Genomic DNA, 230,686 nt, shown 5'->3' with positions numbered 1-230,686 from the left:
AAATTCTGAATATATGCCTTCCAAGAAAAGCCCACCAGTCCCAAGTCTAATCCGTAGTAATAACGGCTGTAAATAGCAGAAAGATTTGAGAAAAGTTTGTCCGAAAACAGATGATTCCAACGCAAATTCCCGAATTCGTTTCCGTATAGGTTATTGAAATTGCCACTCAAGTCAAAATAATCCCTACCGAAATATCCTGAAAGGTAAAGGGCATTTTTATCGTTGATTTGATAGCTTAACTTGGTGTTTAGGTCATAGAAATAAGCGCTGTTGGGGTTGTTGAATAGTTTTAAAAACCAATGCGCATAGGAGGTTCGTCCGCCCACGAGAAAGGAAATTTTATCCCTAACGATAGGTCCTTCCAAGAGTAAGCGTGAAGAAAGTAATCCTAAGCCACCATTCACGGCAAATTGTTGACTGTTTCCTTCCTTTTGATAAATATCCAAAACTGAAGAAACCCGACCACCATAACGCGCAGGAATACCTCCTTTATAAAGGGTCAAATCACGAATGGCATCGGCATTGATTACACCAAAAAAGCCGAAAAGATGCGAGGCATTAAAAATGGTAGCCTCATCTAATAGTACCAAATTTTGGTCTGCACTTCCGCCACGAACATTAAACCCTGCCGAGCCCTCGCCGCCACTACTTACCCCTGGCAAAAGTAAAAGGCTTTTAATCACATCAACTTCGCCCAATATTACAGGCATTTTTTTGATGACCGCCACCGGAAGTTTAACCACGCCCATCTCTGGGGTACGTACATTTGATTTCATTACATTATTTTGTACCACTACTCCTTCCAATTCGGTTACCGATGGAGTTAGCACAAAATTCTTCTGTAAATTTGCTTTTAATTTTATCTTTTCGGAAACCGTTTCGTAACCCAAATAGTCGGTTTTCATCAAATATTCGCCCAAGGGTAGGGTCAAGGAGTAAAACCCATACTGATTGGTAGTGGTGCCATACGTAGTTCCTTCAAAGTAAACTGCCACAAAGGAGAGTTTTTCTCCCGTTTTTCCGTCGGTAACGTAACCACTAATGGTAAATTTCGATTGAGAGTAGCCTAGAAATAGCCCAAAACAACCGAAAACTAAAAAAAATAGCTTTTTCATACAATGTCTTTGTCAGCAAAGATACGGTTTTAAATGAAGTATCCATATAATTACTCCTTAAATAATTGTGAAATAAATCAGGGGTTTTAAGTTTTTATATTTGATATTGCAAATAGTTCGTTTTAAGTGTTTTCTATAATGATTTAGAGCTTTCTTGAAGATTGATTCCAAAGCAATAGGAAGCTTTAAATGCTGCTTAGATTCCATTAGTAATTGCAATTTTTTGGGATCGTTTTTCTCTCTTTTTTCTTTGGGCTAGCCCAAAGAAAAAAGAGAGAAGTAAAAAAAACTTTCTCCCTTCAAAAAAATGTTATTCTTTTGTCAAATAAGACAATGAAATATAAACATTTAACTCTGTATCAAGGGTACGAATAAAAGCATATCTTAAATGTAATAAATCACAAAAATTTATTGCTCAGCAAATGGGCGTGTCAGAAAGCACCATTAGTAGGAAGCTCAAGAGGAACAAACTCAAAAGAGGGGTTTAATCCTCAAAACACTCATCCTCAAATAATTATGATTGATTCGATTTTAAGGACAGGAGATAGTGCCCTTTTTTTGCCATAATTAAAGATGCTATTTCTTTCTGACAGCCCATCGTATCAATGCTAACTACTGCATTTTCAATATCTAAACTATTGATGATTTCAGGAATAGCCGTTATTACATTGGATTTGTCTGCTACTTTTTTCTCTCCGATGCAAAGTTCGTTTTCGCTCACCCAAGCATTTGCAATGTAAAGCCCTGTATTTCCACGACTTCTAGGATTTACACCTTTAATTTTCTTTCCATCAATACAGATTTGTTTTTCGCCAAGTGTATCCAAAATAGCTTTACCATAATCCATTAAGCATTTGTTTAAAACACTAGTATCCAGTGAACTAAAAACTCGATTAAAGGTATCGTGCGAAGGCACTCCGTTGGGAAGCTTACAATATTCACGCACAAAATCAGGGTGATTTTCAGCAAATAATACCATATCTTCGTAGTCTTCGCCGTTGCTCAAATAGGTGAAAAGCCCAATGAGAAGTATGTCAGAAAGAAGATGATTGTATTTGTTCACCATACGAAAATCCTCAATGTTAGAAAAATAACTCACTAAATCCATAAAAACAAAAATATTAAATTTCGTGCGTTTGACCTATTGAAGAACCTAAAAATTTGTTTTATAAATTCGTGGCATAAAAAATTGCACTTTGGGGTTGAATGTAACCCGATAGATAGTATTTGGTAAATAGAATATTTTTTCATAATTTTGGCTTATCATTGTGTAGTGTTTAATTTTTAGAGCTCATTCTTATGAAAGAACTTAATGTTTATGTAGAGGAATTACTCTTCAAGTACCAGTGTGTCATTATCCCGAAATTTGGTGCGTTTATTTCCAATCGGAAGTCCGCTAAACTTTTTGAGGATAAAACTTTTACACCACCAAAAAGGGAAATTACATTCAACTCCAGTTTGGTATCGAATGACGGATTGCTCATCAAGCACATTTCTGAAAGTTCAGGAGTAAGTTATGAACAAGCCGAGAGTTTCATTTCTGATGTTGTTGAAACTTGGAAAGAAAGACTTAATAAAAAGGAAATCATTTCATTAGGAAATATTGGTTTCATTAAGCAAACTCCAGAGGGGCGTATCAGTTTTGAGGCTTCGGATAGCGTAAACTTCTTAACCGACTCGTTTGGAATGTCCACTTTTGTACCTCACGAGGTAGCTCCGAATGTGAAGTTTGACCCTACACCAAAAAGCAAAGAAGAGACTCCAGAAAAGGTGCCTTTTGAGCCTGTTACTGTTTCAAATAGTTCAGCTGCCACTGAGGTAAAGCAGGAACAAACCGCCAATGAAGAAGAAAAACAAGAAAAAAAAGGCTCTCTGCTTAAGTATGTTGCTATTGCCGTAATTGGGGTTGGTTTATTGGGCTTTGGAGCGTATTCTTACCTACAAGCCAACAAACAAGCGCCTGAAATTGTAATTCAAGAGGCTGATGTTCAGAAAGAATTACAGCTTAAAATAAGTGAGGCTACTTTCTTCAATAGTACACCTATTGTGTTACCTCCAGTTTCGCTTAATGTAAGTAAAGTAGCTGAAACCCAAAAAACAGCTGAAACCCAAAAAGACAAACCTAAAGCTACTGAAACCAATGTTTCAGCCTCTAAAAAACCAGAAACATCTAAAAAAGAGACCACTCAAAATAGTACGGAAAAGACTTCAAAAACCACTGTTAGCAAGAAGTATCAAGTAATTGCGGGTGCTTTTAAAGATGAGAAAAATGCGAAATCTCGTGTAAATCAATTAAAAGCAATGGGGTATGCTAATGCTTCAATCATCGGAAAGAATAAAAAAGGGCTCTATCAAGTAAGTTATTCAGGATTTGACAACATTGAACAAGCTAATGCCTTGAAAAAGAAAATAAAAGATCAGAACAATTTAGATGCTTGGGTCTTAATTAACGAATAAAACAACCGAATCTGAAAAATAAATGCGTAAAAAAACACCTTCCGAATCTCGTACTTTTCTAACCGATTTGGTACTCACTGGAGAAACTAACCATTTGGGGCATATGTTTGGTGGAGAGCTTCTAGCGCGTATGGACCGCGCTGCGAGTATAGCTGCCCAACGTCATTCGCACCGCCCAACGGTAACCGCTTCGGTCAATCACGTGGCTTTCAACCATTCCATACGTTTAGGAAGTGTGGTAACTGTTGAGGCTTCTATCTCTCGGGCATTTTCTACCTCTATGGAGGTTTTTATTGATGTTTGGGTGGAAGACAGAATCAGTGGTGAAAAAACCAAAGCCAATGAAGCTATTTATACCTTTGTAGCCATTGATGAAAACGGAAGACCTACCAAAGTACCTGAAATTCAACCTGAAACTGAACTTGAAAAGAAACGATTTTATGGCGCTTTACAGCGCAGACAACTTAGTTTAGTTTTAGCAGGAAAATTGAAGCCCCACGATGCAACCGAGTTAAAATCGTTATTTGTAGCTTTAGAGGAGAATTAAACCATTTGTTAAAACTACCCTATAGGTAGTTTTTGTTTGTCAAGCACTGTTTTTTAACCAACTAAAAAATAAATACAATGAAAAAAATACTTTTTTTAGCAATTTTACTATGTGGATTACAACGAATCAGTGCACAATATATGGGCATCAAAGGTGGGTTTAATTATGCCACGCTACAAGGAGATGTTGCCAGTGGTGCTTCGGTAAGTGGAACTAGCGCTTTTTATGGGGGGTTGACTCTAGAAATACCTTTCTCTAAACTATTTTCAGTACAAGGAGAGGCATTATTTAACAGATTGGGAGCAAAAATTCAATCGCCTACTTTAGGTAGTAGTACGTTGCATTTGAACTATTTATCACTTCCTGCAATGGCTCGGTTTAATATCACCAAAGCCATCAATGTTCATTTAGGTCCGCAGTTGAGTTTTTTATTAGACAGCCCTGATTTTACTTTTGAAAACACTAAATCAACGACTGTTGACCCAAAAAGTATTGACCGTTTTGATGTTTCATTGTTAATAGGAGCAGGATTTACCTCTTATTCTGGTTGGTTTTTAGAAGCTCGTTTGGCTCACGGCATTAGTAATATTTTTGAATCGCACCCTACTCTATCTGATGCTAAGATTAGTAACAATTATTCGCTGAAAAATTCAGTAATTTCGGTAGGAATCGGGTATGTGTTTTAACCTATTGGAGGAATGAAAAAAATATTTTTGTTCTTTTCGCTACTCTTAGTTTGTTGTAGTAAGCCACAGAGCGAACGTAACCCGTATTTACACGAAGTTCGCTTTTCATTTTCTATCAATATGAATTTACCTGCTTATAATCAACTCAAAAATCCTTTGATACCCATCTACATTGGTAACGCTGGAGTAGGTATTCAAGGAGTATATGTAATGAATACTGGGGGAAATAACTACGTAGCGTGGGAGGCTTCGTGTCCAAATCATCAGGTAAAAAGTTGCGAAAAAATGCAATTAAAGGATGGTTTTTATGTCGTTTGCCCTTGCGATGATAATCTGTATAGTTTAGTTAACGGAAACATTGTAAAACAAGGCGAAAACGCTCAAAAACCTTATCCTTTACTCAACTATAGAGTGGTCGCTTCAGGAACCACTCTTAATGTGTATAACTGATTTTTTACCTGTAATGATCTCTGGAATTTTTCAAAACACCAAACCTGCAAATATCCTTTTAGTCTTCATCCTAAGTATTTTAGGATATTTAACCTATGGTATTTTTATTTTTGAACAACCACTAACCCTTTTTTATACTTTTAACGCTTTAGGAGAATTACTACTGATTTTCATTGGCTTGATTTTCATTCAAAGTATCATCCTAAAAAACGATTTGACACAAGGTAGCTCTTACCCGATTGTGTTTTTCGGGGTATTTATTTCATTATTCCCACAAACTTTCCAGAACTTGCCTCTAATGGCTTCCAATACCTTAATTATCATATCTTTATGGAGGATAATGACGCTTAGAACTGGCAAAAAAATTGCTCAAAAAATATTCGACGCTTCATTTCTTATCGCTTGTGCTGCATTGTTTTATCCTTGGGCTATTTTATTTCTTATAACAGTTTGGTTTTCATTGCTTTTCTATGGATCTAAAAAAGGAAAATATTGGTTTATCCCTTTTGTGGCTTTATTTTCAGTAATTGTTATTTCACTGATGATTAGCCTTTTACTAGGAATAACAGAAAAACTTCCCAATATATATTCTTGGCAAATAAATTTGAACTACGAAACTTTTCTCTCACTTGAAAAAATAGTTCCGTTGGCATTTATGACCTTACTTTTACTTATTTCTATTTTCTTTTTCTTCTCAAAAAAATCAGCGAATATAAGCACAAATATCAAGTATATTGCAGAGTTTTTATTTATTGGGCTGTTTATCGTTTTTCTTTCCAAAGAAATTATTTTCATTTACATTCCTTTGGCAATTCTATTAGGTCTTTATGTGGAACAAATTCAGCGGAATTGGCTCAAAGAAACCATTTTATACACGATATTGCTTTCCCCATTAGTGGTTTTAGTGCTGCATTTTATCACCAAAGGCTAAATCTCCAGCATCGCCCAAACCTGGAACAATATATCCTTTTTCATTCAAAGTGGGGTCAATGGTGGCAATCCACAAATGTGTATCTTCAGGAAAATGTTGCTCCAAATAATCAATACCCTCTTGTGCCCCAATAACGGCAAAAAGATGTACCTCTTTAGGTTTTCCTAAAGGAGCCAAAGCGTTGTAAACGTTAACGAAGGAACGTCCCGTAGCAAGCATTGGATCAGCCAAAAACAAGATTTTATCATTTAAGGAAGGAGACGCTAAATATTCCACCAATATATCAAAATCGGTTTCAGAGGTGTGATGCCTATATGCAGAGATAAAGGCATTATCCGCACTATCAAAATAATTCATAATTCCGTGATGAAGTGCCAATCCAGCACGTAACACCGAACAAATCACTACTTTGTCTTTGGGTAGCTGTACTTTTTTCTCGCCTAACGGAGTAGTTACTACCTCTGACTTGTATCGTAAAAATTTACTCATTTCATAAGAGAGAATCTCTCCAATGCGCTCTAAATTAGTGCGAAAACGCATACGATCCTTTTGGATATTCACATCGCGTAATTCTGCCGTAAAACGATTCAATATGGAGGGTTCTTCGCCCAAATGGTGTATAATCATAACTTGATAAATATTTTACTTACCCCACAAAGGTAATGAAAAAATATTTTTTTAGGATTATACACCAGTAGTATTTATCAAAACTATTGGAAATAGCGCTTTATTTTCTCCGTATCGTTTTGCTTCCAAGCCTTATAGGGTTCGGACTTTGAAAGTAAATATTTTTTGATAATTGGGGCAAATAAACGAGTTGCCCATCGTTGTAGCATTGGTGTTGCCTCACGCACCATTTGGTAATAATCTTCAAGGGTGTCTTTTCTGAAACGAACGATTTTTTCAAGTTCGTCACCATCGACATAAACGCCACAATGGAAGTTCTTAGTAGCAAAAGCACGCTCAGGAAAATTGAGCTTTCCTAAACCGTAAATTTCAAAATTCTTGCCTAAAAATTCGCAATACGTGGTTACACAATCAGCTCCTCCGCCTAAATTGAATATTTTTTGATTTAAACTTTGCAGATGATCAATGCCATTTATAAAGGCTCTGGCGGTATCTCGGGGCGTGGCGATTTCCATCAATTGGTCAAGCGACATTAAGAACATAATACCCGAAATTTTATGGTTTTTAGGCCCCATAATGGCTCCTAAGCGGAAAATACTCCACTGCAAACGACTTTCACGCACGATTTTTTCCATAATGATTTTCCCTTGAGCATAGTAATCGCCCTCACTGGGTACAAGCGGGTCAGTAACGCGTATGTATGGGTCTTGCAAACGGTCGCCGTATGTGGCTATACTTGAAGCAAATAACATAAAAGCATCAGGAGCGTATTTTTCGGTATTTTCCACCAAATGACGCGTTCCGCCTACGTTTACGCTATCTACCAAATGAGTTTTTTCATTTGCTAAAGGCGGAATGACCGACGCCAAATGGATAATTACATCTACTCCCGTTACCGGAGCTACGGTATCTTCCTTTCGAGTTATATCTCCGTAGAAAATTTCAATTTTATCTGAAAACGTTTCAAAATACTTTCTGTTTTTGGGTGTGTCCAAATCAAATATTCGGATGTTGTACAAGTTATGTTTATTGACTAAAAGTTGAAGTGCTTCTTTACCTACACTTCCTCCTGCACCGGTTAATAGTATTGTTTTCTTTTGCATATTTGTTTTTGATTTTTTCTTATACTATGATTCTACGCGAGTCCAAGTTGTGTTTTTTCCTAATAAAGAGACACCTACAAATCCTCTAAGAATCAATTGATTATTTTTGATTTTAGCTTTACAATGATAGGTTTTTCCGCTTTGAGGATCGTAAATTTCGCCATTTTTCCATTCCCCTTTATGGTATTTCAATTTTTTTAAGATAACGCTACCTTTCAAAGGTTTATTTCGAAGAGATTTGTTGGGGTTATTGACGTCCTTTTTAGGCGTTTTACCATCTTTTTCAAACTCCTCTTTCATCCAAATTAGTTTTCCGAAGAATAAACCTCCTTCTTCATAAATTTGAAATTTACCATCTTTGGTTTCACTGAGCCATACTCCTACGATATCCTCTTTATTTTGAGCATATAAAATACTTCCTAATAACAGCGTAACGAGTGTAAAAATAGTCTTTTTCATTGGTAATTTAATTTTGATTTGAAAATACTTTTTGTAAAAGAGGTGTGGTTCGCTGGGAAATTTTAGTGCGAATATCACGTTCTTTTTGGGCAATTTGTATAAACAATCCGTTGATTGCCTGTTCAGTAACATACTGAGTTAGGTCAGGATTTACGGCATCTACAAACGGAATGGAATTGTATTTATTGATTATTTGTCTCCAAATATCATTAGCCCCTACTTGGTCTAGCGAAGCCTTAATTTTTGGTGAAAAGGCAACAACTAACTGCTGGGTAGTCTGTCTTTTAAGATACTGGGTAGCGGCATCGTCGTTCCCTGCTAAGATGGAAGCCGCATCGGCAAAAGTAAGGTTTTTAACTGCTGAAATAAAAATAGGCTTAGCTTCTGAAACGGCTTGTTCCGCAGCACGATTAAGCAATTTTAGACCTTCATCGGCAAGGCTTCCTAAGCCTATGGAACGAAGCACTTGGTCAACCTCTCGTAACTCTTGTGGAAGCAAAATTTTCACCAATTGGTTAGTGTAATATCCGTCCTTTTGGCTAAGGACATCTACCCCCGAAGCAATGCCAAATTCTAATGCTTGTTTGAGTCCGTTTGAAATATCCAAGGAGGAGAGCGTTTTCCCTGTAGTTTGCTCCGAAGACGGATAATTATTTATCACACCTTGTAATTCAGCACAACTCGACAGAAATAAAAAGCCCGATAATGCTATAGCTATTCTCTTCATTTTTAGAATTTTAATTATTTAAATCGATAAACTAATTTCAAAAAGATAATTTTTTAATAAAAACAATATTACATTTGTCAAATTTTATGCCATTTCTGTATTATATTCAACTTTTTTGTAAAAAATGTATCTAAACAACAAAAAATACTATTAAAATAGATTTTTTTGAGCTGTATTTGCATCCCTTTTTTAAATCAAAAAAGCAGTAAAAACACACCGTTTTCACTGCTTTTTTTATATGGTTTCTATTGTTTTACAATTCAGATAATTAAAATATAAAGTGTTTTTAATGATAGCTGATTTCTCTTACAAAAACAAATTTTACAAATTCATCAACAAACTCTGTTCGTTCTATCCAATTTCCTTTAGCGTCATACTTATAGGTAAATTTCTTTTCTTTGGTAAGATTTCCTCTTTCATCAAATAGACGCTGGTTAACTTCATCTCCTGATTTGTTATACCTATGAACAATTCGGAAAACCAAGTTATTATCTTTATAAAAACTGGTTTCCAACAAATTGCCTAACTTATCATAAACATATTTTTCACAATCTTCTGCCTTTTTATCGGAGCTCTTGTAACGACAGAGTTCTACCACTTTACCCGATTGGTCATAAACGTAGGTGTATTTACCACAAAAAGGAGCTATAGTTTTAGCACAAACTTCTTCTAATTCTCTACCTTTATCATCGTTTTTATAAACAAACGATTCCATAATTTCTCCTTTGGAATTGTACCCTTTATAAGCTACTTTATAACCGTTTTCATCATAAAAATAAATATTTCGGTTAATAAGCTTACCATTAGAAGCATACACATCACGTGTAGTCCTTTTTCGTTTGTCATTATATTTATAAAGAATCTTTTGGTTCAAATTAGCATCTTTATCATAATAATTCATTTCCGTTTTATAACCTTCACGATCGAAAAAAGAAACGATATCACCTTTCCAAAAATCAGCCTTGCTACCGCGTTTTACAATACCAAAACTGTCAATAGCTTTGTATGTAGTTACCTTGAAAGATTTTACATTTGCTTTGAGTGCCAATTCTTTAAGATGACTTTTAGGTACTCTTGGTGGAATTACTTGCCCAAAAACACTTTCCGAAAACAACAAACACAAAATAGCTCCAACAATTGATACTATATTCTTCATTTTTTAAAATTTTAACTTAAAATAATATGGGCTAAATTAAGAAAAAAGATACTGATGTAAAGAAAATTATAAAATATTTAACTTTTAGCTTTACATTTACTTTTAATTAGTAAATGTAAAAAAACAAAACACTAGTTTAGTGAAATAAAATAAGTTTTTTTAAAAGAAAAACTTGTTGCGAATATAAGAATTCACAACAAATTTTTATTAAATAATTTACATTTTTCTATTTCAACCTGATATGCAATTCGTCAAGCTGTGTGGAGTCAATCGATGAAGGTGCGTCAATCATTACATCGCGTCCCGAATTGTTTTTCGGGAAGGCTATAAAATCGCGGATAGTTTCTTGTCCATCTAAAATGAAATCAATTTATTAAATCCAAAAAATCATCTTTATAGGTTGAATGAAGCCCTCTCGAAAAGATAAAATGTCACAAAAATCTCTATAAATTATAACTTACTCCAAAGGATAAGCTCATCAAATCGGGGTAACCAGGCACAAAGGACGTCGTCAAATCGAATCGCTCATTTAAAGCGTATTTGTATTCAAATTCTCCACCATACCACAAAAACAAATACTGCCAACGACTTTCCTTACTTCCTTTAAATACGTTCGGATTATGATAGCCCTCTAATTTTTGCCAATTCTTACGAAATACTAAAGTAGGACCTAAACCTCCTGATAATTTGTGTCTTTGAATTTCAAAAATCCTAAAGCGAATTCCAATATGCGAAAACCCACCGAACTGAACCGCACAATCAGCATAAACCCCTTGTGCAAATTTGATACTTATACCCTCATAAACAAATTTTTCAGCAGAAATAATCGCCCCCAAATTCAGAACAAAATAAGCATTCTCATCTAATTTATTAGGCATTAAATGAGCATTTTGCCTTTCTCCCAACGGATGAAAACTCAAACCAAAGAATTTTATTCCAATATTATCCTGTCCTAAGCATTGAGATGAAATTAATATTACTAAAACTATAAGGTATTTTTTCATTTCAACCTGATATGCAATTCGTGAAGTTGTGCTGGGTCAATCTTTGCTACAGCACTTCTTTAGTTTTTATCCAATCGCTTTTCTAATTCTTTTCTAACTTCTTCGGTTGTAGGGTCAATTGCAATGATTGTTCCTTTTTCGTCAATGAGAAAAACACCACCCGCTTTATTTTGTATTCCGTACTTCTGCCAAATTTTATTTTGCTTGTCTAACTCAACCAATTGTAACCAATCCCATTTTTCTTTCTCTAAAAATTGAGTTAACCTATCCGTATTTTTAAACTCTCCGGCAACCCCCACCATTGTGAAACCCTTGTCCTTGTATGCTTCATAAATGGGAATCATCATACGAGTAGTGGCAATACAAGATCCGCACCAAGTAGCCCAAAAATCTAATAGTGTTATTTTTCCTTGAATAACTTTTGATAGTTGTACTTGCTTTCCATTTAGGTCAGGAGCTGTAAAATCAACGAATTTTTGACCAATTTTAATATTTTCAAGAGAGGCAACCAATTCGGCAACCAATTTATTATATGGATGGTTCGGATTGACTTTTGCTAGTTTTTTTGCAACTCTTTTGCTATAAGAAATATCCATTTGCTCCCTTTTATATATTAAGTCTTTCAAAAGAAATGAGTAAGCAATCAAGTTCGGGTTTTTCTCAATATACTCCTGACGATATGCTTTAGCTTCCTCATTTAGAGGCTTTAACCTATCATTAAGCTTTTTAGCCTCAGGGCTAAGATGTTTATCAGCTTTTGTTAAGGCTTCAATTTTTTCGTAGATAAGTTTTTTCTCAACACCTGTTTTACCATCTAACTGCTTGTACAACTCTTCCACCTCTTTACTATGATACAAATCATTTTCATATAAAACATCCAAACTATCTATAATCGGTTGGAAGAGATGTTCAAACTTACGATTGAAATCATCCGTATACTTTTTATGCTCAGCATTCAACTTGCCTCCTCTTACAATGTTTTTGTTGAATTTTTCTTCATCATAAAGCGTGAGATGTATCTCCTCATTTTCCAAAAACAATTCCATAATACTTCCACTTCCTTTTTTACGAATCTCACTGAAATAAAGTTCTACAGCTTCTGGAAATTCTAATTGAGATTCATAATAAAACTTCCCATTCTTTACAGGAATTTCTATAACAGCATCTGTAAATACAGATTGTGTGGGTTTTGCCAACAAAATGGATTCAGTTTCTGCCCCAACAACTTCTCCCGAAAGCTTTAACTTTTTCTGTGCATACATTTCTTTGAAAGAAAATAAAGTTGTCAGCACAATGAATAGTAATGTTCTCATTTTTATCATAGTTTTAAGATGTTAGCAAATCTAATGATTTTCAATGAAAAAGAAAAACATTGCTAAAAATTCTTCTATCTTTCAGCAATGTTTTTTATGTTAATTATTCAACCTGATATGCAATTCGTCAAGCTGTGCGGAGTCAATCGGTGAGGGTGCGTCAATCATTACATCGCGTCCCGAGTTATTTTTAGGGAAGGCTATAAAGTCACGGATAGTTTCTTGTCCACCCAAAATAGCAACCAATCTATCAAACCCAAAAGCCAAGCCTCCGTGTGGAGGTGCTCCGTACTTAAAGGCGTTCATCAAGAAGCCAAATTGAGCCTCTGCTTGTTCAGGCGTAAAGCCCAACAACTCAAACATCTTCGCCTGTAATTCTTTATTGAAAATTCGGATAGAACCGCCGCCTATCTCGTTTCCGTTCAGCACCAAATCGTAGGCATTGGCACGTACCGCAGCCGGATTGGTATCAAGCAGGGGAATATCTTCCGGTTTTGGAGATGTAAACGGGTGATGCATTGCAAAAAATCGGTTCTCTTCTTCGTTGAACTCCAACAATGGGAAATCTACTACCCATAGCGGAGCAAATTCGTCCGCTTTGCGTAAGCCCAAACGCTCGGCAAGTTCCATACGCAAGGCTGAAAGTTGCCCACGCACCTTGTCGGCTTTTCCTGAGAGAATACAGATAAGGTCTCCTGCCTTTGCCTCAGTGCGTTCCGCCCATTTTTGGAGGTCTTCTTCGCTGTAAAATTTATCCACTGACGATTTGAAGCTACCATCATCATTACACTTAACATACACCATACCTGAAGCTCCTACCTGTGGGCGTTTTACCCATTCGATTAAAGCATCTATTTCCTTACGTGTGTAGCTGTTAGCCCCCGGAACGGCAATCCCTACCACCAATTCCGCTTCGTTAAACACCTTGAAATCTTTGTGTTGTGCGATATCGTTAAGCTCACCGAACTTCATTCCAAAACGGATATCGGGTTTGTCGTTTCCGTAGGTTTTCATCGCTTCGGCATAGGTCATTCGTGGGAATTTCTCAATAGAAATACCTTTTACTTCCTTCAACAGATGTTTGGTAAGTCCCTCAAAGGTGTTGATGATATCTTCTTGCTCCACGAACGACATTTCGCAGTCGATTTGAGTAAATTCTGGCTGTCTGTCAGCACGTAAATCCTCATCGCGGAAGCATTTTACTATCTGAAAATATTTGTCTAACCCACCGACCATCAAGAGTTGTTTGAACGTTTGTGGCGACTGCGGAAGGGCGTAAAATTCTCCCTCGTTCATACGACTTGGAACCACGAAATCTCTGGCTCCCTCAGGAGTTGATTTTATCAGCACAGGCGTTTCCACCTCAATAAATCCTTCTTTAGAAAGATAGTTCCTCACTTGCATCGCTACCTCGTGACGGAAAATCAAATTGTTGCGAACTGGCGTACGACGAATATCCAAATATCTGTATTTCATACGAATATCTTCCCCACCATCAGTATTATCTTCAATGGTAAAAGGAGGAAGTTCCGATTTGTTCAATACGACCAATTCCGAAACCAAAATTTCGATTTCTCCGGTGGGAATATGATTGTTTTTTGCCTCACGTTCAATGACTTTTCCCGTTACCTGAATTACGTCTTCGCGAGAAAGTGTTGTAGCCAATTCCAACACGTTTTTGCTGGTGCGTTCTTCGTCAAAAATAAGCTGAGTGATGCCATATCGGTCACGGATATCCACCCAAACCATAAAACCTTTATTGCGGATTTTTTGTACCCAACCACTGAGGGTAATTTCTTTATTTACATCGGAAAGGCGAAGTTCGCCACAAGTATGTGTTCTGTACATTTTTAGAAATCTGTTTTACGACTGCAAAAGTAGCATTTTTTTAAGAATTGATGACTTGAAAATGTTTTTTCTTCCAAAATAAAAAATCTTCAAAAGCAACAAGCTCTTGAAGATTTTTTCTGAAAAACAATCAATATTACTGGTATATTATCTTGTATGTGGTTGAAGCATCACGACTATTAAAACAAACTCATTACCAATCAACTAAATAAGCATAAGTTTGTTAATTTTTTCTAGAAATTTATTGCTTGGTATAAGTTGTAGTTTTTGTTTCATCAAGAGTTTGAAATGTCAAAACATCATCTTTTATAACGTAATTTACCTTATAATCTCCTATGGTAATTGTTGTTTGTGTAAAAGTGTAATTATGAACTTCTTTCTTATTGAGGTCTTCCACACAATTATCTCCTTGTACTTTAAAATAATTATTTGTAATCGTTTTTTCTTCTATATTCATAAAAAACTCTTTTTCACACTTTTCAAATTGTATCTTTTCCCCATTAATTATTTCTCCTTGCAATTTCCATTTTCCAATAAGAGGATTTTCAATCTTTTCATAAACAGCTGTATAACTTCCACTTGATAAAGTCAAAGTATTCTCTTTAATGATAAAATTTCCTGTTTCTTCAGTACCTGTCTTTCCATTGATAAACGTGAGCAAATTTCCCTTAAAAGAAAATGTTCCGTGTCCATCTTCTTTTCTGCAGTTCACTCCGTCAACAGCATAATGCATCTTTGTGTAAGTATTATCTGATTTGAAGACATAGGTATCTTGTTTATTACAATCATTAAGCAAATTCTTACCATTTTCTGTTACAGATTGTAATCTCCATTGACCGATGAGTTGCTTAATATCAATTTTTTCATCTTGCTTTTGCGGATTATCATCTTTCCCACAAGAAACCAATACTAAAATTCTTTTCATCGTTAAAATAATTTTATGTATTAAATAATTGAGATGCAAATAAAATCATAATCAATAAATTAAGCAAATAAACAATCTTGTTTTTTGTATTTATTGAAGAAACTAAATTTTATTAAGATTTACTTATTTACCTATAAAATCGGATGCTGCTTCGTCCTCTGCTTTGGTTGCCTTTACCTCCGACTTTGTTGATTTTGTATGAAAAACTAAGCATAAAATATTGTTTAAGCATCAGTTTTTGTGAGTCTTGCACATAATCTTGTGTGATGGTTCGCCACGCATCTACGGTTTGGTTTAGCAAATCGAAGGCTTTGAGTTGCAAAGTGGCTTTTTCATCCAGAAATTTATAGCCCAAACTCATATTCCAATAAAAATAAGTTTTTCTAAAACCATCATTCATATAGGGTTGATAAGAAAACTCAATATCACTACCAAAAATCACATTTTTAGGTACATACGTTGTAATTCTAAACGAAGCACGTTGCCCTGAATAGTTCTGATTTTCAAAAGCTTCCAAATCATATGTCGCTTTTTTAAACCAAGGAGAGTATTCCAAATCCAAATCCACTTTTTCATCATAGTTGTAATTCAAACCTAGGTTTGGATATAAATCGTAATTCGTTATGGCATAACGCGTTCCGTTACTAAAAAGATTATTTTTATTGATATTCCCCCAAAGATTAACTTGATATCCAATTTTATTTTTCCCCACTTTGTACGACTTATCCAAATTAAAACCTCCATATACTGAAAAATCGCCATCAACATTAGTGTAGGTGGTTTTTCGAGTCAAATCATCATTGGTTAAGGTAATTGAGGTAATTTTATCTTCCTGAAATTCAGTAGTAAAATATACAAATATTCCACTACGGGTCTCCCAATTGTAATTGCTGAAAGACATACGAAAAGCATTTGTAAAAGAGGGTTTCAAATCCGGATTTCCAGTAAATGTATGTAGCGGATTATTCACATTATCAATAGGTTGCAACTGAGTTACGCTCGGTACGCGTGTACTGGTATCATAGCTAAAATTGATACTTGATCCTTTTTTCATTTCGTAATTCATTCGGAATCGGAAATCTGGGTTTTGAAACGTTTTATCTAATTCCAAATTCCGAAGAAAATCCTGATTCTCAATTCTATTGTAAATCATTCCCACATCGCTATTAAAACGGAACTTCCCCGTACGCCATTCAAATCCGACTTCGGGTTTGTGCCGTGTGTTTTCCGTCAGAAAATCAGAACTTAATGCTGTATTAAAATCGGTATAATTCCCGTTAGCATCTGAATCATAAGTATTTACGTTATTTTTAGCATCGGTTTTAGATAGATTATATCCCGCTCGAAGCAAAAAATCTTTGAAAAGCGGATAACGAAGAGTTGCCCGAACATAGTAATGGTCGCTTCGGTTATCGGTATCTTGGTGTTGATCACGAATTTGTGTGAACGGATGCGGATGGCTTCTGAAAATCACACGTGTATTGTACAATTCTTGTTCTCGTTCTGAACGATTGTTAGTGTTTGACAGAGATATTCCCCACGAACCTTTTGTCCCCTTAAAACGCCGATTGAAAGAAACCCGATTTTCAAAATTCACATTATGATTATGCGAATTACTTTTGGAAAGACTCTGATTTACAGGATTTCTATCACTATCATAAGAAGCTTCTTCACTTTTGTTACTGCTATTACCTTTACTTACAGCAATTCGCGGACGTACCGAAATTTGGGTCAACGAATCGATTTTGTATTCCAATTCAGTTCGGAAATTGTGCGAATCATTCCACGAGTTGCCCCACTGCTCGTTGCGTGAAAAATAATGGCGGTCAGGCAAGGTAGTTTCTCGGTCGTTTCGTGAGTAAGATTCGTTATCATTGTAGGTATAAAAATAATTACCGTCCACTTCCATCATTTTGCCGTACTCATCTACATAACTTATTCCTGCAATGTGCGATTGATTAAATCCGTCACCGCCTCCAAAATCCATTCCATCCATAGAAATTCTACCTCTTGAAACAGTACGACTTTCCACATTACCCATCATTCCAAAGATTTCATCATATTGAAATCCTAAAGTATTGATATTATTTGAACTACCTAATACAGAAACACGGGTTTGGTCTTGAAAATAATTTCCAAAACCATTGAGTTCGTAGCGGTCTTTATTACCATAACCCGCGGTGGCTCGTCCGAAATAGCCTTTGTTTTTGTCTTCTTTCAGTACAATATTTATCGACTTATTGTTCGGATCACCTTCTTCTTTGGTAAATTTCTGTTCTTTAGTTTTGGTATCACTCACTTGGACTTTCTTGACGATTTCTTTGGTAAGATTTTTTGTAGCGATTTTGGGGTCATCAAAAAAAGGTTTTCCGTTTACCAGAATTTCGTTCACAGGCGTTCCGTTTACCGTGATGTTTCCTTTAGCATCAACCTCAACGCCTGGTAGATTTTTAAGCAATTCTTCTACCGTAGCATCAGGGCGAAGTTTGAAAGCATCAGCATTGAATTCGAGGGTGTCTTTTTTAACCGTGATGGGAATGGCTTCGGAAAGCACCGTAACTCCTTCTAATTCTTCGGATTGCATCTCCATTTGGATAAGCCCCAAATCAAGTGTCCCTTTTGGAGTGGAAATACGTTTTTTATAAGGAGCATTCCCGATGTGAGTGATGAACAAATCCAACTCTTGCTCTTGGGTTTTGCCTTTTAAATTGAAAATCCCTTTGGCATCAGAAATGGTGTAATTCACTAAAGTAGAATCCTTTACCGATTTTAAAAAGACCGTAGAAGCTTCAAGAGGTTTTTGAGTAGATTTATCGTACACTTTTCCTGTAATAGTAAATTGTTGAGAATAAGCAGAAAAACCCAGAAATAATAGAAATAGCAATGTGAAATTCTTATTCATTTTGGTTGTTTTAATTTATAAAGAAAAGCAAATATATATTTTTCTTCAAAAAAAATTAAAAAAAGGTGGAAATTCCAATGAAAATCCACCTTTTTGTTTTTATAAATATATTCTTTTATTCTCTTGAAGATGATGCAATGCGTAATACCCAGTAAATGAGCATAGCCAAAGCTCCTAATGCAGCTACCAAGTATGTACGTGCTGCCCATTTCAGAGCGTCTTGAGCACCAGTATATTCGTCGGGGGTAACCATATTTTTGTTTTTAAGCCAAGCCAGTGCACGGTTGCTGGCATCGTACTCTACCGGAAGAGTAACGAAACTGAAAAGCGTAGCAAGCCCCATCATCACTACCCCGATAATAGCAACGTAAATTCCTAATTTAGAAACAAAAGCGAGCCCCAAACCAGCCATAATAACAAAAGTAGACATATTCGAGGTAATGCTAACTACCGGCACTAACATCGAACGCATTTGCAACCACTTGTAAGCCTGAGCGTGTTGTACGGCGTGCCCACACTCGTGAGCTGCTACAGCTGCCGCTGCCGCATTACTTTGGTTGTAAACCCCTTCACTAAGGTTTACGGTTTTGTTTTGCGGATTGTAATGGTCGGTGAGCATTCCAGGGGTTGAAATAACTTTTACATCGTGTATTCCGTGGTCTTTCAACATTTTTTCAGCAATTTCAGCTCCAGTCATATTATTGCGCAAATGCACTTGTGAGTAGTGTTTGAATTTGCTTTTGAGTCGCCAACTTATTAGCATACTCAGTAGTGAAATCACTCCAATTAAAACGTAATATCCAATCATTTTTTCTTTATTTTAAGTTATGTTTTGATGCTTCAAATTTCTTGCCAAATTTCAAATCTTTCACTGTGTCAGACACATTTTAAGTTGACCTAACGTATTTTCCTTTCAAAAAAAAATTCGGATTAACAAGGCTTACGTTTCCGCTGAGCCTGACAATAGACACTTTTGCCTCTTTTTGATTTATAAACTTAGTGAAGCATTTGCCAAAGTTCATCTTTAAGTAATTGTATTCCTTTGCCCGAAACCGATGAGATAAACACAAAAGGCACATTGGGAAGCGTTTTTTTGAGCAGACTTTCCATTTCAGCAGTCAGTTCCTCATCTAGCATATCTGACTTTGAAATGGCTAACAATCGGTTTTTATGTAGCAATTCAGGGTTATATTGCTGCAATTCATTTAGCAGAATGGCATACTCTTGGGCAATGTCTTTACTATCGGCAGGGATAAGAAAAAGCAAAACCGAATTCCGTTCGATATGCCTCAAAAAATAATGCCCCAATCCCTTTCCTTCGGCAGCACCTTCAATAATACCAGGAATATCTGCAACAACAAATGATTTAAAATCACGATACTGCACAATACCTAAGTTAGGTTTTAGGGTGGTAAATGGATAGTCCCCTATTTTGGGCTTTGCTGAAGTAATTACCGACAAAAGCGTGGACTTACCGGCATTGGGGAAACCTACCAAGCCTACATCGGCTAAAACTTTTAGCTCCAGAAGCAATTCGGTTTCTATTCCTGCAATGCCCGACTGGGCGTATCGCGGAGTTTGATTCGTTGCTGAACGAAAATGCCAATTGCCCAACCCGCCTTTTCCGCCTTGTAATGCGATAATTTCTTGCCCATCTTCAGTAATTTCAAAGAGAGCTTGTTCGGTAATAGCGTCTTTTACCACGGTTCCTAAAGGCACTTCCAAATACACATCTTGTCCGTCAGCACCAGTGCTTCGGTTGGCTCCTCCGTGCTCACCGTGTCCGGCTCGAAAATGCTTTTGAAACTTGAAGTGAATAAGTGTCCATAGGTTTTTATTGCCTCGAACGATTACGTGTCCGCCGCGTCCGCCATCGCCACCATCAGGACCTCCTTTTGCTACAAATTTCTCACGATGCAAATGCGCAGACCCTCTGCCTCCGTTACCCGAGGCAGCAAAAACCTTCACATAGTCCGTAAAATTGCCTTCCGTCATTTTGCTTTGTTTTTATTTGAAATGGTCATATTTCTTTGGAAAACCGCAAGTTTTCTTTTTGAAACTATTTCAAATTATCGATAGTTTTTGATAAGCGTTCGGTGATTTCGGCAATGCTACCGATGCCGTTTACCGCGTGATATTTTCCTTGTTTTTTGTAGAAATCAATCAGTGGGGCTGTTTTTTCGTTATATTCCACAAAACGGTTACGGATTTTGGCTTCGTCTTGGTCATCGGCTCTTCCGCTTACTTTACCTCGCTCAAGCAGACGTGCGATAAGTACTTCGTCATCAGCATCAAGAGCAAGTGTGCCGTGGATTTTCATCTCTTTTGAAGCCAAGAAAGCATCCAGCGCTTCGGCTTGAGCAATAGTTCTCGGGAAACCGTCAAAAATGAAACCATTGGCTTGTGGGTTGTTTTCTACTTCTTGTTGTAGCATTTTGATGGTTACCTCGTCGGGAACCAATTCGCCTTTGTCCATATATGATTGGGCAAGTTTGCCTAATTCTGTACCGTTTTTGAGGTTATAGCGGAACAAATCGCCCGTTGAAATGTGTACCAAATTGTAATTTTCTTTTAAAAAAGCCGCTTGTGTTCCTTTACCAGCGCCGGGTTTACCGAATAAAACTAAGTTTGTCATATCTGTAGGTATGTTTAATTGATATACTTCGGGCAGATTTCTGCCTAATTCATCATAATCTAATCCGTATCCAACAATAAACCGATTAGGGATGCTTATGCCTATATAATCGATTTTCAAGTTCTTTTTAAAAGCTTCTGGCTTAAAGAAAAGCGTACCAATGAGCAACGATTTTACATTCTCTCTTTGGAAGATACGATAAATTTCTTCAAGGGTATTTCCGGTATCAATAATATCTTCCAAAATAACCACATCGCGCCCCTGTAATGAGCCGTTAAGCCCAATAAGTTGGGTAACTTTCTCGGTAGAGGTAGTTCCTTGGTAAGAAGATAATTTCACAAAAGTGATTTCACACTCGCCTTTGTATTTTTTAATGAAATCAGAAGCAAACATAAACGAACCGTTCAATATACAAACAAAAACTGGAACGGTATCTTTCAAATCAGAGGCTATAAGAGTTGCCATTTTTCCGATGGCTTGGTCTAACTCTTTAGCGTTGATATAAGGCTTGAATACCTTGTCGTGAATTTTTACTAACTCCATAAAAATGTTGAATAAAGGACAAAGATAATGATATTTTTTATTTCAGGTTTAAAACCACATCGAAACATTAGGTCACTCGCAAAAATTATCAACCCTTAATTTATTTATCTGAACCCTTTTTTTGACCTTGAAAGTTTCAAAAAAACATAAAATTTCGGTAAATGAAGTGTTTTAAATCACATAGTAACATCGCTTTTTCTATGTTCTTATGTAGTTTAAACTATATACTATCTATAAAAATAATATTTGATACGTTTGGTTTAATCCAAATGAGTTATACAATAAAAAAGTCGCTTTGCTGCAAGCAAAGCGACTTTTGGTATTTCGTTTAAACCTCGTTACTTATTAAAAGTGAACGTTGAAAGTTAAAGAAGCGATACCGAAACCATTTTCACCTCCAAATCCGAAAGCAAATGTGTTGGTATCAACACCACCTACTTTACTTGAAGTGTAACCAATTCCTACAGGGTAAGAATATTGAGCTCCTAAAGCTACTTTAGGGAAAATGAAGTACTCAGCTCCTACAAAACCTTGAGCACCAACAGCAAAGTTAAAACTATCTTTTACAGCTGAACCAAAACCAGCAAGTACATCAGCTCCGTAGTACCCTTGCAAACGAGTAGTTCCTTTTCTCCACTCTTTACCATAACCTACTGCTAAACCATATTTTGTTTCAGCATCTTGGTCTTTAGTTTTTGAGTAGTTGAACACAAAGTTAGCTGTGTAACGAGTGGCTTCTGTGTCAGAGGTAAATACTTTTCCTGTAAAAGAAAGTCCTTTTTCAAAACCTGGTAAAACAAAAGCCGTTTGGTTTTTTCCGAAAGCAGAATCTGCAAATTCGTTGTTTGTGTTACCATTGAAAGCATTACCAATAAATTTCAAAGCATTACCTGCGTTGAAACCAATTGACCAATCTCCTTCTTGAGGTAAATAGTTTTCTCCTTTAGAAGAAACTAAGTCTTGAGCAGAAACTACTCCGAAAGCAAACACAGTTGCCAAAGATAAAATGATTTTTTTCATCTTCTATTAAATTAAAATTAAACTTATCGCAAAGTAACACTTTTTTCTTGAGAAAGAAAAATATTTTTTATTTTTTTTAACACGTTACATTCAACCCCCAAGTGCAATTTTTTATGCTACGAATTTATAAAACAAATTTTTAGGTTTTTCAAAATCTGATGTTATTACTCACTTTTGTTTAAGTAGTATTTTAATAAAGAAATAATACTTTTTTAACAATGCAAAAGGTTTTTTAAAAGAGCTGGTCTTATACAATTAGTTAAAAAAATGTTGGAATAAAGTATTTTTTGTAACTACAAAAAATTTATTTTATACCTTAGCGGAAAATTACCTTTAAAAAAACTGAATTCAATTCAGTGAAAGTAAAAAAGTATTAAAACAAAAAGGATATGATAACCCAAATTCAAGGAAAATTGGTTGAAAAAAATCCTACGCATTTGGTGGTAGATTGCCACGGGGTGGGGTATTTTATCAACATAACACTCAATACCTATAGTACATTGCCTCAAAATGAAGCTATTAAACTTTATACTTACTTGCAGATAAAAGAAGATGCTCATAACCTTTATGGTTTTTTAACTAAAGCCGAACGTGAGGTTTTTGTTTTACTTATCTCTGTATCTGGGGTGGGAGCAGGAACGGCACGTACGATGCTCTCTTCGCTTACCGCAGCACAAGTACGTAGTGCTATTATAAATGGTGATGTAGCTACGATACAATCAGTTAAAGGTATTGGAGCAAAAACGGCTCAACGCGTAATTTTAGATTTGAAAGAGAAAATGACCAAACTTCAAGATTTTGAAGATATCCCTTATAATGAAGTAAATACTAATAAGGAAGAGGCACTTGCGGCATTGGAAGTTTTAGGTTTTGTTCGTAAACAAGCCGAAAAAGTAGTTGACCGAATTATACGAACCTCTTCTGAACAACTTAGTGTAGAAGAAATCATTAAACAAGCCCTTAAAAACTTATAAGATGCACTTTTCGAAATATATAATCTTTTCTAAAATTAGGAAGATAACATTTCTATTTTTTGGAATGTTCGTTTTTTCACAAGCTATAGCGCAACAGCCTAATGATTCGGTAACGGTAAAAACCGCTATAAAGCAAATCGGGCTGAAAACTCCTGAAAGCATTGCTAAAAAATATACGTATGACCCGTTGCTACATCGGTACGTTTACACGGAAAAAATTGGGAAAAATGACCTGAAAACGCCTATGGTTCTGACTGTAAAAGAGTACGAAGCATTGGTAATGAAAGAGCAAATGGCTTATTATTTCAGAGAAAAATCTGAAGCGCTTTCTGGCAGTAAGGGCGAAGAGGAAAGGAAAAAAGTACAACGCGATTTGTTACCCGATTTTTATGTGAATTCCGATTTCTTTGAAAGCATCTTTGGAGGAAAAAATATTGATTTGATACCGCAAGGAAGTGTTGGGGTAGATTTGGGAGTGCGATACACCAAAAATGATAATCCGGCGATGACCCCTCGAAATAGGGTAAATTGGGGGCTTGATTTTGACCAAGTCATCCGATTGGGGCTTACGGGAAACATCGGTACCAAACTATCGCTTAACGCTCAATATGATACTCAAGCTACTTTTGATTTTCAAAACGTGTTTAAATTAGAATATGAGCCTAATGAAGATGATATTCTACAAAAAGTAGAATTAGGAAACATCAGTATGCCGATGAGCAATTCACTCATTACGGGCTCACAAAGTTTGTTTGGGGTTAAAACCGAGTTAAAATTTGGGCGTACCACCATCACCGGAGTTTTTTCAGAACAAAAATCAGAACGCCGAACCGTTACCGCTCAGGGTGGAGGAACGCTTACCGAATTCGAAATCACCGCTTTGGATTATGACGAAAACCGAAACTTCTTTTTGGCACAATTCTTCCGTGACCAATACGATAAGGCACTCGAGAATTATCCTTTCATAAATAGTAAAGTACAAATAACGCGACTTGAGGTTTGGGTAACCAATCGTAATAATCGCTCAGGGAATATTCGTAATGTGTTAGCATTGCAGGATTTAGGTGAATCCAAACCTGAAAATACGCGTCTGAATTTGAATGCTCCTGCCGGATTTTTTCGCCCTACAACAAATGCAATGCCTACCAATGCAGCGAATAATTACGACCCTACTAAAATTAAAAACGGAACATCGGTCTTGACTTCCGCTATTCGTGATGTAGCTACTGTATCTCAAGGTTTTGGAACGATTTCTGGAGTGGTAAATCAGGGGCACGATTATGCTATTATTGAAAATGCACGTAAATTAGAGGAGGGTACGGACTATCGTGTTGATACCAAGCTGGGTTATATTTCACTCAGTACCACCTTAAGTAGTGATGAGGTACTTGCAGTGGCTTATCAATACACTTACGGAGGTGAAGTTTTTCAAGTAGGTGAATTTGCTAACGATGGTATTTCTGCCACGACGGTAAATAATTTTTCAACCGATAACGCTATTACCAATAACTTATTGGTTTTAAAGATGCTCAAAAGCAATCGCCTCAATACCAAAGACCCAATATGGCACTTGATGATGAAGAACGTTTATTCGTTAGGGGTGTTACAACTTGATCCACAAGACTTTCGAATGAATGTATATTATGCTGATCCTTCACCTATTAACTATATTTCTGCGGTTGATCCTGCCACTTGGCCTACTGGATTAGACCAAAAAATATTGCTCCATTTGTTTAATTTTGATCGTCTTAACAAATATAATGACCCTCAGCCTGGTGGAGATGGTTTCTTCGATTTTATTCCCGGAATTACCATTGATGAACAATACGGTAGAATCATTTTTACCAAGGTGGAGCCCTTTGGTGAATTCTTACATAAGACTTTAGGAGGAGGAAACTATAAAGACCCATCAGGCTACAATGCCAATCAGAAAAAATACGTGTACCCAAGTTTGTATGCCAATACTAAGGTACAGGCGCAAATGGATAGCGATAAAAATAAGTTTCAACTCAAAGGACGCTTTAAATCATCGGGCAGGAAAGGGATTTCATTGGGTGCTTTCAATGTGCCTCAAGGTTCAGTTCGGGTAACTGCTGGAGGGCGTATATTGGTGGAAGGTATTGATTATGTGGTGAATTATCAATCGGGAACGGTTGAAATTATCAATGCTGGATTAGAAGCCTCTAACATTCCTATTCAGGTTTCTGTAGAAAATAATTTGATTTTTGGTGGTCAAACCACTCGCTTTATGGCAGTGAACGTCGAGCACAAGTTTAATGATAAATTTGTAATGGGGGCATCGGTGGTGAACCTTAGGGAACGTCCTTATACTCAAAAATCAAGCTATGGGCAGGAGTCCGTAAACAATACCATTTTTGGTTTCGGAGGGAACTACGCTACTGAACTTCCTTTTCTTACGCGTTGGGTAAACCGAATTCCGACTATAAAAACTGATGTTGCCTCGAACCTTGCGGTACGCGGTGAATTTGCTTATTTGATACCAGGTACGCCCAAAGGCGATAACTTTGAAGGAGAGACCACTGTATATTTGGACGATTTTGAAACCTCACAATACACCATTGATGTACGTTCGCCTCTGGCTTGGAAATTAGCAAGTACGCCTTTGGAATTTGGCGAAATTAAAGACCAAAAACTTTACGGAAATTCGCCCGATGACCCCCAAAATTTACGAAATGGTTACGGACGAGCTAAATTAGCTTGGTACACCATCGACCCCATTTTTTATACTACTCAAAAGCCTTCCGATATTTCTTCCGATGAAATATCCAAAAATAGTACAAGACGTATTTACATTGAGGAGTTATTCCCTGAACAACAAGTAGCACAAGGGCAATCGTTAGTGCAAACTACGCTTGATTTGGCTTACTATCCAAACCGAAAAGGACCATATAACGACAACCCGTTGTACGCTGCCTCAACAGCAAACGATAAATGGGGAGGAATTATGCGTGGTATGACGTATTCCGATTTTCAGGAAACTAATGTGGAATATATTCAATTTTGGATGATGGACCCATATGCTTCAGGAGAATATGCTGGAAACGGAGAGCTGGTTTTCAACTTAGGAAATATTTCCGAAGACGTGCTTAAAGACGGACGTAAACAATATGAAAACGGATTGCCTGGTCCGTCCTCTACCACAAGCATCAATACTTCCTCGTGGGGGAAGGTACCTGCCGCACAATCCTTATTATACGCTTTTGATGCTAATAATGAAACAAGACGTTTGCAAGACGTAGGTCTTGATGGAGTTGCCGATACGGAAGAATCCGTATTCTATAAAAATAATGCTTTAGAGTTTCCCAACGATCCTGCTTTGGACAATTACGAATTCTATCTTGCTAAAAATGGCAAAATATTAGACAGATATCTTAATTATAACGGGTTGGAGCGTAATTCCCCTATCGCAGTTAGCGACAACGATAGAGGAGCAACCACTTTGCCCGACTATGAAGATGTTGATGGTAACTACACGATGAATACCGAAAACAGCTATTATGAATATCGTTTGCCTATAAAACCTAACATACAATCTACCGATCCTTACGTCAATGATATTCGTAACGTATCGGTGGAAGCCCCTAATGGGCAGTTAGTTAATACCCGTTGGATTCAATTTAAAATTCCTATTCGGGACGGAAAATCTATAGGCGGTATTGCCGATTTTAATTCTATTACTCATATGCGTATGTATATGACCGGTTTTGAGCAAGAAATGCTTTTGCGTTTCGGTACCCTTGATTTGGTTCGAGGTGATTGGAGAAATTTCAATTATTCGCTAAGTACCGATATGGACGACCCAGCAGATGATAACACCTATACCGAAATCAACTCGGTAAACATCATTGAAAACGAAAAACGAGTACCTATTCCGTACCGAATGCCTCCTGGTGTATATCGTGAGCGCATCAATACCAACAACACTTTGGTAGATCAAAATGAGCAATCACTTTCACTAATTGTTTGTGATTTAGAGCCTTACGATAGTCGTGCTGTTTACAAGAATATGAATGTAGATTTGAGGCAGTATAAATACATCAAAATGTTTGTACACGCCGAGCAATATAAACTCAATCCGTTGGCAAATGGACAGGTGTCAGCTTTTATACGTATCGGAACGGATTTTCGAGACAATTACTATCAGGTAGAAATTCCACTGACGGTAACCCCAGCAGGAGCTTCTTCCGAGCAAGCCATTTGGCCCAATGAAAACCAGATACAGGTACCTATGGAGGTGCTTACTAAATTAAAATCGGTTGGGATACGAAACCAGACCTTGTCGGAAGTTACTTTCTACGATGCTGATTTGAATGTAGTTACTGAAAATACTCCTTTGGAATTGGGTAAGAATCGTTATTCAGTAAAAGGAAATCCGTCACTGGGTAGTGTACGTGCAGTAATGATTGGGATTAAAAACCATAGTGCAGGTAAAACTTGCGGTGAATTTTGGTTTAATGAACTACGATTGAGTGAATTGGTAAACAATGGTGGTTGGGCAGCCGTTGCCGCACTTGATGCTAATGCAGCCGATTTGATGAATATTTCGGCTACAGGTAAAATGAGTACCGTAGGCTTCGGGGCTGTTGATCAAACTCCAAACCAACGTGCCATTGAGGCTGTTCAAGAATATGATGTAATGGTTAATGTAAATGCAGGAAAACTATTGCCTGAAAAATGGAAAATAGAAGTTCCTGTAAATTTGAATCATTCTCAGAAACTTACCACACCTGAGTTTGACCCTGTTTATCAAGACTTAAAGCTTAAAGACCGACTTGATGCAGCACAAAGTCAGCAAGAGCGGAATGCTATTAAAGACCAAGCCGAAAGTTTTACCCTTCGGCGCGGTATTAACCTTATTGGAGTGAAAAAAGGTTGGGGCGAAGAGCAGAAAAAACGTTTCTATAACGTTGAAAACTTTACCTTTAATTATGCGTATAATGAGGTAAATCACCGTGATTATGAGCTTGAGTATGAAGACGAACGCAATGTAAAAACGGGTGTATTGTACAATCACGCTTTTCAAGCCAAAAGTATAGAACCTTTTAAAAATTCAAAACGCCTATCGGGTAAAAAATATTGGCAATGGCTCACCGATGTCAATCTGAACTTACTACCTGCCAGTGTAATGTTTTCATCGAACATCACTCGTTCGTTTACCAAACAGCTTTTCAGAGATGTATATCTGGAAGGTGTAAATTCAGGGTTACAACGTCGCATTCCTGAATTACAACAGCGTAACTATATGACCGATTATCAGTATGCTATAAATTATAATTTGACCCGTTCGCTACGCTTGAATTTCAATGCCGCCAACAGCAGTATTGTTCGTAATTATTATGATTATGATGCTACAGGTGAGCTTTTTATCCGTAAAGATGTAGGGCTTTGGGATAACTTCTGGGATATGGGTGACCCCAATCACTTCTATTCTAATTTCCAACTGAATTACGAATTGCCTTTAAATAAAATTCCGTTTTTGTCTTTCGTTCGAGGAAGCTATACCTATAATGGCGATTTTGATTGGCAACGAGGTTCAGAAGTGCTTATCAATTTGGCAGGACACGAAATCAATACTTTGCAAAATGCCAATACACATAACTTTACGGCTAATTTGGCAATGGATCAATTCTATGCCTACTTAGGAATTAAAAATGGGGGACAGAAGAAAAATCTACTTACCTTATTAGCTACAATGGTCAAACGCATTGATGTAAACTACTCGGAAACCAACGGGCAGATGCTTCCCGGATACATTCCTCGAGTGGGCTTTTTCGGTACGGCTAAACCTTCTTTGGGCTTTATGTTTGGTGACCAAACCGATATCAGAAACAGAGTTGCTGAAAGAGGCTATTTAACTACTTTTGCTGATTTTAACGAACAATATACGCAATCTGCCGAAAGACAACTCAATATCGTGGCGAATTTGCAACCCTTACCCGATTTGCAAATCGACCTTAAAGGCGAACGTCAATATACGGATAATTACACAGAAACCTTTGAAATAGAGCAACTTGCAAACACTGATTACAGATACAAAAAACTCATTGGCAATCAGGTAGGTAACTTTAAAATATCTACCAATATTTTGGCAACTTCCTTTAGCGGAATTGACGAATACTATTCGGATGCTTTTGAAACTTTTAAGGAAAATCGTAAAACCGTAGCAAGAAGACTTGCCGCAACACGTGGTATTGATTTAAATAATCCTGCCAATTTTGATGCTGATGGCTTCCCGATAGGTTATGGCAAAAATAGCCAAGCGGTAATGATGCCTGCCTTTGTGGCGGCTTACAGCGGAACCGATGCTGCGAACGTATCGCTTAATGCCTTCCGAAAAATTCCCATACCAGGGTGGAACATTCGCTATACGGGGCTGATGCGCTTAGAGGCTTTCAAAAACATTTTCCGACGTTTTTCACTTTCGCACGGATATACAGCAAGTTACTCGCTTAATGAGTTCAGAACTAATTTGGAGTATGATGCTAAAAACATCAGTAAAACAGATGCTTCTGGCAATTTCTTGAATGAAAATTTATTTTCTACGGTAAATCTTATAGAGCAGTTCACCCCTTTGATTCGGGTGGATATGGAAATGAAAAACTCGGTAAATGCGATGCTCGAATTAAGGCGCGACAGAACCATTTCTATCAGCTTAGATAATGATTATCTGACAGAAATTTTCCGTAAAGAATACAAGGTAGGATTGGGGTATCGGTTTAAAAATGTGGGCTTTGCAACGCGTATCAATGGCGTACCTACTACCATTAAGAGCGATTTGATACTTAAAGCCGATGTATCTTACCTAAAGGAATTTACGGTAATACGCAATATGGAAATTTATAATCATCAGGTTACGGCAGGGCAAAACTCTTGGGTGGCACGTATGTCGGCTGAATATGCGTTGAGTAGAAATCTGTTGGCATCGTATTATTTTAATTATAATTTTTCCAAATCAGCCATTTCTACGGCATTCCCGATGACCACTATTCGTACGGGAATTTCCGTTAAATATACATTCAATTAAAAACATAGTTGCAATACAAATTGGAATTTTAAAAATATTATACAGATTTTTACCACATAGAAAGATAGCTAAACTCGAATCTATGTATTTAAAACTCTAAAATTCAAAATAAAAGCGTAGATAGATAAAAATTATGACAGAAAAACAAATCCTAAAAAAAATTGATGCTTGGGATGAAAATGATAACATCCAAGCTATTATCGACTTTATAGAAAATCTGCCTGTGGAAGAGCGTTCTACTGCCGTTCTGAGCGAACTCGGAAGGGCTTATAACAACTTTTACTGGCTCGACCAATCTGCTGAAAATGAAAAATATTTGCAAAAAGCTATCGATGTTTTCAAATATCTGGAAGAAGAACTTGGCGAAACAGCTTCATGGAATTATCGCATCGGGTATTCCTACTTCTACCTCAATAACAGTGAATTAGCAAAAAAACACTTCCTCAGAGAACAAGAATTACAAGGTTCTGGTAATGATGTAGATACGTACTTGGCTTGTATTGAATATGCTCAAGAAAAAGGAGTTTCGCCTGTAGAGGTTTACAATGGCGGAAGAGAAGGAGTGCAATATCCGTTAGAACGATTTTTACACTTTTTAGAGAAAAAAGCTCCCAATTTGCGTACACTCATCGCCTCAGGAGCTTCCGATGCTGAGTTGGAAAGTTTTGAAAACCAAATTGGTGCAAAACTTCCTGAAGCTTACAAAGAGCTTTATCGCACTTTCAATGGTCAAAAACAAATTGTTCCGTTTTTCGCAACAGGCAATCAGCATTTTGTTTCATTAAGTGAAGTAACTGAAATTCAAGAAAGATGGCTGAGCTTTGTAAAGCAACATTATGGTGAGAATTGGAAAAATGTCCGACTTTCCGAAGAAATTTTCTTTGATGAAGAAGATGTCCAAAACACACTTTTCAACGAAAAATGGATTCCGATTTTGGCTGGAGAGCAATTCTTCATTTGTATGGATTTAGACCCCAAACAGGAAGAATTTTATGGGCAAATTATCTGCGTGATGCTCAACGAGGACATCAATAATTTTGAAGTAGGTTATCTCTACAACGACATCAAAGATTGGTTGGGTTACATCATTCGCAATTTGCAATCAGAACAATTGGTGTACAATGCCGAAAATAATTGTCTTGAGTTTGCTGAAGACGGAAATTACCAAGAAGCAGCGTATTACACTGAAGAAGAACGCACGGCTTTGGAAAGTTATATCGAAATAACTTTCGGGAAGTTTGATGAGGTTCTGCACGAACTCGTATCTCCTGATATTCATTGCGATATTTATCTTATAAAACCCACACCAGAACGCAATTATTACACACTAGTAACGGGCGGTATGGGAGCTTTTCAGATGTACACCCCGGAGGATTATCACGCCTCGCCATTTGCCGAACTGGTTATCAACCTACCTCCTACTTGGAATATCCAAAGTGAAGAAGAGAAAGACTATTGGCCTATCCGTTGGCTGAAAAACTTAGCTCGTTTGCCTATCCAGCATCAAACTTATTTAGGATACGGGCATACCATACCTACCAATGATGCTTTGGAAGGTACTAATTTCGATTGCCTGATGCTCATCGGGGCAGTTACACAAAGTGAAGACGGCGAACAAAGCCAATGGGCTGTGGCAGAATTACCTTCGGGAAAAGAAGTTGGATTCTTCTATGTAGTGCCACTTTATCCAGAAGAAACGCAATTCAAACTCGACCAATCGGCAGACGATTTGCTAGACAAGTTCGAAGAGGCTGACATTCCGTATCCTCCAGTAGTTGACATCAATCGTGTGAATGTTTGTGAAGATTACGAGGCTATGGAAACTCCTAATTTATTAGATAATATTGCGTGGGCGTTTAACGATCGTTTTTACGGTTCACTGATGCATTTCTGGGACGGCATACGAGATTACAATGCTGATATTGAAAACGATTTGGAAGATTTCACACCTTTTGCAACCATTTTTAGCAGTTCCAAAGTGATGATGATGTATGAGGCTTACATCAAAAGTGAGAAAGATATTTTAGAAAATGAGCGTTTGCTTAATCCTGAAACTTTTGACGACCCAGATGAAGACGGAATGTACTACGCTCGTATATTAGCAGAACTTGAAAGTGAAGACCGCAACTATTACGGAGCTTTAAACTTACTTCGTCATATTCACAATACATTATCTAACAAAGATTTAGGCGACCATATTTTCTTTGAAGGTTTCGATTTGGAATCCTACCAAGAAGATGGAACACCTGTAATTTACTTGAATTTAGGAAGTTAATTTTAAAAAAAATAGTCTTTTGGATTTCAAATTTGCTCCTTTTCAATTGCAATTGTTACATCCTTTTACGGTAGCCTCTTGTAGTCGTACCACCACCCCGTGTATGCTTGTTACCCTTGAATACAATGGGGTTGTGGGCTATGGAGAAGCCTCTTTGCCTCCTTATTTGAAAGAAAACTTACATACGGTTGCTCAATTTTATGAACGGATTGATTTAAGACGATTTAACGATCCTTTTCAAATGGAAGACATTCTGCATTATATTGATGAGATTTCTCCTAAAAATACAGCTGCAAAGGCGGCTATTGATATAGCTTTACACGATTTGGTAGGCAAATTACTTGGACAACCTTGGCATAAAATATGGGGATATAGTTCACAAAAAATACCACCTACTTCCTTTACTATAGGTATTGATAACGAAGAGGTTGTTCGTCAAAAAACGCTCGAAGCTCAACATTTTGAAAGGCTTAAAGTTAAGCTTGGAGCTGACAATGACCAACAAATGATACAAACCATTCGCTCACTGACTCAAGTTCCACTTTGTGTAGATGCTAATCAAGGGTGGACGGATAAATATCAAGCTTTGGATAATATCCATTGGTTAGCTACCCAAAACGTACTTTTTGTAGAACAACCAATGCCTAAAAATCAACTTAAAGAATTATCGTGGCTCACCGAGCATAGCCCTTTACCTATTATTGCCGATGAAAGTGTGCAACGGCTGGAAGATATCCCTCGTTTACGGGAGATTTTCTCTGGAATTAATATCAAACTGATGAAAGCCTCTGGAATGCGTGAAGCTCATAAAATGTTTCATTTGGCAAAGGCTTTAGGAATGAAAACGATGTTAGGTTGTATGACTGAAACTTCGTGTGCTATTTCGGCAGCTGCACAACTTGCCCCCCTTGCCGACTGGGTAGATCTTGATGGAAATTTGCTTATCAGTAATGATATTTTTGAGGGGGTTAAAGCAGTTCGTGGAAAGATAGTTCTCAATAGTCTGCCTGGTATAGGAGTGATTAAGAAAGGATTAGAATAAAGGTGATGATGTATCATAAAAAATCGGGCTTAAAGCCCGATTTTTTATGATTAGTTATATCCTGAGTTTTGTTCTATTTCTCCTGTGGTGTTATCAATTTCGGTTTGTGGAACAGGCCAATATTTTTTGGCTTCACTCCAGCCAGGGAGTATCGTAGCGTTTGCTCTTCCTGTTCTGATAAGGTCGTGATAACGTTCACTTTCGCCAGCTAGTTCCAATCGACGTTCGTTAAAAATAGCATCTTTTAAGGCGTCTCCAGTACTGATAACTTCCGACAATCCCGCTCTTAAACGCACCTGATTTAAAGCCATTTTAGCTGCTACTTCATCAGCGGTTTCGGCAGCGGCTTCAGCGTAGATGAGCAAAATTTCGGCATAACGCATCATACGGATATTGTTAGCATTGTTACGTATTTGTTTTGAGCGTTTGTTCGGAGCAACGTACATTTTCTTTTGGAAAAGACCAGTTCTGTTAAACTCAAGTTTCGCTTTCTCTTTTTCAATTTTTTCAGGGTCGCTTGAGTTTAGAATTTCAGGGGAAATTTCTAATTGATATACCTCTTCGGTAGTTAATAAGGTGGCCTTTTTACGAATAACATCTCCAGCAGCATCAAAGGCATTAGCTAATTCCTGAGTAGGCAAATTTATGCCATATCCGTAGGTGATATTTCGGGGAAGCATAAATAAGGTTTGAAAGTTTCCGTTGTTTTTGGTAGCTGCCGATTCGGTTTGAGAGTCAAAAAAGCTTACCTCAAAGATGGATTCGGCTCCGTGTTCGCCTTCAAAAGTGAAAATATCAGCAAAATTGGCTACCAATTGATATTCGTTGGAGTCCATTACTGCTTTTGCCCATTTTTTGGCTTCAGGATAATTTTTGTTATAAAGATTTACCTTAGCTAATAGTCCTTGGGCAAATCCTTGAGTGATTCTGCCTCGATTTTTAACATCGTATTGGCTTTTCTTAGGAAGATGGGCTTGTGCTGCTTCCAAATCGGCAACGATGAATTTGTAAACGGTTTCAATGTCGGATTGTGCGATTTTATCTGAATTAGAAGTAATCAGTCGATCTAAAATGGGTACACGCCCATAGCAACGTACCAATTCAAAGTGATAGAAAGCTCGTAACACTTTTGCCTCGGCAACGATTCGGTTTTTTAGAGCTTCCGATTCAAATAACGAACTATTCATCTTCTGTACCCCTTCAATGGTTTGATTAGCTTTGTTGATGCCTCGATAGCAAAGCCGCCATTTGTTAGTAACTAATGGGTGCGATGTATTGGCATTAAAGTCTTTTAGTGTTGAAAAGCTAGAGTTGTCACCATCACTTCCTCCGTAAATAGCATTGTCGCTAAGGGTTTCGCCAAAAGCCCAATGAGTCCAGCCAAATCGATAATCTTTAATATCGGAATAAGCAGCAGTTAGTGAATTTAATGCCTTTTGTTGGCTATTGAAAAACACATTAGAGGTCTCTTCTCCTAATTTTTCTTGATCAAGAAAATCGGGGTTACAACCTGCCAGTAATATGCCCAGTAGTGTTGTTTTTATTATGTTAATGATATTCTTTTTCATTGTGTTTTGTTTTTAGGTTAAAATTGCATTTTCAATCCCATTACAAAGGTTCTTGCTTGTGGGTATATTCCTAAATCAACGCCTCTGCTCAAATAATTACTTGAAGAAACTTGACCAATTTCAGGGTCAGCACCTGAATACTTAGTAAAGGTCAGTAGGTTTTGAGCTGATACGTACAATTTCATTTGACTCATTTTTACCTTTTCCATCCAATGTGAAGGCAGATTATAAGCTAAGGTTACGTTTTTCAAACGAACGTATGAGCCATCTTCAACAAATCTATCAGAAGCTCTGTTGGTATTATTTTTGTCTTTTGCTGTTAAGCGAGGCATTTGAGTATCGGTGTTGGTGGGCGTCCAAGAATGCACCATATCTTTGTGTTTGTTGGTTTCGTCAAACTGATACAAGTGGGTTTTCATAGCATTGAAAATTTCATTGCCTTGCGAACCTTGTACGAAAGCATTCAGTTCCCAACCTTTGTAGTTGATACCCAAATTAATTCCGTAAATAAAATCGGGGTCGGGGCTCCCTATTTTGGTACGATCTTTATCGTCAACTGTTCCGTCACCGGTAACATCTACAAACTTTAAGTCGCCAGGTTGTAATGCTGAATTATCTTTACCTTGTTGTATTGCCCAATTGTCGATTTCGGCTTGTGATTGGAAAAGCCCTGCAGTTTTATACCCGTAAAAGAAACCTATGGATTCGCCTTCTTCGGTACGAGTAGCCGAACCATTTTTGTAAACTCCTCCTGTTATAGGGTTTCCGTTTCCTATACTGGTCATTTTATTTTGGTAGGTAGAGATATTAAACCCTATATTGTAATCAAAATCGTTTGAAACCTTGTTTTTCCAGTTTAGGCTGAGTTCTATACCTTTGTTGTTAGCTTTCCCTACGTTAACCACAGGTCCGTTTTCATAACCATAATACAGAGGGATAGGCACTGAAAGTAGCATATCTTTGGTGTCTTTGTTGAACCAATCAAAGGTCAAATCTAGTTTTCCGTTAAAGAATGAGGCATCAAATCCTACGTTTACCGATTCTACCGTTTCCCATTTGATGTTTTTGTCACGCATTGCTGTAACTACGTATCCTTGCCAAATATCTTCTTGTACCCCAAACAGATATCGATATTGTGCATCACCGTTTATTGTGGTTTGATACGGATAAGTACCTATGTTTTGATTTCCAATTTGCCCCCAACCTGCTCTTAATTTTAATGAAGAAAGCCATTCTGTATTTTTAAGGAAGTTTTCTTCGCTGATACGCCAACCCAAAGCTACGGAAGGGAAGTATCCCCAGCGATTTCCTTTTGAAAAGCGTGACGAACCGTCAGCCCGATATGAGGCTGTTATTAGGTATTTATTATCAAATGAGTAATTGATTCTTCCTAAATAAGACATCAAAGTAAACTCCGAAGCCGAACCCTTTGCGGCATCGCCACTGGTTGCCGCATCTAAAAACCACAAGGCCTTATCTTCATTAGGGATGTTATTTTTGCTTCCAGATACCCATTCGTAACGGCTTTTTTCTTTGGTAAATCCATAAAGCGCACTAATATTGTGTTTCCCGATTTCTTTGGTGTAGTTGAAAGTATTTTCCCAAGTTTGGTAAACATTCCTTCCGTTGTAGCGATAAATGCTATTTTCTAGATTTCGTTGATTGACATTTACCTCGTAAACTGGTGTAAATGAATAGTTATCGGTACTGGTTCTGTTCCATCCGTAGCTACTTTTAAACTTGAGGTCTTTTAGCAGTTCAAATTCGGCATAAACATTGGCAAGCATTCGCAGTTTTTCCGAGCGGTCATTATTGTAAGCAATTTGAGCTACCGGATTGGGAAAATCAGTGAATTTGGAATAGTCATATTTGCCTTTACTTTGGTCTATCCAAACGGGAAAATTGGGTTCTAGTTTAATAGCTGTATTGATGGTTCCTACGGTAGGATTTCCTTCGAGTATTGAATTGTGTGTATCGCTACTTTGAATATTTATGTTTACGCCTACTTTCAGATAGTCTTTTACTTTATAATCTGATTTTAATCGGGCAGTAATTCTCTGATAATCTGTTCCTATTATGGTTCCTTCTTCCTTATAAAAACCACCAGCTACCATATACACCAATTTGTCAGTTCCCCCTGAAAAACTCACATTCCTATCGCTAACGAAAGCGGTTCTTGAAATTTCTTTGAGCCAGTCGGTAGAAACATCTCGGCTTACTAACGACAGATTTATGGGTTTGGTGCGGGTTTCGTTAAGTGCTTTTTGAATATCGTACCATTCTGCACCATTGGTCAGTTGCCAATTATTGATAAGGTTTTTCACTCCGGCATAGGTGTCAATATTTATTTTGGAAGGCATATTAAACTTACCTCCTTTGGTAGTTACTAAAACGACTCCGTTAGCACCTCTTGATCCGTAAATAGCGGAAGATGAAGCATCTTTGAGTACTTCAATAGAAGCAATATCATTAGGATTGAGGAAGTTAATATCCGAAGTGGGCACTCCGTCAACCACATATAGTGGGTCAGCGTTGTTTACAGTACCCACACCACGCACACGAACTGAAATGGAGCCTCCTGGCGCACCACTATTTGAAAAAACGTGTACTCCAGCAATTCGTCCCTTTAGGGCATCGTTAACTGTGTTTATGGGTTGAGTAGCTAATTGTTTGTAATCGACTGATGCCACAGCTCCAGTTACATCGGTTTTCTTTTGCGTTCCGTACCCTACTACCACCACGTCTTCAAGCTCTTGAGTGTCTTCAATTAACACTACATTTAGGGTGATTTTTTGCCGATTATCAGAAATTTTTCGGGTTTGGGTAACAAAGCCAATGTAGCTATATTCAATAATATCGCCCAAATTAACGTTATTGAGCGTGTACAGACCTTCAAAATCTGTAGCCGTTCCGTGAGCAGTACCCTTTACCAGAATATTTACATTGGGTAATGGGTTACCACTTTGGTCGGTAACCTTTCCGGAAACCGTCCTTTGCTGTGCTAAGGCTAATGAACCCCACAGCAACATCAATAGTGTCAACAATTGTTTGCCCATAATTGAGAATGATTAAGAAAAAACATACCCAAATATAGTTACAAAAAATTGTTAAAGCAATAATTTTGATTAAAATTTAACAAAAACAAATAAAATCGTTTTTTATCACGTTTTGTTTGTGTATTTTGAATTTGGTTCGTATGACAATTTTCTATTACAGAGAGTGTTCTAATCAAAATATATTTCCTGATGATGATTTTCCACAAATACATCAATTTGTTGCTGCGATGAAGCCTTTGGGTAGGTCATTACAAATAAAGGGAGAGGCTCTTGCTCTTTCTGATAAGGAGGTTGCAAGTAATCTACAATATTAAGGTGAAATCCTAACCGTTTATAAAATTCGATTCTTCTGACCGATATTTCGTCTTCTGGTTTTTCAACTTCCAGAAGAATGGGTTTGTTATTTTGCTCAATAAATTCATTCAAAAATTGGCTACCTAAACCACCACCTCTGAATTTTTCATCAATGGCGATGTGTTCAATGAATCGAAGACTTGGAAAATCCCACCATCCGATAAGCCCAGCAATAGTTCCACTTGAAAAAATGGCAGATAAATTATAGTTTTGATTTTTAAGGATTCGTTTTTGTTGTTGTAAGTTTCTTTTTTCCGTTATGGGAAAGGCTTCTTGATAAATTTGCCAAATTTGCGAAAAGTATAAATCCTCTGTATCGGAAATGTTTTGCCATTGTAAAGTCATTTCTGTTGTTTTTGAAAGTGTTATCGGGGCAAAGGTAAGGATAAAGTGCAAAGTATCAAGAGCCAAGTAAAAAGGATAAAGTAGAAAATGTAGAAGACAAATAACCAAGTATTAGGTATTTTTATTATTGCACACCCTTAATCACTCATAAGCGGTGATGTTCGCTAAGACCAATCTATCAAATAAATCCTCCCCAAAATAGCGGCTATTGAGCTTGTAAACAAATTCGTCTAAATATAATTGTAAATACTTTTGATTGATTTTATGATAGTTACAAAGCAAATTCCTTTTAGCATTACTGATAACAATATGTATCCATTTCAAAGTCGTTTTTGTAGTGTCTTCATCGGATTTTTCAGGGTTATGAAATTTAAGCAAAATAAAAGTAGAAAATGAATTTCCAAAAACATCATTTCCCCACAAATTTTTCCGTGCTGGTGGACAAAATGTACGAAATATTAAAAAACAGACCGTTATGAGTGTTTTTGAAAAAGGATGCAAAAAAATGTGTTTACTTACCGTGTAATATATGCTTTTGGCTTGATTGATACAAATTTATAGTTCATATTTTGTCTATTATTACGATTGTTTGTATCATTGCAAACGCCAACATTTTACATTTCACATAAATAACGATGAACAAAACCCCCAATACACCGCTCCCAGATAAACGTAAGGAAATCTTCAGACTGCTTCTCCTAATGCCGATTATTTTTGTGTTGCTGTTCACTTGGCTAGGCTTGGTTATTCTTGTCAAGAAAATGGGCTTAGAGCTTTCTGCCGATCGCGTGTTTTTGGGAGTCATCGCCCTGATGATTGGTGTGGTGTGGGCTTGGCTGAGCCTAAAAGGAAAAATGCCCTTTGCCCAAGAAAGCGAACCCCTGCCATATCCACCGACTACCGCCCAAAATCCCGTAGAAAAATTGATGCGGGGGCTGTTTGTCCTTCTCGGGATTGTGGTTTATGTGGTTGTGGCAATGATGCCCGAGGTGATGGTGCGTTCATTTTTGCGTATCTTTTCTTTTGGACGCACTGGAGATACACTGGGAATATTGGCTTTATTGGGAATGCTGCTTGTCTTTGTTGTAGTTTTCTTCATTTCCACCATAAAAAACAAATTCCTGCCCCAGACAAAATCCAAAGAGAATAGCCTCTATGCCAGTTGGTGTGTAACGGCGATGCTAAACTGGGTCATATTTTTGGTAATCATTGTCCTTGCGATGTTTATGGTTAATAGATTTATAAAATACTCATAAAAAACGAAAATAATTTAAAACAATGCAAAAAATTATCCTTTTGGCAAGTGTCTTGATTTTGAACAGTTGCCAGTTTTTTAACAAAAATAATAATGAAAATCAAGAATTTATCGATACGGAAATTCCCCAAGCGGAACTCGTTTGGCTTGATTTTATCGACCCAGCCTCAATCGAAAAGAAATTCGTAACCAACCGAGAGGGAACGACCCTCTTTCTGGGTGCTGACGAAAACACGAGGAAAATCGATACAGCACCCTACGGCACAGGCTTGGAAGTGCTTGAAAAATACGAGGATTGGTACGTTGTTCAGTGGTACGTAACCGAAGAATATGAGGAAGACGGCAAGGAAATCAGCCGAACGGGTTGGGCAAAGGCTTATGTCAAGAAAACCGATGTGGGTAATTTGGAAGATATAAAACTTATAGAATCAGACTTTTATGCTTTGTATGAAGAATCAGAAAGTCCTATTTCCGAAGAAACGGTTCGTGATATGTTTCAAATAGAACTCATCGACCAAAAAACATACAACGAAGCTAAAAAACTGCGAGTGAGCCACTTACTTCAAGACACCCTCGCCGTACGCAAACGCAACGGAGCTTTATCACTGACTTTTGAGGATGATTCCGTTGTGATTCTGAAAGATAATGATACAGATAACGACGAAGCCGAAGTTTACGAATATATGGGGCAAATCGAAGCCTTGCAAAAATATGTCGTTTATGTAAATTATTGCGAATCAATTGAATATGTGTTATTTGATAAAAGAAACGGCAAAAGACAAGAATTTTTAGGATTTCCGTATTTATCGCCTGAGAAAAAGCAAATTGTTGTGTTTCCAATCATAACGGAAGGACTAATGTCGGACGTTACATTTTACGAAGTTGATGAAAATCAAGATATTAAAAAGTCTATTGCTATCCCTTTTAAAAATTGGATGCCTTATTCCGATGTGTACGAGGGCTTGTTTTGGGCGACAGACGGATATTTCTATATGCCTGTAAATCAAACCGCTGTGTATTGGGACATCAACGGAAATTACAATGTCGAAAACTGCCAATATATCCGAATTAAAAAGAAATGATAATCAGTAGGTTACTGTGACAAATAACTCAAAACAATGCGAAAAATTATCCTCTTGGCAAGTATCTTGATTTTGAACGGTTGCCAGTTTTTTAACAAGAATAATAATGAAAATGAAGAAGTTACCGATGACGAACTCGTTTGGATTGATTTTGTTAATATATCCTCATTTGAGCAGAAATTCGTAACCAACCGAAAGGGAATAAATCTTTTTACGAGAGCCAACGAAACGGCAAAGATAATTGATACTGTACCCTATGGCGAAATTCTGGAAATCATTTATAAAGATGAAGATTGGTATGCTGTCCGATGGCGTATAATCAATGAGGAAGAAGGGCAAGATGGCTGGGTACAGGCTTATGTCAAGAAAACCGATTTGGGCGAAATGGAAGATATAAAGCTAATAGAGTCAGATCTTTATGTTTTAGACGATAATATAGAAGTGCATATGTCCGAAGAAACGGTTCGTGATTTGTTTCAGATAGAACTCATCGACCAAAAAACATACAACGAAGCTCAAAAGCAACGTGTGAACTACTTGGTTGAAGATACTCCCCTCTCCGTACAAAAAAGAGACGGAGTTATATCACTGACTTTTGAGGATCATTTGGTTACAACACTTATGGATGACGATACAGATGGCGACGATTTCCTAATTTACACGTATACAGGACATATTGAGGCCTTGCAAAAACACGTGGTTTTTGTATCTTCCTTTTCAACAGAAGGATATATTTTGTTTGATAAAAGAAACGGCAAAAGGAAGGAATTTTCAGGATTTCCGTACCTGTCACCTGATAAAAAGCAAATGGTTTCACTTTCTCCTCTAATACACGAGTTAATATCAAATATTGAATTTTTTGAAGTTGATGAAAATAAAGAAATTAGGGGGACATATACGTTATGGTTCAAAAACTGGAAACCCTATTTTTATATGGACGAGGGCTTATTTTGGGCGACAGACGGATATTTCTATATGCCTGTAAATCACAAGGCTGTGTATTGGGACTATAAAAGCGGAGATTACAATACCGAAAGTTGCCAATATATCCGAATTAAAAAGAAGTAATAAACAGCGATTTAATATGAAAAATAACTCAAAACAATACGAAAAATTATTCTCTTGGCAAGTGTCTTGATTTTGAGGACTCTTTAAACCAAAAAGAACAATTCCTTTTTGAAGGAATCAATTTGGATATTAAAATGACAGTTGAAAACAAAAAATAGGAAGAAAGCAAAAAAAGTATCAAACTACAAGTTTTCAAGTTTCAAGGTTTTTCTTCTAATTTGTCGCCTGATAACTTCAAACCTTGACCCTTTTGGAACTTTGAACCTAAACTTTTTGACCATAAAGTCTTTTTTTGTTTTATTTGCAATAAAAAAGGTTATGGAGTCGTATGTGATTTACAATGCTTCTGCTGGTTCGGGGAAAACTTATGGGCTGGTAAAGGCGTATCTCAAAATTGTATTAAATTCAAAAAATCCGGATACCTTTCGTTCGCTTTTGGCAATCACTTTTACCAACAAGGCGGTTTTCGAGATGAAAAATCGGATTATTGAAATGCTAATGCTTTTCTCCGATGAAAAAAGTCTTACCCAACCCCATAGTATGTTCACCGAGCTGGAAAAAGAACTGAAAATGGCTCCTATAGAATTGCAAATGCGTTCGCAACGGGTGCTTACCCATATTTTGCATAATTATGCGGCTTTTAGTATCAATACCATTGACGGATTTAATCATCGGCTCATACGCAACTTTGCTTTCGATTTACATCTGAGTCAATTTTTTGAAGTACAGATGGATGCAAAAACCATTCTTCAAAAATCGGTGGATAATTTGTTGGCTCGGGCAGGAGAAATTCCTGAAATTACCCAATTGCTTACCCAATTTTCTAAGGAAAAGATTAAGGAAGATAAAAATTGGGACGCTACCAAAGAATTACTTGCTGTAGCCGAAATGCTTACCAAAGAAAATCATTATCAGGCACTGCAAACCATTAAAGAGAAAACTATTGCCGATTTTGAGGCTTTAGAGACTTGTCTTAAAAACAAAAGGCGACAAAATCAACAGGTTTTAAAAAATGCTTCCCAACGTTTTTTACAAATTACTGAAGAAAAAGGCTTAGATGAAAGTGCTTTTTTGCGAGGTTCGGTGTACAAGTTTTTCCGAGGCGTGTTTCTTTCTCCAGAAAACGAACCCAGTTGGGACTTGGGTTGGCAGGCCGATATTTTTAATGAAGAAAAACCACTTTATCCTATAAGCAAAGCCAAATTCTTAGATACAGACCGCATAGAGGCGTTACGCCCCGAAATTGTCAAACTTTTCGAAGAGGTAAAACAGGCTTATGCAAATATCAACTTTTTTAATAATGCTCTAAATCTAATCGTTCCTTTGGCGTTGCTTGGTCAAATACAAAATGAAATAGAAGAAATCAAAAAAGAAGACAACATTTTGCCCATTTGGGAGTTTAATGGAGTGATTTCTAAGGAAATTATCTCTCAACCAGCGCCCTTTATTTATGAACGTATTGGTGAGCGATATCGGCATTATTTTATTGACGAATTTCAAGATACTTCGGTGTTGCAATGGAATAATTTTATACCCTTGATTTTGAATGCAGTGCAAAGTGAGTCAATAAATAATCAGCGGGGTTCAGTATTATTGGTGGGCGATGCCAAACAATCCATTTACCGATGGCGAGGTGGAAAGGCAGAGCAATTTATGGAATTGTATTTGGGAGAAAAAAATCCGTTTTTTGTACCTGGTATTCAGGTCAATTTGTTGGAAAATTATCGTAGTTTACCTGAAATCATTCGCTTTAACAACGCTTTTTTCACCTTTGTTGCTCAAAAATTTGAAACGCCAAAATATCGTGATTTATACGAAAAAAATACGCAAAACATTCCTAAAAACAAGCAAGAAAATGCTTTACAAGGCTATCTTAATATTCAGTTTGTGAGTCCGCAAGAGAACATTTACGATAATGAAGACGAAGATGCTGTTGAGTTTCTTTCCGAGCGAGAGCAAACCTATTGCAAAGCAGTTTTGGAAGCGATACAACACGCCAATAGCTGTGGGGTTGCTGATAAGGACATTTGTATTTTGGTGCGAAAAAACCAACAAGGAACAGTTTTGGCTTCTTTTCTTTCCTCAGAAGGGAAAAATATCATTTCATCGGAATCGTTATTGCTTGATAATGTAGCTTCCATTCGGTTTTTGGTTGCTCTTCTAACGATGATTTATAAACCTGAAAGTCAAGAAAGTAAGTTTAATATGCTTCTTGAGTTTGTAACTTTAAAGAAAACCTCTGAAATACATCGGTTTATCACACATTATATGGAAGTGCCGATAGAAACATTTTTTAAGGATTTTCATTTTTCCACCGAGATTTTTTTTACTTATTCTTTTTACGAAGGCATCGCTTATGCTATACAATGTTTCGAGTTGGCTGAAGATTCCGATGCCTATCTGTCTCATTTTATGAATATTGTTTTTGACTTTAAAAACAAACGTAGAGGAGGAATTGCTGAATTTTTACAATTTTGGGAAGATGAAAAAGACAAATTGAGTATCAATACCCCCGAAGGCTTTGATGCAATCAGTATAATGACGGTACACAAGAGCAAGGGGCTTTCGGCTCCCGTTATTATTTATGCCTTTGCTGATTCTCCGATAGGAAGTCCGAAAAGAGAGGCAATTTGGTATCCAGTAAACCCTGATGAATTTGAAGGTTTTTCAAATCTTTTGGTCAAAAATACTAAAAGTCTTGCCCTTTATCATCCTGATTCGGCACAAGTAGTTAAATCGCTTGAAGAACAGCAATTGCTTGATGATATCAATGTGCTTTATGTAGCATTGACTCGTCCTGAATCGTTTTTGTATGTTATTACGGCATTACCTACCAAAAAATCAGATTCTTACGGAACACTTTTTCAAGAATTTTTAGCCCAACAAGGGCAATGGCATACGGAAAAAAATAAGTATGAATTTGGCGTTCCTGTTTTTGTTACTAAGGCAAAAGAAACACCACAAAATGGGGTGGTCGCTTTTCAAAAAGGCTGGAAAACCCCGAGCTACAAAATAGCTACAAAATCGGCAATGCTTTGGGATACTTCCTTGCAAAACGCCATTGAAAAAGGCAATATTATGCACCACTTATTGGCACAGCTTACCTATGCTAATGAAATGGATTGGGTTATTGAAAAATCAGTCAGTCACGGAATTATACAAAATGAGCAACGACAACACATTACCAATTTGTTGAAACAAATGATAAATCACGAAAAAATAAAACCTTTTTTTAGTGAAGATTATCGTTATTTTACCGAAAGAGATTTTTTAGGTGATGATGGTAATTATTTTCGTCCTGACCGCATTGCCTTAACACAAGATGATTGTGCTTATATTATTGATTATAAAACAGGTAAGCATCGCGTTGATAATGAGCTTCAAATGGCTTACTACGCTGAAAATCTGCAAAATTTAGGTTGGACGATAAAAGGGTTATTTTTGGTTTATATCAACACTGAAGTAGAAGTTATTGAATTAAAAATGTAACGATATGGCAACACATAACGATTTTGGAAAACAAGCCGAACAAGATGCCGTAAATCATCTAATCGAATTAGGGCATACCATTCGTGAACGTAATTACACTTTCGCACACGCTGAAATAGATATTATTTCGCAGAAAGACCATATCTTGCATATCGTTGAGGTTAAAGCACGTACCTCAACAGCTTATGGAACTCCTGAATCATTCGTTAGTAAACAAAAAATGGAACGATTGGTTAAGGCAGCAAATCACTATGTTGAAAAAAATAACTTGGAAGTTGAGGTTCAGTTCGATATCATTTCGATTGTGAAAAATACCTATGTTTTCCAAATTGATTATATCGAAGATGCCTTTTATCCGTTTTAGCATTTTATCTTTTGAAATATTGTTATTTTTTTGTAAAAATGTGATGTATATCAGTATTTAAGCATAAATAAAACTTAAATCAGAAGGCTTTCCGTGTTAAAATTAAAAAGGATTTTCTATTTTTGCCCCAAATTATTCCAGAGAAAAACATAAATGTCGATTCAAGAAATTCAAAATGAAATAGTAGCCGAGTTTTCTTTCTTTGATGATTGGATGCAACGCTACGAGCATATGATTGAACTGGGTAAATCTCTGCCTTTGATTGAAGAGCAATATAAAACCGATGATTATTTAATCAAAGGTTGTCAAAGCAAAGTATGGCTTTTTGCTCAGATGAAAGACGGCAAGGTAATTTACACGGCAGATAGTGATGCCATCATCACCAAAGGAATTGTAGCACTTTTGGTTCGTGTGTTTTCCAATCAAACTCCTGAGGCTATTGTGAAAGCGGATACTAAATTTATTGATGAAATTGGGCTCAAAGAACATCTTTCACCTACTCGGGCAAATGGTTTGGTAAGTATGTTGGAAGAAATGAAGCGCTATGCTCTTGTTTATCAACTTAAAGAATCGTAAGAAATAATGAGTGAACATACTATAAATACAGAAGATTTAGGCGAAAAAATCGTAGAGGTACTTAAAACCATATACGACCCCGAAATTCCGGTGGATATTTATGAATTAGGGCTTATCTATGATGTTTTTGTTAATGAAAATCACGATGTTAAAATATTGATGACTTTAACCACACCCAACTGCCCCGTGGCAGAGGTACTACCTATGGAGATTCAAGAAAAGGTTAAAAGTATAGATGAAATTAAAGAAGTTGAGGTAGAAATTACCTTCGATCCGCCTTGGCATCAGGATATGATGAGCGAGGTGGCAAAGCTGGAGTTAGGGTATCTGTAACGCATTTTAGTCTTGTCGGAAAGCATTATTAACAGGGTAGCAAACAGTTCGTTAGCTGTTTTTGACTTGGAAGATTATTATCCAGTGGGTCAGCGTATGGCTTTTGATTTAAAGGATTTTCTTTTTGAAGAAATCGTGCTTAAAGAAAAAGATTTTCGTCAGCAATTAGATGATTTTCATTGGGAAATCTTTAAAGATGCTTATGTTGCTTTGTTTTGTTCCTCCGAAGCCATTATTCCGCCTTGGGCATATATGTTGGTAACTTCAAAATTGGCACCTTACGCTCGAAAAACCATACTGGGCGATTTAAATCATCTGGAAATAGCTTTATATCAAGAAATTATTGAAAGAATTGATGTTTCATATCTGAAAGATAAACCAGTAATTATTAAGGGATGTTCGCAAAAGCCTGTTCCTGAAGCGGCTTACGTGATGGCGGTGGAGAAAATCCAACCCATAGCCAAAAGTGTAATGTACGGCGAGGCCTGTTCGGCAGTCCCTATTTTTAAAAAGAAGAAATAACTTTTAATTAAATACTTAAACTTATGAAGAAAATGATCTTCTCAATGGCTTTATTAGCCTCATTTGGTGCTTTTGCACAACAAAATGATGAACCCACAACTGAAGGAACCTGGACACGCGGTGGGAATGTTTCTCTTGTTTTCAATCAGGCTGCTTTTAACAACGATTGGACAGGAGGAGGAACTAACAATGTAGCCCTGAATTTGGCAGTAAGTTATGCCTTTAACTACAAGAAAAACGATTGGACTTGGGACAATAACCTTTATTTAGATTACGGACTTACTAAACTTAAAGGCGATGAGTACACCCGAAAAACCACCGACCGTTTGGAGTACAACTCTCTTTTAGGTAAACAAGCTTCTAACAATTGGTATTATTCCGCATTTTTAAATTTTAAAACTCAGTTTACAGACGGTTACAAGTACGAAAAAACAGGAAGAACACTAATCAACCAATTTTTCTCGCCTGCTTATCTGCAATTTGGTCCTGGTATGTTGTGGAAGAAAAACGATAACTTAAAAGTAAACTTGGCACCAGCCACTTCTAAATTAGTTATGGTAAATAAAGATTTCACAAAAGCTGGTGATTACTACGGAGTTAAAAAAGGAGAGTCTTTACGTTACGAGCTGGGTTTTGCAGCCAATGGATATGCTAAATTCAATTTGATGGAGAACGTTTCTATGGAGAACATCTTGAATGTATATAGCAACTATTTGGATAAGCCACAAAATTTAGATATTGATTACACAGCTAATGTTGTGATGGGAATCAACAAATATTTGTCTGCTAACTTTACTTTCCAAGCCATTTACGATGACAATGCCGTAGGAGCTTTCCAAATCCGTGAATTGTTTGGTGCTGGATTAAACTACAAATTCTAATACGATTCTATATCGGTAAAAATTTGCTTAAAAGCTGCCTTTTTAGGCAGCTTTTGTTTTACTACCTAAAGTGTGTATTTTGAGGGTGTTTTTTTAAAAAATGAAAACCTATTTTAAAAATTAAAAATATCTTTATATACTTGTCAAATAGTTGATAATCTATTCCAAAAATTAGGTTTGGAATAGAATAAGTATTAGCATATCAAATTGATTTATTATGAACAAAGATTACAAATATTTTTACATTTTGTTTTGTGTAGCTATACTAATGGCTATCTATGCTTGGGTATTTGAAAAAGGAGAAGATTTAGGCAAGGTTTTGGCTAACTTATTTTAGAGGAAACGAATTGTTACGGTAGATGCAAAATCCATTCCGTAAATAATAGGTAGAAGTTTATGCTAAAACTCCATAAGGTAGTTGATTTTATATCCCAAATGGTTATAGTTCATAAATTTCGATAGGTAAATCATCGGGATCTTTGAAAAAAGTATATCGTTTATGTGTAAATTCATCTGTACGAATGGGTTCGGTGGAGATGTTTTTTGAGTTTAAGAAGGCTACTTCTTGCAAAATATTTTCAACCCCAAAGGCGATGTGCCTAAGCCCACTAGCCTCTGGAGTGGTCATCCTTTTTGGCGGATTAGGGAAAGAAAACAGTTCAATAAGATACTTTCCTTTTAGAGAAAGGTCTAACTTATAAGATTGTCGTTTTTCTCGATAGACTTCGCGTACAATTTCAAAGCCCAATACCTCCGTGTAAAATCTTTTGGATTTTTCATAATCGGAGCATATAATGGCAATATGGTGTAAAACTTTTATATTCAATATTTTATTTTAATAACTACTGCCAATACTATACTTTTTTAGCTTTTGTAGTACTTTTTTTGACTGTGGTTTTCTTGGTAGCAGTCGTTTTTTTAGCAGGGGCTTTTTTGGTTTTTGTATCAAGCAGTGCTGTGGCTTGTTCCAAAGTAAAGTTTTGAGTATCTGTGTCTTTGGGTAACTCTATTTTGGTTTTTCCTTTAATAAGATTAAAACGCCCCCAGCGTGCCTTTTCTAAACGAATTTCACCATTATTCCATTCTTTGACTACTTTTTCTGATTCTTTTTGTAGCTTAGTTTCAATAAGTTCTTCAATATCAGTATCGGAAAGCTGGTCAAAATCATATTTTTTGCTTACATTGATAAACATATCGTTCCATTTGATAAACGGACCGAATCGCCCTTTTCCTTTGGTTACCTCTAAACCTTGGTAGGTAGCAATAGGTGCATCGGCTTTTTGTTTCAGTGCGATAATCTCTCTAGCTCTATCCAAAGTAACACTAAAAATATCTTCACCCTTATCTAAGGAAGCAAAGTTATTCCCATAGCGAACGTAAGCTCCAAATCTTCCAACATTTACCTCAACTTCATTTCCGTCAATAATGCCTAATTTTCGTGGAAGTTCAAAAAGTTTTAGGGCTTCTTCAAAGGTAATGGTTTCAATGGACATTCCTGAAAGCAAACTGGCGAATACAGGTTTTTCATCATCTTCATTCGTGCCGATTTGTGCCATAGCTCCAAAACGCCCCAAACGAACGCTTAAAGGACGTCCCGATTTGGGATCTATGCCCAAAACACGCGTGCCAGTCTCTCGTGAAGCATTTTGCTCCACATCTTGCACCACGGGGTGAAACTGATTGTAGAATGATTCGAGCATTTTACGCCAATCCTCCTCGCCTTCGGCAATATGGTCAAAACTTTCTTCTACATTGGCTGTGAAATGATAATCCATAATAGATTCAAAATGAGAAACTAAAAAATCATTCACAACAATCCCGATATCGGTAGGAATCATTTTACCTTTATCCGCACCTACATTTTCGGTAAGTGTCTTTTTTTGAATTTTACCTTCGGAAAGGGTAAGCGTTTGGTAATTACGTTGTTCGCCTTCGAAAGCGCTTCTTTCAACATATCCCCGATTTTGAATGGTTGAAATAGTTGGTGCATAAGTGGAAGGTCGCCCGATGCCTAATTCTTCTAATTTTTTTACCAAAGAAGCTTCGGTATATCGTGCGGGGGGGCGGGTATAGCGCTGGGTTGCAGTAATGAAATTATTATTTAATTTTTCGCCCTGTGTTAGTGCTGGGAGCATTCCTTCTTGCTCTTCATCTTCCTCATCAGTACTTTCCAGATACACTTTTAAAAATCCGTCAAAGAGAATAACCTCGCCATTTGCCGTAAACATTTCGTCGTGTTTATCGGCTACTATTTTAATGGAAGTTCTTTCTAATTGAGCATCACTCATTTGTGAGGCGATGGTTCTCTTCCAGATGAGTTCATAAAGGCGGTCTTGGTCGCGTTCAATAGTTATTGAAGGACGGCTCATATCCGTAGGACGGATGGCTTCGTGAGCTTCTTGAGCGCCTTTAGTTTTTGAAGAAAAGTTACGCGAATGTGCGTATTTTTCCCCATAAATACTTTTTATTGCATTCTTGGCAGATTGAAGTGCCTCTTGCGACAGATTTACGCTATCGGTACGCATATAGGTAATTAAACCCGATTCGTACAAGCGTTGAGCTACAGTCATTGTTCGGCTTACCGAAAAATTTAACTTCCGTGAGGCTTCTTGTTGTAAGGTAGAGGTGGTAAATGGTGGTGCGGGTGACTTTTTAGTAGGTTTTTTTTCAAGAGTGGCTACGGTAAAATTGGCTCCGATGTTTTTTTGTAAAAAACGTTGAGCATCATCATAAGAATCGAAACCTTTGGCTAACGTAGCTTTTATAGTCTTTCCTTCAGCATTGGTGAATTCGGCAGTGATTTTGTAAGATGATTGGGTTTTAAAATCTTGTATTTCACGTTCCCTCTCCACAATTAGGCGTACGGCTACCGATTGTACACGTCCTGCCGAGAGCCCACTTTTTACTTTTTTCCACAACACGGGTGATAGTTCGTAACCCACTAATCGGTCTAAAATGCGACGGGCTTGTTGTGCGTTTACCAAATTATAATCAATACCTCTGGGGTTTTGAATGGCTTTTTCAATGGCTGATTTTGTGATGGAATTGAAAACGATACGCTTGGTGTTTTTCGATTTTAAATTTAGAGTTTCGGCCAAATGCCAAGCAATGGCTTCTCCCTCACGGTCTTCATCACTCGCCAACCAAATGGTTTCTGCCTCTGTGGTAAGTTTTTTTAATTCTTTTACTAACTCCTTTTTGTCACTTGATACAATGTATTTTGGGGTAAATCCATTGTCGATATCCACGCCAATTTCTCTGGCAGGTAAATCGGCAATATGCCCATAGCTAGATACTACCTTATAGTCTTTTCCTAAGAATTTTTCAATCGTTTTTGCCTTGGCAGGCGACTCAACAATCACCACATTTTTAGCCATACACTCAAAATTTTGCGTACAAAAGTATAAATTTTTTTATAAAACCTACCATATTGTATATCTAATCCTCTCATTAAAGATAAATCAATCAATGAATTAAGATGACTTTTGTCAGTTTATTGTGTATTTTGCTCTGGTACTCTTTTCAATAATAAGATGTTAGTTAAAATTAAATTTTTCTGAAAATTATTTTTATCTCCAAGCATAAAAATCAATTTTAATTAAGAAAAAATTCATATATTTGCCTTCAATTTTTAATTAAATGTTAAAGTTTATGGCTTTTATGTTTAGATTAAAGATGAAGTTTTCAGTCATTTTTTTATAGCATATTTTCAAGAAAATCCGTTGAATGCTCGTATTCACGGATTTTCTTGCTATTTTTTGGTGTGATTTTATACTTAAAAGGCGTGGTATTACAAATAAAGTTGTAGGTTTGTCGCCGTTATTTTTAATAAATCAAGGAAGTGAATTATTTTTCGTCGGATTTTACATTAGGAATTTTAGGTGGCGGACAGCTCGGGAAGATGTTGCTTACTGAAACTCGCAAGTTTGATATTGCCACAAAAGTTATGGATGCGGCAGCCGATGCTCCCGCTCGTTTTGCTACCAATGAGTTTGTTCGAGGCGATTTGTTGGATTATGATGCCGTATATCATTTCGGTAAAGGGGTAGATGTACTCACTTTCGAAATTGAAAATGTGAATGTAGCAGCATTGGAGCAATTAGAACGCGAGGGCGTAAAAGTGTATCCTACACCACAAAGCCTAAACATCATTCAAAATAAGGCTTCACAAAAGCTGTTTTATGAGCAACACCAAATCCCAACGGCGCCTTTTCAAGTTTTTGAAGATTTAAACCAATTAAAACAAGCAGCCGAAAAAGGCGAAGTAACTTTTCCTTTTGTTTGGAAAAGTGCCCGATTTGGTTACGATGGCAATGGGGTTAAGGTAGTACGTTCGTTGGCGGATTTGCAACAATTGCCTCAAGGGCAATGTCTTGCGGAAATGATGATTCCGTTTAAAAATGAACTTGCTGTAATCGTGGTTCGAAGCCCAAAGGGTGAGATGAAAACCTATCCGGTGGTAGAAATGGAATTTCACCCCGAAGCCAATCAAGTGGAATACGTAATTTGTCCAGCACGTATTCCTGATGAAATTGCTCAAAAAGCTCAAGCGGTAGCTTTGCAAGTGGCTGATGCTTTCAACAGTGTGGGGCTTTTGGCTGTGGAAATGTTCCAAACGCAAAATGATGAAATTTTAGTCAATGAGGTAGCGCCTCGTCCGCACAATTCGGGGCATTATAGCATTGAGGCGAGTTATACCAATCAGTTTGAGCAACATTTACGCGCCATTTTGAATTTGCCTTTGGGAGCAACCGAAAGCAAAGTAGCTGGTGTGATGGTTAATTTGGTGGGCGAAGAAGGTTTTCAAGGCGATGTTGTTTATCAAAACATTGAGCAGATTATGGCAATGGAGGGCGTTACTCCGCACATTTACGGAAAACGACAGACGCGTCCGTTTCGGAAAATGGGTCACGTAACTATCGTTAATCCTAACCTTTCCAAGGCACGTGAAATTGCTCAAGAAGTCAAACAAACCATTCGAGTAGTGAGTAATAATAAATCGTAATAAAATAAAGAGAATGAGAAAGAATACGTATTACATTGGGTTAATTTTGGTCATCGTTGCCATAGGCACTTTTGCTGTTGTTGAGATTGCCCGAAGATTCGGAAATGATTCTGTTACAGATGCTAATAGACATACAATAGGTAAAGACGGCGGAGCTTTAGTCAAACTAGGTAAAGCACCCAGTTTTTCTTTTACTAATCAGCATAACCAAACCATTACCGATAAAGATTATCAAGGAAAAGTGTATGTGGTGGATTTCTTCTTTGTAAACTGCCCTACCATTTGTCCTATTATGAGCAAGAATATGGTTAAGATACAAAATGCGTTCAAGGATAAAAACATTGGTTTTGCTTCTTTTACCATTAATCCAGCTATGGATACTCCCGAGGTTTTAAAGGCTTATGCAGAACAATATGGCGTAACCAATCCGCATTGGCATTTCCTTACTGGAAAGACTGAAGATATCTACGATTTAGCTAATAAAAGCTTTAATATTTACGCAGGTGAAGGTGATGAGTCAGTAGGAGGCTTTGAACATTCCGGACTATTTGCGTTAATTGACCAAGACGGAAACATTGTGTGTCGAAAAGATGAACACGGAAACCCTATTGTTTATTATGACGGACTTAACGATGAGGGTATCAATATGCTGATTACCGATATTAAAAAATTGCTTTAATCATTTGCTTTCAAAACTGCTCCGAGTAACTTTACACTTTCGGGGCAGTTTCTTTTTGAAATTTGTATATTTGTCCCTTTGAACCAAAATCTTGGTACAATATGAAAACAACAGAACAAAAATACAATCGATGGATAATTGCCTTATCAGTACTGATACCTTTGGTAGTTGCTTTGCTTTTTCGGGTACGAATCCCTAATGTGGCGCCATTGTCATTTCTTCCGCCTATTTATGCTACCATCAACGGGCTAACCGCAGTTTGCTTAATTGTAGCTGTTTGGGCAGTTAAAAATGGCAAAATCGTGTTGCACGAACGCCTAATGAAGGTCTGTATTTTGTTTTCAGTATTGTTTTTAGCGATGTATGTAGTTTATCATATGACCTCCGACTCCACACCTTATGGGGGCGAAGGTGTACTGCGTACAATTTATTTTTTGGTACTCATTACTCATATTTTGTGTTCCATAGTGATTATTCCTTTGGTGCTTATTACCTACGTTAGAGCCCTTGCTAAACGTTTTGATCGGCATAAACGAATGGCTAAAATAACGTTTCCTATTTGGCTTTACGTGGCAGTTTCTGGAGTGGTAGTGTACTTAATGATAGCTCCTTACTATGCGAATTAACCCTTTTTTATTAGCAATATTGTTGTTTTTGTTGTTTTTCCACAACGAAACATTTGCTCAATGCGCTATGTGTCGGGCTTCGTTGGAAAGTGAAGAGGGTTTGCAACAAGCCAAAGGCATCAATAACGGCATTGTGTATCTGATGATTTTTCCGTATTTGCTTATGGGAGTACTTGGCTTTTTCGTGTATAAAAAGATGAAAAACAAAAAGAAATCGTAGTTATTTCATTCATAATTATTATGGGTCTAACAAAGTTTATTTATTGCTCGGAAACAAGTATTTTTTTCAAATGAAGTGTTTTATGAGTGTTTTGGTTTCAAAAAAGCGTTTGTAAATGGTTCTTTTTCAAAAAATAATTTCTTTTTGGTAAGAAATCTGAGTTTTTTATTCTTATGGAAATTCTTAAAAATATTGAAGTTGTACAGCAACGAATAAATAGAGCTTGCTTAAAAAGTGGAAGAAAACCACAAGAGGTAAAGTTATTATTAGCTACCAAAACGGTTACTCATGAACGGATTAAAATAGCTTTAGAAGCGGGTTATACCCTAATTGCCGAAAATCGGGTACAAGAACTTAAGGAAAAGTACGAAGCCTTGAAAGATGTTCAGCATACCAATCATTTCATTGGGCATTTACAAACCAATAAAATCAAAGAAATTTTAAGATACGATGTAAGTTGTGTACAATCGTTAGACCGTTATGATTTGGCAGAAAAAATGCACCAACGTCTTCAAAATCAAAATAGAACACTTGATGTTTTAATTCAGGTAAATACCTCAAACGAAGAAAGTAAATTTGGGGTACAACCTGAGGGAGTGGTCGATTTGGTAAAGAAAGTAGCTCAATTAAATACGTTAAAAATTAAAGGATTAATGACTATAGGGCTTTTTAGCGATGATGCTGAAAAAGTACGTAAATGTTTCCGATTGCTTAAAGATATTCAACTACAAATCAAAGACCTACAGATTGAAAACGTAGCGATGACGGAGCTTTCTATGGGGATGAGTGGCGATTTAGAAATTGCCATAGAAGAAGGCGCTACTATTGTACGTGTGGGGACTGATATCTTCGGAAAGCGTCTCTATCCAGATAGTTACTATTGGAATGAAAATCAGTAACCACTAATAGTTACATCAAAATACTTTCGATATTGTCAATAACATCTTTGATGATTATATTTTCCTGAATGATACTTTGCGAAAGTGCTTTTTTAGATTGTTGTAGGCGGATGATTTTCTCCTCAACGGTGTCTTTGGTAACAAACCGAATAACGTTTACCTTATTTTGTTGCCCGATGCGGTGTGCCCTCCCGATGGCTTGTTTTTCTGAAAACGGATTCCACCACGGGTCGAGTAAAAAAACGTGTGACGCCGCTGTGAGATTTAACCCTACTTCTCCCGTTTTTAATGAAATAAAGAAGAATTGTACTTCGGCTTCTTCTTGGAATTGAGTGACTTGCTCTTTTCGCATCTCGGGGCGAACCTCACCTGTGAGCGTAGAATAGCGTATGCCCTTGTCTTCACACCACGCCTGAAAAATAGCTAAATGTTTGACAAAAGAACTGAAAATAAGGGCTTTTTGCTTTGATTGAATTAAAGCTTCCAAATGGCTAACAACCTCTTGGTATTTTCCAGAAGTAATAGGGCTTTGTGGGTCAATGAGTTGAGGATGGTTGCTGATTTGCCTAAGTCGCATTAGTATGTTTAGAGCGTGTGTGGTCAGTACTGACTTATCCACTTTAAGTAGTGCATTTCGGGCTTTTGACTTTTCGGATTCGTACCATTTTTGCTGTTCAGCAGTAAGCTCACAGTAGGCAATTTGTTCGGTCATTTCGGGCAAATCTTCCAAAACTTGCTCTTTGGTTCTTCTGAGTAAAAACGGACTAATAATGGTTTTTAATTCTTCCAAAACGATAGGGTCTTGCCGTTTTTCAATGCCGTTTTTAAAATAATTGGAGAAGTGTGAAAAACTCCCTAAAATATTCGGATTGATAAACTGCATTTGCGCCCATAAGTCGCTCAGTGAATTTTCGATAGGTGTACCACTAAGCGATATTTTATGTGAGCCACGTAGGCTTCCGATAGCCTTAAAGGACTGTGAATCTTTGTTTTTAATGCGCTGACTTTCATCTAAAATAATGTAACGAAAATCTAATTTCTGCAATAAGCTCATATCACGCGTAATGGTATGATAGGTGGTAAAAACCACATCATAATTGATAAGTCTTGATGTAATACGTTTGCGATTGTTTCCGATATACTGAATACACTTGAAATGTGGTGCAAAGCGTTTGGTTTCATCATACCAATTGAATACCAATGAAGAAGGTAAAATTACCAATGCCCGAAGCGCTTGTTTTTGTTTTTCTACTTCAGCAAAAAGAGTCATTTGCCCGACTTCCTCCTCTGGAAGATAGTCGTGAACAGCAACTAATAAGGCTATGGTTTGCAGGGTTTTTCCTAGCCCCATATCATCGGCAAGGCAAGCTCCTAATCCGTTGTGATAATGTTCTAAAAGCCAACGTACACCCTCTTGCTGATACGGGCGTAAAGTGGCTTTCAGTCGTGGTGAAGGGGTATAACTGATGTTAGTTTTCAAGGATTGAGGTTGTAATTCAGGGAGTTCACCAAGTAGTGCGAAATTGTTTTTGGCAAGACGCGTTTTGCCCTGCTCGGTTTTGGTAAATTTAGCCAAAGTGCCATATTTGCTGAACCACGCCTGAGGAATGATGAAAACACTGCCGTCGGGCAACTCAAAAATGGGATTATTCTCTTTTAAATTTTTAATTAAATCCTTGAAATCAAACTGATAATCGCCCTGTTTGATTGTGATATGAATATCGAACCAATCGTTACCCTCTTGGGTAAGAGCGGTTTCTATTTTTGGTAAAACCAGATTTATTTTTTTGTCGTTCAGACGAAGGTGGGTCAGGTCAAACCCAGCCATTTCTAATGATGATTTATGCTCAATGAGGGTTTCTAACACCCAAAGATTGGCGGATTCTGGCGGAGCCACTAACCAACCTGACTCATAACGTAACCCGATGTTTTTTAGAGCTTTGATGTAAGGTTCTTCTTGCTTTTGGTTGCGTTTGAATTGTATGATTTGTAGGTCATTTTCTTGCTGTTGAATCAAACTTGAAAAGGAAGATTTCCGTTCGTTACTGAAAAAATAATGCCCCTGATAATCCCATCGAAGGTAAACTTTATAGGTGTTGATGAAAAAATCGTGTGAAAGAAAAATACTTACGCCTTTAAGTTCGTTTTGGGTCAGGACTTCAAAGCCAATCGGATGAATGCTTACTTTTTTGAGAATTTCTTTTAGGAATTTCTCAAAATAAACCCCAATGGTTTTTTGCGGAATTTCAATGGTTTCTTTGCTCAGAAACCCCTTGAGATGCACTGGTTTTATGTTTTCCAATTGGGCTAAATGTCCGCCAATGGCAATCCAAGAATATTTATTGTTAAGCAGGGCTATATTTTGTTTGTACGGAGCTATTTTTGTTTGTCCGTCAAGCAAATACATTCGGTAATGAATGGCTGTTGGCGTTTTTTTAAACTCCAGAAAGGGAGTGATTTGCTTGGCTTTGGGGTGGATTTCAAAGGCTTGTATTTCTTTATGATGTTGTGCGTTTACGGTCAGAAGTAGTTGCTCACGGCTTATGGTTTCCAGTATTTTATGCGTTTTTTCCTCAACGTAATCTTTGATATATTGTTTTTTGCTGGAATCATCGTATAAAGAAGCGCTCCATTGGAGTTTACTCTTATTTTTCAAAAACTTCTTTAACAATACTTCACGTTGCAGACTTTGGGTAAGCTGTAAAAGGCTATTTTCTTCTTGTGAAAGCGATAGTTCGGACAAAGTTTGCAGTACGCTGTCTGTAGCTTTTTTAAAGATATAAAGGGCTTTTCCGCTACGATAGGTCAGATACGCTGTGGGCAGAAACAGCTCAAAATCGGTATCGAAACTCAAATCGAAGCAAAGTAAGTAGTTTTGTTTTATACTGGGCGTCATACAATTAAATTGAAAGTTTCAGATTACGATTACCAATGACCGAATTTTATCTTCATTTATAAAATCACTTTGTCTTTTATGTTTGTTCGATTGAATGCCAACCACCCGATTGTGGTGGCTTGTCGCATCAATAGCTTAACGCATACGCACCCATTGCTTAATAGGTACGTACCTATCAAACAACAGGTACGCTCCCGTTTCTTAACGAAAGCGTACCTGTTTAAGTTTCTGACAGATTGCGATTTATTTTTTGTACTTTTCGTATTTTACGGTAGCAAGCATTTCTTTAAGGTCAGTACCTGGGCGGAACTGGATTTTGTTTCCTTTGATGTTGGCTGCGGTAAATTTCTTTTCGTCGTCCACACCCTCGCTGGTGATGGTTATTTGGAAACTTCCAAAATCACCAAATTTGACGATTTCTCCATTAGAGAGGTGTTTTATAAGCACTTTCGTAAGTTCGTTAAGCGTTGCCAATACGTCGGTATCCGAAACAGTAGTCGAACCCGTTGCTATTTCTTTAGCGATTGCCTTTAGGGTGATTTCGCCATCGGCTTTGGCACTGGCATAAAACTTCGGAGCCTCGTTCGGCTTCTGTGGGTTCTTGCGTCCCACGACATTGTACTTTACTGGCATAATATATGGTATTAATGGGTTACTGATTTAAAATTTTCGCTCTATTTTTCTACTTTTTTAAAAATAAATTTCACTGCCCTTGATACAATTTTTTGAATTTATAAAAAACACATAACGTCATATTTATGGGCAATTATCTCTCTTCTTCATCAACTTTTGATTGACAATAATAACATAAATCATCATACTTATGTTTTCTATCTCCACATTCTGGACATTTAAATTTCCTTTCACAAAAAGAACAGTATTCATCCGTGAAATCTTTTTCATCTCCACATTCTGGACAAGTTATAGCTTCCTCATCTTCTTCTATTTCTCTTGATAAATCATACGAATCATCTCCACATCCCCCTCCTTTTTCCGTTAAAGTTACTTCATATTCATATCCTTTATCACTTGTAAAAGAGCAATATCCATCAGTAATATCTTGAGAAACAAAGTGAGTTTCATCTAACCAACCTCCATTAGACCAATAGATTTTTACTAACTCTCCATCCTCCACTTCCACATCTAAAGTATAGGTGCTACGGGTTCCTGTCTTAGGGTTGTAATATTCTATTTCAGCACAATAAGTGCCTCCTATAATTTCCTTATCAGATGAATGTTTCTTATTAGATTGACCACAACTAATAAATATACAAAGCATAAGAATAGTAAAAATATATAAATTTCTCATAATAGTTATTTTAGTTACAATTTTTCCAATCCTCAGATTCAACTATATTTTTTGCCCAACCGTGCTACCGTTTAGTCATTCAGCTTCAGTACCGCCATAAATGCTGATTGTGGTACTTCTACATTTCCGATTTGGCGCATACGTTTTTTACCTTTCTTCTGTTTTTCAAGGAGTTTACGTTTACGCGAGATGTCTCCACCGTAACATTTGGCAGTAACGTCTTTACGGAGGGCTTTGATGGTTTCACGAGCGATGATTTTTGCCCCAATTGCTGCCTGAATCGGAATATCAAACTGCTGACGTGGAATTAGTTCGCGGAGTTTTTCACACATTTTCTTTCCGATATTGTACGCATTATCGGCGTGAATCAAAGCTGATAAGGCGTCTACTGAATTGGCATTGATAAGCACATCGACTTTCACCAAATTAGAAGCTCTCATTCCGATAGGCGAATAATCAAACGAAGCATAACCTTTTGATACTGTTTTTAATCGGTCGTAAAAATCAAACACGATTTCCGCCAGTGGCATATCAAAATTTAGTTCCACACGTTCGGGAGTTAAATATGTTTGATTAGTAATTTGCCCACGTTTTTCGATACAAAGCGACATCACTTGCCCCACAAAATCCGCTTTGGTAATTACCGATGCTTTGATGTAAGGCTCTTCCACTCGGTCCAATTTCGACGGGTCGGGAAGGTCAGACGGGTTATTCACTACGATAGGCGTTTCAGGGTCTTTCTTCGTGTAAGCCAAGTAACTAACGTTCGGAACGGTAGTAATTACGGTCATATCGAACTCGCGTTCCAATCTTTCCTGAATGATTTCCAAATGCAACATTCCGAGGAAACCACAACGGAAGCCGAAGCCCAATGCTGCTGAACTTTCAGGAGTGAAAACCAGCGATGCATCGTTAAGTTGCAGTTTTTCCATCGAAGCTCGAAGTTCCTCATAATCCTCAGTATCAACAGGATAAATTCCAGCAAATACCATCGGTTTTACATCTTCAAATCCGTCAATGATTTCAGAACAGCCATTTACTGCCGAAGTAATCGTATCGCCCACCTTTACCTCACGAGCATCTTTTATTCCAGTAATGAGGTAACCCACATCGCCCGTTTTTACAGATTGTTTGGCTACTTGATTGAGTTTGAGCGTCCCTACCTCGTCGGCATCATACGTTTTTCCAGTAGACATAAATTTGATTTTCTGACCTTTACGGATTTCTCCATTCATCACACGGAAATATGTTTCCACACCACGAAACGGATTGTACACCGAATCGAAAATCAGTGCTTGAAGCGGTGAATCAGGGTCGCCTTTTGGGGCAGGAATGCGTTCGATGATAGCTTCGAGGATTTGCTCGACGCCTAGACCTGTTTTCCCAGAAGCAGGGATAATATCATCAGGGTCACAGCCAAGCAAATCAACAATATCGTCTTTTACTTCTTCCGGATTTGCCGAAGGAAGGTCGATTTTATTTAAGATAGGAATAATTTCCAAATCATTTTCTAGAGCCAAATACAGGTTGGAAATAGTCTGAGCTTGAATACTTTGTGCAGCATCGACAATCAGCAAAGCTCCCTCACACGCAGCAATGGAACGCGACACTTCATACGAGAAATCCACGTGACCAGGGGTGTCGATAAGGTTCAGAATGTACGTTTCACCTTTGTACTCGTACTCCATTTGGATAGCGTGTGATTTGATGGTAATACCTCGCTCACGTTCTAAGTCCATATTATCAAGGAGTTGGTCTTGTTTTTCGCGTTCGGTAACGGTTTTGGTAAAGTCCAAAAGTCGGTCAGCAAGGGTACTTTTTCCGTGGTCGATGTGTGCGATAATGCAAAAATTGCGTATGTTTTTCATTTCTCTTGTTTTCAAATTGTTGTAATTGGCAAATATAATAAAAAAGTGCAAAGGAAAAATTAGAAAAATCAACTAATTAGTTTTTTGGAAGTATTATTTTTCCCAATTTTTATAAGGATTTTTCATTAGCGAGGCGTTATAATAACGTTTATTTCCAGTTACTTCTTCGCCGAGCCAATCGGGGTGTTCAAAGGTGCTGTCTTCAGAGGGAAGTTCAATTTCTGCGATGATAAGTCCTTCGTTTTCACAGTGAAATTCATCTACCTCAAAAGTTTGTTCACCTGCTTTTATAAGATGTCGAGTTTTATCGATAATGCCCTTCTCACAGAGTTTTAACAGCGCCTCAGCCTCTTGATAAGGAATTTGTTTTTCCCATTCAAAGCGACTGATTCCGTTTGGGCTACTGCTACCTTTTACGGTGATATATCCCTTGTCGTCCTTTATGCGTATGCGTACTGTACGCTCAGGTATAGTGCTTAAATATCCTTGGATGATACGTTCAGATTTAAAAACTTCATTTCTGAAATCTCCCTTTACTAAAAATTTACGTTCTATTTCTTGTAACATAATGTGTTGGCTAAAAAAAACTTTAAATGCAAAAATAGAAATTTGCTTTTTCTTTTACTTTCATTTGTTAAACTTATTGGATAAACTTCATTCGTAGTTTGTCATTTCAGTGTAAAAAGCTACCTTTGTGCGAATAATTTTAAGTTGAATTATGAGGATAGCTGTAATAGGCACAGGATACGTAGGGTTGGTTTCGGGAGCTTGTTTTGCCGAAGTTGGCAATACCGTTACTTGTGTTGATGTCAATTCTCAAAAAATAGAAAACCTAAAAAAAGGAATTATTCCGATTTACGAACCTGGTCTTGAAGCTATGGTTTTGGCCAATGTAGCTAATAAAAATTTGTCATTCACTACCGATTTGGCGAAAGCTATCGAAAAAGCTGAAATTGTATTTATAGCTGTAGGTACACCGATGGGGGATGATGGCTCGGCGGACTTACAATACGTGCTTTCCGTAGCTAAATCTATCGGAGAGACAATGCAGGGCAGACTTATCGTTGTGGATAAATCGACCGTTCCGATAGGGACAGGGGACAAGGTAAAAGCCGTAATTCAGTCCGAATTGGATAGAAGAGGCGAGAAATTTGAGTTTCAAGTGGTTTCAAATCCTGAGTTTTTAAAGGAAGGGAAAGCTATTGAAGATTTTATGAAGCCCGATAGGGTAGTGATTGGTGCTGAAAGTCCGTATGCTTTTGATAAAATGCGGATGCTCTATTCCTCGTTTTTTAAACAGAATGAACGTTTCATTACTATGGATATTCGTTCGGCAGAAATGACCAAGTATGCTGCCAATGCAATGCTTGCAACTAAAATTTCGTTTATGAACGAAATAGCCAATATTTGCGAACGCGTGGGGGCTGATGTTAATAAAGTGCGATTGGGAATAGGTTCGGATACTCGAATTGGATATAGTTTTATTTACCCAGGTTGTGGTTATGGAGGCTCGTGTTTTCCGAAAGATGTAAAAGCACTGACAAAAATTGCCCAAGAACACGGGTACAATGCGGAACTGATTACTTCTGTGGAAAATGTAAACGACCGACAAAAGTTGGTTGTCGCACGGAAAATAGTTGCCAAGTACGGTGAGAATTTGACAGGGAAAACTTTTGCGGTTTGGGGACTTTCATTCAAACCCGAAACCGATGATATGCGTGAGGCTCCTGCTATTTACATTATTAAGGAACTGGTCAGACGAGGAGCTAAAATACGAGCGTATGACCCTAAAGCCATTCACGAGGCTAAAATATTTTATTTAAAAGATATAGATATTCAATATGTAGAAAGCAAATATGAAGCTTTAAAAGGTGCCGATGCAATGCTTTTACTCACCGAATGGAAAGAATTTCGTTCGCCCGATTTTGATGAAATAGCAAAACTTCTCAAAGAAAGAGTTATCTTTGATGGGCGGAATCAGTATAATTCGTTTGATTTGCCGAGTAAAGGGTTTGAGTATGTGCAGGTGGGTGTAAATTGATTGGTAAAAAAATATCTTTGTGTTTATTTCTATGGTTTTTCTTGATTTTTTCATAAAAACTGTGAATTTGTGTTATTTTGAGTGTGTGTAATAGTTTGAGGACAGTGATTTCTATAGGTACCTTGGTTGTCATGCAAATATTTATTTGACAAGACATGGAGTTTTGTGTTGTGTAATGTACTTTTTATAGAAATGAATTATTATAAAACTGAATCAAAAATGAAAATATGTTACTTGTTTGTTGTATTTTTGATTGTGAAAAAGTCTAATTGAGACCAATGTAAAGGGGAGTGGAATTATTTTATACTTAAAAGAATGTAAAATCATTTGATGAATAAGGTAATATTTGATGGAAAAATGTTTATTTGTACAATGTTTTTGAGTTAAATCTTTTTTTGATTTATGTTAGTAATAGGAAAGCCAATAAAGTTATAAAAGGAGTTGCCTACAGAATGTAATATATCAATAATCAACAATTACTAAAAAAAAATATTATCCCCCCCCTCCCCTAAAAAACTACGGAGAGTACTTGATGAGGATAGCGTAATTTTTGGTTTTGATCAATAATCTAAAAATCGTTATGAAAAGCAATATTGTATCATCTATTGTATTATATAATTCTGAAAAAGAAATTGTTAATAATATTTGACAAATTAGAAACATATCACAAAGTGTTATTGTTGTCGTCAATCAATGTGACAAAAATTTAATTAGTGAAATATCTACCATAGATGGTGTAGAAATAATAAATAACGGAGGAAATATAGGTCTTTCCAAGGCATTGAATATTGGTATCAAACGAGCTATTGAGTTAAATGCTGACTATATAGGATTGTTTGATCAAGATTCTAATTCTATTGGGGATAGATTCTTTTTGGATATGGTAGATATTTTAGAAAAAAAATACTGAAATAGCCACTATTGGTCCAATAATAAGAGATAACAAAGGAAAGAAAACAGCATCGAAAGATAATTTGGAAATATTTGTCAAAACTATTAATTACATCAGGAAGTTCAACTCCAACAAAAGTTTTTAAAGACGTGGGATTAATGGATGAAACTCTATTTATTGATTATATTGACTACGAATGGTGTTTGAGAGCTATATCAAAAGGTTACAAAGTGTGTTTAACTACTAAGAGTATTTTAAAGCACAGTATGGGAGATGTTTTTGTGAAATTTCTTTGGATGAAAAAGCCTTGTCATAAAAACAAAAAAAGACAGTATTATATAGTAAGAAACCAATTGATAATGTTAAATAGAGATTACATTTGTTGGGAGTGGAAAGTCAAACATTTCATAAAGTTGTTATATAGATTACCAATGTATATACTTTTGTCCGATGACAAAACTACGAGCTATAAGCATATGAAAAGGGTATTTAAAGATTTTTTTAATAATAAGAATATTTATAAAAAGTATGTATACTAATTATTTATTTATTTTTGCTCCATTGATGTATGCATTTTCTATATATGTAGATATGTTTACCTATCATTTGAAATTCAACCTAAATGATGAAAAAAATTATAGATATTTATTTTCATTAATTAATGTTTTTCAATATTCATCTAGGGCTTTTGTGTTGATATTTGCTCCTATAATGGCATATTATACGGAAACGATAAGGGATAAAAATTTAATTTGGCAAATGACACTTTTGTGTCATATTTTGGTCATTTTTTTAATTATTCCACTGTATAACACAAATTATTCCAAAAAACTATCCTTTTTTCTTATACGAAAACTAAATTTGATTCTGGGAAAATTGGAATACAAAAAGAACTTTTCGGTAGATATTAACCCAATGCAAAGGAAAAAAACAAGAATTGAAACCAAAGGCGATGTAGCTTTTATACTATTTTCATTTATAGCATTTCTGATTTTTTCTTTTAGTATGACATTTTTGTATTACATAGCATTTTATTATCCTAACAAAGTTTTGATACTTAGTTCGTATAGTCAATTGCTAAACGCCTTTGGAGCAATGAGTATTTTGTTATTTATAGACCCAAGAATTATGGCAGCAATGGATAGGGGCGATGGGGTAAAAGAACTTAATTTTCTAACAACTTCAAGAATTATGGCTCACTTCGTGTTAATTATTATTTTATTATTTATTATATAATATAATGGGTGTAGAACAAATATTTTGTACAGTGATATTATTCCTTTGTTTTTACATAGGAAGTATGCAACAAGATAAAAATAATCAATTCATTCTTTTAGTATTTTTCATACTAATTTCCTTAATAATGAGGGTGTTAGTGGATGTAGAGATTAACAAAGATTTTTTTGCATACTACAATCTATATAACTTTCAAAAACCAGAAAATTGGTGGGAATATTTTCTAAAAGAACCTTATTTATATTTATTATATTCTTTTTTCTATAATTTTTATGATGAAAAAATAGAAGTTTTTCAAGCTATGTATTTCTTCAACTATGCCGCTTTAACCTTTTTTTTTACTTGGTTAATGACCCTTAGAGATGTTGTTATGTGGAAAAAAGTGCTTATCTTTACCATGTATTATTTTCTATTTTCATACACTCTAATACGAAATGGTATCCCTTATGCTATTTTTGGATATTTTATATACCAAATATACAGAAATAAAAGTACAAAATTAATCTATCTCACACCATTTATGCATATTAGTAGTTCTACTCTTTTATTACTAATATTTCACAAACATAGAAAATATATGGCATACTTACTTGTTGTGTGCATTTCATCTCTATTGATTGCTTCAGTAGGAAGCACTATACTCAACCGAGCAGAATTTATTTTGATTGCTAGTAAAATTAATGATTATGGCTTTTCTCAAAAACAAACAGGGATATTCCATTATATTTATTTTGGATTTATTATTATGCTTTCTATTATAACTTGGATATTTGTCAAGAAAAGATTTTGGAATCCAGTTATCACCACAACACTATTGTTTTACCTAATTGGTTTTTTTATCAATCCTGTTGTAGGCTTCCGATTTTCTCCCTATTTAATTGTGGGAATATTATTTATGAATATAGATATTTCTAAATACAAATCTCTTAATGGATTACTAAATATTGGTTCTCTGATATTAGCAGGATATTTTGTATTTACATTATACGATACACATTATTTTTAATTAAAATTTATGAATAGATTTAAAAAATATAGTATTTTAGGAATTATCGAATTATTATACTTTAAAATAAGAACTTATTTAACTTTTAAACAAGCTCGTATAATACGATTTCCGTTTAGAATTAGAGGAAAACAATTTATAAAAATAGGAAAAGGTTTTACGACAGGTTATGATTGTAGAATCGATGCCTTTAATCATTTTAGTAGAAATGGTTTTCTGATAGAAATAGGTGATAACGTAGAGATTAATGATAGTGTACATATTGGTGCTGTAGAAAAAGTAATTATAGAAGATAATGTGCTTATTGCTAGTAAAGTATACATGTCTGACCACAATCACGGAAGTTATAAAGGAGAGGAGCAAGACTCTCCTTTAACAACACCTAATAGCCGAAAAATATATACTACTCCTATACATATCAAAAAAAATGTTTGGATAGGAGAGATGGTATGCATACTACAAGGCGTTACAATAGGAGAAGGTTCTATCATTGGAGCGATGAGTGTAGTAACCAAAGACATTCCGCCTTATTCAATAGCCGTTGGCTCTCCAGCAAGGGTAATTAAGCAGTTTAATTTTGAAACTAAAAAGTGGGAACAAGTATAGATAATATAATGACAACAATAAAAGTATTATTAGCCACTTATAACGGCGAAAAATATATAATACAACAAATGCAAAGTATTATTAATCAAAAAGATGTGATTGTAGATATTTGCGTTTCTGATGATGGAAGTACAGATAAAACATTGGCGATGATCAATGAGACATTTCCACAGATAAAGACCCAGAAAAACATTCCTGGTACAGGGTCGGCTGCTACTAATTTTCTGAAAATGTTGGTGGAAACCGATTTCAACGAAAACTTTGAATATATCGCATTTTCTGATCAAGACGATTTGTGGCTACCACAAAAGCTAAGTGTAGCGGTTCAAAAACTCAACGAAGAAAAAGCTGATTTGTATTGCTCAAATCTAACAAAATGGGACGAAAATACAGGCTCTTTCACCCTTTTGAAAAAAGATTTTCCTCAAAAAAAATTTGATTATCTTTTTGAAGGCGGAAGTGCTGGTTGTACCTATGTGTTTACAAAATCATTTGCAAAATCATTAAAATCATTTGTTTTGCAACTCAATACCTCCAATTGGAAAGGCTTTTCGCACGATTGGCTTGTGTATTTTTTTGCTCGAAGCAGAAACTACATGGTGTTTATAGATGAAAATTCATACATCCATTATCGTTTGCATGGTAACAATGTACATGGACATCTCAACAAATTGTCGTTGCGAACCATTTGGTTTAAAATATCAAAAGTAATGGAAGGCTATCATGAAGACCATATCAAAAATTATATTAACTATATAGATAAAAATACTGAAGCTTACCAAATTTATACCGATTTTTTGGGTAATTATTTCTCACGAAACAAAATGATTTGGAAATATAATATTCGATTAATGAGAGATAATAAAAAATGGTTTGTTTTTGCAGTGTTAAATTTAATTAAATTGTGATATGTATAGATTTTTCATAAAACCCTTATTGGATTTCATTTTGGCACTCATCGGTTTTTTACTGTTGAGTCCTGTGTTTATCATAGTTACTATAGGCTTGTTTTTTGCCAATCAAGGAAAACCTTTTTTCTTTCAGCTTAGACCGGGGAAAGATGGGGAGATTTTCAAAATCATCAAGTTCAAAACGATGAACGATAAAAAAGATGAACACGGAAATTTACTTCCCGATGCGTGTCGATTGACAAAAATTGGTAACTTTGTACGCGAGACCTCTTTAGATGAAATTCCGCAACTACTGAATGTCATCAAAGGCGATATGAGTTTGATAGGGCCAAGACCACTCCTACCGTCTTATTTGGCATTGTACAATGATTTTCAGCGCAGAAGAAATGAGGTAAAACCAGGAATTACGGGTTGGGCACAGGTCAATGGAAGAAACAGTATCAGTTGGGAGAAAAAATTTGAATACGATGTTTGGTATGTGGATCATATCAGTTTCATATTGGATTTTAAAATATTATTTTTAACAATAAAAAAAGTGTTTGTACGCGAGGGAATTTCCCAAGATGGACAAACTACAATGGAGGGATTTAAAGGGAATAACTGAATGAGAAAAATAGCAATAATAGGTGCAGGAGGATTAGGCAGAGAAGTAGCCAGTATCATTAAGAATATCAATCAGGTTTCACTACTATGGGACATTATAGGTTTTTTTGATGATACAAATGAGTTGCAAGGAATTAATACACCTTATGGAAAAGTTTTAGGAACCATAGAAGATTTGAACCGTATCCGTCAAGAATTGAATGTCGTTATTGCTGTGGGAAAAGGTCAAGGAATATTCAATATTAGGCAAAGGATTGATAATAAAAATATCGTTTTCCCCAATATTATTCATCCAAGTACTATGTTTTTAGATAAAGATACAACCTCAATGGGCGAGGGTAATATATTTTCTGCACAATGTATCGTAAGTTGTGGGGTAAAAATAGGAAGTTACAATATTTTCAATACTCGAGTAACTTTGGGGCACGATGGTGAAATAGAGGATTATAATGTATTTAGTCCTAATACTCAAATATCAGGAAATGTATCTATCGGAAAATTGAATTATTTAGGGTTTAATTGTGGTGTAATACAAGGAAAAAAAATAGGAAATAACAATACTTTAGCCGCAGGAGCAATGCTCCTTCGTAGTGTAAAAGACGGAAACACTTATATGGGAAATCCTGCAATAAAAGTTAAATTTTGAATATAAAATTATGAACCAAGAAAAGTTTTTAGAAGATTTTGCTTCTATTTTTGATGAAATAGATGCGTCAGAAATTACAATGAGTACAGAGTTTAAAAATTTCGAAGAATGGAGTTCGTTGGTAGCTTTAGGGCTTTTAGCCGTGATGGAGGAGGAATATGATGTGACTCTTACTCATAATGATATAAAAAATGCAGTAACAGTAGCTGATATTTACAATATAGTGAAAACTCAAAAGTAAAAATTATGGCTTTTATTCATATTCCTAATGTACACATCAAAGGTATTTCTGCTTGTGTACCATCTAAAATAATTAAGAATGAAACATTGACAGATATTTTTTCTAAAGAAGAGCTTGATAAGATTATCAATTCGGTGGGAATTATTGAAAGGCGTATAGTAGATCGGGAAACTACAGCTTCTGATTTGTGTTTTAAGGCAGCTGAAAATTTATTAAACAAATTAGATATTGATAGAGAATCCATAGATGTTCTTATATTTATGTCGCAAACAGGGGATTATAAAATACCTGCTACAGCTTCTATTTTACAGCATCGTTTAAAATTGAGCCAAAATTGTGCTTGTTTCGATGTTAGTTTAGCGTGTAGTGGCTATGTATATGCTTTAACCACAGCGTTTTCTTATTTGAATTTGGAAGGAATTAATAGGGTTTTATTATTGGATGGTGAAACTTTTTCAAAAATTGTTAATCCAAAAGATAAAACGAATGCCTTACTCTATGGTGATGCAGGAACGGCAACTTTATTGGAAAAGAAGCAAGGAATAGATTTTTATAGCCTTTTGAAAACTGATGGCACAGGTTGGGAAGCGGTAAATATAAAGTCGGGAGGTTGCAGGAATGTAACAACCTTGGATAGTTTTGTAGAGTATGAGCGCGAAGACGGAAGTATAGGTAATGATCAACAAGTCTATATGAATGGTTTAGATGTCTTCAATTTCACAATGAAAGTGGTTCCTAAAAGTGTGAAGGAAATTTTAGAAAAGTACAATTTTGAACTAACTGATATGGATAAAATTGTATTCCATCAAGCCAATAAGTTTATGACGGACTTTTTTGTCAAAAAACTAAAATATCCCAAAGAGAATGTACCATACAGTTTGCAAAAGTATGGTAATGTAAGTTCAGCTACCATACCTTTAACTATTTCTAGTGAGCTTTATCATTGGGAAAATGATAGAAAACAGTTGCTAATTAGTGGTTTTGGGGCAGGACTATCTTGGGCAACGGCTATTATTAATTTGGAGGACACATATATTTTTAAACCTATAGAATATTGATTATTATGAAATTACATCATTATGGATACGCTGTGAAATCCATAGAAAAATCCTTGAAAGAGTTTGAGAAGTTGGGTTATGTAGCTGAAAGTGAAGTTATTACAGATGTTGTGCAAAGGGTCAATTTACTATTTGTAAATAATGGTTCTGATCATCTTATAGAGTTAGTTGCTCCTATTGATGAGAAAATAGAAAGTCCTGTAACAAAAATTTTAAAAAAGAATGGAGCAACACTTTATCATATTTGTTATGAAGTAGAAAGTATAGAAGAGACAATCAATGATTTAAAATCAAAACGATATATGGTTTTATTAAACCCTACTCCAGCTGTCGCGTTTAATAATAGAAGAATTAGTTTTTTATATAATCCCAATTTAGGTTTAATTGAAATTTTGGAAAAATGATAACAACGTATATATACCGAAACTATACAATTGAATATCTGTTTGATAATCAGTGTGAATTTAGTGGGTATGGAGATGTAAGTAAGCCTTATGTAGAATATGATAGTCATATTATTTTTTATCAAATAAATCCTGCGGTAACTCCAGAGGAACAAGTTTTGGAGATAGAAGATATCAAATCTAAAATTTCCTTTATTCTTAATACAGGAATTCAAGGGCGTATTACAATCATCAATTTACATCGTAATACATTGTACGATTGGCAGTTGAAAAATACCGACTTACTCAATGCCATAGACGAGTTCAACCTTGTTTTTTTGAAGCAGATGGCTACTCAATATAAAAATATAAAAGTGTTGGATATCAATACTTTTTATCAAAATCAATCACAACCTTTTATCGATTGGCGTTTCTTTTTTACTTCACAAATGCCTATAAACCCTAAGTTGGGCAAGGCATTTAAAAACTGGTTTGAAAAGCAAAACGAGGCTCTAAATTTAAAACGAAAAAAATGTATCGTTTTGGATTGCGACAATACACTTTGGGGCGGTGTTGTTGGAGAAGACGGAACGCACGGTATCAAGTTAGGAATGGATTATCCTGGTATTTGTTTCAAGAGTTTTCAAAACCTTTTGTTAAAATTATCTCAAAAAGGGGTGATTCTTGTCGTTTGTAGCAAAAATAACTTGAAAGATGTGCAAGATGTTTGGGAAAAAAATCCTAATAATTTGATAAATGATAAAGTACTTTCGGCTTACCGAATCAACTGGCAAGATAAAGCCTCCAATATCAAATCCATTGCCGAAGAACTAAATATCGCTACAGATAGTTTCGTTTTTATGGATGATAATCCCGTAGAAAGAGGTTTGGTAAAAGAGTTTTTACCCGAAGTAGAAGTTCCCGAATTTCCAACAAAACCTTACGATTTGGTAGCATTTTTTTGGCAAGTGTATCACAAATATTTTTCCGTGTACGAACTCTCTCAAGAGGATTTAAAAAAGACAGAGCAATATAAAGAAAACTTCTTTCGAAATGAAAGCAAAAAAGCATTTGAAAATATGGATGAGTATCTTGAAAGTCTTGATATTCATATAGATATTATTCAGGCTGACGATGGTAATCTCTCACGTATTGCACAAATGACCCAAAAAACCAACCAGTTTAATCTAACCACCAAGCGCTATACGGAAGAACAATTGAGAAACCTTATCGATAATGGTGCAAGTATCTATTGTGCCAATGTAAGAGACAAATTTGGAGATAATGGTATTACCATTGCTACAATTATTACAGAAACAGAAACAAAGTTGTACTTAGACTCTTATTTGCTTAGCTGTCGTATATTAGGTAGAGATATTGAAAAAATTACCTTGTTAAAAATTTTAGAAAAGGTAAATGAAGCAAAAAATAAACCGATATTGGCACAATTTGTTCCCACAAAGAAAAATATGATGGCTTCCGATTTTCTTGATAAGGTGGGATTTAAATTGGTAAATGTAGATAATGATAGAGTAAAGCATTATGTTTTCGATGTGTCAAAAAACATTGAACTGAAGGAATATTATAGGATAGAATTTAATTAATAAAAAAATGAGAGAAAAAATAGTAGAAATAATGGCTAATGTATTTGAAATGAATATTTCGGATTTTCCAGTAGAGATCAGTCAGAATACAGTAGAAAATTGGGATTCCCTTCGTCATTTGAATCTTATTGTTGAGATAGAAGAAGCATTTGATAAGTCTTTTGAACCCGAGGAAATATCGGAGATGACTTCTATAGATAAAATTATAGAAATGATTCAAAGATAATTCTCTATGGAACGTAAAAAAGTGTTAGTAGTAGGAGCTTCTTCTGGTTTGGGTAAAGAGATTGCTCTTACGTTGTCAAAAGAGGGGGCAGATTTGGTACTAATGTCTCGAGATATAGATAAGTTGAACAATGTAATTTATGAATGTAAGGACGGAAATCATCAAGTTTATTCGGTCGATGTAACCAATGAACAAGAGCTTGATAGAGCCTTATCTGAAAGTATGAAAGATGGTGTGCCTTATAGCGGATTTGTGTATTCAGCAGGAATGGAAGCTACTATGCCTTCTAAGTTGTTGAAAAAAAATACTTTGGAAAAAGTAATGGAAGTTAATACTTATCCTATTGTAATGATTTCTAAGTTTTTTCAAAAAAAAGGAAATTTTTCACCCAATGGAGGGAGTTTGGTTTTTATCAGTTCGGTGATGGGGCATTTAGGACAGGTTGGTAAGACCGCTTACTGTATGTCTAAACACGCAATGGTAGGTGTAATGAAGGCCTTAGCATTAGAATTAGCTCCTAAAAAAATTAGAGTAAATTGTATTTCTCCTGGAATGGTAAAGACGGATATGTCAATTAAAATACTAGAAAGCATTAGTGAAGAAAATGTATTAAAAATACAGAATATGCACCCTCTTGGGTTCGGAGAACCAAGAGATGTAGCTCAAGCAGTTTTGTTTTTGATTTCAGATAAATCCAAGTGGATTACTGGTGTAGATTTGGCTGTAGATGGTGGGTATAGTGTGCAGTGATGTGATTAGTTTTTATAAAGAATGTCTTTTTTAGGGGCATAAAAGTTCAAAATAAACGTACAATGAACACAAAAATATGGCTTTCCTCTCCGCATATGGGAGGTAATGAACTCAAGTATATACACGAGGCTTTTGATGAAAATTGGGTAGCTCCTTTAGGGCCGAATGTCAATAATTTTGAGCTAGATTTAGAGAAATTTATTGGAGAAAATACTAAGATTGCTGCTCTCTCGGCAGGTACGGCTGCTTTGCATTTGGCATTGATAATTCTTGGAGTAAAGGCAGGAGATGAGGTGATATGCCAAAGTATGACTTTCTCGGCATCGGCAAATCCTATTGCCTATCAAGGGGCAACACCCGTATTTATCGATAGCGAACCCGAGACTTGGAATATGTGTCCGCAGGCTTTGGAAGAGGCTATTCAAGATCGCATTGCCAAAGGGAAAAAGCCCAAAGCGATTATCGTGGTGCATCTCTATGGAATGCCAGCAAAATTGGACGAGATTCTACAAATCGCCCAAAAACACGAAATTCCAGTAGTGGAAGATGCAGCAGAGGCACTTGGAAGTACTTATAAAGGGCAAAAATGCGGTTCGTTTGGAGAAATGTCTATTTTGAGTTTCAATGGAAATAAAATCATAACCACTTCGGGAGGAGGTGCTTTGGTGTGCAAAACGCAGGAACAGAAAGACCAAGCTGTATTTCTTTCCACTCAGGCAAGGGATAATGCTCCGCACTATCAGCATTCGCATATTGGGTACAACTATAGAATGAGTAATATTTCGGCGGGAATCGGTCGAGGGCAAATGGAAGTTTTGGAGGAAAGGATTGCTCAAAGAAGAGCCAATCACGATTTTTACAAAGCACTTTTCAAAGATATAGAAGGCGTAACTTTGTTTACGGAGCCGTCTTCGGATTTTTATTCCAACCATTGGCTTTCGGCAATTGTCATTGATGAGGACAAAGCAGGGTTCCATCGTGAAGACTTGCGTTTGAAGTTTTTAGAGGAAAATATCGAGTCGCGTCCGTTATGGAAGCCGATGCACTTACAACCCATCTTTGCCGATGCCCCTTACTACGGTGGAAAAGTATCCGAAACCCTTTTTGACAACGGACTTTGCTTACCATCAGGCTCTAATATGACCGATGAAGAAAGAGAAAGGATAGCCAAGGTGATTGTGGGAATGAAAAGATAGTGAGTTAAATTGTTATAAAATTAGATCAACCATTTTATACTACCAAAAAATGACAACAGAAAGAACACATACAGCAGATAGTTTTGTAAATTTTTCCAATATTCGTTATCTTCCAAGGTGGATTATATTTGGGATAGATGTATTTTTATTGGCAGTTTCTTTGCTTGTTTGTTGGGCTGTATTAGATGCTCTTGGAATTAGCTCCATAAACTTAGCGTCTTATTATTTGGAATACCTTTTAATAATTGGGGTCAATGTGTTTTTTATGCTCGTTTTCCGTACCTTCAAAGGAATTATTAGGCATTCCACGTTTATTGATTTGTTTAAAATACTTTTAGCAAGTGTCTGTACTATTCTTGTGCTTTGGGTAATTAACTTGATTAACATCTCTTTTAACGGATATAGATTATTTCTTAATCCGCTACTGTTTATCTACTTCGGAACGTCCTTTATTTTTTTATTCTTTTTCCGTTTTTTGGTAAAACAGTTGTTTTATTTGGCTCGCGAATTTCGTCGTAGTTCTTCAAAAAGAAGGATTCTGATTTTAGGTGTCGATGAAGAGGCAGTTTCTATCGCTAAAGCTGTTATAGGAAATCCTTCTCTGCCTTATTTCATTGTTGGTTTTTTAACCCAAAGAACTGACTCAAAACGTGCTATTTTGCTGGGAAAAAAGATTTATACGAAAGATAAATTACAAAATAGCAATAAAGAGGAATTAGGCATAGATGGGGTGCTAATCAATAAAAATGTACTTTCTAAAGAGGAAATGAGTACTTGGGTTAATTTCTTTTTAGAGAAAGATTTACGGGTTTTTAAGGCTCCTGCTGTACAGAAATTACGTCCTAATCAAGATATTAACATACGTAACTTACAAATAGAGGACTTACTTGGTCGCAAACCTATAGTTATAGAAAACGAACAGGTTAAGTTAAGACATAATGGTAAAAATATATTAGTTACTGGTGGTGCAGGTTCAATAGGTAGCGAAATTGTAAATCAAGTTGCTCATTTCTCTCCTGCCTTGATTGTTATTTTTGATCAGGCAGAAACACCTCTGTATGATATTGAATTGGAAATGAAGGAGAAATTTCCGCACATTGCCTTCAAATTTATTCTTGGAGATATTTCCAACCGAAGTAGGCTTGAAAGTGTTTTTTCAGAATATAATTTCTCAATGGTTTATCACGCAGCGGCTTATAAGCACGTTCCTTTAACGGAAGAAAATCCTCACGAAGCTATTTTTGCCAATGTACAAGGGACTAAAAATGTAGCGCTACTATCAAGCAAGTTCAAGGTAAACCGATTTGTGATGGTTTCTACCGATAAAGCCGTTAATCCTACTAATGTTATGGGGGCTTCCAAACGAGTTGCTGAGCTTTTTGTACAAGCCTTACAGAATTGCAGTGATAATACCACTAAGTTTATCACGACCCGATTTGGTAATGTTTTAGGTTCGAACGGTTCTGTAATTCCGCATTTTAGAAAACAAATTGAAAAAGGAGGTCCTGTTACCATTACGCACCCAGATATTGTTCGTTATTTTATGACGATTCCTGAAGCCTGTGAGCTTGTTCTTCAAGCAGGTGTTATGGGTAAAGGAGGAGAAATTTTTGTTTTTGATATGGGAGAACCTGTCAAAATTTTGAATTTAGCAAATCGGATGATAAAACTATCTGGTTTAGAGCCCAATGTTGATATAAAAATAGTTTATACAGGACTCAGACCCGGTGAGAAATTGTATGAAGAGCTTTTGAGTGATGACACTAAAACGTTGCCTACACATCACGAAAAAATTATGATTTCTAAGGATATGGCTATGGAATTCGAAGAAATTGATAGCCTTTCTGAAAAATTAATCAACGCAGCAAAAACAACAGATAAAATGGAGGTTGTTCGATGTTTAAAAATGATTGTCAAGGAGTTTAAAAGCAATAATTCCGTTTTTGAAGTGTTAGATAAAAATAAGATAGACTAAAATATTAAATACTATGAAAGGAATTATTCTCGCAGGAGGCTCAGGAACAAGGCTTTACCCTATTACAAAAGGTATTTCAAAGCAGTTACTACCTATATATGACAAACCGATGGTTTACTATCCACTTTCGGTGCTGATGTTGGCAGGTATTCGTGAAGTTTTGGTGATTTCGACCCCGCAAGACTTGCCTGGTTTTCAACGACTTTTAGGTGATGGTAGCGACTACGGAATTTCAATTAGTTATGCTGAGCAACCCTCACCTGACGGACTGGCACAAGCCTTCATCATCGGAGAGCAATTCATTGGAAATGATGATGTTTGCCTCGTATTAGGCGATAATATTTTCTACGGACAAAGTTTCACCAAAATGCTTCTGCAATCCGTTGAAACCGCTGAAAAAGAGCGTAAAGCAACCGTTTTCGGTTACTACGTCAAAGACCCTGAACGTTACGGAGTTGCCGAATTTGATGCAGAAGGAAACGTACTTTCCATCGAAGAGAAACCCGAAAAACCAAAATCGCATTACGCCGTGGTTGGGCTGTATTTCTATCCGAATAAAGTTGTAAATGTAGCTAAAAACATAAAACCTTCGGCGAGAGGAGAATTAGAAATTACCACAGTAAATCAGGAGTTTTTGAAAGACAACGAACTGAAAGTACAGCTATTAGGACGAGGTTTTGCGTGGCTTGACACAGGCACACACGATTCACTTTCAGAGGCTTCCAACTTCGTGGAAACTATTGAGAAAAGACAAGGACTTAAAATATCGTGTTTGGAAGAAATTGCCTACAAAAAAGGCTGGATTTCTGCCGAAAAAATCCGAGAGTTAGCCCAACCAATGCTCAAAAATCAATACGGGCAATATTTGTTAGAGTTGATTAAATAACTTTTCAATTTTCTACTTACTAAAAATGGATTAACTTTCAAATAGGAAACCATTTCACACAAATAAAACAAAAAAATGAAGATAATAAGCACAGAATTCAGAGACCAAGAGGCAATTTCTTGGGAAGATTTGGAGGATTTTCTAAATAAAAGCATTTACGAGGAAGGTTTTGTTGTTTTGAGTGATGACAAACAACCAAATTATATCCAAATGGCTGAAATGGAAACAGAAAACGGTTGGAAATGGGGTGTAGAAATTAGGTTATATCAATCAGATGTGATTTTTCAGCATTTCAAACGATTTTTTAATAGTCCTGAAGAAGCTGTCCCTGTTTTCAAAGTTATCTATTATGATGAAAACTTCGACTATAACGAGCCTAACTGGAAAGATGTAACTAATGAGTTCACAGAATAGCAATCCAAAAGATATATTTGAGAGAAAAATAAATTCAAAATCAGTTACAAACAGAAATACATCTGAAAAGCAACAGCACTATGAACATAATCCAAACAGAAATAAAAGACGTTATCATCATTGAACCTGAAATTTTCGGCGATGAGCGCGGATACTTTTTTGAGTCGTTTTCACAAGAAAAGTTCGTGGAACAAGTTTGTAAAACAACTTTCGTACAGGATAACGAATCAAAATCGCGTTACGGTGTGGTAAGGGGATTGCACTTTCAGAAACCTCCGTTTTCGCAGTCGAAATTGGTACGCGTAGTAGTAGGAAAGGTTTTGGACGTTGCGGTCGATATCCGCAAAGGTTCGCCTACTTTTGGTAAACACGTAGCTGTTGAGCTTTCTGCCGAAAACAAGCGACAATTGTTCGTTCCTAGAGGTTTTGCTCACGGATTTGCCGTGCTGAGCGAGGAAGTCATTTTTCAATATAAGTGCGACAATTACTACAATCCAAAGGAGGAAGGAAGCGTTCTGTGGAACGACCCTGCATTGCAAATCGATTGGAAAATCCCTCATCAAAATATTATTCTTTCGCAAAAAGACAAAGAAAGCCCCTTGCTGAAAGATGCTTTTCACTTCGATTTTGATGTAAACCTATACGAATAATGCGATTTTAGACAATGAAAAACATATTAATTACAGGAGCTGACGGACAATTAGGCTCTGAAATTCAGAATATTCAAGGAAAAACCAAAAATTACTTCTTTACAGATGCTTCGGACTTGGACATTACCGACCGACAGGCAATTTCGGATTTCGTAAAGAAAAATAACATTCAGATTGTGGTTAATTGTGCCGCATATACCAACGTGGACAAGGCAGAAGACGACATACAAACCGCCAACCTGATAAATAACATCGCAGTAGGCTGCTTGGCAGAAGTCTGCAGGGAAAACAACGCTTCTCTTATTCATATATCAACGGATTACGTTTTTGGAGGTACTAAAAACACGCCTTACTCTGAAGCAGACCCTACGGAACCGCTGGGAATTTACGGACGAACGAAATTAGAGGGCGAAAAAGCCATTCAGAATGCGGATATCGATTATCTTATCATCAGAACCTCGTGGTTGTACTCGCTTTCCTTTGGGCATAACTTCGTCAAAACCATTCAACGATTGAGTTCTGAACGCAATGAACTCAAAGTAGTTTTCGACCAAGTTGGGACGCCCACAAATGCTCGTGACTTAGCTGCATTTATCGTCCATATCATTGAGAAAGATTTGTGCAAAAAACGCGAGGTGTATCATTTCTCAAATGAAGGCGTATGCTCGTGGTTCGACTTCGCTACCGAAATCGTTCGTATGTCGGGGAATGATTGTCTGGTTAAACCTTGCTTGTCGAGCGAGTTCCCAAGTAAGGTAAAACGTCCAAGTTATTCGGTTTTGGACAAATCAAAACTAAAAAACGATTTTAATTATACAATTTCACATTGGAAAGAGGCTTTAAAAGGGAAATAAAATAAAAAGTATAAAGGATAAAGTGAAAAGTATAAACCTTCAAAATCGGTTATTTGAATTCTCCATATCAGCCATTAACGAAGTCAGAAAGCTTCCTATTGGCATTGAGTACAAATTGATTGCCCATCAGCTGATAAGGTCGGCAACTTCTGTCGGAGCCAACTACGAAGAATCGCAAGGAGCAGTATCACAAGCCGACTTTACCAATAAAATTGGCATCTGCTTGAAAGAGATAAGAGAAACAAACTATTGGATACGAATACTTATTAGAATTTATGACGATAATAGGAATTGGAAAGATTTGGAGCAAGAAAGTAAGGAGTTGATGAGCATTATAGGTGCCATACATTCAAAAATGAGAAAAAAATCAACTTAGCATTTTTTATCCTTTCCACTTTATCCTTTATCCTTAACAAAAAAACACTTCAAATGAAAAAAAACATTTTAATAACAGGCGGAGCTGGATTTATAGGCTCGCACGTGGTTCGGTTGTTTGTAAACAAATATCCTGACTACAGAATCATCAATTTGGATTTACTAACGTATGCCGGAAACTTGGAAAACCTCAAAGATGTAGAGAAATCACCTAACTACGAGTTCGTAAAGGCTGATATCTGCGACTTTCAGGCTATGAAGCAACTCATCGAGAGCAAAAACATCAGCGGAATAATCCATTTGGCAGCAGAAAGCCACGTAGACCGCAGCATTAAAGACCCTTTCACCTTCGCGAAGACCAATGTTATGGGTACGCTATCACTTCTACAGGCAGCACGTGAGGTTTGGAACGGCAATTGGGACGGGAAACTGTTCTATCACGTCTCCACCGATGAAGTGTATGGTGCTTTGCAGATGGACAATACGCTTTTTACAGAAAACACAAAGTACGACCCACATTCGCCCTATTCGGCATCGAAAGCCTCGTCCGACCACTTCGTTCGAGCTTATCAAGATACCTACGGACTTCCGACAGTTATCTCCAACTGCTCCAATAACTACGGAAGCTATCAGTTTCCTGAAAAATTAATCCCCCTATTCATCAATAACATTCGCAGTAATAAGCCGCTACCCGTTTACGGACGAGGTGAAAACGTGCGAGATTGGCTCTACGTTGAAGACCACGCCAGAGCAATTGACGTAATATTCCACAAGGGTAAAATTGGCGATACATACAACATCGGGGGCTTTAACGAGTGGAAAAACATCGACTTGATACGCGTCATCATCAAAGAAGTAGATAAGCAGCTAGGTCGCCCTGAAGGAAGCTCAGAAAAACTCATTACGTTTGTTACTGACCGAGCAGGGCACGACCTTCGTTATGCTATTGACGCTACAAAAATTAAAGAAGAACTTGGTTGGGAACCTTCCTTACAGTTCGAAGAGGGAATTCAGCGTACCGTAGCTTGGTATCTGCAAAATCAAGAATGGCTAGATACTATCACCAGTGGCGACTACCAAAAATATTACGACCAGATGTATAAAAATAGGTAGTATTAGTTATAGAAAATGCGTAAAAGTCACTTCAATCATTGAAGTGGCTTTTTTATTTTTATCGAAAACGAAATAGTAGAAAATATTATAAATCAAGGATATAATTTAAAGATTTCTATTTGCAAAAGCCGAAATAATCACCTATATTTGTCACAACAATTTTACATACTTCTCAAAAATAGTAATCTGCCCGTTTAATTTTAGTGTTGGGGAGGTTGCTTCCTATTAAAAAAAACGCAGTAAGTTATCTTGGTGGGTAGTAATGCCAATTGAGTACTTGTGCAAATATGATTACAATGGAAAAACGAAGATTAAGTTTTTGGGAAATATGGAATATGAGTTTTGGTTTTTTGGGTATCCAATTTGGTTTTGCCTTGCAGAATGCCAATACATCTCGTATTTTTGAAACATTAGGAGCCAAAGTTGAAGATATCCCAATTTTGTGGATTGCCGCTCCTGTTACTGGGCTAATTATTCAGCCTATTATTGGATATATGAGCGACCGAACGTGGACGCGATTGGGTCGCCGTCGTCCGTATTTTTTAATCGGTGCGATTCTCTCTTCTATCGCATTATGTATTATGCCGAATTCACCTTCACTATGGATTGCCGCTGGAACGCTCTGGATTATGGATGCCTCCATCAATATTTCAATGGAACCTTTCCGTGCTTTCGTAGGGGATAATCTGCCTGATGAACAACGTACTACCGGATTTGCAATGCAAAGTTTCTTCATCGGAGTGGGAGCTGTGGTAGGTTCGGCTTTGCCTTATATTTATACGAATTATTTGGGAATCAGCAATACAGCTCCCGAAGGGGTCATTCCCGATTCAGTAAAATGGTCATTCTATGCAGGAGCTATCGTTTTTCTGGTGGCTGTACTATGGACGGTTTTCTCTTCTAAAGAATATTCTCCTGCCGAGTTGGAAGCCTTTGAAAAGAAAGATGTCAATACCTACAAAAACGAAGTTTCTTCCGAAGAAAAAGCAAAAAAACTAAACTTTTACGGAGCAATTTTTGCTGTCGTGGGGGTTATTTCAACAATTTTTCTTTATTTTTTCAAAATGGAAAAAGAGTTGTACATTTTGGCTATCGGAATGGCAATGTTAGGATTTTCGTTCTTGTTTACGTCTTATCTGCATAAAAGAAAGGTGAAAGAGAATGGCTTTATTTCTATCACTACAGATATGCTTTATATGCCCAAAACGATGAAGCAATTGGCTTTGGTTCAGTTCTTTTCGTGGTTTTCGCTTTTTGCAATGTGGATTTACACTACGGCAACGGTAACGGGGCGTATCTATGGAACTACGGATACTTCCTCTCCTTTGTATAACGAGGGAGCAGATTGGGTTACATTGCTTTTCGCTGTGTACAATGGGGTAGCAGCATTGGTGGCATTCTTGCTTCCTGTTTTGGCAAAAGCTACTAGCCGTAAGGTTACTCACTTTATCTGTTTGTTATTGGGAGGATTAGGGCTTATTTCGGTGTATTTTATAAGTGACCCGAATATGCTTATCGTTTCGATGGTTGGTGTAGGGATTGCTTGGGCGAGTATCCTTTCGATGCCGTACGCAATTCTTTCTGGAGCATTGCCTTCGGATAAAATGGGGTATTATATGGGGGTATTTAATTTTTTTATTGTACTTCCACAGATAGTTGCTGCAACAATTTTAGGAGTTATCGTACACAATTTGTTTAATAACGAACCTGTATATGCGCTGGTTGTAGGAGGTGTAGCGATGATTTTATCAGGATTTTTGACTCTTGGAGTGAAAGATTCTATAAAGTAGGCAATAGAAAATAGGGATTAGTAATTAGTAAATAGTGGTTAGCACTTGCAACTTGGTACTTGTAACTTGGTACTTGTAACTTGTTCCTTTTTACTTTATCCTTGTAACTCGGTACTTGTTTCTTAAAACTTTTAAATTTATACTTAAAATGAAAGCATACATATTTGATTTAGATGGCGTTATCGTCGATACAGCAAAATTTCACTTTATAGCGTGGAAGAAAATTGGACAAGAATTTGGGTTTGAACTCACACACGAACTTAACGAACAGCTTAAGGGCGTAAGCCGTGTTGATTCGCTTCAAAAAATATTGAATTGGGCAGGTGTTTCTGTTTCCGAAGAAAAATTTGATGAGTTAGCAACACGCAAAAATGAAGATTATTTAAGCTATGTGGCTCAAATGAACGAAAACGATATCTTACCTGGTGTAAAAACATTTTTGGAACAGGCAAAGCAAAAAAATATAAGGATTGCTTTGGGTTCGGCAAGTAAAAATGCCCGTCCGATTTTGCAAAAACTCGGAATTATTTCGTATTTTGATGCCATTGTTGATGGAAATGACGTTAGCAAAGCCAAACCCGACCCCGAAGTTTTTGTGATTGCAGCTCAAAAATTAGGTGTTCAAAATGAAGATTGCGTGGTTTTTGAAGATTCGGAAGCAGGAGTTCAAGCGGCCAAAACGGCAGGAATGAAAGCTATCGGAATTGGAAGTGCAGACGTGCTACATCAAGCCGATGAGGTTTTTTCCGGTTTTGAAGAAATATTACGTGTGGAAAAATAGAAATCCTATCTTTTTAATTTTAAAACTTATAAGTATGTATATTACAGGTAAATACTGGAATAACTATATTGGTGATACAGATGATAGTTTGACATTAGTGGATTATCTTTTAGACAAGCAAAAGGAAGAAATTACCTTGAGTGAAATCTTCTCTGATACAAGTTTAGAACGCCTGAATTGGAATTTTCGTCAAACAGATACTTTACTTATTTATACTGATAAACAAGGAATTCAACGCGAGTTTTATTATGCAATTGATTTAATTACTGATTTAGCGGCATTACTTTTGGAATGTAAAAAGAATGGAAGTGTTAATTTGAGCGAACTTTCGGAAGGAAATTTTGATGCTACTTCATTGAATATTAAAATCATTTCAACTCAAGAGGAAAATAAACAAATGAATAAAGCTTTGAAAGATTTTGTAGCAGAACCTTTATCATACGATTTGAGTGAAATGTGTCCAGAAGAAGTGATGTTGGAAATAGCAGAAATCTGTGAAGAATTAAGAAAAGAACTTTTTGAAGAGTAAATTTATCAATAAAAAATAAAATCCTGTCGATTTAAGTTTTCAATCTGATGGTATAAAGCTATAAACCATATATGACCGATGAAAAACATTGTGAATATACGTCCGATGAATCCGAGCGAGTATTCGTTATTGCAGGATTTTTTGTACGAAGCCATATTTTTGCCCGAAGGCGTTACACCGCCACCGCGTGATATTGTCTTTCACCCCGAACTACGCATCTATTTTGCTGATTTTGGTTCACAAAAAGGTGATGTAGCCGTAGTGGCAACAGCTTCGGAACGGATAATTGGTGCGGCGTGGGCAAGAATTATCAACGATTACGGACATATTGACGACCAAACTCCCTCACTTTCTATTTCGCTTTATTCAGAATATCGAAATCAAGGTATTGGTACAAAATTATTTCAAAAATTGCTTGACCAACTTGCTGAGGAGGGCTACGAAAAAGCTTCATTATCTGTGCAGAAAGCCAATTATGCAGCAAAAATGTATTTGAAAATGGGGTTTTATGTCGTCAAGGAAAATGACGAAGATTATGTGATGGTGATTGATTTGAATTCGACAAATACACATTAACAATTGAACGAGATTTGAATAAAATGTCAGAATTACAATTACTTATGGTGTTGCTTCCTGTGGTATTTATGGTGCACGATTTTGAGGAAGTTGTAATGTTCGAGACGTGGCTTTCCAAAAATCGAGATGAATTGAGGCAACGTTTCCCGAAACTGGAAAAATTCCTGACTCGCAATAATTTTTTTGCATATTCCACAGCCGATTTTGCGGTAGCGGTAGCCCACGAATTTTTATTGCTTTCAGTTGTTTGTTATTTGTCGGTTTGGTTTGGGAGTTATGGTTGGTGGTTTGCCGGATTTATGGCGTTTTTCATTCATTTATGGATGCACATCGTGCAATGGCTTGTGTATGGAAAGTATGTCCCAGTGATAATCATCTCCCTACTGTCGCTTCCATATTGTTTTTATACATTTTGGAAGTTTGTTGAATCTGATATTCTGTCTTTTGAAGAGATGTTTTGGTGGACAGTCGGAGGAATTGTAGTAACTATTGTAAGTTTTCCGTTAGCATTCTTTTGGGCGTCGAAATTTCATAAGTTTCGTAAGAAAATGTAAATTTGTTTAAGGAATTATGTTTGAAAATGAAAAATTTTTAAACGAATACTCAAAAAAATAAATATTTTATAAGAATTAAGTGAAAAAATAAAATCATACATAGAATGAATCAAGATTATATCGTGCCGGATAATTGGTGCATCATAGAAGAAGGATTTGAAAAAGACCGCGTAATGCAGTCCGAGAGTTTGTTCAGTTTGGGTAACGGAGCGATGGGGCAACGTGCTAATTTCGAGGAACATTACTCAGGAAAAACCTTTCAAGGAAGTTATATCGGAGGGGTCTATTATCCCGACAAAACCAAAGTGGGTTGGTGGAAAAACGGCTATCCGGAGTATTTTGCCAAAGTGTTAAACGCTCCAAGTTGGATAGGTATTCGTGTGAAAGTCAACGGAAATGAATTGGATTTGAATACGTGCAAATCGGTCAGAAATTTCAAACGCGTACTAAATATGAAAGAGGGGGTTTACACGCGTTCGTTTGTGGCGACACTCCCAAGCGGAATGGAAATTCAGGTAAACGTAACTCGTTTTCTTTCATTGCAATACGATGAAGTGGGCGTAATTCGTTATGAGGTTACTCCTCTTACCGAAAAAGCTACTATTACGTTTGAGTCGTATTTGGATAGTTCTATTGAAAATCACGATACAAACTGGGAAGAAAAATTCTGGAATACACTCGATGTCAAGCAAGTAGGAAACAGAGGCTTTATCGTAGCGGAAACTAAAAAGACAGCCTTTCGTGTTTGTACCTTTATGGAAAATCGGTTGGAAGTAAACGGCGTAGTTTCTAACATTCAAAAGGTAAATCAAAAAGAGAACTACATCGGTTTCGTATATGAAACTTCGGCAGAGAAAAATCAAACCGCTCAATTTGAAAAGTATGCAGGATATGTAACTTCATTCAATCATCCGAAAGAAAAATTGATTGAAGAAACGGAGCAATTATTGCTGAAAATTACTGCTTTAGGCTTCAACGAATTATTGAAAAAACAGAAAGAAGATTGGGCTGAGGTTTGGCAAATGGCGGATATCACTATCGAAGGCGATGTCAAAGCACAACAAGCAATTCGTTTTAATATTTTCCAATTGAATCAAACGTATTCGGGTAAAGATGCTCGTTTGAATATTGGTCCGAAAGGATTTACAGGTGAAAAATATGGAGGAAGTACCTATTGGGATACCGAAGCCTATTGTTTGCCTTTCTATATGGCGACCAAAAACGCCGAAGTGGCTCGTAATTTGTTGAAATATAGATATGACCAATTGGGGAAAGCCATCGAAAATGCTGAAAAATTAGGTTTCAAAAACGGAGCAGCTCTCTACCCAATGGTAACGATGAATGGCGAAGAATGTCACAACGAGTGGGAAATCACCTTTGAGGAAATCCATCGTAATGGAGCTATTGCGTTTGCGATTTACAATTATGTGCGTTACACGAATGACTTTGCGTACGTTCCTGAAATGGGCTTGGAAGTACTTATCGGAATTGCACGTTTCTGGCACCAAAGAGCGACCTTTTCAAAGGATAAGAATAAATACGTAATTCTCGGAGTAACAGGTCCTAACGAATACGAAAATAATATCAATAACAATTTCTATACGAACTACATCGCTCAATGGTGTATCAAATATGCTAAGGAATGTTTGGATAAAGTGAAAACTTCTTATAGTGATGATTTTGAGCGAGTTTGGAAGAAAACTAATCTTTCCGAAAACGAAATAGAGCAATGGTTAGCAGTTGCCGAAAATATGTATTATCCGTATTCGGAAGAATTGAATATTTATCTGCAACAAGATGGCTTTTTGGATAAAGAACTCATCACAGTGGCAGAGTTGGATAAAAAAGAACGTCCTATCAATCAGCATTGGTCGTGGGATAGGATTTTGCGTTCGCCTTACATCAAACAAGCGGATACATTGCAAGGTTTCTACTTCTTTGAAGACCATTTCACGAAGGAAGAATTGGCTCGTCATTACGATTTTTACGAACCTTTTACGGTACACGAATCGTCACTTTCTCCGTGCGTACATAGCATTTTGGCAGCTTCTTTGGGGAGAATGGAACACGCTTACACGTTCTATTTGCGTACTTCTCGCCTCGATTTGGACGATTACAACAAAGAAGTTCACGAAGGATTGCACATTACCTCAATGGCAGGAACGTGGATGAGCATCGTGGAAGGCTTTGGTGGTTTGCGTATGCGAAACGGAATGTTACACCTGAATCCGCAAATTCCATCGCAATGGAAAAGTTATTCGTTTAAAGTGAATTTTCGAAATCACATTGTTACTTTAGAAGTTTTTCCAGAATCGGTAGTAGTTTCTAATCAAGGAGGTACATCGCTGAAAATGTGTGTTTTTGGAAAGGAAGTTGAGGTAAGTAACCAACCTATAAAAATAGTAAGATAAAATTTTTATTTCTTATGAAAAAAGTAATCTTTTTTTTGTTCTTTACGCTAGGTTTGTCATCAATTTATGCACAAATTCAAAGGGTTGAGCCGCCTTTTTGGTGGACAGATATGCGTCACTCACAGCTGCAAATTATGCTTTATGGTAAAGAAATAGCTCAGTTTTCAGTGGTGAGTGAACTTCCTATAGTGAATATTACTAAAACTGAAAACCCGAATTATATTTTTGTAACTGTTGATACTCAAAATAAAAGTGAGGGCAAGTATAAAATCAGTCTTCTAAATAAGAATAAAAAAGTAAAATCGATTGACTATGAGTTGAAAAAGCGTCGTGAGGGTTCTGCACTTCGCAAAGGTTTTGATAGTTCCGATATGGTGTATTTGCTTATGCCTGACCGTTTTGCTAACGGAAATCCGAAAAATGATTCACAAAAACATCTCAATGAAAAAGCTAACCGAGAGCTTTCAGGTGGAAGACACGGAGGTGATATACAAGGAATTATTGATCATTTAGATTATATTCAATCGCTTGGAGCAACAGCCATTTGGAGTACGCCTTTGTGCGAGGATAACGACCCTGCCTATTCCTACCATACCTACGGGCAGAGCGATGTTTATAATATTGATGCTCGTTACGGAAGCAATGAAGATTACAAGCGGCTTTCTTCGGAGTTGCATAAACGCGGAATGAAACTTATCAAAGATTATGTAACCAACCATTGGGGGGCACAGCATTGGATAATTAAAGATTTGCCCACTTACGACTGGGTGCATCAGTTTCCTGGGTATGCCCAAAGCAATTACCGAATGAGCACACAAATGGATGTAAACGCTTCCCAAATAGATAAAAAATATTGTGTTGATGGTTGGTTTGTAGAATCAATGCCTGATTTAAATCAAAGTAACCCTTTAGTGTTAAATTATTTGATACAAAATGCAATTTGGTGGGTAGAGTATGCTGACTTAGATGGATTTAGAGTAGATACCTATTCATATAACGACAAGGAAAGCATCAGTAAATGGACTAAAGCCATTATGGAGGAATACCCTAATTTTAACATTGTTGGCGAAGTATGGTTGCACCACCAAGCTCAAATCTCTTATTGGCAAAAAGACAGTCCTATAAGCGCCATTCAGAATTACAATACGTATTTACCTGCTGTGATGGATTTTACCCTGCACGATGCTTTTGGAGAAGCTTTAAAAGCAGCCCCTTCGTGGGATAAGGGAATGATTCAGTTTTACGAGAATTTTGTTAATGATTTTCTTTATTCAGATGTCAATAATCTTTTGATTTTTGCCGAAAACCACGATACTTCAAGAATCAACGAAATTTATTCTGATGTGGCAGATTATAAACTTATAATGACGCTTTTAGCTACAGCTCGGGGTATTCCGCAACTTTACTATGGTAGTGAAATTGGTATGCGAGGCGACAAAAGTAAAGGTGACGCTTATATTCGTGAGGATTTTCCAGGTGGCTGGGCAGAAGATAATCAAAATGCTTTTGATACTAAGCAAAGAACTGATGTACAAAAACAATATTTTGACTTTACATCTAAACTTTTCAATTGGCGTAAAAATCAAAATGTAATCCATTACGGAAAAACCAAGCAGTATTTACCCGATGAGGAATGTTATGTTTATTTCCGATATAATGAAGAAAAAGCCGTAATGGTAATCATCAACAAAAACGAAAAGACAAAGAACCTGCAACTTTCACGATTTGCGGAGAGTTTGAAAGGGTATGTGTCAGGTTATGATATAATTACAGATACCCAATTATCATTCACAGATAATCTTCAAATAGCAGGAAAGACAAGTATGATTATTGAGCTGAAAAAATAGCAATTGATAACCAACTTTGTTTTATTTCTCTAAGGTTTTATATTTATTGCTCGTGTAGACTCTCGCACAATTAAAGAGGTTTTGATAATTTCGGTGCGGGAGTTTTCTTTTTCTCCTTCGATATTTTCAATAAGCATTTGAGTGGCTTTTTTTCCGATTTCCAGTCCGTGTTGGTCAATTGCCGTTAGGGTAGGGTATGAATTCTGTGCCAAAAAACCATCTGCAAACCCAATTACGCCCAATTCTTCAGGGATATTGATTTTTCGGTTGTGGGCTTGGCGTATGGCTTTAACGGCTAAAAACTCGTTGCTGCATAGTAAGGCGTCGAATTGTTGTTGGTCGAAATAATTGGATATAATATCATCGGATTGGATGTCTTCAATGACTAAAATGAGGTTTTCATCAATAGGAAGTTTGGCATCGGAAAGCGCATTTTTGTAGCCTTTGGTGCGTAAATTCCCTATACTGATGTAATCGGGTACGGTAAGCATTCCTATTTTTCGATATCCGTTTTCAATCAGATAATTAACTGCCTTGTATGATGCCATAGCATCATCAACGATGACTTTATCACAATAGATATCTTGTGCTACGCGGTCAATCATTACCAAAGAAAATCCTTGGTTGATAACTTCTCTTAAATGGTGATAATCGCCTCGTTGTTGTGTTTCTTTGGAAAGAGCAATGATAAAACCATCAACATTGCTTTCGGCTAAGGTTTCGATATTTTTCACCTCTTGCTCAAACATTTCGTTTGAAAAGCAAGTAATGACGTTGTATCCGTTTTGAGAGGCAATCATTTCAATGCCTGTAACCACTGTTGAAAAAAAGTCGTGAGCAATTTCTGGAATAATAATCCCTATGTTTTTTGTTTTTTTATTCTTTAGGCTTAGGGCAATACTATTGGGTTTGTAGTTATGCGCCTTTGCGAATGTCTTTACGAGTTCTTTGGTTTCTTTGCTGATTTCAGGGCTGTTGTTTAGTGATTTTGAGACAGTAGAAATACTTACATTCAGCTCTTTAGCGATTTCTTTAATCGTAATACGTTTTTTCATTGAGAAGGGATTTTTACTCACTTTGCAATAGGATTATTTACAACAAGTGAACTTGATTATCTCCGTAAACATACGTAATAATATTCAATAAAGCAAATTTGGTTTCAAGGATAAAAAGCTAGTGACTAATGCTATACCTTACTGGCGAATACTTGCCTGTATGTTAGTTCAAAAAGTTATCCACATTATAACGTTTTCGTTTCGTTTTGTTGCGAAAAGAAAATTTTCGTAATCAAAATATGCGTAATTTAGCCTCGAGAAGTAAAAAATTATTGTTTTTAATTATTGTTTAATCTAAAAGATATTTATATGAAAAGTAAAAACGTTTATGTTTTGCTTTCGTTTCTTTTTGCTGCAATGGGGGCTTATGCTCAACAAGTGGTAAAGGGAATGGTGAAAGATGCTTCAGGAATGGAACTTCCAGGTGTAAATGTTGTCATCAAGGGAACCACACAAGGAACGACCACCGATTTCGACGGAAATTATGAAATTACCGTGAGCAAAGGAGCTGTTTTGGAATTTAGTTACATTGGGTATCGTACACAAACAAAAACGGTAAGTGGAAGTGCAACCCCGATGATTATCAACATTGTTATGGAGGAGGATTTACAACAACTCGATGACGTTGTAGTTATTGGTTACGGTGTTGCTAAGAAAAAAGATGTTACCGGTTCGGTAAATTTGGTAAATGAGAAAGATTTTAACAAAGCACCGGCGGTAAATGCCGATCAATTGTTGCAGGGTAAAGTGGCAGGAGTACAGATGACCTCAGCAGGAGGGGCTGTAGGTGAGGGGCAAACCATCCGTGTGCGTGGTAATGGTTCGTTATCCTTATCTTCAAATCCGCTTATTGTAATTGATGGCGTGCCTATGAACGACGGAGGCGTTGGAGGATCACGTAGTATCTTTAATTTGGTAAACCCTGAAGATATCGAAAGTATGACGGTACTTAAAGACGCTTCATCAACAGCTATTTTCGGATCACGTGCCGCCAATGGGGTAATTATGATTACCACCAAAAAAGGAAAAGCGGGTCAGGATATGAAAATCAATTTCAATACGAGCTTATCTTTACAAAACGTAAGTGATTATGTAGATGTGATGAGCGCTTCTCAGTACAGAGACCTCATTACAAGCACCGGAAAAGCCAATCTGATAGCTCGTTTAGGAACGGCTGATACCCATTGGCAAAAACAAATCTATCAGACAGCACCAATGAGTAACAGCACTTTGAGTGTTTCGGCAGGTGGGGTAGTACCTTACCGTGTTTCTGTGGGGCATTCGTATGCCGATGGCGTACTTCGTACCGATAACTTCCAACGTACTACTGCCAAAGTAACATTGACACCAAGTTTGTTGGACAATCACCTAAAATTAGAGCTGAATGCTAACGGAACATTTATGAAAAACCGTTTTGCTGAAAAGGGTGCTATTGGTGCAGCCGTAGGCTATGACCCAACCAAACCGGTTTATGACCCAACTTCACGTTATGCAGGTTATAGTGCGTGGTCAGACTCGGTAACAGGGCTTCTCGGAGGTTTAGCTCCGCTTAACCCAATGGCGATGTTATTCCTTACTGATGACAACTCCAAAGTGTATAACTTCATCGGAAATTTAAAAGCCGATTACAAATTACCTTTCTTTCCTGAGGTAATCGCTACGGTGAATGTAGGGTTAGACCACAGTAATGGTAAAGGAGATAGAATTATCGACCCTCGCTACCCCAATTCGTCAAGCAACTTTGCAGGAAATCATAAAGTTTATGATAACAAAACCACTAACAAGTTATTCGATGCTTATTTGAATTACAACAATGAGGTAAACAATCACAACATCGGTTTGATGGTAGGGCATTCTTATCAATCTTTTGAATTTGACAATCACGAAACCTTTTATGAAACCTTTGTAAATCCGGGGGATAATAAAGAAACACCAAAAATTGATAAAAGCAAAAACGTGTTGATGTCTTTCTTTGGTCGTGCCAATTACAGCTACAAAGATAAATATTTGCTCACAGCAACACTTCGTGCTGATGCCTCATCTAAATTAGCAAAAGAGCATCGTTGGGGATATTTCCCATCGGTAGCATTGGCGTGGAACATCGCTAATGAGAATTTCCTAAAAGAAAACGAAACGGTTAATGAGTTGAAATTACGTTTAGGATATGGTGAAGTGGGTAACGTTAACGGATTAGGAGATTATATTTTCTTAACCAACTATACACGTAGTACAAACGGAGCTTCTTATCAGTTTGGCGATAACTTCTACCAAACCTACCGACCAAGTGTAGTAAACACCGACTTGCGTTGGGAAATCGGTAATACGATCAATGCAGGTATTGATTTTGGTTTTTGGCAAAATCGCTTAACAGGAACTATTGATGTATATCGTAAACTAACCAAAGATTTGATTGCGCCAAGCACTGTGGATACCTTTACCAACTTTGGTAATGAAGTAAATGCTAACATTGGTAATATGGAAAACAGAGGTATTGAGTTCGGACTTAGTTACACTCCTTTCCGTACCGATGATTTCCGTTGGACAATCAATTACAATGTTGCCTACAACGAAAATAAATTGACGAAACTTCCGAAAGTACAAGATGTAGGAGGTATTGGAGGTGGTACGGGTAACAATATACAACGCCACCAAGAGGGTCAAATTCCGTTTGCGTTCTTCGTATTCCAACAAGTGTATGATGCTAATGGTAAGCCTATTGAAAACGTATTCGTTGATAGAAACAGCGATGGAGTTATCAATGACGACGACCGCTATTTCTACAAATCACCATTTGCTCCTGTAACAATGGGATTAACGATGGATTTCAACTACAAAAATTGGGATTTGAACATTATTACACGTGCCAATATCGGTAACTATGTGTACAACAACACGCAATCTTCTTTAAGTCAGTTTGAAGTAGCTACCGACAGAGAGTACTTGGATAACTTAATGTCAAATTATAACGATACCAAATTCAGAGAACTTAGCGGATTGGGCATAAAAAGTGATTATTTTGTAGAGAATGCCTCCTTCTTTAAGTTGGATAACATTACTTTAGGGTACACATTCCCAACTACAAAATACAATATTCGCCTATACGGAACAATGCAAAATGTATTGACGCTTACTAAGTACAAAGGCTTAGACCCTGAGGTTCTTGTACCTGATGTTATAGGGGTTAAGCACGGTATTGATACAAACTTCTATCCTCGTCCGAAAACCTATTTGGTAGGTTTGAGCGTGAATTTTTAGTCAAAATACAACGAATAAAATTTTTGAAAAATGAAAAGATATACCACATATAAGATATTCGGATTAGCTTTAGCCTTGTCGCTAACGAGCTGTATGAAAGACCTTGATCAGTCGCCTATTGACCCCGATAGCTTTACCGATAAAGAAGTGTTCGCCAATCCATCACAAGCCAAAAGTGCTTTGGCTAAGGTCTATGCTTCCTATGCCTTAACCGGACAACAAGGACCCGCAGGGCAAGGTGATGTAGCCGGAATAGATGAAGGATTTTCACAATTCACGCGGCTATACTTCCAAGCACAAGAGCTTACTACAGAAACCGCTGTAATAGGGTGGGCTGACCAAACCATTAAGGATTTTCATCATCTAAGTTGGTCAAGTTCCGATGTATTTCTTAACGGATTGTACAACCGCTTGGGGCAACAAATTTCCTTTGCCAATTCATTTATCACCAATGCAGAAGCGTTAAGCTCCGATGCTCAGGTGAGAACATTCATTGCTGAGGCTCGTTTCTTACGTGCCTATTCGTACTATTGCTTGATGGATTTGTTTGCCAATGTGCCATTAGCTACCAAAGTACAAGCTACTTTACCTACGCAAAGCAACCGTCAGGAAATATTCCAATTTGTAGAAAGCGAATTGAAAGCCATTGAGGGCGAATTGAAAGCTACCAAATCCAACGAGTACGGTCGTGTAGATGCTGCCGCTGCACAAGCGCTACTGAGCCGTTTGTATCTGAATGCACAAATGTGGGTAGGCACCGAGCGTTATGCTGATTGTGTTGCGTATGCCGAAAAAGTAATCAACTCAGGATATGCCTTGCATAATGATTACAGACAATTGTTTATGGCAGATAACGATACCAACGGAGCTCAAAACGAATTTATTTTCGTGTTGAGTTATGACGGAATTCAATCCAATACGTGGGGAGGTACTACTTTCTTAGTGAATGCATCTATAGGTGGGTCAATGAATCGTGATAATTACGGAACTACCGAGAATTGGGCGGGACTTAGAACCACTAAGGAATTGGTTGCCAAGTTTGAGACCAAAACCACCAATGCCAACGGAGAGCCAACAGCTTGGAACGACCAACGAGCAATGTTTTATACCGATGGACAGTCCTACGAAATCAGCGATATTAGTAAATTCACCGAAGGCTACGCACTGCCTAAGTTTACCAATCGTACTTCAACAGGAGGCAAAGGAAAAGACCCGTCAGGGAAACACCCTGATACGGATTTGCCTATCATTCGTTTGGCAGAGATTTATTTGAACTATGCTGAGGCTGTAGTACGTGGCGGAGGTGGAAGCAAAGCAACTGCGGTAGGCTATGTAAATCAACTACGCACACGTGCAGGAGCAACCCCTATTACCGAAGCAGAACTTACCGCCGATTTTATCTTAGATGAACGTGCTCGTGAGTTGTATTGGGAAGGATTGCGTCGTACCGATTTGATTCGCTACGGAAAATTCACCACAGCCGACTATCTATGGACATTCAAAGGAGGTGCCATCACAGGGGTAGGTACAGGTGAGCACAGAAATATCTTCCCCATACCGGCAAGTGTACTATTGGCAAATCCGAACTTAAAACAAAATACGGGATATTAATTGTAAAAATAAATGGGTATGAAAAATATATTCAAAGCAGGGACATTATTCGGGCTGCTATTTGTCGCCACATCGTGTGAGAAAGATGAAGAGAAAGCGGTGCTTAATGCCGAAGCTAAAATAGAAATGAGTTTGTCTGCCAATACGTTGGCTTTGGACAAAGAGAAAGGAAGTGAAACAGCGCTTAGCGTTTCGTGGGAAACGCAACAGCTGAACCTAAATTTGGGGCATTCGTACAGCATTTTGTTGGAAAGCAACGGAAAAAGCAAAGAGGTATCCGTAACCAAATCGCCATATAGTTTTTCTCACGTTGAACTTAACAAAATTTTACTTGCCAACTTAGAGCTTGCCGCAGGAACAGAGGCAGAAGTAAAAGTAACGCTTAAAGATGCCGTTAGTAATACGTATAGTATTCCTACCCAAGCAAAAACCATTAAAATAACACCTTATGCTGACCTTATCGAGCCCACCGAATGGGGTATTGTAGGACACGCAACACCTAATGGGTGGGATGGTCCCGATCTTCCATTTTGGAAAAACCCCACCAATAGCAATGAAAGGATAGCTTATGTGGCTTTGAAAGACGGCGAAATCAAATTTCGTAAAAACAATGCTTGGGCAGAAAATTATGGTGATGACGGGAAAAATGGAAGCCTTGAAAACGGAGGGGCTAACATTCCTGTTACGGCAGGGATATACAAAATCGTTTGGAACATTAACGAAAACACCTACACCATTGAGAAATATACGTGGGGAATTATTGGACACGGAGCCAAAGGATGGGGAGATAACGATGATATTCCATTAGAATATGACGGAACTACCAATACTTGGAAGAAAACAGTTACCCTTGTCAATGGCGAAATAAAATTTCGCTTGAATAATGCTTGGGATACTAACTACGGAGATGATAAAGCTGATGGCGTATTAGAAGCCGGAGGGGCTAACATTCCCGTTACCGCAGGAACATATACCATTACGGTCGATTTCTCAGTAACACCGCCTACATATTCCATCAAATAGGTTTTATAATGACAAACTTCGACTCTTAGGCTAAGCAATTTTGTTAATACGCAGGGCAGAGAGTCGAAGTTTTTTTATACGATGAGGAAGAGGTAATATGTTAAAAATCAGGTAAATGTTTGCTTTATGTTTTAAAAATATGTAACTTCGGGGTCTGTATGTAATGTTTATGTCTTTCTAAATCCTGAATTTTATCCTCTTGTAAGGATACAAATCTATAAAATCAGACAGATTTGCATTTTTGTAAGGGTACAAAAGCACAAAATCGGTGGGTTTTACTCTGTTGTAAGCCAACAAGGGTATAAAATCGGGCAGATTTCCACTTTTGTAAGGGTACAAAAACATAAGATCGGTGGGTTTTGTACTATTGTAATAAATAAAAAGAGAAAAATTACTTTAAAAAGAACAGAAGTAGAAGACAAATTATATAAACTTACCTATAAACATCAAGTAAAAACATAAAAAAATATAAAAATATGATTTCGAAGCATAATTTATCAAGAGTTCGCCTGATGGAATTTGCCCAAGTGATGGCGAATGTAAAAAACTTTTTAGAGAAAGAAGATCTTGCTAATTTGGAACTTACGGCTATTAAAACGGATTTTGACCGAGATTTTAATGCCTTTGAAGCCTCGTTAAAGCCCGTGCGAAAGAGCGAGTACACGCAACGAATCACCGAATTGGACAATCAGCGCGATATACTACTGATGGGCTACATTGGGCATTGTAAGTTATTTGTGAATTTTCCGGTGAAAGAGAAGGCTGAAGCTGCTAAAAAATTGGTACTAATCAACGAAAAATATGGTAAATCACCACAGAAGCAATCCTTCCGTGAAGAAACGGCTATCATTCGTAATCTGCTCGATGATTTAGCCGCTACTCAAGTAAAAGCTATGGTAACGCTCATCGGAGCCGAGCAATGGATTGAGCAACTTGCACAAGTTAATGAAGCCTTTGCTTCAATTCACACCGACCGCACCCAAGAGCAAGGAGCCGTTGAGGTGGGCAAAACCCAAACCACTCGTGCCCAAATGCAAACAACATTTACCAAACTTATTACTCTAATCAATGGTTTGACCATCGTAAAAGGAATACAAGCATATCAAAATTTGGTAAATTCTATCAATGAAGAGATAAAAAAAGTAACTCAATAGTCAAGGGAAAAGTTTCAAGTTTCAAGAATCAAGGATAAAGTTAAAAGGATAAAGTTTCAAGTTCCAAGTTCCAAGTTTCAAGTTCCAAGTTTCAAGAAACAAGGAAAAAGTAACAAGGGGCAAGAACCGTAATTCGTAATTTGTAACTCGTAATTCGTAATTGATTTCATACTTATGAAAAAAAATATTTTAACAATGGTTTTCGTTAGTCTGCTACTGTTTCAATGCGGTAAAAAGGATAATAACGATGCTCCCACACCGCCACAGGAGGTTACTCCGCTGAATCTCTCGGCAATGGATAACGGCAATCGGGTAATGATGCAGACTTTTTATTGGGATGTAGAACCTCGTGGCGATTGGTGGAATTTGACAGCTACCAAACTCACCGATTGGAAAGCTAATGGCGTAAACCGAATTTGGTTGCCACCTGCCACCAAGGGGCAATCAGGAGGGTATTCAATGGGGTATGACCCGTCGGATTACTTTGATTTTGGCGAATATAACCAACACGGCACCGTAGAGACCCGTTTTGGCTCGCGTGCCGAATTGGAAAATCTAATAAAAAAAGCCCACGACAACGGCTTAGAGGTTATTGCCGATATGGTATTGGGGCATAATTCGGGGGGCGGATTAGAACATAACATCACGCGTGGGAAAGACACTTACACGATGTTCAACGAGCAACACGGCAATGCTTCGGGAAAATTCAACCGCAGTCATTTGGACTTCCATCCGAATGATTACCATTGTTGTGATGAAGCTGCTGATTTCTTTTCAGAACAAGACCTCTGCCATCATAAGGAATATGTACAGAATTGGCTTTGGAAATCGGATGAGTCTGTAGCCAAATATTACAAAAACACAATGAAATTTGACGGATGGCGTTTCGATTATGTCAAAAGTTTTGGCGCTTGGGTAGTGAAAGATTGGATGGCTTCGGTAGGGGGCTTTGCCGTAGGAGAATATTGGGACGGCGACGCTCAAAAGCTCAAAAATTGGGTAGATGAAAGCGGAGGAGTTCCGGCTTTTGACTTTGCGTGTTTCTATAAATTGGAACAGGCTTTGGACAAAAATGATATGCGACACTTAATGGGCAACCAAATGCTTCGAACCATCTATCCTGATAAGGCGGTTACTTTCGTTGCTAATCACGATACCGAGAAAGACAAAAATCTTGATAATATAATCAGTAAAGAACGAAAACTCTTGGCGTATGCCTATATGCTCACCCATAGCGGCTATCCAACTATTTTTATTTCGGATTACGAAAATGATGAATTCAAAGCCAAAATACAGAATCTGTTACTCATTCACCGTAGTTTGGCCGTAGGCGAGGAGAAATTCTATTTGGCTTCCGATACCGAATTTATTGATTTCCGTTTAGGCGATGAAAACAGCCCTGGATTGATGCTTTTCCTCAACAGTGGAAATGCCCCTGCTACGCGTACCATTCCTACACATTGGAAAAACAAAACTTTGATAGATTATACCCAACAGAGTGCCACACGTCCTGTCACCGATGCTAACGGAAAGGTAACCATCACGGTGGGAGCAAATAGCTATGGGGTTTGGTCAATTTCAAAATAATTACGGATTTCGATTTTTAAATTACAAATTACGAATTACAAATTACGAAAGTTAGAGCCGTAATTCGTAATTGGTTCCGTAATTCGTAATTGATTCTCGTAATTCGTAATTAATTCTCGTAATTCGTAATTAATTCTCGTAATTCGTAATTGATTCCGTAATTCGTAATTGGTTCTCGTAATTCGTAATTGGTTCCGTAATTCGTAATTAATTTAAGTGTTAAGATGAGGAAAGACAATATCATTCAAGAGAAAACATTTGCTTTTGCAGTTCGGATTGTGAATGTATATCGTTATATAGTTTCAGAGTATAACGAACGGGTTTTGTCGAAGCAGTTGCTGAGGTGTGGCACATCAATTGGGGCAAATGTTGAAGAAGCTATTGGAGCACAATCGGATAAAGATTTTTTATCAAAGATAAGTATTGCTTATAAAGAAACTCGAGAAACGATATATTGGCTACGATTATTAGAAGCAACCGATTTTCTCACAGAAGAACAAAGTATCAGTTTGCTAAACGACGCCAAAGAAATAGCTAAAATCATTGGGAAAATACAAATAACAATTAAAAATAAACTAAAAACATAATAATGAATTGCGAATTTTAAATTACAAATTTCGAATTACGAATTACGAAAGTTAGAGCCGTAATTCGTAATTGACTCTCGTAATTCGTAATTGGTTCTCGTAGTTCATAATTAAATAAAAAAAGTTGTAATGAAAAAAATATCTATTATCCTTTGTTGCCTTTTGGGGTGGCAATCTCAAGCACAAAACACACAAATTTCGCCTGATGGTAATGTAAAAGTTACCTTTGAGCTAAATCCGTCAGGAAAACCTTTTTATAAGATTTGGTACAAGAATCAGGAAGTAATCAAGCAAAGTTATATGGGCTTGGAGCTTAAAAATACTACTGATTTAATTGCTGATTTTAAGGTTATTAAGGAAGAAAAATCTACTTTTGATGAAACGTGGCAACCTGTTTGGGGCGAAGAAAGCCATATTCGTAATCATTATAACGAGCTTTTGGTGTCGCTTCATCAAAAGACTTCAGATCGTTTTATGAATATTCGTTTTCGAGTGTATAATGATGGTGTAGGTTTCCGTTATGAGTTTCCTGAGCAGAAGCATCTGACCTATTTTACGGTGGTAGAGGAATGGACGGAGTTTGCAATGACGGGCGACCACACAGCGTGGTGGATAGTAGGCGATTACGATACCCAAGAGTACGACTATACCGAGTCAAAACTCTCTCAGATACGCCTATTAAATCAAGGAGCCATCAATCATAACGCCTCACAAACACCGTTTTCACGCACAGGAGTGCAAACTTCTCTAATGATGAAAACTGATAGCGGACTTTATATCAATCTACACGAAGCAGCTTTGGTAGATTACTCGTGTATGCACTTGAACCTCAATGATTCTAATTTCGTGTTCCAATCGCATTTGACTCCCGATGCTACGGGCGATAAAGCGCATCTACAAGCTCCTTGCCACACCCCTTGGCGTACCATTATGGTTAGTGATGATGCTCGTAATATTTTGGCTTCACGACTGATTTTGAATCTAAATGACCCTTGTGCGTACGAAGACACTTCGTGGATAAAACCTGTGAAATACATCGGTGTTTGGTGGGAAATGATTTCAGGAAAATCTTCGTGGGCATACACCGATGAGTTACCTTCTATTCAACTTGATAAAGTAGATTATACAAAATTAAAGACTAACGGAAAACACGCCGCAAATAACCAAAACGTACGTAAGTACATCGACTTTGCAGCACAACACGGCTTCGACCAAGTGTTAGTAGAAGGTTGGAATGTAGGTTGGGAAGATTGGTTTGGACATAAAAAGGATTACGTGTTTGATTTTGTAACTCCTTATCCTGATTTTGACCTCAAAGCCTTGAACGAATATGCCCATTCCAAAGGAGTAAAACTGATGATGCATCACGAAACCTCTTCTTCTGTAAGAAATTACGAACGACATATGCATAAAGCGTATCAGCTTATGAATGACTACGGTTATAATGCTGTAAAGAGTGGCTATGTAGGTGATATTGTGCCACGAGGCGAACATCATTATGGGCAATGGCTTGTAAATCATTATTTGTATGCCGTAACCGAGGCAGCTAAATACAAAATTATGGTTAATGCACACGAGGCAGTACGTCCTACGGGGCTTTGTCGTACTTATCCGAACCTTATCGGAAATGAGTCGGCTCGTGGAACCGAATTTGAATCTTTCGGAGGAAATAAACCCTTCCATACCACCGTACTTCCGTTTACACGTTTGCAAGGCGGACCAATGGATTACACTCCAGGAATTTTTGAAACCCAAATTTGGAACGTAAATCCTGACAACGGAAGCTATGCACGTAGTACCTTGGCAAAGCAATTGGCTCTATACCTCACAATGTATAGTCCGTTACAAATGGCAGCTGATTTGCCTGAAAATTACAGTAAATATTTAGATGCCTTTCAATTTATTAAAGACGTTCCTGTAGATTGGCAAAAAAGTATCTATTTAGAGGCAGAACCTGGCAGATATATTACCGTGGCTCGTAAAGATAAGCATAGTAACGATTGGTATATCGGTTGCACAGCCAATGAAAACGGACATACATCGAAACTAAAACTCAATTTCTTAGATAAAAACAAGAAATATGAAGCCACCATCTATGCCGATGCCAAAAACGCACACTATAAAAACAATCCTAAAGCGTACACTATTACCAAAAGAAAAGTAGATGCCAACACCACCCTTACCCTCGTAGCTAAAGAAGGCGGTGGGTATGCTGTGAGTATCAAGGAAATCAAGAAGTAAAAAGTTTATTCATAGTTTAAAGAAGACTACTCAAATAAATGGCTAATTGAAACAAATGATTAGATATTTGTTTTTGGGTAGTCTTTTTACTCGCTATTTTAGTCATATTATGAAAAAAAGTATTTTTGCCCTTTCAGTAGTAATCCTTTTAGGGATATTTTCTTGTAAGGATGTCTCTGTACCCGAAAAAACAAATTCAGATTCGATGAAACGAGAAAAAAAAGTAATCTATCAGGTATTTACGCGTCTTTTTGGCAATACCAATACAAACAACAAACCTTGGGGAACAAAAGAAGAAAATGGTGTGGGTAAATTTTCGGATTTTACCGACAAAGCTCTGCAAGAAATTAAGGATTTGGGAGCTACACACATCTGGTTTACAGGCGTTCCGCATCACGCTTTGGTGGGTGATTACAGGGCTATTGGCGTGTCTGACGACTCTCCCGAAGTGGTAAAAGGACGTGCTGGTTCGCCTTATGCCGTGAAAGATTACTACAACGTAAATCCCGATTTGGCAGACAATCCCGAAAATCGCTTGGAGGAATTCAAAGCCTTGATTGAACGCACCCACAAAAACGGACTCAAGGTAATCATCGATATTGTTCCCAATCACGTGGCTCGTAAGTACGAAAGTATCTCAAAACCAAACGGAATCAAAGGTTTTGGGGAAGAAGACAACACTTCTGTACAATACGATGTGAACAATAACTTTTACTACAACCCTAGTGAAGCCTTTGAAGTACCTAATTATGCCGAAGGTTATTTGCCTTTGGGTGGCGAATCTTTCACTGAAAAGCAAAAATTTCACGAATTTCCTGCGAAATGGACAGGCAATGGCTCACGCAAATCCAAACCTGACTTCAATGATTGGTACGAAACCGTAAAACTTAATTTTGGTATCCGTCCCGATGGCACAAAAGATTTTCCCGAACTTTCGGACGATTTCAACGACAAGGATTACAAAGCACATTTTTCTTTTTGGGAAGGAAAAAATCTGCCCAATACGTGGATAAAATTCAGAGATATTGCACTTTTTTGGCTTGATTTAGGAGTAGATGGCTTCCGTTTTGATATGGCAGAGATGGTTCCCGTAGAATTTTGGAGTTATCTGAATTCCAACATCAAAATGAAAAATCCTGATGCTTTTTTGTTGGCAGAAATCTACAACCCAAAAGCCTACCGCGATTATATCCGTAAAGGAAAAATGGACTATTTATACGATAAAGTACAATTGTACGACACACTTCGAGGGATTATCTCACACGGACGCACCACCGATGCTATTGCTCCCATACAGAAGGAGTTATCGGATATTTCAGAAAATATGCTTCACTTTTTAGAAAATCACGACGAGCAGCGTATCGCCTCGCCTGAATTTGCTGGATATGCTGAAAAAGCAAAACCCGCCATGGTGGTTTCCTCTCTCATTAGTGATGCACCTATAATGATATATTTTGGACAAGAAGTGGGCGAAAAAGGAGCAGAACGAGGCGGTTTTGGTAGTCCGTCACGTACTTCCATTTTCGATTATGTGGGCGTTCCCGCACACCAACGTTGGGTAAATAATAAGCAATTTGACGGAGGACAACTTTCTGAAAATGAGAAACAACTTCGTGATTTCTACAAACGTTTGCTTAATTTGGACGTAAACGGATTTTATGCTGACATACACGAACATAACCGAAAACATACCGAATTCTACAATGATAAAGTGTATGCTTTTGTACGAGGTGATGAAGAAAACCAGTGGATTATTGTTGTGAATTTTAGTGATACGGACGCATTTGGATTTGATTTGCAAATTCCTCAGTTTGTGGTTGGAAGTTGGTTTTTAAACGACGGGGCGTACACCACAACCGATGTCCTTTACGAAAACCAAAAAACAATCCTACACGTCACCAACGGACAAGGAAAAATGCGTGTGGATGTTGCTCCATTACAATCACTCGTGTTTAAGTTGTAAAGTTCATAAAATTAGTTCATAGCTATTTTATTTATAACGATGAATTCGTAAAATTAAGACTGGTTTAGTTCATTCATATTAATGGATAAGGTCAAGTATCATTAGCTGCGTGATACTGGCATCTACCTTTACGCCTTGATGAATGATGATCCTATGTTTTTCTAACTGATGATTGATTTCAGAAAGCAAAGAATCAAAGGCTTTCTTTTCGGTAATCTCGGGGCGAAATCGGCTTAAAACACTGTAGCTCGTAACATTATCCTCCAGCTGCATACCGCAGAATTTCATTGCCGATAGGCTGTGGTTTACATGCTCTTCTACCTTGACATCCGATAGGTTGTTCCACATTACATTCGTATTAATGGTTTTAATTGGGGCTTTTTTAGCGTTTTTTAGCCTCAATTTTTCGTAAAGGTATAAATTTTTGGGTTTAAAATGACCGATATGGCTATTTTATCGCTATTTCACCAATCTCTCAATCATATACATTCCAAGGACAATGACCACGAAAAATAGCACCCAGTTGATCATAGTCGTTACATACCAATGAGCATAAGGGTTGTATTCTTCGGATTTTTTATGGGGCGAAAGTTTGTTTTTTATGGCGGCAATCAGGTAGAACACGCCAGCCACCAAAAACATTCCTAACAAAGCCAACATTCCCAGTGTATCGCCTACGCGTCCAAAAGAAAAGATACGCAAAAAAGAAGACACCATCGCATCGGGTAGCATTGCCACAGCCACATAAACCACGATTCCGACCAGTAAAAACAGCCCTCGCATCAGTTTTTCTATAAGATTTCTTGCAGGGGGCGGCGGACTGTACAGAGTTTCGCCCTCTTGGAGGGGCATTCTTCCTTTTAGGCTCAGCCAAACCCATGCTCCACCAATTGCCAGAGCAATAAGACTCAAAAATAAGCGTGTGGCAGACAGCTCCAAGCCCATTTTATTGCCCAGAATTACCAAGCCCAGCCAAGTGAAAAAAAACACAAACATAGTTAGCATTGCTAAAAGCAACTGCAAGATTCCCTTGCGTTTGTTTGGGGTCGGTGTGTTAGGGGGTGTGTTCATTGTTGTTTCGTTTTTTTTACGGTTTAAAAATTGTTGATGTCGCTATTTCATAGTTATCTCAATCCCAAGCATCGCAAGGGCAATAATCACGAAAAACATCACCCAGTTGAGCATAGCCATTAAATACCAATGGGCATAGGGGCTTTCTTCTAGGGATTTTTTATGGGGCAGGAGTTTGTTTTTTATGGTGGCAATCAGATAAAACACGCCAGCCACCAAAAGCATTCCCAATAAAGCCAACATTCCCAGTGTATCGCCTACGCGTCCAAAAGAAAAGATACGCAAAAAAGAAGACGTCATCGCATCGGGCATCATTGCCACAGCCACATAAACCACGATTCCGACCAGCAAAAACAGCCCTCGCATCAGTTTTTCTATAAGATTTCTTGCAGGGGGCGGCGGACTGGACAGAGTTTCGCCCTCTTGGAGGGGCATTCTTCCTTTTAGGCTCAGCCAAGCCCACCCCACGCCAATCATCAGAGCGATAACGCCCAATAATACGCGTTCGGCAGACAGCTCCAAGCCCATTTTACCGAACAGAATCACCAAGCCCAGCCAGCCAAAGAAGAGCACAAAACTAGTAGGTATTAGAATGGCAAAAAGTCGGATGACTTCTGTGCGTTTGTTTGGGGTCGGTGTGTTAGAATTTTTGTTCATAAATTTTTTTACCTTAAACATTTATTTCATTCTATAAAAAAGAAAACATAAACCAAAAGGAATATTACCATACCAATTGCCATAACAGCCAAGATATAAGGCAGTTTCGTCCCTGAAAATAATATGACAAAATCTATATTGGTTTTCTTTTTCCTTGTCGGAAACGCTTTTTCTAACTTTTCTGATAAGCAATGCTTATTTAACACATCGGCTTTATCCAATCCTTCAAAATTTATGTTGCCTAACCAAAAATATTTATTTCTTCCATCAACTTGTATCCTCAAAATATCCAACCAACCTTTTTTAGAAGTCGTAAAATGATAATTGTTAATCGTATGGTTTAAAAATATGGTCGCCTTATTGGTTTTTACATCAATAATTTTTATAACATCGTCACTGACTTGAATTGAGATGATTTTAGAAAAATGTACATTCACCCACATACATAGTAGCGTTATTATAGCCATTGAGCTTGTTGTACTTAAAAATTTGGATAAAAACGAATTATCCCACAAAAGAAATAAAATTAAAAAAAGCAATACACTTTTCCATAAGGCTGATAGGCTATGTCTTCTAAATTGTAATTTTACGTCTTTCATCATTTTTTAGGATTGATGGACTATCTTTTTGAAAACTTTAAATAATACAGCACCAAAGCGGCAATGGCAACGCCAAAAATCAACACCCAAAACACCAGATGAGAAGTGTCGTCTTTTATTTTGGTGGTAACAGAAAACAAAACGTCATTTTCTGCGACAACAAAAACGCCATCGTCAATCAGCTGCTCTACTTTACTGTCTGATAATTGGCTGTCGTGCTGTATGGCAGCTTGCAAGGCATCACGATCGGCAATGCGATACGCCCCCGCAATGATTTCACCCTCTTTGGCTTTTTCAGAAAGGAAGCCATATTGACCGCGTCCGTGTGTGTCAAAATAATAAAGCTCATCGCCTTTTTGCCACAGATTTAGCTTAGGATTGCCCCAGCTTGTCCACGCCCCTGCCGATGAAGTTTTGACCTTGTTCAGCATCGTGGTAAATGCCCTTAGCCCCATATAATTATTACGGCGACCTTGCGGCCAGTCTTCGTAAGAGCTAAAATACAAAATATCTTTACCATCAGTGAAATAGCCATCGGAAAACTCAGTAAATTTGCCCAAGTTCAAATGGTTTTTGCCGATTGCTATCGCTTTATTTTGCTGATTATCATAGGCATAAATCGTATTATCGTCGTAAAAAAACAAATGCTGTGCGTAAAGTTCACTTAGTGAAAACACTTTATAAGGCGGTTGATTGGGATTGAGTTCTTTGCCATCTACAAAAATCTGTCCGCCGTTTTTATGATACAGCACCTGAAAATCGCCCCACGCACTATAACGAGCGGATGCCCAATCGGGACTATAAGTAGCATCCAGCGGGTTGCTTTGATAAAATAGTTGCTTACCATCGCTAAAATAATCGGTGGCATCGGCAATGGCAAAAATACGCGCTTTCGCCCCTTGAATAAGCTGTCCTTTATAATAAAACTGTGTACTATCAGAGCTGAGTGCGTAAATGTCATTTATGGGGTGAAATTCTTTTCCTGTATCATCTATTTTAATGGTTGTGTATTGATAGTCAGAATATTTTTTACCTGTCAGTGTATAAAATACTGACTTTAAAAAATAAACAACCATATTGGTTTTGATGTTTTCTGCGGTAAATGAACAATAATAAGTAGTGGTGCCATCGCTATAAAGTCCGTTGCCCAACGCCTTTACGGGGCCTTTCATTCCGTCAAGAACGCCATTGCCACAATAGACCTTGTTTTTATCCCAACCGACGGACTGATTAATGCCTTCTAACGCCTCAAATGATTCGGGGTCAGCACCATATATTGGCAAATATCCAGCCCCTGCCACTTCGGCATAAACTTTTTTGTCGTGATGATAAAAAATAGACGTGCCAATACGCTGTGCTGTCGCCAAATTGGGCTGTGAAAGATTATTCATCAAAGCCAATACAATTAGCAATGCCAATCCGCCCAGTGCGATAAGTGCCATCATCAGTAGCTGTTTTATGTTTTTTTGTGAAATCATATGCAAAATTAGGGTTTTAAAGTTTAAATTTTTGATTTTTTTTTATGTTTTAACATTGACAATATGGCTATGGTTGGAATGGCGATGACATTTAGCACCACTGCGGCATAAACCAAAAGCACGCCCTCATACGAATTAGTAAACATCCTTATCGCAACCCAATATATGATATTGAGCATCAATAAAAACAAAGCCGATAATAAAAGAAATCGAAGGCTTGTGATGTTTTTCTTACGAAATAAAATCATACACAATGCCAATACCAATAGATAAAACGTAATTCCTATAAAATAAATACAATCTTCTTTCATAAAATCAACCTGCCATCATTAGTATTTCTATTTTGTTTTGCACAGAAAGCCCTAAATATAAAGTCAGTAAGAGCAATACAGCCCATAAAATAGCTTCATAATACCACGCCATTTTTAGTCTTTTAAGCCAAAGCATTTGGGTTTTATTAAAAAGATACATCAAACTCAACATCAGCAGATTAATCGTAGTAATAATAATCAAATAATTACCGATATTTTCAACAAATACATCCAAAGGAATGCCACGCCCACCAGAAAGCCGCCCCGATGAAAAAAGCACAGACAAGCCAAGAAGATTAAAAATCAGTAAGATAACCAACCTATCTATCCATTTGTTTTTAAATCTCGGAAACCCCTTAGGCACTTGAAAAGGTGGCGATGTATCGCCTTGTGCTTGTTTGTACAAAAGAATTATTTTTGCAATGATTAAAAAGCAAAGCCCAAAAGTAATCAGGCTACATAGTACAAATAAAACGCTAAATATATTCATCTTTAATCTATTGGGTCAATTTATTAAACATTTTTATCACAATATATAGCGTTATAAAGCCTATAATTCCGTATAAAAACAAAAAAACGTAGTCCACGTTTCGCAATAGTTCTCTGAGCGTAGGAGCTACCGACGAAACTTCTGAATTGGACACCATTACGCCAAACAGATAGAAAATTACACCTGCCAAAAAACCGACCATTGCAACCCCATATTTTTTATTCCTTTTTCTCATAATATGAAAATGTATCTGTGTTATCAGCCAATCATTAAAAACAACAAATAAACAATATTTAAGAAGAACATAATACTCAACGATTTATTTGAAGAAATTCCGCCAGAATTATCAACCAAATAACCACCGCCAAAGATAAAGCCAATAAATAATGATAGCAATGCAAAAAAATATTTCTCTCTAAAAAAAAGAAAAATATCCCAATAATAGGCAAGATTTTTTTCAGACTGATTAAGCCCGAAAAAAGGAATACTTTCCTTGGCGTTGAACGGTGTATTTTTTTCTACAAAGAAATATTGTGTCTCGTTATTTTCGTATTTTTTATATTCTGCCGCTTTTGCCCAATTGGTAACGAAGCCATTATATTTTCTTTCAAATTTTATTTTTTGATTTTGTTTTTCAACGAAAAAATAAACCCTTCTTTTACTGGCGTGTTTATCAATTGTTATTTTATTTGTTTTCAATTTTTCAGCAACTACCATTTCTCTGACAGGCTGTAAATTGGAATCTGTTTTCTTTACAACAGATATAAAAAAATGGTAACCAATAAGGGAAAAACGAACATTATGAAATGGTAAAATCTGTTTTTCATTTTTATAAATCTTTGTTTGCTATAATGACTATTTTGATGTTATTTTCATTTTCTTTTTTCAAAAAACATAACTACATTTCAATAAAAACATAGCTATGTTTTGAGTGAAACCACATTAGGTTTTAGATAAAACTACGCGTGGTTTTTTATTTCTTTTCAATGTATTTGCGATAATCTTTCTTGATAGAGTCTCTCATTCTTCCTTCGTAAAGCCCCTACCATTGATGCTGTTGTGGGAGGATTTATTATTTTCTAATTCTTGACCATACTCAACAATATTATTTTTATTTTCTACATTCTTAATAAATAAATCTAGCCATCTATAAGCTTCCTGCTCCGTATCTTCATTAAGAGGTAAATTTGCATCATAAGCAACCAAATCAAAGGCTGCCCCTTTTGGTAATAATCTATTATTTATAAGAATTTTTATTTTAATCCATATTTCATTAGAAATATTTCCTTTTTCCAAAGTTACAATTACTCTCTTAACAGCTTCATTATATTTATAATATTTGAAGTTTTCAGCCAAAATTGCTTTTAATAATTCTATTTCTTTTTCCATAGTGATTAATTTTAAGGATAGATGGATATGCACTATCAAGTAAATAACCGCCACTACTATCCAATGCTTGTACATTCCATTATGCACCAAAATACAATCTTCGGCAACATAATAATTTTCATTGTCGGCGATGTCAAAGTTATAAACTTTTTGGTAATGAGGGTAAAACCGCTATGTTTATAAAAAAACATAACTACATTTCAATAAAAACATAGCTATGTTTTGAGTGAAACCACATTAGGTTTTGAGCAAAACCACATTAGGTCTTAGATAAAACCACGCGTGGTTTTTTATTTCTTTTTTATGTATTTATAACACAGATTCTCTTTCAATATCAAAAATATCAATATTCTTTTGCTCAAATAAATCTTCCAAAGCATCTTTTCCATATTGAGTTAAATACTCTAACTCATTATTAGAAATGGGAATTGCTAATAAAAAATTAGTATTAACTTCATTTATAGAAAATTCCTCCAATTTATCTTCCCACAAGAAAGGGGAAGTAAAGTAAATATGCTTCATTTCTATATTTGGATAATACATTTCTATTAAAGTTTGGAAAACAGCTCCTTCTACTGATTTCCATTTATCTTTCAAAATAAAAAAAGCAATAGAGCTTAATACATTAGAAAAATCTTTAAACTGAACATAAGAAGCTGCTAATATTTCTGTATGATTATTCTCAGAAGCTAATTCAGACAACCCTAATGTACTATAAAAAAGTACTTTTTCATCGACAGGGTCAGGACAAGAGAGTATCCTTATAGAAAAATCCCCTGTTTCGTCACCATAAAGCTCTACTTTTGGCTGTGTCCCAAGTATTGGGGACAATTTTTTAAATAAATTAATTTGATATTGACTTGGTTTCATTGTTCTAAAAAAATAATTTACTCATTAAAAAATCACTCCCCAATTGCAATTCCCATATCTGCCATATTATTTTTTAAAATCGTGCTGATATAATTTCCTTTTTTTCTGGAAATACAAGCGGTAGCAAATGTTGAAGGAGCAACATATTTTTCTACTTTATATTTTTTATCTGTTAAAACAGGCAACATATAGTAAGCGTTTTTTTTATTTTCGGTATCCATAACCCATTTTCCGCCGATATGTTTTCTAAATGTTTCTCCGATATATATCGTTAATAAATCTAATAGTTTTGCATTTTCTATCAACAGCGTATTATTCTCAAAGTTGGTAAATATCCATTGTTCCAAATCATCCAAAGATTGGATACTATAATCCAATGTAAGATGATGTTGTTGGGCAAAATTTTGGGTAAAATCATCCATTTTATCATCAATATAAAAAATCCAATCTTGGAAATTATCTTGTGTGTAGCTCATAATATTTCTTTTTTTACATATTGGGTCAATTTGTTTTTCGGTTGGGAAATCAGACCAATCTATCACATTAGATTTGATATTGACTTGGCTTCATTGTTCTAAAAAAATATTTACTCATTAAAAAATCACTCCCCAACTTCAATTCCCATATCTGCCATATTATTTTTTAAAATCGTGCTGATATAATTTCCTTTTTTTCTGGAAATACAAGCGGTAGCATAAGTTCTAGGAGATTTATAAATAACTCCCTTGAAGTTTTCACTCCATAATACAGGAAACATATAGTAAGCGTTTTTTTTATTTTCGGTATCCATAACCCATTTTCCACCGATATGCTTTCTAAATGTTTCTCCGATATATATCGTTAATAAATCTAATAGTTTTGCATTTTCTATTAACAGCGTATTATTCTCAAAGTTGGTAAATATCCATTGTTCTAAATCATCCAAAGATTGGATACTATAATCCAATATAAGATGATGTTGTTGGGCGAAATTTTGGGTAAAATCGTCCATTTTATCATCAATATAAAAAATCCAATCTTGGAAATTATCTTGTGTGTAGCTCATAACATTTCCTTTTTACATATTAGGTTAAGCTATTTTTCGGTTGGGAAATTTTCTAAATCAATAACATCAGGATTGATATGATTTTTAATAACAGATTTTAAAAAACCTTGTTCTTTTTTGATTATAAATGCTTTGATATATCTTATAGGAACAAACTCCGTTTCTTCTTCATTGTAATGTGCAATTACATATAAGCCATAGTTCATTGTGTTATCTTCATTCATACTTACTTCCCAAATTCCTTTTTGGGCAATACGCCTAAAAGTCTCTCCCAAATATATCCAACAATATGTCCTGATGTTTATATGCTCATCTTGGTTGGTTATGTCTTTATTAAGAATAAACTTCTCTAAAGTAGAAAGGCTTTCAAGAGTATAATCCAAATCATATCCCTCTTGACTTAATTCATCTATAAACTTTTCAAGAATATCATCTATTTCAAAAATAAATTGTTGTAATTTTTCTTGCTCTATTTTTTTATTTAATCTTTGTTTCATCTTTATAACGGACTGACTATTCTATATTTAGATAATAAACTGTGAAGTATTCGGTTAAGCTATTTTTCGGTTGGGAAATTAGACCAATCTATCAATTCAGGATTTATTTGGTTTTCAATAGCTCCCAATAATAGTCTTTCTTTTTTGCGTAAAATAAATGCTTTTATCAGATGAAAAGGAGACAACAATATCCCTTCCGTTGAGTGTCCTTCTATCGCAGGAAAACCATAATAAAGCGAATTATTTTCTTTGTCTAAGTTGCATTTCCATTGTGCATTTTGAAAATTTCGTCTAATAACTTCTCCTAAATATGCCGACAAATCGTTGTAATCATCGTTTTCGATAGTAATATCGTTATTTACGATATATTTTTCTATCAAATCTACACTTTTGATACTCAAATCAAAGTCTAAACCTTGCGATTTTGCTTTATTCTGAATACTTTCCAAATAATCATCTATGTTGAAAATAAAGTTTTCAAACTTATTTTCTAATTCTTTCACTTTGAATTTTTCCATTTTTATAGCTAATTTATTTTTGAACCGATGTTGTCAGCGATGTCAAAGTTATAAACTTTTTCTTGATGATATTATGCAAAAAAATCACTCATTAAAGAACGAATTTAGAAAATCCGTAAAAGATTCGGAAACTAAAATATAATTTTTATCCTCTAAAAATTCGGCTTCAATGATATAAATCTTACCATAATCTGAATCATCTAATGAAATTAAGAAGATATTATCGCCATTATCATTTGCAAAAGGAATTTTATTATTAAAATCCACACCACTTTCTCGAAAGTCGTCTATTAGTTTTTCTATGGGAAGTGCTCCATATTTAATGGAATCAAAACCATTTATCGTAAAAATATTTCTCAGCCCTTTTACATACTCAAAAGAAGGATAGCCTCCGTTGAATTTTAGATAGTGTTCTTTAAAATCTTGCGGAAGTTTTAGCCCGATTTTTCTTTCAAAATCATCCATATCCGCCAAGGTAAGCTTTTGTTCTGTTTGTGAAAATTCCATAATGTTTTTATTTTAATTTACCCTTGCCAATGCACCATATCGTATGGGGAGTATGAGTTGTCTTTAAAAATACTGTCATTCATACCAATTTCCCGCAACCACATCGTCCATTTGTTTATAATACCTTTGTTTTAAATCTTCCCGATAATTAGCCAATTTAGACTTAAATTCCGCTAATCTTTTTTGTATTTCTTCTATCGGATAATTTAAAAGTTTCATCAAAATTAAAGCCCTTATAAAAACATTTTCATCATTAGCATATCTTGCCCCTGTAGCTATCTGCTCTAATAAAAAATTCAGCATATTCTCAGGTTGGGTAATAAAGGGAATAAAATCTTTTACATATTTAGTATAAGAATCTATTAGCGCCTGACTAAAAGCTGGAATATCTTCCTCTGTTCTTATACGCCATTTAGGGTTATAGTTGAACCAGTATTCTATGTCTAAGAAATAAGATAATTCAAAAACGAAGGTATGTCCTAAAATCCCAAATCCATCTATTTTACCGAATATTTTTTCTACTTCTGTAAGCTGTACAAAAAGTACAATATCATACATATATTCAGGGTGATATTCACAATGTACAAAACCATAAGAAATATGATAGTCTTTTGTTTTCTTTACATAACCAATACTCTTTTTTACATACTTAAAACCTTCTTGTTTAAAAAACGCTTCGGTTTGCTCTTTAATAATAGCATCTATTTCTCTTGCTCTCAGATTCTTCCGCACTTTGTTCTTAACAACCTTTTTCCCCTCTAAATAATCCTTTACCTGTTGTATTTTTTGCAGGTCATTGGTCATTAAAACAAAACACCCTCTGTCTTCTTGAGCAACTTTAACGCCTATCAGTTCGGATAAAATCTGCTCAAAATTGTCACTTTCCTCTTCCGAAAAATAATTTTCCTCTTCATCCATAGGAAATTCTTCAAACAACAAAAAACTCGTACCATTATCAAACACATTGATAACGGGGGTGTTATCCTCAGGATAATTGTTTACCTCTACTTCTTTTATAATATTCATCATTGTATTTTTTAAACTTTTTACTAATTTCCTGCGACTACATCATCATTTGTTTGTAACTGATTCCGATAAGCCCCAACAATACCATTATTTGTCGTCCTCCGTTTTTTGCCGTACTTGGCAACGGAAATAAAGCTCTCCCGCCTTAGCTACTTTTAGCATATCTTGGCTATTTTCCGCATCAATTTCTTCTGTCTGTTGATAAAATTCATTCGTTTTGAAGGTAAGATGCCCCAACAATTCCTCTCCGAGGGTAAAAGTAGGCTTTTTTGCCAAAATGAGTTTTTGCTGTTGCATTTCAAGAGTGATATTGTCCGTTAGTGTATCGGAAAGAGTTTGTTTATAAGTGTTTCGCTCGTGCGTATCTTCCCAATAAAGGGTTTGGAAATCGTTCTTACTCAGATTGATATTAAACTGAAAACCTCCGAAAACCCAAATTCCCATTCGTATTTTGATGGTATCGTTATCCAACACGCACGTACAATCGGTGGTGAAAGGCTCCTCTTCCGCGCTTAAAAAGGGATATTCCTTGCCTTTTGCCAAAGTTTTGATAAAGTATCGGCTGCGGTTATCTTTGTATCGCAGAGCGGTAATTTTATGTTTTTCAATCATTTTTTGAACAAACTCTTGGGGTGCTTCCGCTATAAAGGCTTTGCCGTCAAGCATCATTTGTAGTTCTTCTTTTTGGTGCTTGTCTTTCAAAGAATCCAAACGGATTTCGTTTTTAGTCAGCGTTTCAAATCGTTCCAATTGAGGAATTTTTCCGATGTGGTACGTAGTTGGCGTTTGTCCGTTACTACAAGAATACATCGCCAAAGCGACAAATAATTTCAGTAAATGCTGAATTTTTAGTTTTTTGTTCATCATTTTTCTATGTTAAAAAGTTGATATTATTTTAATGCTTCCGCTTGATTACCTCAACCGATACGTATCTATTGATTAACGGGAGCGTACCTATTTACTAAAAGGTACGCTCCCGTTTAACAATGTAACCGCTTCCGTTGAAGGTTTCCAAAAAGGCGTTATTCATAATAGGTAATGACTCTTTCGGTGATGCCCGTTCGTTTATCGTTAATGTATTCATATCGAAGCATCCAATTACCTTGATTATCATACTCATACGAAAATGTTTTGGTATATGCTCCGTCTATTTCCTGTATCAAATCGCCATTGGGGTTGTATTGCATCGTTTTTGTTTTTACAACAGCATCGTTTTCAAGTATCGTTTCCTTTAAAACCCTTCCGTGCGAATCGTTGGTGTAAAGAATATCCAAAATTCCGAGCGGACTTACTTCCTGAATTTTAGAAAGATAGCCATTTTCATCATATTCCAAATTATGCTCTCCTACTGATATTTTTTTTCGGGAAAGCGTTTGTTTTATGACATTTCCCTTCTCATTAAGAATAATTTTACTTTCGGTAACGGTATTTTCTGTCTTTAAAACAGCTCCCACAAGTAGTCCGTTTTCATAAAAATATTGAATATTTGCCCAACGACTGCTCACCGCAATCGGCTGATGGTTTGGGTTATACTTCCAAACCACGGGAATAGAATCGTGTGGGGGATAGTGTTCAGTGAGGTTTCCGTGTGGGTTATAGTTAAACAATTCAAAAAATCGTTTTTCCTGCTTCATAAATTCTTTTCCCTGCGGAGAAAGCGAACCTTCGTTATAAAAATAAGTTTCGATTGATTTTATTTTTCCTTTGAGGTTTTCGGATTGTAGGTCGTTTTGCCAATCTAATTTTGAGAGTATCAGTCCGTTTTTCTGTTCGGAGAGCGGTCTGTATTGCTGTGCCAAGAGCATTCCATTTAGGAAAATTAGTGCGAGTGTGATTATTTTTTTCATTGTGAGGTGTTTTATTGTATAGCTAACTCTATATAATTTGTCTTTTTTTCTGTTCTTTTGTCTTGAAACAAAAGAACCAAAAATTCAAGACTTTGGATACTTCGCTAAAAATCAGATGAATTTCACTGAAAATCTCCAAACTCGCTTCGCTCAAACAATGGATATTTTCCACGCTCCATTCATTGTTTTTTTTAACGCTTCGTCTCCAAGGTCATAAACTCACTCTTGAAAAGAACGACAATTTAAAGAGGATTAGCTATATGTTTCATAATTGAGTTATTTTAATGCTCTTCCATATGATCATACGTTTTTTGCGTATCATTTTATTCTATTTTTTTCAAAACAAACTCCCCTTTCGGACTGATTTCATAGGTAAATGTTATCACATTTTCGTAAAATTCTTTTCTTACAACAATCGAATTTTTGTTTAAAACGGACTCTGTAAATACGGCACTTTCGGCAATTTCATCATAAGCAATCAAAAGATAATCAATAATTTGATTGTTTTTATCCAAATTAAAAAGTATCGTTGAAAATTGATGTTCTCCCTGTTGAAAAGCCACCACTACGGAAGTAAAATCGTCCGAGAAAGGTACGCTATAAACGCGTTTAAAATTTTCCGCATCAGGGAACAATCCTGAAAGTAATAATCGGGCTTGACGGCTGCTTAATGCAGGTAACAAATCGTAATTATCGGCGTTGGCTTGTTCCTTTTTAGGAAAAGAAATTGTTGGAAAATCAGACCACGTTACATCAGAAACGGTAGGTTTTAGAATGATTTTATAATGGATAAATTCCATTGTCCCCTGCTCATCATAATTGGGATGTGCAAGATACAAGGTAGTGTCATCTGCCCAAAAAGCACTGAGATTACAAAGCATTTTTGTCGTAATTTTTTCAAAAATATGGTCTAAGTTGATGGTTTTTTGCCACTGACCATTTTTGTACTGCTGAATAAAATAAAACACGCATTCTTGCCCTCCGTAGAAGCCATTGAGTCGAACTTTATTATTAGGCGAAGCTACCACAAAATCAGGGTTGCCGACCTCCTCAGTTTGTTTGCCATTGGAGAGATTAAAACTTACATCAGAGCTATGCCCTCCCTCGAAAAGTACGATGTCTTCGGTAGGAAAATAAGCGGCAAAACCAATTTCGTTCAACAAATCATAAATGGTGTCGAGTTTGAGTCCGTTACGAAAACGGATTTCCTGCGGAAAGAGCATCCGTTCCTCATATTTTCGGAATATTATGATGTCTTTTAAGAGTTTTTCCGCTTCAGCAAAGTTTGTAATTTTAGGGATTGAATCGCTTTTTGGAGCTTTGGATTGAGCGGTATGAAATTCCTTTTCGCTTATTTGATGAATTTCAAGGGGTAAGTCTTCATTAAAAAATGATTTGATATACGTTACCTCTGTTATTGAATCATTGTTAGATGCTTCATTGTTATACATTTCATTGTTTGAAACGCCCTCTTTGTTTTCTTGTTTTTTCTTTGAAGAAAAATCACAAGAACAAAGGAATAATAGCAATAGAAATAATATATTTTTCATAGATTCAGGTGTTTAACAGTCGTGTGATTCGTAATGGAGTCGCTCGTAATGGTCTTCCATACGCTCATAACTTTTTTCAGATTGTGGTAGGGCTTTGAGCTTTACTTGGAGTTGTTTTTTTCCGTCAGGGGCTATCCAAAGTCCTTCCAAGGTTTCGCCTTTGCGATGGAGCAACAAAATGCCTGTATTTCCGAATTCTACGAAAGTAAATCTTTCTTCTTTGTGGTCCATAAAAGGCTCTAACAAAATGCGTTCGTTGGATTTTTCGTATTTGTAATAGGCTTCGGCATAGGTGTTTGGACATCCGGTTTCTTTAATGGCGAGGTAAAGCCCTACTTTCAAGTCCGTTCCGATAGTGCCTTCGTAATACGTTTGCGAAATAATGGTTTGTGAAAACCCTTGTAAGGAAAAGAAAAGCATTCCCAAGAAAAATAATTTTTTCATTTTTAATACATTTTTAGATAAATTGCAAAAATAATATTTCCTACCAAATAGCTATATATTTTTTATAAATTCGCGACATACAAAATACAAAAGTTGAATGTATTTTAGGAAAAATTCATATTGAAAAAGATAAAAAATAATGGAAATGAAAAAAATACTTGTATTAACATTAAGCTTTTTATTGATAATGAGTTGCAAATCTCAACAAAAAGAAAATCCTAAGGGGTTAGGTGAAAAAAATAAAATATTTTATTTGGACAGACTTTCATTTAACGAGAATAAAGAGGTTTTACTATCAAATGTGGAATATGTGATTGGTAATGTAGATGATAAAGTAATTTTATACAACATTAATACTCCCGAAAATATCTTACTTAATATAGGCAGTACAAATATTATTTTCGACTATATGCAATTTTGGGTTAATAAAAGAACAAATAAATTTATTTTCCTCGAATTAGAAGCCGAAACCGATGAAAATAAAATCGAGGAAATCATAAAAAGTTTAAACCAATCATTTAAAATGGTTGATTTAACCAACAAAGAGCGGTTAGAAGAGGATATTTCTGATGAGAATACTTTTATGTATCATAAAAACTACTTGTACAAATCAAATGATGTTTATGTACATTTAGAAACAATTGAGTTCAAAGATAAAAAAGAAAAGGACAGAATTCGGTTGAATTTTTATTCTTATCCGTATGATAATCTTTTAATTGAATTAAATCAGATAGATGAAATTTACATAAACGATGATAAATAAACTTTGGCAATTGGTTTTTACCATTAGTTAAAGAAACAAAGAAATAATGCTAATAATCAGCCCATTTACGAACTTTCTATCGGCGCCAAAGGTTGTTATTTTCAAATTCAGATTATTTTCCTCCGCCAATAAGAGCAAAAAATAGAAAAGTGATAGGAATAATTTTGTTCCTATCACTTAAAATTTTAAAAAGTAGTCTTCCATTTATTTAAATAGCCACTTGTAAAGGTCGTTACCGTTGGCAAAAAGCAGCAATGCAATCAGAATGAAAAAGCCTACCATTTGGGCGTATTCTAAAACTTTGTCACTGGGTTTTCTGCCAGTAACCATTTCATAGAGTAGAAATATCACGTGTCCGCCATCTAAAGCAGGAATTGGTAAAATATTCATAAAAGCTAACATTATGGAAATTAAAGCAGTGGTATGCCAAAACGCTTTCCAATCCCATACAGGGGGAAACATATTGCCTATGGCTGCAAAACCACCCACTTCAGTAGCTCCTTTTTTGGTGAATACGAATTTGAATTGGGCTACATAATCGCGGAGGGTCCAATATCCGTATGAAATTCCAGTGGATAGCGCTGAAAGGAAATCGTATGTTTTGGTAACGGTGCTTATCTTCCCTTCTTGTTGCGAGAATACAAAGCCCATTCTTTGTTTTTTATCCAATGAGATGTTAAAAACTTGGTGTTGTCCGTCGCGCTCTATATTGATAGTTACGTTTCCGTTTTCGGCAGTAGTAGCTATAGCGGGAGAAATATCACAATGGTAGTGAATGATTCTTCCGTTTATATCAATGATTTTGTCTCCTTTTTTGAGTCCTGCTTTTGATGCGGGTGAATCGGCTAAAACACTGTCAATTATTGGTTTGATTTTTGCATTGAAAGGCGTCATTTCGCCTCGTAAAAAGAGGGTCTTGCCGATAGAATCGGGTAAGGAAATTTCTTTTGTACTGCCGTCCAAGCGCTTTACTGTTAGGCTACTTACGTTACGCATCATAATATGCCGATTTACATCAAGCAAGTTCTCTAGAGGTTTTCCGTTGATTTGGGTTACGATATCGCCATTTTGTACCCCAAAGTCACGCATAGTTTTGGTAACGGCAAATCCGCCTTCGATGGTGTTTTCTTTCACCTGATGTTCGCCCCAAGTGAATAAAATCATTGCATAGATAAAAAAACCTAAAAGTAAGTTTACGGTAACTCCGCCAATCATAATAATGAGGCGTTGCCAAGCAGGTTTGCTGCGAAACTCCCAAGGCTGAGGCGGTTGAGCCATTTGCTCTTTATCCATACTCTCGTCAATCATTCCTGAAATTTTAACGTATCCGCCCAAGGGCAACCACCCAATACCATAAACGGTTTCGCCTATTTTCTTTTTGAATAGTGCAAATTTTACGTCAAAAAATAAGAAGAATTTCTCTACTCGGGTTTTGAAAATTTTGGCAGGGATAAAATGCCCCAATTCGTGCAGTACTACCAATATAGATAAGCTCAAAATCAGTTGAGCCGCCTTAATGAAGAATGTTTCCATTATACTATTTTAAAATTTGGGCAAATATAATAAAACTATTTCTTTATCGGCGGGTTTGTTAAATGTCGTATATTTGCGATGATTCTAAAAAAGGGATAGATAATAAAAAGCTATGAAAGATTTACAAAATAAGGTAGAAGCCGCTTGGGAAAATAGAGCGCTTTTGCAAGAAGAAAGCACTCAAGAAGCGATCAGAGCAGTAATTGAACAGTTAGATGCAGGGCTACTTCGGGTAGCTCAACCCACCGCTAGCGGATGGCAAGTAAACCAATGGGTAAAGAAAGCAGTAGTGCTTTATTTTCCTATTCAGAAGATGGAAACTTTAGAGGCAGGTATTTTTGAATATCACGATAAAATTCCATTAAAAAAAGGATTTGAGAGTAAGGGGATTCGCGTAGTGCCTAATGCTGTAGCCCGATACGGAGCCTACATTTCAAAAGGGGTTATTTTAATGCCCAGTTATGTGAACATTGGTGCTTATGTTGATGAAGGCACAATGGTGGATACTTGGGCAACGGTGGGGAGTTGCGCACAAATTGGTAAAAATGTACACCTAAGTGGAGGTGTTGGTATCGGCGGGGTATTAGAGCCCCTACAGGCGGCTCCTGTAGTGATTGAGGACGGAGCCTTCATCGGTTCGCGTTGTATTGTGGTAGAGGGAGTTCGGGTAGAAAAAGAAGCTGTTTTGGGAGCAAACGTAGTGCTTACTGCTTCGACCAAAATTATTGATGTTACTGGACAAAATCCTGTAGAAATCAAAGGGTATGTACCTGCTCGTTCGGTGGTTATTCCTGGTAGTTACACCAAGTCTTTTCCTGCTGGTGAGTATCAAGTGCCTTGCGCTTTGATTATAGGCAAACGTAAAGAATCAACCGATAAAAAGACCTCGCTTAACGATGCGTTACGTGAATACGGAGTGTCAGTATAGGCAATGTTTGATAATTTAGTTGATAGTTGTTAAGTGTTTTTTTATTTGGATTACTTTTTAATTGAAAAGCAGTGTAAACGGAAGTTTACACTGCTTTTTTTGAATTTAATTCTCAAAATTTATTTCGTATCAAATAGCTTGTCAATACGAGCAACGATGTCTTTCAGGTGGTTTTGGGTCATAGCATCTGCAGAAGAAGCTGAGCGAGCCATTGTTCGAATTTGTGAAAGTTCGGCACGAACAGCCGCTTTAATGTCCGAGGTGTGAGCATTAGCACTCGTTCCTTTAAAATACGGACTTGGTGGAGCAGGAGGCAATGCTTTGGTTTCGAGCAATATTTTTCCTAAAATTTCCACGTGTGAACGTTGTAAGTTTCTGCGGTAAGCATCAATTTTTGCTCCTGTTGTAAGTTCTGTCCATACGCCTTTTCGGATGTCACTAATCAATTCGGTAATTTTGTATGCTTTCTCTCCATTAAGAGCTTCATTTTCAATTACTCTGTGCAATCGTGCGATGTCTAGCAAATGTGATAAACCAATAGCTTGTGTATTTTTAATACGTTCCAATGTTCCTGCATATTCAATACGTTTGATGATGGCATTATCAATGAGCCAAGATGGTGTTTTAAATACCTCTTTATTAAGGAATTGAACGGCTCTTTTTTGAATGTCTTTTGGAACATAAACATACACTTCGCCCGATTGGTCAGCGGTTTTGTAATGTTCGTAAACACCTCCAACGTTAGCCGAAACGTGTCCGATATAAAGACGATATTGCCCTAAAACCTGACCGTAAAGGCTTTTTAAATCCTCATACGTTTCTCCTTCTTTGGTTGTCCATTTTATCAAATTTGGCACGATACGTTTAAGGTTAGTAATTCCGTAGGCACTTGCTTTCATCGCATCGTTTCCTAAATCTTCCGATTGTGAACTTGGGTCAACAATGTGTCCTGCTTGTTGATGTCCAAAGCGATAGAGAGGGTCACCCGCGTGTTTTAAAATCCACTGATTCAGTGTTTCTTTCTCTTCTTCTGCAGATTTATCCAAAATAGGGCGATATCCCCAAGCGATGGCATATTTGTCATAAATCCCGATTTCAGGCATCAAAGCCACACCTTTATCCTCAGGTTGAGCGATGTAGTTAAATCGGGCATAATCCATAATGGAAGGAGCAGTTCCGTGTTTTTTGGTGAAAGAAGCCGAACGTAATGAATCTACAGGATAAGCGTGGCTACTTCCCATATTATGAGGCAATCCGAGAGTGTGACCCACTTCGTGTGAAGACACAAATCGAATCAAACGTCCCATAATTTCGGTTTTAAATTCCGGCTTTTGAGCATCAGGATTGATGGCTGCCGTTTGTACAAAAAACCAATTGCGAAGCAAGGTCATAACATTGTGATACCAATTGATATTGGCATTTAGAATTTCACCTGTGCGTGGGTCGCTAATGTGTGGGCCATTAGCATTTGGTATGGGAGATGCTAAGTAACGCACCACCGAGTATCGCATATCGTCAGGGTCCCAATCAGGGTCTTCTTCTTTTGTTGGCGGGTCTTTCGCGATGATGGCATTTTTGAATCCCGCAGCTTCAAAGGCTTTTTGCCAATCTTCGATACCTTGTTTTATGTACGGAGCCCACTCTTTGGGTGTAGCTCGGTCGATGTAATAAACGATAGGTTTTTTAGGCTCAACAAGTTCGCCACGTTTGAATTTTTCGATGTCTTCTTCTTTTACTTCTAATCGCCATCTATCAAGATAAGTTACTGATTTTGTTCTTTGTACAGGAAGTCCGTAATCGGTTTGACTGGTTGTAAACCAACCTACACGCTCATCGAAATACCTGCGTTTCATAGGATTTTCAGGAAGTAAAATCATTGAATTGTTGATTTCCACAGTGATAATTCCCGCAATGCGACTGGTATAAGCAGGTGGCTCAGAAGCGTTGTACGTTTTTATACTACGCACTTCAATATTTTTTGGGAATGTTTTTATTCGTTCAATAAAACTTCGCTTAGTGTCTATTCCGCCAATTTTGTATTGTTTTCGGTAATGCTCTGATAGTCCGAAAGGTTTGGTATCTCTTTCAAAAAGCTCATTGACTTCAATCACAGATGAAATGCTGTCTTTTCCTCGTGTTTTAATATCGAAACTGGCTAAAATAGGTTCGACGTTCGAGTTGATAACTGCCTCATAAATAGGCAAACTATCATTGGCAATGATGCTATGTGAAACCATTCTCACTAATATTTTTTTATCTTTCTTTTCCCATCGAATTACTTGATTGTTAGCCTCTTCTCCTCCAAAACCGATGCCTGTTGCCGTTTTGGAAATACGAGTAACCATCAGCATTTCTTTCCCTAAAAGCGAATCGGGAATCTGATAAAAATACTTGTCGTTCACCTTATGAATGGTAAACAATCCTTGTGTAGTTTTTGCCGTTTTTGGGATAACAGCATCAAATCCCTTAGGTTTGGCGGCTTCGGCTTTTTTCTTTGCCTCAGCCTCGATTTGGGCTTTTTTCTTCTTGCTTTTGAAAAGCTGTGCATTTGCCTTAGGAGCACCTAAAAGCAAACCAAGCATCAAAAAAGGTATTGAAAACTTCAATTTCATAAAAAATAATTTAAGATGATAAAATTTTACATTTTCTTGTAACAAAACTGATTTTTATACGTCTCTATAATGAAATGCTTTTTGAATAATAGTCCACGGAAAGGTTGCTTTGATTTTAAGCAACCTTTTTTATTGGAAAATTCCTTTTTCCACTTGTGTTATGAAATATTCTTTTTGCTCTCCAGTTTTCATATTTTTTAGAATGAAACTTTCCTTTTCGCATTCCGATTCACCAATCAAAACCACAAAAGGAATATTTCGTTTGTCGGCATATGCCATTTGTTTTTTCATTTTTGCCGATTCAGGATACAATTCCACTTTTTTACCAAAAGAACGCAATTTTTGAATCAGTTTTAGACTTTGTAAGGCTTCTTTTTCTCCAAAATTGATAAACAAAACGTCCAAAGTATCTCCAATTTCTTGCGGAAACAGGTTTAATTCCTCCATAACCAAACAAATTCGGTCTAACCCAAAGGAAATTCCCACACCGCTGATGCCTTTAAGTCCGAAAATACTGGTGAGGTCATCATACCGTCCGCCCCCACCTATCGAACCCATTGCAACTCCCTCAGGGGCAGCTACTTCAAAAATAGCTCCTGTATAGTAATTAAGCCCTCGAGCAAGGGTTACGTCCAAATCCAAAATAGCAGTTTGTAGCGACAAATGTGTTATGGCTTTTTCGATGAATTCCAACTCTTCAATGCCTTTTTTGCCTGTTTCAGAGTCTTTTAAAATTTCTTTCAGAAGATTTATTTTTTCAGAAAAAGTACCTCGAAGACCAAAAATTGGACTTATTTTTTCAATTGCTTGATTGGAAATCCCTTTGGAAAGCATTTCATTGATAACGCCTTCTTGCCCAATTTTGTCCAATTTATCCAAAGCCACTGTAAAATCAATCAGCTTTTCGCTTTCGCCAATAACCTCCGCAAAACCACTCAATATTTTTCGGTTGTTGATTTTTATGGTTACTCCTTTCAAATTCAATGAAGTAAAAACCGCATCATACAATTGTACAAATTCTACTTCTTGCCAAAGGCTATTGCTTCCCACCACATCGGCATCGCATTGGTAAAACTCACGAAAACGTCCTTTTTGCGGACGATCGGCTCGCCAAACAGGCTGAATTTGAAAACGTTTGAACGGAAATGTAATATCATTCTGATGCTGAACCACATACCGAGCAAAAGGCACAGTAAGGTCATAACGCAACGCTTTTTCACAGATTTGTGGAGTGAGTTTACTTACGTTTTTTGTTTCCCAATCGGTTGAATTTACCTTCTCGGCAAAATTTCCAGAATTCAGTATTTTGAAAATCAGTCGGTCACCTTCTTCTCCGTATTTCCCCATTAGGGTTTCATAATTCTCAAAACTCGGAGTTTCAATAGGTTGAAATCCAAATTTGATAAATTCGGTTCGTATTTTATCTGTAATATAATTGCGTTTTGCCAATTCTGCTGGGGAAAAATCCCTCGTTCCTTTAGGCAAACTGGGTTTTTGTACTGCCATTAAAAAATCTTTTTATTAGGAGTAAATTACTGCGTTTGGCAAAGATACATCATTTTAGAAATCAAAAAGTATATCCTATGTAAATTTCATTTTCTTAGATAGTAATATATTAGATATCAATAGATTAAACCTTTCCTTTGTTTGCTAATTGTCCACAGGCGGCATCAATATCTTTTCCTCTGGAGCGGCGCACCGTAACGGTAATACCTGCCTGTTCAAGTAACTCCTGGTATAGTGTAATAGCTTCTGAATCTGCACTTAAAAAATCGCCTTCATCTATGGGATTGTATTCAATCAAATTCACTTTGGAAGGCGCAAATCGGCAAAATTTAATAAGCGCCTCAATATCTTTACGCTTGTCGTTAATACCTTTCCAAACTACATATTCATACGTGATTCGGCTTTTGGTTTTGGAGTACCAATATTCCAAAGCTTTACGAAGTTCCGTAAGCGGAAAATTTTCATTAAAAGGCATAATAGAGGTGCGAACCTCGTCGATAGCAGAATGCAAAGAAACCGCTAATTTGAATTTCACGGCATCGTCAGCCATTTTACGAATCATTTTAGGTATTCCAGAGGTGGAAACCGTGATGCGTTTGGGCGATAGGGCAAGTCCCTCGTCGGAAGTTATTTTTTCAATGGCTTTCAGTACATTATTGTAATTCATTAGCGGTTCACCCATTCCCATAAAAACGATGTTGGAGAGGGGTCTGCCAAAGTAAGTACGGCTTTGTGTATCAATAACTTTCACTTGGTCGTAAATCTCATCGGGTTGCAAATTGCGCATACGCTTAAGACGTGCCGTGGCACAGAATTTACAATCCAAACTACAGCCCACTTGACTGGAAACACAAGCCGTAGTTCGCGTTGGGGTGGGAATAAGTACTGATTCCACCAAAAGCCCATCGTGCAAACGAACTGCATTTTTGATAGTTCCGTCTGTACTGCGTTGCATTACATCTACTTTTATGTGATTGATCACGAAGTTTGCAGTAAGCATTTCACGCGTACTTTTGGGCAAATTGGTCATTTGCTCAAAGGTGTGTACCCCTTTTGTCCAAAGCCATTCATATACCTGATTACCTCGAAAAGCCTTATCTCCAGCGTTTTCAAAAAAATCACGTAACTCTTCCTTACTTAAAGCCCGTATATCTTTTTTCTGTTGTAACATAGGGCAAAAGTATGAAATTTATGGATTGGTATTGCCTTTTGTGAAAAAACTTAGTTTTGGGGCGATTTTTCGATTTTACTTTATGTAAAGGTTACAAATAAGGCATAATGATTTTCTTCCACAGCAAATATCCTTCCGCCATTAGATGAAGCCCATCGTTGGTGTATTCAGGATTTAGTTTTTCAGTATTCGGTAGGATAAAGTGTGAATATAAATCCACATAAGTAACTTTGTATTTCTGACAAATTCGCTGAATTTCGGCATTAAGTTCACGTATTTTTTCAGGCTGCTGATGGTTTTCAAACATCTTAAAATCAGCATTTACAGGCAAAACGCTTTGCAAATATATTTTCGTTTTTGGAGAAACTTGCTGGATTTTCATCACAATTTTTTCAATGTTTTGTGAAGTAGTTGCTGTTGGAATTTTTCGGGCAATATCATTGACACCAATCAGCAGAAATATTTTTTTGGGTTTTCCGTTCACGATATTATCCAATCTTTCATAAACTCCTTGTGAAATATCGCCACTAATTCCCCTGTTTTTTATGTTTTTCTTCCCGAAAAGTTCCGCCCATTCGCATCCGTTAGTGATGCTATTACCCAAGAAGACAATATCTTTCGATGTGATAGGAAATTTGTTGAAAAAATCGGCACGTTGGTAATAAAAATGTGAATGCTTTTGCTCTTGTGAAAAAGCAGTAAATGAAAGCATTACAGCTAATAATATGGTTATTTTTTTCATTGTTATTTAGTTTGATAGATTTGTTATTCAGTTTATTTACAAAAAATATGTTATGAAGTTGGAACGTTCAAAATCGTCCTCAATATGGTACAACCCAATTAGAGTTTTACTTCCTTCAGGAATCTTATTTTTTATACCTTTATCGTAAGAACTCCATTGAAGATTTTTCAAAATGTGTATGATTTCTTTATCAATTTTTCGTCCGAAGCCACTGATTTTCTTTATTGATTTTATTTTAACATCGTGAGTAAAAGCAATTTCAAAAATAGCAAATCTTTTTTTGAATTTTACTCCATCAAATTTTTTTAATGCTTCGTGTAGTCCAATTTCAGAATACTCTATTTTGCTTGTAAAATCAATTTTTTTGGATTTTAAGAAACGTAAAACTTCTATTTTTCTATTCTTGGAGTTTTCTACTCGATTTATATAAGACTGAAATTCTGTGTTATTAGTATCAAAATCTGTAAATTTTTCCGATAAATTGATGATTTCACAACAAGCATCAATAGTATATTTACCATTTTTATCTTCATAGGCAAAGATGATAGCCTCTGTGCTTTCAGAAATATACATCTCACACGATGTTCTAACGCCCCAAACGTAAATTTCTGTCAATGGTTTTCCTTTAAAAAGCTCAAGTGTTTCAATTTCTGACTTATAATATTCAGATTGAGGCAAATGATTTTTCACGATTTTCACTCGTGCTACAAAATCAGCTTTTATATATCTTTCCATAAAAGGCGGATATTCGCAACTACAAGCATATACACTTGATAATGTGAATAAAAAAGCAAAAAACAACAATTTTCTCATTATTATTTAGTTTTAAAACAATCTCATTTTTTCCTCTTCTTTGCTTCGCATTTGTTTACTTTCAGCATCGGATTTGTCTTTGTAACCGCATAAATGTAGCACGCCGTGAGCCATCACTCGTAATAGTTCTGTTTGGAAATCAACATTGAAATCTTGGGCGTTATCGGCAACACGTTCCACCGAAATAAAAATATCCCCCGAAATGGTTTGCTCTTGCGTATAATCAAAAGTAATAATATCGGTAAGTGTGTCGTGGTCAAGATATTGCACGTTGATTTGGTGCAAATAATTATCATCACAAAAGATGTAATTTAATTCGCCCAATTCCTTTTGTTCGGAAGCGATAATCTTTTCAATCCACGCTTGAAAAACAGTTTCTTGCTCAGGAAGCTCAAATTCAATTTCGTAATTAAATGTTATCATTATTAGCTATGCTTTTGAGCAAAGTTACACCTTTTTATTTACTTATTCAGATGTTTTGAAAGGTTTTTAGCCGTGTTTTTTAATTTTTTATTACCTTTCAACCTTAATTTTATCTAATGAAGTTTTTACACACTGCCGATTGGCATTTAGGGCAAACTTTTTACGAACACGACCGCCACAACGAGCATCGTTTCTTTTTAGACTGGATTTTGCAAACCATTGAAAAAGAAAATGTTGATGTGCTTTTAGTTAGTGGTGATGTTTTTGATACGGCGAATCCGCAAATACAGTCGGTAACCTTGTTTTATGGTTTTTTGCATCAGCTTACGCATCGTTTTCCGCATTTACAAGCGATTTTTATTGCAGGAAATCACGATTCACCAGCGCGACTTGAAATGCCTCGTCCGCTTCTGGAAAACACAAATATTCATCTGATAGGTCAAGTAAAACGCTATGATAATTCTATTGATTATCAGTCGTTAATCATTCCTTTGTGCGGTAAAGATAAAAAGGTGGAGGTTTTTTGTCTTGCGGTGCCTTATTTGCGTTTTGGGGAATATCCACGAAATGAAGATGAAACTTTACCTGATTATGCCACAGGAGTAACTACTTTTTATCGTGAAATTACTCAAAAAGCACTTCATTATTGTTCTGAAAATCAAGGATTGATTGCTTTGGGGCATCTGCACGTGGTGGGTGCCGATATTGCTGATAATGATACTGCGGAACGCGCCATCATCGGAGGGATTGAGTGTATGAGTGCCCGAGAGTTTCCTGCTGAATTGCAATATGTTGCTTTGGGGCATATTCACAAGGGGCAAAAAGTAGGAGGTCAGAATCATATCCGATATAGCGGTAGTCCCATTCCGCTTTCGTTTTCAGAAAGAAACTATGAGCATCAGGTGGTTATTTTTCAAATGGAAGCGGGGAAGCTAACGGATATAAAATCTGTTCCAATCCCTGTAAAACAACCACTTTTAAGTCTTCCTGAAAATCACGGCAATTTGGCTCAAGTACTTTCAGCCCTTGAGCTATTGCCTCCCACGGATACTCAGCAGGAAAAACCCTTTTTGGAGGTGAAAATAGTGCTTGACACCCCCTTGCCTGACTTAAAAAATATCCTTCAAAAAGCCGTTGCCCACAAAAATGTTCGATTGGTACGTATTGATTTAAAAATGAAGGGGATAAAGACTGAAATGGAGGACTATCAGTCCGAAATTGCTCTTTTTGACTTAAAACCTATTGATGTTTTCAGGAGAATTTTTGAAAAGCAAAAGGGAGAGGCGCTACCCCAAAAATACGAGGTTCTTTTTAATGAAATTTATAACGAAATTGAAAACCAGCAAGATAGTCTATGAAAATATTATCGGTAAGTTTGTATAATATCGCTTCAATTGAGGGGCCTTTTCATATTGATTTTGAAAGCGAACCTTTAAAATCGGAAGGATTATTTGCTATAACGGGAGCTACAGGCTCGGGGAAATCTACGATTTTAGATGCCATTTGTTTGGCTTTATATAACAATACCCCTCGTCTTTCACCCATCAAAAGTTACATAAACATTGGTGATGGCGAGAATAATCTTTCCGTTCGCGATGTGAAAACGCTTTTGCGTAAAGGAGCAGAAGCCGCTTTTGCAAAGGTGGTTTTTAAAGCAATTGACGATAAAATTTATGCCAGTGAATGGAAGATACGCAGGGCTCGTGGTTATGGCAGAATACAAGATGAGATAATCACTTTAGAAAATCTTTCAGACAAAACGCTTTTTCCAGAAAGAAATAAAACGCTTGTCCTTAAAGAAATACAGCGTTTGTTAGGGCTTTCTTTTGAGCAATTTACCAAGTCAGTCATTTTAGCACAAGGCGAATTTGCTAACTTTCTTAAAGCTACGGAAAGCGAACGAGCAGATATTTTGGAAAAGCTTACAGGTACCGAAATTTATTCCAAAATTTCGGCTCAAATTTTTCAAAAGCATAAAGATTTACAAACAGAAATCACTTTTTTTGATGCACAACTCTCATCCATTGAGTTACTTACTGATAAAGAACAACAAACGTTACATTTGGCATTAAATCAGTTAAAAGAGCAAGAAAACCAACTTATTACGGCTCAGAAACAATTGCAAGTACAGCTAGATTGGCATTTGAAAAACCAGCAACTTACTGAACAAATCCGTCAAGCTTCGTCGAATTTACAAATTGCACAAGAGGCTAAAAATCAACAACAACATCGGTTTGAAACACTGGATAAGGTAGAGAAAATACAGCCTCTGAAACCGATTTGGCTTCAAAAAGAAAATATTCAAAAACAAATTTTTACGGTAGAGCTTGACATTGAGGGTTTTTCGCAAAAAATAACCGAGCTTCAACAACAAGCCTTTGTGATACAAAACGCTCTTGATAAGGAAAAACAACATCAGCAAACCCTTCTGCAATTGCACGAAAAGTGGTTGCCTCAAATTCAACAAGCTCGAGTGTTAGACATTCAACTTCAGCAAAAAAAGGAAATACTTTCCGACAAAATGCAACAAATCCAAGCTTTTGAACAAAATAATCAGGCGCTTATCGGTAAAATAGAGGTAGAAAAGCAAACGTTAGCCCAAATTAAAGAGCGTATCAATCAAAATAAGTTGTGGCAAAGTCAAAATGCTTATTTTGAAAAATTTGCAGAAAATTATTCGCTTATTGGGGTAAGTTGTAAAGAAGCTGAAAGAGCTATTTCTGAAAAGGAAAAGTTCCGAAAAGAAGTGGAAGATTTAAAAGGGCAGATACATCAGGTGGAAATTTTTGTAAATGAGGAGAAAACCAAAAATGAAAACTTGGTACAGCAACACATCTTGGCAAAACAAGCATACGACGAGTTTAAAAAAGCCATTAAGGGGTTTGATATTGAAAAACTCATATCGGAGCAAAATGAAATTATTCAGAAAATTGAACAACAAAAAAACATTTTAAATTCGATACAAAAATTACAAGAGGAGCGGCAAAACGTACAGCGCACTCAACAGAAAAAACAACAAAAAAAGGAACAACTTATTCAAATTGAGCAGCAATTAACCCAAAATCAAGCAGATGTTAGCCTTGCCCAACAAGAAGTAAGCGTTTTAGAAAAATTGTTGCAGAAGTTACAATTGGAAAGCTCAGAAAATGTTGAAAATCTCCGTCGTGGACTGATTCCAGATGCCCCTTGCCCAGTTTGTGGTGCTACTCATCATCCGTATCAGGAGCAAAGATATGAGAATAGGGCGCTACAAGAATTGGAAAGACAATTTGAAGAGGCACAAGAAAATCATTTTCGTTTGCAAAATCAAGCACACGATTTGCTTTCCAATAAAAAAATAACAGAAGCCGAAATTCAGAATTTGACCCAAAAGGAAGAAGAAAGCATCGTTATACAACATCAAGAAAGAAAAAAGATATCATTTTTAGAAAATGATTTTATTGCAAAAGAGCATAACCTTGAAACTTTAGAAAAAAATATCAAAGTGGTTTTGTCCGACTACCAAAATAATGTAGCAGTTATAGTTGATAAAATTGCAGATTATCAAGGATTAAAAGCCAGAGAAACCACCTTAGAAACTCGCTTTAATCAAGCCTTAAATCAGCTCGAAAGCTCAAATCGGAAATTAAACGATTTAGAGAATGCTTCTCAAAAACTTGTTCATCGGTTTGATTCAGCCCAACGATTGCTTGAATCTGCACAAAATGTGCTTACCGAAAAAGAACAATCGGTAAACCAGCTACTTGATAATCCATCGTGGTTTTTACTATGGAAAAGTACCCCTGAACAGTTTGCAAATCGCCTAACAAAAGCGGTTAACGATTGGCAACAAAGCCAAGAAAATTTACGTTTGGCAGAGCAATCGCAACTTTCGGTCAATCAGAATATTTTACATCTTTCACAGCAACAGCTCGACCAAGCTAAACAGTTGGAAGATTTAAAAACGCTGTATGATAGGGAGTTACAATTGTTGTCAGGAATGGAATTGGAGCGTCAAAATCTTTTAGAAGGGAAAAATGCTGACCAAGTAGAGCGACAAATCAATGATAAGTTGAAAATAGTTCAAAAACAAATAGAGTTGCATCTGACGAATTATCAGAAAAATGCACTTGATTTTCAAGAGATTTCGGCAAAAAAACAAACCCAAGAGCAGTTTCTCGCCCAATTAAAGCAAGAGCGAGAAACTTTACAAGGGAGAATTGAGCATTGGATGATAGAAAACCCAGATTTCAAAGCGGATTTAAACACTCAAAAGTTTCATTATTGGATTTCTTTGGATAATCTTTGGATACATCAAGAGCGTTTGCAATTAAAACAACTGGAAGAAGGGTGTCTGATGGCACAAACCTTACTTAAAGATCGTAGTGATAGTCTGAAACGGCATCAAAATCAAAATATTCCTGAACAATCTCAATCAGATTGTGAAAGGTTACTTGCTGAAAACAAGGAGAGTGAGGCTAAGGTTAGGCAAGACATCGGAAAGCTACACAATCAATGGGCTGTGCACCAAAAGGAAGTAGAGAAACATCAGGATTTATTGCGACAAAGAGAGGAAAAACAGCAAGTTTTATCCCAATGGGAAGTCATAAACAGCCTTATTGGCAGCAGCAGTGGTAAAGTTTTTCAAAGGTATGCACAAGAATTTACACTGGACACTTTACTGCGTTATGCCAATGTACATTTGAGTAGTATTAACCAACGATACCAGCTGGAGCGCATCTCCGATACGCTCAGTTTGCAGGTGATAGATAAGGAAATGGGGTATGAGGTACGTTCGGTATATTCGCTTTCGGGAGGGGAGTCGTTTTTGGTGTCTTTGGGGCTTGCCTTGGCACTTTCCTCGCTTTCTTCTACCAAAATGAATATCGAAACCTTGTTTATTGATGAAGGCTTCGGTACCTTAGATGCAAAAACACTTGCCATAGCTATGGATGCCCTTGAAAGTTTACAACATCAGGGTAAAAAAGTAGGAGTGATTTCTCACGTACAAGAAATGACTGAACGTATTGCTGTAAAAATAGAAGTTAAAAAGCAAGGCAATGGTAAAAGTAGCATACAAATCAAAAATGATTGGTGATTTTAGCTTAGCTACATTCCCATAATTGGAGAACTAAAGAATGATATTTATGAAAAATAAATTGTTGAAAATAATTATTCTATTAACAATAGTAGGTTGGGTATGTCTTTATTATTCTCAATACAAAAGAAATCAAATACAAAAGGAAGAGGTTCAAAAACTAAAACTGATAGAAAGAATAGTTTTTATGGATAATTATAGAAAAAAGAACGGACTTCCACTGATAAACAAAAACTTTGTAAAAGAAGACAGCCTATATATTTACACAAAAGGAATTGATAGTTTTATAGAAGTCCATTACAATAAAAAAATGGAGATGAGAAAAATATTTATAAAGTTTAGGACTCTATTTTTTTTACTATTAAATATGCAAATATGCACGATAGTAGAATTTTAGGAGTTGTTTTTTCAAATAGTAAAGATTATAGAAATATTAGCTTTGTTGATTTTTTTAAATTATTAAAAAAGCATAATAAGTTGTCTTTAAGTAATAATACCTTGTTCTATAATGAACAAATAAAAGAAGGAAAATTGAACGATACAATAGTAAGCTATTTTGAAAAAGAAAAATTAAAAAAATTGAATACTCCATACTTTAATAGATAACCCTATGTTTCAAACAATCACCAACACCGCTAAATTGCAATGCAATCAAGCTTCTTTAAAAACGCTGTTAATGGTAACTTCTCAAATCTTTGGTTGTATCGACGGAGAGTCTTTCGCCGCCGAGTAAGTAAGTTTTTATTCCCTCACTAATAATTTTTTGAAAAAAAATAACTACTTTTGCCCCAAGTTTATACAAGGAACCTTGAATGGGGTCGATCGGTTTTGACAGTAAGTCGAATTGAAATGTAAGCATACCGAGCTATGAAATTAATGCTCGTTAATCTCTATTTCAAACTTTTTAAATGGCGAGAATAACTACGCTCTTGCTGCCTAATCTGAAGTTTAGTAGGATTTCTGGCTAAGTCTCTACAAGGTAGGGAAGCGAGATGTCTCTGAAAAGCCCTTGTTGACGGCGGTTCGTACAGAGGCACCACAAAAGTCAACATTGAATCGGATGATGGTTTCCGCTGAAGATTCGGATTTCAGGAAACTAAGCGTGTTGTGGACAGTTTTTGGTCAGCAACCCGACGAAAATCAAACAAAAACTAAGTATGTAGAAAGCCTTTGAATTGCTTATTTGGACGAGAGTTCGATTCTCTCCGACTCCACAAACTTTATTCAAAATCAATAAAGTATAAAAAGTGTACGAAATGTTGTACACTTTTTTTGTTTTTATGCACCCTATTTTTTGTGTCTTCGTGGTATAATTCTGACCCCTATGAAAAAGCGATATTGGTTATTACTGTTTACCGTGTTTTGGTTTTCACTGCTGTACTTTATTGACATTGAGACTTGGATAGTGTTGTCTTATCCGTTTATAGTAATTACTTTTGTTTATTTACTTTTTACTTTTATTGTTTTTTGGTATTGTATTATTTTTAATAAAGACCCTCAAAATTGGTGAATTTTCAAGTAACAAAATACAAGGATAAAATAAAAAGTAAAAAATGTAAAGTAATTTATGCCTTTGTTTTTGAGTCGTGATAGTAATCATATCAATAAAAGGCAAAATTTCAATATGATTACAAATAATACTCTACCAATAAAACACCAATGGCTAAAACCACTAAAATAAGCATCAAAGGCGACACAAACCGCAACCATTGTTTATAGTTGAGGTTTACCATTGCAAGTGAAGGCAAAATTAGTCCCGTTGGAGTAATAAAACTCATCAATCCCATTCCAAATAAATAGGCATTTACCACACTTTGCCCCTCTACTCCCACCACTGATGCTAATCCGCCCATAATAGGCATTGTTACTACTGCCATTCCTGATGAAGAAGCAATAAACAAGGTGAGTATCACGAAAATAAACATCAACACGGGCAAAAACAACGCAGGAGACATTCCGCTTACTAAGTTCGACGAGTAATAAAGAATCGTATCTGAGATTTGTCCGTCATTAAGAATGAAAGTAACTCCTCGGGCAATACCGATGATAAAAGCCACACCCAGTAAATCTTTCGCACCTGTCAAAAAATGAGCAATGGATTGTTCTTCGCCCGTACGCTGCAAAATAGCAATAATTACGGAAGCAACTAAAAATAAAGCCGTCATTTCCTCAAACCACCAACCCCATTGCGAAACACCAAGAATCATCACCAGAAAAGACAACCCAAAAACAACGAGCAAAAGTTTACTTGATAGCTTAAGTTGCTCCACAGGAACTGCTTTTTCATTATGTAACGATTCAGGAAGCGATGCACCATACGCCACTGATGCTTGTGGGTTGCGTTTTACCTTTTCTGCATAGCGAATAATGTATACCAAGCTAATTACAGTTGAAAGTACAAGCATTACAAGGCGTGTTACCAATCCTGTTGTCCAATCAACTCCTACTGCGTCAGAGGCGATAATAACCGAAAACGGATTTACTGTCGAAGCCATCGTCCCCACACACGACCCCAGATAAATCACAGCCAGGGGGACCATCAAATCGTATCCTGCTGCCAAAAACACAGGAATAAGCATCGGATAAAAGGCGAGTGTTTCTTCTGCCAAACCGAAAAAAGTACCCCCTAAAGCGATGAGCGTAAAAACTAAAATAATAAGGATTCCTTCCCTGCCTTTCAGCCTGTAAGCCAGATAGCCAACCCCTTCATTCAGCGTTCCTGAGCTATTAAAAATTCCGATAAAGCCACCCAAAACCAATACGAATAAAATAATATCAATCGTATCGTAAATTCCCTTAATCGGAGCATAGAGAATTTCTAAAAAACCTTGCGGTTTGGCTTCATCTTGCTTATATGTATTTGGAATAGAAACTGGTTTTTTAATTTTTCCCTCTTTGAATTTTTCAATGCTGATAGAAATATTCTTTTCGGCGAGGGTTTGTTGTGTAGCTGGTAAGGTTTGCGTTTCTCCCTTCGAGTTTATCACAAACACATTTTGCACACTATCGTAAGAAAGCGTATCGTACTTACCCGAAGGCAACAAAAAAGTCAATCCTGCCGCAATAACAATAACAATCATCAACACCGTGTAGGGCGTCGGAAATTTTAAAAATCGTTTCATACAAAAGCCGAATTTATTGCCGCGAAAGTAGTTATTTTTTTGAAGTTTTTGAAATGATAACATTCTTATTTGAAATTTTATAAAATCCCCACTTTGTTTAATTATTCTATGATGAGCGAAAATCTGAAAACCTTTTCAAATTTACATTCTCTTAACATAAAGCCACATTTGTGTAACTAATTATAAAATTTCCTTAAAGTTTTGGAAACATACATTCTGCTCAAAGCCTATATTTTTGCTTCCGATTGAAAGATTCAAGAAGACTAATTCTAAAACGTATGAAAAAATTGTTTTTACTGACCTTATGGCTAAGTTCATTTTTCGCTATTGCGCAGCAAAATGGAGTGATTTCTGGAAAAATTACCGATGCACGTGATGCCTTTTCACTACCTGGTGCTACCATTATGCTTGATTTTCAAAATAGATATACCATTTCTGATACTAATGGGTTGTTCCAATTCTTGCACGTTCCAGAAGGTATTTATCAAATTTCGGTGGATTATATGGGTTATCAGTCATATATCCAAAAGGTAACGGTTAAAAAAGGAGAAAATACAGTGATAAATTTTGCGCTAAAAGCAGAAGATATTCATTTACAAGAAGTAGTGATTGTGGGTGATTTTCTAAAAGGACAAGCCAAAGCCCTCAACCAACAAAAAAATCGACAAAATATCAGTAACATCATCTCGGCAGACCAAGTGGGGCGTTTTCCAGATTCCAACATAGGAGATGCCCTAAAACGTGTGGCAGGGATAACTATGCAAAACGATCAAGGCGAAGCCCGAAATATTATCATCCGCGGACTGGCACCTAACCTAAACTCCGTTGCTCTTGATGGTGATCGTATTCCTTCGGCAGAAGGCGATAATCGTAACGTGCAAATGGACCTAATTCCTTCCGATATGATTGCCTCCATAGAAGTGAATAAAACACTTACATCAGATATGGATGCCGATGCTATAGGAGGGTCAGTAAATCTGGTTACTCGTGCTACGCCTAACAAAGAACGCATTTCAGCTACTTTGGCAGGAGGATATGCACCCATCCGACACGGAGCAAACACTACGCTGGGCTTGGTGTATGGAAATCGATTTTTTGATGATAAACTTGGAGTGATTTTAAGTGCATCGTATAATGATAATCATTTTGGGTCGGACAACGTTGAGGCTATTTGGAAAAAATGGGAGAAAAATGGCAATATGTTGGAATATGTGGAACAAATGGACATCAGAAAATATGATGTGCAACGCATCAGACGTAGCTTTTCCACCACATTTGATTATAAAATCAATGAAAACAACAGTTTGTCAATCAAAGGAATATATAATTGGCGTGATGATAGAGAGACTCGTTTTCGTTCGCGCGTAAGAGGTGTGACTCCTACTTTTTCAGGAGCAACGTTCACTGGATTTACAGGTGATATTCGTAACCAAACCAAAGCGGGTGCTGATAATCATCGTAATAAACAGGCACGATTGGAAGATCAGCGTGTACAAAATTACGCCTTATCTGGGGACCATTTGTTAGGGAGTTCGGTAGATTTGCAGTGGGGCGTAAACTATGCTTTAGCCAGTGAAGATCGCCCCGATGAGCGCTACATCGAATTTCATAATCGAAAACAAAAACTCACCTTCAATGGTAGCGAAAATAAACCTCTATATACTGTAAATGGTAAAAATAGCCCCGAGAAATACGCCCTTCGTAAACTGACCTCAAACCATAACTATACCCAAGAGGAAGAAATAGGTTTCAAACTTAATTTACGCTTTCCTTTTTCGGTAATAGAAAACCAAAAAGGGCGTATTAGAACCGGGGTGCGATTCAAACTCAAAGAAAAATTACGCGACAACATTTTCTATGAACATAAAGAAATTGCAGGTGTTGTGAAAACTTTGAATGATGTAAAAACCACTTTTTTAGACGGTAAAAATTGGCAAGTAGGTGAACAATATGTGGCAGGTACTTTTGCTCAAATTGATTACCTAAGTACATTAGATTTAGAAAATCCAGCCCTATTCAGTACAAAGGATGTCCCCGCCGAGTACTTAAACCTAAACTATAATGCTAAGGAAAATATTTATGCGACTTACTTGCGATGGGACCAAGATTTCTCCAACCGATTTTCAATGATAGCAGGGGTAAGGGTTGAAAAAACAGACATCAATTACACCGGAAATCACGTTTTAAACGAAACCACTTTGGCGGGAAAAATCAGCAACAAAAATGATTATGTTAACTTCTTGCCAAGCGTTGCCTTTAAGTATGACCTTAAGAAAGATTTTATATGGCGTGTTGCTTTTAGCACGGCATTGGCTCGTCCTGATTATTACGCTTTAGCCCCTTATGTGAGTGTTTTCTCGGCAGATAACAAAATTTTTGCAGGAAATCCGAAGCTCAAGGCTACCTATTCGTACAATTTTGATGTGATGGCAGAGAAATACTTCAAATCAGTAGGAATTCTTTCTGGAGGCATCTTCTATAAGCACCTTAATAATTTTATTTATACCTATATTGCCAATAATACGTACTCCCACGAACAATTTGCTCGAGAATTTCCTAATGTAGCTAATCCTATTGATGTGGGAGCAGACCATTGGTCATTCAAACAACAACGAAACGGAGAAAATGTAGCCGTTTACGGATTTGAGTTAGCTGCACAGCGTCAGTTGGATTTTCTCCCTGGCAAATTCTTCAAAGGTTTCGGGGCTTATCTGAATTATACTTATACCCAATCCAAAGCTCAAGGAATTACCAATAATCAAGGGGAAAAACGTGATGGTTTAGGACTTCCTGGAACGGCACCTCATATGCTTAACGCTTCACTTTCGTGGGAAAACAAAGGGCTCTTGGCACGAATTTCAATCAACCATACATCTGATTACTTAGATGAATTAGGGGGCAATCCCTTTGAAGATCGTTATTATGACCAACAAACTTTTTTAGATTTTAACGCTTCATACAAGGCGACTAAAAATATGAGTATATTTCTGGAAGCTAACAATTTAACCAATCAACCTTTGCGGTACTATCAAGGTATTTCGGCAAGAACTATGCAAGTGGAATACTACCGCCCCAAGTATAAAATCGGTATAAAATTAGATTTTTAATCTTTTGTTATAAAAAATCAATTTTTTACAGAAAATATTATCAATACAAGTTCTTGAAAAAGAGTTATCCAAAGTTATTTTATTTCTCAAAACGAAGAAAATAACAGCTATTTTCTTCGTTTTTAAACCAATTTTAAAATGAAAAAAACATTGTTTTTTGTATTTTCTGCGATGTTTATATCGTGTAACAACCAATTAGCACCTGTTGCCGCTGATGCTTTATCGCCTGTGGTAATTACTCAAAAAACGCCTAATGACACCGATGACCCTGCTATATGGATACATCCTACTGACCCTGCCCAAAGTTTGGTACTTGGGACGGATAAAAATGAAGCTAATGGAGGCTTGTATCTTTTTGATTTGAAAGGAAATATCGTAAATAAATTTGTGCCTTTGGACAGACCTAATAATGTAGATGTAGCTTACGGAATGCTTTTGAACGGACAAAAAACGGATATTGCTGTAGTTACCGAACGCAAGAAAAATCAAATTCGAGTGTTTTCATTGCCTGATTTACAGCCTATTGATGGAGGAGGAATTCCTGTTTTTGAAGGAGAAACATTGCGTGACCCTATGGGTATTGCCACATATTCCGATGCTGAAAACGGAAAGATTTATGTAATTGTAGGTAGAAAAGAAGGTCCTTCCGAGTCTTACCTTTGGCAGTATGAACTGATTGCTAATGAGTTGGTAACAGCGTATAAAGTCCGTGAATTTGGCAAATATAGTGGAAAGAAAGAGATAGAAGCCATAGCGGTGGATAATCAATTGGGCTATATTTATTATTGCGATGAAACGGTGGGCATTCGCAAATATTACGCCGACCCTAAAAAAGGCAATCAAGAATTGGCACTTTTTGCCACTGAAGGTTTTAAGCGTGACCACGAGGGCATTGCTATTTATCACCAAACGGATACTACCGGATATATTTTAGTGTCAAATCAGCAGAAAAATACCTTTATGGTTTATCCGCGTGAGGGCATTGCAGGGAATCCGCATCAATATCCGTTACTTGCTCAAATTCCCTTATCTTCAATTGAATGCGATGGTGCTGATGTTACAAATATTCCCTTAAATGAGCAATTTCCTCAAGGAATGCTGGTAGTGATGAGCAACGGAAAAATTTTTCAATATTATGATTGGCAGGAAATAGCCTCAAAAATAAAGTAGTGCGAGGTTATAAAACCATTTCCTGATAGGCAATAACGGTGTGAAAACCTTTATTTTCAAAATAGGTTTTTACATCGGGTTGTTCACAGGCAACCAGCACAAAATCACCGCCCCAAGCTCCTAAACTCTTTATACTTCCTTGAAAATCAGAAAACAATTTGCTTTTTACGGGTTCAAGCCCAATAAAATCAGAGGTGATTTGTTCGTGTAGGTCGATGCAGGAGCAAAACTCGGTAAACGATTTGCTACGCACCACATCTTCAGTAATTTGGGTAATCTTTTCAATAAATGCTTTTTTCCCTTTTTTAATGGATTTGTAGTGTGCTATCCCAACTTTACTATCTTGTTTTTGGTTGAGATGTACGAAAAATAAATGCTTTTTGAAATCGGGAGAAAAGCAAATGGGGTAGGTTTTAGGTTCTTGATTTTGAGTTTGATATAAAATAGGAGTTGTGCTTTTGGCACAAGCAATATCGTAGCCACTTCCTCCGAATCCTTTAAAGAGTAAATCAAAGGCATTGACCTCTGCCCATTGGGCGATGTTATTGATTAGCGTAGAGGAAGTGCCTAACCCCCAATTTCTTTCAAACTCCAATTCGGTTTCAACGGTGCAGTTTTGTAATTTTTTGGCAAAATCAGGGTTTAAATACAAAGCCGTTGTTAGAATTTTTTCCAGAGTGTGAGCAATAGGGTCGTTTGTTGCAGAAGTTTTGAAAATTTCTTTTTCGAACCAAATCTGTCCGTTAAGATCTTTACTTTTCCAGAAAACACCTTCTTTTTCAGAGGGAAATACTTTTAGCCATTGTCCTTTTTGACAAGGTAGGGCAAGGCTTAAAGCTCCGTCTAAAACGGCGTATTCGCCCGTGAGTAGGAGTTTTCCGTGGCTGTAAAAAGAAAGATTATTGTGCATTGAGTTCTTCAAATTTTTTAACTACTTCGCTGTGCGATATGGTTTTATCTTTAAAATAATCGCTGATGATTTGTTTTTGTTTTTGTGTTGCTCCTAATTGGTTTAAAATGTTCATTAGGTGCATTTTCATATGTCCTTTTTGAATTCCAGAGGTGGTTAAAGCCCCTATGGCGGCAAAATTCTGTGCTAAGCCTACAGTGGCCGCAATTTGCATTAGTTCGGATGCAGAGGGTTTTTCAAGAATTTGAAGTGCGGTTTTTACCAAGGGGTGCAAATTGGTAAGTCCGCCCACAGTACCTAAAGCTAAAGGAACTTGAATTTCAAAATAAAAAATTCCGTTTTCGATATAGGCGTGGCTTAAACTTTGATATTTTCCGCTTCGTGAGGCGTAAGCGTGAACCCCCGCTTCTACCGCTCGAAAATCGTTTCCTGTAGCTAAAACTACCGAATCAATGCCATTCATAATTCCTTTATTGTGAGTAGTGGCTCGGCGTACTTCGGCATTGGCAATAGCGATGGCTTTTACAAATTTTTCGGCAAATGCTTTTCCTTCAATCTTGCCAAAAGAAAGTTGTTCTACAGGGCAAGAAACCTCCGATTTTACCAAACACTCGGGAACATAATTGGAAAGTATGCTCATTATAATTTCCAGAAACTGCCCTATTTCAGGGATTTTTTCAGCTTCTTCTTGTAAGGTGTGGGCAAATTGTTCCAAGCAGCTATTTATGAAGTTAGCCCCCATAGCATCTAAAGTTTCAAAACGGGCAAATAATTGATAGTAATTGGGTAAATCTGCCGTTTTATCCACCAAATGTAGGTTAGTCATGCCTCCGCCACGTTTTTCCATATTTGCTGTAATGGGCTTTACGGCTTCTAGTAGTATTGGCTTTATATGCTGAAAGAAGGTTTCTAATCGGGCTTTTTCGCCATAAAACATAAAATGTACTTGTCCGTTTTTCTCGGTGGAAATCACCGTTGCTTTAAATCCGCCACGACTTTCCCAAAATTTAGCGGCTCTACTAGCTGCTGCCACCACCGAACTTTCTTCAATTGCCATCGGAACGGTATACGTTTTACCATTGATAAGAAAATTAGGTGCCACAGCGAAGGGCAAATAATAATTACTTACCGTGTTTTCGATAAACTCATCGTGAAGTTTTTGCAAATGGGCATCGGTATTGTGATATTTTTCAAAATATGACTTTGCATCGTTTTCATTAGGAAAATAGGTGTTACAAAGCCAATTGATTTTTTCTTCTTTGGTAAATTTTGAAAAACCTTCTACGGATTTTTTTGTCATATTTTTTGATCGTTATTGTCTTTGAGTGTTTTACAAATTTCTGATTTTATTGCTCTTTTAAGGCGTTCCAGCCTCTGGCTATGATTTCGATAGCTTCTCCAGTGCGAGTAATGAGTTTTTCTCCTTGGTTTTTCTCTACAATATGACCGATAACCGATAGGTTAGGATTGCCTTTAATTTTGTCATAATCAGAAGGCTTTATGGTGAACAAAAGTTCATAATCCTCTCCGCCACTTAGGGCTATGGTGGTGCTGTCCAGATGAAATTCTTCACAAGTGTTAATTACTTGAGGGTCCAGCGGAATTTTCTCTTCGTAAATACGGCATCCCATACCCGACTGCTTACAAATATGCAAAATTTCGGAAGAAAGTCCATCGCTGATATCAATCATTGATGTAGGTTTTACACCCAATGCTTTCAGTAAAGGCGGAATATCTTTTCGGGCTTCGGGTTTTAGTTGCCTTTCAATGAGATAGGTATACATACTTAAATCGGGTTGCAAATTCGGATTTACCTGAAAAACAGCTTTTTCACGTTCCAAGACTTGCAAACCTAAATACGCCCCACCCAAATCGCCAGTAACTACGATAAGGTCGTGTTCATTTGCCTGATTTCGATATGCAATATCCTCAGCATCAGCTTCTCCGATAGCAGTAATCGAAATAATCAATCCGCGAGTTGATGAGGTAGTATCTCCACCCACTAAATCCACTTTATATTTCTGACAAGCCAAACGAATACCTGCATATAATTCCTCAAGAGCTTCTAAAGGAAATCGGTTAGAAACTGCAATAGAAACCGTAATTTGAGTTGCTTTTGCATTCATTGCATAAATATCGGAAAGATTTACCATCACCGATTTGTAACCCAAGTGTTTTAAAGGCACATAGCTTAAATCAAAATGTACTCCTTCAATTAGTATATCGGTAGAAATAACAGCCTTTTTATCTCTAAAATCAATAACGGCAGCATCGTCACCTATGCCCTTCAAAGTAGTGTGGTTCTCTATTTTGAAATCTTTAGTCAGATGTGATATTAGTCCAAACTCACCAAGTTCAGATAAAGCTGTGCGAGATTCATTTTTATCGGTTATCATAGGGTAAGATTTAACAAATACAAGTTGTGGATTATTTGCAAATATAATCGTTTTAGGTTTAAAAAAAGGATTTTGTTTTTTCAATGCTGACTTAAATCACACCCTATGCCTTTGACTATCGCGATGAAAGTGCTATTTTGATTTGGATAGATAAAATCAACAAACTATTTTGAAAATTTTATTTCAAATCTTGGTATAATCCAGTTTTCCAATTATTTTGATGGATGAATTTTAGTAGTTCTTCAAATCGGGAAATCATTTTTTCGCCTGAATTTCGCATTACATAATTCGGAAAATTAAATTCTTTCTGATGCAAATTGGTAAATTCCCAAGGATGAAAATACAATGTAGCGTAATTTCTGTATTTCATCGTTCTTTTTAAAAGAAAATGGTAAAACCACTGCGGAAAGTTGTGAAAAGAAAGCCAAAAAAGAGGAATACGAAATAGCGGACTCACAGCGGCAGGAATTTGCAGAAGTCCTTTTTCAATAAAAATGCGTTTTGATACGTGTAATTTATTATATCTACCCGGTAGAATAGTCGGGTTTACGGACGAATTATAAATATATCCTGCTTCTTTTACCTCGTTTGCCTCTATTTCTGCCATTCTCGGCATACGAAGTCCTTTTATTTCAGTTTGAAATTGTTTTTCTAAGGCTTTTTTGGACATTTTGAGATGAGAAATTTCAAAATTAGAATGATAATAGGTGTGTGAAGCCAATTCGTGTCCTTCCATCAAAAGACGTTCTATTAAATCAGGACAATTCTGTGCAAAAACAACCGTTGAAAAAAATGTAGCCTTGGCGTTGTATTTTTTTAAAAGGTCTAAAATAGCGATTGTTCCTTCACGTGATATGGCTATTTGTCTTTGGAAATCAATGTTGTAGCCATATTCTTTTGGCATATCAAATTCTTCGATGTCGAATGAAAGATAAATCATTGTGAATTATGTTTTCTAAAAATTTCTTTCTTGAATGATGTAATTGGGTCTGTCTTTAGTTTGTTTAAATATTTTTCCGATATAAATTCCGATAATTCCAAGAATGATAAGTTGTAATCCGCCAAAGAAAACAACTGTCATAATCAGTGATGCCCACCCTGATATTTCTGTTCCGTTTATAAATGAAAAAATCACATAAGGAACGTATAAAATAGATAATAATGAAAAGGCAAAACCAAGATACACAGCAAAATGTAATGGTTTTACACTGAACGCTGTAGCTCCTACCATTGCCAGATGAAGCATTTTTTTTAGAGTATATTTGGTTTTTCCAGAAAATCTTTTCTGTGCAATATACGGAATGTAAACCTGACGAAATCCAGTCCACGGAACCATTCCTCGCAGGAAAGGTTCATTTTCACTCATTGATCGAATTACTGATACCACTGACTTGTCCAACAACCGAAAATCTGCAGCACCATCTTTTATCTCAATATCAGTAATGAAATTCAGTATTTTATAAAAATAAGTAGACGATTTTTTTATCTTATTTGCCGCATCAGGAGCATATTTACGTATCGTAGCCACTACTTGATTCCCTTCTTGCCATTTTCTGACAAGTTCAGGAATGAGAGAAGGTGGGTGTTGCAAATCAGCGTCCATTGAAATTACAGCATCACCAAAAGCATTGTCTAAACCTGCTTTTACAGCCAATTGATGCCCAAAGTTTCTCGAAAAGGAAATATACTTCACATTTTTATACCTCTGACACATTTCTTTTAAAATCTGTAGCGAATCATCAGTGCTTCCGTCATTGACAAAAATAAGGTTAAACGTGTAATTTTCAAGTGATTTTTCTTGAAAAATAGCTTGTACCGAGTCGTATAATACTCGAATATTTCCTGATTCGTTATAACAAGGAACTACGATGTCAATCTGTTTTTTTTGCATTTCTTTAATCATTTCGATTTTCAAAGAGCAATCTGTCTTTATAATTCAAAAAACACATTTCCCAAATCATTACTAACCAAACAATTGCCACAGGAATTGCCCGTAGCGAATATTTAATAATATAAGGTTCTTTTAGGGGTTTAAATATGTCTGTAGGTGAGAGTGATGCTAGTATTGTAAGGGACAAAAGGCTTATTTTTAACCATTTGTTTTGGTTCGGACTTGCTACAAACCATATTCCAATACCTACATAAGCTATTATATAAGTACTATTTTCCGTTCCTGTGCTAAACAGACATAAAAACATACTTACAGAGGCTAAAAACATCAACCGAAAATCTTTATTTTCATACTGATTAAAACGTAAATAAGGCAATGTGAATAGTACTAATCCGGTTACAATTACCACTAAATTATTATTAAAAACCCCCGTTCGTTGCAGAAATCCTAATAAGGATAGATTTTGAAGGTTGTATTGTAAAGCATTCATATTCGAATTGTTCTTGACTGCCAATCGTTCAAACCATTCTTGATACTGAGAGATAACATATTGCGGTGAGGAATAAAGCATTGGTAAACAAAATAAAATCACCAACCAAAGTAGTCCCGACCCTATGAATCGTATCTTATCTCTTGAAAAGAAGAAAAAAGCAAGTCCTACAATGCCATAAATTTTTGTTAGAATCCCTATAACAATCAGCAATGTAGCCCAATGGCTTTTCCCTTTTTCTATGAAAACAAATGCTCCTACTAAAATGGCTACTATACTGATATTGAATTGTTGCATTGCTGCTGCGGTATATAAATCGTGAGCTGCAATAAGTAATATTCCTATTATTTGCCATTGTTTCAAAGGCAGTTGACGTATCGCCCAATACAGAAAGAGTACGTTGCTCATAATCCAAAGTGAACAACCTAACCAATTAGGCAAAACAGCGAACGGAGCAATTATAGCGCTAAACAAAATTCCATAATGATTTACATCAAAGTACTCTGTTGGATATTCAGCGTAAAGCGATAGTTTTCCAATGGTGTGACGGAAGACTCCTTCAAAAATCAAATAGTTATTATACTTCCCTCGTATAAAAACATTCTGAATTACGGTAGCAAGAGCCAAACCGAACCACAGCAATGTAACGAAGCGAAAATCCTTAAACAACCGTAGCATCATTTTTTTGGCAAAAATAACGATTTCTATGAAAAAAGTCATTTAGAAACTTCGTTAAAAATCATTTTAATACTCAGGTTTGTGATGAGGTTTTATTTTTCAGTTTTATTAGTAAGCGGATATATTTTCGGGGCGATTGTTCCAGATCATCACATATTGTCCAGTAGCCATTTTTCGGGCAGCGTGTTTGGCACGTTCTGCTAACTCACCTGAAAACATAGCGTTTATGGTTTCAAACCATAGGTTGAGCCATTGACCAAAGTGATTTTGAGTGATTCCGTAGTTTAAATTTTTATCTACCAAAATGTGTTTTTGTGAAGGACTCCCTTTGAATTTGGGAATGCCAAATAGATTGGTTTCCCAAAAATCCGTGAGTTTTTCAAGGTGAGCCGTCCACTCATCTTCACGGATATGACTATTGAATATAGTACCTAACGATTCATCTTTTCTGATTTTTGCATAGAAAGCGCTAACCAGTTGGGCAATATCTTCTCGGGTTTCAATGTCTTTCATAATTTAATTGATTAGTTATTAGATACTTTCTGAACTCTTGTTACGCTATCGGTTTTCGCTAAAGTCAGGCGTACTACGCTGTTTTCAATGGCTTTTAAATCGTGCGGAACGTTACCTTCAAGGCTTAAAATAGTACCGCTTAGCAAAGGCGTTGGTTTCCCACAGATGCCAAATTCGATACATCCTTCCAAAACGTGAACAACGATGGGAAATTGGGTTTGATGCTCTTTCATCACTTGTCCTTTGGCAAGGGTGATACGTATTTCTTTGGAAAATTCCGATTCTAAAATGAGTTCAACAGATATTTTTTCTGTGTTAAAGGCTAAATCCTCTTGAAATGATGCAATTTTCATAGTTATATTTTTAAAAAGAAAGTAGTTTGGTTATCAGTCATACTCAAAAGAGTGTTTTCTTTGAGCATTTTACGGATATGTTCACGAACTTCAACAAACTGATTGTGCAATGGGCAAGGTTTCTTTTCACTACATTTTTCAAGTCCTAAGGCACAACCTTTGTATATTTTATCGCCATCAATGGCACGAACAATATCCAAAAGGGTTGTTTTTTTCATTGCTTCTTTTTCGATGTAAAAACCTCCGTACGGACCTTTAACTGATTTAATAATCTTTTCTTTGGATAAATCTTTGAGTATTTTTCCAGTAAAGGCTTCGGGCGACCCTATTTTTTCAGCCACCATTTTTACCCCCGATTTATTTTCAAGCAAACTTTGCTGAGCGATAAAAATAGCTGCTCTAAGCCCATATTCGCACGATTTTGAAAACATAATTAACCGTTTTTCAGTGGGCAAAGATAATGTTTTTTTATAACAGATAAAAATATCTTTTATAAGATGTTTTTGTGTTTGTTATTTGCTGTTTATTAGTGGATTATATTTTTTATTCAGAGATAAAAAACATTTTCATTTTCGTGAAATCATCAAGATTTTGGCGAATTTCGATGGCTTTTTGATAAATATGTGAAATGGGAATATGGGCATTGTCTGTTTCCAAAAAGAAGCTGTCTTGGGGTAAATTTCTAAATGTTTTTTGAAGTGATTCATCTGAGAGTAAAGCCTTTCCGAAAGAAAGTTTTATTCCTGCTTTGATCAGATTTAAAGCCGTTTTTTCATTTTTTCGAAATCCGTGAATTACCCACATTTGTTCAGGTTTATATTGTTTTTTTAGCCGAATAACCTCATCGTAGGCTTTTACACAATGTATGATGAGCGGTTTTTTAAGTTCTTCGGAAAGCTCAATGTGTTTTTTAAAGATTTCTTGTTGTAATTCAAAATGGGTAGAAATGTTTTTATCCAAGCCACATTCACCCACCGCCAAACAATTTTGATGACTTGCCAATGGGCGCATTTTTGTCCATTGCTTCTCCCAATCTTCTAAATACCAAGGGTGTATGCCTACGGAGAAGAAGCTTTCGGTTTGTGCCGAAAGCGGATATTGATTTAAGATAACCAAAGCATTTTCCTCTTCGGACAAATTATGTGAATGCATATCAAAAAACACCATTATTCTTTATTTTTGGAATCCATCAAAATAGTTACAGGACCATCATTACATAAGTCTATTTTCATATCTGCTCCAAAAATGCCTTTTTGTACTTTTTTACCTAAATCAACTTCTAACTGTAGGAGAAATTTTTCGTACAAAGGTACGGCTATTTCGGGTTTTGCAGCCTTGATGTAGCTAGGTCGATTGCCCTTTTTGGTGGAGGCGTGTAGAGTAAACTGCGAAACAGTAAGGATTTCTCCGTCAATATCCTTTACGCATCGGTTCATTACTCCGTTTTCATCGTCGAAAATGCGCATTTGGGTGATTTTCTGGGATAACCAGCGTACATCTTCTTCATTATCATCATTTTCTATACCGACTAAAACCAAGAAACCTTGTCCGATTTCTGAAATTTTTTCACTCTCAACAGTTACACGAGCTTTTGAAACCCGCTGAATAACTACTCGCATATTGCTTATTTTATTTGCAAAGGTAAGATTAAAACTTGTAGAAATAACCAATAAAGAAAACCGATGTAAACAATTTATGGCTTACAACTATTTCACCTTTTATTAAATCTTTTTTTTTGTATTTTGATTTTCAGATTGTTATTTTGCTGAATTTGTTGGTCTGAAATACTCAAAAACCTTTTTTCCGCGATATCCTGCTATGTTTTCAAGTTCCTCAAGGTTGGCTTCGCGGATACGTTTTACGGATTTGAAATGCTTCAGTAAAGCCTCTTTGGTTTTTTCGCCAATGCCTTCAATGTTGTCCAATTCCGAAACGATAGCAGCCTTGCTTCGCTTTTGTCGGTGGAAAGTAATCCCAAAACGATGTGCTTCATTACGAAGTTGTTGGATAACCTTCAACGTTTCCGATTTTTTATCCAAATACAGCGGAATGCTATCCTCTGGAAAATAAATCTCTTCCAAGCGTTTGGCAATCCCGATGATAGCTATTTTCCCCCTCAAATTCAAATCGTCCAAAGCCTTTAATGCCGATGAAAGCTGTCCTTTTCCACCATCGATGATAATAAGTTGAGGCAGTGATTGTTCTTCTTCCAACAGGCGCTTGTAACGCCGATAAACAACTTCTTCCATCGAGGCAAAATCATTAGGTCCTTCTACCGTTTTGATGTTAAAATGACGATAGTCCTTTTTACTCGGCTTCGCATTTTTAAAAACCACACAAGCTGCTACTGGATTGGTTCCCTGTATGTTAGAGTTGTCGAAACATTCAATGTGAATGGGAGGTACAGAAAGATGTAAATCGCGTTGGATTTGTGATAAAATTCGATTTGTATGCCGTTCAGGGTCAGTGATTTTTACTTGTTTGAAGCGTTCTTGTCGGAAAAGTTTTGCGTTTCGTAATGAAAGTTCTAACAATTGATGTTTCTCTCCCAATTTCGGAATGGTTAAGTGTAAATTTTCGGATAAAGTTACCTCAAAAGGAACAATAATTTCTTTGGAATTAGAAAAAAATCGTTCCCGAATGTCCACAATGGCTAATTCGAGAAGTTCTCGGTCGGTTTCTTCCAATTTTTTCTTGATTTCGATGGTATGAGCCCTAACGATTGCCCCGTAAGCCACTTGCAAAAAGTTTACGTAGCCAAATTCTTCGTCTGAAACTATTGAAAATACATCAACATTGTTGATTTTTGAGCTTACGATGGTTGATTTTGCTTGATAATTTTCTAAAATATCAATTTTTTCTTTGATTTGCTGTGCTTCTTCAAAACGTAATTCGTTTGCCAAAGTGATCATTTCAGCCCGAAATCGTTTTAAAACATCTTTAAAGTTTCCTTTCAGAATCTCAATAATTTCGGCAATATTTTGGTTGTAATCCGCTTCGGTTTGTAGTCCTTCACAAGCTCCTTTACAATTTTTGATATGATATTCCAAACATACTTTAAATTTCTGATTTTCAATATTTTGTATAGATAAATCATACGAGCAATTTCGCAACGGATACAATTCTTTGATGAGCTCCAATAAGGTGCGAACGGTTTTTATGCTGGTGTAGGGACCGAAATAAAGTGAGCCATCTTTAATCACGCGTCGGGTTTGGAAAATTCGTGGGAAACGTTCTTTTTTGACACATATCCACGGGTAACTTTTGTCGTCTTTTAACAAAATATTGTATCGTGGTTGGTATTTTTTGATGAGGTTATTCTCCAAAAGTAGTGCATCACTTTCCGTAGCGACCACAATATGTTCGATTCGGGCTATTTTTTTGACCAAAAGTCGTGTTTTTCCCGTTTCGTGTTGCTTTTGAAAGTAAGAAGACACCCTTTTTTTGAGATTTCTTGCCTTTCCCACATACAAAATGGTGTTGTTTTTATCGTAAAATTGATAAATTCCTGGTGAATCGGGTAGGGTTTGTAGCGTTATATCAATAGAGGAGAGTTCCATAAAATCAGGTGGGTACATTTACATTTTTCGGTCGATAACGTAATTGACCATCAGTTCTAAAGCGGTTTTATATTCGGAATCAGGGAATTCACCGAGAATGTTTAAGGCTTTTTGCTGAAATTCTTTCATTTTTTGTTGGGCGTATGTCAGTCCGCCACGGGCTTTTACAAAATGAATGATTTCTTTGACGCGTTTTTTGTCTTTGTTATGATTTTTTACCGAGTTTATAAGCCATTTTCGGTGTTTATCATCCGTATTGTTTAGTGCGTAAATGAGAGGTAAGGTCATTTTTTGCTCTCGAATATCAATACCTGTAGGTTTACCGATGCTGGTGTCTGAATAGTCAAACAAATCATCTTTGATTTGGAATGCCATACCGATATATTGCCCGAAAAGTCGCATTTTTTCAATAGTTTGGGCATCATCAGGCTTTACCGAACAAGCGCCCATAGCACAACAAGCGGCAATGAGCGTGGCAGTTTTTTGGCGAATGATTTCGTAATAAATCTCTTCGGTAATGTCAAGCCGACGTGCTTTTTCTATTTGTAATAGTTCGCCCTCACTCATTTCGCGTACAGCTACTGATATAATCCGCAGTAAATCAAAATCTCCGTGGTCGATAGAAAGCAATAGTCCTTTGGAGAGTAAAAAATCGCCTACCAAAACGGCAATTTTATTTTTCCAAAGGGCATTGATGGAGAAAAAGCCACGTCGTTTATTGCTGTCGTCCACCACATCGTCGTGCACTAAGGTCGCTGTGTGAATCAGTTCGATAACCGAAGCTCCACGGTAGGTGCGCTCCTGCACACTGCCGTTTCCTACCATTTTAGCAACCAAAAAAACGAACATTGGGCGCATCTGTTTCCCTTTTCGATTAACGATATAATAAGTAATTCGGTTCAGTAGCGCCACTTTTGAGGACATTGATAAATGGAATTTCTGCTCGAAAAGTTCCATTTCCTCTCGTATGGGTTGTTTTATCTGTGTTGTTATGTTTTTCATTTATAGTGTGATAGGTTTAGTTTGATAATGTTTTACTTGCAAAATATTATTTATATTTTGACAATTCTTAGTTCGTTTGACTTTTGTAAATAATGCATTTGCGCAAAGGTATAAAAAAACCTTGTTTTACAATTATTTGATGAGAAAGCCTTTTAAATCCTAATTATTTTAATGACTTTATAGCTATTAAAAAGAATCTCTATATATTGATTGTAAGTTGTTTATGATTTAAGTAGATGAAATCGAATATGCCTTTTGTCTAATGCCTAATAAAAAATTATCTTTGCGCCCTAATAGTAAAGCAATTAGGGATTAAGCAAATGAAATCGAATATGCCTAATGCCTTTTGCTTAAAGCCAAATAGAAATATGTTTCAAGAAAAATATGACGTTATCGTAGTGGGTGGCGGACACGCAGGAGCCGAAGCCGCTGCTGCCGCTGCCAATATGGGAGTGAAAACCTTGCTCATCACAATGCAATTGCAAAATATAGCACAGATGTCGTGCAACCCTGCTGTGGGAGGTATCGCTAAGGGGCAAATCGTTCGTGAGATTGACGCTTTGGGTGGGTATACAGGTATCATCACTGACAAAACCGCCATTCAGTTCAAAATGCTTAACCAATCGAAAGGTCCTGCAATGTGGAGCCCCAGAGCTCAAAGCGATCGAATGCGATTTGCCGAAGAATGGCGTCTGCAACTCGAAAGATTGCCTAATCTCGACTTCTACCAAGATATGGTTTCTGACCTTATTATTGAAAATCATCAGGTAAAAGGCGTAAAAACCTCTTTGGGAATTCCTATTTATTCCAAATCGGTGATTCTTACTAATGGAACTTTCTTAAATGGAGTTATTCATATCGGAATGAAGCAGTTAGGAGGCGGAAGAGCCGGAGAAAAGGCTTCCAAAGGGATTACCGAATGCCTTATTTCTCACGGATTTGAATCAGGAAGAATGAAAACAGGAACGCCTCCGCGTGTGGACAGTCGTTCGCTTGATTATTCCAAAATGATTCCTCAACCCGGCGATGAAAATCCTGAGAAATTTTCCTTTTCGGAAGAAACACAACCGCTTCAAATTCAGAAAGATTGCTATATGACCTACACCAGCGAGGAAGTACACGACTTGCTCCGCACAGGATTTGACCGCTCACCGATGTTCAATGGGGCAATCCAAGGCGTTGGACCACGTTATTGTCCATCAATTGAGGATAAAATCAACCGATTTGCCGACAAAGACCGCCATCAAATCTTCGTGGAACCCGAAGGTTGGAACACGGTAGAAGTGTACGTAAACGGATTTTCAACATCGCTTCCAGAAGAAGTTCAGTTTGAAGCAATGCGAAAAATAGAAGGCTTTGAAAATGTGAAGTTTTTCCGCCCAGGGTACGCCATTGAATACGATTATTTTCCGCCGACGCAACTCAAACATACATTGGAGACAAAACTTGTTGAAAATCTATATTTTGCAGGACAAATCAACGGAACAACAGGTTATGAAGAGGCTGCCGCACAAGGAATTATGGCAGGGATAAATGCCGTACAGAAAATTCGTGAGCAAGAGCCTTTCATTCTGAAACGAAATGAGGCTTACATCGGTGTTTTGATTGACGATTTAATCACAAAAGGCACGGAAGAACCTTACAGAATGTTCACCTCACGGGCGGAATATCGCACTCTTTTGCGACAAGATAACGCCGATGCACGACTTACGCCACTTGGTTTTTCATTAGGATTGGCATCGCAAAAACGAATGGACGTTTTGGAAAGAAAACAAGCAAAAACCAATGCTTTTGTTGAGTTTTTTAAAGAAACAAGTATCAAACCCGAAGAAGCGAACCCGATTTTGGAAAAATACGATTCGTCTCCAATGAAACAAGGCGACAAGATGTTCAAAGTACTTTCGCGTCCGAACATTACCATCGCTGATTTGCAACAATTGGAGAGCGTAAAATCGTTCGTGGAAGCCAATGAAATTGATAAAGAAATCATTGAACAGACGGAAATTGAGGTAAAATACGCAGGATACATCGAAAAAGAGAAAAACAATGCCGACAAACTCAACCGCTTGGAAGACATTCGCATACCTGAAAATTTCAATTACGATAAACTGACATCTATTTCGTTTGAATCTCGCGAAAAACTGAAAAAAATCCGCCCGACTACGCTCTCACAAGCCTCGCGTATTAGTGGTGTTTCCCCAGCAGATATCAGTATTTTGTTGGTGTATATGGGGCGATAATCGGTAGTACCAAAGAGAAGTAAAATTTTGATTGTCAATTTTATTTTTCTATTTGGTAGTGTTTCCCAAAATATGATACTCAAATCCACCCAAAGTTGATGTAGAAAAACACAATTTCAAAGGCTTTTATATGGTTTTCAAACTTTTTTGAAAAACAACAAGTTTTCCTCACCGCTCGGCGTATTCGATGTCTCAAAAGTGTGTTGTTTCCTTCAATGTTAGTGGTATATTTTTTGCCAATTTTATGTGTATATTCTTGAAAAACAGAGGTGAAAGTCTCCCAGTTATCTGTGCAAATCTCATTAAAACTCACACCCAATTTCTTCAATTTTTCACGAAGTTTTTGGGCTGTTTTTATGTTTCGTTTGCCCCATACCCACGCTACAATTTCCTTTGTTTCAGCAGAATATGCATAAATCAACCACTTTTTATTTTTCTTTTTTCCTACAAAAGTCCAAAGTTCATTAACTTGTAACGACTTGTATTTATTTTGTTTGGGTTTGATTTCTTGGTTAAAATTTACCAAAACAGAAAGCACTTTTTTGACGCTAACTTTTTCAATTTCAGCAATATCACGAATGCCTACATTTCTTGCCAAAAGCAAGAGAATTTTCGCAGCGATATGCGAAGCCCAACCTTTGTAGGTCAGATTATGGTCGCCGATAAATTGGCGTTTACAGGTTTTGCAAAGGTAGTTTTGTTTTTTGTTCTTTTTATTCCCATTTTTGACTATCTTTGTGCATTGACAATTGGGGCAGTGGAGTTTAATTGTTATTAGCATTTAACAAAAATACAGCTTTATTCCCTGATTGTCAAATTTTTATGTCATCATACTTTTTAAAACACGGCCAAAATCTATGCACCTTTTAAGTAATTAGGGCGGTATGAAGATTACAATAAGTTTAGGCACTACAATTCAAAGATAAGTTTTTATATATCAATCTTTTATCACGAAAGAATATAGCAAAAGTTACTTGTTTTTTAACGAACTATTTTACTATTATTTGCAAGGTGATTTACTTCATAAATCTATACAGGTCGCTATTCGATCCGTAAACCACTAAAATATCTTCCTCTGATAGTTTTATTTTGGGGTCAGGAACTCCTTGAACGTGCGTTAAGGTTTTTGTTTTTCCTAAAAATGAGGTTTCTTCTGATTGGTTTAATATGGTTAGTATCACTATATTAAAATTTTCACGAAGCCCAATTTCTTCGATGGCTTTTCCAATAAATGCCTTAGGGGTTCGTATCTCTACAATACTATAATTTTTATTCAGTTCAAAGGAATCAACTACACCTTTAAGAGTTAGTTTTTTTGTCCAGCGTTCGGCAGATTCTTCCTCAGGACGAACGATATCATCTACACCAATAGCTCGTAAAATATTTTCGTGGAGAGCATTAATTGAACGACTAATTAAACGTTTTACTCCTAAATTTTTAAACAAAGCACTTACTAACACATTAGTGCCTTGGTCTTCACCGATACAAACAATGACAATATCTGTATTTTTAAGAGGTAAATCGCAAACCGTTTGCTCATCAATGGCATTCATACAGATAGTATGCGATATTTTATCTTTTAAGGCGGTTACTTTCGCCATACTTGAATCAATACCGATTACCTCGTTGCCCTGCTGAGTTAGTTTTTGAGCCAATGAAGCTCCAAAATTTCCTAATCCTACTATGATAAATTTCATTTTTGTTAATTAATTAATATTTCGTCTTTCGGATAACGATACGTAAATGTTCGTGTTTTTTTGAAAATAGCTATCAGTATCGTAAGCATTGATACACGTCCGACAAACATTATAGCCACTAAAACTAACTTACTTGCATCACTAAGCCGATGGGTAATGCCCAAACTTAATCCTGTGGTACTATATGCCGAAAAACATTCAAAAGAAATATCTAATAAGCTCATTTGCTCATCAAGCTGTGAAATAAAAAAAGTGCCTACTCCAATAACAATCAATGAAAGAGACATTACAGCAAATGCTCTGCGGATTGATATTTCGGCAATTTCTCTACGAAAAATTTCTATTTTACTTTTTCCTTTGGCTAAGCTAAGTACATTGAGTGTACCAATGGCAAAAGTACTTGTTTTGATTCCTCCACCAGTTGAAGCTGGAGAGGCACCAATCCACATCAGTAGCATAACTACAATTATTGATGATAGTTGCATTTGATTGAAATCAATAGTGTTAAACCCAGCGGTACGAGGAGTTGTTGCTGTAAACAGTGCGGTAACAAATCTTCCAAAACCTTGATGAGCCGATAGCGTATGCTCATATTCTTTGAGGTAAATAATGGTAGTTCCAGCTACTATTAGTATAGATGTGGTTATCAAATTCAGTTTGCTACTTAGGGTAAGTATCCAAGGTATGTAATTATCTTTTCCTGAAATGAAAAATAATACATTTCGTTTTATGAAATGCTTTAAATATCGTAAGGTATTGATAACAATTGGGAAACCAAGTCCTCCAAACACAAAAAGAGCAATGATAGTTAGCTGAAAGCGGTAGTTTGTTACAAATCCTTCTTGCATCAATCCGTTGTGTAGTGTTGAAAAACCAGCGTTACAAAATGCTGAAACAGCATGAAATATTGAGAAATAAATACGTTCCCAAAAGTCAGGGATTATTCGAGGAGGCAGATTGATAAAAATTAAAAACGCACCCATAAGCTCTACTGTGAAAGTGATTACTAAAATCCGTTTTAGGGTAGTAAAAACTTCACCTATTTTATTAGAATTTGAAATATCACTCAATGCAATTTGATTTTCGTAAGTAGCTCCTTCCTTAAAAAAATAGCTAAAATAACTTGCAACGGTAAGTATGCCAAGCCCTCCTGCTTGTATCAATAACATAATGATGGTTTGCCCAAAGCGAGTAAAATAGCTTCCGGTGTCGGCGATATTCAGTCCTGTTACGCAAACGGCACTTGTAGAGGTAAATAAAGCATCAGTTACAGAAATACCCGTACGAGTAGAATTGGGAAGTAACAATAAGAATGTACCAATACCAATTAGTCCCACAAAACTGATAATGAAAAGTTGTGCTGGGTTCAATACGGAACGTTTATAATTGATTTTAGGTAAATTAGCCCCACGTATCAAAATCAAAATGGTTGCCCACCGCATCCAATCCGAAACTACCAGAGTAGTTCCATCATCAATAAATTGCTCATATAAACAAATGATAACAAATACTGTACTTAGTCCATCAAGTAAATCAATCCGAAAATGCCTCTCTTCACTTCGGTACAATTTGAAAGCGTGAAATGATATATTTATCACCAATGAAAAAGTATAAAAGGCTAAAAAACAGTAATCTAACCATAGCGGAAGCGAGTAGCCATAGTCAATAATCAATACGACCACCAAGACGATGTAAAGCACCGAAAAAAAGGCTTTTAGTTTACTTTTGTCTATGAGAAATTTCATTTTAGTTTGGTCAGTGTGGTAGGTAATGGTTTACTTTCGCTATATATTATCAAGATGAAGCATACTACATCTTGAAAACGAGGGACAAAAGTATCATTTATCCGAAATAATAACAAGTTAATGCTTTATTTTTTTTTACTTTCATTCAAAAGTTTCGTGGGTTTGTTTAAAATATTTGGAAATTTCATTATTTCGAGTTGAATATTACCACTTATGAGTGATTGAAGATGTACAATAATACTTCATCGCCTAAAAAATAGCCTGTATTTATTTCTTTTCTTTCATTGCTTTGAAGTAAGCGGCTCGGCTTAGGGGTTCGTAGGCTTCTTGTTCGCCAAGAAGAAAAACGTTTTCGTTTGCCGATTTTCGGTAACTGAAATTGGCTAAATTTCCGGTGCGGGTACACACTGCGTGTACTTTGGTAACATACTCGGCAGTAGCCATTAAGGCGGGCATCGGACCAAAAGGTTTACCCTTAAAATCCATATCCAAACCAGCAACGATAACTCGCATTCCTCGGTTTGCTAAATCATTACATACGGTAACGATTTCATCATCAAAAAACTGTGCTTCATCAATGCCAATAACATCGCATCCGTCTGCCAAGAGCATAATGTTAGTTGCTGCAGGAACGGGTGTGGAGCGGATTTCATTAGCATTGTGCGAAACCACCATCACATCATCATAGCGAGTATCAAAGGCAGGTTTGAAAATCTCTACTTTCTGTTTCGCAAATTGTGCCCGACGCAAACGCCGAATCAGCTCTTCCGTTTTTCCTGAAAACATAGAGCCACAGATAACCTCAATCCAACCAAATTTTTCTGAATAATTTGTAGTATTTTCTAAAAACATAATGCTGTTATATCGCTCACAAAAGTAAGTATTTTTTTGAATTTCTGACGGATTTTTTACTAACAAAGAGAGTATTGTGTTGTAAATCAGCAATTTGTTGTTTTTGATGTAATTCGTAAAAGCCTTGCTAATCAATGGCTTCGATTAAAGAAAAAACACGACCTTTGCCTGAAAATCGAATTAAGATGAAACGTATTCTTTTATTACCCTTCTTGTTGTTTAGTTTTGTAACAATCATTGCACAAAACAAAGCGCAAATTACCGAAGCTCGTTTGCTAAATCCTGCTGCTGTGGAGATTTTGTTTTCTGACCATCAGCGATTAACACTTGATTTTTACAACGAACATATTTTCAGAATGTTTCAAGATAATAATGGGGGTATTATTCGTGACCCTCAAGCAGTTCCTCCAGCTCAAATTTTGGTAGATAATCCTCGAAGAGAAGTTAAAAATCTGAAAATTAGTACGCAAAACAATACTTTTATTATAGAAACAGATGCTATCAAAGTAGCAATAAATAAAGAAAGTACTTTACTAACAATCAGTAACAAAAGAACGGGAAAAGTGGTCTTGGAAAGCGTAGCTCCTTTTGCATTTACTCCTAAAAGTGTGACTTGGAAGCTTAAAGAAAACGCTGATGAATATTTTTATGGTGGGGGCGTTCAAAACGGACGATTCTCTCATAAAGGAAAACACATCGCTATTGAAAATCAAAATTCGTGGACAGATGGCGGTGTAGCTTCACCCAATCCATTTTATTGGAGTACTTACGGATATGCTATAATGTGGCACACTTTCAAAAAAGGAGAATATGATTTTGCTAGTAAAGAAAAGAACGTGGTGACGCTTTCACATCAAGATAACTATCTTGATGTGTTTGTGATGATTAACGACGGAGCAGTAGCCTTACTCAATGATTTTTATCAACTTACAGGAAATCCTGCGCTGATGCCAAAATTCAGTTTTTATCAAGGGCATTTGAATGCTTACAATCGTGATTATTGGAAAGAAGACGAAGAAGGTATTCTCTTTGAAGATGGCAAACGCTATAGAGAAAGTCAAAAAGATAACGGAGGGATTAAAGAATCGTTAAACGGTGAAAATAATAATTATCAGTTTTCAGCAAGGGCTGTTATTGACCGTTACAAGGCTTACGATATGCCTTTGGGGTGGCTTCTGCCTAACGATGGTTATGGGGCAGGTTATGGGCAGAGCGAAACTTTGGACGGAAACATCGCCAATTTGAAATCATTGGGTGATTATGCTCGTAAGCACGGAGTAGAAATTGGGCTTTGGACACAATCCGACCTACATCCGAAAGATAGCATCAGTGCTTTGCTTCAGCGCGATATTGTAAAAGAGGTGCGCGATGCTGGAGTGTTAGCTCTCAAAACCGATGTGGCTTGGGTGGGAGCAGGTTATTCCTTTGGTCTTAATGGAGTTGCCGATGTAGCGCACATTATGCCTTATTACGGCAACGATGCTCGTCCGTTCATCGTTTCATTAGATGGTTGGGCAGGTACACAGCGCTATGCTGGAATATGGTCGGGTGACCAAACTGGTGGGCAATGGGAGTACATTCGTTTTCATATCCCTACTTATTTAGGGGCAGGGCTTTCTGGAAATCCGAATATTAGTTCGGATATGGATGGGATTTTTGGCGGAAAAAATGTTTCCGTGAACGTTCGTGATTTTCAATGGAAAACCTTTACCCCAATGCAACTTAATATGGACGGTTGGGGGAGTAATCCTAAATATCCGCACATATTGGGTGAACCCGCCACTTCCATCAATCGTTTTTATCTGAAATTAAAATCGGAATTGATGCCTTATGCTTATAGTGTAGCGCATCAGGCAATTGAGGGTATGCCGATGGTTCGAGCAATGTTTTTGGAGTATCCCAATGCTTATACGTTGGGTAAATCCACACAATACCAATTTTTGTACGGGCCTTACTTTTTAGTAGCCCCAATTTATCAAAGCACTCAAGCCGATACCCAAGGCAATGATGTGCGTCACGGCATTTATCTGCCTGAAGGCTTGTGGTTCGATTACTTTACAGGGCAGGCATATCGCGGAAATCGCATCATCAATCATTACGATGCGCCCCTTTGGAAACTTCCCGTATTTGTTAAAGCAGGAGCGATTATCCCGATAACGCATCCGCATAATAACGTTACGCAAATCGATCCGAAATTGCGCAAATACGAAATCTATCCTGGAGCAAAAAATACTTTTGTTGAGTATGATGATGACGGACGTACTCAGGCTTACTTACGTGGGGCGTATGTTTCTACCTCAATTTCTTCTGAATGGAAAAATAATGAGCTAATGGTTCAAATCGCTCCAACAAAAGGAAATTTCAACGGATTTGAAAAAAACAAACGAACCGAGTTGAATATCAACACCAGTGTAAAACCTAAAAGGATACGCGTAAAATGGGGAAATAAAACCATTAAACTTAAAGAAGTTACCTCTGAATCCGAATTTGAAAATTCAGAAGATGTATATTTCTACAATGAAAAACGCAATTTGAACCAATTTGCCACTTTGGGTAGCGCGTTTGAAAAAGTAGTTATAAATAAAAATCCGCAGTTACAGATTAAAATTTCTGAAAAAGACATTACACAATCTGATTTAATTTTAAAAATCAGTGGTGTAGGGCTTTCTGAAAAAGATAACGATTTGTCAAAAACAGGAAGTTTAGAAAAGCCCACGGAAGCTTCAGTAGAGGAGCAAAATCGTACGGCTTACACCCTAAAACCACAATGGAAAGCAGTAAGTAATGCCGATTATTATGAAATTGATTTCGAAGGAATGCGTTATTCCACCATCAAAACTACTGAATTGCTGTTTGAGGATTTAGTTCCAGAGACTTCCTATAAGTTTGCGGTTCGAGCAGTGAATGAATCAGGGCAATCGGATTGGGTGTATTTTGAAGCACAAACCAAAGCTAATCCGCTTGAATTTGCCATTAAAGGAATTACGGCAACCACTTCGTGCAAAAACCAATCAAGTCAAGGTGTTGAAAAGCTATTTGATTTTGATTCAAGTAATATGTGGCATACCGATTGGAGCAACACTCAAGCAGTCCCTTTTGAAATGGTTATCAGTTTAAATACCGTAAATCAATTGGATAAAATGGAATACTTGCCTCGAAATACAGGGCTCAACGGAATGATTCAAGAGGGAACGGTTTATACCAGCCACGACAAAGTAAATTGGGTAAAATCAGGGACTTTCTCTTGGGTAACCAACCACAATACCAAAATCTTTGAGTTTGCAGATAAACCTACAGCCCGTTTTGTGAAGATTCAGGTAACTAAAGCTGTGGGTGGTTTCGGTTCGGGACAAGAATGGTACATCTTTAAAGTGCCTAATACTGAAAGTTATCTTCCGGGAGATATCAATCACGATGGTGTTCTAGACAGCAACGATTTCACTTCTTACCTTAACTACACTGGATTGCGCAAAACCGATGCCGATTTTGACTATGTAAGCAAAGGTGATATCAACCAAAACGGACTCATTGATGCTTACGACATATCTGCAGTGGCTACCGTACTAAATGGAGGTGTGAGTGCTACCGAATATCCTATGGTTTCAGGAGCAATTACACTTCAGCCCGACAGAAACACTTACGTAGCCAATCAAATAGTAAGTGTAACGGTGAAAGGAAAAGATTTGAAATCGGTTAATGCCCTAAGTATGGCGTTGGATTACAATCCGCAAGATTACGAATTTGTGGGAGTTGAGCCTCTTGCTGTAAAACATATGGAAAATATGACCAACGACAGATTACATTCAAACGCACGTAAAGGGCTTTATCCCACTTTTGTTAATATGGGCGAAAAACCTTTATTAAATGGTAATACCGATTTGTTTGTGTTGAAATTCAGAGCAAAACGTTCTGTAACATTTCAGCTGAAAGCTCAAGACATAATTTTGGTGGATACCAAACTCAATAGTGTAGTAAAATAGATGTATTTTGAAAGAGGAATATTGCAAAAACAACAAAAGTTTTGGTTAGTAATGCAATTTTGTTACTCTTAAGTTTGTAGATTACATAATTTTATATACATTTGCAACCGCATATCATAGTACATAATAATCATTAAATAATATTGGAATGTATTTAACAAAAGAAGTAAAATCAGAGATTTTTAAAAAACACGCAGGTTCTGAAGCTAATACAGGTTCTGCAGAAGGACAGATTGCCTTATTCACTTTCAGAATCAATCACTTGACTGAGCACTTGAAAAGAAATAGAAAAGATTTCAATACCGAGCGTTCATTGGTGAAATTAGTTGGTAAACGTAGAAGTTTACTTGATTATTTGAAAGCAAAAGATATCGAGAGATATCGTGCTATCATCAAAGAGCTAAATATCAGAAAGTAATCAAAAGAGGCTTTTCGCCTCTTTTTTATTTTTCATTTATTTGAAAGACTAAAAAAAATGAGTTTTTCATTGGTAACTAAAACAACAACACAACGCCTAATGTTTAATTAAAAAATAACAAAATGATTCCAGAAGTTAAAAAAGAAATTATTGATTTAGGCGACGGAAGAACCATTTCCATTGAAACTGGAAAATTAGCAAAACAGGCAGATGGTTCAGTTGTTGTACGTATGGGAAATGCAATGTTGTTGGCAACAGTGGTTTCCGCAAGAGAAATTAATCCTGAAACTGATTTTTTACCACTAACGGTGGATTATCGCGAAAAATTTGCTGCTGCGGGGCGTTTCCCAGGCGGGTTTTTCAAGCGTGAGGCACGTCCCAGTGACCAAGAAGTGCTAACTATGCGTCTGGTAGATAGGGTATTACGTCCGTTATTCCCTAAAGATTATCACGCTGAAACTCAAGTGATGATTCAGCTAATGTCGCACGATGATAGTGTAATGCCTGATGCTTTGGCAGGATTGGCGGCTTCGGCTTGTATCGCTGTGTCTGATATTCCTTTTGACGGACCAATTTCAGAGGTTCGCGTGGCACGAATTGATGGTAAATTTATCATAAATCCTAACAGAGAGCAACTTGCACAATCTGATATGGACATTATGGTAGGAGCTTCCAAAGATTTTGTGGCGATGGTTGAAGGGGAAATGGATGAAGTTTCTGAAAAAGATATGGCGGAGGCTATCAAATTTGCTCACGAAGCCATCAAACTTCAAATTGATGCTCAAATTCGTTTGGCGGAAAAAGTAGGTAAAACCGAAAAACGTACTTATGAACCAGAGATTGAAAATGAAGAAGTTGAACAAAAAGTGTATGGTTTGGCATATCCGAAATGTTATGCTATAGCCAAAGAAAATACTTCAAAACAAGAGCGTGGAGAGAAGTTTGCAGCCGTAAAAGAAGAGTGTTTAGCGTTATTCTCTGAAGAAGAGCAAGAAGAGTTTGCACCCCTCATCAGTAAATATTTTGGAAAAGCTCAAAAAGAGGCGGTTAGAAATCTTATTTTAGATGAAAATATCCGTTTGGACGGACGGAATACTACTCAAATTCGTCCTATTTGGTGCGAGATAGATTATTTACCATCAGCTCACGGTTCTTCTATCTTTACACGTGGTGAAACTCAGTCACTTACAACAGTGACTTTGGGAACTTCTCGTGAGGCAAACGTAATTGACTTACCAACAGAACAGGGAGAAGAACGTTTCTACTTACATTATAACTTTCCACCATTTTCAACAGGTGAAGCTCGTCCACTTAGAGGAACTTCCCGAAGAGAAATTGGTCACGGAAACTTGGCACAACGTGCCTTAAAACGAATGATTCCTGCGGATTGCCCTTATACGGTTCGTGTAGTTTCTGAAATTTTAGAATCGAATGGCTCTTCATCAATGGCTACAGTATGTGCTGGAACTCTGGCACTTATGGATGCTGGTGTACAAATGACCAGACCTGTATCAGGAATTGCAATGGGCTTGATTACCGATGGCGAAAAATATGCAGTGCTTTCTGATATTTTGGGAGACGAAGACCATTTGGGAGATATGGATTTCAAAGTAACTGGAACTAAAGATGGTATAACGGCTTGTCAGATGGATATCAAAATCAAAGGATTAACGTATGAAATTCTGGAAAAAGCGTTAGAACAAGCTCGTGAAGGACGTTTGCATATTTTAGGCAAGATCACTGATACAATTGCTGAGCCAAAATCAGAAGTGAAACCTCACGCACCGAAAATCGTCACTATGGAAATTCCGAAAGATTACATTGGTGCAGTTATTGGTTCTGGTGGTAAAAATATTCAAGGAATTCAACAAGAAACAGGTACAACTATTGTTATTGAAGAAGAAGGCGATTTGGGTATCATTGAAGTTTTGGGAACTGACTCCGAAGGAATGGAAAGAGCTATCAATGCTATCAAGGCGTGTATTTTTGAGCCTGTTGAAGGAGAAACGTATAGCGTAAAAGTTACGAAACTATTGGATTTCGGTGCTGTGGTTGAGTTTGTTCCTGGCAAGGATTCTTTACTACACATTTCTGAAATGGCCTGGGAACGCACCGAAAAACCATCGGATTTGGTGAAAGAAGGGGATATTATCGAAGTCAAATACATTGGTATTGACCCTAAAACGCGTAAGCAGAAAGTGTCTCGCAAAGCATTGTTACCACGTCCTCCAAGAGAGGATAAGCCTAAGAATGATAGACCAAGAAACGAGAATAAACAAAGACACCAAAAATCAGATAATAAAGAAAATAATAAATAAAGAGGTTATATAGTTAATAATCAAAGTTAAAATGTATATTTTTTGAGGATTTTTCGTTACTAACAAATGTATAAAAATGAAAAAATCACGGCTAAATTGCCGTGATTTTTTCATTTTCATTGATTAATCCAATCAAAATACTCCCATTATCGATTGGAAACCCATTTCCGCTATATCGACAAATACTATCAAAAAGGACTTTCCGCCTCGGGTGAAAAACCTTACGATGGATTCCTGCTGTTCAAAATGTTGCTCATCGGGATGTGGAACAACCTATCGGATGTCAATAGGATCATTATTCATCAAGGCGTAAAGGTAGATGCCAGCTAATGATAGTACATTGATTGTTGACATTTTCGTTGAGCCTCTTTATTATCCCTGACAGGTTGCTCTCCAGCAGAGCCTGTTTCTGTTTATAAAGATGAGACAAAGAAAATGCTATTTAAATTCAAATCAAAATTTGGTGAAAAATTAGAGCCTAAAAAATGTCCATTAGAAACAATCGTCTAAAAAATACCTAATTTTTGTCCATTATACTTCAAAATATAAAGTTTTTATCGGGCTTTTCGGGCTTTTTCGTTACGTTCAATTTTATGTTTGGGACGCGTCCATTTTGGATTTTCACCCAAGGCCACAAATTCTGAGTCTTCAGCTTCTACGGTTTTAGGTTGTGCGTGTTTTTCAAAAGGTTTTTGTGTGCGCAATCCTAACATTTCGAACATCATCATATCTTCATTGATATTCGGATTTGGGGTAGTCAGCAACTTATCACCGGCAAAAATAGAGTTCGCTCCTGCAAAAAAGCACATTGCTTGTCCTTCACGGCTCATTTGGGTTCTTCCTGCCGAAAGACGCACTTGAGTTTCTGGCATTACGATACGAGTGGTAGCAATCATCCGAATCATTTCCCAGATTTCAACAGGTTTTTGGTCTTCCATTGGGGTTCCCTCTACGGCAACCAAGGCATTTATGGGAACTGATTCAGGTTGCGGATTAAGGGTAGAGAGCGCTACAAGCATTCCAGCACGGTCTTCTAATGATTCCCCCATACCGATAATACCCCCACTACAAACAGTAATGTTTGTTTTTCGTACGTTTTCAATGGTTTGCAATCGGTCTTCGTAACCTCGCGTTGAGATGACTTCCTTGTAGTATTCTTCCGAAGTATCTAAATTATGATTATAGGCATAAAGCCCCGCTTCGGCAAGTCGTTTGGCTTGATTTTCAGTAATCATTCCTAAGGTACAGCATACCTCCATATTAAGTTTGTTGATGGTTCGCACCATTTCGAGAACTTGGTCAAATTCGGGACCGTCTTTTACATTACGCCACGCCGCTCCCATACATACTCTTGATGCACCTGATGACTTGGCTCTGAGGGCTTGTGCCTTAACGTGCGAAACGGTCATCATTTCTTCAACTTCCACCCCTGTGTGGTATCGGGCTGCTTGTGGGCAATAACCACAATCTTCTGAACATCCACCTGTTTTTATGGAAAGTAAGGTGGATACTTGTACCGTGTTGGGGTCGTGATGTTTACGATGTACTGTGGCTGCTTCATAAAGCAAATCCATCAAGGGTTTATTATAAATAGCGATAATTTCTTCTTTTGTCCAATTGTGTCGAGCTTCACTCATAAAATTTAATTTTTCTGATGATGCGTTTATGCATCCACTGATTTACAAACACGCAAAAGTAATAAAAATAAATGATTATTTTGCAGTTTTTAACCCAGTCAAAAGCAAATAAAAACTATGCTACATTCCTGTGCGTATAGCATCTACCGGATTTAAACGCGATGCCGAAAGTGCAGGTAATATGCCTGATATTAGCCCAATAACTACCGAAACACTTGAGCCTAATAAAATATTTTTGACAGACAATACAAAGGTAAAATCCTCCACTAAGCCCGAAGCAATCAGTGTGCCTATCCAAACGAAAAATAGCCCAAAAATACCACCAATGAACGCCAAAAGCACAGCTTCAAACAAAAATTGAAACAAAATAAACTGATTTTTAGCTCCTAATGATTTTTGTATTCCGATAAGATGGGTGCGCTCTTTCACGCTTACAAACATAATATTGGCAATACCGAAACCACCCACTAGAATAGAAAACCCGCCAATAATCCATCCCATTAGGTTCATCATTCCAATGGTTTGGTCAATCATCTCGGTGAATGTAGACATTTTATTGATGAAAAAATTGTTGATTTCTTCGGGTTTTAAGCCTCTATGTTTTCTAAGTCGCTGCGCAATAGCGTCTTCAAACTCTTGCGGATTTGTCCCTTTTTTGGGTTTTACCACGATTCCGCTGGGAACTCCCTGTGTTCCTGTGTTTATAAATTTTCTAACAAAAGTAGCAAGTACAAATACTTTTTCGTCATTTTCACTAACTGAGCCGTATTTTTTCAGAACCCCAATAACTACCATTTTCTTGCCCAAATAACGCACTTCTTTGCCTATGGGGTCTTCATTTTCAAAAAGTTGCTTAGCAATGTGATGCCCTAAAACGATAACAGGATTGCCTGAATTGGATTCCGATTCACTTGCTAATCGTCCTTTTTCAACCTTAATGTCTTCAATTTCCGATATCTCCGAAGTAGCTACACTTGCAAAAACGTTTTCAATGGTTTTTCCTTCATATTTTATGGAAGATTCTACACCAAAAATGGTATAAGCTGCCGTTCCAACGTTGGGTACTTCTTTTCGAATAAATTCATATTCGCTATAAGTAACTTGAGGGAAATTAAGTCGTTGCCAGCGTGGTACATCTGTGGGGCCAAAGGAAAATTTTGAGATATACATTGCATTTTTGTCCAATCCAGATAAATTTTCTTGTATGTTCCGATTGAGCGAATCCACTGCCGAAAGCACCGAAATGATTGAAAAAATACCCACAGTAACCCCAAGTAAGGACAAAAACGTACGAAGTTTGTTATCACGAAGGGCTTTTATCGCAAAATTGAAACTTTCCTTAAAGAGTTGGATATAAATAAACATAAGATGTTAACAAAATATTTTTGATTTACCGTCGGATTTAGCACAAAAAAATTATTTTTGTAGCTTCAAATGTAAGACTTTTTTCGATGAAATTCACAAAACAAGCAAAAACTGCACTGATTTCCGTATTTGACAAAACTGGATTAGAGCCCATCATCAAGAAGATGAGTGAATTAGGGGTTGAAATATATTCCACAGGAGGCACCGAAACCTTTATAAAAAGCTTAGGGGTTGATGTTATTCCCGTAGAGGCGGTTACCGATTATCCTTCCATTTTGGGTGGACGTGTAAAGACCCTTCATCCCAAAATTTTCGGGGGTATTTTGAACAGACAAGATAACCAGAATGATTTGGCAGAAATGGCTCAATACGCCATTCCGCAATTAGATATTGTCATCGTGGATTTGTATCCGTTTGAAAAAACAGTGGCAAGCGGTGCCGTAGAGCAGGATATTATTGAGAAAATTGATATCGGTGGAATTTCACTAATTCGTGCTGCTGCCAAAAACTTTAAAGATGTGCTCTGTGTGGCTTCGGTGGAGCAATATCCTGAGTTGCTTGATATATTGGAAAATCAAGCAGGAAAGACTTCTTTAGAGCAACGTAAACGATTTGCAGCCAAAGGCTTTCAAGTTTCTTCGCATTACGATACGGCAATTTTCAACTATTTCAATCAAACCGAAGAAATAACAGCTTTGAAAATTAGCGAGAACCAAAGTCAGCCTTTGCGTTATGGTGAAAATCCGCATCAAAAAGGGGTTTTCTACGGAAATTTAGAAGGATTGTTTGAAAAAGTGCACGGCAAAGAACTGTCGTATAATAATTTACTTGATGTAGATGCCGCTGTAAACTTGATGAGTGAATTTATTGGTGATGCCCCTACTTTTGCCATTTTAAAGCACAATAATGCTTGTGGTGTAGCTACCCGAAATACGCTTCAAGAGGCTTACGCAGCAGCTTTGGCAGGAGATCCTGTTTCTGCTTTTGGAGGAATTCTAATTGCTAACAGCCAAATTGATTTACAAACAGCAAACGATATGAATTCCCTTTTCTTTGAGGTGGTTATCGCACCCTCGTATAGCGACGAAGCCTTAGCCGTATTAAAACAGAAGAAAAACCGAATCATCTTGGTGCAAAAAACAACAACTTTGCCCGAAACTTCAGTGCGCAGTTGCTTGAACGGATTTTTAGTGCAAGATAAGGATTTAAAAACTGACTCCATATCCGATATTCAGTATGTTACTGATAAAAAGCCTACGCAAGAAACGTTAGAAGACTTGTTTTTTGCTTCAAAAATAGGCAAACATACAAAATCTAACACTGTTGTTTTGGCTAAAAATAGACAACTTATTGCCAGTGGAACGGGGCAAACCAGCCGTGTAGATGCTCTAAAACAAGCTATTGAAAAAGCAAAAGCATTTGAGTTTGATTTGAATGAAGCCGTAATGGCAAGTGATGCATTTTTCCCTTTCCCTGACTGTGTAGAAATTGCTCATAAGGCTGGAATTCGTGCCGTAATACAACCTGGGGGGTCTATCAAAGACGAACTTAGCATTGATTATTGCAATGCCAATGGTATGGAAATGGTCTTTACTGGAATCCGTCATTTCAAACACTAAAAACATCATAAAATAAAAACAATATTTGGTCATATTTTGTTTTTTACCTACTTTTGAGGCAGATACAAAATCATTTTAACACAACAACTTACTAATTGACAAATTTTTTAAATTAACAACATAAAAACAATGGGTTTTTTTGATTTCTTAACAGAAGAAATAGCCATAGATTTAGGTACAGCCAATACGCTCATTATTCATAGGGATAAAGTGGTGGTAGATAGTCCCTCTATCGTGGCACAAAATAGAGGTACGGGAAAAATCATTGCCGTAGGTAAAGAAGCACGATTGATGCAAGGTAAAACTCACGAGAATATCAAAACCATTCGTCCGCTTAAAGACGGAGTTATCGCTGATTTTGAGGCTTCAGAGCAGATGATTAGTTTGCTTATTAAGAGTATTCCAGCGCTTAAAAAACGCTTTTTTTCTCCGTCACTACGTATGGTAGTTTGTATTCCTTCGGGAATTACCGAGGTGGAAATGAGAGCCGTAAAGGAGTCTTGTGAACGAGTAAACGGAAAGGAAATTTATTTGGTTCACGAACCTATGGCTGCCGCCATTGGTATCGGGCTTGATATTATGCAGCCCAAAGGAAATATGATTATTGATATTGGAGGAGGTACCACAGAAATTGCTATTATTGCCTTAGGAGGTATTGTTTGCGACAAATCAGTGAAAATTGCAGGCGATATTTTTACCTCTGATATTGTTTACTATATGCGTACACAACACAATTTGTATATTGGTGAGAGTACTGCCGAAAATATAAAAATAAGCGTGGGGGCTGCCACTGAAGATCTTGATAATCCGCCAGATAATATGGATGTGCAAGGGCGTGACCTGCTCACAGGAAAACCCAAACAAGTAGAAGTTTCCTACCGAGAAATTGTTAAGGCATTGGATAAATCTATCCTTCGTATTGAAGATGCCATAATGGAAACCTTATCGCAAACTCCACCCGAGTTAGCCGCGGATATTTACAATACAGGGATTTATATGGCAGGAGGAGGTTCAATGCTACGTGGGTTGGATAAGCGTATTACCGCTAGAACAGACCTGCCCGTATGTGTGGCTGAAGACCCTCTTCGAGCGGTGGTAAGAGGTACGGGCATTACTCTAAAAAATATAGAAAAATTCCGAAGCGTTTTAATAAAATAAACACCCAATCATTAAAATCATTTATTCTGAAAGCGAAAAATTATGCAGCAAATCATATCCTTTTTCATCAAACGGAAAGACTTTTTTGTGTTTTTGCTGCTTTTTGCTTTTGCTTTGAAGCTCATTTTCAATAGTAACCTATATCAGCAGAGTACTTTCATTAACTCGTCAAATCGTATCAGTGGCGTATTCTATGGTTTTACCGACCATTGGAGGGCTTATTTCAACTTGCGTGAGCAAAACGAAATTTTAACCCAAGAGAATGAGACCCTTAGGAACGAGATAGCGGCATTAAAACACCATTTTTCACAAGGAGCTTCTTCCGATAGTATTGCTTTTTTAAATACCGATTTTACTTTCACAAAGACTAAAGTGATAAAAAACAGTGTTTTACTCCATAAAAATTATCTTACCTTAAATCGAGGGGAAAAACACCAAATTACTCAAGATATGGGGGTTATTTCTTCAAAAGGTTTGGTAGGTATTGTTGAAAACACTTCTGAAAATTTCGCTACAGTACAAAGCGTTTTGAACTTAAAATCAAGTCTTAATGCGGAAGTAAAGAAAACTAAACATTTCGGTTCTTTACGATGGAATGGCGATAAAATCAATATTGTACAATTGACCGATATTCCCAACATTGCCCCTATAGCTATTGGCGACACCATAATTACGGGCGGAATGTCAAAAATTTTCCCTAAGGGAATTCCTATCGGAAAAATAATCCGTTTTGAGAATAGCAAGGAAGATAATTCTTATGTTATTGATGTAGAATTGTTTACTGATATGTCAAACGTGGAGTATGTTTACATCATTTCAAACAAAAATAAGGAAGAAATCATCAATTTAGAGCGTCAAACCGATGAATAATACGTGGCTAAAAAATAGCATTTCTTTTGTTGTCTTGGTTTTGATACAAGCCTTGATATTCAACCATATTGATTTTCTTGGTTATATCAACCCAATGATTTATTTGCTATTTATCATTCAAGCTCCATATAAACCCAATCGTACTCCGTTTTTGTTAGCGTCTTTTTTAATGGGATTATCAATAGATATTTTCTCTGATACGGGTGGAATACACGCCGCAAGTAGCGTTTTTGTAGCTTATATCCGAACTTTTGCATTAACTGTTGCGTTTGGTAAAAATTTTGAGTATCAACCACTTAAATTATCAAACCATCCGTTTGGAAAAGTGTTCACTTATGTTTCTATTCTGATTATTACGCATCATACTTTATTTTATTTTTTAGAAATTTTCAATTTTAATCATTTACTTACTACCTTTGTAAAAGCTGTTTTGGCTTCAATAATAAGTATTATCGTTTGTTTATCAGCACTTTATTTATTTAGTAGTAAGAAATTATGAGAAAATATTTCTTATTTAGTATAATTGTACTAACCACTATTGCATTCATTATTAGGCTTGTATATTTGCAAGTGGTGCTACATAATGATTTTTCAGCACCTAATGATGATGTTGCCGTTGAGCTTGTGTATGATTACCCAGAACGAGGTTACATTTATGACCGCAATGGTGAATTACTGGTAGCCAATCAACCTGCTTATGATGTGATGGTTATCCCTAGAGAAGTCAAGGTTTTAGATACTTTAGAGTTTTGTAATTTACTTTCCATAACTAAAGAAAATTTTATAGAGCGGTTACAAAAAGCCAGAAAACATTCACCCATCAAACCTTCGGTGTTTATCAATCAACTTTCCAATTCGGAGTATGCAGTTTTACAAGAAAAACTTCGTAAATTTAATGGTTTTTATATTCAAAAACGATTTTTACGTCAGTATTTAACGCATCACGGAGGAAATATATTTGGTTTTATCAGCGAAGTAAATCAAAACGACTTGGCAAAAAACACGTACTATCAATCGGGAGAACTCATCGGGAAGACAGGAGTGGAGCAGCAATACGAAGATTTTTTACGTGGCAAAAAGGGGGTTCGTTATTTGCAAAAAGACCGTTTCAATCGGGTTATAGGCAAATATAAAGAAGGAATTTTAGATACACTATCAGTCAGTGGGCAATCTTTGCAACTGACCATAGATATTGCTTTACAGGCTTATGGAGAAACACTAATGCAGAAAAAACGAGGCGGAATCGTTGCTATAGAACCCAAAACGGGTGAGATTTTGGCTCTCATATCTGCTCCTACGTTTGACCCTAATTTACTTGTAGGGCGACAACGTTCCAAAAATTATGCCGAGTTGTATAACGACTCAATTGCCAAACCCTTGTACGACCGCTCCTTACTTGCTGAATATCCGCCTGGCTCTCCTTTTAAGGTAGTTAATGCTCTTATTGGTTTGGAGGAAAAAATAATTACACCTCATAGCGTTTTTCCTTGCTCTGGCGGATATCGATACGGAAGCCGTATTATGCGTTGCCACTGCAATCGTGGAAGTAACGATTTGATTCACGGTATTGCTTTTTCGTGTAATGCTTATTTTGCAAATTCTTACCGAAGAAGCATTGAGAAGTATCCCAAACCCAGTGTGGGTATGGATGTATGGAGTAAACACGTAAAAAGCTTTGGATTAGGTGATTATTTGGGGTCTGACTTTGCTACAGGACGTCCTGGTAAAGTTCCTGATACCAAATTGTATAACCGTCAGTATGGTGAAAATCGTTGGGGAGCTACTTTTAATATTTCTAATGGTATTGGGCAAGGCGAACTGCTTACCACTCCTATACAATTGGCTAACGTAATGGCTGCAGTAGCAAACCGAGGATATTTTTACACGCCTCATATTGTAAAGAAAATAAACAATGAAGTAACTCCATTTACTGAATTTACCATAGCTAAGCAAACTACCATAAGTAAGGAACACTTTGAACCCGTCATTCAGGGAATGAACAAGGCCTACGAGGAAGGAACTGCCCGTTGGACACAGATAGAAGGCATTAACATTGCTGCCAAAACAGGAACCGCCGAAAATTTCGTGCGGGTAAATGGGAAGCGTATGCAACTCACTGACCACTCAATATTTGTGGCTATAGCTCCTATTGAAGATCCTAAAATTGTTATCGCTGTATTCGTAGAAAATGGATACTATGGCGCGCGTGTTGCCGCACCAATTGCTTCACTGATGATTGAAAAATATCTTTTAGGCGAGGTCAAACGCACTGATTTAGAAAAACGAATGCTTGAAAAAAGTTTAGAAGACGAATATGCGAAACCGTATAGCGGTAAACCTTTCAGCATCAATCAATAAAAATAGTTATGAAACAAAACGTATTAAAGAATTTGGATTGGATTTGTATCATCTGCTATTTGCTTTTGGTAACCATCGGGTGGATTACTATTTACTCTACTACCGTTACTGACCCACAAGCAAGTGTTTTCAATCTTAATTTTTTCTACGGAAAGCAATTACTTTTCATCGGATTGAGTGTTTTGTTGATTATCTTTATTTTAGCGGTAGATTCAAAGTTTTTTGAAAATTTTTCGACAGTATTCTATATCGTTAGCCTTGTATTATTAGCAGGGTTGTTTCTCTTTGGAAAGAAGATAAATGGTTCGCTTTCGTGGTATGCCATTGGACCGATTACCTTCCAACCCAGCGAATTTGCTAAAGTAGCTACAGCCTTATTTTTTGCTAAGTATTTGAGCAATATTCATACCGATATTAGTCGCACCAAAGATTTGGTATACGCGGTTTTAATATTGGCTATTCCTGGCGGACTTATTATCTTACAGCCCGATGCGGGGAGCTTATTGGTTTTCTTTTCTTTGATTTTTGTGCTTCATCGTGAGGGAATGTCTTTGAGCTTGTTGTTCTATTTGTTATTGGGCGGACTTGTTTTCGTCACTACATTAAAATTCGGGATACCTATTACGTTACTGATTTCGGCTATTGGTGTTACCCTTTATGTGCTTCTGATAAAAAAACGCACCAAAAAAATACCTTTTTTCAATGCTTCAATTGTAACAGCCATTTGTGTAATCACCACCCTTGCAACGCCTTTTGTTTTTGATTCGGTTATGAAACAGCATCATCGTAACCGATTTAGTCTTTGGTTAAGTTTGGAAGACGACCCTGTAAAATTGGCTGCAATGCGACGTGATTTCGGATATAACTCTTATATGTCCGAGTCGGCGATGACTGCTGGCGGAATTTACGGAAAAGGATTTTTAGAAGGCACACGTACCAAAGGCGGTTTCGTGCCAGAGCAACATACCGACTACATATTCACTTCATTGGGTGAGGAGTGGGGGCTTATTGGCACAATTAGTGTGGTGCTACTTTTTAGCTTCTTACTTCTACGCCTGATTGTTTTGGCGGAGAAACAGCGCTCTAATTTTAGTCGAATTTACGGCTATTGTGTGGCTTCTATTTTATTCATTCATTTTTTAGTGAATATCGGAATGGTTATTGGTTTGATACCTACTATTGGGATTCCCTTGCCTTTTTTTAGCTATGGCGGTTCTGGGCTCTGGGCATTTACCATACTTTTGTTTATTTTCTTACGATTGGATGCTAATCGCATTCACGATTGGATCAATTAAACTTCTTGAAAGGGGATTTTCGGATTGAAAATTTCAAGCAAAAGTTTTTCGGTAACGGTTTTATATTCTTGAATAACTGCCTCAGAGATGTTATAATCTTTCTCCCCTCTGGAAATTTTGGTGTGGAATCTTACCAATCCTTCATTGAGTCTTTTGAAAGAAAAATTACTAGCCCAAATGTTCTTGACCTCTGTGCTTTGGTAGTACATAAAGGCGTAGGTGAGTAGCTGAAAGGCTTTGCTGTATTTGAAATCAGTAATGAGCAAATCCCAATTGGTAACTCCCAGATTCTGGGCGCTTACTGCTCCTGTTTTATAGTCTATAATATGTAGTATTCCGTTACGAAGCTCTACCCGATCTACAATTCCTTTGATATTAACTGGAAAAGGTAAATGTTCAGAATCAAAAGGAACTTTAAGTTGTACCTCCAAATCAAGTACTTTAATTGAGGTTCCGTTTTCAATCTCTGCTATTTCTTTGTCCAAGAAACGATGAAGATATTCGAGAATTACATTGTAAATCAGTAGGTTTTTACCTTGTTTATATTCCGAGGATTTTAATTTTTCCTGAAAATATTTATCTACTGTATTGGATACTAATGATTTCATTGTCAGAATATCCTTCTTAGTCAGTACTTTATGCAGTACGGGTTTATAAAGGGCTTCCAGAGTAGCGTGTACAATATCGCCAAAGGTACGAGCTTCAACGGTTTCTTCCACATCGCGCTCTTCATATACTTGCAATACATTTTGCTTGTAAAAGATTAACGGATTGAGTACATAATTAGTTAATGCAGAGGGCGATAGTCCGTTCTCTGCCATAGCTTTAAGGCGCTGCATTACTTGTTCATCTTTTTGCACTTTTATCAGCGTGTTTACCACAGGATAAACCTCTGGCGCCTTAATTTGGTGTATTACCTGATGTTTATCTATTCGTTGTGCTAAAAGTTGTAACACAAATCGGCTTTTTTCTTTACCATTGAGAGCATTACTATTCATATCATAAAACAAATCAATGGTTTTGGCTCGTTGTAACAAACGATAAAAATGATAGCTAAAAATAGCATCACGCTCCTTATAGGTGGGTAATCCTAAAGCGATTTTAACATCGTAAGGAATGAACGAATTTCCCCTTCTCCCAGAAGGAAGCACACCTTCATTGACTGAGGCTATAATTACGTTTTCAAAATCAAGGTTTCTGCTTTCCAGCACTCCCATAAGTTGTAGTCCTTCTAAGGGTTTACCTACAAAATCAAGTTTGCTTTTTTGAAGAACATCTAAATAAAAGTGATAAAGTGTTTTTACCGAATCAATATATCCGTATTGTTCTTGTAATAGTTTTAATTGGTTGAAAAGTTGGTAGAAACGATACAAATATTCTAAAAGTAAAATATGCTTACGTTTTTCAAATTCTACTTCCGATTTGATAAGGTAAATAATGTTTAAGCAATTATTTATCAATTTATTAACTAACTCTGTTTCATTATGCTGAATTAAAATAAAGGAGACTTTTTGTTCCGAGAAAAAAGTAAGCATTTTCTCACGAGTCAAATAGCTAATATTATTCTCATTGATGTATTTTAAAAATGCAGCTTTGGGTTGCGCTGGAAAAATATGCTGTAAAAAGGGCTGATTTATAAAGTTAATGATGTCTTTATAGTAAAAATTTTTTGATAGATACAGACGAAAATAAGCTGTAAACAAATCATTTACAGGTGTATATTGCAAAGGATACCCCATAGTAATATTCATAGGGATTTCTAATTTTACCGACTGCAAAACGGGCATCAGCAGGTTTTCATCTGCTAAAATGAGTGCTGTATTTTCCAGTTGTTCTGCCTTTACGCCTTGTAACATTTCACCTATGGCGTGCGCTTGGTTTACCCCATTGGGTAAACCAGTAATGGAAATGGTTTTGGGTTGTAAATAGTCGTTGCCCAGCCATTTGGGTTTTCTATTTTCATAATATTTCCATTTTTTGATGTATTTTCGGATGAATAACCCAGCGTCGTGTTGTTCATCCTCAATGAAATAATAGTCAATGTCCCAATATATTTGAGAAATATCGTCGGCTAAAATGGCTTGTATTACGCGTTGTTCAGCGGTAGAAAGAGCGTTAAAACCAGCAAAGACATATTTTTTATTCGGATTTTTTTGCAGAAAATCAGGGAGATTTTCTACAGCCTTTTTGGCTATAAATCCAGAATATCCCTTTTTTTGTTGGGTTAGTTTTTCTTGAAGTGCAAAATAATAATCGCCTAGAGTATTCCAAAATTTTAAGTGTTCTTTTTGGGCATCGGTCAAGTCATCGGCACCTGACCAGTGTTCGGCTTCCTTAATAGCATTGATATATGGGAAAATCTTGTTTGGATTAACCAAATATTGATCAATTTCATTAAAATCGCTAAGTAGTGTTTGTCCCCAACTTACAAAGGTTTCAAAATTGTTAGGTTCTGTTTTACAGGTGTCTAGATAGGTTTGATAGAATTCAAAAAGCAAGGGTAGAGCATCTAACCGCTGTATGGCTGAAATACGTACCATAAGCTCTTGTATGGTCAAAAATTCAGGAGCGATACTTGCCGATGTAATACATTGAGCTACATATTTTTTCAAAAACAGAGCGGCACGTTTACCTGGAACAACAAAAATAAGATTTTCAAAATCAGCCGAATGCTGACTTATTGCCTCTTGGGCAACTGCCTTTAAAAAAGAATTTTCCATAAACCAAATCCAATAATCACAAGGCAAGATACTTTTTTTATCTCAAATATTACTTCATATTGATAAAAAATAGTTTAAAGATATCAGATTATATTTTGAAAAGATTGATTTATAAATCATTTTAAGAGAAATAGATGAAATAGAGAAGTAAAATATGGGGTCAAAATACAAAATAAGGGAGTTTTTTGCTCCCTTATTTTGTAAAAAATTATTCTATATTCTTTATAAATTATCTTTTGCCGAGTCCGTCAACAGTATCTTTATTTAGTACTTCCCATTCATTTGCAGCGGCATTAGCCCAATCGGTATTTCCTTTTTTAACGCTTACTTTTCGGCGTAGTGTTTTGTCAGCTGTGGCTTTTGGGGTTCCGGCAACTTCCCAGACGACGGCTGGTTGTTCACCTACCTTACCGATAACGTCAATAACGGTGTTTTCGTGCAGAAGTTCAAGGGCATCATCTCCATTGTAATTGCAAACATCGTTAGCATATGCAGTAACTCCATTAGGTAAAGTCAGTTTTGCATTACTATTCTTAATGACCAAAGTGGCTCCTACAGCCAACTTTTCAACTCCTGTTGCGTTTAAAATCAAAGTGTTGGTAGCTTGTGTTTTTCCGTTGGTGTACAATTTTATGCTATATTTTGAAAGGTCAATTTCTTTATCGGTGCCATTGTAAATTTCAAGATATTTATTGCTTGAAGAACCTTCTATATACTCACTAAAGAATACACCTCCTTGTGTTCCAGAATTTCCGCCAGAGTTTCCACCTCCGTTGTTGTTGCCATTACAATCGGTATAATTGGCGGTGAAATTTAAATCATTTGTGGTGCGTATAACTAATTGTACTGTGTTTTTAAATACTGATAAATTACCAGTGATGCTTCCTCTTTTGTCGCTCACTTTTTCATTGGCAAAAACAGCGTCTTTTGTGGTATAAAGAGTCAGTTCTTTAGTACAATTGGTAAGCCATTGGCTACCTTTATCATCTCCGTATTTAGCATTTTTGTTTTTGAATTGTACATCACTTATGGTAACTAATTGGCTTTCAAAATTTCCTGATAGGGCTTGTTCTAATGTGATAGTTTTGGCAGTAACAGCTTTTGTTCCTACTTTTTTGGTTTTATCTTCGGTAATTCCACTGATTTGAAGTAAGTTATTGAATTTTGAGAGTTTGAGGTCTTTAAGTAAAACCTCAATTTCATCACCTACAGCAAAATTATGGGCAGCATTAAAACGTAATGCAATTCCAGCCGTTTCATCTTGTGCAAAGGCATTTTTATCGTTTATGTTTTTGGCAGTTTTATCCGAAGTGATAACGACTTTCATTTTCCAATTATCCGTAATGGTTACATCAGATGCGGTGTAAAGAGTGCGAATTTCTTGAACCGTTTTTAAGGTTACCTCATCGGGGTTAGGATTAGGGGTAGGCGTTGTATTGCTTTCTCCTACATAAACACTCTCAACATCAATAGTTGTTGATATTTTAGCTTGGCTGGTGTAAACAAAAGCCACATAAATATCGCCTTTGGGTAACGCTAATGAAACTTCTTCGTATTTATTATCGTAAGAACCTGCATTATTGATGATTGCATCAATTTCGTTAGCTCCGATAGTAGTCCAAGTGGCTGCTTCCGGATTGTTGCCTCCATCGTAATTCTGGCTATATTTAATCGTTAGCGGATTTCCGTTTTTATGAGCATCGGCAATTTTAGCTTTCAAAACGTAGTTATCTACAGTAATATTTAGTTTTGGCGTTACTAACCAGGTAGTTACATTGGTAACTGGTTTGTCTTTTACAAAGGCGGTCATACGCATATAATGTGTACCTTTGTATTCTTTTTTCTCCCATTTGCGTTCGCCTTTGGTGGTAATTATTTTCCATCCTTCAGAGGTAGGGTCTTTTTCAAAATTCTGATTATATGGGAATTGTGAAATTACCACATTGTTGTCGTTCCCGTTGTTATTGTCTGAATTTCCTACTACTTTAATGTCTGTAATGTTGTTAATTAAAAATTGATAGTTGCTTCCGAATTTGGTAAGTATTCCAGTAATGTCTAATTTTCCAGCAGGAACGGTTTCATTGATAAATTTGGCATAACGGCTTGTTCTGAATTTCACGGTTTCTCCTTTGTCATCTGTAAGGGTGTAATCAGTGCCTTGTCGTTCATCATTTTCTTTAATGTGGAATTTTTTACCAATATCAGTTTTTGAGAAAGAAACGCCTTTTAAAGTAATGAGTTGCCCCAAGCTGCCGTCATTTTTTACCGATTTTACTTCGGTAATATCCTTGTTAAGTTCAGTTTGAGGTTTTGGTGTTTCCTGCAAATTGAATACGTGTTTTTTGTAAACCGATACAGGCATTTTACCAACACTTTTTCTGCTACCTAATGTGTGTATTTGATAGCCTACCTCCAAAATACCATTGTTGATTTGCGTGGTAAGTCCTTTCAAGCGTATTTGCACCTTAGCTCCGATAGGGAAATCAGCATAAATCCCTGATTTTCTAATAGCTATCGCTATAGCTTGAGTTTTGGCTTCATTTTGTAAGTATATTTTTTCATAAAAATTTCCACCCTCGTCGCTTGAAACTACGTATCCTTGAAAGGCTTCGTTATTAGCATACTCGGTTACTTCTGCTGTAGCAGTACCGATAACTTTTGTAAAATCAACTATTTTTCCGTCAAAAGTAGGGACGGTTTCCTTCAAATCAGGAAGTTCGTAATCTGTATCTTTTACACAAGACACCGCAGTGGCAAGTGTCAGTAAAAATACACCGATAACCGATATTAATCTTTTTAGGTTCATATTTTTAAAATAATTTAGGTTTCTGTTTATAAATGATTTATAGGCTTAAAGCCAAGTTTACAAAATAGGTTCTTCCGTAACCTACGAAATATCTGGGACCAAACGAAGGAGTGCCTTGGGCTCGGTCTTGTGCTAAACCTTCATAAGTTGCTTTTCTGGATTGTTCAAATCCTCCAGAGACAAACTCTTGCCCCAATACGTTGTTTATTCCTGCAAATAAGCTGATGTATTTTCCTTTAACTCGCCACGATTTTCCTCCGATGACATTCATCAAAAACACATCGTCTAAACGCTCCTGTTTTAGTAGTTCACGAGCCAAATCCTTATCAATATTCGTAAAATTGCTTTTTGTTTTAGGGTCGATAAAAAATAGCGGACTACGGTTAATTGCCGAAAGCGATACGTAATTACGTGCTAAAAAGTTTCCTGTTGCTGCCACCCACCAATATTTTGGGCTCCGATATTCAACTCCCAAAGAATATGCTTGTTGCGGACCACTGGCGACACGATAGTTTTTTAAAGCTACCTTATCCACTGAGCGTATCCCGATTTCTCCAGAAGACATTACCATACTAGGGTTGTTGGCATAAGTGTGTTGACCTACTGCAGCTACTGCTGTTACTTTTACCGTAGGAACGATTTGTGCTTCTAAGCCAAATTCCAACCCAAAGTGGCGTTTTTTAATTCCTTCGATGGTTTGTGATAGAAATTCGCTGGTTACATCTTCAGCCAAAGAAGCTTCGGTGAAGAAGAAATTCGTTTCGGAAGTGTTTTCGATTTGAGCGAAATACCCTGTAAGGCGTGATTTTACGTAAGGCATACGTAAGATATAGCTTCCATCGGCGCTATAAACCGTTTCGTTTTTCAAATTAGGAAGCAATCGGTTCGAATTGCGTATGTTAGCAAAGGTATTTCGCACAGCTTGAGGGGTGTTTATGTACCCTGTGTTGAACTGTAGCAGATGCCTTCCAGTAATGGCATAAGTAAATCCGGCTTTGGTACTTACCCCATTAAAAATAGGTTTTTCTCCTTTCCCAAAGGAATCTTTGTAAAGCGGATAGTTAAATTTTCCTTCACGTTCGTATTCGGTGTAGTGGTATCTGCCCGATACAAAGAAGTTGAGTTTATTGAAATCGAATTCAAGTTGCGTGTAGGCTTCCCCAACGTGCGAGGTCAGTCCGTAGAAATAGCTCCATTTATCGCCCTTGCCCTTGTTTAGGTTAGGGTCATTCACATCGTAAGGAGTACTGGTGAAATAATCGTAATTGGTAAAGAATTTTCCTCCGAGCAAATCGTCAATTTGGGCGTAATTATCCGAATAGATATTTCGATAGGTAGCCCCTAATCGCCAAGTAATTCTTTCGTGTAATGGTGTAGAAAAATTGATATTTCCAGTAAATGTACGCTCTTGGTTTACATCATTACTCAAGATAAAGATACTTCTTGAATCGGTAGCGTTTGCATTGGCTCGGTAAAGTGAAGCCCAGTCTAACTGTTTGTTTTCCAAAAAGTATGTTTTTTGTAAGTCTGCCAAATGCTGATTGGGTCCAGAGGTTTGATTCAGGTAATAACTTGGTAAGTTACGGTAATAATTCGGTTCGGGGTTTTGCCCATTACCATAACTAATTCGAGTGTTGCCTAAAGTTCCGAATTGGTAACCCAAATTCACATCCAAACGTGTGTTTTCTTTTTCATAATTATACGATAAGATAAAAATGGGTTCAGAAACAATTTTATTTCTTGAATTTCGGATATCTCCGTTTTGATAACCCCACATTGGGTTGTAATCATATCCAGCAAGGTCAATAACTTCTCGCGTTAAGGGTGAGGATTTTCCGCGACGATTTGGGGTAAACATCGCTACCAAATTTAAACTGTTTTGCGGATTGATTTCGTACTCAACTGCTCCGAAAACCGAGTAAGCATTGTAAAGCGTTCCGTCAACATATCCTCCACTGGGTGCCCATCGGCGTGAAGCTGAAATGGTGTATGCTAATCCGCTTTCATTCATTCCAGAATTGTATGTAGCCATTCCTCTACCTGTATAGCTGGCAGTGGCTACTGAGGCTGACAATCGAAGCCCAGGTCGGTTTAAAGACGGACGGATGTTGATGTAATTCGAACCAAAAGCTCCGCCGAAAGTATAGTCAGAGGGGTTTAACCCCACGCTAAGTTCTTGATTTCGGGTAACGTCATTAAGTCCGCCCCAATTGCTCCATTGAGCTCTTCCGTTTTCGATACGATTCATCGGGATGCCGTTAATCATCACTGTAGCGTCTTTGGAGTCGAATCCGCGAGGTTTGAAGAAAACTGCACCGAAATCAAAGGCAGCGCGTCGCATAAAAATATCTTGTGAACTTTGTAATAAGCCCGACATCATATCAGCACTGCTTTCATCATCTTCTAAATCCGTTTCAGAAATCACCACCAATTGTTGTTCAGCATCACGGATTAAGTCGGCTTCCAAATAAACGGTCGGAAACTCCGTTCTTAAACCAGACGACACCTCGGCAATCATTTTCTTTTCCACATATCCTTTCTTGAAAAAGATCAAGACGTGTTTGCCTTGTGAGAGTTGTAGGGAAAACCCCCCTTGATTGTCGGTAAAAACTTCCGATTGCGTATCTTGTGCCAACACGCGAACTCCTGCAAGTGGCGTTTTAATACGGGCATCAAGCACTTTTCCTTCCACAACAGACTGAGCCTGAGATTGAAAAGATAGTATTGCCACAAATAAAAAACATACTATTCGATACATATTATTTTGATTTTTTAAAATGCTCACAAAAATATTCTAAAAAAATGATTTTCATTTTATCATTTTATTAACTTATGATGAAAAACAATTTATTTGTATTTAGTCTTAATTTGGTGTAATTTTATTTCATCTTCTGTTTTCATCTTTGCGTAAATATGCTTACCTTCGCAAACACGCTCAATGCAAAGCATTTTTATTTTAAGATTCAGATATTCAATACAAAATAAAATTTGGCTTGTTTTTTGAGTGTATTCATTTCAAAAGAATAAACCATTAACCTTAATTAGTGTATAAAGATATGAAAAAAATAACGTATTTCCTATTTTTAATGGTGTTAAATTTTAATCTGATCACCTTACAAGCACAAGAAAAAAAATATATGGTGCGTACCGTGGCATTTTATAACGTAGAAAACCTTTTTGATACCATCAACGACCCGCTGAAGTTTGATGACGATCGTACCCCAGAAGGGGCTGACCGATGGACTTCAAAGGTGTACAACGATCACGTGGACAAAATTGCCAAAGTAATCTCGGAAATTGGCAGTGATATTACCCGACAAGCTCCTGATATTGTGGGGCTTTGTGAGATTGAAAATCAAGATGTTATTGTTGATTTAATCAATACTGAGCATTTGCGCAAATACGATTATGGGATTGTACATTACGACTCTCCTGATGCAAGGGGTGTTGATGTAGCACTGATTTACAAAAAAGGTATTTTTAAACCCATTTCCACTTCTAAACATCCGTTGGTTATTTTTGATGCCGATGGCAAACGTCGTTACACGCGAGACCAATTACTCGTCAGCGGAATGTTAGATGGTGAATTGGTGCATTTTATTGTAAATCACTGGCCTTCACGTAGTGGGGGGGAAGCCGTTAGTCGTCCCAAACGAGAAGCTGCAGCAGCCCTAAATCGTAAAATCATTGATTCGCTACAAAAAACAGATGCACAAGCCAAGATTTTAAGTATGGGCGATTTTAATGACGATGCTACCAATTCCAGCTTTAAAAAAGTACTCAAAACCGAGGGGAAGAAAAATAAAGTGGCTCAAGGTGGTCTTTTTAATCCTATGGAAGAAATGCTTAAAAAAGGAATGGGTACATTGGCCTATCAAGATGGGTGGAACTTATTTGACCAAATTTATTTTACCCAAGAGCTACTCAAAGAAGATAAAACTTCTTTCAGATACTGGAAGGCAGGAATTTTTAATAAACCCTATTTGGCAAATCCGAAAGGAAAATATAAAGGATATCCTTTTAGAAGTATGTCTAACGGAAGATACACTTGGGGGTATTCCGATCACTTTCCAGTATATCTGTATTTAATTCGTGAACACCAATAGAGCACACAGCTATTTGTAAAGGTTTGCTGTTTTTGTTTTCTGAAAACAAAAAATAGGATTATATTTGTCCTAAATCACTTAAAATTATGCTTATGTTCAGTCAGAATGCCTTTAAGATATTTGATGAAAGTATTGAAAAGTACCATATATTAGATGATGTTTACCAGCCTTTTGCTAATCCGTATCCTTCTGATTCGGTAGAGCATTTGCTGTATCGGAAAAATTGGATAGATACTGTGCAATGGCATTACGAAGATATTATTAGAGACCCGCAGATTGACCCTGTGGCTGCTCTGGATTTGAAACGTAAAATTGATGCTTCCAATCAAGATCGTACCGATACCGTGGAGTACATCGATAGCTATTTTTTGCATAAATACAAAGATGTGAAACCTCTTCAGGGGGCTACTATCAATACCGAAAGCCCCGCGTGGGCAGTAGATAGACTCTCTATCCTCGCTTTGAAAATATATCATATGCGTGAAGAAGTGCAACGCCCTGATGCCACTGAGGCACATCGTGAGGCTTGTCAAAAAAAATTAGATGTGCTTTTGGAGCAGAAACAAGACCTTTCACAGGCATTAGACCAACTCTTGCAGGATATTTCGCAGGGTAAAAAATATATGAAGGTGTACAAGCAAATGAAAATGTACAACGACGAGGAACTAAATCCTGTTTTGAGAAAAAAATAGTCGGAATAGTTTATCCAATGGAATACAACATTCAAACCATAAAGCAGCGTTTTGGTATTATAGGTAATGATTTGAAACTCAATCGTGCCATAGAAAAAGCCATTCAAGTAGCACCTACTGATATTTCCGTTTTGGTTACGGGCGAAAGCGGTGTGGGGAAGGAAGCTATTCCGCGTATTATTCACTCGCTTTCTCACCGAAAACACGGAAAATACATAGCTGTGAATTGCGGGGCTATTCCTGAAGGAACCATTGATTCGGAGTTGTTTGGTCACGAAAAAGGTGCTTTTACTGGGGCAACAGCTACTCGTAGTGGGTATTTTGAGGAGGCTGACGGGGGTACCATTTTCTTAGATGAAGTAGGGGAGTTGCCTTTAACCACACAAGTGCGTTTGTTGCGTGTACTTGAAAATGGCGAGTTTATAAAAGTAGGCTCGTCGGTGGTGCAGAAAACCAACGTTCGTATTGTAGCTGCAACTAACGTTAATATGTTTGATGCTATAAAAAAAGGGCGTTTTCGTGAGGACTTATACTATCGATTGAGTACCGTTGAAATCCATCTTCCGCCACTGCGCGAACGTAAAGACGATGTGTATCTGCTTTTCAGAAAGTTTGCTTCCGATTTTGCTCAAAAATATAAAATGCCGACGATTAAACTTACTGATGATGCCGCTCAAATGCTTACTCATTATCATTGGGCGGGGAACATACGCCAACTTAGAAACGTCGCCGAGCAAATATCGGTTTTGGAGCAAAAACGGGAGATAGGAGTCGCTACTTTACGCTCGTATTTGCCCGATGAAGGGGCACATCTTCCTATGGTGACGGCAACCAATCGCTCCGAAAGTGATTTTGGTAGTGAGCGAGAAATTCTTTATAAGGTTTTGTTCGATATGAAAAACGATTTGAACGACCTTAAAAAGCTTACTTTGGAATTGCTACAGCACGGAAATTCGCAAAAAGTGCAAGATGAAAATAAAACCCTTATTCATAAAATTTACGGCGAAACTCCAGATTTTTCTGAGCCAAGCCCCGCCGTATCTATCATTGCTGTAAATGAACCTAAATCTTCTGGGGTTAAACTGCCACAAACGCAAGATTATGATTATGTGGAGGATATAGAAGAAGAAATACTCTCTTTGCAAGATAAAGAACGCGAACTTATTATCAAGGCTTTGGAACGTAATGAAGGCAAACGTAAAGAGGCTGCTAAAGAGTTAGGAATCTCTGAACGCACCCTTTATCGTAAAATCAAGCAATACGATTTGGATTTATAACTATTAGCGAACAGAGCTTTTAGCCAATCGTATTTGGTTTTTGTTACTTTATGCTTTACACTTTGCCCTTCTTCTAAAAATATTCCTACTCTTTGAACTGCCCCCTTCAAAGGGGCAAAGCTTTTGGTAATTAGTGAATGGTTTTCAGTTAATAGTCAATAGCTAACGGCTATCGGTCAATCGTACTTGATTCTTATGACTTGGCTTTTGTTACTTTATCCTTTATCCTTTATCCTTTATCCTTCCCCACTTACCCTTCCGCTTTTTCTAAAAAACGAAGTAGTCGGCTGATGGTTTCTTCTTTGCCAATGATTTCCATAATATCAAAAATATGCGGACCTTTCATTTCCCCCACTAATGCTAAACGTAAAGGGGGCATCACTTGTCCGAGTCCGTATTTATGGGCTTCGATATAGTTTTTAACCAAAGCTTCAAGAGGTTCGGAGGTGAAATTTTCTGAATTTCGCAGTAAATTAGTTACCTCACGGAATATTTCTGCTGTGTTTTCTTTCCATTGTTTTTTTAGGGCTTTTTCATCATAATGTGATGGTGCTACGAAAAAGAAGCTGCTCAAATCCCAAAAATCGGCTACAAAAGAGGCGCGTTCTCTGATGAGTTGGATTACTTTTTCAATAACCGCATTTTCGGTTTTGATGTTTTTTTCTTCAAGTATTTTTCGGAAGTCTTCAGCGAGTTCATTTACTGGTTTTTGTTGTAGATATTGATGATTGAACCATTTTATTTTTTCGGGGTCAAAACGAGCACCAGCTTTATGAACGCGTTCTAAATCAAATAATGTTATCAACTGCTCGATGGAGAATAGTTCGGTATCATTGCCTGGATTCCAGCCTAAAAGAGCTAAAAAGTTGATGAGAGCTTCAGGTAAGTAGCCTTCTTCTTTAAATCCTTTTAAAATATCGCCTGATGAGGCATCTTTCCATTGCATTGGAAAAACGGGGAAACCGAGTTTTTGTCCGTCGCGTTTGCTGAGCTTTCCGTTTCCTACGGGTTTTAAAATCAGCGGAAGGTGTGCAAATGTGGGGGCTTCCCATCCAAAAGCACGATACAAAAGCAGGTGTAAGGGGAGTGAAGGTAACCATTCTTCCCCACGGATAACGTGTGAAATTTCCATTAGGTGGTCGTCCACAATGTTTGCTAAATGGTAGGTAGGCATACCATCGCTTTTGAAAAGTATCTTATCATCAAGGGTTTGAGTGTCCACCACTACTTCTCCTCGGATGAGGTCGTGCATATGAAGGATTTCTTGCTCTGGCATTTTAAAACGAATAACGTAATCATCGCCACGTTCGAGTCTTTTTTGGGTTTCTTCGGCGGATAATGCTAACGAGTTGGCTAATTTTTGGCGGTTGTGCCAGTTGTAGATGAATGTTTTACCAGCTTCTTCGTGGCTTTTTCGTTGGTTTTCCAAAGATTCTGCTGTGTCAAAAGCATAGTAAGCCCATCCGTTTTTAATGAGGGTTTCGGCATATTGTTTGTAAATTGCCTTGCGCTCACTTTGGCGGTAAGGGGCGTGTTTTCCTTCTTTTCCAACCCCTTCATCATACGGAATTCCGCACCAATTTAAGGCGTCAATAATGTATTTCTCAGCGCCTTCAACATATCTGTTTTGGTCGGTATCTTCAATACGTAATAGAAAATCACCACCGTGTTTTTTAGCAAATAAATAATTAAATAAAGCGGTACGAACCCCTCCAATATGTAATGCTCCTGTAGGACTTGGAGCAAAACGAACACGAACTTTTTTTGACATTTTGCTGCTACTTTAAAAACAAGCGACAAAGATAAAAGATAAAGCAACAAGAATCAAGTTTTAAGGAGAAAGGGTCAAGTAAAAAGGATAAAGTTTAAAGTGAAAAGTTTAAAGGATAAAGGAATAAGAACCAAGTAACAAGCATCTTATATTGGTAAAGTAAGGCTGACCAAAGCCAAAAGGATGCTTCAAAATAGTAATATGTCAATGGCTGAAATCGCTGATGCTTGTGGTTTTGAAAACGCTAATTATTTTACACGTCTTTTCAAAAAAGAATTCGGAATGACACCTTCTCAATTTCAAAAAATGATTTGATTTTTCAAGTGAAAAAATTGAATAAAAATAACTTAATCAATTTAGAATTTAATTTCTAAGATTGTTGTATTTAAATGATTTCTGTATATGCAGTATTAAGATGCCAATAAAAAAGGCGGAAAATTGAAAATTTTCCGCCTTTTTTAAGCTTTACTTAGTCTACATTGTCGTGTAGGTAAGAATTATTGGTTCTGATTTGAATTTCTCCAGAGCTGTCCACTCCAAAAGACATACGTGAAGGTTTTTTTTCTTCAAATTCACTTTGTCCCGAAATGTTGAATTTGTGATTATAGGTTTTCAGTACATTGGGTCGGGTACGGGTGCGTAAAACTTCTGATATGGTGCTATTCATAGGGTCAATGGTCTCTTTTTCAACATCGTCAAAAATACGAGTTTGCCCATTTTCATCAATCTTTACTTCAAAAGAAATATCAGATTCTTTTTGTTCTTGATATAATTCGTTTTCCTTTATAATGCTGTTTGTATTTATATCGGCTTTTGAAAGTTTTTCTTCAAATTCCATATAGTCTTCTAAGGAATGAACGATTTGTCCGTTTTGATTGATTTCTGGTTGAGGAATGCTTAATTCCTTTTTAGGTGCTGGTATTGTGGTTTTTTCCTCTACCAAGTTAAATACTACCGTTTGAGGTTTTTCAGGTTCTTTATAAATGGTTTCGGTATTAGAGCTTTGCTGTACTGTGGTTTTTATGGTTTGAGGCTGTTTTACCACAGTAGGTTTTACTTCGGGTTCAGAAGGTTTATCAATGATGTGGAATTCTTGATTTTCTACTCGAACTAATTCGTATTGTACCCCAATGTTGAAAAGGGCTTCCTGTTGCGGTGAAAAGCGTTTGCTTTCAACTTTTTGGGCTGCAGGATTACTCTCAAAAGAGACTTGAGGCTGTTGAGTTGGTGTCGCTTCCTCTCTGTTTTCAAAACGAGGCATATCAAAATCAAGTCCCATCACGGTTTGCTGGTAAGGGCTACGAGTGGTTAAATCGTGCATAGCCACTTGCTCTTCATCAAGGGTATGGATAATCTTTTTGGGGTCGGTATTTACTATCTTGTGTTGCTGATCGGCGTCAAATCCAGTGGCGATTACTGTAACGGAAAGGGCATCTCCTAAGCTTTCGTCTTCTCCAATTCCCATAATGATATCAGTCATATTTTCGCCCGCTTGCATTTGAATGTAATTGTTAATTTCTTCTACTTCGCGCTGTGAGGCTTGTTTCTTACCGAAAACGATAAGCAGTAACGCATTTTTAGCCCCTACAATGCGGTTGTCATTCAAAAGAGGAGAATTTAAAGCGCCCATAATGGCGTCGGCAGCTCTGTTTTCGCCATCGGCTATTGCTGAACCCATTATCGCTGTGCCTCCGTTTTCTAAAACGGTACGAGCATCGTGTAAGTCAATATTGATAATATAGTGTTTACTAATTACCTCTGCCATACCTTTGGCGCCTTTAAGCAAAATTTCGTCAGCCTTTGCATAGCTTTCTTTGATGCCCAAATCACCATAAATTTCAGCTAATTTGTTGTTGTTAATAACGATGAGGGAATCTACGTTTTTGCGTAGCTTTTCGATACCTGCTTGGGCTTGGTCGCTTCGTTTTTTTCCTTCATAAGCAAAAGGCGAGGTAACAATACCCACAGTAAGAATACCCATATCCTTTGCTAATTTAGCGATAACCGGAGCAGCTCCTGTACCCGTACCACCACCCATTCCTGCGGTGATAAAAACCATTTTAGTGTTAGTTTCTAGCATTTTACGGATTTGCTCCAAGCTTTCTTCGGCAGCTTTTTCACCCACCTCGGGGTTTGCACCAGCGCCTAATCCTTCGGTTAAGGAAACTCCTAATTGAATTTTATTAGTAACTGGGCTATTTTCAAGGGCTTGAGCGTCGGTGTTACAAATTACATAATCCACACCTTTTATGCCTTCAACGTGCATATGATTAACCGCGTTTCCGCCACCGCCACCAATACCAATCACTTTAATTACATTGCTTTTATTTTTGGGTAAATCAAAAGAAAAGCCTTCCATTGGGTTCGTATTTGTACTCATAATTGTTATTACTTTAATTTTTTGTTTTATTCTGCACTATCTAACATTTTTTTCAATCGGTCAACAAATGAGTTGTTTATCATTTTGTCGAGTAATCCATATTTTTTCTTCTCTTTTTCCTCTTCAAATAGAGAGTCTTCCTCTTGGGGGAGGGGTTGCTCTTCCACTGGCGTTTCTGATAAAGCTACGGGGTGTTCTATTTTATCCTCATAGATAGGAAATAGTTCACTTTTTTGTATTTCGTGGCTTTTAATGGCGCTCATAACCAGTCCGATAGAGGTGGCGTAGACAGGTGAAGCAATACGCTCATCCGATTCTCCTGCTAAGTGCTCGTTAGGATAGCCGATGCGCACATCCATTCCTGTAACATATTCGGCAAGTTGTTTGATGTGTTTGAGTTGACTGCCGCCTCCGGTGAGCACAATTCCTGCAAAAAGTTTTTTCTTTTGCTCGTCGTGACCATAATTTTTGATGACGTTATTTATGGCTTCGAGGATGTTAACCATACGTGCATAAATGATTTTCGAAAGATTTTTTACTGAAATTTCTTTCGGTTCTTTTCCTTTAATTCCAGGAATAGCAACCATTTCATTCTCTTTATTTTCACCAGGCCAAGCCGAGCCGAAGCGCACCTTGAGCAATTCGGCATATTTACCCAAAATGGCACATCCTTCCTTGATATCATCTGTAATCACGTTACCTCCCATTGGAATTACCGCGGTATGCCGAATGATACCATCTTTAAAAATGGCTACATCGGTGGTGCCTCCTCCGATATCTACTAACGCTACCCCAGCTTCTTTTTCTTCTTCGCTTAAAACGGATTCGGCAGAAGCCAGAGGCTCTAGAGTGAGTTTTACCAAGTTCAATCCTGCACTTTTAACGCATCGCCCAATATTGCGAATAGAACTCATCTGACCGATAACCAAGTGAAAAGAAGCCTCTAGGCGTGAACCCTCCATTCCGATGGGCTCTTTGATTTCGGCTTGTCCGTCCACTTTATATTCTTGCGGAAGCACGTGAATGATTTCCTGACCAGGTTGCATTCCTAAGCTATATACTTGATTTATTAGCTTTTGTATATCCTCCTCATCAATGACTTGTTCTGGGTTAGAGCGTGTGATGTAATCACTGTGTTGCATACTCAAAATATGTTGCCCCGCAATGCCTACTTCAACATCTTTGATAATCAGTCCGGTTCTGTCTTGAGCATCTTTTATGGCTTGTAAGATGGATTGTATTGTTTTGGTGATGTTGTGTACAACCCCCTTGTTGATGCCTTCGCTTTTGGATTGCCCATAGCCTAAGATACGTATCTTGCCAAATTCGTTTTTTTCACCAATCATAGCAACGATTTTGGTGGTTCCTATGTCTAATCCTACATAGTATTGTTTGTTTTTCATATCGTTGTTTGTCACTTTGTTTTGTCTTTAATTGTTTTAATTTCTAATACAAATCACTTGGTTTGCGTACTTTAAATTTACGGTTTTGTACGTATTTAAGGCTTTTTCTTTCTCCATTTTTTTGTAAAATGCTTTCAGATTTGCCTTTTTTAGCTCTAGGTCCTCAGCTTTCCCTAAGAGTACGATAAAGTCAGGGATTCGCATTCTGAATTCGTACTCTCCGTTAGCCTTGACTTTTATTTCTATGATGTTCTTTGATAAAAAATCATCTTCTCCAATAAATTGCAATACCTTAAAAGTGGTATCCCAATAGGCTTTATTGACATCTCCCAACACTAGTGGCACTCTTGCCGAGTAGTTTTGTGAGAGTGGCATTTGCATTCCTTGGGTGTCCATATAGAAAAATTTTCCGTTTTCGTATATGCGCCCGATGGGCTGACGTTGTTTTACTTTTATTTCTACTTCTCCGTCAATGGTATGGAAAATTTCCGAATTTTCAACCATAACGTGCGCATTAAGTAGCTGTTCCAAGTTGAAAATATCCAAAGTTTTTAGCCGTATTTCGTTGTGAGGCTGCTTGAAAAGCAACTTTCGAATAGCCTGATCGGTTACGTACATATTTTCCGAGCCCAAATATACCACTTTAACTTCTTTTACCGAGCGTAAATAATTCCTCGATGAGGCAAAAGCCTGAAGAGAAATTGGTAATGTTATGATTACCAGTATTTTTAATATTTTTTTTACGCGCAACATTTTATCAACATCTTTTTAATTTTCTCAACTTCCGCTCCGATGTCACCTGCTCCAACAGTAAGCAATAACTTGGGCTGTTTTTTGGTCAGTAACGGAATTAAGTCCGATTTTGAAACCAAAACTTTCTGTTTACTTTGAATTTTTTCTAACAACACTTCTGATGTGATTCCTTCAATGGGCAACTCTCTTGCAGGATAAATATCCAACAACACTACATCGTCAAATTTGGATAAACTCTCTGCAAATTCGTCCATAAAATCGCGAGTTCGAGTAAACAAATGAGGCTGAAAAACAATGGTTTTTTCAATTTTTGGATACATTTCGTCCACCGCTTGGAAAAGTGCATTGATTTCCGATGGGTGATGTGCATAGTCGTCAATAAAAACGAAATTCTTTTCTTTGATGATGTATGAAAATCGACGTTTTACTCCTTTAAAAGTTGCCAATGCGGACAATAATTTTTCAGCAGGAAACCCCGCTTGTACACCCATCGCCACCGCCGCCAAAGCGTTCGACAAATTGTGTCTGCCCGGTTTTGGAAACACATAATTTTTAAGAACGTTGTTTGCATAATGGAAATCAAAGTGATACAAACCATTTTCGATACGAATATTTTGAAAGCTGAAATCAGAATTATCTTCCAATCCGTATGTTTTTCCGTTTATTTTCAGTCTGTTACATATAATCCGATTTTCATCAGATTTAATTTTGTCGGCAAAATCACGAAACCCTTTTTTAAATTCCTCTTTACTTCCGTAGATGTCCAAATGGTCAGCATCCATTGAAGTAATACACGCAATATCAGGAGATAACCTTAAAAAAGAGCGGTCAAATTCGTCGGCTTCAACAACGGTAAATTTACTTCCGTTAAGAACTAAATTGCTGTTGAAATTTTCGGCAATTCCACCTAAAAAAGCACTTACTGAAGCTCCACTTTCCACTAAAATATGAGCTAAAATGCTTGATGTTGTGGTTTTTCCGTGCGTTCCTGCCACCGCTAAACAAAAACTATTTTCAGTAATCATTCCTAAAATTTCGGAACGCTTAAAAACTTGATAACCATTCTTTTGGAAGAAAACAAGTTCAACGTGCATTTTCGGGACGGCAGGTGTGTACACTATAAGAGTATTTTCCACACTTTTGAAATCTGATGGGATATTTGCTTCATCTTCCGTAAAGTGGACTTTAATTCCTTCGTTTTCAAGTGTATCGGTAATTTCTGTTGGTGTTCGGTCGTATCCGCAGACATTCTTTCCGATGGCTTTGAAATAACGAGCCAATGCCGACATTCCGATTCCACCAATCCCGATGAAATATACGTTTTTTATGTTATTGAAATTGACTTTCATTGCGTTTTTGTTTAAGGTTTTAAAAGATTAAAAGATTTAAAAATTAAATGATTAGTCATTGTTTTTGTATTCCATTAAAACAGAAGTCAATCCGTTTCTTGTAATTTGTTCTCTGATGATGTTAAATCCTAACTTTTTGTACATTTCAACTGCACTTGTTGATGAATTAACGATGATGTGATTTGCTTTTGTGTCGTTTTGGGCAAATGCAAATAATTTACGTCCAATCTTCAAGCCTTGATACTTTTCATCTACAAAAAATAAGGAAATGTGATGACCGTTTTCTTTGACTCCAATAATCCCTACAAGATTTTCATTGATAAATGCTCCGTAGATTGATAATAAAGAGACTTGTTCCTTATTTTCAATATAACTATTAAAATGACGATAGCCCTCATCATTATAGTCCATTTTGTTGCACTTAGTGAAGACCTCTAAGGATAATTTCAAGCCTTTTGTTACCAAATTTTCCGAATTTAATTTCTTAATGATTACTTCTTTCATTTTAATCTTTCTGATTTTTTCAATCTTTAAATCATTTAATCTTTGAATAATTTAAAAATAATATCTACGATGTCCTTAGTTGCGTTGGGTTGAGCTAATTTTTTGATATTTTCAGAGAGATTTTTCTGTTGATTTTCGTCAAGAATTAGCTGTGAAAATATTGTTTTAAATTGGCTATCTAACTCGCTTTCACGGATTAAAACACAACCTTGTTTTTTTGCTATTGCTTGTGCGTTTTTGGTCTGATGGTCTTCCGCTACGTTGGGTGACGGAATGAAAATCACAGGTTTGCCCACAATGCAAAGTTCACTTACGGAACTTGCTCCTGCTCGGGAAATAATCACATCTGCTGAGGCGTACGCAAAATCCATTCGGTCAATGAATTGCAATACTTTAATATTTTCAGAGTCGTACTTTTTATATTCTTCAAAATAGAGTTTCCCACACTGCCAAAGTACTTGGATATCAAGTTTTTCAAAAAGAGGCAAATTGCTTTCAATAAGCTGATTGATACGTCTTGCTCCTAAACTTCCACCCAAAACCAAAAGCGTTTTTTTATTTGGATTCAGAGAGAAAAAAGTTTGAGCTTCTTTTCTTTTTTCGGAAATGTTGAGCAAATCTGCCCGAACAGGATTTCCCGTTTTCACTATTTTTTCTTTCGGGAAGAATTTTTCCATATCGTCATAAGCCACACATATTTTTTCCGCTTTTTGGCATACCCATTTGTTGGTCACTCCAGCATAGGAATTCTGTTCTTGAATTATCGTAGGGATGCCGATCCATTGAGCTGCTTTAAGGGTTGGGGCAGAGGCATATCCGCCTGTTCCGATAACCACATCAGAACGAAATTTCTTGATGATTTTCCGAGCCTTCCACAGGCTACTGACAAGTTTCAGCGGAAACATCAAGTTGTCAAGCGTTAGTTTGCGTTGTAACCCCGAAATCCACAATCCTTCGATGGGATACCCCGACTGAGGCACTTTTTGCATTTCCATTCGGTTTTCAGCTCCCACAAACAGAATTTCGGCATCAGGCAAACGATTCTTTATTTCATTCGCAATAGCAATAGCAGGATAAATATGTCCGCCTGTACCGCCACCTGATATGATAAATCTTTTCATAATAGTTTGAATGTTTGAGTATTAAAATTTAAACTATGTTGCCAATTTCTTTCTTTCTGCCTTTTGGATTTCTTCCATAATTTCTTCAGCTAGTTCCTCTTCAACTTCGGCTAAGTTTTTGTCTTTTTCCATAGCTTGTTGTTTATTATTGCGTTTGCTTGTACTTACCGAAAGAATCAATCCTAACGCCAAACACGTCATCCAAATGGAAGTTCCTCCACTACTAATAAGCGGTAAGTTCTGTCCCGTAACGGGAAATAATTCTACCGCAACTCCCATATTTATAAGGGCTTGTAGAATAATTGGAAAGCCTACTCCCAAAACTAATAACTGCCCAAATATCGTTCTTGCATTTTGAGAAATGATGACAATCCGCAAAAGTAAAAGTACATAAAGAGCCATTATGACTAATGCCCCAAACGAGCCATATTCCTCCGTAATAATAGCATAAATAAAATCGGAAGAACTCTGTGGCAGAAAGTTTTTCATCGTGCTTTTTCCAGCTCCTTCACCCATTAGTCCGCCTTTTGCAATAGCCATTTTAGCTCGTTCAATTTGATAACCTTCTTTCTCGTCTTCTCCTGCTGTAAAGGATTCAATACGGCTTACCCAAGTGCTTACCCGCGTATTTTTGAAATTATCAGGAAATGCTTTCACTGTAAGAATGAAAATTGCCATAAGAGCTATACCGATACTCAGAGCCGTAAAGATATTTTTCAGAGGATGTCGCCCAATAAAAGTTAAAATCCCTACCGAACCTGCTCCCAGTACAGCCGTAGAAAGGTTAGAGGGCACGATAAGCCCAAGGATAATCGCCACAGGTAGCCATAAAGGAAGAAAAGATTCCGAGAATGTGGGCTTTTTGCCGTAGTTTTCAGCTAAATACGAGGCTACATACGTCATCAGCATAACCAAAGCAAACGTAGAAGGCTGAAATGAAATACCCACAAAAGGCACTTGAATCCATCGACTGGCATTGGCTCCTTCAATGGTGGTTCCTTTAAGAGCGGCAAAAATCAAAAACAAAGCCGAAAGGAATAATCCTAACTTTGAAACTGGACGAGAGAAACGATACGGAACTTTATGAATTACATAAATGATGACAAAGCCAATAAAGACAATGAGTCCGTGCCTTAAAAAGTGTCCGAACGTGGTTCCCTTACCGATAACGTAAACCAAATTTGTACTGGCACTATAAACAGCCAAAAATGAGAATAACGTAAATATCAGTATGATAGCCCAAGTGACTTTATCTCCCTTTATATTTCGTGCTAACCAGCTTCGCATTTGTTATAGTTTTTCTACTTCTTTTTTGAATTCATTTCCTCGTTCTTCATAATTTTTGAACAAGTCAAAACTTGCACACGCAGGTGAAAGTAGCACAGTATCTCCGTTTTTTGCAAATTGTTTTGAAAGAGATACAGCCTCTTCCATACTTTGGGTCTCTACAATGTTATCAATGACGTTTCCAAAAGATTTTAAGATGGGCGAATTATCTTTCCCTAAGCAAATAATTGCTCTCACTTTTTCGTGTACGTAAGGCAGTAGGGGAGAATAATCATTCCCTTTGTCCACACCACCTACAATCCACACTACGGGCGTTTTCATTGTGTCCAAAGCAAAGAAAACAGAGTTTACATTGGTCGCTTTTGAGTCGTTTATATAGGTAATTCCTTCCACTGTTTTAACAAATTCCAGACGATGTGGCTCACCAACAAAACCTTTCAGGCTCTCGCGGATAGATTCCTTACGAACTTTCAGAAGTCGTGAAGATACCGAAGCCGCCATAGAGTTCTTAATGTTGTGTTTTCCTTTCAAACTCATTTCTTTTACTTCAATTTCAAATGTCTGGTTGTCAATATTCATATGTATTATGTCTTTTAAACTATAAATTCCTTTATTTAATTTTTTTTCTATTGAAAATGGGATTTTTTGTGATTTTATTTCGTTCTTTTCAAGCCATTGAGCTATGATTGGGTCGTCGATGTCGTAAATAAAATAATCATTTTCGGTCTGATTTTCAGTAATTCTGAATTTCGATGCGATGTAATTCTCCATTTTATAGTCATACCTATCCAGATGGTCAGGAGTGATGTTCAGTAAAATGGCAATGTGCGGCTTAAAACTCGTAATTCCGTCCAGTTGAAAACTACTGATTTCCAGAACATAATATTCTTTATCATCTTCTGCTACCATTTGAGCAAAACTCTTCCCGATGTTCCCTGCCACGCCCACATTAAGCCCGCTTTCTTTCAGAATGTGATACGTTAGGCTGGTTGTGGTAGTCTTTCCGTTGCTACCCGTGATGGCAATAATCTTCCCTTTGGTATAGCGATAAGCAAATTCAATTTCGGAAATGATTTCGATATGTTTTTCCTTTGCTTTTTTGATGATTTCTACCGTATCAGGAATTCCTGGACTCTTTATGATACAATCTGCTGAGAGGATTTCACTTTCGGTATGCTTATTTTCCTCCCATCGAATGGTATGTTGATTGAGTACCTCAGCATATTTGGTTGCTACCTTGCCTTTGTCGGACAGAAATACGTCCCAATGCTTCTTTTTACCAAGAATTGCAGCCCCAACACCGCTTTCGCCTCCTCCTAAAATTACTAATTTTTTCATTTTTTATATTTTGAACTATAAATCGATGTCATTTTTCATACATTGATTGTTAAGTTAGTTATCAAAGTCTTCGTCTTCTTCCATATCTTCCTGAAAACGATTATTAAACTCACTATTTCCCCTTATATTTTGCTGAGAATAGTTGTTTAAAACATTTTCATAGTTGATTAAAAGAGAATCTATCTTCTGTTTGGTTTCAATTGAGGTATTTCCTTCCTTTAGTTTTATAAGTTCTTGCTGAGCATTTTTAGTAAACTGCGTGATTGCGAGTATTTCCAATGCTCCTAACTCTCCTGTGGTGATGTTTTCCTGCAGAAGAGAAATTCTTTCGGCAATATTTTGATATTCAACTACTTTTAAAGCTACATTTTCAATACTTTCCAAATGTTTTACGTTCAGTAACTCGTTGGTGATGGCTTCCAAATTGACATTTTTCAAAACTTCGTCTTTAATTTGGTTTGTACTTTTAGAAATTTCTGTCTCAATGCGTTCAGAGCTTTCCGATATTTCGTTACTGATGTTATTTACCAATTGATTGACGTTCTCACACGAGGCAAAAATGTTTGCACAAAGTATGATAAATAGTATTTTTTGTTTCATTTTTTCTTTTATGTTAAAATTATTAATCGTTTTTTGCTTCATTTTGCTCTGTACGCACTTTATATTGTATTGTACCGACTTTATTTTGCATTGTACGGACTTCATTTTGTTCTGTACGAGCTTTATTTTGTATTCTACGGACTTAATTTTCTATTCTACAATCTCAATTTTCTGTTATATCTGTATATTTTTGTTGATTTAATCCCTTTTTAATAGATTTTTTAGCTTTAAAACGATAAAAACAAGCCCAATTGTTCCATATAATAAGGTAATTGCTATCAAATCGGACAATAAAGTAAAAGGCAACAACACGATTGCTTTTATATACAATCCTATTTTGGGCAATTTTGATTCTTTTTCTATCGTAAAATGAAATTTTTGCTTCAGCGGAAACTCATTTTTTAGCTTTTCTTTCCATTGTTGCTTTGGTGCAAACTTTCCAGCAATGTGAATTGACTTATATATGAAATTTCCCGTGTCTTCTTCGCAAAAAATACTGCCTTTTTTCTCAAATCCGATGTCTTTTGCCTCTTGTAGGTTCTCTTTTGAAAGTTTTTCTGTGTTTATTCCCAAAAGCATCAACACATAGAGCTTATTTTCCTGCTTGATGCTCTTGGCGTAAAACTTAGCAAAGCCATAATACAATTCATTTTTCCATTCGGAAGAGAAAATGTTATGCAATTCCTTCTGATATTCGGGTTTTACCTCGTTAAAGTGATAGTAATACTTCTTCCCAATGATAATTAGTTCGTCTTGGGAGGAAAATCCTGCAATTTGAGTACTATCTTCACACTTTTTGTAGATACTATTTTCCCTTTTCTTTGCATCGGAAAACATTTTCTGTGTTAAAGACGAATATTTTAGCAGATTTATCATTCGTTTTCTCTTTTCTACGGACTTTTTTCTATTCTTTATAGCGATAAAGAACTTCTTTCTGAACTTCGATTACCTAATTTTTAAGGTTACGAAGGACATTATTGCCAGAATGATGCCCACAATTAGGAACCGCATCACAATTTTACTTTCGTGATAGCCTTTTTTCTGATAATGATGATGCAAAGGTGACATCAGGAAGATGCGTTTGCCCTCGCCATACTTCTTTTTTGTGTATTTGAAGTAAGAAACTTGCATCATAACCGATAGATTTTCAATCAGGAAGATACCACACAGCAATGGAATGAGCAATTCCTTACGAACTGAAATGGCAATCACAGCAATTACCCCCCCAATGGTCAGGCTGCCTGTATCGCCCATAAAAACCTGAGCAGGATAGGTGTTATACCACAAAAATCCGATGAGAGCCCCAGCAAATGCAGCGATGAAGATGGTCATTTCTCCTACATTGGGGATATACATTATGTTAAGGTACTGCGAAAAAATGATGTTCCCAGATACCCAAGCGAAAATCCCGAGTGTTAGCACAATGATTGCGGAACTTCCTGCTGCCAGTCCGTCAATTCCATCGGTGAGGTTAGCTCCGTTGGAGACTGCTGTCACAATTAAAATAACTATCGGAATAAAAACCACCCAAACCCAATCTTTACTTCCTTCACCTGCCCACGAAATCAGGTCGGCATAGTCAAATTCGTTGTTTTTCATAAACGGAATAGTGGTTTTGGTAGATTTTATTTCTTCTTGCTGAATTTGAACTTCGGTTACTGTACTTGCTTTTATGCTTTCGTTCTTCACGGTTACATTAGGGTTGAAATAAAGCATCGCTCCGACAAAAAGTCCGAGACCTATTTGCCCCAAAACTTTGAATTTGCCTTTGAGTCCGTCTTTGTTTTTTCTAAAAACCTTGATGTAGTCGTCCGCAAACCCAATGATTCCCATCCAAATCATTGAAACTATGAGTAAAATGATGTACACATTTGCCAGTTCAGCAAACAGAAGCACTGGTACAAGCGTTGCCAAGATGATAATCACGCCTCCCATTGTAGGTGTTCCTGCTTTTTCGTTCTGTCCTTGCAGACCTAAATCACGAATGGTTTCTCCCACCTGAAGTGCGTACAGCCTACGGATAATTTTCTTTCCGAAGATGGTAGCAATTAAAAGTGAGAGAATCGCCGCAACCCCCGCACGGAACGAAAGGTATTGAAACAATCCTGCTCCCGCCAAATTGTATTCTTTTTCTAAGTAATCAAATAGATAATATAACATTTTTATTGTCTTTTATTGTTATCGTGGTTGCGTACATACGCTTTTATTATTGTTTTGCCATTAAAGGTTGTATGTATTACATCATTTTTATGTGAAATGCTAAAAATCATCGTCAATTGGTAGTTCCAGTTGCTTTGCCAGAGATAACATCCAGTCTTTATATTCTTTATGGCATAGAAAGAAAGTATAAAAGCCCAGCTGATTTTCTACATTTAAAAGGGTATAATCGGTTTGTTTTTCGATTTTTTCGGCAATACTTTTGGGGTACAATATGTCTTCTTCGGTAATGTGAATTTTTTCTCCCAAACGCTCTTCTATATAATCCGTAAGGGCATCAATCTCAATAGGAAAGTCGTCATTATAAGTTTCGAGATGTTCCTTGAGGAGAAATTCATAATTGATTTGCTGCTGATTGGCATTGCCGTAAAAACCCGCTTTTAATATTTTGTCGATATACTTTTTAGGGTTTTGTTTTAGCTTTTTCCACTGATTTTTAAAAGTTTTCTGTTTTTTGATATTGGCAATAGCGACAAAATCATTCAACGCATCGTCAAAAGTACTGAGTTCGATATGTTCTGCATTCGCAACGAGGTTTAGTTCCTGTTCTACTATTGCTACAGCTTTTTCAAATATCGCCCAATGTTCTTTATCATTGTCCTCCGAAAGAGGCTCGGCGTATTTCATTTCTTCAACAATTCCGCTAAAACGATTTTTTGAAACCAAAATTTGGAATGCTTCCTCGCCATTTTCCGTAAAAGGCACGGCAAAAAAAGTTCTCACTTCGGCATTGAACCCTTTTTTCTTTATTTCTTCGGAAGGTTTGACCAGAAAATAAAACAGCAAAAAAGTATGATTTTTTTTCTCATTTAACTCCGATTCATCAAAAGGCGTGATGTTACACTTTTTCATAAATTCTGCAACAAGCTGATACAAACTCTCATAACCCTCTCGTTTGCATTCAGTTTGATACTGCTCTATATCTTCCATAAAATCAAACGGATAGGCATAATCATACACCTCGATACTCGATTTGAAAGCCGAATTATGAATCGTAAACTGACGAACACCAACGATACTTTCTTCGATTTTTGTTAGGCTTTTATATAGTTCTTGTTTCATTTTGTTTGCTATTTATTGTTTTTGGTAAATTTGGAGAAAAACGCTATTTTCTTTTCCGCCAAAGTAATTTAATCTCTTTCCAAGAATCGCTGATGATATTAACAAACCAAATCATAATGCCTATCATCATTAACGTTTCCCAGTTTATGGGACTGCTTCTTCTTAAGTTTTTTTCAAACAGAAAAATATAAAAAATATACAAGCAAGCCACTATTTTTAAAAGCGAAGGCAGTATTTTAAACAAAAAATTCATTTACAATTATTTATATTTTTCCAAAGTTATTATTCTTTAAGAAAAAACTCAGTTATTTTTCTGAAACTATTTATCATTTCTACCAATCAATTTGAGTTATTTTACCATTTCCGATTTTAAAATACTATACACTTCCAAATCTCGGAATACATTTTCCGAAACGCGTTCGCCTTGCCGTTCGATGCCCTCAAAGGTAAATCCCAATCGCTTTGGAATGTTTTTGCTTGGTAAATTCTCGACAGCACAACGGATTTGTACGCGGTTCATTCCCATTTCGGTAAAGGCAAATTCACACATTCGCTTGGTGGCTCGGGTTGCGATGCCTTGTTTTTGGTATGTTTCTGAAATCCAATAACCGATTTCAGTTCTCTGATTGAGTTTGTCCGTTTTGATAAAACTGATAAGCCCGACAAAATTGCCTTCTTTTCGGATACAAAACACATAATCTTTGGTTTGTTCCATTGTCTCCAAAACCGATTTTATAAAATTTTCTTCATCAGCAACATTTTTTATAAAAGAAACGAACGGAAGCCACTTCCCTAAATATTTTCTTTGTTTATCTATTGTGTTGAAAATGGTTTCAGCATCAGATAATTGTACCAATTCGAGATATAATTTTTCGTTTATGATTAGTTTCATATCTTGGTTATTTTAAAAATTGCCTCACTTCCTCCATATCATCAAAATGGGTGTGAACACCTTTTACTTCTTGATAGGTTTCGTGTCCTTTCCCTGCAATGAGGATAATATCTCCCGATTGAGCAAACTGACAAGCGGTTTTTATTGCCTGATGGCGGTCGGCTATGGTAACGAACTTTTTGTAATGTTGTGCCGATACGCCTGATTCCATTTCGTCCAAAATGGTTTGTGGGTCTTCGTCTCGCGGATTATCCGATGTGAAAATCACTCGGGTGCTTTCCTTCGTGGAAATATCCGCCATTACGGGGCGTTTGCTCTTGTCGCGATTGCCTCCGCAGCCTACCACCGTGATAAGTTGTTCGTTTTTGGTGCGAATATTGTTGATGGTGTCCAACACATTTTGCAAGGCGTCGGGCGTATGGGCATAATCCACAATCGCCGTAATTTTGTCTTTCGAAACAAAATACTGAAACCTGCCACCTACCGACTGCAAAGTACTCAAAGCGGTTAGGTTTTCCATTTTTTCGATTCCGAGCAAATCCGCAACAGCATAGACTGCCAATAAATTATAAGCATTAAACTGCCCGATGAGGTTTGTCCAAACTTCCTGTCCGTCTATTTTCAGCACCAAACCCGAAAACTGATTTTCCAAAATCTGCAAACGATAATCTGCCATTGTTTTCAGAGCGTACGATTTCTTTTGAGCTTTAGTGTTTTGGAGCATCACACTGCCGTTTTTGTCGTCGCTATTGGTAAGAGCAAAAGCCGTTTTTGGCAATTGGTCGAAAAATTTCTTTTTAGCATCGCGGTAGTTGGCAAAGGTTTGGTGATAGTCCAAATGGTCGTGCGTTAAATTCGTGAAAACACCCCCTGCAAATTGTAACCCTTCGATGCGTCGTTGCTCCACGCCGTGCGAACTCACTTCCATAAAGCAATACTGACAACCTGTATCGACCATCATTTTCAGATACTTATTGAGTGTAAGAATGTCGGGCGTGGTGTTTTTGGTGTCGTACTTCTGCTCATCTACATAAATGGCGATGGTGGAAATCAGCCCCACTTTGTAGCCCACTTTTCTAAACAACTGATACAGCAAACTCGTGGTGGTGGTTTTTCCGTTTGTACCTGTTATCCCCACTAACTTGAGTTTTTCCGATGGATTTCCGTAAAAATTACTCGCCATCGTTGCCAAAGCAGAAGTGGTATCTTTTACCTTTATGTAAACAATTTCCGAAATAGTTTCTTGTGGAATTTCCTCGCAAACGATGACTTTCGCTCCCTTTTCGATGGCTTTGCTAATGAATTGATGCCCGTCTGATGCCGTACCTTTTATAGTAACGAATACATCGCCTTGCTTAATTAACCGCGAGTCTTGCACCAAATTGCCTACTTCGGTATTGATTTCTCCCGAATGGGAGATGATTTCTATGTTCTGTAATATGTCTTTTAGGGTCATAGTTTTAGTTGTTTATATATTTTCCTACGCCATTACCACCAACCTTGTCAATGTATTGAAATTGCGTGTGGTTTTTGTGATTTTCAGTTTCTTTTCTAAGAAATTTTTGTTCAATCAAATAAGCCCATATTTAGAATGCTATTCTTTCTTCTGGGCATCACGCCCCTGAGTAGTGCAATGTAAGTGTCCATTTTTGAGTTGTTTACTTTACGCTTATAAAAACCTCCACTTCGGACTCCTCGCCGTTTTGGGATTTTTCACCATAGACTTCAAAATCGTACTGGTAGGCACGATTCAGCACTTCATCTTGTTCCCAAATGGTTTTCCAAGTCTGCATAATGGCATTGGGCATTACTCCTTTGGCAATGAACTTCTGAAATTTTGTAGCAGGAAATTCTCGCCCAATCATTCCGTTTGGAATTTCATCTAACGAACTGACTTTCTTCCCGATAATCGCGGTATAAGCCCCTTGATGATTACTTTCATAATCAGTGTAAATCGCGATAATTTCTTCGGAAATGGTATTGGGGATTTTTGAAATGGTGTCGCTCATAAATTGCCCCCAAAGTTTGCCCAAATCTGTTGCGGCTTGTCCGCTAGCATTGGTCGTGCGTACCGCGATGCCGATGATTTTAAATGCGTGTGTCATATATTTAGATTTCCTGTTTTGAAAAATACAATTTTTGTTGGTTTATATTTTATGATTTTGTAAGAAAATCCTATTCTCCAAAAATTCGTAAAATTTGATGTGATTTATATTCAATAATATTAACTTCAATCATTTTCTTCAAAAGAAAATCCACTTCATTTTTTTGACAATAATTTATTTGGGTATATTCAAAAAAAGAATTTGAAAGATAAGATTTATAACATTTATTGTTTCTAATCGTATTTTTTATCTCATCTTTTAATCTTCTATTGAGTGCGATATTAAGTTCTGTATGTTTTTCACACAACTCTTCGCTTATATTTTTGTGACCAACTTCAAAAATTATTTTCTCCTCTATTTCTGTAAATAATTCTATGGGCAGTCTCAGTAGAGTTATTTCTTCAAACTCTTCATTATTAGGGTACTTTTTTGATATTTGCTCTATAAAATTTGAAACTGTTGAAATAGATATAAAATAGAAAGTGGGAATATTTTTTAATTCATTTCTATCCAAAAAAGCCAACCAAACAGGCATCAATATAGCTTTCTGAAGGTTCATCAATGCATTTATCTCTGAAATGTACAGATAAAAATATTTTTCATCTCCTTTATGAAATGAAATTTTTGAACGACATTTAACATCAAACAAAATAGTACCCAAATCTTTGATATTGGCTAAAAAGTCTGCTCTTTTTGATTTAGTATTATCTAAAAGTACTCCAGAGCGTTCAATACCAAACGGACCTTGACCAATGTAAAGATATGGGATATTATTCTTTTCTAATAATTTTTTAAATTCAATTTCCCCTTTAAGACCATCTTGCTCTCGCAAAGAAAGAAAATTATTAAATGAAATTGCCTCTGATTTACCATTATATTCATAAAAAGTAAAATCATCAGTACAATCTGTTTTTTTTATTTTATTTCTATTTCTTGAATCTCCACGAGAAATAAAAATTGAGTTATTTTCTATATCAAAATCTATGTAACTCATTTTGTTTGATTTTATATCTTTATAATCTCACTCACAAAATCACGAAAATTCTTTTTATTAACCACCATTAAATCAGACGAGTAATTATCTAAGAACGGCTTAGGAAGTTTTGCTTTTTTGGTATCTGACCACTTAAACTCAAAAGCTCTAATTTCATTGGCAGTTACTTCCAAATAATCTACCTCTTGTTGAGCGGTGGTTCGCCAAAAGTACGGACGAGCTAAACTGCGATGAAAATTCAGGCGTTTTTTTCGTTCCGAAATCATAAAATTTTCCCACAAAGCCCCCTTATCTTGTCGCAAAGCGAAGGAAGTAAAATCACCTAAAATCATATTACGAACACCATTATCATAGAAATAAATCTTGCGATTGGTCTTGATTTCGTTTCGTAAATTTGTCGAAAATGAATGCAATGAAAATATCACAAAACACTTTTCGAGTAAATCAATGTAATGGCTCACCGTGTTTTTATCTACACTTACCAACTGAGCTATTTCATTATAACTCACCTCACTACCCACCTGAAATGCCAATGCACGGAGAATTTTTTCTAAAACTTCAGGCTTTCGAATATTCGCCAATGATAGAATATCTTTGTACAGATAGCTCGAAACCAAGTTTTCCAAAATCTCTTTTTCCTCTCCAAAATGATTGATTACATCAGGATACATCCCGTATAACAATCTGATCTCCAATTGCTGTTCTGCTTTTAAGTAACCTACATCATCTTGAAATTCCTTCCACGAAATGGGGAAAAGATGGTACTCCAACTTGCGTCCCGTGAGTGGCTCTTGTGTCATATTATTGATATCCAAAGCCGAAGAATCACTTACCAAAACTTGCACTTCTTTCATTTGGTCGGCAATGATTTTGAGTTTCAGTCCGATATTTGGAATGCGTTGAGCCTCATCTATAAACACATATTTATAATTGCCAATGATGTTTCGTAACACTTCCGTATTTGCCTCTGAAATTAGTTCTACCACCGAAGTATCATCACCATTAAGAAACAGATAATTCTTGTCTTTCAAAAGCTCATTGATCAGCGTAGTTTTCCCTACTTGACGAGATCCCACAAGCAAAATTACTTTACCTTTGCGTAATTTTTGTTGTAAAATATGCGTAAACTCCCTGTTTATCATAGGTTTGTTTTTTACGCAAAGGTAAAAACAAATTTTCTATTCACCAAATATATAGGTTTTTTAGTGATTATATTCACTAAATATTATGATTTTTGATGAATATACTCACTGATTATTGATTTTTCACTTCACCGAAACGAAAATCTCCACTTCAGACTCATCGCCGTTTTGGGATTTTTCACCATAGACTTCAAAATCGTACTGGTAGGCACGATTCAGCACTTCATCTTGTTCCCAAATGGTTTTCCAAGTCTGCATAACGGCATTGGGCATTGCTCCTTTGGCAATGAATTTCTGAAATTTTGTAGCAGGAAATTCTCGCCCAATCATTCCGTTTGGAATTTCGTCTAACGAACTGACTCTCTTTCCGATAATCGCGGTATAAGCCCCTTGATAATCACTTTCATAATCGGTATATATCGCGATAATTTCTTCGGAAATAGCATTCGGAATGTTTGAAATAGTGTCGCTCATAAATTGCCCCCAAAGTTTGCCTAAATCTGTTGCGGCTTGTCCGTTGGCATTGGTCGTGCGTACCGCGATGCCGATGATTTTACATTCGTTTTTCATATGATTTCCTTTTTTAATTAAAGTTAATTTACATTATTTTGAGAGTTTTAAAATTTTTATTGCCCCTTGCCAAACAATGCAAAATACAATGGCTCCGATGATAAGGTCAGGAGATTTAGAATTAGTCAAATAAACCAATCCACTAGCAATAATCACCCCTATATTGATAATGACATCATTAGAAGTAAAAATCATACTGGCTTGCATATGAGCTTCTTGGCTTTTGTTCTTTTGCAATAAATACAAGCAAAGAGCGTTACCAATAAGTGCCAGCAACGAAACAAAAGCCATCGTTTGAAAATGAGGAATGGATTCACTGCCAATAAATCGCTTAATGACTTCTACAAGTCCGATAATGGCAAGAAATATTTGAAAATAACCTGCTATTTTTGCAATACGTTTTTTATAAATGATACTCGTACCAACAGCTAATAAAGCAAGTCCATACACTAAGCTATCAGCAAGCATATCCAAACTATCGGCGATAAGCCCCATAGAACCAGATAAAAATCCTGTTGCCATTTCTAAAATAAAAAAGAAAAAATTGATATATAAAACACGCCAGAGCAATACTCTTTCATTGGTGTCATTTGTTTTTGAGTAATCATCTGCAGCACTGCTATCAATCAGAGAAGTGTCTAATTGTAGGCTTTTAAGGTGCTGAAAAATCTGCTGATAGTTACCACTATGAAAAACAATTAACAGTCTATTATCTATGCTAAATTCCATTGAATGAATATTTTGCAACTCTGCAAGCTTCATTTTTATCATTTGCACTTCGCAAGGGCAATCCATTTTTGATATTTTAAATGATGTCTTGTACATTTTTTCCTTGTTTGTTTTGATTCAATTCATTTTTGCCAATCCTTCACAATTCGCTCAAAATCAGCCAACATCAACTCAAAATTATAATTGATTTTCTTTTGTTTTTGGGCAAAAACACGAAGGGCGGTCAAAAAATATTCACTGATTTTTTGTTTCTGTTCTCGGTGGCAAAGGTCGCTAAATTCTTTTTCAAAATGAAAAATAATTTCGGCTTTGCCCGTGTCTTTTCGCAAACCGCCAATTTCAAAACGATTGCGTAAAAAATAGCGATGTTCTTCTATTTCTTCTGCCGAAAATCGTTCGTGCAAAAGTTTCAATGTTTGGGTATTGGCTTTTGATTTGAGCCAATTTTTTAGGGTCTCTTCCTGTGATAATTACCTTATTATCAAGTTCATAAAAACGCTCTGCTAATGCCCAACCAATACCTGATGAACCGCCCGTAATTAAAATAGTGTTGTTTGATAGTTTCATTGTTAAATTCTTTACTAATGGACAAAGTTATATAATTCTAACACATTTGTTGAAGTTTTATTATCTAAATAAAATTATAACCAACGGCGAACTTTCGTCAGATATTCTTCGTAAGGTTTGCCAAAAATTTGTTTTAAAACCCTCTCTTCTGGGAGTATCTGAAATTGTGTAATATACACCACAAATCCCACAACAGCCAACCACGAAAAATAATTGCCAAAACCAAACACTAAGCCTACAAGCACCGTCGCCATTCCCAAATACATCGGATTTCGGCTGAACCGATAAATACCCGTATCCACAATACGACTACTCTTTTCGGGCGTGGTAGGATTGACGGTGGTGCTTAATTTTCTAAACTCCAAAACGCCTGATAATGCAATCATTGCACCTAGCACAATAAAAAAGATGCATAAACCCATCGACTGAAAGGCATCGAATGGAAAAATATACGGAATGGCGACAATCATACTCGCAAAAACAGCAAGAACGATAACTGGAGGAATTTTTAACTGTAACATTTTTTACTTCTTTTGTTTATAATGGTTGATAAACTGTGCGATTAAGACCAAAGGCGACGCAATCAAGATTTTATTTTCTTTACCAAAACCATAATTCCCAATCCGAAAAACGCCAACAGATACAGCACTACAAAGAGATTTTTTAGCAAACTGAAAAAAGGCAATACCGATAAAACGGTATCCGAAAGTGACGGAAAGCGGTAAAGCGATATGCCGATGCCGATATTTTCCAAGTAGTCAAACACTGCCGCCAAAATGGGTAAAAAGACCACCCATCTTACCCTTTTAAAGTTCAATTTATCAATAAAATGCTTTAATATCTTTCTGTAAGTAAAGGCGTACAACAGCGGATACAGCATATCCACAGGTAATTGCTTGTACAGATAGTAATGTCTGCCCTCACTTTCTAAATACTCCAAAAGACGCACCACATATTCGCCATCGTAAAAGGGAAGGACATCAATAATATCCAGTCCGTTGGCAAGGCGATTCAGTGTAGGGATAGTGATAAAAACCATCAGCAAGTACACCGACATTGTGATGATAAAATATAGCCAGAGTTTCGTTGGGGCAAAATATTTTTTGCCCTTACATTGAGGGGTAAAAAATGTTTTACCCTTACATTGGGAGGTAAAATATTTTTTGTCCTTATTTATCATTTATTTATTTTTAAAAATTCAATTATTAGAACGATAATCCGTAAAGCCCATTACATTGCCCGAAGGGTCTAAAAACTCCACCGCCCAACCTGTTTTTATGGGGAAAGGTGGCGTTAAAAATTCCACGCCTTTAGTTTTTAAATCTTCGTACACTTCCGTTACATTATCTACTTCCAGCCAAATGGCAGGTTTCACATTCGGAAATTTTTTCTTGTCTTTTAAGATAATAGCAGCCTCTTCATTGCCCACTTTAAAGGCAATCATTCCCATTTGGGAGAAATCAAATTTGATTTCCAAACCCAAAACATCAGCAAAAAAATATTTGCTTTTCTCAAAATCTTCCGCAGGAAGAAAAAAATTGTCGTAATTCATACCTTATTCCTTTTAAAATATTAAATGTTTTTAAATATTCTTTGTTAATGACACTTAGCAAAGAATAATTTACCCATACGGAAAAAACCACCGCAGGTTTTGGGCAAAAGCACGGCAGGTTTGAAATAAAACCAAGTGTGGTTTTAGGTGAAACCACGCTTGGTTTTTAGAAATACTGCTGCTGGTTTTTATGAAAACTATTTTTTCTTCTCGAAACCTGCTGCTTTCATTGCTTCTACAATGCGGGTACCTGGGCGATAATTCACACTAACGGATTTTATCTGGTTAGCCGTAAACTCCTTTTCGGTAGCTACTCCATTACTGCTGAGCGTAGGGTATAGACTGCCGAGTTTTTCCAAACGAATGATTTTGCTATCGGCTAATCCTTGTTGAATTACATTTTCCAAAGCGATAATCACCCCGCGAATGTCCGCCTCACTAAGAGCGGAAAATTTCTCGATTTGCTTTACCAAATCATCTACCGATAGCTCTCCTTCGGTTACTACATTGGCATAAAACTTTTTGGTTCCGCCTCCGGCAACGCCCGGTTGCCCTTTCTCGATAACTTTGTACTTGATGCTCATAATTGAAAATTTTTAGAAATGATACATTTATTAAGGAATACCTTGTATGTCCTATGGCTAACAAAGATAATATTTTTAAACATTATACGGCATTGATTTTCATTTTTATATCTTTGAATTATCAGGACTTATAGCATCTTATTTTGGATATACTCGCAGATTTGCTGGGCGATATGTTCTTTTTGGTAAAAGCTGTGATACGCCTCATCAAACAGGTATGGCGATGTTTTCATTGTATCATACCACGCAGTACTGGGCAGATGATGGTCTTTTTTACCATAAAATAGGTGAAGCTGAGCTTTTGGAGGTATTGTTTCATACCGCAATCTGGTGGAAGATACAGCTACCAAATGTTGGGCTTTTAATCCGCTGTGTAAGGCTCTCCAAGCAATATAGCCACCTATGCTAAAACCTAGTATGGCGAAGGTTTCTTTTTCTTTGTGGGTTAAGTTTTGTACAGATTGTAGAACGCCACCGTCCATAAATTGCTGATGCAGTGCCACCTCGGTATATTGACTTACATCTATCTGCCCTAACTGACAAGCGTCATAAAAGATAACCTCAAAATGTTTGGATAAGGTTTCGGTGTAATATTGCCACCATTGTGATTGTTTTACACCCCATAAATCCGAAATAACGATGAGTTTTTTCATTGGTTTTTCTTTTTTATAAAGGTTTATTTCCTTTTTTGCCATTGCATCTTAATATCTTTCCAAGCATCGGAAATAATAACAACAAGCCATATCATAATGCCGAGCATCATTAGCGTTTCCCAGTTGATAGGGCTGTGTCTTCGTAATCCTTTTTCTACAATAAAGATATAGATGATATATACACACGCCACTATTTTAAGCAAAGAGGGTAAAATTTTAAGCAGAAATTGCATTGTAATTAGTCAGATTTATTGTTCTTTAAAACTTTTTAGCATCGGGATAAGATAGCTTAATGCCTTATCTTTATTGATTGCATTGGTGCTTCTTGCGGTGTGTTTGAGGGTAATTTTCACAAAATGGCGAGGCGTTTCCACCATAAAGAAATAGCCCTCAAAGTATTTGGGCAAAAGGATACTGCGGTCTTTTCCGCCCCCAAAAAAAGCCATTATCGGGTAGCCGTTATCATTAGTAACAGGCTCTTCAATACGCTCAAAAGTCATAAAAGACGAGTTTCTATATTTGCGTTTAGGGTCGGCACGGAATTCCTCAAACTGATTTTTCCACGCCTGATTTGATTTTAATGCAGCGTCTATTTCAATACGATATTTACCATTATCGAAAAAATTAAGGTCTTCGGGCTTGTGTTTTTTAAAGTGGTTACTCAGTTCAAAAGTAAATTGCTCGTCATAGGTTTTAAAGGTAGTGAGTTTTTCCTCCGAACACGCCATCAAACCCAATGCTGAAAAGCCTATAATGATGTTTTTTATTATTTTGTTCATAAGGGCTACAATGACAAACATTTTCTTTATTGATTTCATTGATGATTTCTTTTTAGTAATGACACTGAAATTGAGTGCGTTTTCTTTCTGCTATTCGGAATAAAACATTCCTTAAAAGGATATTAAAAATTAAGGAACAGATACACCTGCTCCTTAATCAATGATTTTTTATATGTTTGAAAGATAATCTTCTCGAAAACGATTTTAGGTAAACTATAATTACCACTTATTTACCTTATTGCCTTTTTATGAGCTTGTTATATGCCTGATATGCTTGGTAAAAAAAGAACAATCCACCAACTGCCATAAGTGAAACAACTGCCCAAATCCCTCCTATATTATATGCAAATGCAAAAATTCGAGGCATAGGACGCGTACCTCCCTCTTGTTCCCATAATGTTAAATCATTATATGTTTTAAAAGCATACCATAGAAATCCTACTCCAATAAGAACTAAAACCAAAACGCCTAATTTTGGATTTTTTTTGAGTAAACCTCCGTACTCATTTGTTTTTTTGTCTGACATAAATAGCTATTTAAATTGAGGTGGCGAAAATAGAAAAAAATACAGGTTCTCACAAATTGTACGGACAGGATGTGTCCTGTCCCTACGGTGGAACGGATTTTCAAAGGAAGCGATATATCTCTTCCCTACATTGATACACAATTTATTGCGTATTTACAGCAATTTTTTCTTAATTTGTTGTTTTAAGGATTAATAGTCCGTTTTGGCGTTATCAAATAGGTTTTTTAGTGTTTCTATTTTTTTCATTTTATTAATTTCTTATAACTTCCTTATTCATAGATTCTTGCCCCCTTAAAAATATCGGCAAAAAGTCGCCAAGTGGCGGTATCGGCATTGATATTTTGCCCAGTATTGATGTAATACTGCTGAATGTCAGTTGCATAACGGCTCAATGCCTCCAAAAAATCGGACAGCGTGGCGTTTTCCCAGTCTTGTGGATGGTTTTCAAGGTCGGTTTTTAAGGTTTCGATAAAGTGAGCAAAATCCTCACGCGTGTTTACTTCTATTTCGTTAATATCCATACATTTTTGTTTTAAATTCGTAACTAATTGTTTATTAGTGATATACTTTATCAATCTTCGTTATCAAAATCAGTAGTAATTCTGGGTGCATTGGGCAATTGTTTGTCTAATGATTTTCGATACTGGATACATCCTTGCATAAACTTATCCCACTGCGGAACAGATATATCCACCTCATATTTTTCAGGAAGTAAATTCCATAAATGAGGATGAAACCAACACAAATCGTGTTCGCTGCAATCACGGTGCTTACGAATGGCATTACGCAGTTTTTCGACCTCCGAAATGAGTTGCTCTCGGGTCATTTGTTGTAAATCTTCGTCCATTTCTTTCATATTGTTTATTTTCTTATCGCTCCAATCCCATAAGGTATTAGGGGCAAATGGTGTTTCTGCTAATCTACCCACAAGCCAAGTTGGTCAGCAAGGGTGTAAATACGCTGTTTGTCCTGCTTTTTAGCGATGATGAAATTACAGTCGTCGTTACCACTGGTCAGGTCGAGTAAGGTGTAATCGCTTTCCTGCTCGAGTTTATCACTCACAATACGGCTGTCGTTTCCGCATTCTTCAAAGGTGATTTCGAATTTCTGACCAATATTCTCGCTGATAAAATCACTCAATGCTTCGGGATCGAATTTCCAATCGTCGCGATACACATTGAATTTTTCCACAAATGCCCAATAAAGCAAATAATCGGTTTCATAAGTGTAAACATATTTCAAATCTTCCTCAAACCAAATGCCCTCATCGATGAGTCTTTGAGCAAAGGCTTCACGATTTTGGTGGATGTTTTGCCAATCGGTTTTCAGCTCGGCGATATCCTCTTTGGAAAGATAGTTATCGTGGTTTAACAGCTCCACCAATTCATCAAAGGCTTCTTGGTCAGAAGCTGTTTTCTTATGGAAGATGCCTTGGTTCTCTTCGGTAGCGATTTCCAATTCATTGCACACCGCTTCGGAAAGTTGCAACATCGTTTCGTAATAATACCGTTCGTTTTCGGTTGCATTTTCCAAAACAAAAGGCTTCATATTTTTAAAAGCACTGAGATAAGAGCCTCCTGCAACAGGCTTATCGCAATAGGTAAAGTATAGATTATCAGCTGAATCGGGGTAAATTCCGAAAGTGATGGGAAGCTCGTATTGCCTTTTGTTTTTGGATTTTATGGCAAAATCAAAAATCATCATCGCATAGCCCAAACCTTTGGAAATATTTTGAAGTTCTTCGCCTGAAAACTCAGGAAACCCCACCATTTGGAACAATTTGTTGGTCAGTTTAATTTCCTTTTTGTAATCGTATTCAGGACGGTGAAAACCCGTATCGAAACTAAAAGGAAGCACCCAATAAGCCACTTCCATAGTGCCTTCGTACAGCGGATTTTTCATAATAAGATTTTTCGCGTCCGCCGTTTTGAAATGGTTGAAAATTTTTAATAAATTGGTTTCTTTCATTGTTATTGGGTAAATGTTGGTTAATCATTGAGGCGAAAAAACCTTTCGCCCTTACACTGTTTGGGCGAAAAATGTTTCGCCCTTACATTATTTATTATAGGCAAATGTTGATTTGCCCCAACAATATTACAAAACCTATATTGGAAAATCATTAACCATTGGTAATTATCATCAACAATTATAATATTCCCCACCAAACAAAATCTTCTGTTTAAAGATTTTTTCTAAATCTACCTTGTTAAAAAGGTTATTGTCGGCTTCAAGGATTTTGGTGGGATATTTTTCGTTTTTATATTGTATGAAAATGTAATCTGCTCCGTGTCCTTTGGCAGGAAGCATACGCTCGATGTACACTTTTTCAATGTCTGACAGCGGAAAAACCCGAACAAATTTGTCCACACTCACACCCATTTGCTGATTTTCCTCATCTCGCCATAAAACAGACTGATTACCAAACTTTTCGGTTAATAGAGATGGTCGGCGTTTGACACGAATGTCTTCTCGGTAATTGGTATCCATCCGAATGTCTTGTGGTGGAAAAACCAAAAAATCCGTAAGTTGTATTTCGTTTTCCAAAGGTTTAATAATTTCGTAATAATCCCTTGTATTATAAATAGATAAAAAGAAATCTTGATGTCGAGCCTCGCCATAATATTGCATACGAAAACTGATGCCGTTCGTGCGATTATCATAATACAAATTTTCTAAATATTTATCTACTTCCTTGTGCGACAAATCTTTATTAAATTGCTCACAAATCTGTAAAAAATCGTGTTTAGATGCTCCTTTTTTGCTCGTAAAACGGTATTCTCTTACGGCAATGTCGGTGCGTTGCGTGCTTGTAAAGCCAAATTCAAAGTTGTAAAACAGCAAATTACCCACACGCACAGGAAATTTAAAGGCGAATTGACGACTAAGTTGCCCCTCGCCATAATCCTTATAAAAAATCTGTTTCACCCAAGGCGATGCGATAACTTCCTCGTAGGTAGCGTCCCACGAAAAGAATTTTGGTTCAGGCGATTGCACCTCAAATCCGAGGTGATAATCGGTGTGGTTTTGTAAAAGTATGATTTTCTCCATAGTTCATTTGTTGGGGCGAAATATTTTTTGCCTTTACATCTGGGTGAGTTGTAATTACTTCGCCTATTCACTTTACTCGGATAGTCGCTACGATTTTTGGATTATTTAATCATTGTGGCTAATGTTCCAAAAAAATTACTGAAATTATGGGACAAAATCGCTAACAATATACTTCGACTTTTTAGAGTTATCCACCCCCAAAGGTATCCTGCAAAAGTGGTTTGTATAAAATAAATAGATTCAAAATCAATCGCATAGTTTTTATCAAGAGTCAAACCGTGCATAAATCCGAATAGAATTGCGGTTAGTAAAACGCTTGGATTTCCTACAAAAGTTATTTTTTCTTTCAATGAAGAGGTCAAAAGCCCGAGTAGAATTCCGCGAAACATTATCTCCTCATCAACCCCTGGTAGGGATATTTGAAAAGCCAATGTTTCCATATTAAATTGGGATTTACCTAATAAAAACCAAACCACAGTTGATAATAATACCAATCCTACCGCTACAATGAGAGTTGGTTTTAAGTTTTCTCTATTTTGTTTTAAAGTGAAAAAATCATTTTCGTGAAAATATCTTCTAAAAATGAAATAACAGCTTATTCCAAAAATGATTCCCAATGCTTTTCCTTCCCAATTCCAACGACTTTCTATTACATCGAACACTACATTGATGCTCGGAAGCACGAGAAATAACTGATAAGCGACATAGCAACTTACAAAAATCAATAATCGCAGAAAATTGATTTTGCTTTTTTTGTTCAAAAATAAAATTGCGAAAGGAAGCAAAAGAGCAACCTGCAAAAAAGATTCGGTTAAAATTTTTATCATTTTATTGTTGATTTCTATTGTCTCTTTTGTTGTATTATCAGCTATATGCTGGTTTGTCGTTTCATTATTAGTCCGAAACATTTTTCGCCCTAACATTGTTTATAGGACAAATGTTGATTTGCCCCTACAATATTACGAAACATATATTGGAAAATCCTTAATAATTGATAATTAACCATTAACAATTATAATAAAACCCTGTTACTTCAATACGCATACCGAAGAATTTTTCCAATTGGGGCAGATAATTATCCAAATCATATTCTTTGGCACCGAAAATTAGCGTTGGGTATTTTTGTTTTTTGTAATACACTCTCAGAGTATCGGCACCACTGCCTTTGGCAGGGAGCATTCGGTCGATGTCCACTTTTTTAATATTCGATAGCGGAAAAATATTGCAAAATTCACCCACACTTACCCCGAGTTGTTTATTTACTTCATCTTTCCATAGAACGGCTTTATCGCCAAACCTTTCCGTCAGTAAAGGTGGACGGCGTTTTACGATTTCGTTTTCTTGATAGTTGGTCTCTATTCCGATATATTCTTTCGGAAATAACACCCAATCGGTAAGTTGTATATTCTCCTCATTTTCAATTGGAGTGATTAATTCGGGATATTTACGGGCATTGATAATATTAAAAAACACATATTGATGCTGAGGTTCTCCGTAATAAACGCTAAGAAATGTCATTCCGTCTTTCTGAAAAAATGAATAGAGGTCTTCACGAGTTTTATAGTGTTCATTGAGAGGCAAATGTTTTTCTAATTGCTGATGCACTTGCCAAAAATCAAATTCTTCTACTTGTGTGTCTCCATTGGCATAGTATTCTCGTACGGCTATATCCCTACGCTGGGTGTTATGAATGCGAAATTCAAATTTGGAAAATAGCAAATTGCCCACCCGCACCGGATATTTAAAATAGTAATACTCATACACCTCATAATCCAAATCAAAAGGGCTGTCCCACTCCACCAAAGGCGATGCGATAACTTCCTCGTAAGTTGCGTCCCACGAAAAGAATTTCGGCTCAGGCGATTGCACTTCAAACCCTAAATGATAATCCGTGTGATTTTCTGAAAGTAATAGGATTTTTTTCATATTACTCTTCTCTCGAGATGATTTTGGTTACCAATTTCAAGAAATCCACTGCCAAGAAATATTGGTCGCCCAAAGCATTGTACGCGAGGTCTTCCGAGAGTACTCCGTGGGGCATTCCTTCGGGGATTTTACCCGCATTGGCATCGTCATAATCTTGTCGCCACTGGTCGCTTCCGTAATAGGTGTTAAGTTTTTGTACTTCGGGAAGTAATTCCTGCCATTGTTTTAGAAATTCTTCCGCTTTCGGGGTGAATTCTTCTATTTTATTGAGGATTTCCTCCATTTGGGCGATGTTTTGTAGTTGTTTTGGGGTCATTTTCTTCATTATTTTTGTATTTAGCTATTGTTTTTATATAACCCTCTCCGAACATTTATAATTCGGAGAGGGATTTTGTATATATAACTTTGAAATATCTTCTTTAAAAATATTTCAAATATTTTAAGCATAGAAAGTATTTTTTATGCTTAAAATCAATGATAAGCACCTATTTATAATCACTTTTAATTCCCATTATGTCAAAGAACATCGGCTCGTTTACTGGTAAAAAACAGTATGGTTAGCCGTTTCCTAATGTCAAAATGACATTTTTTGTATTACCGAGTTTTTGCCCATAAGGCAAAGACTGATTTTTTACTTTTCCTTCACCTACCAAATGTACACTTATGCCCATATTTTCAAGTAAAGCTACCGCATCCATAGCACTCATTCCGATTACATTAGGCATTATGGTTTTGTATTTTCTCGCTTTAACGTAATATTGATTGTATTCATTTTCGGTGGTATCGGAGGCTTCATCTACATCTTCAATGGTATCGATGAGCAGTGAATTGGTATATATTTTTTGAGCAATACTTTTAAAAACAGGTCCTGAAACATCACCACCATAATAGCCTACGCTCTGATTGGGTTCGTGAATAACCACAATGCAAGAATATTTAGGATTGTCGGCAGGGAAGAACCCAGCAAATGAAGAAATGTAATTTTTCTTCGATTTGTCTTTGTAATTCTTTTGTGCAGTTCCTGTTTTTCCTGCCATTGAAAAATCAGGAGAGTATAGTTTACGCCCAGTTCCGTAGGGTTTTTCAACAACATCTTTGAGTAGTTTTTGCATCTTTTTTGCTGTTTCTTCCGAGCAGACTCTCTCATCAACAACCTCAACATTGAAACGCTCAATGGTTTTGTTCCATTCTTTTACCTCTTTAATCAGGCGCGGTTTAACCATAATCCCGTTGTTGGCAATGGCATTGTAAAAGGTTAAGGTTTGTAGTGGGGTTAGGTGCAGTCCGTATCCGAAAGCCATCCATTCCAATGCAATTCCGCTCCAATTTTTCTTGTCTTTCGGATTGGGTATATATGGAGTACCTTCGCCTAAAATGGGTAAATTCAGTGGTTTGGTTAGTTGCATCGCTTCCAGTTTGTTGGTAAAATCGCGAGGTTTTTTTGCAAACAAATCGTGAGTCATTTGTACAATGCCTGTATTGGAAGAAACGGCGAAAGATTTTGCTAAATTTATTTTTCCATATCCTTTATTATTGGCGTCAACCACAGGTTTTCCATAAAAATAAAGTTTTCCGTTTTTGGTATCTACTACATAACTGGTGTCAATACTGCGAGTTTCCAAAGCGGCTACCATAGTCATTAGTTTGAATACAGACCCTGGTTCGTGTGCCTCACCTACGGCATAATTCAAACGTTCAAAATATTTCCCTGAAGAACGCCCCAAGTTTGAAATTGCTTTGATTTCGCCAGAGCTTACCTCCATTACTACCACACAACCGTGGTCAGCTTCGTATTTTTCGAGTTGGGTGAGCAAGGCGTGATGTGCAATATCTTGAATATTAATGTTTATGGTAGAAACTACATCGTACCCATCTTTGGGGTCGATGATGTTACCACTGCCTACTAACTTCCATTGTCCTTTGGCTATTTTTTGTTCCAAACGAAGTCCTTCTTTTCCTAACAGATATTTAGAAAAAGCTCCTTCTAGTCCTACACGGGTTACATATCCGTTTTCATCTCTACGTTCGTACCCAATGCTACGATGAGCAATTCCTCCTAACGGATATTCGCGTGTGGTTTTTTCCTCTACAACCAGTCCGCCTTTGTAAGGATTCATATTTAGTAGCGGGAATTTACGCATACGCATATAGTCGCTATACCCTAAGCCTCTTGCTAATAACAAGCCTCTGTTTTTATGACTTCTTTCCTTGCGAAGCAAATTCTGATAGTATGAAGATGGTTTTTTGAACATCTTTGAAAGAGAATCACTTAAGGGGCGTACCCATTGTTCAAAATCTTTGTTTTTTGGGGTTTGTGTGTCAAAGCGAATATCATATCGGGTTACTGAGGTAGCCAATAAACTGCCATCATCAGAATATAAATTTCCTTTGTTGGGGATAATTGTAGCCTCTCTGAAGGTAGTTTCTTCTGCTTTTTTTCGGTAAGCATCTCCCTCAATTTGGATGTTGATTAACTTAAAGGCAATAACCACGGCTAATACCAGCAAACTGCCTGCCACCAAGTATGTACGTGCCAAAACAAATTTGTCTTTCGTTTCCATAGGTTACTCCTTTACAATTACTTTAATTTTTTGTGGTGGATTTGCTGATTGCTTTAATCCGTTGCTTTTTAATTGTTCTAGTAGGGTGGATTCTAATTTTACTTTTTGTAACTTAGAGCGTACCTCTACAAATTCACTTTTAAGTTGGTTTACTTTTTCATTGAGTTTTGCAATTTCATACACTTTTCTGTCCGCCGAATGTGAGCTGGAAATCATCACTACGCCCAACAAAAAGAGAAATAAAATAAACGTCCAGTTCTTGACCGCTTCATTACCTTCGACCAAGAACCGCCCTCGTAGCACATTCATTATTTCTTTTCTCGCTTTTGACATTTGGTGTCGTTTGTGAATTGTACAAAATATTGAAAAATGTTGTTTTTGTTTTTATATTTTTTCGGCAACGCGAAGTTTAGCACTTCGTGCTCTGTTATTGGCTTGTATCTCAGAGATTGAGGGCAGAATAAGTCCGCCTACTTTTTTAAAAGGAACCTTGGTGTTGCCAAAGAAATCTTTTTCGGGGCTTCCTTCCAATTGTCCGTCGCGGATAAATCGCTTTACCAATCGGTCTTCCAACGAATGGTAGCTGATAAGACTGATACGTCCGCCTATTTTCACAATTTCAGGAAGTTGTAATAAAAATTCCTCAAGGGCTTGAATTTCGCTATTTACCTCAATACGAATAGCTTGATAGATTTGAGCTAAAATTTTATTTTCTTTGAACTTGGGTAAAAAAGGGTCTAACAAACTTTTGAGCTGTATACTTGTCGTGATTTTTTTTTGTTTACGCTGATTAACCAAATGTTTGGCAATGGCTCTTGCATTTCTCAGTTCGCCATATTTGTAAAGCAAGTTGGCTAAATCTTCCTCTGAATATTCGTTGAGTACCTCTTGGGCTGAAAGCGGATTGTTTATATCCATTCGCATATCCAAAATACCATCGAAACGGGTAGAAAATCCGCGTTCAGGTTTATCAAATTGGTAGGAAGAAACCCCAAAATCACCCAATACACCATCTACTTGTTTGATTCCGTAGAAACGTAAGTAACGATTCAAATATCTGAAATTCTGATTGATAAGTGTGAAACGCTCGTCGTTAATGGCATTCTTGGTTGCATCGGTGTCTTGGTCAAAGGCGTATAATCGTCCGTTTGCTCCCAATCGACTTAAAATTTCGCGTGAGTGTCCGCCACCTCCAAAAGTAACATCAACGTACACGCCATCTTGTTTAATGGCAAGAGCATCAACGCTTTCAAGCAATAATACTGGGTTATGATATGTAGTTGTTGTTTTATTCATTTCCTAAACCTCCCATTACTTTTTCCGCTAAAGCCGAGAAATCTTCAGGGCTACTATATACGGCTTGTTCGTAGCGCTGTTTGTCCCAAATTTCAACACGGTTTCCGGTTGCCGAAAAAACTACCTCTTTTTCAATTTGTGAGAAAGTGAGCAAGTCTTTAGGAATGAGCATTCTACCTACAGAGTCAATTTCAATCATTTTGACTCCTGCCATAAACTTTCGGATAAAATCGTTATTTTCTTTAACGAATCGGTTTAATCCGTTGATTTTTTGCATTACCAAACTCCATTCGTCCATCGGGAATAATTCTAAGCAAAATTGAAAATCAGAACGCTTAAGCACGAAACTGGTTTCCTGCTCTCCCAATTGTTTTTTTAGGGAAGCAGGAACAAGTACGCGTCCTTTAGCGTCTATTTTTGCCTCGTATGTACCGATGAGTAAACTCACGTGGAAAATCTTTTTTGTTTTGTTCAAGGACAAAATTAGAAAAAAAATCCCACATTTTACCACAAAATCCCACTTTGTTGATAAGTTTTTTGAAATCTGAAAAGTAAATCAATTTGCTTATAATTAGCTAATTAGTTAATTTTTTCCGAAATTAATGTTAAACATAAAATACTGGTTGCTACAACTATTTAACTCTTAAAGTTTTATGATTTTTGTCATTTCTAAAATAAAAGTTAAATCAGACAAGCTTTTTTTAGCTTTTGTTGTTTTGTGAAAAACAAAGTGTTGATAATCTTTCTGTTCGATGAATTGGAAGCGAATAAAAACTATTTTTTGACTCAAAAATTTGCAAGTATGATTTTTTGTATTACTTTTACGGTGTAATAGTAAAGTAATATACTAAAACACTTTTTTATGATAACGGTTAAAAATTTAGATTTTTCTTTTCGCAAGAAAACCATCTTTACAGATTTGAATTTGCATATTGAGCGAGGACAAATCTGTGGTTTGTTTGGGAAAAATGGAGTAGGGAAAACCACGTTTTTGTACAACATCGCAGGGTTGCTTTTCCCTAATCGAGGGACAATTCAAGTTTTAGGATTTGTTCCAAAGGAGCGAAAAACGAGCTTTTTACAAGAAATTTTTGTAATCCCTGATGAAGTTTATCTGCCTGACACTTCGGTTGAAAAATACCAACAAAGGCTATCGTGTTTTTATCCGAAATTTAGCTTAGAGCAATTCCAGAGTTTTTTACACGCTTTTGAAGTTTCGGAAAAAGATAAACTCCATAAGTTGAGCTACGGACAAAGAAAAAAAGTGCTGATTAGCTTTGCATTAGCAGCAAATACTTCGTTGGTGTTGATGGACGAACCTACTAACGGATTGGATATTAATGCAAAAACGCAGTTTCGTAAAATTATGGTAGAAATAATGAATGATGAGCGTTGTTTTGTCATCAGTACGCATCAGGGGAAGGATTTGGAAAACCTCATCGACCGAGTGATTGTTTTAGATGAAAAAAATGTGCTTTTCAATCAATCAATGCGAGAAATTTCTCAGAGTTTAGAATTTAAAGCCACACACAACAAAAATCAGCGTGAAGAAGCCTTCTATTTGGAAAAAAGTTTCTTCGGAGATATGCTCGTTTTGCCTAATAATGGTTACAATGAGAGCAAAATAGATTTGGAATTGCTTTATAAAGCCGTGATTTCAAATCCGAAAAAAGTAAATGATTGGTTTAACTCAAAAAATAAGTAACGATGAAGACATTTTTAAATCTTTTAAGAAAAGAATGGAGCGAAAACGCAAAGTATTTTCTGTATTATTATCTTGTTTTTACGATAATTTTTATAGGCTTGGTAGCCTATGTTTGTTATCAGAATTACTTGGATTTTCATTCATCTTTTAATGAAAGTGATATTTCTGTAATAGTATTATATAGTTATTTGGTAGGAGGTATTATTTTTGTTTATTTGGGGTATTATTCCTTATTTAAAAAAGAAAGAATAGTTCAAACATTAACACTCCCTGTCAGTAATTTGCAAAAATGGCTTTGTTTTTTCCTAATTTACTCTATTTTATTTTTTGTTGTGAATTTTATTTGGAGTGATATACTTGACATTTTAGCAAAAACCTTTACAAGTAGTTTGGACTTTGTAGAACAAGAACAAATGGAAGATGCTTGGAGCTATTGGAAGCGAAGGATAAGCAGCTCCTTTGCTCACGGACTTGGTTTTTTACTTTTATACCTATTTTTTTTCGTTCAATCTGTATTATATGTGGGGTTGTTTCATTTTAAAAGATATGGAATTATTAAAACGTTGTTCATTGCTATCGTAATTGGGTATTTATTTTTTGAATATACCAATAGTGTTCCAGAATTTTTTGGAGGATATGGTAATGCATTTGGTATTTTGACTGAATATAGAATTGATGAAGATGAATATTTTGCTATACATCAGTATTATAGTTCTGATTTGGTAAATCATTTGGACGAAACTTTTATCCTTTCAGTTCCAATAATCTTGTTTATAACATCTTATTTTAAATTAAAAGAACGAGAATTACGATAATTATGGAATTACGAGATAGCGGTCAAGCCATTTACCTTCAAATTGCGGATTATATCTGTCAGAAAATTTTGTTGGGTGAATGGCAACCCGAAACCAAAATACCGAGCGTACGTGAGTTGGCAGTGCAGATGAGTGTCAATCCTAATACGGTTGCTCGAAGTTACGAGTTTTTGAAAAATAACGGAATCATCATCGATAGGCGAGGAGTAGGTTATTTTGTAGAAACAAATGGAATAGAACAAGCACGAAAATATCGTCAGCAAGAGTTTTTGCAAAATGAACTTCCTTCGTTTTTCAATACGCTTTATACCTTGGGTGTTGAACTGACTGAATTACAGCATCATTATGAAAATTTTAAAACAACTTTAAACCAGAAACAAAATGAAAACCAGTAATAAAATTCTTTTATTTTTTGTAGCACTATTGCTTTTATACCCTGCATTTTTGTCTTACACCAAGAGAAAGGAATATGAAAAAAATCCTACAAAACTGTTCAGAAAGGAAAATCGATATTACGATTTAGAAAAATTAGAAGATTTTAAACACTTGAAAATCATCGGGAATGATAGTACACGATTGAGCCATATTCGGTTTACTTATTCTGACTCTTGTTTTTCACTGAACAAAAAAGACGATTTGCCCAAAGAATTTTCTATTGATAATAAGCAAGATACACTAATAATCACACTAAACGAAAAGGGAAATGACTATTGGGGTGAAAATGTCAAAGATTTTAAAAGTACGCCTCGTTTACATCTGTTTGCACCTGCTTTACAGTCAGTTACTTTGGAAAAAATAGGTTTGGTAGTTAATGCAGTAACTTTTAAGAAGAAAGATGCCTTTACGTCTTTTTACTTGAATAAAAGCGAAGTAGTAATGGAAACAATATATGACAGTGACATAACTCATATATTGGAAAAGACTTCTAAAATTCCGTATAAATCATTTGATATCAATGGAATGGATAGTGATTTTGATTTAGGGAATGTACTTTGTGATAGCCTAACCTTTAATCTGAAAGGAAAATCAATTTTTAGAACAACCTCTGATAGTTTTACACATTTTTCAGGAGAAATTGGTTACGAAACCACCACAGAAATTCCTGAAAGGTTGAAAGAATCGATTAAGGTGTTCGAAGAAAAGTAGTTATATTTGCTGTTCAAAGTTTAATCTAAAAATTTTGATACGTGAAAATGAAAGTAAACAAAACATTTAAGAGAGTACTGAAAATTTCTCTCGGCTTGATAGCCTTAATCCCGATTATTCTTTTAGGGCAAATGCTTCTTTTCAATATGAAATACCAAAACGACGAAAAAAATATTTTCGGGTGGGACAAGGAAAATAGGCGCTTTCAAATCAATGAAAAGAAACAGTATGAACTCAATGGTATTGATGGTCCGTACCTTATTGGCGATACGCTATACTATCTAAATGAAGAGAATATCGTTGTAAAATCCACCGAAGTAAAAGACTCCTTGCAGGTGCGTGTGCCCAATAAAGATGCCGATTCGTTCCATTTTTCATTAAGGAAAAATATTGAAAAAGATTTGTTTTCCTATGCAATGCCCGAAAAATTGATTGCGATTTCGGATATCGAAGGCAATTTTGATGCCTTTTGCGGATTTCTTCAAAAAAATAAGATTATCGACCAAAATTTTAATTGGGTTTTTGGTAAAGGGCATCTGGTCTTAAATGGTGATTTTGTGGATAGAGGTCAGCACGTAACTCCCACGCTTTGGCTGATATACAAATTAGAGGAACAAGCACTACAGCAAGGTGGAAAAATTCATTATGTTTTAGGAAATCACGAAATTATGAATTTCCAAGGAAATCATAAGTATGCTGATGCTAAATATATTAAATTAGCTCAAATTATTTATCCGAGCGCTTCTACCAAGGAGAGTTACAAAATTCTGTATTCCAAAAAATCGGAAATAGGTAGGTGGCTACGTACTAAAAATGTGGTAACGAAAATTGGGGATTATCTTTTTGTACACGCAGGTTTCAGTCCTGAAATTTTATCGCACCATTTAAGTTTGGAAAACATCAACGAAATAACTCGAAAAAATTGGGACAAAGACCTTTACAAGTATCCTCAAAGCGACAGTATAGCCAATTTTCTGCTTGGACGAAAAGGTCCGTTTTGGTATCGTGGTTTGGTTAAAAGTTATAAATATTATGACAAAGCCAATGGGAAAGATGTGCAAGAAATCCTAAAAACTTATCAAGCAGAAAAAATCGTTGTAGGGCACAGCATAGTTGATGCTGTTTCCGCAGATTATCACGGAAAAGTAATCCGAATAGATGTGAAACACGGTAATGAAAAACACAGCCCCCAAACACAAGGGTTACTTGTAGAAAATGGTATTGAATACAAAACAGATGCGATGGGCAAAAGAACCAAGCTGTAAAGTTTATGAGAGTTTTAGGCTGCGAAGTCAATATTTAAATTTTGATTAGTTTGATACTTTTTGTAGTTTTGTTTCTTATTGGTATAGAACGCATTTATGGAAAAAGAAAGAGAAACAAAACGAAAATATTTAAAACGAAAGTTGCTCAGTAAGTATCGTTTGGTATTTATGGACGAGGAAACTTTTGAAGAAAAAGGGTCGATACGCTTAAATCGGTTGAATGTTTTTTTGGTGAGTTCGCTTTTCGCCATATCGATGATTGTATTGACTACTTTACTTATCATATATACCCCTCTAAGGCAGTACATATTAGGCTTTTCCGAAGTAAAACTTCGTAAAGAGGTAGTTAAACTTAATTTCAGTGTAGATTCCTTAGAAAGCGAAATTGCTAAAAATAATTTATATTTAACTTCTGTAAAAAAAGTATTGGTTGGTGATATTCAGCCTGAAAAAATCAACAAGGATTCTATTTTTGAAAGTTTTAAAATAGATCCTCAATCTATTGATTTTAAGCCTAATCGTCAGGATTCACTTCTTAGGCAAGAGGTTGCCGATGAGGAACGCTATAATGTTTTTGAAAAGGCTTCCTACCGTGATAAAGAAGTGCTTTTGTTTGCTCCATTACGAGGTGAAATTTCTAATGAATTTTCGCCTGAAAATAGGCACTATGGTATTGATATTATCGCTGCGGAAGGTACACCTGTGAAGGTTGTTGCTGACGGAACTGTGATTTTTTCGGATTGGACAATTGAGACTGGATATGTCATTATTGTGGAACATAAAGACAACTTAATTTCCGTTTATAAGCATAATTCATCTTTGGCCAAACGGCAAGGAAATCAGGTGCGTACAGGCGAAGTCATTGCCACTGTTGGCAATACAGGCGAACTAACTACGGGTCCGCACTTGCATTTTGAACTTTGGAATAACGGATACGCAATCAATCCGTTAAGTCATATTGATTTTAAGTAGTTGAAGAATGTCACTAAAATCCTTTTTAGCCAAAATATTTGCCGCTTCGGTAA

The 230,686-nt window shown here is 36.7% G+C and carries 209 protein-coding genes, 1 other RNA gene and 1 pseudogene (2 of these 211 running past the window's edge); 91 read left to right on the top strand and 120 right to left on the bottom strand.

Going from position 1 to position 230,686, the window contains the following annotated elements; all coding sequences use genetic code 11:
* Positions 1-1,115: the 5' portion of a TonB-dependent receptor gene (locus CGC47_RS06935; RefSeq protein WP_095900162.1), read on the bottom strand. The gene continues 1,255 nt to the left of window position 1, outside the view; only the first 1,115 of its 2,370 coding nucleotides appear in the window; its start codon is at positions 1,113-1,115; the stop codon falls past the left edge of the window.
* Between the two features lie 371 nt (positions 1,116-1,486).
* Here CGC47_RS06935 and CGC47_RS10980 point away from each other — a divergent pair, with 371 nt between their 5' ends.
* Positions 1,487-1,603 carry a helix-turn-helix domain-containing protein gene (locus CGC47_RS10980; protein WP_095900384.1) on the top strand — a complete coding sequence of 39 codons (117 nt, stop codon included), beginning with the start codon at positions 1,487-1,489 and terminating at the stop codon, positions 1,601-1,603.
* A gap of 26 nt (positions 1,604-1,629) precedes the next feature.
* Here the strand turns inward: CGC47_RS10980 and CGC47_RS06925 are convergent, their stop codons facing one another.
* Positions 1,630-2,223, bottom strand: coding sequence for an ISAs1 family transposase (locus CGC47_RS06925; protein WP_042000885.1), 594 nt, complete (start codon positions 2,221-2,223; stop codon positions 1,630-1,632).
* A gap of 191 nt (positions 2,224-2,414) precedes the next feature.
* On the opposite strand from CGC47_RS06925, the gene CGC47_RS06920 reads away from it, so the two are divergent.
* The 5 genes from CGC47_RS06920 (at position 2,415) to CGC47_RS06900 (ending at position 6,186) form a co-directional block, all read left to right on the top strand.
* Entirely contained in the window at positions 2,415-3,572 is a 1,158-nt protein-coding gene (locus tag CGC47_RS06920) for an HU domain-containing protein (protein ID WP_042000849.1), read from the top strand.
* Between the two features lie 22 nt (positions 3,573-3,594).
* Positions 3,595-4,119 carry an acyl-CoA thioesterase gene (locus tag CGC47_RS06915; RefSeq protein ID WP_013998286.1) on the top strand — a complete coding sequence of 175 codons (525 nt, stop codon included), beginning with the start codon at positions 3,595-3,597 and terminating at the stop codon, positions 4,117-4,119.
* A gap of 77 nt (positions 4,120-4,196) precedes the next feature.
* The gene (locus tag CGC47_RS06910; RefSeq protein ID WP_042000853.1) at positions 4,197-4,805 is read left to right on the top strand and encodes a porin family protein; all 609 of its coding nucleotides are present in this window, start codon (positions 4,197-4,199) and stop codon (positions 4,803-4,805) included.
* Positions 4,806-4,817: 12 nt separating this feature from the next.
* Entirely contained in the window at positions 4,818-5,255 is a 438-nt protein-coding gene (locus CGC47_RS06905; RefSeq protein WP_042000856.1) for a Rieske (2Fe-2S) protein, read from the top strand.
* On the top strand, positions 5,242-6,186 hold the full coding sequence (locus tag CGC47_RS06900; RefSeq protein WP_095900161.1) for a DUF6427 family protein: 945 nt from the start codon (positions 5,242-5,244) through the stop codon (positions 6,184-6,186). Before CGC47_RS06905 ends, CGC47_RS06900 begins: the two co-directional genes overlap by 14 nt.
* Here CGC47_RS06900 and upp read toward each other — a convergent pair.
* From upp to CGC47_RS06830, 14 genes are all read right to left on the bottom strand, one after another.
* The gene (gene upp / locus CGC47_RS06895; RefSeq protein ID WP_013998290.1) at positions 6,157-6,813 is read right to left on the bottom strand and encodes a uracil phosphoribosyltransferase; all 657 of its coding nucleotides are present in this window, start codon (positions 6,811-6,813) and stop codon (positions 6,157-6,159) included. The genes CGC47_RS06900 and upp overlap by 30 nt on opposite strands.
* An 83-nt stretch (positions 6,814-6,896) precedes the next feature.
* Positions 6,897-7,916 (bottom strand): NAD-dependent epimerase/dehydratase family protein, encoded by a 1,020-nt coding sequence (locus CGC47_RS06890; RefSeq protein WP_042000859.1) that lies wholly within the window; start codon positions 7,914-7,916, stop codon positions 6,897-6,899.
* Positions 7,917-7,940: 24 nt separating this feature from the next.
* Complete coding sequence (locus CGC47_RS06885; RefSeq protein ID WP_042000862.1) at positions 7,941-8,375, bottom strand: DUF2147 domain-containing protein; 435 nt, start codon at positions 8,373-8,375, stop codon at positions 7,941-7,943.
* Between the two features lie 7 nt (positions 8,376-8,382).
* On the bottom strand, positions 8,383-9,102 hold the full coding sequence (locus CGC47_RS06880) for a DUF4197 domain-containing protein (RefSeq protein ID WP_095900160.1): 720 nt from the start codon (positions 9,100-9,102) through the stop codon (positions 8,383-8,385).
* A gap of 286 nt (positions 9,103-9,388) precedes the next feature.
* The gene (locus CGC47_RS06875) at positions 9,389-10,258 is read right to left on the bottom strand and encodes a hypothetical protein (protein WP_052456144.1); all 870 of its coding nucleotides are present in this window, start codon (positions 10,256-10,258) and stop codon (positions 9,389-9,391) included.
* 443 nt (positions 10,259-10,701) lie between these two features.
* Complete coding sequence (locus CGC47_RS06870) at positions 10,702-11,178, bottom strand: hypothetical protein (protein ID WP_147269755.1); 477 nt, start codon at positions 11,176-11,178, stop codon at positions 10,702-10,704.
* A gap of 143 nt (positions 11,179-11,321) precedes the next feature.
* Entirely contained in the window at positions 11,322-12,575 is a 1,254-nt protein-coding gene (locus tag CGC47_RS06865) for a TlpA disulfide reductase family protein (RefSeq protein WP_042000866.1), read from the bottom strand.
* 99 nt (positions 12,576-12,674) lie between these two features.
* Positions 12,675-14,423, bottom strand: coding sequence for an aspartate--tRNA ligase (aspS, locus tag CGC47_RS06860; RefSeq protein WP_095900159.1), 1,749 nt, complete (start codon positions 14,421-14,423; stop codon positions 12,675-12,677).
* A gap of 241 nt (positions 14,424-14,664) precedes the next feature.
* Positions 14,665-15,348: a lipocalin-like domain-containing protein gene (locus tag CGC47_RS06855; protein ID WP_042000869.1), complete on the bottom strand. Its 684-nt coding sequence runs from the start codon at positions 15,346-15,348 to the stop codon at positions 14,665-14,667.
* 127 nt (positions 15,349-15,475) lie between these two features.
* Positions 15,476-18,250 carry an outer membrane beta-barrel protein gene (locus CGC47_RS06850; protein WP_095900158.1) on the bottom strand — a complete coding sequence of 925 codons (2,775 nt, stop codon included), beginning with the start codon at positions 18,248-18,250 and terminating at the stop codon, positions 15,476-15,478.
* A gap of 115 nt (positions 18,251-18,365) precedes the next feature.
* A complete protein-coding gene (locus tag CGC47_RS06845) occupies positions 18,366-19,058 on the bottom strand; it encodes a zinc metallopeptidase (protein ID WP_013998271.1) in 693 nt (230 codons plus the stop codon).
* Positions 19,059-19,246: 188 nt separating this feature from the next.
* A complete protein-coding gene (gene obgE / locus CGC47_RS06840) occupies positions 19,247-20,245 on the bottom strand; it encodes a GTPase ObgE (RefSeq protein ID WP_095900157.1) in 999 nt (332 codons plus the stop codon).
* 64 nt (positions 20,246-20,309) lie between these two features.
* A complete protein-coding gene (locus tag CGC47_RS06835; protein ID WP_095900156.1) occupies positions 20,310-21,428 on the bottom strand; it encodes an adenylate kinase in 1,119 nt (372 codons plus the stop codon).
* Positions 21,429-21,773: 345 nt separating this feature from the next.
* Positions 21,774-22,448, bottom strand: coding sequence for a hypothetical protein (locus CGC47_RS06830; RefSeq protein WP_042000872.1), 675 nt, complete (start codon positions 22,446-22,448; stop codon positions 21,774-21,776).
* 389 nt (positions 22,449-22,837) lie between these two features.
* Between CGC47_RS06830 and ruvA the strand changes: the two genes are divergently transcribed.
* The 4 genes from ruvA (at position 22,838) to CGC47_RS06810 (ending at position 33,784) form a co-directional block, all read left to right on the top strand.
* Positions 22,838-23,422, top strand: coding sequence for a Holliday junction branch migration protein RuvA (ruvA, locus tag CGC47_RS06825; protein WP_042001228.1), 585 nt, complete (start codon positions 22,838-22,840; stop codon positions 23,420-23,422).
* A 1-nt stretch (position 23,423) separates the two neighbouring features.
* Positions 23,424-30,467: a T9SS outer membrane translocon Sov/SprA gene (gene sov, locus CGC47_RS06820; RefSeq protein ID WP_042001231.1), complete on the top strand. Its 7,044-nt coding sequence runs from the start codon at positions 23,424-23,426 to the stop codon at positions 30,465-30,467.
* Between the two features lie 133 nt (positions 30,468-30,600).
* Entirely contained in the window at positions 30,601-32,742 is a 2,142-nt protein-coding gene (locus CGC47_RS06815; RefSeq protein WP_095900155.1) for a suppressor of fused domain protein, read from the top strand.
* 19 nt (positions 32,743-32,761) lie between these two features.
* Positions 32,762-33,784 (top strand): dipeptide epimerase, encoded by a 1,023-nt coding sequence (locus tag CGC47_RS06810; protein ID WP_013998281.1) that lies wholly within the window; start codon positions 32,762-32,764, stop codon positions 33,782-33,784.
* A 50-nt stretch (positions 33,785-33,834) separates the two neighbouring features.
* On the opposite strand, the gene CGC47_RS06805 is transcribed toward CGC47_RS06810, so the two are convergent.
* The 4 genes and pseudogenes from CGC47_RS06805 to CGC47_RS06790 form a co-directional block, all read right to left on the bottom strand.
* Positions 33,835-35,352 (bottom strand): RagB/SusD family nutrient uptake outer membrane protein, encoded by a 1,518-nt coding sequence (locus CGC47_RS06805; RefSeq protein ID WP_042001237.1) that lies wholly within the window; start codon positions 35,350-35,352, stop codon positions 33,835-33,837.
* Between the two features lie 17 nt (positions 35,353-35,369).
* Positions 35,370-38,408, bottom strand: a complete 3,039-nt coding sequence (locus CGC47_RS06800) for a SusC/RagA family TonB-linked outer membrane protein (protein WP_095900154.1) — start codon at positions 38,406-38,408, stop codon at positions 35,370-35,372.
* A 168-nt stretch (positions 38,409-38,576) separates the two neighbouring features.
* Positions 38,577-39,107 (bottom strand): GNAT family N-acetyltransferase, encoded by a 531-nt coding sequence (locus CGC47_RS06795; protein WP_042001380.1) that lies wholly within the window; start codon positions 39,105-39,107, stop codon positions 38,577-38,579.
* A 141-nt stretch (positions 39,108-39,248) separates the two neighbouring features.
* Positions 39,249-39,473, bottom strand: a pseudogene (locus CGC47_RS06790) (transposase); the annotation flags it as partial.
* Between the two features lie 269 nt (positions 39,474-39,742).
* On the opposite strand from CGC47_RS06790, the gene CGC47_RS06785 reads away from it, so the two are divergent.
* The 9 genes from CGC47_RS06785 to CGC47_RS06745 all read left to right on the top strand — a co-directional run bounded on the left by CGC47_RS06785 (position 39,743) and on the right by CGC47_RS06745 (position 48,677).
* Entirely contained in the window at positions 39,743-40,363 is a 621-nt protein-coding gene (locus CGC47_RS06785) for a hypothetical protein (RefSeq protein ID WP_042001240.1), read from the top strand.
* 22 nt (positions 40,364-40,385) lie between these two features.
* Complete coding sequence (locus CGC47_RS06780; protein WP_042001243.1) at positions 40,386-41,444, top strand: SH3 domain-containing protein; 1,059 nt, start codon at positions 40,386-40,388, stop codon at positions 41,442-41,444.
* Positions 41,445-41,480: 36 nt separating this feature from the next.
* Positions 41,481-42,512: an SH3 domain-containing protein gene (locus tag CGC47_RS06775; protein WP_042001246.1), complete on the top strand. Its 1,032-nt coding sequence runs from the start codon at positions 41,481-41,483 to the stop codon at positions 42,510-42,512.
* A 318-nt stretch (positions 42,513-42,830) separates the two neighbouring features.
* Positions 42,831-46,001 carry a UvrD-helicase domain-containing protein gene (locus tag CGC47_RS06770; protein ID WP_042001249.1) on the top strand — a complete coding sequence of 1,057 codons (3,171 nt, stop codon included), beginning with the start codon at positions 42,831-42,833 and terminating at the stop codon, positions 45,999-46,001.
* Between the two features lie 4 nt (positions 46,002-46,005).
* Positions 46,006-46,365, top strand: coding sequence for a YraN family protein (locus CGC47_RS06765; RefSeq protein ID WP_042001251.1), 360 nt, complete (start codon positions 46,006-46,008; stop codon positions 46,363-46,365).
* A 153-nt stretch (positions 46,366-46,518) separates the two neighbouring features.
* Complete coding sequence (locus tag CGC47_RS06760) at positions 46,519-46,941, top strand: SufE family protein (protein WP_013998393.1); 423 nt, start codon at positions 46,519-46,521, stop codon at positions 46,939-46,941.
* Between the two features lie 6 nt (positions 46,942-46,947).
* Entirely contained in the window at positions 46,948-47,274 is a 327-nt protein-coding gene (locus CGC47_RS06755) for an iron-sulfur cluster assembly protein (protein ID WP_042001253.1), read from the top strand.
* A gap of 12 nt (positions 47,275-47,286) precedes the next feature.
* Positions 47,287-47,796, top strand: a complete 510-nt coding sequence (locus tag CGC47_RS06750; RefSeq protein WP_041986224.1) for a DUF2480 family protein — start codon at positions 47,287-47,289, stop codon at positions 47,794-47,796.
* A 23-nt stretch (positions 47,797-47,819) separates the two neighbouring features.
* Positions 47,820-48,677 carry a DUF3078 domain-containing protein gene (locus CGC47_RS06745; RefSeq protein ID WP_041913704.1) on the top strand — a complete coding sequence of 286 codons (858 nt, stop codon included), beginning with the start codon at positions 47,820-47,822 and terminating at the stop codon, positions 48,675-48,677.
* Positions 48,678-49,116: 439 nt separating this feature from the next.
* Here CGC47_RS06745 and gloA2 read toward each other — a convergent pair whose 3' ends face one another.
* Entirely contained in the window at positions 49,117-49,503 is a 387-nt protein-coding gene (gene gloA2 / locus CGC47_RS06740; RefSeq protein ID WP_370444577.1) for an SMU1112c/YaeR family gloxylase I-like metalloprotein, read from the bottom strand.
* 28 nt (positions 49,504-49,531) lie between these two features.
* Positions 49,532-52,054 carry a type I DNA topoisomerase gene (gene topA, locus CGC47_RS06735; protein WP_042001259.1) on the bottom strand — a complete coding sequence of 841 codons (2,523 nt, stop codon included), beginning with the start codon at positions 52,052-52,054 and terminating at the stop codon, positions 49,532-49,534.
* A gap of 464 nt (positions 52,055-52,518) precedes the next feature.
* Here topA and CGC47_RS06730 point away from each other — a divergent pair, with 464 nt between their 5' ends.
* The 5 genes from CGC47_RS06730 to CGC47_RS06710 all read left to right on the top strand — a co-directional run bounded on the left by CGC47_RS06730 (position 52,519) and on the right by CGC47_RS06710 (position 56,106).
* Positions 52,519-53,682, top strand: coding sequence for a 5-(carboxyamino)imidazole ribonucleotide synthase (locus tag CGC47_RS06730; protein ID WP_042001262.1), 1,164 nt, complete (start codon positions 52,519-52,521; stop codon positions 53,680-53,682).
* A gap of 13 nt (positions 53,683-53,695) precedes the next feature.
* Positions 53,696-54,361, top strand: coding sequence for an SCO family protein (locus CGC47_RS06725; RefSeq protein ID WP_013998401.1), 666 nt, complete (start codon positions 53,696-53,698; stop codon positions 54,359-54,361).
* Positions 54,362-54,462: 101 nt separating this feature from the next.
* The gene (locus CGC47_RS06720; RefSeq protein WP_042001265.1) at positions 54,463-54,987 is read left to right on the top strand and encodes a DUF420 domain-containing protein; all 525 of its coding nucleotides are present in this window, start codon (positions 54,463-54,465) and stop codon (positions 54,985-54,987) included.
* A complete protein-coding gene (locus tag CGC47_RS06715) occupies positions 54,977-55,207 on the top strand; it encodes a hypothetical protein (protein ID WP_013998403.1) in 231 nt (76 codons plus the stop codon). The genes CGC47_RS06720 and CGC47_RS06715 overlap by 11 nt, the downstream gene beginning before the upstream one ends.
* 173 nt (positions 55,208-55,380) lie before the next feature.
* The gene (locus CGC47_RS06710; protein ID WP_095900153.1) at positions 55,381-56,106 is read left to right on the top strand and encodes a YggS family pyridoxal phosphate-dependent enzyme; all 726 of its coding nucleotides are present in this window, start codon (positions 55,381-55,383) and stop codon (positions 56,104-56,106) included.
* A gap of 10 nt (positions 56,107-56,116) precedes the next feature.
* Here CGC47_RS06710 and CGC47_RS06705 read toward each other — a convergent pair whose 3' ends face one another.
* The 5 genes from CGC47_RS06705 to CGC47_RS06685 form a co-directional block, all read right to left on the bottom strand.
* The gene (locus CGC47_RS06705) at positions 56,117-59,002 is read right to left on the bottom strand and encodes a DEAD/DEAH box helicase (RefSeq protein WP_042001268.1); all 2,886 of its coding nucleotides are present in this window, start codon (positions 59,000-59,002) and stop codon (positions 56,117-56,119) included.
* Between the two features lie 243 nt (positions 59,003-59,245).
* Positions 59,246-59,635: an HU family DNA-binding protein gene (locus CGC47_RS06700; RefSeq protein WP_095900152.1), complete on the bottom strand. Its 390-nt coding sequence runs from the start codon at positions 59,633-59,635 to the stop codon at positions 59,246-59,248.
* Between the two features lie 133 nt (positions 59,636-59,768).
* A complete protein-coding gene (locus CGC47_RS10830) occupies positions 59,769-60,311 on the bottom strand; it encodes a hypothetical protein (protein ID WP_042001271.1) in 543 nt (180 codons plus the stop codon).
* Positions 60,312-60,382: 71 nt separating this feature from the next.
* Complete coding sequence (gene lepA / locus CGC47_RS06690) at positions 60,383-62,179, bottom strand: translation elongation factor 4 (RefSeq protein ID WP_042001274.1); 1,797 nt, start codon at positions 62,177-62,179, stop codon at positions 60,383-60,385.
* Positions 62,180-62,272: 93 nt separating this feature from the next.
* On the bottom strand, positions 62,273-62,746 hold the full coding sequence (locus CGC47_RS06685; RefSeq protein ID WP_042001277.1) for a CYTH domain-containing protein: 474 nt from the start codon (positions 62,744-62,746) through the stop codon (positions 62,273-62,275).
* Between the two features lie 151 nt (positions 62,747-62,897).
* On the opposite strand from CGC47_RS06685, the gene CGC47_RS06680 reads away from it, so the two are divergent.
* From CGC47_RS06680 to CGC47_RS06540, 28 genes are all read left to right on the top strand, one after another.
* Positions 62,898-64,220, top strand: coding sequence for a UDP-glucose dehydrogenase family protein (locus CGC47_RS06680; RefSeq protein WP_042001280.1), 1,323 nt, complete (start codon positions 62,898-62,900; stop codon positions 64,218-64,220).
* Positions 64,221-65,988: 1,768 nt separating this feature from the next.
* Positions 65,989-66,348, top strand: a complete 360-nt coding sequence (locus CGC47_RS10910; protein WP_232779651.1) for a hypothetical protein — start codon at positions 65,989-65,991, stop codon at positions 66,346-66,348.
* A 64-nt stretch (positions 66,349-66,412) separates the two neighbouring features.
* The gene (locus CGC47_RS06665; protein WP_157799867.1) at positions 66,413-67,354 is read left to right on the top strand and encodes an EpsG family protein; all 942 of its coding nucleotides are present in this window, start codon (positions 66,413-66,415) and stop codon (positions 67,352-67,354) included.
* Between the two features lie 9 nt (positions 67,355-67,363).
* Positions 67,364-67,960 carry an LbetaH domain-containing protein gene (locus CGC47_RS10965; protein WP_042001287.1) on the top strand — a complete coding sequence of 199 codons (597 nt, stop codon included), beginning with the start codon at positions 67,364-67,366 and terminating at the stop codon, positions 67,958-67,960.
* 68 nt (positions 67,961-68,028) lie between these two features.
* The gene (locus tag CGC47_RS06655) at positions 68,029-68,868 is read left to right on the top strand and encodes a glycosyltransferase (RefSeq protein WP_231552357.1); all 840 of its coding nucleotides are present in this window, start codon (positions 68,029-68,031) and stop codon (positions 68,866-68,868) included.
* Between the two features lies 1 nt (position 68,869).
* Complete coding sequence (locus CGC47_RS06650) at positions 68,870-69,475, top strand: sugar transferase (RefSeq protein ID WP_095900149.1); 606 nt, start codon at positions 68,870-68,872, stop codon at positions 69,473-69,475.
* On the top strand, positions 69,476-70,120 hold the full coding sequence (locus tag CGC47_RS06645) for a NeuD/PglB/VioB family sugar acetyltransferase (protein ID WP_042001293.1): 645 nt from the start codon (positions 69,476-69,478) through the stop codon (positions 70,118-70,120). It abuts the gene before it with no gap.
* Positions 70,121-70,130: 10 nt separating this feature from the next.
* Complete coding sequence (locus CGC47_RS06640; protein ID WP_042001296.1) at positions 70,131-70,361, top strand: acyl carrier protein; 231 nt, start codon at positions 70,131-70,133, stop codon at positions 70,359-70,361.
* A gap of 5 nt (positions 70,362-70,366) precedes the next feature.
* Complete coding sequence (locus CGC47_RS06635) at positions 70,367-71,419, top strand: 3-oxoacyl-ACP synthase III family protein (protein ID WP_042001299.1); 1,053 nt, start codon at positions 70,367-70,369, stop codon at positions 71,417-71,419.
* Between the two features lie 5 nt (positions 71,420-71,424).
* Positions 71,425-71,823: a VOC family protein gene (locus CGC47_RS06630; protein ID WP_042001386.1), complete on the top strand. Its 399-nt coding sequence runs from the start codon at positions 71,425-71,427 to the stop codon at positions 71,821-71,823.
* A complete protein-coding gene (locus tag CGC47_RS06625) occupies positions 71,820-73,406 on the top strand; it encodes an HAD-IIIC family phosphatase (protein ID WP_232779650.1) in 1,587 nt (528 codons plus the stop codon). Before CGC47_RS06630 ends, CGC47_RS06625 begins: the two co-directional genes overlap by 4 nt.
* A 7-nt stretch (positions 73,407-73,413) precedes the next feature.
* On the top strand, positions 73,414-73,632 hold the full coding sequence (locus CGC47_RS06620; RefSeq protein WP_042001309.1) for an acyl carrier protein: 219 nt from the start codon (positions 73,414-73,416) through the stop codon (positions 73,630-73,632).
* A 6-nt stretch (positions 73,633-73,638) separates the two neighbouring features.
* On the top strand, positions 73,639-74,382 hold the full coding sequence (locus CGC47_RS06615) for an SDR family NAD(P)-dependent oxidoreductase (protein WP_042001311.1): 744 nt from the start codon (positions 73,639-73,641) through the stop codon (positions 74,380-74,382).
* Positions 74,383-74,444: 62 nt separating this feature from the next.
* Positions 74,445-75,578 carry a DegT/DnrJ/EryC1/StrS family aminotransferase gene (locus CGC47_RS06610; protein WP_111938324.1) on the top strand — a complete coding sequence of 378 codons (1,134 nt, stop codon included), beginning with the start codon at positions 74,445-74,447 and terminating at the stop codon, positions 75,576-75,578.
* A gap of 49 nt (positions 75,579-75,627) precedes the next feature.
* Positions 75,628-77,553, top strand: coding sequence for a nucleoside-diphosphate sugar epimerase/dehydratase (locus tag CGC47_RS06605; protein WP_095900148.1), 1,926 nt, complete (start codon positions 75,628-75,630; stop codon positions 77,551-77,553).
* Between the two features lie 13 nt (positions 77,554-77,566).
* Positions 77,567-78,439: a glucose-1-phosphate thymidylyltransferase RfbA gene (gene rfbA / locus CGC47_RS06600; protein ID WP_042001317.1), complete on the top strand. Its 873-nt coding sequence runs from the start codon at positions 77,567-77,569 to the stop codon at positions 78,437-78,439.
* Positions 78,440-78,514: 75 nt separating this feature from the next.
* A complete protein-coding gene (locus CGC47_RS06595) occupies positions 78,515-78,853 on the top strand; it encodes a hypothetical protein (RefSeq protein WP_042001319.1) in 339 nt (112 codons plus the stop codon).
* 80 nt (positions 78,854-78,933) lie between these two features.
* Entirely contained in the window at positions 78,934-79,503 is a 570-nt protein-coding gene (gene rfbC / locus CGC47_RS06590) for a dTDP-4-dehydrorhamnose 3,5-epimerase (protein ID WP_042001321.1), read from the top strand.
* 14 nt (positions 79,504-79,517) lie between these two features.
* Entirely contained in the window at positions 79,518-80,357 is an 840-nt protein-coding gene (rfbD, locus tag CGC47_RS06585) for a dTDP-4-dehydrorhamnose reductase (RefSeq protein ID WP_042001323.1), read from the top strand.
* Positions 80,358-80,379: 22 nt separating this feature from the next.
* The gene (locus CGC47_RS06580; protein WP_042001326.1) at positions 80,380-80,733 is read left to right on the top strand and encodes a four helix bundle protein; all 354 of its coding nucleotides are present in this window, start codon (positions 80,380-80,382) and stop codon (positions 80,731-80,733) included.
* A gap of 53 nt (positions 80,734-80,786) precedes the next feature.
* Positions 80,787-81,845 (top strand): dTDP-glucose 4,6-dehydratase, encoded by a 1,059-nt coding sequence (gene rfbB, locus CGC47_RS06575; RefSeq protein WP_042001329.1) that lies wholly within the window; start codon positions 80,787-80,789, stop codon positions 81,843-81,845.
* A gap of 296 nt (positions 81,846-82,141) precedes the next feature.
* Positions 82,142-83,635, top strand: coding sequence for an MFS transporter (locus CGC47_RS06570; RefSeq protein ID WP_042001332.1), 1,494 nt, complete (start codon positions 82,142-82,144; stop codon positions 83,633-83,635).
* 148 nt (positions 83,636-83,783) lie between these two features.
* Positions 83,784-84,416, top strand: a complete 633-nt coding sequence (pgmB, locus tag CGC47_RS06565) for a beta-phosphoglucomutase (protein ID WP_042001391.1) — start codon at positions 83,784-83,786, stop codon at positions 84,414-84,416.
* Positions 84,417-84,450: 34 nt separating this feature from the next.
* On the top strand, positions 84,451-84,945 hold the full coding sequence (locus CGC47_RS06560) for an imm68 putative immunity domain-containing protein (RefSeq protein ID WP_042001393.1): 495 nt from the start codon (positions 84,451-84,453) through the stop codon (positions 84,943-84,945).
* Between the two features lie 78 nt (positions 84,946-85,023).
* Complete coding sequence (locus tag CGC47_RS06555) at positions 85,024-85,521, top strand: GNAT family N-acetyltransferase (RefSeq protein WP_095900147.1); 498 nt, start codon at positions 85,024-85,026, stop codon at positions 85,519-85,521.
* A 23-nt stretch (positions 85,522-85,544) separates the two neighbouring features.
* On the top strand, positions 85,545-86,075 hold the full coding sequence (locus tag CGC47_RS06550; RefSeq protein ID WP_042001334.1) for an HXXEE domain-containing protein: 531 nt from the start codon (positions 85,545-85,547) through the stop codon (positions 86,073-86,075).
* Positions 86,076-86,179: 104 nt separating this feature from the next.
* A complete protein-coding gene (locus CGC47_RS06545; protein WP_095900146.1) occupies positions 86,180-88,486 on the top strand; it encodes a glycoside hydrolase family 65 protein in 2,307 nt (768 codons plus the stop codon).
* 14 nt (positions 88,487-88,500) lie between these two features.
* Positions 88,501-90,333 (top strand): glycoside hydrolase family 13 protein, encoded by a 1,833-nt coding sequence (locus CGC47_RS06540; protein ID WP_042001337.1) that lies wholly within the window; start codon positions 88,501-88,503, stop codon positions 90,331-90,333.
* A 29-nt stretch (positions 90,334-90,362) separates the two neighbouring features.
* Here CGC47_RS06540 and CGC47_RS06535 read toward each other — a convergent pair whose 3' ends face one another.
* Positions 90,363-91,388, bottom strand: coding sequence for a LacI family DNA-binding transcriptional regulator (locus CGC47_RS06535; protein ID WP_042001340.1), 1,026 nt, complete (start codon positions 91,386-91,388; stop codon positions 90,363-90,365).
* A 309-nt stretch (positions 91,389-91,697) separates the two neighbouring features.
* Between CGC47_RS06535 and CGC47_RS06530 the strand changes: the two genes are divergently transcribed.
* The 8 genes from CGC47_RS06530 (at position 91,698) to CGC47_RS06495 (ending at position 104,809) form a co-directional block, all read left to right on the top strand.
* Complete coding sequence (locus tag CGC47_RS06530) at positions 91,698-94,643, top strand: SusC/RagA family TonB-linked outer membrane protein (RefSeq protein ID WP_042001344.1); 2,946 nt, start codon at positions 91,698-91,700, stop codon at positions 94,641-94,643.
* Between the two features lie 30 nt (positions 94,644-94,673).
* A complete protein-coding gene (locus CGC47_RS06525) occupies positions 94,674-96,254 on the top strand; it encodes a RagB/SusD family nutrient uptake outer membrane protein (protein WP_042001348.1) in 1,581 nt (526 codons plus the stop codon).
* A gap of 18 nt (positions 96,255-96,272) precedes the next feature.
* Positions 96,273-97,277: a SusE domain-containing protein gene (locus CGC47_RS06520; protein WP_042001397.1), complete on the top strand. Its 1,005-nt coding sequence runs from the start codon at positions 96,273-96,275 to the stop codon at positions 97,275-97,277.
* A 476-nt stretch (positions 97,278-97,753) separates the two neighbouring features.
* Positions 97,754-98,431, top strand: a complete 678-nt coding sequence (locus CGC47_RS06515; protein ID WP_041913693.1) for a DUF6261 family protein — start codon at positions 97,754-97,756, stop codon at positions 98,429-98,431.
* 174 nt (positions 98,432-98,605) lie between these two features.
* Positions 98,606-100,018 (top strand): alpha-amylase, encoded by a 1,413-nt coding sequence (locus CGC47_RS06510; RefSeq protein WP_042001351.1) that lies wholly within the window; start codon positions 98,606-98,608, stop codon positions 100,016-100,018.
* A gap of 224 nt (positions 100,019-100,242) precedes the next feature.
* Entirely contained in the window at positions 100,243-100,605 is a 363-nt protein-coding gene (locus CGC47_RS06505; RefSeq protein WP_013998321.1) for a four helix bundle protein, read from the top strand.
* Positions 100,606-100,734: 129 nt separating this feature from the next.
* Complete coding sequence (locus CGC47_RS06500) at positions 100,735-102,846, top strand: glycoside hydrolase family 97 protein (protein ID WP_095900145.1); 2,112 nt, start codon at positions 100,735-100,737, stop codon at positions 102,844-102,846.
* 205 nt (positions 102,847-103,051) lie between these two features.
* Entirely contained in the window at positions 103,052-104,809 is a 1,758-nt protein-coding gene (locus CGC47_RS06495; RefSeq protein WP_095900382.1) for an alpha-amylase family glycosyl hydrolase, read from the top strand.
* 78 nt (positions 104,810-104,887) lie between these two features.
* Here CGC47_RS06495 and CGC47_RS06490 read toward each other — a convergent pair whose 3' ends face one another.
* The 21 genes from CGC47_RS06490 to CGC47_RS06385 form a co-directional block, all read right to left on the bottom strand.
* Positions 104,888-105,211, bottom strand: coding sequence for a transposase (locus tag CGC47_RS06490; protein ID WP_095900144.1), 324 nt, complete (start codon positions 105,209-105,211; stop codon positions 104,888-104,890).
* A gap of 57 nt (positions 105,212-105,268) precedes the next feature.
* Positions 105,269-105,880, bottom strand: a complete 612-nt coding sequence (locus tag CGC47_RS06485; RefSeq protein ID WP_042001356.1) for a hypothetical protein — start codon at positions 105,878-105,880, stop codon at positions 105,269-105,271.
* 42 nt (positions 105,881-105,922) lie between these two features.
* Positions 105,923-106,537 (bottom strand): hypothetical protein, encoded by a 615-nt coding sequence (locus CGC47_RS06480; protein ID WP_042001401.1) that lies wholly within the window; start codon positions 106,535-106,537, stop codon positions 105,923-105,925.
* Between the two features lie 26 nt (positions 106,538-106,563).
* Positions 106,564-107,139, bottom strand: coding sequence for a hypothetical protein (locus CGC47_RS06475; RefSeq protein ID WP_095900143.1), 576 nt, complete (start codon positions 107,137-107,139; stop codon positions 106,564-106,566).
* A gap of 17 nt (positions 107,140-107,156) precedes the next feature.
* Positions 107,157-108,614 carry a DKNYY domain-containing protein gene (locus CGC47_RS06470; RefSeq protein WP_095900142.1) on the bottom strand — a complete coding sequence of 486 codons (1,458 nt, stop codon included), beginning with the start codon at positions 108,612-108,614 and terminating at the stop codon, positions 107,157-107,159.
* A 23-nt stretch (positions 108,615-108,637) separates the two neighbouring features.
* Positions 108,638-108,925 (bottom strand): hypothetical protein, encoded by a 288-nt coding sequence (locus CGC47_RS06465; RefSeq protein WP_095900141.1) that lies wholly within the window; start codon positions 108,923-108,925, stop codon positions 108,638-108,640.
* 4 nt (positions 108,926-108,929) lie between these two features.
* Entirely contained in the window at positions 108,930-109,415 is a 486-nt protein-coding gene (locus CGC47_RS06460) for a hypothetical protein (RefSeq protein WP_042001365.1), read from the bottom strand.
* A 7-nt stretch (positions 109,416-109,422) separates the two neighbouring features.
* Positions 109,423-109,650 carry a hypothetical protein gene (locus CGC47_RS06455; RefSeq protein WP_042001368.1) on the bottom strand — a complete coding sequence of 76 codons (228 nt, stop codon included), beginning with the start codon at positions 109,648-109,650 and terminating at the stop codon, positions 109,423-109,425.
* Between the two features lie 23 nt (positions 109,651-109,673).
* Positions 109,674-110,114, bottom strand: a complete 441-nt coding sequence (locus tag CGC47_RS06450) for a hypothetical protein (RefSeq protein WP_147269754.1) — start codon at positions 110,112-110,114, stop codon at positions 109,674-109,676.
* A gap of 321 nt (positions 110,115-110,435) precedes the next feature.
* A complete protein-coding gene (locus CGC47_RS10790; protein WP_123874155.1) occupies positions 110,436-110,804 on the bottom strand; it encodes a hypothetical protein in 369 nt (122 codons plus the stop codon).
* Between the two features lie 309 nt (positions 110,805-111,113).
* The gene (locus tag CGC47_RS06440) at positions 111,114-111,674 is read right to left on the bottom strand and encodes a suppressor of fused domain protein (protein WP_095900139.1); all 561 of its coding nucleotides are present in this window, start codon (positions 111,672-111,674) and stop codon (positions 111,114-111,116) included.
* Between the two features lie 32 nt (positions 111,675-111,706).
* Complete coding sequence (locus CGC47_RS06435) at positions 111,707-112,150, bottom strand: hypothetical protein (protein ID WP_041913968.1); 444 nt, start codon at positions 112,148-112,150, stop codon at positions 111,707-111,709.
* 125 nt (positions 112,151-112,275) lie between these two features.
* The gene (locus tag CGC47_RS06430) at positions 112,276-112,719 is read right to left on the bottom strand and encodes a hypothetical protein (RefSeq protein WP_042002355.1); all 444 of its coding nucleotides are present in this window, start codon (positions 112,717-112,719) and stop codon (positions 112,276-112,278) included.
* A 29-nt stretch (positions 112,720-112,748) separates the two neighbouring features.
* Positions 112,749-113,216: a hypothetical protein gene (locus CGC47_RS06425; RefSeq protein WP_042002353.1), complete on the bottom strand. Its 468-nt coding sequence runs from the start codon at positions 113,214-113,216 to the stop codon at positions 112,749-112,751.
* 59 nt (positions 113,217-113,275) lie between these two features.
* Positions 113,276-113,734, bottom strand: coding sequence for a hypothetical protein (locus tag CGC47_RS06420; protein ID WP_042002351.1), 459 nt, complete (start codon positions 113,732-113,734; stop codon positions 113,276-113,278).
* An 84-nt stretch (positions 113,735-113,818) separates the two neighbouring features.
* Entirely contained in the window at positions 113,819-114,241 is a 423-nt protein-coding gene (locus tag CGC47_RS06415; RefSeq protein ID WP_042002349.1) for an SMI1/KNR4 family protein, read from the bottom strand.
* Positions 114,242-114,316: 75 nt separating this feature from the next.
* Positions 114,317-115,270 (bottom strand): hypothetical protein, encoded by a 954-nt coding sequence (locus CGC47_RS06410; protein ID WP_042002347.1) that lies wholly within the window; start codon positions 115,268-115,270, stop codon positions 114,317-114,319.
* An 84-nt stretch (positions 115,271-115,354) separates the two neighbouring features.
* Positions 115,355-116,134: a hypothetical protein gene (locus tag CGC47_RS06405; protein WP_232779649.1), complete on the bottom strand. Its 780-nt coding sequence runs from the start codon at positions 116,132-116,134 to the stop codon at positions 115,355-115,357.
* A 155-nt stretch (positions 116,135-116,289) separates the two neighbouring features.
* Complete coding sequence (locus CGC47_RS06400) at positions 116,290-117,114, bottom strand: RHS repeat protein (protein WP_095900136.1); 825 nt, start codon at positions 117,112-117,114, stop codon at positions 116,290-116,292.
* Positions 117,115-117,437: 323 nt separating this feature from the next.
* Entirely contained in the window at positions 117,438-118,664 is a 1,227-nt protein-coding gene (locus CGC47_RS06390; protein WP_042002345.1) for a hypothetical protein, read from the bottom strand.
* A 12-nt stretch (positions 118,665-118,676) separates the two neighbouring features.
* Positions 118,677-119,108 carry a hypothetical protein gene (locus tag CGC47_RS06385; protein WP_042002343.1) on the bottom strand — a complete coding sequence of 144 codons (432 nt, stop codon included), beginning with the start codon at positions 119,106-119,108 and terminating at the stop codon, positions 118,677-118,679.
* Positions 119,109-119,247: 139 nt separating this feature from the next.
* Between CGC47_RS06385 and CGC47_RS06380 the strand changes: the two genes are divergently transcribed.
* A complete protein-coding gene (locus CGC47_RS06380; protein ID WP_095900135.1) occupies positions 119,248-119,871 on the top strand; it encodes a hypothetical protein in 624 nt (207 codons plus the stop codon).
* Between the two features lie 204 nt (positions 119,872-120,075).
* Here the strand turns inward: CGC47_RS06380 and rseP are convergent, their stop codons facing one another.
* The gene (rseP, locus tag CGC47_RS06375; protein WP_095900134.1) at positions 120,076-121,404 is read right to left on the bottom strand and encodes an RIP metalloprotease RseP; all 1,329 of its coding nucleotides are present in this window, start codon (positions 121,402-121,404) and stop codon (positions 120,076-120,078) included.
* Positions 121,405-121,516: 112 nt separating this feature from the next.
* On the opposite strand from rseP, the gene CGC47_RS06370 reads away from it, so the two are divergent.
* A complete protein-coding gene (locus tag CGC47_RS06370) occupies positions 121,517-122,332 on the top strand; it encodes a 2,3,4,5-tetrahydropyridine-2,6-dicarboxylate N-succinyltransferase (protein WP_013998351.1) in 816 nt (271 codons plus the stop codon).
* Between the two features lie 119 nt (positions 122,333-122,451).
* Here the strand turns inward: CGC47_RS06370 and CGC47_RS06365 are convergent, their stop codons facing one another.
* From CGC47_RS06365 to ybeY, 6 genes are all read right to left on the bottom strand, one after another.
* A complete protein-coding gene (locus CGC47_RS06365) occupies positions 122,452-124,944 on the bottom strand; it encodes a zinc-dependent metalloprotease (protein ID WP_042002339.1) in 2,493 nt (830 codons plus the stop codon).
* Positions 124,945-125,073: 129 nt separating this feature from the next.
* Complete coding sequence (gene hisS / locus CGC47_RS06360; RefSeq protein ID WP_095900133.1) at positions 125,074-126,450, bottom strand: histidine--tRNA ligase; 1,377 nt, start codon at positions 126,448-126,450, stop codon at positions 125,074-125,076.
* Between the two features lie 124 nt (positions 126,451-126,574).
* Entirely contained in the window at positions 126,575-127,621 is a 1,047-nt protein-coding gene (gene rlmN / locus CGC47_RS06355; RefSeq protein WP_042002337.1) for a 23S rRNA (adenine(2503)-C(2))-methyltransferase RlmN, read from the bottom strand.
* Between the two features lie 91 nt (positions 127,622-127,712).
* Positions 127,713-128,363: a GDSL-type esterase/lipase family protein gene (locus CGC47_RS06350; RefSeq protein WP_042002335.1), complete on the bottom strand. Its 651-nt coding sequence runs from the start codon at positions 128,361-128,363 to the stop codon at positions 127,713-127,715.
* Between the two features lie 36 nt (positions 128,364-128,399).
* Positions 128,400-129,176, bottom strand: coding sequence for a hypothetical protein (locus tag CGC47_RS06345; RefSeq protein WP_042002333.1), 777 nt, complete (start codon positions 129,174-129,176; stop codon positions 128,400-128,402).
* A 12-nt stretch (positions 129,177-129,188) separates the two neighbouring features.
* Positions 129,189-129,599 carry an rRNA maturation RNase YbeY gene (gene ybeY, locus CGC47_RS06340; RefSeq protein WP_042002330.1) on the bottom strand — a complete coding sequence of 137 codons (411 nt, stop codon included), beginning with the start codon at positions 129,597-129,599 and terminating at the stop codon, positions 129,189-129,191.
* A gap of 116 nt (positions 129,600-129,715) precedes the next feature.
* Here ybeY and CGC47_RS06335 point away from each other — a divergent pair, with 116 nt between their 5' ends.
* The 5 genes from CGC47_RS06335 (at position 129,716) to ssrA (ending at position 135,893) form a co-directional block, all read left to right on the top strand.
* Positions 129,716-130,957, top strand: a complete 1,242-nt coding sequence (locus tag CGC47_RS06335; RefSeq protein ID WP_042002328.1) for an exonuclease SbcCD subunit D C-terminal domain-containing protein — start codon at positions 129,716-129,718, stop codon at positions 130,955-130,957.
* On the top strand, positions 130,954-134,676 hold the full coding sequence (locus tag CGC47_RS06330) for an AAA family ATPase (RefSeq protein ID WP_095900132.1): 3,723 nt from the start codon (positions 130,954-130,956) through the stop codon (positions 134,674-134,676). The genes CGC47_RS06335 and CGC47_RS06330 overlap by 4 nt, the downstream gene beginning before the upstream one ends.
* Before the next feature lie 375 nt (positions 134,677-135,051).
* Positions 135,052-135,282, top strand: a complete 231-nt coding sequence (locus CGC47_RS06320; protein ID WP_095900130.1) for a hypothetical protein — start codon at positions 135,052-135,054, stop codon at positions 135,280-135,282.
* 4 nt (positions 135,283-135,286) lie between these two features.
* The gene (locus tag CGC47_RS10945; RefSeq protein WP_256593345.1) at positions 135,287-135,409 is read left to right on the top strand and encodes a hypothetical protein; all 123 of its coding nucleotides are present in this window, start codon (positions 135,287-135,289) and stop codon (positions 135,407-135,409) included.
* 81 nt (positions 135,410-135,490) lie between these two features.
* Positions 135,491-135,893: a transfer-messenger RNA gene (gene ssrA, locus CGC47_RS06315) on the top strand.
* Positions 135,894-136,304: 411 nt separating this feature from the next.
* Here the strand turns inward: ssrA and CGC47_RS06310 are convergent.
* Complete coding sequence (locus CGC47_RS06310; protein ID WP_013998439.1) at positions 136,305-137,798, bottom strand: YfcC family protein; 1,494 nt, start codon at positions 137,796-137,798, stop codon at positions 136,305-136,307.
* A 278-nt stretch (positions 137,799-138,076) separates the two neighbouring features.
* On the opposite strand from CGC47_RS06310, the gene CGC47_RS06305 reads away from it, so the two are divergent.
* Positions 138,077-140,905, top strand: a complete 2,829-nt coding sequence (locus CGC47_RS06305; RefSeq protein WP_095900129.1) for a TonB-dependent receptor — start codon at positions 138,077-138,079, stop codon at positions 140,903-140,905.
* Between the two features lie 138 nt (positions 140,906-141,043).
* Positions 141,044-142,075: a phytase gene (locus CGC47_RS06300; RefSeq protein WP_042002323.1), complete on the top strand. Its 1,032-nt coding sequence runs from the start codon at positions 141,044-141,046 to the stop codon at positions 142,073-142,075.
* Positions 142,076-142,082: 7 nt separating this feature from the next.
* Here CGC47_RS06300 and CGC47_RS06295 read toward each other — a convergent pair whose 3' ends face one another.
* From CGC47_RS06295 to CGC47_RS06235, 13 genes are all read right to left on the bottom strand, one after another.
* Positions 142,083-142,985, bottom strand: a complete 903-nt coding sequence (locus CGC47_RS06295; protein WP_042002322.1) for a GYDIA family GHMP kinase — start codon at positions 142,983-142,985, stop codon at positions 142,083-142,085.
* Complete coding sequence (locus CGC47_RS06290; RefSeq protein ID WP_095900128.1) at positions 142,975-144,285, bottom strand: hydroxymethylglutaryl-CoA reductase, degradative; 1,311 nt, start codon at positions 144,283-144,285, stop codon at positions 142,975-142,977. The genes CGC47_RS06295 and CGC47_RS06290 overlap by 11 nt, the downstream gene beginning before the upstream one ends.
* A 46-nt stretch (positions 144,286-144,331) precedes the next feature.
* Positions 144,332-145,381, bottom strand: coding sequence for a thiamine-phosphate kinase (gene thiL, locus CGC47_RS06285; protein ID WP_042002380.1), 1,050 nt, complete (start codon positions 145,379-145,381; stop codon positions 144,332-144,334).
* Positions 145,382-145,559: 178 nt separating this feature from the next.
* Entirely contained in the window at positions 145,560-146,321 is a 762-nt protein-coding gene (locus CGC47_RS06280) for a polysaccharide deacetylase family protein (RefSeq protein WP_042002320.1), read from the bottom strand.
* Between the two features lie 15 nt (positions 146,322-146,336).
* On the bottom strand, positions 146,337-147,272 hold the full coding sequence (locus CGC47_RS06275; RefSeq protein WP_164462312.1) for a glycosyltransferase family 2 protein: 936 nt from the start codon (positions 147,270-147,272) through the stop codon (positions 146,337-146,339).
* Between the two features lie 4 nt (positions 147,273-147,276).
* The gene (locus CGC47_RS06270) at positions 147,277-148,443 is read right to left on the bottom strand and encodes a glycosyltransferase family 87 protein (RefSeq protein ID WP_095900381.1); all 1,167 of its coding nucleotides are present in this window, start codon (positions 148,441-148,443) and stop codon (positions 147,277-147,279) included.
* A gap of 105 nt (positions 148,444-148,548) precedes the next feature.
* Positions 148,549-148,953 carry a group III truncated hemoglobin gene (locus CGC47_RS06265; RefSeq protein ID WP_042002318.1) on the bottom strand — a complete coding sequence of 135 codons (405 nt, stop codon included), beginning with the start codon at positions 148,951-148,953 and terminating at the stop codon, positions 148,549-148,551.
* An 11-nt stretch (positions 148,954-148,964) separates the two neighbouring features.
* Complete coding sequence (locus tag CGC47_RS06260) at positions 148,965-149,306, bottom strand: cupin domain-containing protein (RefSeq protein WP_042002316.1); 342 nt, start codon at positions 149,304-149,306, stop codon at positions 148,965-148,967.
* A gap of 2 nt (positions 149,307-149,308) precedes the next feature.
* Complete coding sequence (locus CGC47_RS06255; protein ID WP_042002313.1) at positions 149,309-149,737, bottom strand: RrF2 family transcriptional regulator; 429 nt, start codon at positions 149,735-149,737, stop codon at positions 149,309-149,311.
* A gap of 112 nt (positions 149,738-149,849) precedes the next feature.
* A complete protein-coding gene (locus CGC47_RS06250; protein ID WP_052456205.1) occupies positions 149,850-150,473 on the bottom strand; it encodes a TatD family hydrolase in 624 nt (207 codons plus the stop codon).
* A complete protein-coding gene (dtd, locus tag CGC47_RS06245) occupies positions 150,473-150,925 on the bottom strand; it encodes a D-aminoacyl-tRNA deacylase (RefSeq protein ID WP_042002311.1) in 453 nt (150 codons plus the stop codon). Before dtd ends, CGC47_RS06250 begins: the two co-directional genes overlap by 1 nt.
* 138 nt (positions 150,926-151,063) lie before the next feature.
* Positions 151,064-152,884 (bottom strand): excinuclease ABC subunit UvrC, encoded by a 1,821-nt coding sequence (uvrC, locus tag CGC47_RS06240; RefSeq protein ID WP_232779648.1) that lies wholly within the window; start codon positions 152,882-152,884, stop codon positions 151,064-151,066.
* Positions 152,885-153,868: a polyprenyl synthetase family protein gene (locus tag CGC47_RS06235; protein WP_042002309.1), complete on the bottom strand. Its 984-nt coding sequence runs from the start codon at positions 153,866-153,868 to the stop codon at positions 152,885-152,887.
* Between the two features lie 368 nt (positions 153,869-154,236).
* On the opposite strand from CGC47_RS06235, the gene mnmG reads away from it, so the two are divergent.
* Positions 154,237-156,108, top strand: a complete 1,872-nt coding sequence (mnmG, locus tag CGC47_RS06230) for a tRNA uridine-5-carboxymethylaminomethyl(34) synthesis enzyme MnmG (protein ID WP_042002306.1) — start codon at positions 154,237-154,239, stop codon at positions 156,106-156,108.
* A gap of 79 nt (positions 156,109-156,187) precedes the next feature.
* Here the strand turns inward: mnmG and CGC47_RS06225 are convergent, their stop codons facing one another.
* The 4 genes from CGC47_RS06225 to CGC47_RS06210 form a co-directional block, all read right to left on the bottom strand.
* Entirely contained in the window at positions 156,188-156,889 is a 702-nt protein-coding gene (locus CGC47_RS06225) for an IS1 family transposase (RefSeq protein ID WP_042002303.1), read from the bottom strand.
* A gap of 235 nt (positions 156,890-157,124) precedes the next feature.
* On the bottom strand, positions 157,125-157,805 hold the full coding sequence (locus CGC47_RS06220) for a potassium channel family protein (RefSeq protein ID WP_042002299.1): 681 nt from the start codon (positions 157,803-157,805) through the stop codon (positions 157,125-157,127).
* A gap of 5 nt (positions 157,806-157,810) precedes the next feature.
* Positions 157,811-159,550, bottom strand: a complete 1,740-nt coding sequence (locus CGC47_RS06215) for a TrkH family potassium uptake protein (protein ID WP_172458713.1) — start codon at positions 159,548-159,550, stop codon at positions 157,811-157,813.
* A gap of 267 nt (positions 159,551-159,817) precedes the next feature.
* Positions 159,818-160,402: a thymidine kinase gene (locus CGC47_RS06210; protein ID WP_042002376.1), complete on the bottom strand. Its 585-nt coding sequence runs from the start codon at positions 160,400-160,402 to the stop codon at positions 159,818-159,820.
* Between the two features lie 134 nt (positions 160,403-160,536).
* Between CGC47_RS06210 and CGC47_RS06205 the strand changes: the two genes are divergently transcribed.
* The 4 genes from CGC47_RS06205 to CGC47_RS10825 all read left to right on the top strand — a co-directional run bounded on the left by CGC47_RS06205 (position 160,537) and on the right by CGC47_RS10825 (position 167,448).
* A complete protein-coding gene (locus tag CGC47_RS06205) occupies positions 160,537-164,382 on the top strand; it encodes a TIM-barrel domain-containing protein (protein WP_095900127.1) in 3,846 nt (1,281 codons plus the stop codon).
* Between the two features lie 148 nt (positions 164,383-164,530).
* Positions 164,531-164,800 carry a 30S ribosomal protein S15 gene (gene rpsO / locus CGC47_RS06200; RefSeq protein WP_013998151.1) on the top strand — a complete coding sequence of 90 codons (270 nt, stop codon included), beginning with the start codon at positions 164,531-164,533 and terminating at the stop codon, positions 164,798-164,800.
* Positions 164,801-164,922: 122 nt separating this feature from the next.
* The gene (locus CGC47_RS06195) at positions 164,923-167,118 is read left to right on the top strand and encodes a polyribonucleotide nucleotidyltransferase (protein ID WP_095900126.1); all 2,196 of its coding nucleotides are present in this window, start codon (positions 164,923-164,925) and stop codon (positions 167,116-167,118) included.
* 153 nt (positions 167,119-167,271) lie between these two features.
* A complete protein-coding gene (locus CGC47_RS10825; RefSeq protein ID WP_162532811.1) occupies positions 167,272-167,448 on the top strand; it encodes a hypothetical protein in 177 nt (58 codons plus the stop codon).
* Positions 167,449-167,672: 224 nt separating this feature from the next.
* On the opposite strand, the gene bioB is transcribed toward CGC47_RS10825, so the two are convergent.
* Positions 167,673-168,755: a biotin synthase BioB gene (gene bioB / locus CGC47_RS06190; RefSeq protein WP_013998458.1), complete on the bottom strand. Its 1,083-nt coding sequence runs from the start codon at positions 168,753-168,755 to the stop codon at positions 167,673-167,675.
* Positions 168,756-168,875: 120 nt separating this feature from the next.
* Positions 168,876-170,120 (bottom strand): ABC transporter permease, encoded by a 1,245-nt coding sequence (locus tag CGC47_RS06185; protein WP_042002296.1) that lies wholly within the window; start codon positions 170,118-170,120, stop codon positions 168,876-168,878.
* Between the two features lie 86 nt (positions 170,121-170,206).
* Between CGC47_RS06185 and purH the strand changes: the two genes are divergently transcribed.
* From purH to rodA, 6 genes are all read left to right on the top strand, one after another.
* Positions 170,207-171,739 (top strand): bifunctional phosphoribosylaminoimidazolecarboxamide formyltransferase/IMP cyclohydrolase, encoded by a 1,533-nt coding sequence (gene purH, locus CGC47_RS06180; RefSeq protein ID WP_095900125.1) that lies wholly within the window; start codon positions 170,207-170,209, stop codon positions 171,737-171,739.
* Between the two features lie 129 nt (positions 171,740-171,868).
* The gene (locus CGC47_RS06175; protein ID WP_013998264.1) at positions 171,869-172,897 is read left to right on the top strand and encodes a rod shape-determining protein; all 1,029 of its coding nucleotides are present in this window, start codon (positions 171,869-171,871) and stop codon (positions 172,895-172,897) included.
* 42 nt (positions 172,898-172,939) lie between these two features.
* Positions 172,940-173,767 carry a rod shape-determining protein MreC gene (gene mreC / locus CGC47_RS06170; RefSeq protein ID WP_095900124.1) on the top strand — a complete coding sequence of 276 codons (828 nt, stop codon included), beginning with the start codon at positions 172,940-172,942 and terminating at the stop codon, positions 173,765-173,767.
* On the top strand, positions 173,760-174,266 hold the full coding sequence (locus CGC47_RS06165) for a hypothetical protein (RefSeq protein WP_013998262.1): 507 nt from the start codon (positions 173,760-173,762) through the stop codon (positions 174,264-174,266). Before mreC ends, CGC47_RS06165 begins: the two co-directional genes overlap by 8 nt.
* Entirely contained in the window at positions 174,263-176,125 is a 1,863-nt protein-coding gene (gene mrdA / locus CGC47_RS06160) for a penicillin-binding protein 2 (protein ID WP_041913688.1), read from the top strand. Before CGC47_RS06165 ends, mrdA begins: the two co-directional genes overlap by 4 nt.
* An 8-nt stretch (positions 176,126-176,133) precedes the next feature.
* The gene (gene rodA, locus CGC47_RS06155; RefSeq protein WP_013998260.1) at positions 176,134-177,420 is read left to right on the top strand and encodes a rod shape-determining protein RodA; all 1,287 of its coding nucleotides are present in this window, start codon (positions 176,134-176,136) and stop codon (positions 177,418-177,420) included.
* Here rodA and CGC47_RS06150 read toward each other — a convergent pair.
* The 3 genes from CGC47_RS06150 to CGC47_RS06140 all read right to left on the bottom strand — a co-directional run bounded on the left by CGC47_RS06150 (position 177,417) and on the right by CGC47_RS06140 (position 185,704).
* Entirely contained in the window at positions 177,417-180,140 is a 2,724-nt protein-coding gene (locus tag CGC47_RS06150; RefSeq protein ID WP_095900123.1) for a PD-(D/E)XK nuclease family protein, read from the bottom strand. The two genes, rodA and CGC47_RS06150, sit on opposite strands and share 4 nt — an antisense overlap.
* Positions 180,141-180,369: 229 nt before the next feature.
* Entirely contained in the window at positions 180,370-182,946 is a 2,577-nt protein-coding gene (locus tag CGC47_RS06145; protein ID WP_052456204.1) for a DUF5689 domain-containing protein, read from the bottom strand.
* 37 nt (positions 182,947-182,983) lie between these two features.
* Complete coding sequence (locus tag CGC47_RS06140) at positions 182,984-185,704, bottom strand: TonB-dependent receptor (protein WP_042002287.1); 2,721 nt, start codon at positions 185,702-185,704, stop codon at positions 182,984-182,986.
* 328 nt (positions 185,705-186,032) lie between these two features.
* Between CGC47_RS06140 and CGC47_RS06135 the strand changes: the two genes are divergently transcribed.
* The 3 genes from CGC47_RS06135 (at position 186,033) to CGC47_RS06125 (ending at position 189,021) form a co-directional block, all read left to right on the top strand.
* Complete coding sequence (locus tag CGC47_RS06135; protein WP_095900122.1) at positions 186,033-187,052, top strand: endonuclease/exonuclease/phosphatase family protein; 1,020 nt, start codon at positions 186,033-186,035, stop codon at positions 187,050-187,052.
* A 92-nt stretch (positions 187,053-187,144) separates the two neighbouring features.
* A complete protein-coding gene (locus CGC47_RS06130) occupies positions 187,145-187,744 on the top strand; it encodes a DUF4254 domain-containing protein (protein WP_042002282.1) in 600 nt (199 codons plus the stop codon).
* Between the two features lie 17 nt (positions 187,745-187,761).
* Complete coding sequence (locus CGC47_RS06125; protein WP_042002279.1) at positions 187,762-189,021, top strand: sigma-54 interaction domain-containing protein; 1,260 nt, start codon at positions 187,762-187,764, stop codon at positions 189,019-189,021.
* Positions 189,022-189,271: 250 nt separating this feature from the next.
* Here the strand turns inward: CGC47_RS06125 and gltX are convergent, their stop codons facing one another.
* Positions 189,272-190,792: a glutamate--tRNA ligase gene (gene gltX, locus CGC47_RS06120; protein ID WP_095900121.1), complete on the bottom strand. Its 1,521-nt coding sequence runs from the start codon at positions 190,790-190,792 to the stop codon at positions 189,272-189,274.
* A gap of 183 nt (positions 190,793-190,975) precedes the next feature.
* Here gltX and CGC47_RS06115 point away from each other — a divergent pair, with 183 nt between their 5' ends.
* Entirely contained in the window at positions 190,976-191,107 is a 132-nt protein-coding gene (locus tag CGC47_RS06115) for a helix-turn-helix domain-containing protein (RefSeq protein WP_082025355.1), read from the top strand.
* Between the two features lie 154 nt (positions 191,108-191,261).
* Here CGC47_RS06115 and ftsZ read toward each other — a convergent pair whose 3' ends face one another.
* The 40 genes from ftsZ to mraZ all read right to left on the bottom strand — a co-directional run bounded on the left by ftsZ (position 191,262) and on the right by mraZ (position 225,178).
* Positions 191,262-193,172, bottom strand: coding sequence for a cell division protein FtsZ (ftsZ, locus tag CGC47_RS06110; RefSeq protein ID WP_232779647.1), 1,911 nt, complete (start codon positions 193,170-193,172; stop codon positions 191,262-191,264).
* A 26-nt stretch (positions 193,173-193,198) separates the two neighbouring features.
* Entirely contained in the window at positions 193,199-194,575 is a 1,377-nt protein-coding gene (gene ftsA / locus CGC47_RS06105; RefSeq protein ID WP_042002372.1) for a cell division protein FtsA, read from the bottom strand.
* 36 nt (positions 194,576-194,611) lie between these two features.
* Positions 194,612-195,328: a cell division protein FtsQ/DivIB gene (locus tag CGC47_RS06100; RefSeq protein ID WP_095900120.1), complete on the bottom strand. Its 717-nt coding sequence runs from the start codon at positions 195,326-195,328 to the stop codon at positions 194,612-194,614.
* The gene (murC, locus tag CGC47_RS06095; protein ID WP_042002275.1) at positions 195,316-196,677 is read right to left on the bottom strand and encodes a UDP-N-acetylmuramate--L-alanine ligase; all 1,362 of its coding nucleotides are present in this window, start codon (positions 196,675-196,677) and stop codon (positions 195,316-195,318) included. The genes CGC47_RS06100 and murC overlap by 13 nt, the downstream gene beginning before the upstream one ends.
* 51 nt (positions 196,678-196,728) lie before the next feature.
* Positions 196,729-197,181 (bottom strand): GNAT family N-acetyltransferase, encoded by a 453-nt coding sequence (locus CGC47_RS06090; RefSeq protein ID WP_042002272.1) that lies wholly within the window; start codon positions 197,179-197,181, stop codon positions 196,729-196,731.
* Between the two features lie 35 nt (positions 197,182-197,216).
* Positions 197,217-198,302 (bottom strand): undecaprenyldiphospho-muramoylpentapeptide beta-N-acetylglucosaminyltransferase, encoded by a 1,086-nt coding sequence (gene murG, locus CGC47_RS06085; protein WP_095900119.1) that lies wholly within the window; start codon positions 198,300-198,302, stop codon positions 197,217-197,219.
* Between the two features lie 33 nt (positions 198,303-198,335).
* Positions 198,336-199,589 carry an FtsW/RodA/SpoVE family cell cycle protein gene (locus tag CGC47_RS06080; protein ID WP_042002269.1) on the bottom strand — a complete coding sequence of 418 codons (1,254 nt, stop codon included), beginning with the start codon at positions 199,587-199,589 and terminating at the stop codon, positions 198,336-198,338.
* Positions 199,590-199,592: 3 nt separating this feature from the next.
* On the bottom strand, positions 199,593-200,927 hold the full coding sequence (murD, locus tag CGC47_RS06075; protein WP_095900118.1) for a UDP-N-acetylmuramoyl-L-alanine--D-glutamate ligase: 1,335 nt from the start codon (positions 200,925-200,927) through the stop codon (positions 199,593-199,595).
* A gap of 54 nt (positions 200,928-200,981) precedes the next feature.
* A complete protein-coding gene (locus tag CGC47_RS06070; RefSeq protein WP_231552423.1) occupies positions 200,982-201,527 on the bottom strand; it encodes a hypothetical protein in 546 nt (181 codons plus the stop codon).
* A gap of 198 nt (positions 201,528-201,725) precedes the next feature.
* A complete protein-coding gene (locus CGC47_RS06065; RefSeq protein WP_231552422.1) occupies positions 201,726-202,403 on the bottom strand; it encodes a hypothetical protein in 678 nt (225 codons plus the stop codon).
* A gap of 69 nt (positions 202,404-202,472) precedes the next feature.
* The gene (mraY, locus tag CGC47_RS06060; protein WP_042002264.1) at positions 202,473-203,687 is read right to left on the bottom strand and encodes a phospho-N-acetylmuramoyl-pentapeptide-transferase; all 1,215 of its coding nucleotides are present in this window, start codon (positions 203,685-203,687) and stop codon (positions 202,473-202,475) included.
* Between the two features lie 99 nt (positions 203,688-203,786).
* Positions 203,787-204,806 (bottom strand): DUF7821 domain-containing protein, encoded by a 1,020-nt coding sequence (locus tag CGC47_RS06055; RefSeq protein ID WP_042002261.1) that lies wholly within the window; start codon positions 204,804-204,806, stop codon positions 203,787-203,789.
* A 349-nt stretch (positions 204,807-205,155) separates the two neighbouring features.
* Complete coding sequence (locus tag CGC47_RS06045) at positions 205,156-205,698, bottom strand: GNAT family N-acetyltransferase (RefSeq protein ID WP_042002256.1); 543 nt, start codon at positions 205,696-205,698, stop codon at positions 205,156-205,158.
* Positions 205,699-205,705: 7 nt separating this feature from the next.
* Positions 205,706-207,154 (bottom strand): UDP-N-acetylmuramoyl-L-alanyl-D-glutamate--2,6-diaminopimelate ligase, encoded by a 1,449-nt coding sequence (locus CGC47_RS06040; RefSeq protein WP_042002253.1) that lies wholly within the window; start codon positions 207,152-207,154, stop codon positions 205,706-205,708.
* A 202-nt stretch (positions 207,155-207,356) separates the two neighbouring features.
* Positions 207,357-207,803 (bottom strand): GyrI-like domain-containing protein, encoded by a 447-nt coding sequence (locus CGC47_RS06035; RefSeq protein ID WP_042002250.1) that lies wholly within the window; start codon positions 207,801-207,803, stop codon positions 207,357-207,359.
* Between the two features lie 70 nt (positions 207,804-207,873).
* Entirely contained in the window at positions 207,874-208,797 is a 924-nt protein-coding gene (locus CGC47_RS06030) for a hypothetical protein (protein WP_095900117.1), read from the bottom strand.
* An 11-nt stretch (positions 208,798-208,808) separates the two neighbouring features.
* Entirely contained in the window at positions 208,809-209,939 is a 1,131-nt protein-coding gene (locus tag CGC47_RS06025; RefSeq protein ID WP_042002243.1) for an ATP-binding protein, read from the bottom strand.
* Positions 209,940-210,062: 123 nt separating this feature from the next.
* The gene (locus tag CGC47_RS06020; RefSeq protein ID WP_042002240.1) at positions 210,063-210,509 is read right to left on the bottom strand and encodes a GyrI-like domain-containing protein; all 447 of its coding nucleotides are present in this window, start codon (positions 210,507-210,509) and stop codon (positions 210,063-210,065) included.
* Positions 210,510-210,542: 33 nt separating this feature from the next.
* Complete coding sequence (locus tag CGC47_RS06015; RefSeq protein ID WP_002664567.1) at positions 210,543-211,334, bottom strand: cation transporter; 792 nt, start codon at positions 211,332-211,334, stop codon at positions 210,543-210,545.
* 26 nt (positions 211,335-211,360) lie between these two features.
* Positions 211,361-211,642, bottom strand: coding sequence for a hypothetical protein (locus CGC47_RS06010; protein WP_095917179.1), 282 nt, complete (start codon positions 211,640-211,642; stop codon positions 211,361-211,363).
* The gene (locus tag CGC47_RS06005; RefSeq protein WP_082025354.1) at positions 211,578-211,805 is read right to left on the bottom strand and encodes an SDR family NAD(P)-dependent oxidoreductase; all 228 of its coding nucleotides are present in this window, start codon (positions 211,803-211,805) and stop codon (positions 211,578-211,580) included. Before CGC47_RS06005 ends, CGC47_RS06010 begins: the two co-directional genes overlap by 65 nt.
* Before the next feature lie 74 nt (positions 211,806-211,879).
* Positions 211,880-212,326 (bottom strand): methyltransferase family protein, encoded by a 447-nt coding sequence (locus CGC47_RS06000; protein WP_002687308.1) that lies wholly within the window; start codon positions 212,324-212,326, stop codon positions 211,880-211,882.
* A gap of 62 nt (positions 212,327-212,388) precedes the next feature.
* On the bottom strand, positions 212,389-212,862 hold the full coding sequence (locus tag CGC47_RS05995; protein WP_232779646.1) for a hypothetical protein: 474 nt from the start codon (positions 212,860-212,862) through the stop codon (positions 212,389-212,391).
* Positions 212,863-213,003: 141 nt separating this feature from the next.
* On the bottom strand, positions 213,004-213,357 hold the full coding sequence (locus CGC47_RS05990; protein ID WP_042002238.1) for a VOC family protein: 354 nt from the start codon (positions 213,355-213,357) through the stop codon (positions 213,004-213,006).
* A gap of 197 nt (positions 213,358-213,554) precedes the next feature.
* Complete coding sequence (locus CGC47_RS05985) at positions 213,555-213,941, bottom strand: HU family DNA-binding protein (protein WP_002664579.1); 387 nt, start codon at positions 213,939-213,941, stop codon at positions 213,555-213,557.
* A gap of 128 nt (positions 213,942-214,069) precedes the next feature.
* A complete protein-coding gene (locus tag CGC47_RS05980; RefSeq protein ID WP_042002368.1) occupies positions 214,070-214,594 on the bottom strand; it encodes a dienelactone hydrolase family protein in 525 nt (174 codons plus the stop codon).
* A 23-nt stretch (positions 214,595-214,617) separates the two neighbouring features.
* On the bottom strand, positions 214,618-214,827 hold the full coding sequence (locus tag CGC47_RS05975) for a hypothetical protein (protein ID WP_002687297.1): 210 nt from the start codon (positions 214,825-214,827) through the stop codon (positions 214,618-214,620).
* Between the two features lie 15 nt (positions 214,828-214,842).
* The gene (locus CGC47_RS05970; protein ID WP_002687296.1) at positions 214,843-215,412 is read right to left on the bottom strand and encodes a hypothetical protein; all 570 of its coding nucleotides are present in this window, start codon (positions 215,410-215,412) and stop codon (positions 214,843-214,845) included.
* Between the two features lie 196 nt (positions 215,413-215,608).
* Positions 215,609-215,899: a hypothetical protein gene (locus tag CGC47_RS05965; protein WP_002687295.1), complete on the bottom strand. Its 291-nt coding sequence runs from the start codon at positions 215,897-215,899 to the stop codon at positions 215,609-215,611.
* Between the two features lie 269 nt (positions 215,900-216,168).
* Positions 216,169-216,420: a DUF7660 family protein gene (locus tag CGC47_RS05960; RefSeq protein ID WP_042002366.1), complete on the bottom strand. Its 252-nt coding sequence runs from the start codon at positions 216,418-216,420 to the stop codon at positions 216,169-216,171.
* A gap of 50 nt (positions 216,421-216,470) precedes the next feature.
* Positions 216,471-216,827 carry a hypothetical protein gene (locus tag CGC47_RS05955; RefSeq protein ID WP_197063705.1) on the bottom strand — a complete coding sequence of 119 codons (357 nt, stop codon included), beginning with the start codon at positions 216,825-216,827 and terminating at the stop codon, positions 216,471-216,473.
* Positions 216,815-217,867 carry a DUF6630 family protein gene (locus tag CGC47_RS05950; protein WP_042002231.1) on the bottom strand — a complete coding sequence of 351 codons (1,053 nt, stop codon included), beginning with the start codon at positions 217,865-217,867 and terminating at the stop codon, positions 216,815-216,817. Before CGC47_RS05950 ends, CGC47_RS05955 begins: the two co-directional genes overlap by 13 nt.
* Before the next feature lie 171 nt (positions 217,868-218,038).
* On the bottom strand, positions 218,039-218,947 hold the full coding sequence (locus CGC47_RS05945; protein WP_042002228.1) for a hypothetical protein: 909 nt from the start codon (positions 218,945-218,947) through the stop codon (positions 218,039-218,041).
* 101 nt (positions 218,948-219,048) lie between these two features.
* Entirely contained in the window at positions 219,049-219,774 is a 726-nt protein-coding gene (locus tag CGC47_RS05940) for a CPBP family intramembrane glutamic endopeptidase (protein WP_042002362.1), read from the bottom strand.
* Positions 219,775-219,952: 178 nt separating this feature from the next.
* Positions 219,953-220,873, bottom strand: coding sequence for a hypothetical protein (locus tag CGC47_RS05935; RefSeq protein WP_042002225.1), 921 nt, complete (start codon positions 220,871-220,873; stop codon positions 219,953-219,955).
* A gap of 1 nt (position 220,874) precedes the next feature.
* Complete coding sequence (locus CGC47_RS05930; RefSeq protein ID WP_231552420.1) at positions 220,875-221,198, bottom strand: DUF4298 domain-containing protein; 324 nt, start codon at positions 221,196-221,198, stop codon at positions 220,875-220,877.
* Positions 221,199-221,430: 232 nt separating this feature from the next.
* A complete protein-coding gene (locus tag CGC47_RS05925; RefSeq protein WP_013998197.1) occupies positions 221,431-223,434 on the bottom strand; it encodes a penicillin-binding protein in 2,004 nt (667 codons plus the stop codon).
* A 3-nt stretch (positions 223,435-223,437) separates the two neighbouring features.
* On the bottom strand, positions 223,438-223,767 hold the full coding sequence (locus CGC47_RS05920) for an FtsL-like putative cell division protein (RefSeq protein ID WP_041913679.1): 330 nt from the start codon (positions 223,765-223,767) through the stop codon (positions 223,438-223,440).
* Between the two features lie 51 nt (positions 223,768-223,818).
* Complete coding sequence (gene rsmH, locus CGC47_RS05915) at positions 223,819-224,730, bottom strand: 16S rRNA (cytosine(1402)-N(4))-methyltransferase RsmH (protein WP_013998195.1); 912 nt, start codon at positions 224,728-224,730, stop codon at positions 223,819-223,821.
* On the bottom strand, positions 224,723-225,178 hold the full coding sequence (gene mraZ / locus CGC47_RS05910) for a division/cell wall cluster transcriptional repressor MraZ (protein ID WP_042002360.1): 456 nt from the start codon (positions 225,176-225,178) through the stop codon (positions 224,723-224,725). The genes rsmH and mraZ overlap by 8 nt, the downstream gene beginning before the upstream one ends.
* Positions 225,179-225,592: 414 nt before the next feature.
* Here mraZ and CGC47_RS05905 point away from each other — a divergent pair, with 414 nt between their 5' ends.
* From CGC47_RS05905 to CGC47_RS05875, 7 genes are all read left to right on the top strand, one after another.
* Complete coding sequence (locus CGC47_RS05905) at positions 225,593-226,435, top strand: ABC transporter ATP-binding protein (protein ID WP_042002220.1); 843 nt, start codon at positions 225,593-225,595, stop codon at positions 226,433-226,435.
* Between the two features lie 2 nt (positions 226,436-226,437).
* Positions 226,438-227,250, top strand: coding sequence for a hypothetical protein (locus tag CGC47_RS05900; protein WP_095900115.1), 813 nt, complete (start codon positions 226,438-226,440; stop codon positions 227,248-227,250).
* Positions 227,251-227,252: 2 nt separating this feature from the next.
* Entirely contained in the window at positions 227,253-227,645 is a 393-nt protein-coding gene (locus CGC47_RS05895; protein ID WP_013998190.1) for a GntR family transcriptional regulator, read from the top strand.
* Complete coding sequence (locus tag CGC47_RS05890; protein ID WP_013998189.1) at positions 227,632-228,396, top strand: hypothetical protein; 765 nt, start codon at positions 227,632-227,634, stop codon at positions 228,394-228,396. The genes CGC47_RS05895 and CGC47_RS05890 overlap by 14 nt, the downstream gene beginning before the upstream one ends.
* 47 nt (positions 228,397-228,443) lie before the next feature.
* On the top strand, positions 228,444-229,661 hold the full coding sequence (locus CGC47_RS05885) for a metallophosphoesterase (RefSeq protein ID WP_042002357.1): 1,218 nt from the start codon (positions 228,444-228,446) through the stop codon (positions 229,659-229,661).
* Positions 229,662-229,757: 96 nt separating this feature from the next.
* Positions 229,758-230,633 (top strand): M23 family metallopeptidase, encoded by an 876-nt coding sequence (locus tag CGC47_RS05880; RefSeq protein ID WP_013998187.1) that lies wholly within the window; start codon positions 229,758-229,760, stop codon positions 230,631-230,633.
* 7 nt (positions 230,634-230,640) lie between these two features.
* Positions 230,641-230,686 carry the 5' portion of a GH3 auxin-responsive promoter family protein gene (locus CGC47_RS05875; protein ID WP_042002207.1) on the top strand. 1,448 nt of this gene lie beyond the right edge of the window, so 46 of the gene's 1,494 nt are visible here — the first part of the coding sequence; it begins with the start codon at positions 230,641-230,643; its stop codon lies off the right edge, out of view.

The sequence above is a fragment of the Capnocytophaga canimorsus genome (genome assembly GCF_002302565.1).
In the GTDB taxonomy this organism is placed as follows: Bacteria; Bacteroidota; Bacteroidia; order Flavobacteriales; family Flavobacteriaceae; genus Capnocytophaga; species Capnocytophaga canimorsus.
The sequence above is the reverse complement of the archived record's forward strand: the minus strand, read 5'-3'. Positions and strand labels throughout refer to the sequence as shown.

Bases quoted from the DNA above. Each gene is read 5' to 3' on its own strand.
- CGC47_RS05885 (WP_042002357.1), top strand. From the start codon at position 228,444: ATGAAAGTAAACAAAACATTTAAGAGAGTACTGAAAATTTCTCTCGGC.
- gltX (WP_095900121.1), bottom strand. From the start codon at position 190,792: ATGTCAAAAAAAGTTCGTGTTCGTTTTGCTCCAAGTCCTACAGGAGCA.
- CGC47_RS06880 (WP_095900160.1), bottom strand. From the start codon at position 9,102: ATGAAGAGAATAGCTATAGCATTATCGGGCTTTTTATTTCTGTCGAGT.
- CGC47_RS06030 (WP_095900117.1), bottom strand. From the start codon at position 208,797: ATGAGTTACATAGATTTTGATATAGAAAATAACTCAATTTTTATTTCT.
- CGC47_RS06715 (WP_013998403.1), top strand. From the start codon at position 54,977: ATGCGAATTAACCCTTTTTTATTAGCAATATTGTTGTTTTTGTTGTTT.
- CGC47_RS06055 (WP_042002261.1), bottom strand. From the start codon at position 204,806: ATGAAACAAGAACTATATAAAAGCCTAACAAAAATCGAAGAAAGTATC.
- CGC47_RS06400 (WP_095900136.1), bottom strand. From the start codon at position 117,114: ATGAAAAAAATAATCACACTCGCACTAATTTTCCTAAATGGAATGCTC.
- CGC47_RS06125 (WP_042002279.1), top strand. From the start codon at position 187,762: ATGGAATACAACATTCAAACCATAAAGCAGCGTTTTGGTATTATAGGT.
- CGC47_RS06260 (WP_042002316.1), bottom strand. From the start codon at position 149,306: ATGAAAATTGCATCATTTCAAGAGGATTTAGCCTTTAACACAGAAAAA.
- mraY (WP_042002264.1), bottom strand. From the start codon at position 203,687: ATGTTATATTATCTATTTGATTACTTAGAAAAAGAATACAATTTGGCG.
- CGC47_RS06390 (WP_042002345.1), bottom strand. From the start codon at position 118,664: ATGAAAAATATATTATTTCTATTGCTATTATTCCTTTGTTCTTGTGAT.
- CGC47_RS06025 (WP_042002243.1), bottom strand. From the start codon at position 209,939: ATGATAAACAGGGAGTTTACGCATATTTTACAACAAAAATTACGCAAA.
- upp (WP_013998290.1), bottom strand. From the start codon at position 6,813: ATGATTATACACCATTTGGGCGAAGAACCCTCCATATTGAATCGTTTT.
- rfbD (WP_042001323.1), top strand. From the start codon at position 79,518: ATGAAAAACATATTAATTACAGGAGCTGACGGACAATTAGGCTCTGAA.
- dtd (WP_042002311.1), bottom strand. From the start codon at position 150,925: ATGCGAGTAGTTATTCAGCGGGTTTCAAAAGCTCGTGTAACTGTTGAG.
- CGC47_RS06915 (WP_013998286.1), top strand. From the start codon at position 3,595: ATGCGTAAAAAAACACCTTCCGAATCTCGTACTTTTCTAACCGATTTG.
- CGC47_RS06045 (WP_042002256.1), bottom strand. From the start codon at position 205,698: ATGAAACTAATCATAAACGAAAAATTATATCTCGAATTGGTACAATTA.
- CGC47_RS06265 (WP_042002318.1), bottom strand. From the start codon at position 148,953: ATGAAAGACATTGAAACCCGAGAAGATATTGCCCAACTGGTTAGCGCT.
- CGC47_RS06510 (WP_042001351.1), top strand. From the start codon at position 98,606: ATGAAAAAAAATATTTTAACAATGGTTTTCGTTAGTCTGCTACTGTTT.
- CGC47_RS06480 (WP_042001401.1), bottom strand. From the start codon at position 106,537: ATGAACAAAAATTCTAACACACCGACCCCAAACAAACGCACAGAAGTC.
- rsmH (WP_013998195.1), bottom strand. From the start codon at position 224,730: ATGAATAAAACAACAACTACATATCATAACCCAGTATTATTGCTTGAA.
- CGC47_RS06920 (WP_042000849.1), top strand. From the start codon at position 2,415: ATGAAAGAACTTAATGTTTATGTAGAGGAATTACTCTTCAAGTACCAG.
- CGC47_RS05995 (WP_232779646.1), bottom strand. From the start codon at position 212,862: ATGTCGGTGTACTTGCTGATGGTTTTTATCACTATCCCTACACTGAAT.
- aspS (WP_095900159.1), bottom strand. From the start codon at position 14,423: ATGTACAGAACACATACTTGTGGCGAACTTCGCCTTTCCGATGTAAAT.
- CGC47_RS06430 (WP_042002355.1), bottom strand. From the start codon at position 112,719: ATGAGCTACACACAAGATAATTTCCAAGATTGGATTTTTTATATTGAT.
- CGC47_RS06795 (WP_042001380.1), bottom strand. From the start codon at position 39,107: ATGACTTTACAATGGCAAAACATTTCCGATACAGAGGATTTATACTTT.
- CGC47_RS06605 (WP_095900148.1), top strand. From the start codon at position 75,628: ATGACAACAGAAAGAACACATACAGCAGATAGTTTTGTAAATTTTTCC.
- CGC47_RS06770 (WP_042001249.1), top strand. From the start codon at position 42,831: ATGGAGTCGTATGTGATTTACAATGCTTCTGCTGGTTCGGGGAAAACT.
- CGC47_RS06275 (WP_164462312.1), bottom strand. From the start codon at position 147,272: ATGCAAAAAAAACAGATTGACATCGTAGTTCCTTGTTATAACGAATCA.
- CGC47_RS06330 (WP_095900132.1), top strand. From the start codon at position 130,954: ATGAAAATATTATCGGTAAGTTTGTATAATATCGCTTCAATTGAGGGG.
- CGC47_RS05945 (WP_042002228.1), bottom strand. From the start codon at position 218,947: ATGGAGAAAATCATACTTTTACAAAACCACACCGATTATCACCTCGGA.
- CGC47_RS06435 (WP_041913968.1), bottom strand. From the start codon at position 112,150: ATGAGCTACACACAAGATAATTTCCAAGATTGGATTTTTTATATTGAT.
- CGC47_RS06745 (WP_041913704.1), top strand. From the start codon at position 47,820: ATGAAGAAAATGATCTTCTCAATGGCTTTATTAGCCTCATTTGGTGCT.
- CGC47_RS06475 (WP_095900143.1), bottom strand. From the start codon at position 107,139: ATGATGAAAGACGTAAAATTACAATTTAGAAGACATAGCCTATCAGCC.
- CGC47_RS06775 (WP_042001246.1), top strand. From the start codon at position 41,481: ATGCGAAAAATTATCCTCTTGGCAAGTATCTTGATTTTGAACGGTTGC.
- CGC47_RS06070 (WP_231552423.1), bottom strand. From the start codon at position 201,527: ATGAAACAAAAAATACTATTTATCATACTTTGTGCAAACATTTTTGCC.
- CGC47_RS06470 (WP_095900142.1), bottom strand. From the start codon at position 108,614: ATGATTTCACAAAAAAACATAAAACAGCTACTGATGATGGCACTTATC.
- CGC47_RS06630 (WP_042001386.1), top strand. From the start codon at position 71,425: ATGAAATTACATCATTATGGATACGCTGTGAAATCCATAGAAAAATCC.
- CGC47_RS06215 (WP_172458713.1), bottom strand. From the start codon at position 159,550: ATGAAATTTCTCATAGACAAAAGTAAACTAAAAGCCTTTTTTTCGGTG.
- lepA (WP_042001274.1), bottom strand. From the start codon at position 62,179: ATGAAAAACATACGCAATTTTTGCATTATCGCACACATCGACCACGGA.
- purH (WP_095900125.1), top strand. From the start codon at position 170,207: ATGAAATTCACAAAACAAGCAAAAACTGCACTGATTTCCGTATTTGAC.
- CGC47_RS06855 (WP_042000869.1), bottom strand. From the start codon at position 15,348: ATGAAAAGAATTTTAGTATTGGTTTCTTGTGGGAAAGATGATAATCCG.
- CGC47_RS06130 (WP_042002282.1), top strand. From the start codon at position 187,145: ATGTTCAGTCAGAATGCCTTTAAGATATTTGATGAAAGTATTGAAAAG.
- CGC47_RS06640 (WP_042001296.1), top strand. From the start codon at position 70,131: ATGAACCAAGAAAAGTTTTTAGAAGATTTTGCTTCTATTTTTGATGAA.
- CGC47_RS06080 (WP_042002269.1), bottom strand. From the start codon at position 199,589: ATGCGAAGCTGGTTAGCACGAAATATAAAGGGAGATAAAGTCACTTGG.
- CGC47_RS06150 (WP_095900123.1), bottom strand. From the start codon at position 180,140: ATGGAAAATTCTTTTTTAAAGGCAGTTGCCCAAGAGGCAATAAGTCAG.
- CGC47_RS06220 (WP_042002299.1), bottom strand. From the start codon at position 157,805: ATGAAATTTATCATAGTAGGATTAGGAAATTTTGGAGCTTCATTGGCT.
- CGC47_RS06570 (WP_042001332.1), top strand. From the start codon at position 82,142: ATGGAAAAACGAAGATTAAGTTTTTGGGAAATATGGAATATGAGTTTT.
- CGC47_RS05905 (WP_042002220.1), top strand. From the start codon at position 225,593: ATGATAACGGTTAAAAATTTAGATTTTTCTTTTCGCAAGAAAACCATC.
- CGC47_RS05930 (WP_231552420.1), bottom strand. From the start codon at position 221,198: ATGAAGAAAATGACCCCAAAACAACTACAAAACATCGCCCAAATGGAG.
- CGC47_RS06615 (WP_042001311.1), top strand. From the start codon at position 73,639: ATGGAACGTAAAAAAGTGTTAGTAGTAGGAGCTTCTTCTGGTTTGGGT.
- CGC47_RS05890 (WP_013998189.1), top strand. From the start codon at position 227,632: ATGAAAACCAGTAATAAAATTCTTTTATTTTTTGTAGCACTATTGCTT.
- pgmB (WP_042001391.1), top strand. From the start codon at position 83,784: ATGAAAGCATACATATTTGATTTAGATGGCGTTATCGTCGATACAGCA.
- CGC47_RS06530 (WP_042001344.1), top strand. From the start codon at position 91,698: ATGAAAAGTAAAAACGTTTATGTTTTGCTTTCGTTTCTTTTTGCTGCA.
- CGC47_RS06195 (WP_095900126.1), top strand. From the start codon at position 164,923: ATGATTCCAGAAGTTAAAAAAGAAATTATTGATTTAGGCGACGGAAGA.
- CGC47_RS06000 (WP_002687308.1), bottom strand. From the start codon at position 212,326: ATGTTACAGTTAAAAATTCCTCCAGTTATCGTTCTTGCTGTTTTTGCG.
- CGC47_RS05975 (WP_002687297.1), bottom strand. From the start codon at position 214,827: ATGCAATTTCTGCTTAAAATTTTACCCTCTTTGCTTAAAATAGTGGCG.
- CGC47_RS06755 (WP_042001253.1), top strand. From the start codon at position 46,948: ATGAGTGAACATACTATAAATACAGAAGATTTAGGCGAAAAAATCGTA.
- ftsA (WP_042002372.1), bottom strand. From the start codon at position 194,575: ATGAAAAACAAACAATACTATGTAGGATTAGACATAGGAACCACCAAA.
- CGC47_RS06905 (WP_042000856.1), top strand. From the start codon at position 4,818: ATGAAAAAAATATTTTTGTTCTTTTCGCTACTCTTAGTTTGTTGTAGT.
- CGC47_RS06455 (WP_042001368.1), bottom strand. From the start codon at position 109,650: ATGAGAAAAAGGAATAAAAAATATGGGGTTGCAATGGTCGGTTTTTTG.
- CGC47_RS06545 (WP_095900146.1), top strand. From the start codon at position 86,180: ATGAATCAAGATTATATCGTGCCGGATAATTGGTGCATCATAGAAGAA.
- CGC47_RS06845 (WP_013998271.1), bottom strand. From the start codon at position 19,058: ATGATTGGATATTACGTTTTAATTGGAGTGATTTCACTACTGAGTATG.
- CGC47_RS06310 (WP_013998439.1), bottom strand. From the start codon at position 137,798: ATGAAACGATTTTTAAAATTTCCGACGCCCTACACGGTGTTGATGATT.
- CGC47_RS06460 (WP_042001365.1), bottom strand. From the start codon at position 109,415: ATGAATATATTTAGCGTTTTATTTGTACTATGTAGCCTGATTACTTTT.
- CGC47_RS06235 (WP_042002309.1), bottom strand. From the start codon at position 153,868: ATGAAAAACATAACAACACAGATAAAACAACCCATACGAGAGGAAATG.
- CGC47_RS06440 (WP_095900139.1), bottom strand. From the start codon at position 111,674: ATGAAACCAAGTCAATATCAAATTAATTTATTTAAAAAATTGTCCCCA.
- CGC47_RS06345 (WP_042002333.1), bottom strand. From the start codon at position 129,176: ATGAGAAAATTGTTGTTTTTTGCTTTTTTATTCACATTATCAAGTGTA.
- CGC47_RS06365 (WP_042002339.1), bottom strand. From the start codon at position 124,944: ATGAAATTGAAGTTTTCAATACCTTTTTTGATGCTTGGTTTGCTTTTA.
- CGC47_RS06625 (WP_232779650.1), top strand. From the start codon at position 71,820: ATGATAACAACGTATATATACCGAAACTATACAATTGAATATCTGTTT.
- CGC47_RS06635 (WP_042001299.1), top strand. From the start codon at position 70,367: ATGGCTTTTATTCATATTCCTAATGTACACATCAAAGGTATTTCTGCT.
- CGC47_RS06295 (WP_042002322.1), bottom strand. From the start codon at position 142,985: ATGCACAATAATCTTTCTTTTTACAGCCACGGAAAACTCCTACTCACG.
- CGC47_RS05920 (WP_041913679.1), bottom strand. From the start codon at position 223,767: ATGTCAAAAGCGAGAAAAGAAATAATGAATGTGCTACGAGGGCGGTTC.
- CGC47_RS06610 (WP_111938324.1), top strand. From the start codon at position 74,445: ATGAACACAAAAATATGGCTTTCCTCTCCGCATATGGGAGGTAATGAA.
- CGC47_RS06850 (WP_095900158.1), bottom strand. From the start codon at position 18,250: ATGAATAAGAATTTCACATTGCTATTTCTATTATTTCTGGGTTTTTCT.
- CGC47_RS06535 (WP_042001340.1), bottom strand. From the start codon at position 91,388: ATGAAAAAACGTATTACGATTAAAGAAATCGCTAAAGAGCTGAATGTA.
- CGC47_RS06255 (WP_042002313.1), bottom strand. From the start codon at position 149,737: ATGTTTTCAAAATCGTGCGAATATGGGCTTAGAGCAGCTATTTTTATC.
- rpsO (WP_013998151.1), top strand. From the start codon at position 164,531: ATGTATTTAACAAAAGAAGTAAAATCAGAGATTTTTAAAAAACACGCA.
- CGC47_RS06910 (WP_042000853.1), top strand. From the start codon at position 4,197: ATGAAAAAAATACTTTTTTTAGCAATTTTACTATGTGGATTACAACGA.
- CGC47_RS06655 (WP_231552357.1), top strand. From the start codon at position 68,029: ATGCAAAGTATTATTAATCAAAAAGATGTGATTGTAGATATTTGCGTT.
- CGC47_RS06650 (WP_095900149.1), top strand. From the start codon at position 68,870: ATGTATAGATTTTTCATAAAACCCTTATTGGATTTCATTTTGGCACTC.
- rseP (WP_095900134.1), bottom strand. From the start codon at position 121,404: ATGGAAACATTCTTCATTAAGGCGGCTCAACTGATTTTGAGCTTATCT.
- ftsZ (WP_232779647.1), bottom strand. From the start codon at position 193,172: ATGAGTACAAATACGAACCCAATGGAAGGCTTTTCTTTTGATTTACCC.
- CGC47_RS06830 (WP_042000872.1), bottom strand. From the start codon at position 22,448: ATGAAAAAAATCATTTTATCTTTGGCAACTGTGTTTGCTTTCGGAGTA.
- CGC47_RS06865 (WP_042000866.1), bottom strand. From the start codon at position 12,575: ATGAGAACATTACTATTCATTGTGCTGACAACTTTATTTTCTTTCAAA.
- CGC47_RS05950 (WP_042002231.1), bottom strand. From the start codon at position 217,867: ATGAAAGAAACCAATTTATTAAAAATTTTCAACCATTTCAAAACGGCG.
- CGC47_RS06765 (WP_042001251.1), top strand. From the start codon at position 46,006: ATGGCAACACATAACGATTTTGGAAAACAAGCCGAACAAGATGCCGTA.
- CGC47_RS06335 (WP_042002328.1), top strand. From the start codon at position 129,716: ATGAAGTTTTTACACACTGCCGATTGGCATTTAGGGCAAACTTTTTAC.
- mrdA (WP_041913688.1), top strand. From the start codon at position 174,263: ATGAGAAAATATTTCTTATTTAGTATAATTGTACTAACCACTATTGCA.
- CGC47_RS06760 (WP_013998393.1), top strand. From the start codon at position 46,519: ATGTCGATTCAAGAAATTCAAAATGAAATAGTAGCCGAGTTTTCTTTC.
- CGC47_RS06175 (WP_013998264.1), top strand. From the start codon at position 171,869: ATGGGTTTTTTTGATTTCTTAACAGAAGAAATAGCCATAGATTTAGGT.
- CGC47_RS06410 (WP_042002347.1), bottom strand. From the start codon at position 115,270: ATGATGAATATTATAAAAGAAGTAGAGGTAAACAATTATCCTGAGGAT.
- uvrC (WP_232779648.1), bottom strand. From the start codon at position 152,884: ATGTACCCACCTGATTTTATGGAACTCTCCTCTATTGATATAACGCTA.
- ruvA (WP_042001228.1), top strand. From the start codon at position 22,838: ATGATAACCCAAATTCAAGGAAAATTGGTTGAAAAAAATCCTACGCAT.
- murG (WP_095900119.1), bottom strand. From the start codon at position 198,302: ATGAAAAGATTTATCATATCAGGTGGCGGTACAGGCGGACATATTTAT.
- CGC47_RS06485 (WP_042001356.1), bottom strand. From the start codon at position 105,880: ATGAACACACCCCCTAACACACCGACCCCAAACAAACGCAAGGGAATC.
- CGC47_RS06040 (WP_042002253.1), bottom strand. From the start codon at position 207,154: ATGACCCTAAAAGACATATTACAGAACATAGAAATCATCTCCCATTCG.
- CGC47_RS06185 (WP_042002296.1), bottom strand. From the start codon at position 170,120: ATGTTTATTTATATCCAACTCTTTAAGGAAAGTTTCAATTTTGCGATA.
- CGC47_RS06875 (WP_052456144.1), bottom strand. From the start codon at position 10,258: ATGAAGAATATAGTATCAATTGTTGGAGCTATTTTGTGTTTGTTGTTT.
- CGC47_RS06800 (WP_095900154.1), bottom strand. From the start codon at position 38,408: ATGGGCAAACAATTGTTGACACTATTGATGTTGCTGTGGGGTTCATTA.
- CGC47_RS06890 (WP_042000859.1), bottom strand. From the start codon at position 7,916: ATGCAAAAGAAAACAATACTATTAACCGGTGCAGGAGGAAGTGTAGGT.
- CGC47_RS06145 (WP_052456204.1), bottom strand. From the start codon at position 182,946: ATGAACCTAAAAAGATTAATATCGGTTATCGGTGTATTTTTACTGACA.
- CGC47_RS06270 (WP_095900381.1), bottom strand. From the start codon at position 148,443: ATGATGCTACGGTTGTTTAAGGATTTTCGCTTCGTTACATTGCTGTGG.
- CGC47_RS06210 (WP_042002376.1), bottom strand. From the start codon at position 160,402: ATGTTTTTAGAAAATACTACAAATTATTCAGAAAAATTTGGTTGGATT.
- CGC47_RS06320 (WP_095900130.1), top strand. From the start codon at position 135,052: ATGCACGATAGTAGAATTTTAGGAGTTGTTTTTTCAAATAGTAAAGAT.
- thiL (WP_042002380.1), bottom strand. From the start codon at position 145,381: ATGATAACCGATAAAAATGAATCTCGCACAGCTTTATCTGAACTTGGT.
- ybeY (WP_042002330.1), bottom strand. From the start codon at position 129,599: ATGATAACATTTAATTACGAAATTGAATTTGAGCTTCCTGAGCAAGAA.
- CGC47_RS05940 (WP_042002362.1), bottom strand. From the start codon at position 219,774: ATGATAAAAATTTTAACCGAATCTTTTTTGCAGGTTGCTCTTTTGCTT.
- CGC47_RS06515 (WP_041913693.1), top strand. From the start codon at position 97,754: ATGATTTCGAAGCATAATTTATCAAGAGTTCGCCTGATGGAATTTGCC.
- CGC47_RS05880 (WP_013998187.1), top strand. From the start codon at position 229,758: ATGGAAAAAGAAAGAGAAACAAAACGAAAATATTTAAAACGAAAGTTG.
- CGC47_RS10945 (WP_256593345.1), top strand. From the start codon at position 135,287: ATGTTTCAAACAATCACCAACACCGCTAAATTGCAATGCAATCAAGCT.
- CGC47_RS06065 (WP_231552422.1), bottom strand. From the start codon at position 202,403: ATGATAAATCTGCTAAAATATTCGTCTTTAACACAGAAAATGTTTTCC.
- CGC47_RS05960 (WP_042002366.1), bottom strand. From the start codon at position 216,420: ATGGATATTAACGAAATAGAAGTAAACACGCGTGAGGATTTTGCTCAC.
- CGC47_RS06300 (WP_042002323.1), top strand. From the start codon at position 141,044: ATGAAAAAAACATTGTTTTTTGTATTTTCTGCGATGTTTATATCGTGT.
- CGC47_RS06620 (WP_042001309.1), top strand. From the start codon at position 73,414: ATGAGAGAAAAAATAGTAGAAATAATGGCTAATGTATTTGAAATGAAT.
- CGC47_RS05970 (WP_002687296.1), bottom strand. From the start codon at position 215,412: ATGAAATCAATAAAGAAAATGTTTGTCATTGTAGCCCTTATGAACAAA.
- CGC47_RS06140 (WP_042002287.1), bottom strand. From the start codon at position 185,704: ATGTATCGAATAGTATGTTTTTTATTTGTGGCAATACTATCTTTTCAA.
- CGC47_RS06725 (WP_013998401.1), top strand. From the start codon at position 53,696: ATGAGAAAGAATACGTATTACATTGGGTTAATTTTGGTCATCGTTGCC.
- CGC47_RS06205 (WP_095900127.1), top strand. From the start codon at position 160,537: ATGGCTTCGATTAAAGAAAAAACACGACCTTTGCCTGAAAATCGAATT.
- CGC47_RS06415 (WP_042002349.1), bottom strand. From the start codon at position 114,241: ATGGAATTTTCACAAACAGAACAAAAGCTTACCTTGGCGGATATGGAT.
- sov (WP_042001231.1), top strand. From the start codon at position 23,424: ATGCACTTTTCGAAATATATAATCTTTTCTAAAATTAGGAAGATAACA.
- CGC47_RS06520 (WP_042001397.1), top strand. From the start codon at position 96,273: ATGAAAAATATATTCAAAGCAGGGACATTATTCGGGCTGCTATTTGTC.
- CGC47_RS06780 (WP_042001243.1), top strand. From the start codon at position 40,386: ATGCAAAAAATTATCCTTTTGGCAAGTGTCTTGATTTTGAACAGTTGC.
- CGC47_RS06815 (WP_095900155.1), top strand. From the start codon at position 30,601: ATGACAGAAAAACAAATCCTAAAAAAAATTGATGCTTGGGATGAAAAT.
- CGC47_RS06135 (WP_095900122.1), top strand. From the start codon at position 186,033: ATGGTGTTAAATTTTAATCTGATCACCTTACAAGCACAAGAAAAAAAA.
- CGC47_RS06035 (WP_042002250.1), bottom strand. From the start codon at position 207,803: ATGACACACGCATTTAAAATCATCGGCATCGCGGTACGCACGACCAAT.
- CGC47_RS06015 (WP_002664567.1), bottom strand. From the start codon at position 211,334: ATGTACAAGACATCATTTAAAATATCAAAAATGGATTGCCCTTGCGAA.
- CGC47_RS06405 (WP_232779649.1), bottom strand. From the start codon at position 116,134: ATGATGAACAAAAAACTAAAAATTCAGCATTTACTGAAATTATTTGTC.
- CGC47_RS06115 (WP_082025355.1), top strand. From the start codon at position 190,976: ATGCTTCAAAATAGTAATATGTCAATGGCTGAAATCGCTGATGCTTGT.
- CGC47_RS06305 (WP_095900129.1), top strand. From the start codon at position 138,077: ATGAAAAAATTGTTTTTACTGACCTTATGGCTAAGTTCATTTTTCGCT.
- CGC47_RS06090 (WP_042002272.1), bottom strand. From the start codon at position 197,181: ATGAAAGAAGTAATCATTAAGAAATTAAATTCGGAAAATTTGGTAACA.
- CGC47_RS06505 (WP_013998321.1), top strand. From the start codon at position 100,243: ATGAGGAAAGACAATATCATTCAAGAGAAAACATTTGCTTTTGCAGTT.
- CGC47_RS05925 (WP_013998197.1), bottom strand. From the start codon at position 223,434: ATGGAAACGAAAGACAAATTTGTTTTGGCACGTACATACTTGGTGGCA.
- CGC47_RS06685 (WP_042001277.1), bottom strand. From the start codon at position 62,746: ATGTTACAAGAAATAGAACGTAAATTTTTAGTAAAGGGAGATTTCAGA.
- CGC47_RS06495 (WP_095900382.1), top strand. From the start codon at position 103,052: ATGAAACGAGAAAAAAAAGTAATCTATCAGGTATTTACGCGTCTTTTT.
- CGC47_RS06785 (WP_042001240.1), top strand. From the start codon at position 39,743: ATGAACAAAACCCCCAATACACCGCTCCCAGATAAACGTAAGGAAATC.
- CGC47_RS06680 (WP_042001280.1), top strand. From the start codon at position 62,898: ATGAGGATAGCTGTAATAGGCACAGGATACGTAGGGTTGGTTTCGGGA.
- CGC47_RS05965 (WP_002687295.1), bottom strand. From the start codon at position 215,899: ATGTCAGACAAAAAAACAAATGAGTACGGAGGTTTACTCAAAAAAAAT.
- CGC47_RS06720 (WP_042001265.1), top strand. From the start codon at position 54,463: ATGAAAACAACAGAACAAAAATACAATCGATGGATAATTGCCTTATCA.
- CGC47_RS10965 (WP_042001287.1), top strand. From the start codon at position 67,364: ATGAATAGATTTAAAAAATATAGTATTTTAGGAATTATCGAATTATTA.
- CGC47_RS06165 (WP_013998262.1), top strand. From the start codon at position 173,760: ATGAATAATACGTGGCTAAAAAATAGCATTTCTTTTGTTGTCTTGGTT.
- CGC47_RS05935 (WP_042002225.1), bottom strand. From the start codon at position 220,873: ATGAAAAAAATCCTATTACTTTCAGAAAATCACACGGATTATCATTTA.
- rlmN (WP_042002337.1), bottom strand. From the start codon at position 127,621: ATGTTACAACAGAAAAAAGATATACGGGCTTTAAGTAAGGAAGAGTTA.
- CGC47_RS06705 (WP_042001268.1), bottom strand. From the start codon at position 59,002: ATGACGCCCAGTATAAAACAAAACTACTTACTTTGCTTCGATTTGAGT.
- CGC47_RS10830 (WP_042001271.1), bottom strand. From the start codon at position 60,311: ATGAGAAATTTATATATTTTTACTATTCTTATGCTTTGTATATTTATT.
- CGC47_RS06835 (WP_095900156.1), bottom strand. From the start codon at position 21,428: ATGGAGTTAGTAAAAATTCACGACAAGGTATTCAAGCCTTATATCAAC.
- murC (WP_042002275.1), bottom strand. From the start codon at position 196,677: ATGAAAGTCAATTTCAATAACATAAAAAACGTATATTTCATCGGGATT.
- CGC47_RS06925 (WP_042000885.1), bottom strand. From the start codon at position 2,223: ATGGATTTAGTGAGTTATTTTTCTAACATTGAGGATTTTCGTATGGTG.
- CGC47_RS06380 (WP_095900135.1), top strand. From the start codon at position 119,248: ATGGAAATGAAAAAAATACTTGTATTAACATTAAGCTTTTTATTGATA.
- CGC47_RS06900 (WP_095900161.1), top strand. From the start codon at position 5,242: ATGTGTATAACTGATTTTTTACCTGTAATGATCTCTGGAATTTTTCAA.
- CGC47_RS06290 (WP_095900128.1), bottom strand. From the start codon at position 144,285: ATGACAAAAAAATCCGTAGAAGGTTTTTCAAAATTTACCAAAGAAGAA.
- murD (WP_095900118.1), bottom strand. From the start codon at position 200,927: ATGAAAAAATTAGTAATTTTAGGAGGAGGCGAAAGCGGTGTTGGGGCT.
- CGC47_RS05980 (WP_042002368.1), bottom strand. From the start codon at position 214,594: ATGAAAAAACTCATCGTTATTTCGGATTTATGGGGTGTAAAACAATCA.
- rfbA (WP_042001317.1), top strand. From the start codon at position 77,567: ATGAAAGGAATTATTCTCGCAGGAGGCTCAGGAACAAGGCTTTACCCT.
- CGC47_RS06500 (WP_095900145.1), top strand. From the start codon at position 100,735: ATGAAAAAAATATCTATTATCCTTTGTTGCCTTTTGGGGTGGCAATCT.
- CGC47_RS05990 (WP_042002238.1), bottom strand. From the start codon at position 213,357: ATGAATTACGACAATTTTTTTCTTCCTGCGGAAGATTTTGAGAAAAGC.
- CGC47_RS06540 (WP_042001337.1), top strand. From the start codon at position 88,501: ATGAAAAAAGTAATCTTTTTTTTGTTCTTTACGCTAGGTTTGTCATCA.
- CGC47_RS06700 (WP_095900152.1), bottom strand. From the start codon at position 59,635: ATGCCAGTAAAGTACAATGTCGTGGGACGCAAGAACCCACAGAAGCCG.
- CGC47_RS06645 (WP_042001293.1), top strand. From the start codon at position 69,476: ATGAGAAAAATAGCAATAATAGGTGCAGGAGGATTAGGCAGAGAAGTA.
- CGC47_RS05985 (WP_002664579.1), bottom strand. From the start codon at position 213,941: ATGAGCATCAAGTACAAAGTTATCGAGAAAGGGCAACCGGGCGTTGCC.
- CGC47_RS06465 (WP_095900141.1), bottom strand. From the start codon at position 108,925: ATGAAAGAAGATTGTATTTATTTTATAGGAATTACGTTTTATCTATTG.
- CGC47_RS06385 (WP_042002343.1), bottom strand. From the start codon at position 119,108: ATGAAAAAATTATTTTTCTTGGGAATGCTTTTCTTTTCCTTACAAGGG.
- CGC47_RS06250 (WP_052456205.1), bottom strand. From the start codon at position 150,473: ATGGTGTTTTTTGATATGCATTCACATAATTTGTCCGAAGAGGAAAAT.
- CGC47_RS06425 (WP_042002353.1), bottom strand. From the start codon at position 113,216: ATGAAACAAAGATTAAATAAAAAAATAGAGCAAGAAAAATTACAACAA.
- CGC47_RS06525 (WP_042001348.1), top strand. From the start codon at position 94,674: ATGAAAAGATATACCACATATAAGATATTCGGATTAGCTTTAGCCTTG.
- CGC47_RS06225 (WP_042002303.1), bottom strand. From the start codon at position 156,889: ATGCTAATAACAATTAAACTCCACTGCCCCAATTGTCAATGCACAAAG.
- hisS (WP_095900133.1), bottom strand. From the start codon at position 126,450: ATGGCAGTACAAAAACCCAGTTTGCCTAAAGGAACGAGGGATTTTTCC.
- CGC47_RS06370 (WP_013998351.1), top strand. From the start codon at position 121,517: ATGAAAGATTTACAAAATAAGGTAGAAGCCGCTTGGGAAAATAGAGCG.
- CGC47_RS05900 (WP_095900115.1), top strand. From the start codon at position 226,438: ATGAAGACATTTTTAAATCTTTTAAGAAAAGAATGGAGCGAAAACGCA.
- rodA (WP_013998260.1), top strand. From the start codon at position 176,134: ATGAAACAAAACGTATTAAAGAATTTGGATTGGATTTGTATCATCTGC.
- CGC47_RS06005 (WP_082025354.1), bottom strand. From the start codon at position 211,805: ATGAAACTATCAAACAACACTATTTTAATTACGGGCGGTTCATCAGGT.
- bioB (WP_013998458.1), bottom strand. From the start codon at position 168,755: ATGAGTGAAGCTCGACACAATTGGACAAAAGAAGAAATTATCGCTATT.
- obgE (WP_095900157.1), bottom strand. From the start codon at position 20,245: ATGACGGAAGGCAATTTTACGGACTATGTGAAGGTTTTTGCTGCCTCG.
- CGC47_RS06560 (WP_042001393.1), top strand. From the start codon at position 84,451: ATGTATATTACAGGTAAATACTGGAATAACTATATTGGTGATACAGAT.
- CGC47_RS06555 (WP_095900147.1), top strand. From the start codon at position 85,024: ATGAAAAACATTGTGAATATACGTCCGATGAATCCGAGCGAGTATTCG.
- rfbB (WP_042001329.1), top strand. From the start codon at position 80,787: ATGAAAAAAAACATTTTAATAACAGGCGGAGCTGGATTTATAGGCTCG.
- rfbC (WP_042001321.1), top strand. From the start codon at position 78,934: ATGAACATAATCCAAACAGAAATAAAAGACGTTATCATCATTGAACCT.
- CGC47_RS06280 (WP_042002320.1), bottom strand. From the start codon at position 146,321: ATGATTTATCTTTCATTCGACATCGAAGAATTTGATATGCCAAAAGAA.
- CGC47_RS06420 (WP_042002351.1), bottom strand. From the start codon at position 113,734: ATGGAAAAATTCAAAGTGAAAGAATTAGAAAATAAGTTTGAAAACTTT.
- CGC47_RS06020 (WP_042002240.1), bottom strand. From the start codon at position 210,509: ATGAAAAACGAATGTAAAATCATCGGCATCGCGGTACGCACGACCAAT.
- CGC47_RS06805 (WP_042001237.1), bottom strand. From the start codon at position 35,352: ATGAAAAAGAATATCATTAACATAATAAAAACAACACTACTGGGCATA.
- CGC47_RS05895 (WP_013998190.1), top strand. From the start codon at position 227,253: ATGGAATTACGAGATAGCGGTCAAGCCATTTACCTTCAAATTGCGGAT.
- CGC47_RS06350 (WP_042002335.1), bottom strand. From the start codon at position 128,363: ATGAAAAAAATAACCATATTATTAGCTGTAATGCTTTCATTTACTGCT.
- CGC47_RS10790 (WP_123874155.1), bottom strand. From the start codon at position 110,804: ATGGAAAAAGAAATAGAATTATTAAAAGCAATTTTGGCTGAAAACTTC.
- mreC (WP_095900124.1), top strand. From the start codon at position 172,940: ATGCAGCAAATCATATCCTTTTTCATCAAACGGAAAGACTTTTTTGTG.
- CGC47_RS06885 (WP_042000862.1), bottom strand. From the start codon at position 8,375: ATGAAAAAGACTATTTTTACACTCGTTACGCTGTTATTAGGAAGTATT.
- CGC47_RS06665 (WP_157799867.1), top strand. From the start codon at position 66,413: ATGCAACAAGATAAAAATAATCAATTCATTCTTTTAGTATTTTTCATA.
- topA (WP_042001259.1), bottom strand. From the start codon at position 52,054: ATGGCTAAAAATGTGGTGATTGTTGAGTCGCCTGCCAAGGCAAAAACG.
- mnmG (WP_042002306.1), top strand. From the start codon at position 154,237: ATGTTTCAAGAAAAATATGACGTTATCGTAGTGGGTGGCGGACACGCA.
- CGC47_RS06550 (WP_042001334.1), top strand. From the start codon at position 85,545: ATGTCAGAATTACAATTACTTATGGTGTTGCTTCCTGTGGTATTTATG.
- CGC47_RS06595 (WP_042001319.1), top strand. From the start codon at position 78,515: ATGAAGATAATAAGCACAGAATTCAGAGACCAAGAGGCAATTTCTTGG.
- CGC47_RS06710 (WP_095900153.1), top strand. From the start codon at position 55,381: ATGGAAATTCTTAAAAATATTGAAGTTGTACAGCAACGAATAAATAGA.
- CGC47_RS06100 (WP_095900120.1), bottom strand. From the start codon at position 195,328: ATGTTGCGCGTAAAAAAAATATTAAAAATACTGGTAATCATAACATTA.